Genomic DNA, 229,920 nt, shown 5'->3' with positions numbered 1-229,920 from the left:
GGTTGCGCACAGTCATGGATAGTCCTTCTCGCGGGGAAAACTCGGCCGCGTTCTAGCGCAACTTCGTATCGAGGGAAATCGGCGAAACGAAAGATTTGTGCGCGGGTCGTGAGCGGAACGTTCCCCACGGAACAGCTGCTCCAGCGAGGGAGTGCCATGTTGTTCCAAAGCCCGCGCACCTGCCCGGCCATCGACCCTTCGAGGAGAAGAACATGTACAATTTCGTCCACGCAGTTGCCGCACATATCCGCGCCACGACCAGGAACTTGACATTTTCCGGCAGGCAGCGCGGCAAGCGGTCACGCGCGTCGTCCTATAGCTGGCTTAGCTTTCCTCTTGACTGAATCGGTGCCTCCGGATCGAATGCGGGCAACACAACCGGGAACCCGCCATGTCCGAGACGCTGCTGATCGGAGCCTTTCTCGCCGCTCTCTCCTATGTCCTTATTCCCGGGCCGGCGTTCCTCGCGCTGCTCGGCATCGGCGCCGGTCAGGGCCGCAAGGCAGGTGCTCTGTTCATGGGCGGGCATCTCGCCGGTGACGTACTCTGGTCGACCCTGGCGCTGGTCGCGATCGTCGGTGCGCGTTCGGTCGGCACGACGATCTTCGATATTCTCGGCCTCTTCTGTGGTGCCTATCTTGGCTGGATCGGCTGGACGGCGCTGCGGGCACGCCCCGCTGGCGAGAATCGCGCGCTCGTGACCGTCGAGCGTCCTTTGAGGCGCGGACTGATCTTCGGGCTCACCAATCCCAAGGGCTATCCGGTGGCGCTCGCAACCTTCACGGCGTTGCTTGCCAGCTCGGCCAATGCCCTTGAATTCGACGCCCTGCCGGCGCTGCTCGGCGTCTCGCTCATCGGCTTCCTCGTTGCCGACCTGATCCTGATCGTCATCATCGGCACGTCCGTGGTGCGTCGCTTCTACCGACGCCACGAACTGGCGATCGTCCGGCTCTCCGGTCTCCTGTTCATCGGCTTTGCCGTTCAGGCGGTCTGGCATGCTGCTCCCGGACTTCTCGGTTTGCGCAAGTCTTGACGCTCTCCCTGTCGGCAACCACCTTCATTTTCGCCGCTTCCTGAGCCATCGGTCAGCGGCGTCCCTCCCCGGCCCCGCGTCGGACCGCATGCGAAAGGATTTCTGATGACCACCAGCACCCCGCTCAATCCCGCGCTCACCTCGTGGACAGGCCACGAGGGCCTCCCGCGGTTCGACCTGGTGAAGGACGAGGATTTTGCCCCGGCATTCGACGCGGCGTTTCGGGAGCATGAGGCGGAGATCGATGCGATTGCCGATAATCCCGCGGCGCCGACCTTCGACAACACCATCGTTGCGCTCGAGATCGCCGGCGACGCACTTTCGCGCGTGTCTTCGATCTTCTGGAACAAGGCCGGCGCCGACACCAACGAGACGATCCAGGCGCTGGAGCGGGAGATCGCGCCGAAGATGTCGCGGCACTATTCGAAAATCGGCATGAATGCGGCGCTGTTCAAGCGCATCGATACGCTGTGGGAAGGACGCCAGGCCCTTGGCCTCGATCTCGAAGCGACGCGGGTGCTCGAACGGCACTGGAAGGGTTTCGTCAAGTCCGGAGCCAAGCTCGCAAAGCCCGAGCAGGAGCGGCTGGCAGCGATCAACGAGAAGCTCGCCGGCCTCGGCGCGAAGTTCGGCCAGAATGTGCTTGCCGATGAGAAGAGCTGGGTTCTGTTCCTCGACAGCGAGGAACAGCTCGCCGGCTTGCCGGACTTCCTGCGCGACGCCATGGCGGCGGTCGCCGAAGACCGCGGCCAGAAGGGAAAATTCGCGGTCACCCTGTCGCGCTCGATCATCGAGCCGTTCCTCACCTTCTCCGACAACCGCGAACTTCGTGAACAGGCGTTCCGTGCCTGGATTGCCCGTGGCGAAAACGGCGGCGAGACCGACAATCGGACACTGATCGCCGAGATGCTGACGCTGCGTGCCGAAAAGGCAAAGCTGCTCGGCTATGAAAACTTCGCGTCGCTGAAGCTCGACGAAACCATGGCCAAGACGCCTGATGCCGTGAACGGCCTTTTGATGCAGGTCTGGGAAAAGGCAGTCGCCCGTGCTCGCGAGGAGGAGGCCGAGCTTGCGCGGCTTGTCGCTGGGGAAGGCCGCAATCACGACGTCATGCCCTGGGATTGGCGCCACTATGCCGAAAAGCTCCGGGCCGAGAAGTTCAGTTTCTCCGAAGGCGAACTCAAGCCCTACCTGCAGCTCGAAAAGATCATCGAGGCCTGCTTCGATGTTGCCAAGCGTCTGTTCGGCATCACCGCGACGGAAAAGAAGGGAATCGCCGCCTATCATCCCGACGTGCGTGTCTTCGAGATCAAGGATGCATCCGGAAAGCTGGTGGCGCTTTTCCTCGGCGACTATTTCGCCAGGCCGTCGAAGCGCTCCGGCGCCTGGATGAGCGCCTTCCAGTCGCAGCACAAGCTCAAGCTGAAGAACGGTACCGAGGGCGAACTGCCGATCATCTACAACGTCTGCAATTTTGCCAAGCCGGCCGAGGGCAAGCCGGCACTGCTGTCGCTCGATGATGCCCGTACGCTCTTCCACGAGTTCGGGCATGCATTGCATGGCATGCTATCCAACGTCACCTATCCTTCGGTATCCGGCACGGGTGTGTCGCGTGACTTCGTCGAATTGCCGTCGCAGCTCTACGAGCATTGGCTGACGGTGCCGGAGATACTCAAGCGCTATGCCGTGCACTACCAGACCGGCGAACCGATGCCTGAGGCGCTGCTCGACAAGGTGCTTGCGGCTCGGACCTTCAATTCCGGTTTTACCACCGTCGAGTTCACCTCCTCCGCCCTGGTCGACATGGCCTACCACACGGCCGAGGTGACGGCGGAGCCGATGGCGCTGGAGGCGAAGAAGCTCGATGAGATCGGCATGCCGAAATCCATCGTCATGCGTCACCGCAGCCCGCATTTCCTGCACGTCTTTTCGGGCGACGGTTACTCGGCCGGCTACTATTCCTATATGTGGTCGGAAGTGCTCGACGCCGATGCCTTCGCCGCCTTCGAAGAAACCGGGAACGCCTTCGATGCGGCCATGGCCGCGCGGCTCAAGGACAACATCTACTCGGTCGGCGGTTCGATCGATCCGGAGGATGCCTACAAGGCCTTCCGTGGCAAGCTGCCGAGCCCTGACGCGATGCTGGCGAAAAAGGGCCTTGCCGCCTGAGCCGCACCAATCCCCGGTCACGCCATCCGGCGTGACCGGTTACTCCAGAGCGCCCGCGCGGTCTCGCAAGCCGCCTCGAAATCGTCGTGATTGCGCAGGCTGAGGAGAGCGGCAGCCGCTGTCGTGATGATAATTGTTTCGGCGCGTTCGTCGCGGGCAGCACCGGTCCAGACCGCCTGCCAGTATTCGCGGCTGCTCAGACCCGTGCGAGGCTCGGTCGGCGGCGCCGTCTTTGCGGCGACGATGAGATCGGAGGCTTCGCCGCCGGCAAGGCGGAAAAGCGGCGTCTGGCGGTAGGGCGTGAACTCGGCGTGGTCCCTCGTGTTGCCGAGGATCGTCAGTTCCTTCGTGCCAAGCAGCATGGCGATGTCGCGGCTGAGCGTGCGGCTCGAGGGATTGGCGACGCCGAGCAGGCTTGTCCGCCCGCCCATCGGATTGATGAGATGGATGGCGGTATTCAACGGCATGCGCATCTCCATCAGTCGATAGAGCCCCAGCAAACGATAGATCTGCGGCGCATACGCCGACAGCGGCAGATAGGCGATGCCTCCCGATCCAAGCGCTGCCTTCGCCGCCGCGATCGACGTGCAGATCGGGATGCCGGCTGTGGAAGCGGCGATCTCAAGCTTGTGTCTGTCCTCGCTGGCCTCGCCGTAGTTCCCATGGAGCACGACGCGATGGCCGGCTTCGGCGACAAGCCGTGCTGAATGCAGGAACCAGGGCGCGGTCTTCAGTTTCGGCGAGAGGTAGCAGGGCCAGTCGAGATCGGCGATGCCGCTTGCCGGTTCGATCGCGCCGACATGCCGGCGCATGGCGCGCACGAAACCGGCCACTTCCACCGCGGTCGGTCCGCGATAATGCAGCACTGTCATCAGCGCGCCGATCTGCACGGGATCGGCCTCGCCGGCAAGCATGATCGCCAGCGCATCCTCGGCCTCGTCTTCGCTCAAAGGGCGGCTGCGGCCGGCGCCGGTGCCGACAGTGGCGATGCAACGGGCAAGCCGCCGCTCGGGTGCGGCATCGTCGCCGATTTCGGCAAGCTTTGCAGCGAATTGCTCCGGTGCCGGCTCGCCTTCGAGCAGGCGGCTCGGACGAACGGCGAGCGGCGGTGCATCGGTGAGCGCCTGCCCTCCCCAGCCTGCGTGGCCCATTTGCCGTGGCGTTGATGGGCCGCCGCCTGCGTGGACGCCAAGCAGCGCTTCGGTCTCTGCGGCAAGAGCGCGCACGCGCAGGCGCAGCGACTCGGCAAGCGGGGTCGGGCGCAAACCATGGCCGGTGCGCAGGAACAAGGGATCGGCATAGTCTTCACGCAATTGGCCGAGCAAGCGGCTCATCGCCGAGGGCTGAAGTCCGACGCTCGCGGCCGCGCGGCTGACGCTGTTTTCGCGCAACAGCGCGTCGAGCGCCACGAGCAGGCGCAGCTTGCTCAGGTCCGTCTGACGTTCGTTCGAGACCGGCTTGCCCGCTGCTTCGCCCGTTCGTTCTTCCGCCATCGTTCCGTCCCGCCTTTCTGTCTCATCCGGCATATTCACGGGCGCTGTTTTGCGCCGTTTCGTAATTGGAACGGTTCTAAAACAGCGCCGTTGACCGCCTCATCCGCCAATAACTAAGTGGAGTTCATTACTCAAGATATATGTGGGGCGAAGATGATGAAGCGGATGGGGCTTGCGAGGGAAACCGATGGTCGGCAGCTAGGTACCGGTCAACCGGGCCGCCGCGGCTCGGCCGGATGGTCACGTCATTTCGTCTGCGCCTGCCTTGCCGGCACGGCGCTGACGATGCCGGCGGAAGCCTTGGCACAGAAGGCCAAGGAAAAGGTGAAGGAGAAGGCGACCGAGCTCGAGCAGATCGTGGTCACGGCGACTGGCTTCGAGCAGAACGCCAAGGAGGCGCCGGCGAGCATTACGGTGATATCGGGCGAAGACCTGCAGAAGCGGTCGTTTCGCGATCTGACCGATGCGCTGCGCGACGCGCAAGGGGTGGCGGTGACCGGTGTTGCCAACGAGCGCGATATCTTCATCCGCGGCCTGCCCGGCTCCTACACACTGATTCTTGTCGACGGAAAGCGCCAGAGCACGCGTGACGCGCGCACCAATGGCAACTCCGGTTTCGAGCAGAGCTTCATTCCGCCGGCCGCCGCCATCGAGCGTATCGAGATCGTCCGTGGGCCGATGTCGTCGCTCTACGGTTCCGATGCCATGGGCGGGGTCATCAACATCATCACCCGCAAGGTTGCCGATACCTGGACCGGCTCGGTCACGACCGACGGCACGATGCAGCAGCACAGCCGCTTCGGTAATTCGGGCCAAATGTCGTTCTACACCAGCGGCCCGATCCTGAAAGATACGCTCGGCGTGCAGATCTGGGGCCGGGGCCTCAAGCGCGGCGAGGACAAGTTTCTTTCCGGCATAACAGGCTCGAAGGAGCACGATTTGACGGCGCGGCTTTCCTACACGCCGAACGAGGATCACGATTTCTTCCTTGAGGGCGGTACGGCGCGGCTGAAGCGCGACGCCAATGTCGGAAACACGATTGCACCGGGGCCGCGCGCCGTCAGCACCTACAATGAAAACGATCGCGATCATTGGTCGTTCTCGCACACCGGACGCTGGGGCCCGACGACCTCGGACTTCTCCATCCTGCAGGAATGGGCGGAGCGTCGGAACTACAATTACAGCCAGGCGGATGGCCGTTTCATCAAGCAGCCGCGCGCACCTCAAGTGCGCAACACCGTCATCGACGGCAAGTTCACCACACCGTTCGAACTCGGCGGCAGCCACACGCTGGTGACCGGCGGGCAATATTTCGAGGCGCGGCTGTCCGACCAGAACCCGGGCCGACGCACGGGGATAAACGAGACCTTCTCGGCGACGCAATGGGCGCTGTTTGCCGAGGACGAGTGGCGCATGGTCGATGACTTCGCGCTGACCACCGGCCTGCGTCTCGATCACCACGAGGAGTATGGCTATCACCTGAGCCCGCGCATCTACGGCGTCTGGAACGCAACCGACATGCTGACGGTGAAGGGCGGCGTTTCCACCGGTTTTCGCGCGCCCGATATCCGCAGTATCGCGCCCGGCTATGCCTATACGACAGGCGGCGGCGGCTGCACCTATGGACCGACCGGCACCTGCGGCGTCATCATCGCGGATCCGAACCTGAAGGCCGAATCGAGCACGAGTTATGAAATCGGCGCCGTCTGGGACAACGGCGACGTCATCCTCGGCGGCACCTATTTCTACACGGATTTCAGGGACAAGATCTCCAACATGCCGGTGATGGACGCCGCCGGCAATCCGGTGCGCTGGAGCGAGGATCCGAACTATCGTCTCTGGTACAACTACAATATCGACGACGCGATCATCCAGGGTGTGGAACTGACGGCGACGTGGAATGCGACCCCGGACCTGACGCTTCGCGCCAGCTACACTTACACTCAGTCTGAACAGCAGACCGGAGACTTCGCCGGCTTCCCCCTGGCGCGCACGCCGGAGCACATGGCGAACCTGAGGGCCGACTGGTACACACCGGTGGAAGGGCTCGAAGCCTGGGCCTCGGTCAACTACCACGGCGAGGAGATCGCCGCCGGCCCGCGCATCGGCACCAACGGCAAGCCGGTGACCATCAACGGCAAGCAGGGCCGCAAGTACGACGCCTATACGACCGTCGATATCGGCACGAAATACGATGTCGGCGAGGGGCTGACGCTGAATGCTGCCGTCTACAATCTCTTCGACAAGGAAGTCGAGCAGACCGACTTCAACGCGGTCGGGGAAGGTCGCCGCTTCTGGTTGAGCCTGACGGCGACATTCTGACCGACGGATCTGCCGCTAACCGCTTCGGATCAAAATATGGACGGCGCCTCTTGGGCGCCGTTCGCTTATCTCAGGTCCCCTGCTCCACACCGAAGGTCGATAACAGGCTTTTCATTCGCTCGGTCGCCAGTTCCGGCCGGTCGAGCACATTGGCGCGGTCGGCGAGGCGGAAGATGTCGGAGTAATGCAGCACGCCGCGGGCGGACTGCATGCCCGCGGGCATTGTGAAGTGGCGCTGGTGGCCGTTCAACCAGGCGAGGAAGACGACGCCGGCCTTGTAGTACTGCGTCGGTGCCTCGAAGATCTTGCGCGACAAGGGGACTGTCGGCTCGATGACGCCGCGGAAGGTGGAAAGATCAGCCTTGGCGAGCGCTGCCAGCGCCTTGGAGGCCGAGGGTGCCACCGCATCGAAGATGCCGAGCAGGGCGTGGCTGTATTTCGTGCCGTCGCCTTCGATCAGTTCCGCATAGTTGAAGTCGTCGCCGGTAAAGCAGAACACGCCTTCGGGCAGGCGATTGCGCAGCGCGACTTCCTTGGCATTGTCGAGCAGCGAGATTTTGATGCCTTCGACCTTGTCGCGGTTGGCTTCGATGATCGAGAGCACGGTGTCGAGCGCCTGCTCGAAATTCTCCGACCCCCAATACCCCCGAAGCTGCGGGTCGAACATGTCGCCGAGCCAGTGCAGCACGACTTTTTGCCTGACCTGGCCGAGGATGCGCCCATAGACAAGGCGATAGTCGTCGGCGGAACGGGCGACGCGGGCAAGGGCCCGGCTCGCCATCATGATCGCCCTGCCCCCCTCGCCTTCGACGAAGCCCACCTGCTCCTCGTAGGCGGCGATCACGTCGTTCAGCGACCGCGTATCGGCCGGCGCCAGATGGTCGGTGCCGGCGCCGCAGGCAAAATCGGCGCCCGGCACTTGCCGCGCATCCTTGAGCGATCGGCGGATCAGCTCCTGCGCACCCGGCCAGGCAAGGCCCATGCCGCGCTGTGCCGTATCCATCGCTTCGGCGATCTTGAAGCCGAGACTCCAGAGATGACGGCGAAACGCCATCGTCGCCTCCCAGTCGATCGCCGGGTTTCCCCAGGGATCGAGATCGCGAAGCGGATCGGAGACCACATGGGCGGCCGCATAGGCGATGCGGTTGAAGGTCGGCGGCGTCCTGGGCCGTTCGATCGGTGTTCCGGTCAGACGATACTGTTCAAGCGAGCCGTCTTGGCGCGGCAGCGTCAGGCTTGTCATGGGGGTCGGTCTCCTCCGCGGACGTTTGTCTTGGAATACTTTGGATCGTTCCAAATGGCAAGCGGCAATGTTTTTCGGGAGAGGCGACGCTTCTGCAGGAGGGCAGGATCTCTATATATAATTGTTGTATTTCAGCAAGTTGATCAGGATATCGCGCAGATCACGCTCCCGCTTGAATACCGGGCGCTTGCACTCAGCGCCGGCTGGAGATGAAAAAAGTGATCAGCGATCTCTTGACGAAATTGGAACGTTCCAATTATGAAAGAGAAAAATGACGAAGAGAATTCGGGAGGATGCTGTGGTCAAGGAACGGGTAACGGTCATCGACATTGCGCGCGCCGCCGGCGTCTCGAAGTCGACCGTGTCGCTCGTTCTCCAAAGCAGCTCGCTCGTCAACGAGGCGACGCGCGCCAAGGTGAACGCCGCCATCCGCGATCTCGGCTATGTCTATAACCGCGGTGCCGCCAACCTTCGCCAGTCGAAGTCCAAGATCATCGGCATCGTCGTCAATGATCTCACCAACAGCTTCTTTGCCGAGCTCGCAGTCGGCGTCGATGCGGTCGTGCAGTCGGCAGGCTTCGTGCAGTTTCTCGCCAATACCGGTGAGAAGATCGAGCGTCAGCGCGAAGTGGTGGCGTCGATGCGCGAGCACGGCGTTTCCGGTCTGATCGTCTCTCCGGCGCGCGGCACGGAAGCGGCCGATCTTGCGCCGCTGGTCGAAAGCGGAATTCCTGTCGTGCTGGTCGTCCGCGATATCGCCGGCGCCCAGGTTTCGTCGCTGACATCCGACAACCATGCCGGCGCCATGGCCGCCGTCCGGCATCTGATCGAGCGAGGGCACCAGCGCATCGCCTTCCTTGGCGGTTTTCCCGATACCGCCGTCTTCGAGGCGCGCATGCGCGGCTACCGTGGTGCCCTCGTCGAGGCCGGCATGCCGGTGTCGGAAGCGCTGATCATCGGTTCGGCACCGTCGCGCGCCGGCGGCGTGACGGCGGTGGAGCAGGCGATGATGCTCGCCGATCGGCCGACCGCAGCACTCTGCTTCAATGATGCGGTCGCCTTCGGCGTCTGCGATGGTCTCCGGGCCCGGCGGCTGGAGCCAGGCGCCGATTTTGCCGTCATCGGCTTCGACGACGTGATCGAGGCGAAGACGGCGGTGCCGGCGCTGACGACGGTGTCCGTCGATCCGCAAGGCATGGGCCAACGGGCCGCCGAACTGCTCTTGAAGCAGATCAAGGCCGGCAAGGCGGAGCCGGAAGCGATCGTCAGCTCGGTCCGTCTCGTCGTTCGCCAGAGTTGCGGCGCTCAGGTGGAAAGAAAAAGGGAGGCACTGGCATGACGCGATGGGGTCTGATCGGCGCAAGCACGATTGCGCGTGAATGGGTGATCGGCGCGATCCGCGCCGCCGGTGGGGACGTCGTCTCCGTCATGAGCACCAATGCCGAGCGCGGTGCTGCCTATGCCGAAGAGAACGGCATTCCGAAATCCGTGACGTCGGTCGCGGAACTGGTCGGCGATCCCGATGTCGAGGCGGTCTATATCTCGACCACCAACGAACTCCATCGCGAGCAGACGCTGGCGGCGATCGCGGCCGGCAAGCACGTGCTCTGCGAAAAGCCTCTGGCGATGAACCTCAATGATGGCTGCGAAATGGTGCTGAAGGCGTGTGAGGCCGGCGTCGTGCTCGCCACCAACCATCATCTGCGCAATGCCGCCAGCCACCGTGCCATGCGCGAGGCGATCGCCGAAGGCAAGATCGGCCGACCGATCGCCGCGCGCGTCTTCCATGCCGTCTATCTACCGCCGCATCTGCAGGGCTGGCGGCTGGAACGACCGGATGCCGGTGGCGGCGTCATCCTCGACATCACCGTGCATGATGCCGATACGCTGCGCTTCGTGCTCAACGACGATCCGATGGAAGCCGTCGCAATCAGCCACAGCGCCGGCATGGGCAAGGAAGGGCTGGAGGACGGCGTCATGGGGGTCATTCACTTCCGCTCCGGCGTAATCGCGCAGTTCCACGATGCCTTCACCACCAAATTCGCCGAGACCGGCCTTGAAGTGCATGGCACCGAAGGCTCGCTGATCGGCCGCAACGTCATGACCCAGAAGCCGACCGGCACGGTGACACTGCGCAATGCCGATGGTGAGACCGAGCTGACGCTCGACCATCGCAATCTCTACGAAACCGCTCTTTCCGCCTTCCACGCCGCCGTCCGAGGCGAGGGCCGTCCTTCGGCGACCGGCGAGGATGGCGTCTGGTCGCTGGCCACCGGGCTTGCCGTCGTCAAGGCGGCGGCCACCGGCCAGGCGGTAGCGATCGAAACGGGACTTTGAACTCATGTCGATGAACAAGCATATCTCGCCGGCCGAAGCGGCTGCCCTGATCCCGGATGGCGCGGTGGTTTCGGTCTCGTCATCCAGCGGGCTCGGCTGCCCGGATCTGATGCTGAAGGCGATCGGAGAACGCTTCGAGACGACCGGCCATCCGCGCGATCTCACGACGTTGCACCCGATCGCCGCAGGCGACATGAGCGGCATCAAGGGCGTCGACTACATCGCCAGGAAGGGCCTCTTGAAGAAAATCATCGGCGGCTCCTATCCCTCCGGCCCGTCGAGCGCGGAACCGCCGCTGATCTGGCAGATGATCGGTGCCAACGAAGTAGCTGCCTACAACGTCCCCTCCGGCATCCTCTTCGACATGCACCGCGAGGCGGCGGCCAAGCGGCCGGGCGTGATGACCAAGGTCGGTCTCGACACCTTCGTCGACCCGTCGCGCGAAGGCTGCGCGATGAACGCTTTGGCTGCGGCAGAGCCGGTCGTGAAGAAGGTTTCGTTCGAGGGCGAAGACTGGCTCTATTTCAAGGCAATCACGCCTGAGGTGGCGATCATCCGCGCGACGACGGCGGACGAGCGTGGCAACCTCACCTATGAACACGAGGGCGCCTATCTCGGCGGTCTCGATCAGGCGCTCGCCGCCCGCAACAATGGCGGCATCGTCATTGCCCAGGTCAAGCGCATCACCAAGGAAGGCTCGCTGAAGCCCCACGACGTGCGGGTGCCCGGTGTGCTGGTCGACTATGTCATCGTCGATCCCGACCAGAAGCAGACGACCCAGACGCTCTACGATCCCGCCATCTCGGGCGAGATCTTCCGGCCGCTGGACAGTTTCCGCGTGCCGGAATTCAACATCCAGAAGGTGATTGCCCGCCGCGTGGCGCAGGAGCTTCAGGCCGGCAGCGCCGTCAATCTCGGTTTCGGCATTTCGGCCAACGTCCCGCGCATCCTACTTGAAGAAGGCCTGCACGGCGCAGTTACATGGGTGATCGAGCAGGGCGCTGTCGGCGGCGTACCGCTCCTGGACTTTGCCTTCGGCTGCGCCTCCAATGCCGATGCCTTCATGCCGTCACCCTATCAGTTCACCTATTTCCAGGGCGCCGGCTTCGATGCCTCGCTGCTCTCGTTCCTCGAGATCGACCGCCACGGCTCGGTCAACGTCTCGAAACTCTCCTTCCGTCCGCATGTGACGGCCGGTGCCGGCGGCTTCGTCGACATTACCGCGCGGGCCAAGAAGATCGTCTTCTCCGGCATGTTCAATGCCGGTGCCAAGCTTTCGATCGCCGACGGCAAGCTGGTGATCGAGAAGGAAGGCAAGCTGAAGAAGCTGGTCAACGAGGTCGAGCACGTCACCTTCTCCGGCCGTCGCGGCATCGAGCAGGGCCAGGACATCACCTATGTGACCGAGCGCTGCGTGATGAAGCTGACGCCTCAGGGCGTGATGCTCACCGAGATCGCGCCGGGCGTCGATCTGCAGGCCCATATCCTCGATCAATCCGAGTTTCCGTTGCTCGTTTCCGACAGACTGAAGACCATGGATGCCGCGCTGTTCCAAGAAGCGTTGATCGGGCTCGAGCTGCCGAAGAAGCCGGCGCGCCGGCTTCAAGGAGGCGACCGTGGCTGAGGGGCGTATTCGCATCGACGTCGATGGACCGATCGCGACCATGACGGTTGCCCGTCCTGAGAAGCTCAACGCCTTCGACATCGACATGCTGAAGGCGCTGGCGTCCGCCTGCGATACGGTCGAGGCCGACCGCAATATCCGCGTCGTCATCCTGACCGGCGAAGGCAAGGCTTTCTCCGCCGGCGGCGACATCAAGGCCTGGGGCGGAATGGATGCGCCTGCCTTCGGGCATGACTGGGTGCGTTTCGGCCATCGGGTGTTCGAGCGGCTGGCGACGCTGCGCATGCCCGTCATTGCAGCGCTCAACGGTCATGCGCTCGGCGGCGGGCTGGAGCTAGCGGCCGCCGCAGATATCCGCCTGGCCGAGGCCCATACCAAGATCGGCCTGCCGGAGACGAGCCTCGGCATGGTGCCCGGTTGGTCTGGCACGCAGCGGCTGGTTTCCCGCTTCGGTGCGCAGATCGTCCGGCGCATGGTGCTCGGCGGCGAGATGTTCACCGCCGAGGCTGCTTTGCGTGAGGGCCTGGTCGATGCCGTTGTTGAGACCGGAACGGTGTTTGTCGCTGCCCGCGACTATGCGGCGCGCGTTGCCAAGCGCGGCCCTGCGGCGCTCGAGATTTCGAAACTGATGCTTGCTTCGGCGAATGGCGAGGACAACGGCGCGGCAGTCGAAGCGCTCGGTTCGATCCTCGTCGCCAAGACCGGCGACCTCAAGGAAGGCGTCGCCGCGTTCTCGCAGAAGCGTGAAGCCCAATTCAAGGGAGAATGGTAATGACCGTGCTCGTGAAACCCAAGCCGATCGAAGGCCACAAGGTCCGCGCCTTTCAGATGCTGATCGACGGCAAATGGGTCGACAGCGCCGAAGGGCGCACGATCGAGCGTGTGGCGCCGGGCCATGGCGTCGTCGTCAGCCGCTATCAGGCCGGCACCAAGGCCGACGCCGAAAAGGCGATTGCCGCCGCCCGCCGCGCCTTCGACGAGGGTTCCTGGCCGCGCATGACCGCGTCGCAGCGTTCGCTGGTGCTGCTCCGCGCCGCCGACATCATCGCCGAGCGCGCCGACGAACTGGCCTATCTCGATGCGATCGAATCCGGCAAGCCGATCAGCCAGGCCAAGGGCGAACTCGGCGGTGCCGCCGATATCTGGCGGTACGCCGCGGCACTGGCGCGTGACCTGCACGGCGAAAGCTACAACACGCTCGGCGACGGCACGCTCGGCGTCGTGCTGCGCGAGGCGATCGGCGTCGTCTCGATCATCACGCCCTGGAATTTCCCGTTCCTGATCGTCAGCCAGAAGCTGCCCTTCGCGCTCGCCGCCGGCTGCACCACGGTCGTCAAGCCGTCGGAACTGACATCGGCTTCCACCCTGCTGCTTGGTGAAATTCTTGAAGCGGCCGGCGTTCCCGCAGGGGTCGTCAACATCATAACCGGCACCGGGCCGGAAGTCGGCGCGCCGATGACCACGCATCCGGATGTCGACATGGTGTCCTTCACCGGCTCGACCGGCGTCGGCCGCCTGACCATGGCAAACGCGGCGCAGACCCTGAAGAAGGTTTCGCTGGAACTTGGCGGCAAGAACCCGCAGATCGTCTTCCCCGACGCCAATCTCGACGAATTCATCGATGCCGCTGTCTTCGGCGCCTATTTCAATGCCGGCGAATGCTGCAATGCCGGCTCGCGGCTGATCCTGCACCGCGACATCGCCGACGAGGTCACGCGCCGCATCGCCGAACTCTCGGCCAAGGTGAAGGTCGGCGATCCGCTCGATCCGGAAACCCAGGTCGGCGCGATCATCACGCCGCAGCACCTGGAAAAGATTGCCGGCTATGTTTCTGCCGCCTCCAGGGATGGCGCGGCGGTCGCCCATGGCGGCACGGCGCTCGATCTCGGCATGGGCCAGTTCATGGCGCCGACCATTCTTTCCTCGGTGCGACCGGACATGGCGGTGGCGCGTGAGGAAGTGTTCGGCCCGGTTCTTTCGGTTCTGACGTTCGAGACGACGGAAGAGGCGATCCGCATCGCCAATGCGATCGACTACGGACTTTCGGCCGGCGTCTGGAGCCGCGGCTTCGATACCTGCCTGACGATCGGCCGCCGTGTGCGCGCCGGCACGATCTGGATGAACACCTTCATGGACGGCGCGCCGGAGCTGCCCTTCGGCGGCTACCGCCAGTCCGGCCTCGGCCGCGAGCTCGGCCGGCATTCGGTCGAGGACTACACCGAGACCAAGACGCTCAACATGCATATGGGGCCGCGCACCGGCTGGTGGATGCCGCGCTAAGGCTGGATCGAAGGAGGAAAGGACATGCGGACGAAGGGGGGAACATTGGGGCAGGAGGCAGCACCGTACGGTGCCGCCTTGCCGCTGCGTTCCGCCTGCTCAGCCGGGCGTGCCGAAACTCGATGGAATCTGCGGACAGAGCAGCAGTTGCAGCTTGCTGACGTCGCTTTCGCCGCCGATCTTCTGCAGCAGCACCCGGCCCATGTCCTCGCCGGTCGCCGTCAGGTCCTCGTAGATGGTCTCGACCTGCGGCTGGATGGCACTCAGGAGATGCGAGGTCTGCTTGGCGATGATGTCGTATTCTCGGCCGAGCGTCAGCCCGCAATCGCTCATGCCGGTGATGGTCGCGAGCGCGCAGACCTCGCCGCCGCACATGAAACTGTCCGGCGGATCGGGCTCGGCGTAGCGCTGGCGGACCCTGTCGCGGATGGCGCCGGCCGGACTGTCGAGATCGATGCCGGAGAGGATTTCGTAGGCGCAGCCGGCTTCGCGCACCGCGGTCATGAAGCCGTGCTGGAGATGGCCGGCGAAGGTAAAGCCTGCGGGACCGCTGATCAGCGCCGGCTTGCGCCTGCCCTTGGCGATCAGGCGCTTCGTCGCCTGGTAGGAAAAGGTGAAGTTGTCGTAATCGACATAGGCGTGCGGGGTCGAAAGCTCCGTTCGCCCATGGGTGACGAAGGGAAAGCCGAGATCGGAAAGCAGCCGGACGCGCGGATCGAGCGGCTCCGTGCGCGAGAAGATCAGGCCGTCAGCCATGCCGTTGCGGGTGATGTAGTTGACCGCCTCGACATTGGTCGAGTTCAAGAAGTTCGGCATGACGATCAGGTGGTAGGCGGTGCCCTGCAGCGCCTTGGCGATGCCGCTCATGATCGACGTGCCGTAGCCGAGGATTTCCTCGTGCGGGTCGAGCAGCACGCCGATGACGTTTGTGCGGCCGGTTTTCAGGCGCTGGGCGGCGCGGTCGGGCGAGTAGCCGATCTCATCGGCGACCTCGCGCACCCGTTTGCGCGTCTCGATGGAGATTTGCGGCGCCTCGGAGAGCGCGCGCGAGACGGTGGTGACCGCAAGGCCGGTGATTTCCGCGATCGTGCGAAGGGTCGGCTTGCCGCGTTTGGCGGTGACACCGCTGTCTTCGGGGTGGGCGGGCTTGGAGGGATCGGCCAATGCTAGTTATCCTGAGAGCGGGCAAGAGCGGGTTTTGTAACGTGGCCGGAACGCTTAAGCAATCGAATCATGCAAACGTTTTAAATCTCGCATCGCGGCATAGTTTGCTGCGCTGCAATAGCTAATGTGTGCTATATAATTCAGTAAATTCAAACGGTTCCGAAGGTGCTAAAATACAAAATGGCGGAATGCTTGACTTGCTGAATTTATAACGTTTTAAATGGCCAGCCGCTGGCTGAAGCGGCGCGAATTCCGGGGTGGAGGAGGTTCCGCCTCGTTAACTTGCAAACGGGAGGAAAACGATGCGCAAGTTGATGACGACGACGGCCGTTGTGGCGCTGATGATGGCGGCCACCGCCGTGCGGGCAGCAGAGAATGTGGAAGTTCTGCACTGGTGGACATCCGGTGGCGAAGCCGCCGCACTCGACGTTCTGAAGAAGGATCTGGAAAGCAAGGGTATTTCCTGGACCGACATGCCGGTTGCCGGTGGTGGCGGTACGGAAGCCATGACCGTTCTGCGCGCGCGCGTGACCGCGGGCAACGCCCCGACCGCGGTACAGATGCTCGGCTTCGACATTCTCGACTGGGCCAAGGAAGGCGCGCTCGGCAACCTCGACGAGACCGCTGCCAAGGAAGGTTGGGACAAGGTGGTCCCGACCGCCCTGCAGCAGTTCTCGAAGTATGACGGTCACTGGATTGCAGCGCCGGTCAACGTGCATTCGACCAACTGGGTCTGGATCAACAAGGCCGCACTCGACAAGGCTGGCGGCAAGGAGCCGACCAACTGGGACGAGCTGATCGCGTTGCTCGACAACTTCAAGGCTCAGGGGATCACCCCGGTCGCCCATGGCGGCCAGCCCTGGCAGGATGCGACGATCTTCGACGCCGTCGTGCTTTCGCTCGGCACCGACTTCTACAAGCAGGCCTTCATCGACCTCGACCCGGCAGCGCTCGGCGGCGACAAGATGAAAGAGGCCTTCGATCGCATGACGAAGCTGCGTTCCTATGTCGACGACAACTTCTCGGGCCGTGACTGGAACCTCGCTTCCGCCATGGTCATCGAGAACAAGGCCGGCCTGCAGTTCATGGGCGACTGGGCGAAGGGCGAATTCCTGAAGGCCAAGAAGGTGCCGGGCACCGACTTCGTCTGCATGCGCTTCCCGGGCACGCAAGGTTCTGTCACCTTCAACTCCGACCAGTTCGCGATGTTCAAGGTTGCCGACGACAAGGTTCCGGCCCAGCTCGCCATGGCGTCGGCCATCGAAAGCCCGACCTTCCAGTCGGCGTTCAACGTCGTCAAGGGTTCGGTTCCGGCCCGCACCGACGTTCCGGACACAGCCTTCGACGATTGCGGCAAGAAGGGCATCAAGGACCTCGCCGAAGCCAACAGCAGCGGCAAGCTCTTCGGTTCGATGGCCCACGGCCATGCCAACCCGGCTGCCGTCAAGAACGCGATCTACGACGTCGTGACGCGTGAGTTCAACGGCGAACTGACGTCCGAACAGGCCGTCAAGGAACTGGTCACTGCGGTCGAGGCCGCGAAGTAACGGGCTCGTTCCGGGGCGCAGAGGCGCGCCCCGGACACCCATTCCGACATGCAAGCGTCGTCGTACCGCCGTGGCCAATAGGACGCGGGGAAGGGCGCTTCGATACCCAGAACCTCGCGCGGATGCCGATATCAGGGACTTCCCGACGGCCGCGCCAGAAGTGGTGAACGTTCATGGATAGCCGCAGTCGCCTGCAGGACCTGATACCGAAGCTGGTGCTTGCCCCGAGCTTCCTTATCGTCCTGATCTTTGTCTATGGTTTCATTGCCTATACCGGCTTTCTGTCGGTGACGGACAGCAAGATGCTGCCGTCCTACAATTTCGTCGGTTTCAGCAACTATGTGAAGCTGTGGGCGCTGCCGCATTGGTGGCGGGCGGTGAGCAACCTGGCGATCTTCGCAGCGCTCTACATCGCCATCTGCTCGGTGCTTGGCCTCGGGCTTGCGATCCTGCTCGACCAGAAGATCCGCGCCGAAGGCTTCCTGCGGCCGATCTATCTCTATCCGATGGCGCTTTCCTTCATCGTCACCGGCACGGCCTGGAAGTGGTTTCTCGATCCCGGTATCGGGCTTGAGAACACCATGCATCTCTGGGGCTGGGAGAGCTTCTCCTTCAACTGGATCAAGGACCGCAACTACGCGATCTACTGCGTCGTCATCGCGGCCGTCTGGCAATCGACCGGCTTCATCATGGCGATGTTCCTCGCGGGCCTTCGCGGGGTCGACAACGAGATCATCAAGGCAGCACAGATCGACGGCGCCAAGACGTCGACGATCTATCGCCGGATCATCATTCCTTTAATGCGGCCAGTGTTCCTCTCGGCCTTCGTCGTGCTCGCGCATCTCGCCATCAAGGCCTACGACCTGATCATCGCCTTGACGGGAGGCGGTCCGGGCCAGGCGACCGAACTGCCGGCGACCTTCATGTATTCCTACACGTTTACCCGCAACCAGATGGGCATCGGCGCGTCTTCGGCGATCATCATGCTGGTGATGATCTTCTCGATCATCGTTCCGTATCTCTATTCCGAAATCCGGGGAGCAAAACGCTGATGAGCGCTCCGAGCCCAGACAACATCATCTCGCACAACCGCCTCACCCGTGCGTTGATCTATACCGCGCTGATCCTCTTCGCGCTCTATTCGCTGCTGCCGCTCTACGTCATGCTTGTGAACTCGGTGAAGCCGCTCGACGAGATCCGCCAGGGCGGCATGCTCAACCTGCCGCAAACCTTTACGATCGAGCCCTGGCTGCAGGCCTGGTCGACGGCGCAGATCGGCGTGCAACCGACCGGCCTGAAACCCTTCTTCATCAACTCGATCCTGATGGTCGTGCCGGCCGTGGCGATCTCGACGATCATCGGCGCGCTCAATGGCTACGTGTTGACGAAGTGGCGCTTCCCGGGTGCCAACATCTTCTTCGGCATGCTGCTTCTGTCCTGCTTCATCCCGTTCCAGATCGTGCTGATCCCGATGGCGCGCATCCTTGGCATCCTCGGGCTTGCCGGTTCGATCTGGGGCCTGATCTTCGTCCATGTGATCTACGGCATCGGCTTCACGACGCTCTACTTCCGCAACTACTATGAAGCGTTCCCGACCGAGCTGGTGCGCGCGGCGCAGATCGACGGCGCGAGTTTCTTCCAGATCTTCTGGCGCATCCTGTTGCCGTCGTCCGGTCCGATCATCGTCGTATCGGTCATCTGGCAGTTCACCAACATCTGGAACGACTTCCTGTTCGGCGCGTCCTTCTCGGGCCCCTATTCGACGCCGATGACGGTCGCGCTCAACAACCTCGTTTCGTCCTCGACCGGGGTCAAGGAATACAACGTTCACTTCGCGGGCGCGATCCTCGCCGCCCTGCCAACGCTCATCGTCTACATCGTGTCCGGCCGCTACTTCGTTCGCGGCCTGATGTCGGGCGCCGTGAAAGGATAAGCTCATGTCTTTCTTGAAAATCAGCAACCTGCGCAAATCCTATGGCTCGCTCGAGATCCTCAAGGACATCAACCTGGAGATCGAAAAGGGCGGCTTCCTCGTGCTCGTCGGCCCGTCCGGTTGCGGCAAGTCGACGTTGCTCAACACCATCGCCGGGCTTGAGCCGATCACCTCGGGCGAGATCGCCATCAACGGCCGCTCGGTCGCGGACCTGCATCCGTCGAAGCGCGACATCGCCATGGTGTTCCAGTCCTACGCGCTCTATCCGAACATGACGGTCGCCGGAAACATCGCCTTCGGCATGGAGATCCGCGGCGTTCCGAAGGACGAGCGCGAGAAGGCGATCAAGCAGGTGGCGGACATGCTGCAGATCGGCCATCTGCTCGACCGCAAGCCGAGCCAGCTCTCGGGCGGCCAGCGCCAGCGCGTCGCCATGGGCCGCGCACTGGTGCGCAACCCGCAGGTCTTCCTGTTCGACGAGCCGCTCTCCAACCTTGATGCCAAGCTGCGCGTCGACATGCGCACCGAAATCAAGCGGCTGCACAACCGCATGAAGACGACGATCGTCTACGTCACCCACGACCAGATCGAGGCGATGACGCTCGCGACCAAGATCGCCGTTTTGAAGGACGGCGTGCTGCAGCAGTTCGGCACGCCGGCCGAGATCTACAACAACCCGGCCAACATGTTCGTCGCCGACTTCATGGGCTCGCCGGCGATGAACCTTCTGACCGCGCGCATCGAAAAGAGCGGCTCCGACATCGCCGTCTCACTGGCGCGTCCGAATTCCGAGCCGCTGAAGCTTGCGGTACCGCAGGCCAATGGCGCGCTCTCGGCCTATGCCGGCAAGGATGTCGTCTTCGGCATCCGTCCGGAAGCGCTGACCGACCCCGACGGCGCCGACCGCAATGCCAAGATGGTCGCCGAGGGCGAATGCCTGATCGAAGTGGTCGAACCTGCCGGTTCCGACACCTTTGCTGTAACCCGTCTCGGCGGCAAGGAGATCGTTGCCCGGCTCAGGGCCGACGCCCGCATTGCGGCCGGCCAGACCTCGCGGCTTGCGTTCAATCTCGACAAGGCGGTGTTCTTCGACCCGCAGAGCCAGCAGCGGATCGCGTAACGAACAATGCAGGAGCAGCCGGACATCGTCATCATCGGGTCGGGGATCGGCGGCTCCACCGTTGCTGCGGGGCTTGCCGGCTCAGGCGCCCGCATCACCATCCTCGAGCGTGGCGAGCGCCTGCCCGACACGCCGGAGGCGCGCAGCTACAGTTCCATCTTCGTCAAGGGCCATTTCCGGCCGAGGGAGATGTGGCGCGAGCCTGATGGTACCGAGTTCAATCCGGGAAACTTCTACTTCGTCGGTGGCAACTCCAAGCTCTTCGGTGCGGTGTTGCTGCGCTACCGGGCCGAGGATTTCACCGAGATGCAGCATCTCGGCGGCATTTCGCCGGCCTGGCCCTTCGCTTACGAGGAGTTGGAGCCGTGGTACGGCAAGGCCGAGCAACTGTTCGAGGTACGCGGTGAACTGGGCGACGACCCGACGGAGCCGTTCCACAGTTCGTCCTACCCTCTTGGCCCGGTGCCGGACGAGCCGGCCATCGCCCGTGCCCGCGCCGAACTGAAAGCACAGGGGCTGCATCCGGCAACCTTGCCACTCGGCGTCGATATCGACACTTGGCTTGCCGGCGGGCGCACGCCCTGGGATGGATTTCCGAACACCGGAACGGGAAAGAAGGATGCCGAGACGGCGTCGCTTGCCGCCGCGCTGAAGGACCCCAACGTCGAGCTGATCACCTCGGCCCATGTCGACACGCTGGAGGCCGGTCCAGGCGGTCGGATCGAAGCGATCCACTACACCCACAGGGGCGAGAAGAAGAAACTGTCGCCGAAGCTGGTGATCCTGTCGGCAGGCGCGATCAACTCGGCCGCGATCCTCTTGCGCTCCGGCGACGGAAAGGGGTTGGCCAACGCGTCCGACCAGGTCGGTCGCAACTTCATGAACCACAATTGCAGCGCCATGCTGGCGATCAGTCCGTTCAAGCGCAACGACAGCGTCTACCAGAAGACCCTGATGCTGAACGACTATTACCTGACCGGCGGCAGGAATGGCCTGCCGCTCGGCAATGTGCAATTGCTCGGCAAGATCAACGCCGACATCCTCAAGGCCAATGCCCCGGTCTGGGCGCCACGCTTCGCCTTCGATCTCATGGCCGGTCATGCGATCGACTGGTACATGATGACGGAGGACCTGCCGAACCCGGAAAGCCGCATCATGGTCGACGGCAAGGGCATCATCATGCAGTGGCGGCGCTCCAACATGGAGGCGCTTTCCGGGCTCGAAGCGAAGATGCGCGCGCATTTCAAGGCCGCCGGCTATCCGATCGTGCTATCCCAGGCCTTCGACAAGCGCACGCCGTCGCATCAGTGCGGCACGGTGCGCATGGGCACGGACCCGAAGGACGCGCCGCTCGACGTCTATTGCCGCGCCTTCGATCACCCGAACCTCTTCGTCGTCGACGCCGCCTGCCTGCCGACCTCTGCCGCCGTCAATCCGGCGCTGACCGTTGCCGCCCAGGCGCTCAGGGTCGCCGACCATATCGTCACCAGGGAGTTCCGATCATGACGTCATCGACGCGCCCCGTCGCCATCGTCACCGGCGGCCGCCGTGGCATCGGCCTTGGTGTTGCCCGCTCGCTCGCCCGCGAAGGCTTCGATATCGCGATCACCGGGCTCGGCGCGGCCGACGCGACAACCGCCCAGACGCTGTCCGAACTTTCCGGCGAGCACGGCCGGGCGATCTACATCGAGGCAAACCTTGCCGATGTCGGCGGGCATGCGGCGACCGTCGAGCGGGTCCGCGCCGAGCTCGGGCCGATCCGCTGCCTCGTCAACAATGCCGGTATCGCTTCGGCCGTCCGGGGCGATTTCCTCGATCTGCTGCCGGAAAATTTCGACACGATCGTCGCCACCAACCTGCGGGGCACGGTGTTTTTCACCCAGGCCGTGCTGGTGTCGATGCTGACTGACCCGGCCGACGTGACGCCACGCTCGATCATCAACATCACCTCGGTGTCGGCGACGATGACGTCGCCGGAGCGCCTCGACTATTGCATGACCAAGGCCGGGCTTGCCGCCTTCAGCCAGGGGCTGGCGCTGCGGCTTGCCAGTTCAGGCATCTCCGTGTTCGAGATCCGGCCGGGCATCATCCGCTCCGACATGACGGCCGGCGTTTCGGGAAAATATGACTCGCTGATCAGTGGCGGGCTGGTGCCGATGCGGCGCTGGGGCGAGCCCGAGGATATCGGCAACATCGCGGCCGGGCTTGCCGGCGGCAAATTCGGCTTTGCCACGGGTTCGGTCATCCAGGCGGATGGCGGGCTTTCGATCGGCCGACTCTAGACACAGACAGGACGCAGAAAGGCTCGTCAGCGAGCGGGTTTGACATTTTTACGTCGAAAATTTGGAACGTTCCAAATGACGGCGGCGGAGGAAAACAGGGAATGAGCTACGACTACATCATCACCGGCGCCGGCCCGGCCGGCTGCGTTCTTGCCAACCGGCTCTCCGAGGATCCGGCGGTGCGCGTGCTGCTGCTGGAGGCCGGCGGCGGCGACTGGAATCCGCTTTTTCATATGCCGGCAGGCTTTGCCAAGATGACCAAGGGCGTTGCCAGCTGGGGCTGGGAGACCGTGCCGCAGAAGCACATGAAGGGCAGGGTGCTGCGCTATACCCAGGCCAAGGTGATCGGCGGCGGCTCCTCGATCAACGCCCAGCTCTATACGCGCGGCAACGCCGCCGACTACGATCTCTGGGCCTCTGAGGACGGCTGCAGCGGCTGGGACTATCGCAGCGTGCTTCCCTACTTCAAGCGCGCCGAAGACAACCAGCGCTTTGCCGACGACTACCATGCCTATGGCGGTCCGCTCGGCGTCTCGATGCCGGTCTCGGCGCTGCCGATCTGCGATGCCTATATCCGCGCCGGCCAGGAACTCGGCATTCCCTACAACCACGATTTCAACGGCCGCCAGCAGGCGGGCGTCGGCTTCTACCAGCTCACCCAGCGCAACCGCCGCCGCTCCAGCGCGTCGCTTGCCTACCTCTCGCCGATCAAGGACCGCCGCAATCTTACAGTCCGCACCGGCGCGCGCGTCGCGCGGATCGTGCTCGAGGGCACGCGCGCTGTCGGCGTGGAAGTCGTCACGGCCAAGGGCAGCGAAATCATCCGGGCGGAGCGCGAAGTGCTCGTTTCCTCCGGCGCCATCGGATCGCCGAAGCTGCTCTTGCAATCCGGCATCGGCCCGGCGGACCACCTAAAGTCGGTCGGTGTTTCGGTGAAACACGACCTGCCGGGTGTCGGCGGCAACCTGCAGGATCACCTTGATCTCTTCGTCATCTCCGAATGCACCGGCGACCACACCTATGACGGTGTCGCAAAACTCCATCGTACGCTATGGGCTGGGCTGCAATACGTGCTGTTCCGCTCCGGCCCGGTCGCGTCCTCGCTGTTTGAGACCGGCGGCTTCTGGTATGCCGATCCGAACGCCCGTTCGCCCGATATCCAGTTCCATCTGGGTCTCGGCTCCGGCATCGAGGCGGGCGTCGAAAAGCTGAAGAATGCCGGCGTAACGCTCAACTCCGCCTATCTGCACCCGCGCTCGCGCGGCACGGTGCGGCTATCCTCATCCGATCCGGCGGCAGCGCCCCTGATCGACCCCAACTATTGGGAGGACCCGCATGATCGCAAGATGTCGATCGAGGGCTTGAAGATCGCCCGCGAAATCATGCAGCAGGCGGCACTCAAGCCCTTCGTGCTTGCGGAGCGTCTGCCGGGCAATTCGGTCGCCAGCGACGAGCAGTTCTTCGACTATGGCTGCGCCAATGCCAAGACCGATCATCACCCCGTCGGCACCTGCAAGATGGGCACGGACGCGATGGCCGTCGTCGGTCTCGACCTGAAAGTGCGCGGGCTCGAAGGCCTGCGCGTCTGCGACAGCTCGGTGATGCCGCGCGTTCCCTCTTGCAACACCAATGGGCCGACGATCATGATGGGCGAGAAGGGCGCCGACATCATCCGCGAGCGCCAGCCCCTGCCGCCGGCGATCTTCGCCCACGAACGCAACGACAGCCGCCCGCGCGCCCGCGCCGATATCCGTTGAGGTCCCCATGATCCGCCATTGCGTCTTCATCCGCTTCCGCGCCGAAATCTCCAGCGAGGAGAAGGCGGTGATCTTCGGGGAGATTGCCGCGCTGAAGGCCCGGCTACCGGGATTCCTTGCCGCCCATATCGGCGCCAATGTCAGCCCGGAAGTGGGCATGGACAAGGGCTTTGCCGAAGGCTTCATCGTCGATTTCACTGACGCGGTGGCGCGCGATGCCTATCTTGAGGACGAGGAGCATCGCAAGACCGGTGCCAAGATCGTCGGGGCCGCTGAGGGCGGTGTCGCCGGCATTCTCGTCTACGACATCGAAATTGCCGGTTGAGTGGCAGCGATGATCGAAGCGCGTCCCTTCCTGACAGAGCTCTTCGAGGCGGCCGTTCGCGCCGCCGATCCCTATGAGGCGATTAAGGCGCATCTGCCTGAGCCACCGAAAGGGCGGACGGTGGTCGTCGGCGCCGGCAAGGCGGCAAGCCAGATGGCGGCTGCCTTCGAGAAGCTCTGGCCGCACCCTTTCAGTGGCACGGTGGTGGCGCGGCATGGGCCGGTGGAGCGGTGCGACACGATCACCGTGCTGCAATCCGCCCATCCGGTGCCGGACGAAGCCGGGCTTGCCGCTTCGGACGCATTGCTGAAGGCAGTCGAGGGGCTGACCGCGGATGACCTCGCCATCGCCTTGATCTCCGGCGGCGGTTCGGCGTTGCTGCCGGCGCCGCCCGCGGGTCTGACGCTTGCCGACGAGATTGCCGTCAACAAGGCGTTGCTCGCCTCGGGCGCACCGATCTCGGCGATGAACGTCGTGCGAAAACACGTGTCACGGATCAAGGGCGGCCGGCTCGCCGCGGCGGCCTTCCCGGCGCGCGTCGTCAGCCTAGTCGTCTCCGACGTTCCCGGCGACAACCCGGCCTTCGTCGCGTCGGGGCCGACCGTTCCCGACAGCAGCACGACAGAGGAGACGCTTGAGATCATTGCCCGCTACCGCATGGAACTACCGGGAGGAGTGATAGCGCATCTGCGGTCGGAGACGGCCGCGGCGCCCGATCCGGATGACGCAAGGTTCGCCGCGCACGAATGTCACGTGATCGCGTCGGCTGCCGTCTCGCTCGAAGCGGCCGCGGCCAAGGCCGGGGAACTCGGCATCGAGGCGCACATCCTTTCCGACGCGATAGAGGGTGAAGCGCGTGATATCGGCCGCATGCATGCAGCACTTGCCTGCGAAGTGGCGCTGAGGAACCGTCCTTTCGACAAGCCGGTGGTCCTGCTTTCCGGCGGTGAGACGACGGTGACGATATCCGGCAAGGACTACGGCAAGGGTGGGCGCAACAGTGAGTTCCTGTTGTCACTGGCGCTCGATATCGACGGTGTCTCGGGGATTGATGCGCTCGCGGCTGACACGGACGGCATCGACGGTTCTGAAGACAATGCCGGCGCCTTTGCGGATGGACAGAGCATTGCCCGCATGCGCGCGGCGGGCATCGACCCGCGGCTCCATCTCGCCCGCCATGACGCCTGGTCGGCGTTTGCGGCAAGCGGCGATCTCTTCGCGCCTGGACCGACCGGAACCAATGTCAATGATTTCCGGGCGCTTCTCATTCGTTAAGCGGGGCTCGCTCGCTGAAACGTTAGCCGGATTCGACCTTGCACTCGAAATGCAAACGCCGCCGCCGAGATCTTCGGCGGCGGCGCTGTTTTGACTTGCCTGGACTTACTTGGCGCGCTTCAGCGCATCGCCGAGGATCGAGACGATCTCGCCGAAGTGCTTTTCTTCGGCGATCAGTGGCGGCGAGAAGGCGATGATGTCGCCGGTGACGCGGATCAGCAGGCCCTTTTCGAAGCAATCGATGAAGACGTCGTAGGCACGGGCGCCGATGGCGCCGTCGCGCGATTGCAACTCGATGCCGGCGATGAGCCCGATGGTGCGGATGTCGATGACGTTGGGCAGGCCCTTCAGCGAGTGCATGGCGTCGTGCCAGGCGTCCTGCAGCTCGACGGCGCGGGTCATCAGGCCCTCGTCACGGTAGATGTCGAGCGTGGCGATACCGGCGGCACAGGCGGCCGGGTGGCCGGAATAGGTGTAGCCGTGGAAGAGCTCGATCGCGTTTTCGGGCCCATGCATCAGCGCATCGTGCACCTTGCGGCTGGCAAAGACCGCGCCCATCGGGATCGCGCCGTTGGTGAGACCCTTGGCCGCCGTCACCATATCCGGGATTACACCGAAGAAGTCGGTGGCGAAGGCGGCGCCGAGGCGGCCGAAGCCGGTGATGACTTCGTCGAAGATCAGGAGAATGCCGTGCTTGTCGCAGATCGCGCGCAGGCGTTCGAGATAACCCTTCGGCGGGATCAGCACGCCGGTCGAGCCGGCGACGGGTTCGACGATGCAGGCGGCGATGGTTTCGGCGCCATGCAGCGCCACCAGCCGCTCAAGATCGTCGGCAAGCTCGGCGCCGTGTTCCGGCTGGCCCTTGACGAAGGCGTTCTTCGCGGGGTCATGCGTGTGGCGCAGGTGGTCCGAGCCAGGAAGTTGCGGGAAGACGCGGCGGTTGTTGAGAATGCCGCCGACCGAAATGCCGCCGAAGCCGACGCCGTGATAGCCACGCTCGCGGCCGATCAGGCGCGTGCGGGTGCCCTGGCCGATCGCACGCTGATAGGCGATCGCCATCTTCAGGGCAGTGTCGACCGATTCCGAGCCGGAGCCGGTGAAGAAGACGCGGTCGAGCTTCTGTCCTTCCAGGCCGGGCGCAATCTCGGCCAGGCGTTCGGCGAAGTCGAAGGCGATCGGATGGCCCATCTGGAAGGAGGGGGCGAAGTCCATGGTCGAAAGCTGGCGCTCGACGGCGGCGGCGATCTGGCGGCGGCCATGGCCAGCGTTGACGCACCAGAGCCCGGCAGTGCCGTCGAGGATCGTGCGGCCATCGGTGCTGGTGTAATGCATCCCTTCGGCGGACGCGAGCAGGCGCGGAGCCTGCTTGAACTGCCGGTTGGCGGTAAACGGCATCCAATAGCTGTCGAGAACGGGGGCGTTGGGTTTGGTGTGCTGGTTCATGGCATCCTCCTCAAGGTCGGCGATTGACGCCATGATTTGATTTGCCAAACAAGTCCTTTTCTGCTGTCAGTTAAGCCATTGAAATTTATTGTTCAGAGGCAACGTGTTTGCGCTATTTCGAACAACCTGAACAGGGAATCGTGCACCCGTGAGCGTCGATATCGGAAACCGGCTTCGCCATCTGAGACTCATGCACAATCTGTCGCAGCGCGAACTGGCCAAACGCGCCGGCGTGACCAATTCGACGATCTCGCTGATCGAATCGAATGCCTCCAATCCATCCGTCGGCGCGCTGAAGCGTATTCTCGACGGGATCCCGATCGGGCTTGCGGAGTTCTTCTCCTTCGAACCGGAACGACCGCGCAAGGCGTTCTACGCGGCGGAGGAGCTGGTCGAGATCGGCAAGGGACCGATTTCCTACCGCCAGATCGGCGAAAACCTCTTTGGCCGCAGCCTGCAGATCCTGAAGGAGGTCTATCAGCCGGGCGCCGATACCGGGAAGGTGCCACTGGTGCATGATGGCGAGGAGGGGGGCATCGTGCTTTCGGGCCGCATCGAGGTCACCGTCGATGACGAGCGGCGGATTCTGGGGCCTGGCGATGCCTATTATTTCGAAAGCCGGCGGCCGCACCGGTTTCGTTGCGTCGGGCCAGTGCCCTGTGAGGTTATCAGCGCCTGTACGCCTCCGACATTTTGAGGGGGGCGTTCGGGGCTGCCCCTCATCCCGCTGCCGCGACCTTCTCCCCGCAAGCGGGGCGAAGGGACATGCTGCTTGCGCTCGATCCGTCTTAGGACCGTGGGGATGCGGAGCTTCTCATTGCGAAGCGACGCCAACCAAAGAGTTCGTCGATGGAGATGAAAAGGGGAGGTGCGGCGATCTCGACCGTCCCCTCTCCCCGCAGGCGGGGAGAGGGCTAGGGTGAGGGGCAGATCTCCGAGGCCCGAGGGGCCAAACTACCCGACTACGAAAGCCGCGCGCAGGCGTCGGCGATGCGCTTGAGCGCTTCCTTCAGTTCCGCTTCCGAGGTCGCATAGGAGATGCGGAAGAAGGGCGACAGACCGAAGGCCGAGCCCGGAACGACGGCCACATGGGCATCATCGAGCAGGTAGGCGCAGAAGTCCGTATCCGTCTCGATCGTCTTGCCCGAGGACGTGACCTTGCCGAGCATGCCGGCGCAGCCGGAGAAGGTGTAGAAGGCACCTTCCGGAACGCGGCAGTCGAGACCGTCGATGGCGTTGAGGCCGTTGACGACGAGGTCGCGGCGGCGTTGGAAGCTGGCGGTCCGTTCCTTCAGGAACTCCTGCGGACCAGTCAGCGCGGCAACCGAAGCGGCCTGGCTGACGGAGGAGGGGCAGGAGGTCGCCTGGCTCTGGACGACGGCCATCGCCTTGATCAGGTCGCGCGGACCGCCGGCATAGCCGATGCGCCAGCCGGTCATGGCATAGGCCTTGGAGACGCCGTTCACGGTCAGCGTCCGGTCCTTGAGCCGGGGCTCGAGTTGGGCCGGGGTGACAAAGCGGAAGCCGTCATAGACGATGTGCTCGTACATGTCGTCGACCAGCAGCCACACATGCGGATGCTTCAGGAGCACGTCGAGCAGCGGGCGGTAGTCGCTCGCACTATAGGCCGCACCCGACGGGTTCGACGGCGAGTTCAAGAGCACCCAGCGCGTCTTCGGTGTGATCGCCGCTTCGAGCTTGTCGGCGGTCAGCCGGAAGCCGGAGGAGGCGTCGCAGGGGATCAGAACCGGCTTGCCTTCGCAGATCTGGACGATATCCGAATAGGAGGTCCAGTAGGGCGTCGGGATGACCACCTCGTCGCCAGGATTGATCGACGCCATCATGGCGTTGAACAGGATCTGCTTGGCGCCGGTCGCCACCGTGATCTCGTCCTGCTCGTAGGCGAGGCCGTTTTCACGCTGGAATTTTTCGCGGATTGCCTTCTTCAGCTCCGGCGTGCCATCGAGGGCGGTGTACTTGGTGTCGCCGCGCTTGATCGCTTCGCAGGCGGCGTCCTTGACATAATCGGGCGTGTCGAAGTCCGGCTCGCCGGCGCCGAGGATGATCACCGGCTTGCCTTCGCGCTTCATGGCTTGCGCGCGGGCGCCGATCTTCAGGATTTCGGACACTCCGATCGAGGAGATCCGCGAGGCGGGCTCAAAGCCCGCCTCCTTGACCGTTGGGTTGATGGTCATGGTCGATGCCTACCTGGTGCCAATTATTCGATGTCGAACGACACGCCCTGCGCCAGCGGCAGAGCCTTCGAATAGTTCACCGTGTTGGTGGCGCGGCGCATATAGGCCTTCCACGAGTCCGAGCCGGATTCGCGGCCGCCGCCGGTTTCCTTTTCGCCACCAAAGGCGCCGCCGATTTCAGCGCCCGAGGTGCCGATGTTGACGTTGGCGATGCCGCAATCCGAGCCGTCGACGGCGAGGAAGCGTTCGGATTCCTGCATGTCGCGGGTGAAGATCGAGGACGACAGGCCGGCTGCGACCGCATTGTGGTCGGCAACGACGGCGTCGAAGTCGCTGTACTTCATGACGTAGAGGATCGGCGCGAAGGTTTCTTCGAGAACCGGTCCGGCCTGCTTGGGCATTTCGACGAGAGCGGGCTTGGCGTAGTAGCCGTTGTCATAGCCGAGCTCGACGCGCTCGCCGCCAGTGACGCTGCCGCCATGCGACTTGGCTTCAGCGATTGCCTTCTGCATGCCGTCGAAGGCAGCCTTGTCGACAAGCGGGCCGACGAGGGCGGTGGTTTCGAGCGGGTTACCGACAGAGACCGAACCGTAGGCCTTCTTCAGGCGCGGAACGAGCTGGTCGTAGACGCTTTCATGCACGAACAGGCGGCGCATGGTGGTGCAACGCTGGCCGGCGGTGCCCATGGCGCCGAAGGCGATGGCGCGCAGAGCCATGTCGAGATCGGCCGACGGGCAGACGATGCCGGCATTGTTGCCGCCGAGTTCGAGGATGGCGCGGGCAAAGCGCTTGGCGAGGCGCGGGCCGACGTCGCGGCCCATGCGGGTCGAGCCGGTGGCCGAAACGAGCGGAACTTTCGGGTTGTCGACGAGAACTTCACCGACGGTGCGGTCGCCGATCAGCACCTGCGACAGGCCTGCCGGGGCATCGCCGAAGCGGGCGAGCGCACGCTCGAAGATCGCCTGCGAGGCAAGCGCGGTGAGCGGGGTCTTTTCAGACGGCTTCCAGACGACGGAGTTGCCGCAGACGATGGCGAGCGCCGCATTCCACGACCAGACGGCGACCGGGAAGTTGAAGGCCGAGATGACGCCGACGACGCCGAGCGGGTGCCAGGTTTCCATCATGCGGTGGCCGGGACGCTCGGTGGCGATCGTCAGACCGTAGAGCTGGCGGGAGAGACCGACGGCGAAATCGCAGATGTCGATCATTTCCTGGACTTCGCCGAGGCCTTCGGAGGTGATCTTGCCGGCTTCGATCGAAACCAGGCGGCCGAGGTCAGCCTTGAAGGCGCGCAGTTCTTCGCCGAGCAGGCGGATCAGTTCGCCGCGCTTCGGGGCCGGAACGAGGCGCCAGGCCTTGAAGGCTTCATGGGCCTGTTCGATCTTGGCGGCGGCTTCAGCGGCAGAAACCGTCTTGAGGTTGCCGATCTTTTCGCCGGTGACCGGGCTGAAGGACGGCATGTCGCCGCCGGTATAGAGTTCCTTGGCGACGCCCATCTTTTCGAGAAGCGCTGCGGCTTCCTTGGTCACGTCGACTTTCTTGGTTGCGATGTTCATGGTCTGACTCCCGTTTTATTGGTTTAGATCATTCGTTGGAGCGGCATGCGGGCGGAAAACCGCACACATCATTCCCGCTCTGGCCTATCCGAAACGCACGCTGCCGAGCTTTGCCGGCGAGGTCAGCGTCTTCAGGCCCGCGGCCATATCCTTGAGTTTGTCTGGCGTATAAAGGTCGTAATAGGCCTGATTGCGGCGGCCGATCGCATGTTCCGCGCTGAAGCTGCCGTGATACTCCTCGACGGCGACGGCGAAAACCCATTCGCGCAGCCGCGGCTCGAAAGTCTCGTCCTTGAGAAGGTCGCTGTCCTTCGGCACGACGAGGTTGAAGTGCACGCCGCCGTCGCCGATATGGCCGAAATCGCAGACGGTCACATCCGGGAACTTCGAGGGCATTTCGGCCTTCATATGGTCGCAGAAGGCCATGATGTCACCTCTGCGGAAGGAGACGTCGAAGGCGATCAGCTTGCCGAGGTGCTTGACGCCCTCGGACAGCGCGTGGCGCAACGCCCAGATTTCGTGCGGCGGGCCGACGAAAGCGTCGGCGAGCGGCGCCTCTTCCATCTCCCAGATCTCGGCGAGTGCTGATTCCAGCACGGCGTCGAGCGACTGTTCGCCTTCGCGCGGGGCCCAGGTGCGGCTGATCTCGGCGAGGATGACGTAGTCGGGGACTTGGCCAGCCTGGAACGGGTTCTTCAGTGACGGCACATGGGCGAAGGCCGCCGTGACGGCATTCTTCGACATGCCCTCGAAAGCCGAGAGATAGGCGCCGAGGCGCTCTTCCATGGCGCGAAGCAGCGGTAGCACGTGAGCGCCGCTGGCAGGAACCAGCAGTGCCGTTGCCGTCTGCTGCGGCAAGCGCTCGAGGTTCAACACGCATTCGGTGACGATGCCGAAGGCGCCCGAGGTGCCGACGAAGATCTGTTTCCAGTCGACGCCGGTGTTGTTCTTACGCAGGTCGCATTGCAGGTCGAGCACGGTGCCGTCCGCGTCCGCCAGCACGACCTTGAGGCCGAGCGTGTTGCGGCGCACGTCGCCGTATTTCAGGAAGCGCGATCCGCCGGTATTGGTGGCGATCATGCCGCCGATGCGCGGGTCGGCGCCGAGATCGATCGGGAAGAACAGGCCGTGCTCTTCCAGCTTCCGGTTGAGATCGGACAGCCGGAAGCCGGCGTCGAGCCGCACCGAGCGGTTGTCGAGGTCGAGCTCGAAGCGTTTCGCCAGCCGGTCGAGGCTGAGCACGGCTTCATCGCCCGACGGGTCCGGGGTAGAGCCGGAGACGAGGCCCGTATTGCCGGACTGCGGGATCAGCGCGATGCCGCTCGTGACGCAATAGGCCACAACGGCGGAAACCTCTTCGGTCGTCGCCGGCCGCAGCACGAGCGAGGTCCGGCCGCGATCGTAGCGCGCGCCGGTCTCGTAGGCTTCCAGGTCTTCCGGACGCGTGACGACACCCTTGTCTCCAAGGATGCCGGCGAGCGCGTCGATGTGCAGTTTGTCGATCATCAGGCCAGTATCATTCCGCAGCGATGGCGCCGGTCAAGGCTCGGATGCAGCTTTCGATCGAAGCCTGCTCGATGCCGGCATAGTGGTCGAACTCGTTGAGCACGGTGGCGCCGAGATCGGCCTCGAAGCGCTTCTGATTCGGGCTCGCGACGAAGTCTTGCTGCGCGCCGTCGCCGAGGTTCGACTGGAAGATACCCGCGGCACTGACCGGCAGGAAGTCTTCATAGACGATTGCGTCGAACTGGACGAGGCCGTCGGCGATGAGGGCTTCGATGTCGCGTGCCGCGGAGACGCCGGCCTTGCGGCCCTTATCCGTCAGCGAATAGCTGAAGTAGCCGAGCCCGGCTTCGCGGATGCCTGCCCAGCTGTCCGGGAAAGGCTCGAAAGCCTTGGCCAGCGCCGCCTCGTATTCGCGCGCGTTGGAGCCGTCAGCGGCTGGCCGGACGATCTTGCGCGAGGCGTCGAGCAGGTCGTCATAGAGCGCGCGGCCCTTGGGCGTCAGCGCGATGCCGCGCTGCTCGATCTCGCCGAAGCGGGCGGTGTGGGAACCTTCCTTCCAGGCGCCGTCGGCATCCTTGAACGAAACCGGCTCTTCCAGCGCCTTGAACGAGGTCTGGCGCAACAGGATCGGGCACTTGCGGGTCGGCGGGCCCTCGACGACGGCCTTCGGCGCGATGTCGTATTCCGGCATCAGCGCCTGTACCTTGTCGATATCGAGCGTGCGCGGCGTCAGGTGGTTGATGTGCGGGCCCTTGAAGGAGACGACGTCGGCGATCAGGCGATGGGCGTCATGCAGGCGCTTATACATGTCGGGGCTGACATTGGCCTTGTCGTGCCAACGGAATGTTTCGAGCACTTCCGAGACGAAGCGCTCTGCATCCGCCTTGTCGAGGCCGCCGTCGCGCTCTGCCTTTTCCGCGAGTTCGACCGCGCCGGCGGTGAAGATCTGGCGTGCGGCCAGAATAACTTCGGCTTCGGCACGCAGCGCTTCATCGGCGATGAGGTCGAGACGGAGCAGCGAGGTGAAGACGCGGAACGGATTACGCTTCAACGCGGCGTCGCCGACAGGGCGGAAGGCGGTCGAATGCACGGGAACGCCAGCGGTCGAGAGATCATAGTAGCCGACCGGGTACATGCCCATGACGGCGAAGACGCGGCGCATCATAGCGAGTTCGGCAGGGGTACCGAGCCGGATCGCGCCGTGGCGCTCCTCGGAGATGCGGTCGAGCGAATCCGTCGCGTCGAGGCGCTCCTTCAGCTTGGGGTCGGCGGCGAGCGTATCGTCGTTGACCTTGGCGACCAGCTCCATCAGCGTGCCGTAGGCCGGCACCTCTTCGCGGTACATGACCGACATGGCTGCGGAAAAGGCCGAGCGGATGTCGTCGGCGGATACGAAACTATTCTCTTTCACTGGGGCTCGCCTCGCGCTATGGGTGAAGGACAAGGTCATTCTCATTTCGGATCATATCCGATCGAACTGGCCATTGATCGCGTTGCTTCTGACTATGTTGATGCGAGGGCGGAATGAAGTTGAGCCGCAGACTGGTTCCCGACGTGACGACGCTGCAGGCGTTCGAATGCGCGGCGCGACATGGCAGTTTCACGCAGGCCGCAGCCGAGCTGAGCCTCACGCAGAGCGCCGTCAGCCGTCAGATCAAGGATCTCGAAAACCAGCTCGGCGTGCTCCTGTTCGAGCGTGTGCGCCAGCGGGTGATCCTGTCGGATGCCGGCCAGAAGTTCCTGCCGGAGGTTCGCCGCCTGCTCAACCAGACCGAGGAACTGATGGTGCGGGCGATGGCGTCGGCCCGGGCGGACTCGACGCTGTCGATCGCCTCGCTGCCGACCTTCGGCAGCCGCTGGCTGGTGCCGCGCCTGCCCGATTTCCTGAAGCGTCATCCGGATACGGTGATTAACATCGCCTCGCGTTCCGCGCCCTTCGATTTCGAGGAGCAGAATTTCGATCTCGCCATCCATTACGGCCAGCCGGTCTGGGCACGCGCCACCTGCAGCTATCTCTGCAGCGAGATCATCGTGCCGGCCGCAAGCCCCGCGATGCTGGCAACGCATCCGGTTGCATCCCCGGAAGATATCGTCACGGGGCCGATGCTGCATCTCGCCACAAGGCCAAAGCTCTGGGCCCAATGGTTCGAGGCCAACGACATGGACGGGCGCGGTGCCTATCGCGGCAACCGTTTCGACCAGTTCTCCATGGTGATCGAGGCGGCGACTGCCGGGCTCGGCTTTGCGCTGCTGCCCCGCTATCTGATCGAGCAGGAAATTGCCGCCGGAACGCTGCGGATCGTGCTCGACCGGCCAATGCAGACGGAAAACAGCTATTACCTCGCCGTGCCCGAGGGTAAGCTCGAAAACCCGATCAGCCTGGCGTTTCGCGAGTGGATCACCGAGCAGGTGGGCTGACCTGTCGGTGCTTTTGTCGAAAATTCGTGGGAACCTTCCTCGCCCCATCACGTTTCGCCTCGTCTGCCACCCGCGATGAAGCTTGAAAGAGGGCATTTGAAAGAGCTGTATCGAAGTGCCATAGGGGGCGCACACAGCGGCCGGTTCCGGCCTGTTTCGGCTGTGCGCAAATCGTCCGATCTTGTATGAGCAATCCTTGCAAGCTGTTGGCACCACGGCTAAAAAATGCCATTTTCATGCATCACCGCGGCCTTGAAAATCAATGCGCCGCCGGCTTTGCGATCTCCGATGCCCAGTCGAGGGCGGTGCCTGTTACCGCCAGGTCCCGGTTTTTCGGGAAATGACGGTGGATGGGAGGACACATGACCGTGTCTAGCAATGCGCCGGCTCAGCCTGAATTCTCAGGACCGCAGCCAACCCGGCACCCCGACGAGGGCCGGACCGATCAACCCCGGTTGGATTCAGAACCCGTACCCATGCAGCTCCAAACTACGCCGCCCACCTCTCCGCGCGAACCGGAAGCGAAGCAGATCGATTACAACGATTCGATCCGCGCCACCTTCTTCTCGATGGAGGACCTCCGGCAATGCGGCGAGGATCTCGCATCGAAGGGTGTTTCCTCGCTGCCAGGGTTCTTCCCGTTCGAGTTCCGGCCGCGGCATCGCGAAAACGAGAACGAAATCCTGCGCGTCTACCGGGCGACGGCCGCTGACGTCGAGGCCGGCGCAACGATCACGCCGGCCGCCGAATGGCTGCTCGACAACCATCACGTCGTCGAAGAGGCGATCCAGGAAGTGCGGCGCGATTTCCCGCGCCGGTTCTATCGCCAGCTCCCGACGCTTTCGGTTTCGGGCACGGTGATCCCGCGCACCATGGCGCTCGCCTGGCTCTATGCCGCCCATACCCACAGCACGGTGACGCGCGAAAGCATTACGGCGATGGTCGAGGGCTTCCAGAAGCACGACACCTTCAAGATCGGCGAACTCTGGGCGCTGCCGTCGATCCTGCGCTTCGTGCTGATCGAGAACCTCAGACGGATCGCCATCCGCGTCGAACGCTCGCGCGGCATGCGGCGCAAGGCAAACGACGTCGCCGACCAGATCATCCGTCTCAGCGATCCGGAAAAGTCGCGCACGCTGCTTGTGGAGTCGGAAGCGCTGGCGGCCGACAACACCTTCGTGGCGCAACTGCTCTACCGCATGCGCGACGGATCGCAGACCTCGGGTGCCGTCATCGGCTGGATCGAGGAACAGCTTGAAAAGCGCGGCAGCGACGTCGAAAGCGCGCTGGTCGCCGAGCAGAACCGCCTGTCGTCGGGCAATGCGACGATGAGCAACATCATCCGTAGCCTGCGCGAGATTGACGACACCGATTGGGCCGTCTGGTTCGAAAGCGTCAGCAAGATCGACGCTGCACTTCGCGAAGGCTCCGATTACGCCGCGCTCGATTTCGGTTCGCGCAATAAGTACCGCGACACGATCGAAAAGCTGGCGCGCCGTTCGGGCCACAGCGAATTCGAAGTGACCCAGATCGCCATCCAGATGGTGCGCGAGGCGGAAGTCGCGGCCGAGACGGAAGCGCCGCTGCAGCAGCCGAATGTCGGCTCGTTCCTCGTCGGCAAGCAACGCAAGCTTCTGGAAAAGAAGATCAGCTATCGACCGTCGGTGCTGCAGACCATCATCCGCCTCAGCCGCAGGCTCGATTGGTTTGCGATCGCCGGGCCGAACATTCTCCTGACCATCCTGGCGATGATCGCCGTCTACTCGTTCGTCAGCCCGATGGCGATCCCGAGTGGCGCGAAGCTGATCATGCTGCTTCTCTTCGCGCTGCCGGCCTCGGAAGGCGCGATGGGCCTGTTCAACACGCTGGTGACGCTGTTCGTCAAACCGTCCCGGCTGGTCGGATACGAATTCCTCGACGGGATACCCGAGGACGCCCGCACCCTTGTCGCGGTGCCGTGCCTGATCTCCAAGCGCGATCACGTCGACGAACTCGTGCGCAATCTCGAGGTTCACTATCTCGCCAACCCGCGCGGCGAAATCTACTTTGCACTGGTCAGCGACTGGGCCGACAGCAAGGACGAGGAATCGAGCGCCGACGCCGACGTGCTCGACTACGCCAAGCGCGAGATCGCGCAGCTTTCGGCGCGCTACGCCTATGACGGCAAGACGCGTTTCTATCTGCTGCACCGCCGCCGCCTCTATAACGAGCAGGAAGGCGTTTGGATGGGCTGGGAGCGCAAGCGTGGCAAGCTGCACGAGCTGAACATGCTGCTTCGCGGCGACCGCGACACCTCGTTCCTGCAGGGCGCCAATACGGTGCCGGATAACGTGCAATACGTGATGACGCTCGATTCCGACACGCGCCTGATGCGCGATGCGGTGACGAAGCTCGTCGGCAAGATGTACCATCCGATCAACCGTCCGGTCGTCGATCCGAAGACGCAGAACGTGATCGCCGGCTACAGCCTTTTGCAGCCGCGCGTGACGCCGTCGCTGACGACAGGCAGCGAAGCCTCCGCCTTCCAGCGCATCTTCTCCTCCAACCGTGGCATCGACCCTTACGTCTTCACGGTCTCCGACGTCTACCAGGACATTGCCGGCGAAGGCAGCTTCACCGGCAAGGGCCTCTACCATGTCGACGCCTTCGAGGCGGCGCTGAAGGGACGCATCCAGGAAAACGCCGTTCTCAGCCACGACCTGCTCGAAGGCTCCTATGTGCGCTGCGCGCTGGTGACCGACGTCGAGCTCGTCGAGGATTTCCCGACCCGCTACGAGGTCGAGATGTCGCGCCAGCATCGCTGGGCGCGCGGCGACTGGCAGCTTCTGCCTTACATTTTCAACTTCTCGAACGGGCTGTCGATGCTCGGGCGCTGGAAGATGTACGACAACCTGCGGCGATCGCTGATCCCGCTCGCCTGGCTCGTGGCCTCGGTCATGGGCTGGTACTACATGGAGCCGACCGAAGCGCTGATCTGGCAGATCGTGCTGATCTTCAGCCTGTTCGTGGCGCCGACCCTGTCGCTGATCAATGGCCTGCTGCCGCGCCGCAACGACATCGTTGCCCGAGCGCACCTGCATGCGGTCTTGACCGAGGTCCGCGCCGCCAACGCGCAGGTGGCGCTGCGTATCGTCTTCATCGCCCATAATGCGGCGATGATGGGCGACGCGATCGTGCGTTCGCTCTACCGCACCTTCGTCAGCGGCAAGCTGATGCTGGAATGGCGCACGGCCGCGCAGGTGCAGAGTGCTGGCCACGGCACCATCGGTGACTATTACCGCGCCATGTGGATCGCGCCGGCGCTGTCGGCGATCTCGCTTGCACTTGCGGCGATCTCCGACACCGGCCTGCCGTTCATCGGCATTCCCTTCGCGCTGCTCTGGGCGCTGTCGCCTGCCGTCGCCTGGTTCGTCAGCCAGTCGGCTGAAACCGAAGACCAGCTCGTCGTCTCCGACGAGGCGATCGACGAAATGCGGCTGATCGCGCGCCGCACCTGGCGCTACTTCGAGACCTTCGTCACCGCCGAGCAGCACTTCCTGCCGCCGGACAACTTCCAGGAAACGCCGCAGCCGGTTCTCGCCGAGCGGACGTCGCCGACCAATATCGGCGTCTACCTGCTCTCGGTCATGTCGGCGCGCGATTTCGGCTGGATCGGCTTCGAAGAGACGATCAACCGGCTGGAGCAGACGATCGCCACGATCGACCGGATGCCGAAGTATCGCGGCCACCTGTTCAACTGGTACCGGACGAATACGCTCGAAACGATGGAGCCGCGCTACATTTCGTCGGTCGACAGCGGCAATCTGGCCGGTCATCTGATCGCCGTCTCGTCAATGTGTCGCGACTGGGCGGAAGCGCCGTCGGCGCATGTTCAGGGCAGCCTCACCGGTATCGGCGACGTCGTTGCGATCCTTCAGGAGGTGTTGCGCGACCTGCCGGACGACCGCAAGACGGTGCGCCCGCTGCGCCGCCTGATCGAGGAGCGCATCGTCGGCTTCCAGAACGCGCTCGCGGCGGTCATCCGCGAGCACGAGTTCGCGTCCATCCGGGTGATCAACCTCGCGGTGCTCGCCCGCGACATGCACAAGCTCACGGTCAATCTCGACCATGAGGTGCGCACGCCGCAAAGCAGCGAAGTGACGAAGTGGGCCAACTCGCTCGTCACCACCTGCGAAGCCCATATCGCCGATGGCGTCTTCGATCTCGGTGCAATCGAATCGCTGCGCCAGCGCCTGCTGGTGATGAAGGACCGGGCACGCGACATCGCCTTCTCGATGGATTTCGGCTTCCTGTTCCGTCCGGAGCGGCGCCTGCTGTCGATCGGCTTCCGCGTCAACGCCAACGAGCTCGACGAGGCCTGCTACGACCTTCTGGCGTCGGAAGCCCGTCTCACCAGCCTGTTTGCCATCGCCAAGGGCGATCTTCCGACCGAGCATTGGTACAAGCTCGGCCGGCCGATCGTGCCGATCGGCGCGCGCGGCGCGCTGATCTCCTGGTCCGGCTCGATGTTCGAATACCTGATGCCGCCGCTGGTCATGCAGGAGCGGCAGGGCGGCATCCTCAACCAGACCAACAATCTGGTGGTCAAGGAGCAGATCAACCATGGCCGCCGTCTCGGCACGCCCTGGGGCATCTCGGAAGCCGCCTTCAACGCGCGCGACCACGAGCTTACCTACCAGTACACCAACTTCGGTGTACCGACGCTCGGCCTCAAGCGTGGCCTCGGCCAGAACGCGGTCATCGCGCCCTACGCCTCGATCCTTGCCTGCATGTACGATCCGAAATCGGCGCTCGCTAATCTTGGACGCCTTCGCGAGGTCGGCGCGCTCGGTGCCTACGGCTACCATGACGCCGTCGACTTCACGCCGACGCGCGTGCCTGAAGGGCAAAAGTGCGCCGTCGTTCGCAACTACTATGCGCACCACCATGGCATGTCGATCGCGGCTGTCGCCAACGTCGTCTTCAATGGCCGCCTGCGCGAGTGGTTCCACGCCGATCCGGTGATCGAGGCTGCCGAGCTGTTGCTGCAGGAAAAGGCGCCGCGCGACATCCCGATCATGAATGCCAAGCGCGAGCCGGAATCGGTTGGCAAGGGCCAGGACGACCTGTTGCGGCCGGAAGTCCGCATCATCGAGAACCCGCTTTCGCAGGATCGCGAGACCGTGTTCCTCTCCAACGGCCACTATTCGGTGATGCTGACGGCGAACGGCGCGGGTTATGCGCGCTGGAACGGCCAGTCGGTCACCCGCTGGAAGCCGGATCCGGTCGAAGACCGCACCGGTACCTTCATCTTCCTGCGCGACACGACCACCGGTGACTGGTGGTCGGCGACTTCGGAGCCGCGGCGTGCTGCCGGCGAAAAGGTGCTGACCCGCTTCGGCGACGACAAGGCGGAATTCGTCAAGACCGTCGGCGACCTCATCAGCGAGGTGGAATGCATCGTCGCCACCGAGCACGACGCCGAAGGGCGCCGGGTCATCCTGCTCAACACCGGCACCCAGGACCGCTTCATCGAAGTGACCTCCTATGCCGAGCCGGTGCTTTCGACCGATGAGGCCGACAGTGCCCATCCGGCCTTCTCGAAGATGTTCGTGCGCACGGAAATCAGCCGTCGCGGCGATGTCATTCGCGTCAGCCGCAACAAGCGCAGCTCCGGCGATCCGGACATGGAAGTGGCGCATCTCGTCACCGACAATGCCGGCAGCGATCGCCACACGGAAGCCGAGACCGACCGTCGCCGCTTCATCGGCCCGGGCCGGACGCTGGCGGAAGCCGCTGCCTTCGATACGGATGCCGTGCTTTCGGGCACCGACGGTTACACGCTCGATCCGATCATGTCGCTGCGCCGGGTCGTTCGCGTGCCCGCCGGCAAGAAGGTGAGCGTCGTCTTCTGGACGATCGCCGCTCCGAGCCGCGAGGAGGTCGATCGTGCGATCGACCGCTACCGCCATCCGGAAACCTTCAACCAGGAGCTCATCCACGCCTGGACCCGCAGCCAGGTGCAGATGCGCCATGTCGGCGTGACCTCGCAGGAGGCCGCAAGCTTCCAGATGCTCGGCCGTTACCTCGTCTATCCGGACATGCACCTGCGAGCCGATACGGCGACCGTGCAGGCCGGTCTCGATTCCCAGTCGAAGCTCTGGCCGCTGGCGATTTCGGGCGACTACCCGATCTTCTGCCTCAGGATCAACGACGACGGTGACCTCGGCATTGCCCGTGAAGCGCTGCGCGCCCAGGAATACCTCCGTGCCCGCGGCATCACCGCCGATCTCGTGATCATCAACGAGCGCGCCTCGTCCTATGCCCAGGACATGCAGCACGCGCTCGATTCCATGTGCGAGAACCTGCGGCTGCGCGGCCTTTCGGACGGCCCGCGCCAGCACATCTTCTCGGTCCGCCGCGACCTGATGGAAGCCGAGACGTGGTCGACGCTGCTGTCGGCCTCGCGTGCGGTCTTCCACGCCCGCAACGGCACGATCTCCGACCAGATCGCCCGTGCCAACTCGCTCTATTCGCCGGCGCCGGTAAAGGGCTCCGAAAAGAGCAGCGAGTTCGTCGGGCCGCTCTTGGCGGCACCGCAGGAGGCGGCGGACGCCGATCCGGCGGAGATCAAGGGCGACGGTCTTTCCTTCTGGAACGGCTTCGGCGGCTTTGCCGATGGCGGCCGGGAGTATGTCGTGCGCCTGCGCGGCGGCGAAGCGACGCCGCAGCCCTGGATCAACGTTATCTCCAACGACAGCTTCGGCTTCCACATTTCGGCGGAAGGTGCTGCCTATTCCTGGAGCCGCAACTCGCGCGACTACCAGCTGACACCCTGGACCAACGACACGGTCATCAACCGTCCGGGCGAGGCGATCTTCATCCGCGACATGGCGAGCGGCACGGTGTCGACGCCCTATGCGGCGCTCTCGCGCCGCCGTTCGGTCGTCTTCGAAACGGCGCACGGGCTCGGTTACTCGACCTTCCGCAGCAGCCAGGACGATCTCGACATCGAGGCAACCCAAACGGTCCATCGCAGCCTGCCGGCCAAGCTGGTCCGCGTTTCGATCCGCAACCGCGGGGCGACGGCGCGCCAGCTGAGGCTCTACGGGTACAACGAGTGGGTGCTTGGCAATAATCGCGCCCGCTCGGCTCCCTTCATTCTCTCGAAGTGGGACGAAGAGACGGCGGCTCTGGTCGCGACCAACCCGTACAGCATCGACTTTGGCGGGCGTTCCGCCTTCTTCACCGTGGATGGCGGCGAGGGGGCCGGCTACACTTCCAGCCGACGGGAGTTCCTGGGCGCGATCGGTGGCATCCTGATGCCGCAGGCCGTGCTTTCGGGGGCGGATCTCTCGGGCTCCGTCGATGTCGACGGCGACCCTTGCGCGGTCGTCGCGACCGATCTGACGATCGAGCCCGGCGCCGCGCGCCAGGTCACCTTCATTCTCGGCGATGCCGACAACGAGGAGCAGCTTCGCGCCGTCGTCGGCGAATTGCGCCAAACCGCGTTCGATACGGTGCTCGAGGCGCAGAAGTCGTTCTGGCGCGATTTCACCGATATCGTGAAAGTGGAAACGCCGGATCCGGCTTTTGACGCCATGATCAACAACTGGCTGCCCTATCAGAGCCTCGGTTGCCGCATCATGGCACGCTCGGCCTTCTACCAGGCGAGCGGCGCCTTTGGTTTCCGCGACCAGCTGCAGGACACGCTGGCGTTCCTGATCCATCGTCCGGAACTGGCACGCGCGCAGATCCTGAACGGCGCGGCGCGCCAGTTCGTCGAAGGCGACGTGCAGCATTGGTGGCTGCCCGGAACGGGCGCCGGCGTGCGCACGATGATCTCGGACGACGTCGTCTGGCTCGCTCATGCTGTGACCCGCTACAACACGGTGACCGGTACGACGGATCTTCTTGCCGAGCGCCTTGCCTTCATTACCGGGCCGGCGCTCGAAGAAGGCCAGCACGACGCCTTCTATAAGCCGGAGATCTCCGAGGAAATCGGCGATGTCTACGAGCATTGCGCCCGCGCGCTCGATCTCGCGATCAAGCGCACCGGCGACAACGGCCTGCCGCTGTTCCTCGGTGGTGACTGGAACGACGGGATGAACCGGGTCGGCCAGGCAGGCAAGGGCACGAGCACCTGGCTCGGCTGGTTCCTGGCCGGCACGCTGCGCGGCTTCCTGCCTTACGCTCGCGAGCGCAAGGATGAAGCGCGCGTTACCCGCTGGGAGGCGCACCTCGATGCGCTCAAGAAGGCGCTTGCGACCGCCGGATGGGATGGCGACTACTATCGTCGTGGCTACTACGACGACGGCACGCCGCTTGGCACGAGCGAGGCGCTGGAGTGCCGGATCGATTCTATCGCCCAGTCCTGGAGCGTGCTTTCGGGCGAGGGCGACGAGCAGCGCTCGCTGAAGGCGATGGATGCGGTCATGGCCGAACTCGTCGATCCGGACCAGCGCATCGTGCGGCTGTTCACGCCGCCGCTCGAACGCACGTCGCAGGATCCGGGCTACATCAAGGCCTATCCGCCGGGAGTGCGCGAGAACGGCGGGCAGTATACCCATGCGGCCACCTGGGTGGCGCTGGCCTTTGCCGAGCAGGGCAGGGCCGAAGAGGCCTGGCGCGTGTTCAACATGCTGAACCCGGTTTCCCATGCGGGAAGCCGCGAGGCGGCGGAGCACTACCGCGTCGAGCCCTATGTCGTTGCCGCCGATATCTATGGCGAAGGCGATCTGGCGGGGCGCGGCGGCTGGACCTGGTATACGGGATCTGCCGGCTGGCTCTACCGTGTCGGCGTCGAGGGCATCCTCGGCATTCGCAGGCAGGGCGACAGGCTGGTCATCCGCCCGGTGCTGCCGGCAGCCTGGAACGGCTACTCGGCCGAAGTGACGCTCAACGGCGCGCGGCACAAGATTTCGGTCGAGCGCGACAAGAAAAGTGGCGAGCCGATCGTCAGCGTCAACAATAGTGTCACAAAAAACGCGCATGAAGGCATTTTGCTGTAACGGCCGGCGTTGAAGACAGGATGAAACCGGCTTTGTTCCCGCAAGGGCAAGGCCGGTTTTTCTTTGCGGATGTGCCGGCGGCGCGACCTCGACGGCCGAGTGTTGCGCCCTAGATCTCGTGAGCGGGGTGCAGGGCGGGAAACCGCCTGCAGATGGCATCCCGCTCTCCTTCATGGTGCCGGGCATCGCGCGAAAGGCGGGACGTCGGTACCCGTTTCAACAGGGATGGGGCAGGGGCGCCAAATCCTGGAAAACGGACCGCATGCTGCAAAAGACTTTTCAGGGTGGCGTCGAGCCGATGTCCGCCCGATTGGTTCCGAGGGAGCGCGACACACGCCTTGATGTGTTCAGGGCGCTGTGTCTTCTGACCATCTTCGTCAATCACGTTCCCGGACAATATCTCGAATACCTGACGCACAAGAACTTCGGCTTTTCCGATTCCGCCGAAGCCTTCGTGTTGATCTCCGGCCTGTCGGTCGGGATCGCCTATGGCGGCAAGTTCGTCTCCCGCGGGCGGCTTGCCATGACGCTGAAGATCTGGCGCCGGGCGCTGGCGCTCTACGTCGCCCACATCATGACCAGCATCGTCACGCTGGCGATCTTTGCGGCTGGCGCGATCTATTTCGGCCGGCAGGACCTGATCGGCGAGATCAACATCCGCCCGATGGTGGAGCAGACGGAGCAGGGCATCGTCGCCATGGTGCTGCTCGGACATCAGCTCGGCTACAACAACATCCTGTCGATGTACGCGGCGCTGTTCCTGCTGCTACCGGGCATCCTCTGGCTGAATGACGTCAGCAAGAAACTGCTGCTGTTGCTCTCCGCCGCGCTTTGGCTCGCCGCGGGCATCTTCAAGTTTGTGCCGTCGAACTTCCTCGACGAAGGCTACTGGTTTCTCAATCCCTGGTCCTGGCAGTTCCTGTTCGTCATCGGCGTCGTCATGATGACCTATGTGCGCAACGGCGCAACCGTGCCGCGGTGGCCCTGGTTGATCGTGCTGTCCTGTGGTTACCTTGCCGTTTCCGCCGTCTGGGTGCTCTTTTCCTTCTGGAGCATCGACCTCTCCTTCGGTCTTCCGGCGGTGCTCACCGGCTTCGACAAGACCTTTTTGTCTCTGCCGCGACTGCTGCATGTGCTGGCGCTTGGCTACATCATCACCGTGACGCCTCGGATCAGCAACCTTGCCAAGCTCGACAGCGATCACCCGCTTGCTGTCGTCGGCCGTCATTCGCTGCCGATCTTCATCTTCGGCACGATCCTGGCGATGTCCGGCCAGGTGCTCTTGTTCGTCACCGGGAGAAACCCGATCTTCGGCAGCCTCTTCGTGCTCGCCGGCATCGGCCTGCATTTCGCCTATGCCTATTATCTCGAATGGCTGCACGGTATCGCGTCCGCCAAACCGCTAAGGGCGGCGTAGAAGCGCCGCCTTTTGTCGGATGTCTAGTTTCTGGCGCCAAGCGCCAGGCGGCAGGCGAGCCCCGTGAACACGCCGGCGAGAAGGTATTGCGGCAGCTTTGGGAAACGCCGGAAACCGGAGAGCCTTGCGCGCAGATGGCTGCCGGCGAGGATGACCGAGCCGTTCACGAGCAAGCCGATCCCGTTCAGGATGGTCGCGAGCAGAAGCATCTGCAGGAGCATCGACCCGCCATTCGGGTCCACGAACTGCGGAAAGAGCGCCAGCACGAAGAGTGCCATCTTCGGATTGAGCAGGTTCGTCATCAGCCCCTCGCCGAAAACCCGCCGGCTCGAAAGCCGCTTGAGTGTCGATGTCGGGGACGCGCTCGATGCATGCGAGCGGACGGTCTTGCAGGCGAGGTAAAGCAGACAGGCGCAGCCGGCCCAGCGCACGATCTCATAGGCGATCGGAACGGTGACGAAGAGCTGCGAGAGGCCGAGTGCGGCGGCCAGTGCGTGGCAATAGGTGCCGGCTGCGATGCCGGCATAGGTGAGGAAGCCGGCTGCGCGTCCCTGGCTTACGCTACGAGACGCGATGAGCAGCATGTCAGGGCCGGGCGTGGCGGTGAGCACGAGGCTTGCTGCGGCGAAAACTGTGATCGTGGATATATCCGGCATTGGTGATTCCCTTGGAATTGAAGCCGGAATTCCGGACTACCAGCAATCACCAGAATGGCAAGCCTTCTCGGTGCGCCCCTGCAGGGTGACCAAAAGAAAACCACCCGCGTTTGACGGCGGGTGGCTTGATCTTCTGCGGCTTGGCTTCAAGCGCGCAGCCTATGCTGCCGTGTGGCTCATGCGGACGTCTTCGTCCGTCAGGATGCCGCTGGCGCGCAAGAGGGCAGCGAAGCGGCCGTTGCTCTGGCTGAGCTCGTTGAAGCCGCCCATCTCCACGACCCGGCCCTGATCCATGAAGATCACCAGATCGGCCTCACGCACTGTCGACAGCCGGTGGGCGATGATGAAGGTGGTGCGGTTCTTGCGCAGCGCATCGATCGCATCCTTGACGCGAGCCTCGGTTTCGACGTCGAGCGCGCTGGTCGCCTCGTCGAGCACCAGGATCGGCGCGTTCTTGAGGATGGCGCGGGCGATCGCCACACGCTGGCGCTCGCCGCCCGACAGGCGGTTGCCGCGCTCGCCGACGACCGTATCGTAACCGGTCGTGCGGCCCTCGATGAAGTCGCAGGCTGCAGCCGCTTCGGCGGCAGCCATGACTTCTTCGATCGTCGCGTCATCACGGCCGAGCCGGATATTGTCCGAGATCGAACGGTTCATCAGGCCCGCATCCTGGAAGACGGTGGCGATCGAACGGCGCAGCGACTTGCGCGTCACCTTCGAGATATCGTTGCCGTCGATCAGGATCTGGCCGTCACGCGGATCGTGGACGCGCTGCAGCAGGTTGACGAGCGTCGTCTTGCCGGCGCCGGTCGGGCCGACGATGGCGATCGTCTGGCCGGCCTTGGCCGTGAACGAGACGTTGTGCACGCCCTGGTTCGTGTTGGCAAAATCGAAGGAGACATTGCGGAACTCGACTTCGCCGACAGCCGGCGGCAGTTCGGTCGCGCCTGCCGGCTCGTCGCGTTCGCGGACAGCGTCTTCGAGGTTGAAGAAGTCCTCGAGCTTGGCGCGGGCTTCGAAGATCTGCGTCACGAAGGCCTTCATCTGGTCGAGACGGCCGATCAGCAGGTTGGCAAAACCGATGAAGGCGATGACTTCGCCGACGCCGAGCTCGCCGCGCTGCACCAGAACGGTACCGATCACGAGGATCGCCATCATCGAGATGGTCGAGGCAACGCGGTTCAGGGCACTTGCGAGCGCCCACCAGTCGAGCACCGGGAACTGCGCCGAGATCAGCCGCTCGGTGAACTTCTTCAGCTCGCGGGTTTCAGCCTCGATGCGGTTGTAGCTGTGTACGACCGAGACGTTGCTGATCGCGTCGGAAACGTGGGAAAAGACGGTATGGTAGTGGTTCTCGACCGAAGCCTGGCCTTCCTTGGTGCGGCTCATCACCGCCTTGCTGATCATGACATAGGCCGCGCCGAGCACGACGAGAACCAGCGACAGGCGCACGTCCATGGCAAAGGCGGTCGGGATGAGCAGCATCAGCGCGACAGCTGTCGCCAGGTGCTGGCGCATGAATTCGAGCCAGAGGCCGAAGAGGGTTTCGCAGGCACGCAGCAGCGTGTGCAGCGCGTTGGACGTGCCGCGCTGGCTGTGCCATGCGAGCGGCATGGAAACGATACGGCCGAAGGCTTCCGTCAGAAGCGTGGCGCGGCGGCCGTGGGCCAACCGGTCCGCCTCGCGGGCGACGAGCACGAAGGCGACGGTGTTGAAGACGCCAAGGCCTGCCCACATGAGCAGCATCGGCGTGACTTCGCCCTTTGACGAGATGGCGTCGATGATGCGCCCGAACAGGATCGGCTCGGCGATCGTGATGGCGGCCAGAACGACGTTGGCGAGGACGATCGCCGAGACACGGAACTTGTGGACCGCAAGATAACTGAGCGCTCTTGCATACACCTGGAACAATGACACTGTCTCACCCCTTCCGGGTACCGGATTTGACGCGCCGCGGATCTTTTGCGGCAGATGCACCCGCGTCCTCGAGGTTTGCCGTGGCGGGCATGAGAGCATTCGCGCCTCAAAAACCTCGGGGCCGCGCTGAGACGGTCTTTGGCGGCAATGGGAAGCCGTAGCCGGACGCATGGACAGCCACTCGTTTTCCCGTTTCGCTCGTCTGCGAGCTTGGCGAGAATATTCATAGTCTGCTATCTGTCGTGCCAACTCCGATTTCTTGCATATTTCGCATAAGACCGGGCGTGGTATGACGGATTATCGCGGGTGCAACATGAATGGTCGCTGAACGGTGCCTTTATGTCCGGATTCGGAAATGCGACCATATGCATCGACCTGGAAGGTGATCCATGAACATTACGCTGCTCGTACAGTTTCTCGCGCTTCTGGAGGAGATGAAGACTCGCGAGGAAATCATCCCGGAGTTCGAGCGCCTGCTCGATCGCTGTGGCTTCGACTTCTACGGCGTCGTGCGCCAGCCCAAGCCGCATGACAATCCGCTGAGGCTGCTGCTTGCCGGTCGCTGGCCCGAGGGCTGGCCGCAGATCTACATCCGCAAGAAGTTCGTTGTGATCGATCCGACCATCCGCTACCTCGGCCACGCCCAGCGCGGTTTCCGCTGGCGCGACACGCTTTTTGCCTTTCGCTCCGATCCGCATCGCAAGCGCATGGAAAGCATGATGATCGAGGCGCGCAACCATGGCCTCTACGATGGCTATATCTTCCCGGTGCACGGCCGGCGCGGCCTGCTCGGCAACCTGACGGTCGGTGGTCGCGTCGTCGATCTGAGCCCGGTCGAGATCAGCCTGTTCGATTCGATTGCCAAGCGGCTGTTCTGGAAGCTGCTCGACCTGACCGACCCGGAAGTTTCGGCCGAACTCGGTTCGCGCGTCGAGGTGCAGATGACGCGGCGCGAAATGGAAGCGCTCAACTATCTGGCCGACGGCATGACCTCCAACGACATCGGCAAGGTGCTCGACATATCGAGCCACACGGTCGACTGGTACATGAACGGAATTCAGGAAAAGCTGAAGGCCAAGAACCGCCACCACGTTGTGGCGATCGCCTTCCGTCTCGGCCTGATTTCCTAAAGTCGAAAGGCATTCGGTTTCCTGTCGCATCTGAAATTGCGCTCTGCCCGGTGACTCGCTAATACTTTATTTCGCGGGTGCAGCATTTCCCGCAATATCAAGTCATTGAGGAGACCGACTTGCCTATCTCGAAGATCCTTGTTGCCAACCGTTCTGAAATTGCCATCCGCGTTTTTCGCGCTGCAAACGAACTCGGTCTGAAAACGGTCGCGATATGGGCGGAAGAGGACAAACTGGCGCTGCACCGCTTCAAGGCGGACGAAAGCTACCAGATCGGCCGCGGTCCGCATCTGGCCCGTGACCTCGGGCCGATCGAAAGCTACCTGTCGATCGAGGAAGTGATCCGCGTCGCCAAGCTCTCGGGCGCCGACGCCATTCATCCGGGCTACGGTCTGCTTTCGGAAAGCCCTGAATTTGTCGATGCCTGTGATGCCGCCGGCATCATCTTCATCGGTCCGCGGCCGGCAACGATGCGCCAGCTCGGCAACAAGGTGGCGGCGCGCAACCTCGCCATTTCCGTCGGCGTTCCGGTCGTGCCGGCCACCGATCCGCTGCCGGACGACGAAAAGGAAATCCATCGCCTGGCCGCCGAGATCGGCTATCCGGTCATGCTCAAGGCCTCCTGGGGCGGCGGCGGTCGCGGCATGCGCGCCATTCGCGACCCGAAGGACCTGATCCGCGAGGTCACCGAAGCCAAGCGCGAGGCCAAGGCCGCCTTCGGCAAGGACGAGGTCTATCTCGAAAAGTTGGTCGAGCGCGCCCGCCACGTCGAAAGCCAGATCCTTGGCGATACCCACGGCAATGTCGTGCATCTGTTCGAGCGCGACTGCTCCATCCAGCGCCGCAACCAGAAGGTCGTCGAGCGCGCGCCGGCGCCCTACCTCTCCGATGCGCAGCGGCAGGAACTGGCCAACTACTCGCTGAAGATCGCCAAGGCGACCAACTATATCGGCGCCGGCACTGTCGAGTATCTGATGGATGTCAACACCGGCAAGTTCTACTTCATCGAAGTGAACCCGCGCATCCAGGTCGAGCACACCGTCACCGAAGTGGTGACCGGCATCGACATCGTCAAGGCGCAGATCCACATTCTCGACGGCGAGGCGATCGGCACGCCGGCATCGGGCGTGCCTGACCAGGCGGACATCCGCCTCAACGGCCACGCGCTGCAGTGCCGCATCACCACGGAAGATCCGGAACAGAACTTCATCCCCGACTATGGCCGCATCACCGGCTATCGCTCGGCGGCCGGTTTCGGCATCCGGCTCGATGGCGGCACGGCCTATACCGGTGCCTACATCACCCGCTATTACGACCCGCTGCTGGTAAAGGTCACGGCTTCGGGCAGCACGCCGGCAGAAGCGATCAGCCGCATGGACCGGGCGCTGCGCGAATTCCGCATCCGCGGGGTGGCGACTAATCTCACCTTCCTCGAGGCGATCATCGGCCACGAGCAGTTCCGAAACAACACCTACACCACCCGCTTCATCGACACGACGCCGGAACTCTTCCAGCAGGTCAGGCGCCAGGACCGTGCAACGAAGCTCCTGACTTACCTCGCCGACGTCACCGTCAACGGTCATCCGGAGGCAAAGGGCCGCCCGAAGCCACCGGCGGATGCGGCAAAGCCGGTCGTGCCGTTCATTCAGGGCGACATCCCCGCCGGCACCAAGCAGAAGCTCGACGCGCTCGGCCCGAAGAAGTTCGCCGAGTGGGTGCGCGCAGAAAAACAGGTCTTCCTCACCGACACGACCATGCGCGACGGCCATCAGTCGCTGCTTGCCACCCGCATGCGCACGCATGACATCGCCCGTGTCGCCGGCACCTATGCCCGCGCATTGCCGCAGCTTTTCTCGCTGGAATGCTGGGGTGGTGCGACCTTCGACGTTTCCATGCGCTTCCTCACCGAGGACCCGTGGGATCGTCTCGCCCGCATTCGCGAGGACGCGCCGAACCTGCTGCTGCAGATGCTTTTGCGCGGCGCTAACGGCGTCGGCTACAAGAACTACCCCGACAACGTCGTGAAGTACTTCGTGCGCCAGGCGGCGAAGGGCGGTATTGACGTCTTCCGCGTCTTCGACTGCCTCAACTGGGTCGACAACATGCGCGTGTCGATGGAGGCCGTTGCTGAAGAGAACCGCATCTGCGAGGCGGCAATCTGCTACACCGGCGACATCCTGAACTCGGCCCGCCCGAAGTACGATCTCAAGTACTACACGGCATTGGCGGCCGAGCTCGAAAAGGCCGGCGCGCACATGATCGCCGTCAAGGACATGGCGGGCCTGTTGAAGCCGGCCGCCGCGCGCGTGCTCTTCAAGGCGCTGCGCGAAGCGACGGATCTGCCGATCCATTTCCACACGCACGACACTTCGGGCATTGCGGCTGCAACCGTGCTTGCCGCCGTCGATAGCGGCGTCGATGTGGTCGATGCGGCGATGGACGCACTCTCCGGCAACACCTCGCAGCCCTGCCTCGGCTCGATCGTCGAGGCGCTGCGCGGCTCGGAGCGTGATCCGGGCCTCGATCCCGAATGGATCCGCCGCATCTCCTTCTATTGGGAAGCAGTGCGTTACCAGTACGCTGCCTTCGAAAGCGACCTCAAGGGACCGGCGTCGGAAGTCTACCTGCACGAAATGCCGGGCGGTCAGTTTACCAACCTCAAGGAACAGGCCCGTTCGCTCGGGCTGGAAACCAAGTGGCACCGCGTTGCCCAGGCCTATGCCGATGCCAACCAGATGTTCGGCGATATCGTCAAGGTGACACCGTCCTCCAAGGTGGTCGGCGACATGGCGCTGATGATGGTTTCGCAAGACCTGACGGTTGCCGACGTCGAGAACCCGGCCAAGGATATCGCCTTCCCGGATTCGGTCGTCTCGATGCTGAAGGGCGATCTCGGTCAGCCTCCGGGCGGCTGGCCGGAAGCGCTGCAGAAGAAGGCGCTGAAGGGCGAGAAGGCCTACACCGCCGTTCCCGGCTCGCTGCTGCCGCCGGCCGATCTCGATGCGGAGCGCAAGGCGATCGAGGACAAGCTCGAGCGCAAGGTCGACGACTTCGAGTTTGCCTCCTATCTGATGTACCCGAAGGTCTTCACCGATTACGCGGTCGCGGCCGACACCTATGGTCCAGTCAGCGTGCTGCCGACACCGGCCTATTTCTATGGGCTTGGACCGGGCGAGGAACTGCAGCCGGAAATCGAGAGGGGCAAGTCGCTGGTCATCCTGCACCAGGCCAAGAGCGAGCCCGACGAGAAGGGCATGGTCAAGGTGTTCTTCGAACTCAATGGCCAGCCGCGCCTGATCAAGGTACCGGACCGCAACCGCAGTGCGACCAGCGCCGTGCGCCGCAAGGCCGAAGGCGGCAATGCCGCCCAGCTCGGCGCACCGATGCCGGGCGTCATCTCGACGGTCGCCGTTGCCGCCGGCCAGTCGGTCAAGGCCGGCGACGTGCTGCTTTCGATCGAGGCGATGAAGATGGAAACGGCGCTGCACGCCGAGAAGGACGGCACGGTCGCCGAAGTTCTGGTGCGGGCCGGTGACCAGATCGACGCCAAGGACCTGCTGATCGTCTTCGACGCGTAAGCTTTTGCCACACGGATAGACAGAAACGGCCGGATGCGAATCCGGTCGTTTTTGTTTTGCGACGGACGAGACGACGGCTGCTTAGCGCCTAGGCCAGCTTCTCCTCCCAATACTTCCCTTCAGATCTCGTAGTCGTGCGGGGCACTGAGCGAAGCGATGAACTTCTTGGTGCGCTCGCGCTCGGGTGCCGAAAAGATCGTCTTTGGCGCGCCGCTTTCGACGATCAGGCCGCCGTCGAGGAAGATCACCTTGTCGGCGACGCGCGAGGCAAGCCGGAGATCATGCGTCGCCATCACCATGGTTGTGCCCTCGCGGGCAAGCCGGCTGAGGACTTCGACGACTTCTTCGGCCAGTTCCGGATCGAGCGCCGAGGTGGGCTCGTCGCAGAGAAGCACGCGCGGTGAGGGGGCAAGCGCACGGGCGATCGCGACCCGCTGCTGCTGGCCGCCCGAAAGCGTCGCCGGCCAGGCGTCGGCCTTGTGCGCCATGCCGACCTTTTCGAGCAGTTCCATTGCCCGGGTCTTCGCCCTGTCCGCCGGCCATTTCAGCACGGTGACGAGGCCTTCCATGACATTGCCGAGTGCTGTCTGGTGCGGGAAGAGCTGGAAGTTCTGGAACACCATGCCGGTCTGCCGGCGCAGGCGCTGGATCGCCGCCCAGCCGATCTTGCGGCCGGGGGAAAATTCGAGCTTTTCGTCGCCGAGCTTGATCGCTCCGGAGGTCGGGATCTCCAGGAGATTGATGCAGCGCAAGAGCGTGCTCTTGCCGCCGCCGGACGGGCCGACCAGTGCGGTCACGGTGCCCTCGGCGAGTGCAACGGAAATATCCTTCAGCACGAGATTGTCGCCGAAGCGCTTTTCGATGTGGGAAAGCTCGATCACGTGCGCGCCTCCAGGAAGCCGCCATAGCGGGCGAAACGGCGCTCCAGCCGCACCTGCAGGGCGGAGAGCACGGAGCTCATGGCAAGATAGATCAGCGCCGCTTCGATATAGAGGATCAGCGGCTCGTAGGTGGTGGCGACGATGCGCTGCGCCGTCTGGAACATCTCGGGCACGGTGATGGCGGCGGCGAGTGACGTATCCTTCACCAGCGAGATGAAGGTGTTCGACAGCGGCGGTACGGCGACGCGGGTCGCCTGCGGCAGGATGGTGCGGCGCATGGCCTGGCTCCAGCTCATCCCGATCGAATAGGCGGCCTCCCATTGGCCGCGCGGGACCGAAGAAATCACGGCGCGAATGATCTCGGACGTATAGGCGCCGACGTTCAGCGAGAAGCCGATGAGGGCGGCCGTGAAGGCGTCGAGCAGGATGCCGGCGCTCGGCAGGCCGTAGAAGATCACGAAGAGCTGCACGAGCAGCGGCGTGCCGCGGATCACCCAGACGTAAAAGCGCGCGATCAAGGCAACCGGTGCCGCCCCGAACAGACGGGCAACGGCCGTGACGAGCCCGAGAATCAGGCCGAAGATGAAGGAAAGCAGCGTCAGCGGGATGGTAAAGGTGAGGCCGGCCCAGAGCAGGGACGGCAGGGATTCCAACATCAATGGGAGCCAGGTGGTCAAGGGCGAGCCTTTCAAAAAGCGCGATCCGCCCCGGGGACCGGAACGGATCGCTTTTCATAGCCGAGAACCGCCGGCGGAGAAACCGGCCGGCTGCGGGAGTTACTTCGAGACGTCGGCGCCGAAGTACTTCTGCGAGATCTTGTCGTAGGTGCCGTCGGCCTTGATGTCGACGAGCGCCTTGTTGATGGCTTCGAGCAGTTCCGGTTCGCCCTTGCGGATGATGATGCCGGAGAAGTCGGCGTCGGCCTGTTCGGCGGCGATCTTCACCGGCGCGTCGGGCTTCTTCTTCTTGAAGTCGAGGAAGGAGAGGCTGTCGTTGATGGTCGCATCGGCGCGGCCGGTAAGAACGAGCTGGATCGACTGGTCGAAGCCGTCGGTGCCGACGAGTTCGGCGCCGGACGCGGTCGCGAGCTTGCCGAAGTTGCTGGTCAGCGACTGGGCGGAATTCTTGCCCTTGAGATCGGCGAAGCCCTTGATCTCCTCATTGTCGGACTTGACGATCAGCACCGCCTTGGACGCGATATAGGGCTTGGAGAAGTCGTACTTCTTCTTGCGCTCCTCGGTGATGCCGACCTGGTTGATGACCGTGTCGTAGCGGTTGGCGTCGAGGCCGGCGATCAGGCCGTCCCACTTGCCTTCGAGGAACTCGGCCTTGACGCCGAGCTTCTCCGCAACCGCCTGGCCGATCTCGACGTCGAAGCCGACGAGCGCGCCGGAGGCATCGTGATAGGTGAAGGGCGCGTAGGTGCCCTCGGTGCCGATCTTCAGGACGCCTGCCGACTTGATCGCATTGAGGTTCTCACCGGCATGAGCGGAGGACAGCGCGGCAACCTGCATCAGGGCGGCGGCAAACAGCGTGGGGAGGAGTTTCATCGTGATTTTCCATCTTCTTTGTGGTCCGGCCCGTCGTCCGGATTGAGCGGACAATCGCATAAAAAATCGGCGATCTGAGCGTATAAAACACCAATTCCCGAGCGTTTTGATGAAGAATTTTCCTCGAAATCGCACCGGTTGGGCGCAAAAGCCACGGTTTGTCGGAATTCGCGTCCTGCTCCGATTTGGTCGCCGCGCCGACTTGAAAACGATTTCAAAAGTTGATATGCACATTTATAGCGATTCATGCACGTTTATGCACGGTTGATCAAAAATGTCAGGCGAACTCCTTCTTCGAGAGCGAAAGACGCTGATCCAGGGGCGGTTGAAGGCCAATGGCCGGGTGCTGGCTGCCGACCTTGCGGCTGAGCTGAGCGTTTCCGAGGATACGATCCGCCGCGATCTTAGGGAAATGGCGGCGGCGGGACTGTGCGAGCGCGTCTATGGCGGCGCACTTCCGGTCGCCCCGGCGGCCCACAGTACCTTGAGCGAGCGCGTGGCGATGGCGCCGGAACGCAAGGCGGCGCTGGCGCGCACGGCGGTCGGGCTGATCAAGCCTGATATGACCGTGTTCCTCGATGCCGGTTCGACCAATCTCGCCATTGCCCAGCTGATCGAGCCGGAGCTGCAGGTCACCGTCGTTACCAATACGCCGCTGATCGCGACGGCACTCATGGAGAAGCCGGGTGTCGATCTGATCCTGCTCGGCGGCCCGCTCAACCGCGCCGTCGGTGCGGCGATCAGCGCGCGGGCGCAGCGCGATGCCGAACTGCTCCGGCCCGATCTCTGTTTTCTCGGCACCTGCGGCGCCGACGCGACCGCGGGCCTGACGGCGATCTATTTCGAAGACGCGGAATTCAAGCGGCTGATTGCCTTGCGCAGCCAGCGCCTTGTTGTCGCCGTCACCAGCGACAAGCTTGGTACGGCGGCCGCGCACGGGGTCGTCGATATCAATGACAAGGCGACGCTGCTGCTCGAGGCGGATGCGCCGGCAGAGCACCGCGCGGCCTTCGAGGCAGCGGGGGCACAGATCCTGATGGCGGGAGAGGCCGAATGACGACGATTACGCATGTGGCGCTCTGGACCCGGGACCTCGAGGCGATCGCCCAGTTCTGGTCGGCGTTCTTCGGCGCCGAAGCCGGCGAGATCTATGAAAGCCGACGGCGTCCGGGTTTTCGTTCGCGGTTCCTGACACTCGGCGACGGGCCGGCATTCGAGATCATGGAAGGCCCCTGGGTTGGGGCGGGCGATCCCGCCGAAGAGCGAACCGGCCTTGCGCATGTGGCGCTGTCGCTCGGCAGCGAGCAGGCAGTCGAGGCGATGGCGGCCCGCGCCGAGGCCGAGGGCATTCTGGTCGCAAAACCGCGATGGACCGGTGACGGCTTCTACGAGGCTGTTGTTCGCGACCCCGATGGAAATCTGATCGAAATCACAATTTGAGCCGGGCGACCCGGCACAGAGGCAAGACCATGGACCAACGTTCTCCTTCCGCGACCGTCCGCCAGGGCTACATGACCCGCAACCGGCTGGCGGTTTCGCTGCTCTTCCTATTGAACGGCTTCGTCATCGGCAGCTGGGCGCCGAAGATCCCCGAATTCAAGGACCGGCTCGGCATCAGCGAAAGCGTGCTCGGCCTGTTGATCCTGATGTTCGGTATCGGCTCGCTGGTGCTCATGCCGATTGCTGGCGGCTATATCGCCCGTGTGGGCTCGCAGAAGGTGGTCAAGGTCACCGCCATCATCCTGTCGCCGTTGCTTCTGCTCCTGACGCTTGTCCCTGATGTCTGGACGGCGGCCGTCGCCATGTTCCTGCTTGGCGGTTTTGCCGGCGCGATGGACGTCGCGATGAACGCCAATGCGGTCGAGGTCGAAAAATCGATGCGCCGGGCGATCATGTCGTCCTGCCATGCCTATTGGAGCCTCGGCGGTCTGATCGGTGCCGGTATCGGCGGCTTCCTCATGGCCCGCTTCGGCGTGCTGCCGCATGTCCTCGTCGTCACGGCGGTCTGCCTGGTATTGATCGTCGCCGCTTGGCCGATGATCCTGGCCGACAAGCCGCATCCGGGCGCCGCCAAGGAAAAGCTGCGCCTGCCGATGACACCGCTTCCCTGGCTGATCGGCATCATGGCGCTGTTCTCGATGGTGCCCGAAGGCACGGTGCTCGACTGGGGTGCGCTTTATCTGCGCAACGAACTCGGCGCCTCCGTTGAGCTTTCCGGCTTCGGCTTTGCCGCCTTCTCCGCCACCATGGCGACCATGCGTTTTGCCGGCGATTTCGTGCGGGACCGCTTCGGCGCCAAACGGACGCTCCGCATCTGCACGGTCACGGCACTCGTCGGCATGATCATCGCGGGAACGGCGCCGAATGCTTATGTCGCCATCCTCGGCTTTGCGATCGCCGGCATCGGCATCTCCAACATGGTGCCGATCGCCTTCTCTGCGGCTGGCAACATGCCGGGCCTGCAGCCGGGCATCGCCCTCTCGGTCGCGACCTTCATGGGCTATTCCGGCATGCTGTTCGCCCCGTCGCTGATCGGTTTCGTTGCCGAGCATACCGGCTTTGCCATCATCTTCGCCTCGGTGCCGGTGCTCTTCATCGTCGTGCTGCTGCTGTCGCATCATGCCGTGCATGCGGACCACGCGAAGGGGCATTAGTGATCTATTGAGCCACGGACGGGCGTGTTCTGCGCAGGCCACAAGCGCCCCTCATCCGGCCTGCCGGCCACCTTCTCCCCGCAGGCGGGGAGAAGGAAACACGCGGCGCGCTTCGAACTCTCCTCCCAAGCTTGGCGCACGCTATAGATCGGGGCTACGAGGATGCGACATTCTCCTTCTCCCCGCTGGCGGGGAGAAGGTCGCGGCAGCGGGATGAGGGGCCCTCGCGCCTAAGGCCGCCATCAAATCGCCGTCAGGGCATGATGTCGCCGTTGACAATCAGGCTTTCCTCATCCACCTGATGGGCAAATAGCCAGGGTGAGATGAGGAAGTCCATGTGGGTTTTGCCCGCATTCTCGCCCTGCTTAGTGACCCACGAAGAGGCCTTCATGTCTTCCGCCTTCGATTACGATCCGCAGCCCCGCCGCGCCTCCGTTGCCGTCGATGTCGGCGGCGTCATCGTCGGGGGCGGCGCGCCGGTCGTGGTGCAGTCGATGACCAACACCGACACGGCCGATATCGATGGGACCGTGGCGCAGGTGGCCGCCCTTCACAAGGCCGGCTCGGAGCTGGTGCGCATCACCGTCGACCGCGACGAAAGTGCCGCTGCCGTGCCGAAGATCCGCGAGCGGCTCGAGCGCCTCGGTCTCGACGTGCCGCTCGTCGGCGACTTCCACTATATCGGCCACAAGCTCTTGACCGACCATCCGGCCTGCGCCGAGGCGTTGGCGAAGTACCGGATCAATCCGGGCAACGTCGGCTTCAAGGACAAGAAGGACAAGCAGTTCGCCGAGATCATCGAGATGGCGATCCGCTACGACAAGCCGGTGCGCATCGGCGTCAACTGGGGTTCGCTCGACCAGGAACTGCTGACGCGGCTGATGGACGAGAACAAGGCGAACGGCTTCCCGCTGACCGCGCAGGAAGTGACGCGCGAGACGATCGTGCAGTCGGCGCTACTCTCGGCCGATCTCGCCGAAGAGATCGGTCTGCCGCGCAACCGCATCATCCTTTCGGCCAAGGTTTCCGGCGTTCAGGACCTGATCGCCGTCTATGCCATGCTGTCGGCCCGCTCCGACCATGCGCTGCATCTCGGCCTCACCGAAGCCGGCATGGGCACCAAGGGCATCGTTGCATCCTCCGCCTCGCTCGGCATCCTGATGCAGCAGGGCATCGGTGATACGATCCGCATTTCGCTGACACCGGAGCCCGGCGGCGACCGCACCCGCGAGGTCCAGGTGGCGCAGGAACTGCTGCAGGTCATGGGCTTCCGCCAGTTCATTCCCGTCGTTGCCGCCTGTCCCGGCTGCGGGCGCACGACGTCGACCGTGTTCCAGGAACTCGCCCAGAAGATCCAGGACGACATCCGCCGCAACATGCCGGTCTGGCGCGAGAAGTATCCTGGCGTCGAGGGCCTGAAGGTCGCGGTCATGGGCTGCATCGTCAACGGCCCCGGCGAAAGCAAGCATGCCGATATCGGCATCTCGCTTCCGGGCACCGGCGAAATGCCGGCCGCCCCCGTCTTCATCGACGGCGAGAAGGCGATGACGCTGCGTGGACCCAACATCGCCGGTGACTTCGAGACGCTGGTTTCCGACTATATCGAGAAGCGCTACGGCCGCGGCCAGGCGGCGGCCGAGTAAGGTCGGGCGTCGTCGGATCTAAAGCCGCGACGTCAGCAGCTTGAAGCCGGCAAAGGCGAAGAAGCCGGCCATCAGGCTCTCGATCAGCCGCCTGGACTTCAGATAGGCGCGGTGCACCGGCGTCATCGAGAAGACGATCGCAAAGCCGCAGAAGGTCATCAGGCCTATCGCCATGCAGCCGCCGATGAAGGTCGCGGTAACGCCGACGGGCGCCCCCTCGGGCATGCCGAGCGAAACCAGCATGATCCAGGAAAAGATCGCCTTGGGGTTGGTCAGGTGGATGCCGAGCCCCTTGAGATAGAGCCGCTTCAGCGTCGTCTGCACCTTAGCCGTCGGCACGATCGCGCTTTCGTCGCTGCGCATGGCGGCGCGCAGCGCGTTGTAGGCGAGCCAGAAGAGATAGCAGGCGCCGGCGATCTTCAAGGCGATGATCGCGTGGCCATAGGCGCGGATCAGCGCCGAGAGGCCGGAGGCCGTCAGCATCGCCCAGGTGTAGCTTCCCGTCAGCACCCCGAGGGCAAGCGCCAGGCCCGCCTTTCGTCCCTGACTGACCGAGGTGGTGATGATCGCCAGGATCGCCGGTCCCGGCGATGCGGTCGCGATCAGATAGGCGGTCCAGGCAATGAGTAGCTGCGGCAGATAGGGCGTCAGGTCGAACATGCGAGAAAAGCTCCGGCTCGGTTGCCGGAGGCTAGATCAGTCCATCGCCTGTTTGAAACGGCGAAAATGTCACCGAGACAACTTAGAAGATCTCGTCGAGCGCCTCGATCAGGCGCGCGCATTCGGCATCGGTGCCGATGGTGATGCGCAGGAAATCGCCGATGCGCGGCTTGGCGAAATGGCGCACGAGCACGGCGCGCTCGCGCAGCGCCTTCATCAGCGTTTCGCCACTATGGCCAGGATGGCGGGCAAAGACGAAATTGGCCCCTGATGGCAGAACCTCGAAGCCGCGCGTGGCCAGATCGGCGGTGAGCCGTTGACGCGAGGCGATGATCCTGGCGCGGGTTTCCTCGAACCAGGCCTCGTCCTCGATTGCGGCGACGGCGCCGGCCTGGGCCGGCCGGCCGAGCGGATAGGAATTGAAGCTGTCCTTCACCCGTTCCAGCGCCTCGATCAGCGGGCGTTGGCCGATGGCGAAGCCGACGCGCAAGCCCGCAAGCGCACGCGACTTGGAGAAGGTCTGGACGACCAGCAGGTTCTCGTACTTCGAAACGAGTTCTGCCGCCGACTGCCCGCCGAAATCGACATAGGCCTCGTCGATGACGACGGGCTGGTCGGGATGGCTCGCGACCAGGCGTTCGATGGCGACGAGCGGCAAAGCGATGCCGGTCGGAGCGTTGGGATTTGGCAGGATGATCGCGCCGGAGGGGCGGTCGTAGTCGGCGAGATCGATCTCGAAGCGATCGTTGAGCGGGATCTCGACCGTATCGATCTCGAAGAGCCGCGCGTAGGTCGAATAGAAGCTGTAGGAAATATCCGGATAGAGCAGCGGCGCGTCGTGCTTGAGCAGGCCGGCGAAGATGTGTGCCAGCACCTCGTCGGAGCCGTTGCCGACGAAGACTTCTTCGGCGGTCACGCCATGGCGTGCGGCAATCGCCTGGCGAAGCTTCAGCGCCAGCGGGTCGGGATAGAGCCTAAGGTCGTCGCTTGCCGCCGCGCGGATCGCGTTCAACACCTTCTCGGAGGGGCCGTAGGGGCATTCGTTGGTGTTGAGCTTCACCAGGTTTGCGATGCGCGGCTGTTCGCCCGGTACATAGGGCTTCAGCTTGGAGACGATCGGCGACCAGTACTTGCTCATGAACCTAGCTCCTGCGGTTGGCGATGAAGCGGGCAGTTTCGACGAGTATGGCCGAGCGCTCGCCATAGGGCGTAAGCAGCGCTTCGGCTTCCGCGACCAATTGCTCCAGTCGCTCCTCCGCCCAGGCTTGGCCATGCAGCGCGACGAGCGTGCCCTTGCCGCGGGCGGCGTCCTTGCCGGTCGCCTTGCCCATGGTCTTGGCATCGGCGGTAAGGTCGAGCAGGTCGTCGGCGAGCTGGAAGGCAAGGCCGATCTTTTCGCCGAAGGCGCGAAGCCGTGCGCGCTCGTCCCCGGAAGCGCCGGCGACGATGGCGCCGGCCTCGCAGGCAAAGCGGATGAGCGCACCCGTTTTCATCGCCTGCAGCGTCACGATCCCGGCCTCGTCCGGCGGCGACTTTTCGGCCGCAAGATCGAGCGCCTGTCCGCCGGCCATGCCGCCGTGACCGGCGGCGCGTCCAAGCGCCAGGACCAGTTCTACCTTCTGCGCATCCGAAAGCGATGTCTCCGGTGCGGCGATGATGTCGAAGGCGAAAGTCAGCAGGCTGTCGCCGGCGAGGATCGCCGTTGCCTCGTCGAAGGCCTTGTGCACGGTCGGCTGGCCGCGGCGCATGTCGTCGTCGTCCATCGCCGGCAGGTCGTCGTGAACGAGCGAATAGCAATGCACGCATTCGAGCGCTGCGCCGACGCGCAAGGCAGCGTCGCCGTTGCCGCCGAGTAGATCGGCGCATTCGATCACCAGGAAGGGCCGCAGGCGCTTGCCGCCGTTCAGCACACCGTGCCGCATGGCGCCAAGCAGGTTTGCCGGCCGGGCGATCTCGCCCGCCTCCGTCGTCAAGCCGAGCAGGCGCTCCAGCAGAGCTCCGACGGCGCGGGTATTGCTGGCGAGGCGGCGGGTAAAGGGCGATGTGTCCTGGCTCATGCGCGCTCTTTGGCATGGGCGAAGAGGGCTTTCAACGGGGATTCGTGTCGCAGCCGCGTGCTTTCCCTGGGACAGCCTTCTCCGCGCCTTGCCTTTTGCCAGAAAGCCCGTTCAACTCTGCCGGCGCATGCACTAAGAGAAGCGGATGGACAGCGAGGTGAACAGTCAGGCCGCGAACGTCGTTCCGGAAGCGCGCGAGGAGGGCGAAGTGCCTTCCAGTCGCTGGTCTTCGCTTCGCCGGACATTGCGCACGCGACGCCGCCAGATCATCCTGGCCGTCCTGGGCTTTCTCGTCCTTCCCTACGCACTGATCGTTCTCTATCTCGTCGAATTCATCCACCCGGTCTCGACGCTGATGCTGCGCGACCTCGTGCTGTTGCGCGGCTACGACCGCCAATGGGTCGATTTCGAGAACATCTCGCCGGTGCTCGTCCAATCGGTGATGATGTCGGAGGATGGCCAGTTCTGCGCCCATGACGGTGTCGACTGGGGGCAGATGCGCGGCGTCGTCGAGGATGCGCTCGAGGGGGAATCGACCCGCGGCGCCAGCACCATTCCGATGCAGACGGTCAAGAACCTCTATCTCTGGAACGGCCGTTCTTTCCTGCGCAAGGGCATGGAACTGCCGCTGGCTGTCGCCGCCGATTTCGCCTGGAGCAAGCGGCGGATGATGGAGATCTACCTGAACGTCGCCGAATGGGGCGACGGGATCTATGGTATCGAGGCGGCCGCCCGCCATCATTTCGGAGTTTCCGCCGCCAAGCTGTCGCGCCGTCAGGCAGCCCTGCTTGCGGTGTCCCTGCCCAATCCGAAGGAGCGCAACGCCGGCAAACCCGGCCGCGGGCTCAAGCGCCTGGCGAACCTGATCGAACGCCGCGCCAGCCGTTCCGGCGGTTACATCACCTGCCTTTATAACTAGGATCAGACCTTTTCATTGGATGCGCTCGTCGGGCGATGTCATGTTCGCGTAGTAGAGTTCTGCCATCTGGGCCTCTCTCCATGCAAAAGGCCCGATCGCTCCATGACCTTGATTTCCCCTTCGCTCCTCGCCTTTGGCCGCAGCGCCAACGATGCTCCGCCGAGACATCTCGGAACGCGCTACAACACCGATGGCCGTTTCCTTTTAGAACCGGGCAACACGGTCGTTTCGCACGTTACCGCGGGATCATCGTCCGAGGCCGCCGTGCTTGCGGTCCGCGACCGGTTGATGGCGATGCCCGAGGCGGGGCAGTTTGCCTTTACCGATCCTTCCAGCCTGCACATGACCATCTTCCAGGGCATCATCGAACATCGCCGCAGGCTGCCCTTCTGGCCGGCTGATATGCCCCTCGACACGTCGATCGACGCGATGACCGAGCATTACTGCGCGCGGCTCAGGCACTTTGCGCCCCTGCAGCCGTTCCGGGCGCGGGTGACCGAGATCACTCCGACCGGTCTCGCGCTCGAAGGCGATACCGCGGCCGATCGTGCTTGCCTCAAGGCCTGGCGCGAAGCTTTCGCCGACGCCTTCGGCTACCGCCACCCTGACCACGACGACTACGCGTTCCACATCACCTATGCCTATGTCGTCGACTGGCTCGACGATGCGGCGCTGCCGCGCTGGCAGGAGATGTTGGACGAGCAGCTTGCCTTTCTTTCGGAGCAGGCGCCGGTAATCGAGCTCGATCCGCCGGCCTTCTGCTCGTTCGAGGACATGAACCACTTCGAGGAACTGATCGTTTTCTCGGACAGACCTTAAAACCAAGGAACGGAAATGACCGGACTTACCCTTTACGTCGGCAACAAGAACTATTCGTCCTGGTCGATGCGGCCGTGGATAGCGATGACGGCGGCCGGCATCGACTTCGAGGATGTGGTCATCCCGTTCGATTTCGCCGCCGGCAATCCCGATATCCGCGTGGTCTCGCCGACCGGAAAGGTGCCGCTGCTGCGCCATGGCGACATGCTCGTCTGGGAATCGCTGGCGATCATCGAATATGTTGCCGAGCTTTATCCCGACGCCGGGCTCTGGCCCGCCGATCGCCTGGCTCGTGCCAGGGCGCGCAGCTATTCGATGGAGATGCTTTCCGGGTTCCGTGCCCTGCGTGGGGCCTGTCCGATGAACGTCCGCCGGGAGAAGCGAGCCCTTGAGGCGGATGCCGCCGTTCGCGCCGACGTCGCCCGCATCGAGCAGATCTGGAAGGAGGCACTCGCCCAATCCGGTGGCCCGTTCCTGTTTGGCGCCTTCAGCGCGGCCGATGCGATGTACGCGCCTGTGGTCAACCGCTTTGACGCCTATGATCTCGTTGCGGATCCCGGGACGCTCGGCTACATGGAGCGCGTCAAGGCGCTTCCCGCCTTCCGGAAATGGGAAGAAGCCGCCCGCGCAGAACCCTGGATCGTTCTCGAGGACGAGATCTGAATCGGCGTGCCCCGAGCCTGAGTCGAAAATTTGCGACTGGGGACTGGTCAAACAGCAGTTGGCCATGTATAAGCGCGCCAAATTTCCGTGATTGACATCTGTTTAACACGGCCATTTCGGCTGCTGAACAGTGTTTGCCCGATAAGTGGAGAATGAAATGGCTGTACCTAAAAGAAAAACGAGCCCGTCCAAGCGTGGCATGCGCCGTTCTGCTGACGCTCTGAAGACCCCGACCTACGTCGAAGACAAGAACTCCGGCGAACTGCGTCGCCCGCACCACATCGACCTGAAGACCGGCATGTACCGCGGCCGCCAGGTTCTGACCCCGAAGGAAAACGCATAAGCGTTTCCATTCGCGGACGATTTACAAAGGGCTGGCTCTGCCGGCCCTTTTGTTTTGCATCTGACATGATCTTGCTTGGACGCCGTGCTATCGCTGGCGCCCGTGCATGACGACGCCGCATGAATATGGTCAAGGAGTTCTGATGCTTGCTGCCATCCCGCTGCTGATCCTGCCTTTTGCAATCTACAATCTCGCGATGATCGGAATGTTCGGAGGCCTCGCCGGCCTGAACGCCGAGATGGTGTCGCTCTCCATGCTGTCTGGCGCGACATGGACGATGCGCTTCAGCGACCTTCTGATCGTCGGCGCCCTGCTGCTGCTTTTTGTGGAACTCTTGAAGGCGACGCGGACGAGCAGTCGCACGCTGATGGATCATCTGCTGTCGATGATCCTGTTCATCGTCTTCCTGATCGAATTCCTGCTGCTCGCACCGGCGGCCACGCAGCTCTTCTTCATCCTGATGACCATCAGCTTCATCGACGTCATCGCCGGCTTTGCCGTGTCGATGCGCTCGGCCGGCCGGGACGTATCGATCGGCCTTTGAGGCCGGCGCTCTGCTGCTGAATTGGCGGCACTCCATAGCGGAGCGCCGCGGGCGGAAGCTTTGCACTTCGCCCGCTCTGATGCCTGCGGCCTGGTTCAGCCGAGATTGTCGAGCTTGGTCTGGAGCGCGCGCAGCTGCTCCTTGAGTTCGTCGATATCCTTGGCCTCGGCCTTCTTGGTTTCCTTCACCGGAGGGGCGGTGATGAAGGGCGAGAACATCTGCATCGCCTGATGGAACATCTCGGTGTTGCGGCGCACCTGCTCTTCGACAAGTTGCAGCGGAACCTGCAGGTTCTTGCCGAGCGGCGTGTCGCCGAAAGCCTTGTTGATCTGCTCGCGCATCTGCGACTGCTGCTCGGTGAAAGCCTGCATCGAGTGCTCGAGATAACTCGGCACCACCATCTGCATCTGGTCGCCGTAGAACGAGATCAACTGGCGCAGGAAGGAGATCGGCAGCAGCGTATTGCCGGTCTTGGACTCCTGCTCGAAGATGATCTGCGTCAGCACGGAATGGGTGATGTCCTCTCCGGACTTGGCATCCTGGACGATGAAGTCCTCGCCCTTCTTCACCATCACAGCCAGGTCGTCGAGCGTGACATAGGTGCTGGTCCCGGTGTTGTAGAGCCGCCGGTTCGCATATTTTTTGATAACGATCTGGCCTTCGTGCTTCGCCATCAGGGTCTCCTCTCCCCCATCATCCCGTCTTTATTGCGTTTTTCAGAGTATCCGCAAAAGAGCGCCGCTGACAATGTCTTTGTGCGTTGCGGCGACGCAAGTGCGAAATCTTGCGGTTGTGTCTCAGGTGACGCTTTTGTGGCACTGCATCAAGGCGTTTGACTTGCGTCGCGCGCTTTGCCAGTCTGCTGGCATTAGGCACGAAAAACTGAGGAAACGTCCCATGAGCAATCCCTCCATCGTGATCGCCAGCGCCGCCCGCACCGCGGTCGGATCCTTCAACGGCGCCTTCGGCAATACGCCGGCGCACGAGCTCGGCGCCGCCGTCATCAAGGGTGTGCTCGAGCGCGCAGGCGTCGAAGCCGGTGAGATCGACGAGGTGATCCTCGGCCAGGTGCTGCAGGCAGGCGAGGGCCAGAACCCGGCGCGCCAGGCCGCCATGAAGGCCGGCGTTCCTCAGGAAAAGACCGCCTGGGGCATGAACCAGCTTTGCGGTTCGGGTCTTCGCGCCGTGGCCCTCGGCATGCAGCAGATTGCAACCGGTGATGCGGAGATCATTGTTGCCGGCGGCATGGAATCGATGTCGATGGCGCCGCATTGCTCGCATCTTCGCGGCGGCGTGAAGATGGGCGATTTCAAGATGATCGACACGATGATCAAGGATGGCCTGACCGACGCCTTCTACGGCTACCATATGGGGATCACCGCCGAAAACGTCGCCCGCCAGTGGCAGCTCAGCCGCGAGGAGCAGGATGCGTTTGCGCTCGCCTCGCAGAACAAGGCCGAAGCCGCCCAGAAGGCCGGGCGTTTTGCCGACGAGATCATTCCCTTCATCGTCAAGGGCCGCAAGGGCGACGTCACCGTCGACCAGGACGAATACATCCGTCATGGCGCAACGCTCGACCAGATGACGAAGCTGCGTCCCGCCTTCGACAAGGAAGGCACGGTGACGGCCGGCAATGCCTCCGGCCTCAATGACGGCGCCGCCGCCACGCTGCTGATGACCGAGGCGCAGGCCTCCAAGCGCGGCATCCAGCCGCTCGCCCGCATCGTGTCCTGGGCAACCGCCGGCGTCGATCCGCAGGTCATGGGCACCGGCCCGATCCCGGCTTCGCGAAAGGCGCTGGCGAAAGCCGGCTGGGCGATCGGCGACGTCGAACTGGTCGAAGCCAACGAGGCCTTCGCCGCCCAGGCCTGCGCCGTCAACAAGGATCTCGGCTGGGATCCGTCGATCGTCAACGTCAATGGCGGCGCCATCGCCATCGGCCATCCGATCGGCGCGTCCGGCGCCCGCGTGCTCAACACGCTGCTCTTCGAAATGAAGCGCCGCGGCGTTTCCAAGGGGCTTGCAACGCTCTGCATCGGCGGCGGCATGGGCGTCGCCATGTGCGTCGAACGGCTCTGATCGGTTTGGCGGCATGAACAGCGCCAGGTGGGTTCCGTTTTCCCTCTTTCTGGCCGGTTCGCCGATCGTTTCCGCACATGCCAATCCCGCGCCTCTTAACGAGGCGCGGCTGGTTCAGTGCATGCTGGAACATACGACCCTAGATGAAGAGGTCGTTTTCAAGGATGTCATGGTTGCGGCCCTGAACGACGACAGCCGAGCGCTGGAGACGTCGTTGGAGCAGCTCAGCACAGTGATGATGGTTCTCGCGCTGGAGAAGTGCGAGGTGGGATTGCCTGCGCTCTCGACGCCGCAGTTCCAGGCGGCCGCGGGGCAATACGGACAGCAGATCGGCGAAAAGCTGATGAAGAAGGCCTTTGAAAAACTGAACTGATCAAGTGGGAGGCGTGCATGAGCAGGGTAGCATTGGTCACGGGTGGGTCGCGCGGCATTGGCGCTGCAATTTCCATCGCACTCAAGAATGCCGGCTACAAGGTGGCTGCCAACTATGCCGGCAATGACGAGAAGGCGCAGGCCTTCAAGCAGGAAACCGGCATCCCGGTCTACAAGTGGGACGTTTCCAGCTACCAGGCCTGTGCGGACGGTATTGCCAAGGTCGAAGCCGATCTCGGCCCGGTCGAGGTGCTGGTCAACAATGCCGGCATTACCCGCGATGCGATGTTTCACAAGATGACGCCGGAACAATGGGGCGAGGTGATCGGCACCAACCTCACCGGTCTCTTCAACATGACGCATCCGCTCTGGTCGGCCATGCGCGACCGCGGTTTTGGCCGCGTCATCAACATCTCGTCGATCAACGGTCAGAAGGGGCAGATGGGCCAGGCCAACTATTCGGCGGCCAAGGCCGGCGATCTCGGCTTCACCAAGGCGCTCGCCCAGGAAGGGGCCGCCAAGGGCATCACCGTCAACGCCATCTGCCCGGGCTATATCGGCACGGAGATGGTGCGGGCGGTGCCGGAGAAGGTGCTGAACGAACGTATCATCCCGCAGATCCCGGTCGGCCGCCTCGGCGAGCCGGAGGAAATCGCCCGCTGCGTGGTGTTCCTTGCCTCCGACGACGCCGGCTTCATCACCGGCTCGACGATTTCGGCCAATGGCGGGCAGTTTTTCGTCTGAGCTCCTGCCCTCACCAGCGCTTTTGAGCGGCGTCCTTCGGGGCGCCGTTTTTCATGCGGAGCATAGAGCAGGTGCGCGCGTTTCTCGCTGCCGAACTTGCCGGGTTGTGCTTGAAAGTCTGTTGTCGGGAAGGGGCGTAGACACTACATCTTGTGGAGAACAAATGCGGAATGATGCGCGGCCAACGAGTCGCTGTCAGATGTTCGCGCGTTGGTCGCGGCGGCAATATGCGATTCCCATTCTCTCCGCCGGTCGATTCACCCACGAAATTCGTCAAAATTTTCCAGGCATTCCAGAGTCTTGGATTCCGAATCCTTGGGGTTTTCCGCCGGCAAGACCGGGGCTGTCGATGCGGGTCCCGGATCGTTTTGTGCAGAATCATTGGCGGATTCAGCATGTGGTGCAACGTTGGGTGTTGAAATCTATATGTAGTCGTGAACATACAGTGAATCGTGAAGAGTCTTCGATTCGTCGCCGATTCGTTCCATGGCTGTTCCGAATCCGATTGCGCCAACCACAACAGGTGGTGCAGGGGATCGAGGGCGCGCCGTCGAGAAGTTTTAGTTGTCGGCGCCCCTTGCGTTTGGCTCGGTGCGTGGGCATGTGTTTGCCGCCAGCGTGAAAAGACGCTGCCGAAGTTTCTGAATGCCCGGGATCGATGACGTGTCCGTTCACCCCATGATCCTGAGCGGCCGCGGCGTAACTGCGGTGCTCGGGCCCACCAATACCGGCAAGACGCACTACGCGATCGAGCGCATGATTGCGCACGACAGCGGCGTCATCGGCCTGCCGCTGCGGCTGCTTGCGCGCGAGGTCTATACGCGCCTCGTCGAAAAGGTCGGTCATCACAACGTCGCGCTGATCACCGGCGAGGAGAAAATCACCCCGCATCGCGCCCGCTATTCGGTCTGCACCGTCGAGGCGATGCCGCGTGAAACGACGGCGTCCTTCGTCGCGATCGACGAGGTGCAGCTTGCGGGCGACCTCGAGCGTGGGCACATCTTCACCGACCGGATCCTGCACCTGCGCGGTCGCGGCGAGACGCTGCTCCTTGGCGCGGGAACGATGCGGCCGATCCTCGAGCAACTCCTGCCCGGCATCACCGTCGTCGAGCGGCCGCGCATGTCGCAACTGCTCTATGCCGGTTCGAAGAAGATCACCCGCCTGCCGCACCGCTCGGCGATCGTCGCCTTTTCGGCCGACGAGGTCTATGCGATCGCCGAACTGATCCGCCGCCAGCGCGGTGGGGCGGCCGTCGTCCTCGGCGCGCTTTCGCCGCGTACGCGCAATGCTCAGGTGGCGCTCTACCAGGAAGGCGACGTCGAGTACCTGGTCGCGACCGACGCGATCGGCATGGGCCTCAATCTCGATGTCGACCACGTCGCCTTCGCGCAGGACCGCAAGTTCGACGGCTACCAGTTCCGCAATCTGAACCCGGCCGAACTGGCGCAGATTGCCGGCCGTGCCGGCCGCCATCTGCGCGACGGCACCTTTGGCGTGACGGGGCGTGTCGACCCTTTCGACAACGAACTTGTCCACCGTATCGAGGCGCATCAGTTCGATCCTGTCAAAGTACTTCAGTGGCGTTCGAAGGCGTTCGACTATTCTTCGATCCCGGCGCTGAAGAAAAGTCTCGATGCGGCGCCGACGGTTCCGGGCCTCGCCCGGGCGCTACCTGCGGTAGACCAACAAGCGTTCGAGCATTTGACCCGCTATCCGGAAGTGATCGACATCACAACCAATGCCGAGCGCGTGGAAAAGCTGTGGGAAGCCTGTGCTTTGCCCGATTATCGGCGCATAACGCCGGCACAGCATGCCGATCTGATCTCGACGCTCTATGCGGATCTCGTTCGCCGCGGCACGGTAAACGAAGATTTCATGGCCGAACAGGTTCGGCGCGCCGATCATACGGATGGTGAGATCGACACACTTTCGGCGCGAATCGCGCAGATCAGGACATGGACTTATGTGTCGAACCGGCCGGGATGGCTGGCCGATCCGACACACTGGCAAGAAAAGACGCGGGAAATTGAAGATCGATTATCCGACGCACTACATGAACGGTTGACGAAACGCTTTGTTGATCGCAGGACATCTGTGCTCATGAAGCGCCTGAGAGAGAATGCTATGCTGGAAGCTGAAATCAGTGTGAATGGTGATGTCTTCGTCGAAGGCCACCACGTAGGACAACTAACCGGTTTCCGGTTTACGCTGGCGACCGGCGGCGACGGTCCGGATGCCAAGGCGGTGCAGGGTGCAGCGCAGAAGGCGCTGGCGCTCGAGTTCGAAGCGCGGGCGGCACGTCTGCATGCTTCCGGAAACAACGACCTGGCGCTTTCGTCGGATGGTCTCGTGCGTTGGCTCGGCGACCCCGTCGCCCGTCTCGCGGCAAGCGACCACGTCATGCGCCCGCGGGTCATCCTGCTGGCCGACGAACAGCTGCAGGCGAACGCCCGCGAGCATGTTCTGGCGCGCATCGAGCGTTTCGTGAACCATCACATCGGCACGGTCCTGAAGCCGCTCGACGATATCTCGCGCGCCGAGGACCTCGAAGGTCTCGCCAAGGGTCTGGCCTTCCAGCTCGTCGAGAACCTGGGCGTGCTCTTCCGCCGCGATGTCGCGGACGACGTCAAGTCGCTCGACCAGGACGGTCGCGCCTCGATCCGCAAATACGGCGTTCGCTTCGGCGCCTACCACATCTTCCTGCCGGCGCTCCTGAAGCCGGCTCCGGCCGAACTCATCACGCTTCTCTGGGCGCTGAAGAACGACGGTCTGGACAAGGCCGGCTACGGCGACCTCATCCCGATGCTCGCCGCCGGCCGCACGTCTGTCGTCACCGATCCGTCGTTCGAGCGGACCTTCTACAAGCTCGCCGGCTTCCGTTTCCTCGGAAAGCGGGCGGTGCGCATCGACATTCTCGAGCGCCTGGCTGATCTCATCCGGCCGCTGTTGCAGTGGAAGCCCGGCGCGCAGCCGCGCCCGGAAGGCGCCTATGACGGCCGCCGCTTCACCGCGACGACGTCGATGCTCTCGATCCTTGGTGCGACACCCGACGATATGGAAGAGATCCTGAAGGGTCTCGGCTATCGCGCCGACAGCGTGAAGGCCGAGGAGGCCCAGGCCTTCCTCGCCGGCCAGGACGGCGCCGCAGCCGTTGCTGCCGCCTCTTCCGAGCCGGTCGCCGTCGTCGATGATGCCGATGCCGGTGACGGCGCGGCGGAAGCCGAAAGCGCAGCCGCCGAGGCGCCCGCTGCAGAGGCCGAGAAGGCCGAAGGTGATGTCGTCGTTGCGGCGAGCGAGGCACAGCAGGTCGAACCGCCGGCAGCCGAGGACGGCGAACCGGTCGAAGCCAAGCCCGTTCTGCTCTGGCGTCCGGGCACCCGCCAGGACAACCAGCGCCAGGGCGGCGGCCGTCACCAGGGCGACCAGCGTCGCGGCGGCCAGCGCCAGGGGCACGGTCAGGGACAGGGTCGTGAAGAAGGTCGCGATGCCGGTCGCAAGGGCGGGCAGCAGGCGCGCGGCAAGCGCCATGACGGTGGCAAGCCGGAAGGCGGGCCGCGCCAGGAACGCGGTGATCGTCATGATCGTCACGACCGCGGCGGCAAGCCTGGCCAGGGCAAGTTCGAGGCGCGTCCGCCGCGTCGCGAAAAGCCGGTCGATCCGGATTCGCCCTTCGCCAAGCTCGCTGCGCTCAAGGAGCAGATGAAGAAGTAAGACAGGTCATGGAAAAACAGCCAGCGTCCAACCCGGCATCGCGCCAGCGTCTCGACAAGTGGCTGTTTTTCACGCGGCTGATCAAATCCCGGTCGCTTGCGCAAAAGGCGATCGAGGATGGTCGCGTCGCGGTCAACGACCAGCGCGTGACGCAGTCTTCGTTTCAGGTGAAGACAGGTGACGTTCTTGCACTTTCATTGGACCGGCGCGACCAGATCGTGCGGGTGCTTGGCCCGGGCGAGCGGCGCGGTCCCTACGAGGAAGCGCGGCTGCTTTACGACGATCTCACGCCGGAGCAGCCGAAGGAGAAATTGTCGGCCTACGATCTCGCCACGCGCGACCGCGGTGCGGGACGGCCGACGAAGAAGGAGCGACGGGAAACCGATCGGCTGAAATCCGATTTCGATCGGCGCGAGGACTGAAGCGCGCCGCAATCTCCCGGATCCGCTCATTGCGCTCAGACTTTTGTTTTTTCGCTAGGCCTACCGCAAAACCGCTCTCCACATTTGCGCGCCACGCTTTAGAAAACTCTGCCTTTGCTGCGCCTTTTCGCGCATTGAATATTCTTGCAAAGGGTCCATAAAGCCTTTACCTGACAGACCCACGTTGGGTGCATCGGGTTTGCTTCGGCAGCTATGCGCGCCGGACATTCCTAGCATGCGGCAGACGACGAGCATCACCATTGATTGCCGTCTGCCATCAAACGTGAGCATTGGCTGGAGTACCTCATGACGTATGTCGTGACCGACAATTGCATTCGCTGCAAGTATATGGACTGTGTCGAAGTCTGCCCCGTGGACTGCTTCTATGAGGGAGAGAATTTCCTCGTCATCCATCCTGACGAGTGCATCGACTGTGGCGTTTGCGAACCGGAATGTCCTGCCGAGGCGATCAAGCCGGATACCGAGCCGGGTCTTGATATGTGGCTGAAACTGAACGCTGATTTCGCCTCCAAGTGGCCGAACATCACGGTCAAGCGCGACCCGATGCCGGAAGCCAAGGAGATGGATGGCATCGAAGGCAAGTACGAGAAGTTCTTCTCGACGGAGCCCGGTCAGGGCGACTGAGGCGGAACGGCTCCGACCGTTCGCCAGGGCTGACGCAGCGAAAGCGACCTCGAGCGCCAAACTTGGGGAAAACACGCACTGCGCTCGCAGTTGCGAGAATGGTGGCTTGATGGCTGCCATGCAGCAAATTATTGATTTCGGCACTTTTTTGTGATAGGTTCCTTCTACTGATCCACAGAGGGTGTTTTTGCGCGCCCGAAAACCATCACGAAAGCAAACGATCTCCAAAACGCGGTTCTCCCTAGTACGCAACATGGCGTTGCTCTGTTGTGACCGCATTTCATGAGGCTGTTTGCATTCCTTGGAAGGACCAGGATGTACCCACCCGGCGGTATCCCCGTCTATCCCGGGCCTCACTGACCCGGCCCCGGCCAGAATGGCCGGCGCGAAACAGGGAGTTTTTGAAACGAATGACGACCCAGCAGAAAAAATCTTCGACACGCCAGGGCTTCAAGACCGGTGAATCGATCGTCTATCCGGCCCACGGCGTTGGCCAGATTGTGGCGATCGAAGAACAGGAAGTCGCCGGCATGAAGCTTGAGCTTTTTGTCATCGATTTCGAGAAAGACAAGATGCGCCTGAAAGTGCCGGTGGCCAAGGCCGTCAGCATCGGCATGCGTAAGCTGTCCGAAACCGATTTCGTCGATCGCGCGTTGAAGGTTGTGCAGGGCAAGGCCCGCGTGAAGCGCACCATGTGGTCGCGCCGCGCCCAGGAATACGATGCCAAGATCAATTCCGGCGACCTGATTTCCATCGCGGAAGTCGTGCGCGATCTCTACCGCGCCGAAAACCAGCCGGAACAGTCCTATTCCGAACGCCAGCTCTATGAAGCTGCCCTCGACCGCATGGCGCGCGAGATCGCTGCCGTCAACAAGATGTCGGAAACCGAAGCTGTCCGCCTCGTCGAGACCAATCTCAGCAAGGGTCCGAAGCGCGGCAAGGCAATCGACGAAGACGACGCTCAGGACGAAGCCGCATAAGCTGTCCGCTCATACTGAGACTATCAAAAAGCCCGGCCATCGCGCCGGGCTTTTTCTTTGATCGCATGGAACTTTTGCCGTCTGGGCGCATTTATATTGGCCGGCAGAAATGCGCCGCTTTCGCGCCGGGCGATCTTGGTTCTGTGCTCCGTCACCGTTCAGGTTCGTAACGTCGAAGTTAGGGCGCCGCGTCGTTTCTTCAAGTTTTGACGTCGCGGTGCTGAGACGCCCCTGCTGCCGGACACCTCAGCCGTTCGGCCTTTTGGACTTCACACGCAATGGCGCCCGGGCGCCAGTCACGGAGTGATCGATGAAGACTCTCACTGCAGACCGGCGGATGATCAAGATCGCCATGGAGGCGCCCTATCTCGAGCGCGACGAGGAACATAAGCTGGCGCAAGCTTGGCGAAACGACAACGATCAGGAAGCCCGCAACAAGATCGCCATGTCGCACATGCGCCTGGTGATCTCAATGGCCGCAAAGTTTCGCAATTTCGGACTGCCGATGGGCGATCTCGTGCAGGAAGGCCATATCGGCCTTCTGGAGGCGGCCGCCCGTTTCGAGCCGAGCCGCGAGGTTCGCTTCTCGACCTACGCCACCTGGTGGATCCGGGCGTCGATGCAGGACTATGTGCTGCGCAACTGGTCGATCGTTCGCGGCGGCACGAGTTCGGCGCAAAAGGCCCTGTTCTTCAACCTCCGGCGCCTTCGCGCCCGGCTCGCCCAGGGGGACAGGCAGCTTACATCGCAGGCTATGCATGAGGAGATCGCCGCCGCCCTCGGCGTCAGCATCGCCGACGTGCAAACGATGGATGCACGGCTCTCCGGAAGCGACACCTCACTGCAGGCGCCGGTCGGGGGCAACGATTCCGACGGCGGCGAAAGGCTGGATTTCCTCGCCAGCGACGCGCCGTTACCGGACGAGCAGGTGAGCGACATGATCGACGGCGAGCGGGCCCGCGTCTGGCTCCGCGATGCGCTGGGTGCGCTGACGGAGCGCGAGATGCGCATCATCCGCGCAAGGCGGCTTACCGAAGAGGGGGCGACACTCGAAGAGCTCGGCCTCGATCTCGGCATTTCCAAGGAGCGCGTGCGGCAGATCGAAACCCGGGCGCTGGAAAAGCTTCGGGCGGCCCTGGCGACGAGAGCGCCGGCACTGACCGCGGGCATTCATTGAACGCCTGCCGCCTCGCCGGGGTTTCTTCGTAGGCTTGCCATTTGCGCCATGTGGCAGCCGAACCCGTTCGTCGATGTGGTCATGACGACCGGGACTGCGGGTTCCTCAGGGGGCGCGCACAGGCGTCCAGCAACGCGGCTGCCCGGTGGAGGGGCGGCACATCCGCTTGCGCAATCGACAGCGCCTGAACGGCGCTTGCCGCCAGTCTATTCGGAAACGATCTTCACCCTGTCGCCCGGCTTCACCGTCGAACTGACCTGCATCGCATTGATCACCCGGAAAAGGTCGAGCTTGCGGTCCGTGCCCATCATGCGGGCCGACAATGTGGTGATCGTGTCGCCGGGCCTGACCGTGACCACCCGGATCCGCAGCGGCTTCAGCGATTGCGTTTCCGTAGGCGTCATGCGGCGGAACGAGCTGCGCAACTCGTTCGCGGTCGGCTCGAGCGCGTTCGACCCCTTGGGCACGGCGGTCAGGAAGCGGTAGATCCGCGTATCGATCCGGATGACCGTCACGTCGAAGTCCCAACGGTCGGCCGAGGCGCGGGCGGTTGCGGCTTCCAGGCCGTTGACGCTGATCTGCCTGATCGTGTCCGGCTTCAGGCCCGTAACCCAACCGCTGGCGATATAGTCCGTCAGGCTCCGGCCGCCCGTGTCGGCCACGCCGTCGAAGCGCACGGCAATGTCGCCGGCGCCGGTCGCCAGCACCGCTTCCGCCTTGTTGTCGATCTGGAACCCGGCGGGCACATCGAAGCGGATGCCGAGCTGGCCATGCAGGAAGGTCTGGCCGCGCACATAGCCTTCCTGCGGGCTGTCGCCATAGAGCAGGCCGTCGATGCCGGCGAGATAATAATCGCGGCCGCGGTCGCCGCTGGTGCCTTCCGGACCGAAGGCGCGGGCATGCCGGCGTGCGAGATCGACGCGCTGCGGCGCGTTCGGGTGGCTCGACAGGAAGTCGAGGCTCTGGTCGGATTCCGGATCGACGGCCGTGAAGCGGCTATAGGCGGCCATCGAATCGAGAAAGCGGGCCGCAGCATAAGGGTCGTAGCCGGCTTCGCCGAGCATGCGCACGCCGATCACGTCGGCCTGGAGTTCCTGGTTGCGGGAAAACGCCGCGAGCCTCAGCTTGCCGCGGGCGAGCGCCTGCTTGCCGGCGATATCGGAGGACAGGACTTCGGAGACCACCCGGCTGGCGATCACTTCCGCTTCTTCGCGCTGCTGGCGCTCGATGCCGTGGTTGGCGGTGACGTGGGCCATCTCGTGCGAGAGCACTGCCGCGACCTCGGAGGCGTCGTTGGCAAGCGCCAGCAGGCCGCGGGTGACATAGAGATAGCCGCCGGGCAGCGCGAAGGCGTTGATCGCCGGCGAGTTCAGGATGGTGATGCGGTAGGACTGCTGCGGGTTCTCCGAGACCGCCGTCAGCGCGCCGGTGATGCGCGCGACCAGCCGCTCGGTCTTGGCGTCCTTGTATTCGCCGCCGTAGCTGGCAACAATGCGCGGATGCTCGCGCGCGCCCATCTGCGCCCGCGGATCGTTCTTCTGGACTTCCTCGACGATCTGCGGATTGGACGAGGGCGAAACGGTCGGCTCGTAGGTCTGTTCGATCACGGATTGGCATGCGGAGAGAAGCGTCGTCGCAAGCAGTGCAACCACGGCGCGTCCACGCAGCCGTCCGCCCTTCGGCGGGAACCGGTCGTGTGTGACTGTATGCCTCTCCATGCCTCAGCCCGTTTCCCGTCCGCCGCCCCGCCCGTATCCTGCGGGAAAGTGGAGCGACAGCGTTGAAAGTCCTACTTTTTCAGCCCGGCAGCGTTGCTCTGCCGCGACCTCTCGATCCTGGTCTTGCTGTATCTGATTTCAGCGCCACCTGCCTAGTTTGTCCCGGTAGAAATAGTTGCCCCGTGGTATCACGGCAACGGATGCGCGAATATTCGCACCCTGCCGGATATTTCGCGCGTCGCATGGCGCCGCGGTCAAATTGTGGCAATCGGCCGAGGGCGCAGAGAATCCGGCCCGTAGCCTCAAGCATTACCGAGAAAGCGGTCGATCGCCGCATTGTCCCGCCGCTCCAGAAAGCGGTCGAGGGTGTCGTTTGCAATGATACGCCCCCGGTCGAGAAAAAGCACGCTATCGGCCAATGCCTTCACGTCTTCGGGATGGTGCGTGATCATCAGGATCGTCTTGCGTTCCTCCGCGTGCAGCTCACGCAGGAGCGTGCGCATGCCGGCGCGCATCCCGGGATCGAGCGCTGCGAAGGGTTCATCAAGCAGCAGCAGTGGCCGGTTCCGCACGAGCGCACGGGCGAGCGCGACCCGTTGGCGCTCGCCGCCCGAAAGCGTCGGCGGCAGCCGTTTGCCGAAGCCTACGAGCCCGACGCGGCGTAGCGCCTCTTCGATCCTCCGGCGGTCGAGCGCGGTCAGCCGAAGCGCCGGGTCGATGCCGAGGCCGATGTTGGTTTCGACGTCGAGATGCGCAAAGAGATTGTTGTCCTGGAAGATCATCGAGACCGGTCGTTCCGACGGCGCCCGGTCGGCGACGTTCTCGCCGAGGATGCGGATCTCGCCGCGATCGGGATCCTCGAACCCGGCGATGAGGTGCAGCAGCGTCGATTTGCCGGAGCCGGAGGCGCCGGCAACGGCGACGATGCCGCCGGCGGCGATGGCGCAATCGAAGTTGAGCGCGGCCGTTTCGAAACGGACCTCGACATCGCGCAATTCTATCGCAGGGGCGGGATGGGTCATGCTTTGCCTTCCCGCCGGCGGCCGTTTTCGGCCGTGCCGAGGATGGTGAAGATCAGGCAGAGAAGCCCGAGGAAAAGGGCGAGGCCGGCGGCGTCGGCGGTGCGGTAGCTGCCCATGCGGCTATAGAGCAGCCAGGGCAGCGTCACCATGTCTTGGCTGCCAAAGAGGGCGACGGCGCCGAGGTCGCCGAGCGACAGCGCCATGGCGAAGGAAAGTGCCATCAGCAGAGGCTTGCGGAGTGCCGGAAAGTCGATCCATCGCAGGCGATCAAATCCACGGATGCCAAGGCTTGCCGTCAGCCGTCCGGACCGGGCCGCGTGGGTCGCCATTGCAGGCGCGAGGATGCGATGGACGAAGGGCAGCGCCATCAGCGCGTTGATCGCAACGACGATGGCAGGCGCAAAGCGCGCGACGTCGCCAAAGGGGCGAAGGAGCAGGAACCAGCCGGCGCCAAGCACCACCGGCGGCACAAGCAGGATCAGCGAGGTGCTGGCGGCGATGGCGCCGGCAAAGCCGCGGGCGAGCGACGTCGTGTGACGCGGCGCGGTGGCGGTTGCCGCCGCCCGGATCATCACGGCTGCCATGGTGACGGAGGCGAGTGCCGAGGCGAGCGCGATTGCCGCACTTGTCAGCAGCGCCCGGTGCACTGCCGGATCGCGGGCGAGCTTCAACAGATCGGCTTCGAGACCGGAGATGAGAACCGCGACCAGCGGCGCGGCGAGAAACAGAAAAGCAATGGTGATCCAGGCGCCATCACTGACGCGCGAGATCCTTGACATGCCGTCGAAGCGACGCACTGTGTGACCACCGGTCATGCCCTCTTCCGGCTCGGTCGCCAGGTGACGGAGCAGGAGCAGCAGCAGGCCGGTCATGGTGATCTGCAGGGCCGACAATGCGATGGCGCGCGGCGGATCGAAATCGAAGCGCAGCGCCTGGTAGATCGCCACCTCGATGGTGCTGGCCGCGGGGCCGCCGCCAAGCGTCAGCACCAGGGTAAAGCTGGTGGCGCAGAGCATGAAGACCAGGCCGGCGGCACCCGGAAGGAGGCCGCGCAGGACAGGCCATTCGATGAAGCGGAAGAGCGCGCGCGATGGCATGCCGAGATTGGCGGCACTGCGCCAATACTCGGCGGGTATGCGCTCGAGCCCGGCCAAAAACAGGCGCGCCGCAAGCGGCATGTTGAAGAAGACATGCGCGAGCAGGATGCCGAACAGACCGTAGATGCTGACCGGCTGGGCAAGACCGAGCCACCGCAGGCCGGAATTGAGGAAGCCCTGGCGCCCCCAGATCTCGATCAAGCCAAGCGCGCCGACAAGCACGGGCAGGCCGAGCGGCAGCGCCATCAACCGCAACAGCCAGATACGACCGAAGAATTGCGGCCGCCGCGCCAGCGCCCGGGCGACGGGGATGGCGAAAAGCACCGACAGAAGCGTCGAGAGGGTCGCCTGCAGCAGCGTGAAGCGGGTGACGCGCCAGATATAGGCGTCGAACAGCGCATCGTCGCTCGCGCCGCCGGTCTGGCTCAGCAAGGCGACGATCGCAAGGCCGACGAAAAGGACGAAGGCGCCGAGGCAGGCTGCCCCGGCGACCACTGTCATGCGGTTTTCGCGCAGTGCGAACAATCCGGCCTCAGTTCTTGCTCATGGCGGCGAGCCATTCGTCGATCCAGGCCTTGCGGTTCTTCGCCACGTCCTCCGAGGGCAGGAGGAAGGTGTTTTCCGGCTTGACCAGCTTGTTGAAGGCGTCCGGCAGCGGCTCCGTGGTCGCTGCGACCGGCATCATCCAGTTCGTCGTCGGGATGATCGACTGGAAGTCCGGACCGGTCATGAAGGCGAGGAACTGCTTTGCCAGTTCCGGCTCCTTGGCGTTCCTGGTCATGCCGGCGACTTCGATCTGGATGTAGTGCCCTTCGGAAAAGGCGGCCGCCTGGTAACGCTCGGTGTTTTCGGCGACCATGTGGTAGGCGGGCGAGGTGGTGTAGGAAAGCACCATCGGCGCCTCGCCCTTGGTGAAGAGGCCATAGGCTTCCGACCAGCCGGGGGTGACGGTCAGAACGCGGTCTTTCAGTTTCGTCCAGGCGGCACCCGCCTCGTCGCCATAGACGGCCTTGACCCAGAGCAGGAGGCCGAGGCCCGGCGTCGACGTACGCGGATCCTCGATGACGATCTTCTGCGACGGATCGCCTTCTACCAGCTCCTTCAGGCTCTTCGGCGGCGTCTTCAGCGTCTCGGTGTCGTAGACGACGGCGAAGTGGCCGTAGTCGTAGGGCAGGAACGTGTCATCGGAAAAATTGCCGGGCACCGTAAGGCCGGTTGCCTCGATGCCGTGCGGTGCGAAGAAACCGGTGGCCTTGGCTTCAGCGACGAGGTTGGTGTCGAGGCCAAGCACGATATCGGCCTTGGAAGCCGTGCCTTCGAGCTTCAGGCGGGTCAGCAGCTCGACGCCGTCGGCGACGCCGACATAGTTGACCTTGCATTCGCAGGTCTTCTCGAAGGCTTCCGCCACCTTGGCGCCCGGACCCCATTCGGTGATGAAGCTTTCATAGGTGTAGACGGTCAGCGTCTTGTCGGCCGCGGAAGCAACGCCGACAAAAGCCAGGCTTGCGGCCGTAGCAAGAGCTAGCCGGCTAAACAATTTGAGTTGCGATGAATTGGACATGGCGAGCACCTCTCTCCCAAAGTTCGTTGTTGCATGGGAAAAGGGCGTATCGATCCGATCGCGTCTAATCCCTCCGCCGGTATGAGCCGGATCAGGTTCCGCGGGTTGGCGTTGTGACGCCTCTCAGCCTCCGGCCGCCATGCGGTCGGGAGGCACCCCGTTAGAGCGGCAAGAGATTTACCGCCGCGTTGGTTCCATGGCAAGCAATGTTTGCGTCTGTGACGCATCGCGCATCGGGCGTTCCCGCTCACCGGCAATTGCGTTATGACATCATGGCAAGCAACCGTGAGGAGGCCGCGATGCCCGATATGCTCGTTCGACTGTATGCCCTGCCGGCCAAGCCGCAGTCGCGGCTCGGTGCAGGCATCAGCATCCGCCGCGCCATGGCGCCGGAGCGCCGCCTGGTCGTCTCCTGGATCGAAGAGAGCTTCGGCGCCGGTTGGGCCGGCGAGGCGGAGGCTGCCTTCTCCTCGACCCCGACGCGAATGCACATCGCGGTGCAGGACGACAGGGTCGTTGGCTTTGCCTGCCACGACGTCACCGCGCTCGGCTTCTTCGGCCCGACCGGTGTTGATGAGCGCATGCGCGGGCAGGGTATCGGCGAGGCGTTGCTGCTTGCGAGCCTTAGGGCGATGCGCGAGGCCGGCTACGGCTATGCCGTCATCGGCGGCGTCGGGCCGGCGAAGTTTTACGAGCGGATGGTCGCCGCCATCGAGATTCCGGAATCGACCCCCGGCATTTATGCCGGCATGCTTTTTCCCGATCCGGTGCCGGAAGGCCACTGACGGTCTCCGCAAAATCTCGAGATCCGGTCGTCCGACGGTTTTCTTCGTTTTCCTTCGGCGGTCCTTTGCGCTATGGGCTTTGCCATGGCTCGATCGACCTTCACCATACTGCTTGGCGGCGCCCTTTCGTCGACCGACCGGCTGACACACCAGCTGGCCGGAAGTCGCTTTGTCGCGGCTGATGGCGGCATGCGCCATGCCCGTTTGCTCGGCATCGTGCCGGATGTGTGGGTCGGTGATTTCGACTCGACCGAGGAGGCCCTTCTTTCGGAATACGCCTCCGTCCCGCGCGAACCCTATCCGGCGGCAAAGGCGGCGACCGACGGCGAGATCGCGGTCGAGGCCGCCTTGTCGCGCGGCGCCGACCACCTCATCTTTGCAGGCGCGCTTGGCGGCACCCGCAGTGACCATGCGTTCCTGCACCTGCTGCAGGCCGTTGCCCTTGCCGAACGCGGCCTTTCCGTGTTGATGACCTCGGGCGAAGAAGAGGCCTATCCGCTGCTGGCCGGTACGCTTGATCTCGACCTGCCCAAGGGTTGTCTCTTCTCGGTGCTCGGGTTGACCGAGCTGACCGGTCTTTCGATCGTCAATGCGCGCTATCCGCTCGACGATTTCACCTTGCCGTTCGGCTCGTCCCGAACCGTGTCCAACGTTGCGGAGGGTCCCCTTCGCTTCTCTCTCAAGAGCGGCCGCGCCATCGTGCTCGCCCGCCCCTATGATCTTTCCGGAGCCTGAGCCTTGGCGCCTCCCATTCTGAAACTCGACGACATCTTCCTCACCTTCGGCGGCGCGCCCCTTCTGGCCGGGGCCAACCTGCAGGTGGAGCCGGGCGACCGCATCTGCCTGGTCGGCCGCAACGGCTCGGGCAAGTCGACGCTGATGAAGATCGCCGCGGGGCTTGCCGAGGCGCAGTCGGGCGAGGTCTTCCGTCATCCTTCGGCGACCATCCGCTATCTGCATCAGGCGCCGGATTTCGACGGTTACGACACGGTTCAGGCCTATGCCGAGGCGGGCCTTGGCCCGAGCGACGATCCCTATCGCGTTGCCTACCTGCTGCAGCATCTCGGCCTGACCGGCGAAGAGGACCCGAAGCGGCTTTCCGGCGGCGAGGCGCGCCGGGCCGCGCTTGCCCGCGTCATGGCGCCGGAGCCGGACATTCTCCTGCTTGACGAACCGACCAACCATCTCGACCTGCCGACGATCGAGTGGCTCGAAGACGAACTCACCCGCAGCCGTTCGGCGCTGGTGCTGATCTCGCACGACCGGCGCTTCCTGGAGAAGGTATCGACCGCGACCGTCTGGCTCGACCGCGGCCAGTCGCGCCGGCTCGACCGCGGTTTTGCCCATTTCGAGGCCTGGCGCGACGAGGTGCTGGAGGCGGAAGAACTGGAGCAGCACAAGCTCGGCAAGGCGATCGAGCGCGAGGAACACTGGCTGCGCTATGGTGTGACCGCGCGACGCAAGCGCAACATGCGCCGCCTCGGTGAGTTGCAGACCATGCGGGCGACCTATCGCGGCCACAAGGGGCCGCAGGGGACCGTGCAGGCGACGGCCGCCGACGCCAAGGAATCCGGCAAGCTGGTGATCGAGGCTGAGAAGATCACCAAGGCCTATGGCGAGCGCACCATCGTCGCGCCGTTCTCGATCCGCGTGCATCGTGGCGACCGCATCGGCCTCGTCGGCCCGAACGGCGCCGGCAAGACGACGCTGTTGAAAATGCTGACGGGGCAGATCGAGCCGGACGCCGGCACGGTGAAGCTCGGCACCAATCTCGAAATCGCGACGCTCGACCAGAAGCGCGAAGACCTCAATCTCGACGACACGCTGGCGCATTACCTGACCGACGGGCGCGGCGACAACCTGCTCGTCAATGGCGAGCAGCGCCACGTCACCGGCTACATGAAGGACTTCCTGTTCCAGCCGGAGCAGGCGCGCACCCCGATCCGTGAACTCTCGGGCGGCGAGCGCGCGCGGCTGATGCTGGCGCGCATCCTTTCGCGGGCGACGAACCTTCTGATCCTCGACGAGCCGACCAACGACCTCGACATCGAGACACTCGACCTCCTGCAGGAGATTGTCGCCGGCTTTGCCGGAACGGTTATCCTCGTCAGCCACGATCGCGACTTCCTCGACCGCACCGTCACTTCGACGATCGCGCCGGCGAACCCGGAGGCGCCGGATGGACGCTGGATCGAATATGCCGGCGGCTATACCGACATGATGGCGCAGCGCAAGGGCGCGATCGAAGAGAAGCGCAAGGCCGAGAAGGCGGAAAAAGCCAAGGCGGACGCAGCCGCACCCGCTGCCGAAGCGCCCAAGGCCGCCAAGGGCAAGCTTTCCTACAAGCAGAAATTCGCGCTCGAAAACCTGCCGAAGGAGATCGCCAAGGCGGAGGCCGAGGCGGCCAAGCGCGAAGAAAAGATGGCGGACCCAGATCTTTTCACAAAAGATCCAAATGCTTTTGCGAAACTCGCCAAGGAACTTGAGAAACTGCGTGCTGATCTCGCCCGCATGGAAGAGGAATGGCTGGAGCTCGAGATGCTGCGCGAGGAGCTCGAGGGCTGAGGCGCGACCACGACGGTTACGCGCGTGGATGCGCGGTAATACGTTGAATCCTTGCAGGTTTTACCGTTAAACTGGTAAAGGAAAGATGGCGTCTCGCGTTGAACGTTTGCAGAGGGTATGATAAGTAAAACTTATTATACCATTTGTGAACGATCGCGATGCCCTTCAAGCTTGAATCCGAAACCATTGGAATGCTTCTGACCGATGTCTCGCGCCTATTGCGCGGGGCCTTCGACCGCAAGGTCAATGCCATGGATCTGGGCATCACGCCCGGCGAGGCACGCACCCTGATCCAGGTGGCGCTCACCGAAGGCATCAAGCAGGCCGAAATCGCCACGCGCATGGGCATCGAGCCGATGACGCTGTCGGCCTATCTCGACCGGCTGGAAGCGACCGGGCTCGTCGCCCGCGTTCAGGATCCGGCCGATCGCCGCGCCAAGAACGTGGTGATCACCGAAAAGGCCGGTCCGCTGCTCAACGAACTGATGACCGGGCTGCGCGAAATGATGAATGCCTATACAGAAGGGCTCGACGCGGAAGCGCGCGCGCTTCTCTGCTCCAACCTGCGCATCCTGCGCGACAACCTGCGTCATCTCGATCCGTGCGTAGCCGGAAAAGAAACAACAGCCGAGAAGGCCGAAGTCCGGGTCGGAGCCGCGCAATGACGCGCCGCATGAGCGAGCGGCGCACGAGCATCATCGGCGCGTTCCTTGTGGCGCTCGGTCCCGTTTCCATGGCGCTCTATACGCCGGCGATGCCCGAACTGGTGCGTGCCTTCTCCTCCAGCGAAGCGGCGATCAAGATGACGCTGTCGCTTTATTTTGCCGGTTTCGCCTTTGCCCAGCTCGTCTCCGGTACGCTCTCCGACGTGATCGGTCGCCGCCGGGCGACTCTGATCTTCATGGCGATCTACCTCGTCGGCAGCCTGATGGCGGCCTTTGCGCCTTCGGTTGCAGTGCTGCTCGCCGGCCGGCTTGTTCAGGGCATTGGCGCTTCCGTCGGCATGACGGTGGCGCGGGCGATCGTGCGCGACCAGTTCACCGGGACCGAAGCCGCACGCATCATGAACATGATCGGCATGATGCTGGCGTTGGGGCCGGCCTTTTCGCCGACGCTCGGCGGCCTGGCGCTCGGGCTCTTCGGCTGGCAGTCGATCTTTTTCCTGATGGTCGGCTTTGCCGCCATGGCTTGCCTCACCGTGCACTTCTTCATGGCGGAGACCGCGACGCCCGATCCGACCAAAGGGCATCTGAAACCGATCCTTGCAGCCTATCGTTCGCTTCTCAGCGACAGCCGCTTTATCTCGTCCACCCTCGTCATTGCCGGTGCCGTCGGTGCGCTCTACGCCTGGGCGACGATGCTGCCCTTCGTGCTGATCAACGAAGTGGGACTGACGCCGACCGAATTCGGCGTCGGCATGCTGATGCAGTCCGGCCTGTTCTTTTCGGGTGCTGTGACCGTGCGGCTGCTGCTGCGCCGTTTTACGCCGCAGGCGCTCGTGCCGGTCGGTCTCGTCTTCATCGGCGCGGCCAGCCTGATGCTCGCCTATAGCATGCACCTGATTTTGCCGAGCTTTCTCTCGGTCATGCTGCCGATCGGCATCTATTCCTTCGGCATCGCCTTCGTCATGCCCTACATGATGACCGCGGCGATGGCGCCGTTTCCCGAGATCGCCGGCACGGCCTCGGCGATGATGGGTTTCGTCCAGATGGGCGCAGGCCTGGTCGGCGGCGCAATCGCCGCTGCGACCGGTGTTCCGGTGCTGGCGCTCGGCACGATCATTCCATGCTTCGGGCTCGTCTGTATCGTGAGCTACGTCTGGTATCGCCGCACCGTTCGCTCGGAACTGCTCGCCGTGCCGGTCAAGGATCCGCTATCGGAAGCGGCGGAGTAGAACGCCGCGCGGAAAAGGGATGGATACCCCTTCGGCCCTGCATACGAAAAAGCCTCCGCGAGCGGGTCGCGGAGGCTTTCTTTTTAAGCTGTCGTCGTCTTAGCGGTTGCGCGCGGCCAGCGTGCGCAGGCGCAGCGCGTTGAGCTTGATGAAGCCGGCGGCGTCCTTCTGATCATAGGCGCCCTGGTCGTCCTCGAAGGTGACCAGCTTGTCGGAATACAGCGACTTGTCGCTCTCGCGGCCGATGACCATGACATTGCCCTTGTAGAGCTTCAGCGTCACTTCGCCTTCGACATGCTCCTGGCTCTTGTCGATCGCGGCCTGCAGCATCTCGCGCTCCGGCGAGAACCAGAAGCCGTAATAGATCAGCTCGGCGTAGCGCGGCATCAGCTCGTCCTTGAGGTGGGCCGCGCCCCGGTCGAGCGTGATGCTCTCGATCGCACGGTGCGCGGAGAGCAGGATCGTACCGCCGGGGGTTTCGTAGACGCCGCGCGACTTCATGCCGACGAAGCGGTTCTCGACGAGATCGAGGCGACCGATGCCGTTGTCGCGGCCGTATTCGTTGAGCTTGGCAAGCAGGGTTGCCGGCGACAGGCGCACGCCGTTGATCGAAACGGCGTCACCGCGCTCGAAGCCGACCTTGATGACGGTCGCCTGGTCGGGAGCGGCTTCCGGCGAAATCGTGCGCATGTGCACGTACTCAGGGGCTTCGAGGGCCGGATCTTCGAGAACCTTGCCCTCGGAGGACGAGTGCAGCAGGTTGGCGTCGACGGAGAACGGCGCTTCGCCCTTCTTGTCCTTGGCAACCGGGATCTGGTGCTTTTCGGCAAATTCGAGCAGGTCGGTGCGGCTCTTGAATGACCAGTCGCGCCACGGGGCGATGATCTTGATGTCCGGGTTCAGCGCATAGGCCGAAAGCTCGAAGCGAACCTGGTCGTTGCCCTTGCCGGTGGCGCCATGGGCGATCGCGTCTGCGCCGGTCTTCTTGGCGATGTCGATCAGGTGCTTGGAGATCAGCGGGCGGGCGATCGAAGTGCCGAGCAGGTAGACGCCTTCATAGACGGCATTAGCGCGGAACATCGGGAAGACGAAATCCTTGACGAATTCCTCGCGGACGTCCTCGATGTAGATCTCCTTGATGCCGAGCATCTCGGCCTTCTTGCGGGCCGGCTCGAGCTCTTCGCCCTGGCCGAGGTCGGCGGTGAAGGTGACGACTTCCGCGCCGAGTTCGGTCTGCAGCCACTTCAGGATGATCGAGGTGTCGAGACCGCCCGAATAGGCGAGAACGACCTTTTTCACGTCTTTATGCGATGCCATGGTTTCCGTCCGTCTGGTCTTGGGGGAGGGCGGCGATGCCGCGTGCAAATCTGCGGCACTTTAGCCAGAACCTGCTGGGATACAAGCATTAGAACGCCAGATGTCGCGAATCCGTTGGCAAAAGCGCGGGCGCGGGATTAGGGGAGATGAACCTATGCCGAGGAAACGACGATGGACTTCATCCCCAGCCTGCCAACCCTCCTGACCTTTGCGCCCGCGACGCTGCTCCTGGCGGCTACGCCCGGCCCGGACATGACGCTGTCGATCAGCCGGGCGCTCGCGCAGGGCAAGAAGGCCGCACTCTTTGTCGTGCTGGGCACCAGCTTCGGCATTGTGGTCCATACGCTGCTCGTCGCCTTCGGTATCTCGGCGCTGATCACCGCCTCGCCCACGGCCTTCACGATCCTCAAGACCGGTGGTGCCGCCTATCTGCTCTGGCTCGCAGTGCAGGCAATCCGCTTCGGCTCGAGCATTTCCGTCCAGAAGGTCGAGGCGACGGAAGGCAAGGCCCTTGCGAACATCTCCGCGGGCTTCTGGGTGAACCTGTTGAACCCCAAGGTCATCATCTTCTTCATGACCTTCCTGCCGCAGTTCGTCAGCGCCGATGATCCTTCGGTTACCGGCAAGCTCCTGTTCCTTGGCCTGTTCTTCATTGCGATCGGCATGCCGGTCAACATGCTGGTGGTCTTCACCGCCGATTGGCTTGCCTCCTGGCTGCAGCGCAACAAGGGCGTAATGCGGGCGCTCGACTTCAGCTTCGCTGGGGTCTTCTCGGTGTTTGCGGTGAAGATTTTCATGACGACGTCGCGGTAGGCCGAAGGCTTCGCCCCTCATCTGCCTGCCGGCATCTTCTCCCCGCAGGCGGGGAGAAGAACAAGCGCCTCATCGTCGGCGCCCAATGGCCACCGTTGCAGTGGCCCTGAAGCGCAGTAGTGACCCGCCAATCGCTGGCTATGCGATCCGCAGATATGTTCTGATCACGGTGCGGCATGCGTTCTTCTCCCCGTGTCTACGGGGAGAAGATGCCGGCAGGCAGATGAGGGGCAACCTCGAAGGCCGAAGTAGGAGGCGCCGATCAGCCGATCAGCAGCGCATCGTCGTCGAGCGTCTGGCCGCGGATGCGGCGGAACATGGCGATCAGGTCCTCGACCTGCAGTTCCTTGCGGCTGTCGCCGGCGACGTCGAGAACGATCTCGCCGCCGTGCAGCATGATGGTGCGGTGGCCGTAGTCGAGCGCCTGGCGCATCGAGTGTGTCACCATCATCGTCGTGAGCTTGCGCTCGGAGACGATCTTCTGCGTCAGGTTCATCACGAACTCGGCCATGCCCGGGTCGAGTGCTGCCGTGTGCTCGTCGAGCAGCAGCACTTCGGAGCCGGCAAGCGTCGCCATGACCAGCGAGACCGCCTGGCGTTGGCCGCCCGAAAGCAGGTCCATGCGATCGCCCATGCGGTTTTCAAGCCCGAGATTGAGCTCGGCGATGCGCGCTCGGAAATGCTCGCGGCGCTTGGGACCGAGCGCGGCAACAAGGCCACGCGCCTCGCCGCGCTTGGCGGCAAGCGCCAGGTTCTCCTCGATCGACAGCGCACCGCAGCTCCCGGTCAGCGGATCCTGGAAGACGCGGGCGACGAGGCCGGCGCGTGCGGCAGTCCCTTTGCGGGTGACATCGGTCTTGCCGATCGTCACCTGTCCGGCGCTCGGCAGCACGTCGCCGGCGAGCACGCCGAGCAGCGTCGACTTGCCGGCGCCGTTGGAGCCGATGACGGTGACGAAGGAGCCCTGCTCGATCGTCAGGTCGACGCCGTTCAGCGCCTGCTTCTGCAGCGGCGTACCCTTGCCGAAGATGACCTGGATGTTGTTGACGCTGATCATGCCGCACCTCCGCGACGAAGACGGGGAAGGACGAGGGCGAAGGTAACGAGCGCCGCGGTGACGAAGTTGAGGTCGGAGGCCTGCAGCCCGAGCATGTCAGTCGACAGCGCCAGCTGAATCGCGATGCGGTAGAGGATCGAGCCGAGCACGCAGCCGATCAGCGCGATCAGAATACCGCGGGCGCCGAGCAGCGTCTCGCCGATGATGACGGCTGCAAGACCGACGACGATGGTGCCGACGCCCGAGGTGACGTCGGCAAAGCCGTTGGTCTGGGCAAAGAGCGCGCCACCGAAGGCGACCAGCGCGTTGGAGATCGCCATGCCCAGATAGATCTGGCGGTTGGTGTCGACGCCTTGCGCGCGGGCCATGCGGGCATTGGCGCCGGTGGCGCGCATCGCAAGGCCGGCATCGCTTTCAAGGAAACGCCAGACGACGATGACGGCGATGACGACGAGCACGCCGATGAACAGCGGCCGGACGTAGAAGTCGCGAAGGCCGAGGCCGTAGAAGGGTGACAGCATCGTGTCGGCGTTGATCAGCGCGACGTTCGGCTTGCCCATGACGCGCAGGTTGACCGAGAACAGCGCAATCATCGTCAGGATCGACGCAAGCAGGTTGAGGATCTTGAAGCGTACGTTGAGCATCGCCGTGACGATGCCGGCCGCAGCGCCTGCGACCATCGCCACGCAGGCGGCAAGCCACGGGTTGACGCCGGCGATGATCAGGACCGCGGTGACGGCCGCTCCGAGCGGAAACGACCCGTCGACGGTCAGATCGGGGAAATCGAGAACCCGGAATGCAAGAAAGACACCGACGGCGACGAAGGCATAGACCAGCCCCAGCTCCACGGCTCCCCAGAAAGCGATTAGACTCAACCCCAGACCCTCTTTTCTACCTGTCGCGCTTGGTTGTCCCTTATGTGCGCGACGCTCCCGCTTGGCACATTGCGCCATCCGTGACGGTGCAGGTGCGGCTCAGAACTTCGGAAGGCCCGGCATCGCAAGGATCCGGGGCCTCATAGCGAACCGCCCCCGTATGGAACGGAGGCGGGCAAAACGCAACAAACTTGAACCTGAAAAGGTCGAAAGCGTTATTCAACGACGCGCGTTGCGCGCTTAACGACACTTTCCGGAAGGGTGACGCCCATCTTCTCGGCGGCCTTCTTGTTGATCACCAGGTCGGAACCGGCGGCGACCTTCACGGCAATGTCGCCGGGGTTTTCGCCCTTGAGGATGCGAACGACCACGTCGCCGGTCTGCTTGCCGACGTCATAGTAGTTGAAGCCGAGGGCTGCGAGCGAGCCGCGGGCAACGGAATCCGTGTCGGCGGTGAAGAGCGGCAGCTTGGCTTCTTCGGCGACGGCGACGGCACCTTCGAGCGCGGAAATGATCGTGTTGTCGGTCGGAACGTAGATCGCATCGGCGCGGCCGACGAGAGCGCGGGCGGCACCCTGAACTTCAGCCGACTTGGTCGCTGCGGATTCGACCACGGTCAGGCCGGCTTTTTCGGCTTCGGTCTTCAGCACCGCGAGCAGAGAAACGGAGTTGGCTTCACCGGAGTTGTAGAGGTAGCCGATCGACTTGGCGTTCGGCAGGATTTCCTTGATCAGCGCCACGTGCTCGGCAACCGGCGACATGTCGGAGAGGCCGGTGACGTTGCCGCCGGGCTTGTCCATGTCCTTGACCAGCTGCGCGCCGACCGGATCGGAAACGGCGGTGAAGACGACCGGGATGTCGCGGGTCGAGGAAACGACGGCCTGGGCCGACGGCGTCGAGATCGGCACGATCACATCAGGCGCTTCGCCTGCGAACTGGCGGGCGATCTGGGCTGCCGTTGCCGGGTTGCCCTGGGCCGACTCGTAGAGGAACTTGAGGTTCTCGCCTTCCTTGTAACCGGCGGCTGCCAGCGCATCCTTCACACCGTCGCGGGCGGCATCGAGCGCCGGATGCTCGACGATCGCCGTCACGGCGACGGTCACCTCATCGGCACGGGCCGGGAGAGTGAATGCCACCGTGGCGGCAAGGGCGATGAGAAGTGAGCGCATGGGTTGTCCTCCTATTGATGTCCCGCTTTCTTAGGAAACCGGGAGAATGAAATCAATCGATAGGAACTGCATCACTCATCAAAGTTCTTCATTGATGGTGTCGAGCCAGGACCGAAGAACCGCGGCTGCGCGAGGGCTGAGCGCCTCAGTCCTCGCCGTGATTGGCGATCATCATCGCCTCGAAGGCGAGGCGATCGACCTTGCGCATGCGCTCGGATTCGGACTTCAGCTGGCCGCAGGCGGCGAGAATGTCGCGGCCGCGCGGGGTGCGGATCGGCGAGGCATAGCCGGCCTGGTTGATGAAGTCGGCAAACTTCTCGATGTGCTCCCAGTCCGAACACTGGTAGTTGGTGCCGGGCCAGGGGTTGAAGGGGATGAGGTTGATCTTCGCCGGCACGCCCTTCAGGAGCTTCACCAGTTGCTTGGCGTCTTCGAGGCTGTCGTTGACGTCCTTCAGCATCACATATTCGAAGGTGATGCGGCGGGCGTTGGAAAGTCCCGGATAGGCGCGGCAGGCATCCATCAGCTCCTTCAGCGGGTACTTCTTGTTGATCGGCACCAGCATGTCGCGCAGGTCGTCGCGCACCGCATGCAGCGAGATCGCCAGCATGACGCCGATTTCCTCGCCGGTGCGATAGATCTCAGGCACGATGCCGGAGGTCGACAGCGTGATGCGGCGCTTGGACAGTGACAGGCCCTCGCCGTCGGACGCGATCAAAAGGGCGGTCTTCACGTGCTCGAAGTTGTAGAGCGGCTCGCCCATGCCCATCATGACGATGTTGGTGATCTTGCGGCCTTCCGCCGGCACGATCGCGCCCTGCGGCGTGTCACGCTCCGGAAAGTCGCCGAGCCGGTCGCGGGCAAGCAGCAACTGTGCGAGGATTTCCTCGGCCGTCAGGTTGCGCACCAGCTTCTGCGTGCCGGTGTGACAGAAGGAGCAGGTGAGGGTGCAGCCGACCTGGCTCGAAATGCAGAGCGTGCCGCGGCCTTCTTCGGGAATGTAGACGGTTTCGATCTCGACCGGGCGGCCGGCGCCGCGTGCCGGAAAGCGCAGCAGCCACTTGCGGGTGCCGTCGCCCGAGATCTGCTCTTCGACGATTTCGGGCCGGGCAATGGTGAAATGCTCTTTCAGCATTTCGCGCATGTCCTTCGACACGTTCGTCATATGGTCGAAGTCGGAAACGCCGCGCACATAGAGCCAGTGCCAGAGCTGGCTGACGCGCATCTTGACCTGGCGCTCCGGCACGCCTTTTTCGACGAGCGCCTTTGCCATGTCCTCGCGCAGGAGGCCGATCAGCGACGGCTTCTCGGCCTGCGGTGCAACACGCACCTGCGGTGCCTTGGCGATCTCCACCCGGTTCAGAATTTCAGTGGCTGCCATGCTCATGATGTCCTGTCATACGGCGAGAGGCCGTCCGGAGAGCGGGTCCGGAAATCGTCCTGATGCGCGAATTGAAATCGGTCGAGCCATCGAAAGCGGCCAATCGGGGCGCGGAGGCTCTCAAGTTGGGCCGCGCTTTAGCATTGTTTTGGCCGGGAGTCACGAGGCAGGTCTCCTCGAACGCAAAAGGCCGGCTTTGCAGCCGGCCCCTACGCGTGACTTTTGGTCCCGTGATTACTTGCAGGCTTCGATCTGCTTTAGTGCAGCGGAGATGCCCGAGAGCGAGTAGGAGTAGGAGGTCGCCGTGCCCTTGCGCGACTTGGCGTTGACCGACATGGCCTTGCCGTTCTTCATCGCGGCGACGAGCGCGGGCTCCTCGGCTGCGTTTTCCACCCAGGCGGAGTTACCCTTGGTGAACATCACGAAGGTGCGGCCGTCGATGACGACGTTGACCTTGGAATTTTCCTGCAGCGCGTAGCCCATCATTGCCTGCGGCTCGTAGCTGATGTTCTGGCCCGGGCGCTGGGATACGAGGAAGAAGATGTCGCCGTGGTCGACGCCGGCCGGGCTCTTTTCCTTCGGAACCGAAAGGACGTAGCAGACCTTGCCGCCGCCGGCATTGTAGGAATAGGCGCCCCAGGCATTGAACTGCTGGATGCGCGTCGGAGACTGGGCGGCAGCCATGCTGGCGGTCGCCAGAACGAGTGCGATTGCGGTTGCGATCTTTCTTACAAACATGAGGTCCTGCCGCTTTTCTTGCTTTTCGATCACCCGAAACAGGTCAGACGGGCGACGCGTAGTCATGATTTGATTTGTTTTGACTTAATTCAGGTTACCAAACCGTCAACGGTGGCCGAAAACCGCGGCTTTAGCCCCGAAACGGGGCGGTTTGCCCCATCGCACAGTACCTTTCGACCGCCGATTCGGGTCTTGGCCGAACCGGGATCGATTGAGGATGCGCGTTGCCTCGGAATGCCCATTCCAGAAGGTTTCCTGCCCCAAGCCATTGCATGGCGTCAGTCGCGCCAAAGCACGCAACCAGCGTCACTTGCAGATCTATGTCACAAAGAATTGGGCAAGAGTTTGACTTTCGGGCGGGAATGGGGCGCCACAACCGGACGGTCGGTCTCCAGCGTCAGCCCTCTGGCGTGTCGGCCAGCGTTTCGTCGGCCTTGGTGTAGTGCGTTTCCTTGATCTGCCCGCTGATGGCGGCAAAGGCCGCGGTCAAAACGGCGACGTCGTCCGAGAAGCCGACGACCGCCAGCACATCGGGGAGGATGTCGATCGGCAGCACAAAATAGGCCAGCGCCGCGAGCAGGATGCCGCGGGTCCGCGTCGGCGTCTTCGGATCGATCGCGCAATAATAGGCCGCGACCACATCGCGGCTGAAGGGGATCTGGCGGGCAGCCCGGCGAAAGGTCGGCCAGAAGCGGCGCTTCACGCGCTTTTCCCGGCGCTCCTGCTCGGATTCTTCGCCAGGCAAGAGAATTTCACCAATCTTGATGTCGTCCATCGTCCCGCTTCCGCTGTTGCAGCGCTTTCAATATGGGGATTGGGGGGCCTATTTCAAATGGTCCGGCATGCGGCCGGCGGCCGCCTTGTCCATTCGCGCCGCCAGCTTGAAATCGAATTCCGTCAACCCGCCGGCGTCATGGGTCGTCAGCGTCACGTCGACGCGATTGTAGACGTTGAACCATTCCGGGTGATGGTTGAGTTTTTCGGCGACGATCGCGCATTCGGTCATGAAGCCGAAAGCTTCGACGAAGTTCTTGAAGCGGAACGCCTTCCAGATCGAGTTGCCGTCTTCGGCTCTCACCCAGCCTTCCATCTTGTGCAGGTTGTCGGCAATCGTCGCTTCGTCCAGTTTCTCCGCTGCCATCGTCTATCTCCCTCGCATCCGCCTGTTCTCAGACCGAGCTGTCGCGTATAAGCGTCCGCTATCTCCAGCCTTCGAAACTGAATAGCATGAAACCGGTCAGAGTTCTTTTCGTTTGTCTCGGCAACATCTGCCGGTCGCCGCTGGCCGAGGGCGTGTTGCGCGCATTGGCTGAGCAAAAGGGATTGGCATCTGCGCTGGATGTGGATTCGGCCGGCACCGGCGCCTGGCATGTCGGCGATCCGCCCGACCGGCGGTCGATAGAAGCGGCGCGACGGCACGGCATCGATATTTCGCGCTTGCGCGGCCGCCAGGTGGCGGCGGCAGATTTCAGGGATTTCGACCTTATTCTCGGCATGGACGAGAACAATGTCCGCACGCTGAAAAGGCTCGCATCTGAAGGCACGGCGGCGAAGGTGCACCTCTTTCTGGACTATGCGTCAGGCAACGTCCGGGATGTGCCGGATCCCTATTACGAAGGGCCGGAAGCCTTCGAGGCGCTTTACCAGATGCTCGAGGCCGGATGTTCGTCGTTGCTCGAAAGGCTCGGGGAACGCACTTCGTGAAGCGGGAAGACCTCTTCCGTCAGGTAAGGTCCGCCGCCGACTGAATCGCGCGACGAGAGCAGCACGAAGCGGGAGACCGAAAAGAGCGAGGTCATGAAGTTCCCGCGCCCCGAGAGGTAGTCGACCACGTCCTCGACGCGGCTCGAGCGCAGCCGGGCGAGCGTCACGTGCGGAGTGAACTTGCGCGGGTCCGGCCCCAGTCCGAGCCTTTGGCAGATGCGCTCGATTTCGGCCTGTAACGCATACATTTCCGGATGGTTGCTGACACCGGCCCAGACCGAATGCGGCTTCTTCGAGCCGAAGGCGCCGGTGCCGGTCAATTGCAGCTGGAACTCGGGGCGTTCGATGCGATCGAGCTTGTCGATGATCTCGTCGGCGGTGCGCCAATCAACGTCACCGATGAAGCGCAAGGTGATGTGGTAGTTCTCCACATCGATCCAGCGAGCTCCGGGAAGACCTCCGCGCAGCAATGAAAGACTCATTGCAGCATTGCGCGGAATTTCGAGGGCGGTGAATAGTCTCGGCATGGCGAGCTCCCCGAATCTCTTGCAGATGTCTTAGCGAATCACGCATCGCATCTGCACGCAACTGGTATTTGGCGCTTCAGAATATTAACGTTCTCTTAACTGTGGACGATGCCATCACTCCGTCTTGTTCAACGTTGCCAGGAACCGCTCGACGACGGGCAGCGCTCTTTCGGTCATGACGCCAACGCCGTCGCCATTGGGATGCATGCCGTCTTCGAGCTTGAGTTTCGCCTCGGTCACCACGCCGTCGAGAAAGAACGGATAGAGTTCCAGCCCGTATTTTTCGGCGAGCTCAGGATAGATCGGGTTGAAGCGGGCGGCGTAGTCGGCGCCCATGTTCGGTGGCGCCATCATGCCGGCGAGAAGCACCGCAATGCCACGGTCCTTCAGCCGGTTGATCATCGCCTCGATGTTCTTGCGGGTCTCTTCAGGCGGGATTCCACGCAGCGCGTCATTGGCGCCAAGCTCGAGGATCACGCCCTTGGTGCCATCCGGCACCGACCAGTCGATGCGGGCAAGACCGCCGGAACTCGTGTCGCCGGAAACGCCGGCGTTCGCGATCGTCACGTCGAAGCCCTTTTCCTTCAGCGCCTTTTCGAGTCGGGCCGGGAAGGCGTCCTCCGGCGGGAGCTGATAACCCGCCATCAGGCTGTCGCCGAACCCTACGAGGCTGATCGTCTCGGCACGTGCCGTCCATGATAACGCAAATGTCATCATCAGTGCCAAGAAAACCCGTTGAAATCCTTTTAATGCCATGGGCCTGTTCCTAAATCCCGAATGCCGTTTCTGTTCCCCACTTCGTTTCATATAGGGTTGTTTCGCTTGGCCAGCACCATCATCGAACTCAAAAACGCGGATCTGACGCTGGGCGAGGCGGCCGCCTCGGTGCATGTGCTGAAAGGCATGAGCCTGACGATCAATGCCGGTGAATCCGTCGGCATCGTCGGCCCATCCGGTTCGGGCAAGTCGACGCTGCTGATGGTGCTTGCCGGGCTCGAGCGGCTGGACCGCGGCGAGATCGTCATCGACGGCACGCCGCTGCACCGGCTCGACGAGGACCGGGTGGCGGATTTTCGCGGGCGCAACATCGGCATCGTCTTCCAGTCCTTCCATCTCATTCCCAACATGACGGCGCTCGAAAACGTCGCCGTGCCGCTCGAACTTGCGAATGTCGCCGGCGCCTTCGAGATCGCCCGCAAGGAACTCGTCGCCGTCGGTCTCGGCGAACGGCTCAGCCACTATCCCGGCCAGCTCTCCGGCGGCGAGCAGCAGCGCGTGGCGATCGCCCGGGCGCTGGCGCCGTCACCGAAGCTGTTGATCGCCGACGAGCCGACCGGCAATCTCGATGCCGAAACCGGGCGCCAGATTGCCGACCTGCTTTTCGCCGAACAGCGTGACCGCGGCATGACACTCGTTCTCGTGACCCATGATGCCGCACTTGCCGCCCGCTGCGCGCGGCAGGTGCGGGTGCGCTCGGGCGAGATTGTCGCCGGCGGCGAGGCGGATCCGATAGCGGTGGCGCCGGTTCAGCAGGCGGCCTCCGCATGACCGGCGTTTCACCGCTACGGCTGCGACCGCTGCTTGCCCTGCGGCTGGCGCTGCGCGAAATGCGCGGCGGGCTCAAGGGCTTCTACATCTTCCTTGCCTGCATCGCGCTCGGAACGGCGGCGATTGCCGGCGTCAACTCGCTGTCGCAATCGATCACCGCGACGATCGCCTCGCAGGGGCAGGAACTGCTCGCAGGCGATATCCGCTTCGAACTTAACAATCGCGTCGCGACGACCGAAGAGCGCGCCTATCTCGATGGCCTTGGAACCGTTGCGGTTTCTGCCGGTCTCAGGTCGATGGCGCGGTTGCCCGACGGTTCCAACCAGGCGCTGGTGGAACTGAAGTCGGTCGACGCCGCCTATCCGCTCTATGGCACGCTGGAAAGCGAACCCGACCGGCCGCTGCACGAACTCGTCGCACGTGACGGCGACGTGTTCGGCGCCGTCGTAGCGCCCCTGCTGCTCGATCGCCTGGACGTTAAGGTCGGAGACGAAATCCTTCTCGGCAACGCCCGGATACGCATCAACGGCACCATCACGCGCGAGCCGGATGCCCTTTCCGACGGATTCGGCTTTGCGCCGCGGTTGATGATTTCTGCCGAGGCGCTCGCCGCCAGCGGCCTGGTGCAGACCGGCAGTCTGGTCGAGCACAGCTACAAGGTCAAAGTTACCGATCCGACCCGGATCGCGGCCGTGCGCGCCGAGGCGGAGAAGCGCTTTCCTGCCGCCGGCTGGTCGATCCGTACCAGCGGCAATGCAGCACCGGCGCTGACGGCCAACATCACGCGCTTCTCGCAGTTCCTGACGCTTGTCGGCCTGACGGCGCTGATTGTCGGTGGCGTCGGCGTTGCCAATGCGGTGCGGGCCTATCTCGATGCCAAGCGCAGCGTGATCGCGACGTTCAAATGCCTGGGTGCGCCGGCTGCGCTGGTGGCGATGATCTATCTCGTGCAGATCCTGATGATCGCCCTGATCGGCATCGTCATCGGGCTCGTGCTGGGTGCACTGATCCCCTTTGTCGCGGCGCAGTTCCTGGCCGACCTGCTGCCGATTTCGACCGCCTTCCATCTCTATCCGGGCGCCTTCGGGCTCGCCGCCCTTTTCGGCGTGCTGGCGGCCTTGACCTTCGCCATCCTGCCGCTCGGCCGGGCGCGCGCCATTCCGGCAACAGCGCTCTTCCGCCAGCAGGGCTTCGACCCCTCGGGCTTTCCGGCCTGGCCCTATCTGCTCGGCGCCGTCGCGTGTCTTTCCGCGCTGGCCGGACTGGCGATCTTTACGGCCTACGACCGCTATATTTCGCTTGTCTTCCTCGGCGCGATCGCCTTCGCCTTCATCGTGCTCCGGGCGGTTGCACTCGCGATCGCCTGGCTCGCGCGCCGCAGCCCGCGGGTCAACTCGCCGTCTCTCAGGCTGGCGATCGGCAATATTCATCGGCCAGGTGCGCTGACGTCGTCGGTGGTGCTTTCGCTCGGCCTCGGGCTCGCGCTGCTGGTGACGCTGGCGCTGATCGACGGCAATCTGCGCCGCGAACTCACCGGCAACATGGCGGAGCGGGCGCCGAACTTCTTCTTCGTCGATATCCAGAGCAACGAGATCGAAGGCTTCCGCGGGGTCCTCAACCGGACGATCCCCAAGGGCAAGGTCATCGAGGTGCCGATGCTGCGCGGGCGCATCATCGCCTTCAACGGCGAGGACGTGAACAGCCGCAACGTGCCGCCTGCGGGCCAATGGGTGCTGCGCGGCGACCGCGGCATTACCTATGCCAAGAACAAGCCGGAGAACTCGACGCTATCGGAGGGCGCCTGGTGGCCGGCCGACTATAGTGGGGAGCCTCTGGTCTCGTTCTCGGCGGAGGAGGCCGGCGAACTCGGCCTGAAGATCGGCGATACGGTGACGGTCAACGTGCTTGGCCGCAACATCACCGCCAAGATCGCCAATTTCCGCAACGTCGAATGGGAATCGCTGTCGATCAACTTCGTCATGGTGTTTTCGCCGAACACCTTTGCCGGCGCACCGCACGCGTGGCTGGCGACCGTGATCGATCCCTCCGCGACGCCGGAAGAGGAAGCGGCCGTCCTGAAGGCCGTCACCAACGCCTATCCGACGATTACCAGCGTGCGGGTAAAGGATGCTCTCGACATTGTGAACGGCCTGCTCGGGCAGTTGGCAACGGCGATCCGCGCGGCTGCGGCCGTGGCGCTCGTCGCCTCCGTGCTGGTGCTTGCCGGTGCGCTTGCCGCGGGCAACCGGGCGCGCGTCCACGACGCCGTGGTGTTGAAGACGCTGGGCGCGACGCGGGCGACGCTGATCAAGGCGTTCAGCTACGAATATGCCATTCTCGGGCTTGCAACCGCAGTTTTTGCGCTGTTTGCGGGCGGTATCGCCGCCTGGTTCGTGGTCAATCGCATCATGACGCTGCCGTCGAGCTTCCTGCCCGACGTCGCGATCGTGACGGTTCTGGCGGCGCTGGTGATGACCGTCGGCATCGGCCTTGCCGGCACCTGGCGCATTCTCGGGCAGAAGGCGGCGCCGGTCCTGCGCGAACTTTGACCGGACCGAGTTAACCGTAAATCCCTATTGCACCGGTCTGAATCGGCCCGATGCGACCGAATCCAAAGGGGCCGGGTCTTGTATGCAACGGGTTTCGGCCTCATATTTGTCGATAGGCATGCTGGAGCTCCGCAGCGGCGCCTGGGCGTGGAAGCAAGTCTTCCAGGGCGAACCTCGCCGCCCGACACCGTAACTTCCACCGGAGCTTGAATGAGGAAACAATGGCTGACCTGAGAAACTACCAAACCCGAATGTCGCCTGCCGGCGCTCAGGCGGGTGCCATGATCGACGAAGGCCTTCGCGCATACATGCTGAAGGTCTACAACCTGATGGCGCTCGGTCTGGCGATCACTGGCGTCGCCGCCTATCTGGCGTTCCAGATGGCGTTTTCGGATGGCCAGCTGACCGCCTTCGGTGCTGCGATCTATACGAGCCCGCTGAAGTGGGTGGTGATGCTGGCGCCGCTGGCGCTCGTGTTCTTCATGAGCTTCCGCATCAATAGCATGAGCGTATCTGCCGCGCAGACGACGTTCTGGATCTATGCCGCGCTGATGGGCCTGTCGCTGTCGTCCATCTTCGTGATCTACACCGGCCAGAGCATCGTGCAGACGTTCTTCGTGACCGCGGCCTCGTTCGGCGCCCTGTCGCTCTACGGCTACACCACGAAGAAGAGCCTGTCCGGCATGGGCTCGTTCCTGATCATGGGTCTGTTCGGCGTCATCATCGCGTCGATCGTCAACATCTTCCTGGCTTCTTCGGCGCTCGCCTTCGCGATCAACGTGATCGGCGTGCTGATCTTCGCAGGCCTTACCGCCTACGACACGCAGAAGATCAAGGAAATGTACTACGAAGCCGATGACAGCACCGTTGCCGGCCGCAAGGCGATCATGGGCGCGCTGACGCTCTACCTCGACTTCATCAACCTGTTCATGTTCCTGCTCCAGTTCATGGGTAACCGGAACAACTAAGGCTGAACAGCAGACGGAAAAGGCGGCTTCGGCCGCCTTTTTTGTTTCCTGAAGCGGCTTGAAAGCGTCCGGGCTCCGTGGGAGTGAGAGGACGACGAAACCTTGGGATCAAGTCTTCCGCCATGTCCCTGACCCTGCGCGACGCCACGCTGGCCGATCTTCCTGTCATTACCGAGATCTATCGCGAATCCGTGTTGAACGGTGTCGCGACCTACGAGATCAATCCGCCGTCCGAAAAGGAGATGCGGGCCCGGTTCGAGACGATCATCGCCAACGGCTACCCCTATATGGTCGCTGTGGACAGGGATGGGACGATCATCGGTTATGCCTACGCATCCGGCTTCCGCACGCGCACGGCCTATCGCTTCCTGGTCGAGGATTCCATCTACCTGGCGCCGGAGGCGCGCGGCAAGGGTGCCGGCAAGGCGCTGCTGGTCGAACTCGTCCGTCGCTGCACGGAGCTCGGCTTCCGCCAGATGGTGGCAGTGATCGGTGGCGCCCATCCGGCCTCGATCGCCGTGCACCGTGCGCTCGGCTTCGAACACCAGGGCACGATGAAAGCGACCGGCTTCAAGCATGGCCGATGGCTCGACACGGCAATCATGCAGCTCGCGCTCGGCGAGGGCCAAACGAGCGACCCGCCGGAGGGTGTTTATCCGGACACACTGTACGGAGTCTGATTGCTGTCGGCTCTTTTGAATTGCACGGCCGGCAAAAAGCTTACGGCCGCCCAAGCGGTGAGCCGTTGTTGCGAAAAGGCGTTTGCACAGCCGTCGTCGAATGGGCGGGAAGCCGCATATTCTCTCGCCACCAGGCCACGGTTCGCGCGATGCCGTGGTTCAATGAGATGCGTGCCTTCCAGCCAAACAGTTCCTCTGCCAAAGCTGGGGACGGGCATAGATCGATGTCACCGGATGTGTCGGTCGAAAGAAACTCGACCAGCGCCGGGTCCGCGCCGCTTGCCGCAACGATCAGCTTCGCGACCTCCCGCATGGTCGGTGCATGGCCTGAGGCGATGTTGACGATTGATGCCCCTTGTGGGTGCACCATGGACAGACGGTACAGCGCCTCCACAGCATCATCCACGAACAACAGGTCCCGTCGCTCGTTCGGTCGGCGGACGATCGAGTGCTCCCCAACAAGGCAACACCGGATCAATGATGGGATGAGGAACTCGTCCGACTGGTTCGGCCCGAAGACAAGGGAAAGCCGGGCAGTCACGATAGGGAACGGCAATCGCGGCTGCAACGCCTCGACATAATGGACGCCTGCGACGAGGGCCGCGGCATAGGTTGTTTTCGGGACTTCCCGCTGTGTTTCCACATGCGGCATGGGAGTTCCACCATAGGCGGCCAAAGTTCCAGCGCGCACGAAAGCGATCGGGGGTACACGCGCCTCAGCGGCTACCGCTATCGTGGACAAGAGGCCGAGCAGATCCTCCTGGACGCTGCTAAAGGCATCGCCGAGCCCGGGTTCCGGCTTACGTCTCGTTGCAGCGGCAAGGTAAAAGACGTAGTGGGGCCTGGCCGTCTCAAAGCAGCGCTGAAGTGCCTTGCGGTCGTCCAGGTGCAAAATGTGCAGCTGAATGTCAGCACGTACCTGCTCCAGACGGTGCAAGTTAGTTTCGGGCCGAGTCAGCACGTGGACGGTGTGCCCCTCCTCCAGACAGCGAGTCACCAGATGCGAGCCGATAAATCCAGCACCGCCAATGATCAATACGTTCGCCATCGCCCTCTCTCGACATCTCATGGTGTCATATGGACAGCAAGGTCATGTCGAAGGGCGCTTTGACATCGTCGTCCCTCCGAAGCGAGGCGACACTGTACCGCAAGTCAGCGTTTCACAGAACGAAAAATCGTGGAAGCCGGTCTCGCCGGCGCGATGAACAAAAGACCTGCACCTGGAGTCGATGCACTACGGCACCAGCGCCTTCCGAAGGGTGTTTGGTGCCATGGAGGCTCTAAGACGCGCTGCGTTTAAACGGCCTCATGCAACGCGCTTTCACGCATGGTCGTCGCATAGCCGCTGCGTGCTTTTGTGCGAGATATTCTAGAGCGCCGTGCGTTCATATGAACGCACAGGACGCTAGCACTTTGATTCTAGAGCATCTTTCTGCCTTAAGTGCTTCCACTTGAGGGCGGGATGCTCTAGGTTTCCACTAGCCTCAGCACCTTGTCGAACACCTTCAGCACCTGTGCGAGCTCGTGGCCGCGCTTGAGAATGGTGCCGTGGACGTTGAGCACGCTGAAAGCGCCTTGTTTTGCCGCCAGCTTCGGATTTTTTTCGATCCGATAGAGCGGCATCTCGCCCGAGCGCTTGAACACCGAAAAGACCGCGCGGTCCTTCAGATGGTCGATGGCGTAATCCCGCCACTCGCCTTCGCCGACCATACGACCATAAACCCAGAGGATCTGGTCCAGTTCGCGGCGATGAAAGGTGACGGGGAGAGGGTCCTTGGCGTTCCTGTATTCGTGAAAATCGACAACCACATCCGAAGTGGTGTGGCGCTGATGTCGCGCCTCGCCTTCCGGCAAGTCCGGCTCATCGGTCATCGGCAATCCGGCCTTCTGTTGTGACAGAACGATAACAGTGTGCCTGACACGAGCCGAAAAGCAAGCCGGAAGCCATGGGACGGTGAGGTCATTTCTTACCTCTGCCCCATTTCAGTCAAACCGGCGCCCCAATTGATCGCAAAACTCGCGGGCGCTGACGGACAGAGTCGTTGCCACCGTATGTCCGGTCAGGTCGTCATGCTGCGGGAGTTCACCGAACGCAGCCATGGCCGGTTCGGTCCGGTAACTTCGAACCCTCAGCCCCAGCCCCTCGATGCTGCCGGGCCGAACCACCCCCTTGCGCTTCGCCGCCCTTACAATTTGCCCTGAGGGCCGGCGAGCACGGCCGCGGCACCGATGATGGCGCCCGGTGTTTCCTTGTCCTTCATCGATTGCAGCAGGATCGCGCAGCCACTGTTGCCCGGGCGCTCGGTCAGCACCGTTGCCGGCAGCGTGAACGTCGCGGGCCGGCCGTCCCACATGCCGATCGTCTGGATGTCGCGCACGGCATGCCAATAGGGGATTTCCTTGCCGGTGTTCTCGCCCTTCTCCATCTTGACGATCTTGGCGCGGTCGAAATAGACAACGACGACATTGGCCTTGCCGATGCCGCTGCCGATGGAGATCTGGATTTCTTCGCCGAGGATCGTGGCGTCGACGGGAACGGCAAGCCCCTTGCCCTCCGCCTTCATCGTTTCCAGCCGCGTCTTGATGGCCTGCAGGTTGCCGCCGTTCAGATGGTCGCGGCCGTTCAGGATCGCCTGCGGCGTGTAGACACCGTTGCGCCCGAGCATGCGCGCATAGGCATATTGCCGTTCGGTGTTTTCCTTCGATGCCAGCGTGTCGGCCCAGCCGAGATAGTTCCAGTAGTCGACGTGATAGGCGAGCGCCACCACATCACCCTCGTCGACCAGCGTCTTCAGCGCCGCATCCGCCGGCGGACAGGACGAACAGCCCTGGCTCGTGAACAGTTCGACAACGCCTTTGATCGCCTGTTTCTCCTGCGCCCCGGCAGGGGCACCGGCGGCTGCGAGCAGCCCGAAAGCCAGTGCAACAGGACGAATGAAAGAACGGTCTGCGGATGTCATGGCGTCACTTCGTTACCGGCCGTCGGCCTACTCCTTGTGGGGAGTTCACTACATACGACGGCGCTCCATCAACGGGAAGTCACGTTGGAGTGAGGTGGCAAGTGAGCGCGATCGAGCGCCGGATCGCCGGCAGGGACACCTCAAAAAAGAGCCGGGGCGCCCTTCGGCGTCCCGGCTCCAGAGCCTTGAATGTGCTTGCGCGATTAAGCGGCGAGGTCGCGCAGAACCGTCTGCAGGATGCCGCCGTTGTTGACGTAGGTCACTTCATCCAGCGTATCGATACGGCAGACGAGCGGCACATCCTTCACGCTGCCGTCGCCGTAGGTGACCTTGGCAACGCGCTTTTCGCGCGGCTGGACGTTGGCGAGGTTTTCGATCGTGACGATCTCATCGCCCTTGAGGCCCAACGATTCCCAGGTGGTGCCTTCCTCGAAGACGAAGGGAATGACGCCCATGCCGACGAGGTTCGAGCGGTGGATACGCTCGAAGGACTGGGCGATCACGGCCTTGACGCCGAGCAGGTTGGTGCCCTTGGCAGCCCAGTCGCGCGACGAACCGTTGCCGTATTCGACACCGGCGAAGATGACGAGCGGAACGCCCTCTTCCTTGTACTGCATGGCGGCGTCGTAGATCGACATCTCTTCCTTCGACGGATAGTGGATGGTGTAGCCACCTTCCTTGCCGTTCGGGCCGAGCATGTGGTTGCGGATGCGGATGTTGGCGAACGTGCCGCGCATCATCACTTCATGGTTGCCGCGGCGCGTGCCGTACTGGTTGAAGTCGGCAACGCCGACGCCGTGACCGATGAGGTAGGCGCCAGCCGGCGAAGCAGCCTTGATCGAACCGGCCGGCGAAATGTGGTCGGTGGTGATCTTGTCGCCGAAGAGACCGAGGACGCGTGCGCCCTTGATGTCGGAGATGCCCGAACCGGACTTGCCCATGCCGACGAAGTAGGGCGGGTTCTGCACATAGGTCGAACCGTCGTCCCAGGCGTAGGTCTGGCCCGGAGGAACCTGAACGGCCTGCCAGTTTTCGTCGCCCTTGAAGACGTCCGCGTACTTCGTCGCGTAGAGTTCACGGGTGACGTACTTGAAGATGAACTCCTGGATTTCCTTGGAGGTCGGCCAGATGTCCTTGAGGTAGACGGGCTTGCCGTCCTGGTCCTCGCCGATCGGCTCGTTGGTCAGGTCCTTCTGGACCGTGCCTGCGAGCGCATAGGCGACGACGAGCGGCGGCGAAGCGAGGTAGTTCGCCTGGACGTCCGGCGAGATGCGGCCTTCGAAGTTACGGTTGCCAGAGAGAACGCCGGCAGCAATCAGACCCTTGTCGTTGATCGTCTTCGAGATCGGCGCCGGCAACGGGCCGGAGTTGCCGATGCAGGTCGTGCAGCCGAAGCCGACGAGGTTGAAGCCGAGCGCGTCAAGGTCCTTCTGCAGGCCGGACTTGGCGAGGTATTCGCCGACGACCTGCGATCCCGGTGCGAGCGAGGTCTTGACCCACGGCTTGGACTTCAGGCCCTTGGCAACGGCGTTGCGGGCAAGCAGACCGGCCGCGATCAGCACCGACGGGTTGGAGGTGTTGGTGCAGGAGGTGATCGCAGCGATCGCGACGTCACCATGGCCGAGATCGAAATCGGTGCCTTCGACAGCGTAGCGGTTCGAGAGCTGGCCCGGCTTCTTGTAGTCGCCTTCGAGTGCGGTTGCGAAACCGGATGCGATGTTTTCGAGCGCGATGCGGCCTTCCGGACGCTTCGGACCAGCCATCGCCGGAACGACGTCGCCGAGGTCGAGTTCGAGCGTGTCGGTGAAGACGAGCTCGGAACCATCACCGTCGCGCCACATGCCTTGCGCCTTGGAGTAGGCTTCGACCAGCGCGATGCGCTGCTCTTCGCGGCCGGACATGGTGAGGTAGTTGATGGTTTCGCTGTCGACCGGGAAGAAGCCGCAGGTGGCGCCGTATTCCGGACCCATGTTGCCGATCGTCGCACGGTCGGCGAGCGTCATGTTGTCGAGGCCCGGGCCGAAGAATTCGACGAACTTCGAGACCACGCCCTTCTTGCGCAGCATCTGCACGACCATCAGCACGAGGTCGGTCGCGGTGACGCCTTCCTTCAGCTTGCCGGTCAGCTTGAAGCCGATGACCTCAGGCAGGAGCATGGAGACCGGCTGGCCGAGCATCGCGGCTTCTGCCTCGATACCACCGACGCCCCAGCCGAGAACGCCGAGACCGTTGATCATGGTGGTGTGGCTGTCGGTGCCGACGCAGGTATCCGGGTAGGCGGTGATTTCGCCGTCTTCTTCACGGGTCCAGACCGTCTGGCCCAGATACTCCAGATTGACCTGGTGACAGATGCCGGTGCCGGGCGGAACGACGCGGAAGTTCTTGAACGCCTGCTGGCCCCACTTCAGGAAGCGGTAGCGTTCGCCGTTGCGCTCGTATTCGAGCTCGACGTTGCGGGCAAAGGCGTTCGGCGTGCCGAATTCGTCGACGATGACGGAGTGGTCGATGACGAGGTCGACGGGAACGAGCGGGTTGATCTTTTCCGGGTCGCCGCCGAGCGAGACCATGGCGTCGCGCATCGCGGCGAGGTCGACGACGGCGGGAACGCCGGTGAAGTCCTGCATCAGCACGCGGGCCGGACGGTAGGCGATTTCGTTTTCAGCCGTGCCCTTGTCGTTGAGCCAGGCGGCAACGTTCTCGATGTCCTTCTTGGTGACGGAGCGGCCGTCTTCGTTGCGCAGCAGGTTCTCGAGCAGAACCTTCATCGAATAGGGCAGCTTGGAAACGCCGGCGAGACCGTTCGCTTCAGCCTTGGGCAGGCTGTAGTAGACGTAGTCCACACCGTTGACGGTGAGCGTGGAGCGACAATTGAAGCTGTCTAGGGATTTGGACACTGGATAATACCCCGTTCCGTCTGATCGCCAAAAACTGACGTACGAACGCCCGAGCGCCTGTGAAGCGCGAATTGGGATGCGGGTGCGGCCATTTCCGCTGTCCGTACGTGGAAATTCATTCCATGTTCGGCGCTAGGATGAAATTCACGCCGACCGCTGGCGTGTTGGCCGCCTTATAGATAATTTCTCCAAAACGTGCCAGAGCAACGAAGGTCGAAACGGGACTTTTTTTTGCCCTGCGACGAAGAGAGTGAAGGGAAGCTGAAAATTCATGCGCCTCATGGCTGAAGGGTTGAGCGCAAAGCGCGGTGAGGACCTGATTTTTAACGATATTTCCTTCGTTCTCGACGCCTCGGAAGCCCTTGTCGTGACGGGTCCGAACGGCTCCGGCAAGTCGACTTTGCTCCGGGTTCTGGCGGGGTTGTTGAGGCCCGAAAGCGGGCATCTGAAACTTGAGAATGGCCCCCCGGAAATAGCCCATCCATCCGAGCTCAGCCACTATCTCGGACATCGCAACGCGATGAAGCGCGAACTGACCGTCGCGGAAAATCTTTCCTTCTGGCACCGCTTCATGGGTGATTCGCCCGGTGGTCGCGGCGCGACGCTCACCGAGGCCGTCGAAGCGGTCGGCCTGCCGGATATCGCCCATCTGCCCTTCGGTTACCTTTCGGCCGGGCAGCAGCGGCGCATGGCGATGGCCAAGCTTCTCGTGGCCTATCGCCCGATCTGGATTCTCGACGAGCCGACCGCGGCACTCGATGCCGGTGCTGACCGGCTGTTTGCGGAGCTGGTGAAGACGCACCTTGGCAAGGGCGGCATCGTGATCGCGGCGACGCACCAGCCGCTCGGGCTCGATCGCACGAAGGAACTGCACATGAAGGGGTTCGAGCACCTGGCAGGAGATCACTGGCATGACGTGTAGAAGCCCGACCGTGATCCGCGTCAGGAGACGAACGGCATGATCGCGCTCTTCTTCCGCGATCTCAAACTGTCGATCCGCGCCGGCGGCGGCGCGATGATCGGCGTGCTCTTCTTCATGACGGTCGTTGCGGTCATTCCCTTCGGCGTCGGCCCGGATCTGAACCTGCTTTCGCGGATCGGCCCGGCGATCCTGTGGATCGGCGCGCTGCTCGCCTCGCTGCTCGGCCTCGACCGGCTGTTCCAGGCCGAGCGCGACGACGGCTCGCTCGACCTGATGCTGATGCAGGAAACGCCGCTGCTCTTCACCGTATTCGTCAAATGCGCGGCCCATTGGGCGGCAACGGGATTGCCGCTGGTGATCGCTTCGCCACTGCTCGGTCTCTTCATGAACATGAGCGAGATCGCGATCGGCGCCACCATGCTGACGCTTCTGATCGGCACGCCTGCGGTCACCTTCATCGGCGCCGTGGGGGCGGCCGTTGCCGTGTCGCTGCCGCGCGGCGGGCTGCTGGTTTCGATCCTGGTGCTGCCGCTAGCAATTCCGGTGCTGATCTTCGGCGTCAGCGCGGTCTATGCGGCTATCGAGGATCCGGCGCCGTTCCTGCCGCCGGTGATGATCCTCGCGGCGATCACCCTGTTCTTCGCCGTCATCGGCCCGGTCGCTGCAGCCGCAGCGCTTCGCCACGCGTCCGATTGACGCAATCGCCGCGGAAATGGCGAAACTGTTTGCGGTGTTCCCAAGGATTTCGCGCTAAGCCGTTCAGATCGATCGCCTTTGTGATCCGCGTCCCAACTCGATCGTGATCGGGCGATTGACGCGGATCAATTGCAGGCGGGCGCCTTAAGCGCTAAAGAGCCAACATGAGCGAAAACAGCCTGGCCATCCGCAAATTCAGCGATCTCGCCAACCCGACGCGGTTCCTGGCGCTGGCCGACCGTCTGCTGCCGTGGCTTACCGGCCTGACCGTGCTGTTCTTCGTCGTCGGCCTCTGGCTTTCCTTCACGACGGAAGGCGACTACCAGCAGGGCGAGACGGTGCGCATCATGTATGTGCATGTGCCCGCTGCCTGGCTGTCGATGATGTGTTATTCGGTGATGGCGCTGGCCGCCCTCGGCACGCTCGTCTGGCGGCATCCGCTCGCCGACGTCTCCTCGCGGGCGGCGGCCCCGATCGGCGCCTGTTTCACCTTCCTGGCACTCGTCACCGGCTCGCTCTGGGGCAAGCCGATGTGGGGTACCTGGTGGGTCTGGGACGCACGCCTGACCTCGGTCTTCGTTCTGTTTCTGATGTATCTGGGGCTGATGGCGCTCAACCGGGCGATCGACGATCCGGCGCGATCCTCCAAGGTTTCGGCCATTCTGGTTCTCGTCGGCTTCGTCAATATCCCGATCATCAAGTTCTCGGTCGAATGGTGGAACACGCTGCACCAGCCGGCGAGCGTCATGCGGCTCGACGGGCCGACGATCGATCCGGAGTTCCTGTGGCCGCTGATCGTGATGGCGATCGCCTTCACGCTGCTGTTCTTCACCCTGCACATCGCCGCCATGCGCAACGAAATCCTGCGTCGGCGCGTCACAGCACTCCGGCGTCTCGCGGCCCGTGCCGCCGGACGGGGAGCCCGCGCGCAATGATGAGCCACGCCGCCTACGTTTTCACGAGCTATGGAATAGCGACGCTGACGGTCCTCGGCCTCGTTGCCTGGGTCGTCCTGGACGGACATGCCCGTCGGCGCGAACTCGCTGAACTCGAAGCCTCGGGCATTCGCCGCCGTTCCGCCGAGCAAGCACCGGGAGAGACACGATGAGCAGCACCCCTGCGCCCGGCAGCGAAGAGCGCAAGTCAAGCCCTATGCGTTTTGTTCTGGCGGCGCTGCCGCTTATCATCTTCGCCGGGCTTGCCGCGATCTTCTGGAGCCAGCTCAATTCCGGCAAGGATGTAAGCGAGATCCCGTCCGCGCTGATCGGCACCAAGGCGCCGAAGCTCGACATGCCGGCGCTCGAAGGCGCTGTCCGCGATGGCCAGCCGATGCCGGCTTTGACCGATGGGTCGATCAAGGGCAAGCTGACGCTCGTCAACGTCTGGGCCTCCTGGTGCGTGCCCTGCCGTCAGGAACATCCCTTCGTCCTGGAACTGTCGAAGGATCCGCGGCTCACCGTCGTCGGCATCAACTACAAGGACCAGAACGAAAACGCGCTCAGGTTCCTCGGAGAGCTCGGCAATCCCTTCTCGGCGATCGGCGTCGATCCGCGCGGCAAGGCGGCGATCGACTGGGGCGTCTACGGCATCCCGGAATCCTATCTCGTGGGCGCTGACGGCACGATCCTCTACAAGCGCGTCGGACCGTTCGATGCGGACAGCGTCAAGAACGGGCTGTTGCCGGCGATCGAAAAGGCGGCACCGTCCCCCGCCTCCTGAGCCGTTCCGCCGACCTTACCAGGAGTTGGCGCCGATCTTCTTCTTGCCGTTGTAGACGTCCACGTGGTTCGGCGATGTCAGCCGCCACGTTTCGCAAACCTCTTTGCCGTCATCCAGGTCCTTCCATGTCCGGCAGAACCTGTCTCCCTTGATGCGCCAGGTGCCGTTGATCGTGATCACGGTTCCGCCGTCGGTCTTGGCGCTGCCGTCTCCCTTCCCATCCGCGGTAAGAGTGATTGTCCCGGAATATCCCATGCCCTTGCCGCCAAGCCCGAGGGTCTTGCCGCCGGCAAGAAGCGTGGTCAGATCCGCTTCGTTAAGCGTCTTATCGGCCGCTCCGGCGGATACTGGCACCATGACAAGAGCGAAAAGTACTGCGGGCATAGCTAAGGCGCTGCGCATAATGGCCCCCACTTGGTCACGCTCAAAGGTTTGAACGGTCCAAGTATACAAAGTCGATTACTAAATTAGAAGATTTTAATTTTTAGGCGGCGCGTCTAGATTGCGCCCTGCCAGTCCCTGACGGCGTCGAGCGGCCAGACCAGCATCAGCACGTTGAGTGTGAGATTGTCGCGGATCAGCCAGCCGGTGAAGAGTTCGAAGACGATGGCGATCGTTACCGTCAGCCAGACAGGCATGCGGGCGGCAAACAGGAAACCGGCGACCATGGCCAGCGTGTCCATGGTCGAGTTCAGGATGCTGTCGCCAAAATAGTCGAGCGAGATCGTCGCCGAGCGGTAGCGGTTGATCACCATGGGCGTGTTCTCGGCGATCTCCCAGGCGGATTCGATGATCATGGCCAGGAAGAGCTTTGCCGTCAGCGGCTTTTTGCGCAGAAGCAGGTGGCCAAGGCCGTAGAACAGGAAGCCGTGGATGATGTGGGACGGCGTATACCAGTCGGCGATGTGCTGCGAGTTGCCGCTGGATTTGACGACGGGTTCGAAGAGTTTGACGTAGCCGCAGTCGCAGATCCAGATGCGGCCCATCAGGTGCTGGGTGACGATCTGGATAACGAGGACCGCCAAACAGGCGATCAGCCAGAGGAGGGCGTGACGGTTTCGGCTGTCATTCTCCTCAAGCGTCGTGCTCACTCGGCGTTCTCCTGGTCCAGCGAGTGCTTCATGATCAGCGGCATCTGGGCGAGCGTGAAGAGAATGGTGATCGGCATCGTGCCCCAGACCTTGAAGGCGACCCAGAAGTCGGTCGAGAACGAGCGCCAGACCACTTCGTTGAGGACGGCAAGCACCAGGAAGAACAGGCCCCAGCGCAGTGTCAGCTTGCGCCAGCCGTCCTCGTCAAGCTTGAAGGCGGAGTGAAAGACGTAGCCGAGCAGCGACTTGCCGAAGAGAAGTCCGCCGAGCAGGATCGCGCCGAACAGCGTGTTGACGATCGTCGGCTTCATCTTGATGAAGGTGTCGTTCTGCAGCCAGAGCGTCAGCGCGCCGAAGACGAAGACGACGATGCCCGAGATCAGCGGCATCATCGGCAGGGTCCGGGTGAGCATCCAGGAGACGGCAAGCGCGATCGCGGTCGCGGCCATGAAGAGGCCGGTGGCGATGAAGATCGGGCCGCCGAGTTCGGCAAGCGCCGGGAAGTGGCCGGCCAGCCATTCGCCGCGTGAATTGGCGAAGAAGAAGACCATCAGCGGCCCAAGCTCCAGCACCATCTTGAGCAAGGGGCTGACTTCCTTCTGCGGCTTGGTAGCCTCGATCGACGACATCTGGGGGTCCTGTTTCTGCATGTACCTGCTGCTCATAACACCAGCTTTGCGGCAAAACCATATCAAGGCAACGGGCCTGCGCAAACGTGCGCGTGCCCGAACGTCCTGTCAGGCGGCGACGCCGGCGATCGCTTCGGCGAAATCCTTGGCCTCGAACGGTTCGAGATCATCGATGCCTTCGCCGACGCCGATGAAATAGACCGGCAGCTTGTGCTTGGCGGAAATCGCGACAAGGATGCCGCCGCGCGCCGTGCCGTCGAGCTTGGTCATGATCAGGCCACTGACGCCGGCGACGTTGCGGAAGATTTCCACCTGCTGCAGCGCGTTCTGGCCGGTGGTGGCATCGAGTGTCTGCAGCACGGTATGCGGCGCGTCAGGATCGAGCTTGCCGAGCACGCGCACGATCTTTTCAAGTTCGGCCATCAGTTCCGCCTTGTTCTGCAGGCGGCCGGCCGTGTCGATGATCAGCACGTCGGCCTTCTTCTCGCGCGCCTGCTGGAAGGCCTCATAGGCAAGGCCTGCCGCATCGGCGCCGAGCTTGGAGGAGACGATGTCGGACTTGGTGCGCTCGGCCCAGATCTTCAGCTGCTCGATCGCGGCGGCCCGGAAGGTGTCGCCGGCGGCAAGCATGACCTTCAGGCCCGCGCCGGAAAGCTTGGCTGCAAGCTTGCCGATCGTCGTCGTCTTGCCGGTGCCGTTGACGCCGACCACCAGGATCACATGCGGCTTGTGGCTGAGATCGAGCTCCAGCGGCTTGGCAACGGGCGAAAGCACCTTGGTGATCTCGCCGGCCATGATGCGCGACACGTCCTCGCCCGAGACATCCTTGCCGTAGCGTTCCGAAGCGAGCGTATCGGTGATGCGCATCGCGGTTTCGACGCCGAGGTCGGCCTGGATCAACAGGTCTTCGAGATCCTGCAGCGTCGCTTCGTCGAGCTTGCGCTTGGTAAACAGGCTGGCGATCTGGCCGGTCAGTTGCGACGAGGTACGGGCAAGGCCGCGGCGCAGCCGCTGGTACCAGCTGAGCTTTTCCTTGGGCGCGGCGACGGATTCTTCCTTGGGCTTGCGCTCGGTGGCGGAGAAGCCCTTGGGGAGGGCGGGAGCTGCGGTGGGCTCGGCCTCGGCTGTCTCGGCCGGCGCGACGTCAGTGGCGGCTTCCGCTGCATCGGCCTCTGCGGTCTCCATGCTTTCGCGGAGGGCTGCGGCTTCACCCCCCTCTGCCCTGCCGGGCATCTCCCCCACAGGGGGGGAGATCACGCTGGGCTCACCCCCAGCGTCAGGTACGAGCGTTTCGCCCGTCGTGATCTTGTTTGCTTCGGCTGTCGTGACGTCGCTTGCCTTGGGTTCGGCATCGTCAGCAGCTTCCTCGATTCTCTCGACGATTTCGGCCTCGTGGGAAGCGGCGATGATCTCACTTGAATCTACGGGCGCCTCGTCAGCAACAGGCGTCGCAGCCTCGGCGACAGATGGTGTTTCTTCAGCGGTTGCCTCGGTCTCCGTCTGCTCTCCCCCCTTGTGGGGGAGATGTCCCGAAGGGACAGAGGGGGGGATCGCGGCCTCAACCTCGACCGGCGCTATTTCAACCTCGACCGGTGCTACGTCAGCCTCGATCGGTGCGGCAACGGCTTCGTCACGCGCCAGTTCCGCGGCGTCGTCCGAAGCCGGCCCACCGGCCGTCTCGATCTCGGCTTCGAGCACCGGATCGTCGTCGGACAACGGCAAGGTCTCGATGTCGACAGGCGGTTCGAAGCTGGCTTCAGGGCTCTCTTCGACGATCGCTGTCTCGGCAACGGCGGCAGGCGGTTCGACCGCGTTGGCACTCGGCTCCGGTTGCGCCTCAACTTCGGGCGAAGAGACGATCGTCTCCTCGGGCGCCACATCCTGCGGCTTCGTTTCCTCCACCGCGCCCTTGCCGAAGGTGAAGATCCTCTTGATGAAACCCATTGCCATTCAGGAATTCCGCATAAATCAGGCCGCAGCCATCTGTTTTACCTGCATCGTCAGATGCTTGCCATTGTGGCCGGTGATCAAGACCGGGACAAGCGCGCGCGGTTTGAGGCCGGCGGCATCGACGAGCGTGAAGTTTTCGGTGTGGGCGAGCCCATTGTTCTCGACCAGGATCGTCTGCTCGCTGCCGACCAGGCGGTCGAGATGGCGGGCGTAGAGCCTCGCGCCGACGGCGCGCAGGCGGGCGGCACGATCCTTGACGAGCGCCCGGTCGAGCTGCGGCATGCGTGCTGCCGGCGTTCCAGGGCGGGGGCTGTAGGGGAAGACGTGCAGATGGGCAATGCCGCAATCCTCGGCGAGTCCTACGGCATTCTCGAACATCTCATCGGTTTCGGTCGGAAAACCGGCGATCATATCGGCACCGAGGCTGATATCGGGGCGCAAGCGCCGGACCTGATCGGCAAAGGCGCGGGCGTCGGCGCTCGAATGACGGCGCTTCATGCGTTTCAGGATCAAATCGTCGCCATGCTGCAGCGACAGGTGCAGGTGCGGCATGAAGCGCGTCTCGTCGGCGATCAGGTCGAAGAGATGCCTGTCGGCCTCGATGCCGTCGATCGAGGAAAGCCGCAGGCGGCGGATTTCCGGCACCTGCTTCAAAAGGGTCTTCGCCAGCAAACCGAGCGTCGGCGTTCCCGGCAAGTCGGCGCCGTAGCTGGTCGCGTCGACGCCGGTCAAGACGATCTCGCAATAGCCACTCTCAACCAGCCTGCGCGCCTGGTCGACGACGGCGCCCATCGGCACGGATCGGGAATTGCCGCGGCCATAGGGGATGATGCAGAAGGTGCAGCGGTGGTCGCAGCCGTTCTGCACCTGGATGAAGGCGCGCACGTGGCCATCGATGTGCTTGACCATCTGCGGCGCGGTGGCGCGCACGCTCATGATGTCGTTGACCCGCAGCTTTTCTTCAGCCGAGACGCCGAAATCCGGCAGTGAACGATAGGAGGCGCTCTTCAGCTTCTCCTCGTTGCCGAGCACGGCGTCGACCTCGGCCATTTCGGCAAAGGTCTCTTTTTCGGTCTGGGCGGCGCAGCCGGTGACGATGATGCGGGCATGCGGATTGTCGCGCCGGGCACGGCGGATCGCCTGGCGCGCCTGGCGCACGGCCTCGCCGGTGACGGCGCAGGTGTTGACGAGGATGGCGTTGTTCAGCCCCGCCTTTTCGGCTTCCGCCCTCATCACTTCGGATTCGTAGGTATTGAGACGGCAGCCGAAGGTTATGACCTCGACGCCGCTCAAAGCGCCCGGGCTCCGCCCGCTTCGGCCTCGTCGCGCTGCCAGGTGCCGGTCGCAGGATTCAGCGTGCCGGACCATTCCCATTCGGCCGGGCCGGTCATCACGACATGATCGTTGCTGTCCAGCCATTCGATCGTGAGCTTGGCAGGCGCCGGAGCGGAGGCGACGTCGATCGTCACCTTGCGGCCGGTGCGGCCGGTGCGGGCGGCGCTGACGGCAGCCGCGCAAGCCGCCGAACCGCAGGCAAGCGTCAGCCCGGCGCCGCGTTCCCAGGTGCGGGTGCGCAGCGACGAGGGCGAAAGCACCTGCGCCAGCGTGATGTTGGCGCGCTCGGGAAACATCGGGTGGTTTTCAAGCAGCGGGCCGAACCGGTCGAGATCGAAGGACATCGGATCCTTGTCGACCCAGAAGACCGCATGCGGATTGCCCATCGACATGGCCGAGGGCGAATGCAGGACGGGATTGTCGATCGGTCCGATCTGCAGCTCGACACGGCTGGTATCGGCAAATTCCTCGGCAAGCGGGATCCTGTCCCAGGCAAAGACCGGCTTACCCATGTCGACCGAGATCGTGCCGTCTTCATGCTCCCTGGCGTTGAGGATGCCGGCGATGGTCTGGAAGGTGAAGGCCTTCTTGCCGGTCTCAGTGGCCAGCGCCTGCACGACGCAGCGCGTGCCGTTGCCGCAGGCCTGGGCCATGGAGCCGTCGCAATTGACGATGTCGATCCAGGCGTCGGTGCCGGCAGCCTTGGGGTCGTGGATCGCCATGATCTGGTCGAAGGCGGTTGCCGGGTCGGCATTGAGCGCGATCGCGGCAGCCGGCGTCACCCGATCCTTCCGACCGCGCATGTCGACGACGAGGATCTTGTTTCCAAGCCCGTTCATCCTGGCAAATTGCACGTTGTCGGTCATGTGGCGATTGTCCAAACCGGCCCGCCTCAAGCGCGCCATTCTTCATTCGGGCTGTATATGGCGGAAAAGCCCGGAAAATACCAGTGCCGCGTTCATTCGGCTCCCTCGGTGCTGCCCGGCTCTGCGGCCGGAACGTCGAAGACTTCGCCCGGGCGCAGCGGCCGAAAACGGCTGCGGGCGATGCCGGCGGCGTCAAGCGCCCGTTCCAGCGCCTGCCGTGGCTCCTCGACCCCCTCGTCGGTCAGGCGGAACGTGCCCCAGTGGTGGCCGGCGACATGGGCGGCGGCGCAGTCGATCATGCCGCGCACGGCTTCCTCAGGGTTCTGATGCTGGTCCTGCATGAACCAGCGCGGCTCATAGGCGCCGAACGGCAGGTTGGCGAGCCGGAAGGCGCCGTGCTTTTCCCGCGCCGCGCGATAGTTGATGCCGTCATGGAAGCCGGTGTCGCCAACGTGGTAGATTTTGCCGGCCGGCGTCTCGATGACAAAAGCCGCCCAGAGCGCCATGCGCCGGTCGCGCGAGCCGCGGGCCGACCAGTGGTGGCAGGGTTCCGCGTGAAGAATGATGTCGTCGCCGCAGTCCAGCCGGTCGCTCCAGTCGACCGCCGTTATCTCCGCTTCGGGAACGGCGCGGCGGATGATCGTGTCGTTGCCGAGCGGGGTGACGATCCTTGGCCCATGCTCCTCGTGAAGGGCTGCCAGCGTCTCGACGTCGAGGTGGTCGTAGTGGTTGTGGGTGACGAGCACGATGTCGATCGGCGGCAGGTCGTCGAGTTCGATGCCGGGCGCGTTGCGGCGCTGCGGGCCGGCAAAGGCAAAGGGGCTGACGCGATGCGACCAGACGGGGTCGGTCAGAATGTTGAGCCCATGCACCTGGATGAGCAGCGTTGCATGGCCGACCATCGTCACGCGCAGGCGGTCGCCTTCGACACTCAGCTCTGGCTTCACGGGCGCGAACGGGCTTGGATTGTGCTGGGGCCAGCGCACCTTGCCGCCGCCGAATTGCCAGCGCAGGAGATCTGCCGTCCCCTTGGGCGGCTTGCCGCCGGGATTGAAGAAACGGGCACCGTCGAAATGGTCGGAGACGGGCCCCTGGTAATAGGGATTGCGTGTCTTCATCCCGCTGTTCGCCCTGGTTGAAAGGTCAAGGTTTAATAAATTCTTGAAGACAGCAACTGGATTGCTATCGTGTTTGCATGCTCGTTCGATTCGATCCGCAGGAACGCCTCTACAAGACCCTCAAGCTGGTCCGCTCCATCCATCTCAACATGCAGCGTTCTGCAGAACATATGCTCGATGGCGCCGGCATATCAGTGGCGGAGCGGGCGGTTCTTGAACTTTTTTGCGAAACGCCGCTGACCGTGCCGGAAGCGGCGCGGCGCCTGTCGATGAAACGGCAGTTCGTGCTCAGGGTCGTCAACGGGCTGATGGAGAAGAGCTTGCTGGAAAGGCAGCCGAATCCGGAACACCGTCGCGCCTACCTTTGCGCGCCGACCGCGGCTGGGCGTGATCTGTTCGAGGAAATCCATCGCCGCGAGGTCGAGTTGCTGCATGCCCTGCTCGGCGATATCAATCAGACCGAGGTGGTCGCTACGCTTCGGGTCATGACGCGGGTCTCGGCGGCCTTCGAGCAGTTGGCCGGCGAACTGGACGAGACCGACGCGGACGAGGCGCCCTGAGCCGAAAGCGCCTCATCGCCCTGCCGTCCTTGACTTTTGCCGCGCTTTCCTGTTTATCCGCCCCAATTCCTTCGCAAGCTCAAGTCTTCGAAGCCACCGACCGGGTCCCGTAGAGGTATAAAGAGAACCCGGAGGTCAACATCCGACAGCGCGTCGCGCCCTCGGGTGGTTTTTGGCTTTGCGCCTTGTTTTCCTGGCGAAGGAACCCACGTTTCCGGCGAGTTGATCGCCACCGGAAACCAGAAGGAAGTGAGAATGTTCGAGAGCCTCCAGGACCGCCTTGGTTCCATATTGAATGGACTGACCGGCCGCGGCGCATTGTCGGAAGCCGATGTTTCCGCTGCGCTCCGCGAGGTTCGCCGTGCGCTGCTCGAAGCCGACGTCGCGCTCGACGTCGTGCGCGCCTTCACCGAGAAGGTTCGTGAAAAGGCCGTTGGCGCCGAGATCCTGAAGTCGATCAAGCCCGGCCAGATGGTCGTCAAGATCGTCCATGACCAGCTCGTCGAGATGCTCGGCTCCGAGGGCGTGACGATCGATCTCAACGCGCCGGCACCTGTCGTCATCATGATGGTCGGTCTGCAGGGCTCCGGTAAGACGACCACCACCGGCAAGATCGCCAGCCGGATGAAGACCAGGGACAAGAAGAAGGTCCTGATGGCTTCGCTCGACACGCGTCGTCCGGCAGCCCAGGAGCAGCTTCGCCAGCTCGGAGTGCAGACCGGCGTCGACACGCTGCCTGTTATTGCCGGCCAGTCGCCGACCGATATCGCTTCGCGCGCCGTCCAGGCTGCCAAGCTTGGCGGCCACGACGTCGTCATTCTCGACACCGCCGGCCGCACCCATATCGACGAGCCGCTGATGATCGAGATGGCGGAGATCAAGCGGAAGTCCAATCCGCATGAAATCCTGCTCGTCGCCGATGCGCTGACCGGTCAGGACGCTGTCAATCTTGCCCGCAACTTCGACGAACGCGTCGGCATCACCGGCCTCGTGCTCACCCGCATGGACGGCGACGGCCGCGGCGGTGCGGCACTGTCGATGCGTGCCGTCACCGGCAAGCCGATCAAGCTCATCGGCGTCGGCGAAAAGATGGGCGAACTCGAAGAGTTCCATCCGCGCCGCGTCGCCGACCGTATCCTCGGCATGGGTGACATCGTCTCGCTCGTCGAGAAGGCGGCCGAAAACATCGACGCCGAGAAGGCGGCCGCAATGGCCGCCAAGATGGCCAAGGGCAAGTTCGATCTGAACGACCTCGCCGACCAGCTTGGCCAGATGCAGAAGATGGGCGGCATGGGTGGCATCATGGGTTTGATGCCCGGCATGGCCGGCATGAAGGATAAGATGGCCGCTGCCGGCCTCGACGACAGCCTCTTCAAGCGCCAGCTCGCCATCATCTCATCGATGACCAAGGCCGAGCGCGCCAACCCGGACCTCTTGAAGCATTCGCGCAAGAAGCGCATCGCCGCTGGTTCCGGCACCGATGCCGCCGACATCAACAAGCTTCTGAAGATGCACCGCCAGATGGCGGACATGATGAAGATGATGGGCGGCAAGGGCAAAGGCGGCATGATGAAGCAGATGATGGGCGGCCTTGCCAACAAGATGGGCCTTGGCGGCCTCGGTGGCGGCGGCATGCCCGATCTGTCGAAGCTCGACCCGAAGCAGCTCGAAGCCCTGCAGAAGCAGGCGGAAGCGGCCGGCCTCAAGCCCGGCGGCATGCCGGGCCTTGGCGGCGGCGGCCTTCCGGGTCTCGGCGGTGCCAAGCTTCCAGGTCTCGGAGGCGGTTTCCCCGGCCTTCCCGGCCTGCCGAAGAAGAAGTGAGGATCGTTTGAAAGATGATTGATCCCGAAATCAAACAGGAATTGGCGGGTTACCGGCAGTCGATCGACAACATCGATGCCGCGCTCGTCCACATGCTGGCCGAACGCTTCCGCTGCACTCAGGCAGTCGGCGTTCTCAAAGCCAAGCACGAACTGCCGCCGGCCGACCCGGCGCGCGAAGAATACCAGATCGAACGCCTGCGCCGCCTGGCCAAGGATGCCAATCTGGATCCGGATTTCGCCGAGAAGTTCCTGAACTTCATCATCAAGGAAGTCATCCGGCATCATGAAGCCATCGCCGCCGATCGCTCGCATTCCGCGGGCAACGCCGGCACAAACCATTCCGCTTGAACGAAGCGGTCAAAAAAGCCTGCAAGGAGTTACTCAAATGGCACTGAAAATTCGTCTCGCCCGTGGCGGTTCCAAGAAGCGTCCGTACTACCAGATCGTCGTTGCCGACGCCCGCAGCCCGCGTGACGGCCGCTTCCTCGAGAAGATCGGCTCCTGGAACCCGATGCTCGGCAAGGACGACGAAAAGCGCGTCGAACTCGACGCCGAGCGCGTCAACCACTGGATCGCCCAGGGCGCCCAGCCGACCGACCGCGTTCTGCGCTTCCTCGACCAGGCTGGCCTCGCAAAGCGTCCGGCTCGCAGCAACCCGACCAAGGCTGTCCCGGGCAAGAAGGCTCAGGAACGCGCTGCTGAAGCCAAGCAGAAGGCTGAAGACGCCGCTGCTGCCGCTGCTGAATAACAGCCTGCGAACGGTCCGGAGGGCGATCGGCGGTCTTCTGCCGACGCGTCTCCGGCTGGCCGTGACTTAAGGAAACGGGTGGCATTTCCATGCCGCCCGTTTTCCGTTATGTGCACCGGGATATCCCGAAAACGGATGCGGATGATGAGCAAACTCGAAAACCCGGTTCTGATGGCGACGATCGGCGCGGCGCAAGGTCTGCGCGGCGAAGTGAGGGTCAAGTCCTTCACCGACGATCCGACCGCGCTCGGCGATTATGGCAATCTGCACAGCCCCGACGGCCGCGTTTTCGAGGTGCTCGAAATCCGTGAGGCGAAGAATGTCGTCATCGTCCGCTTCCGCGGCGTCAACGACCGCAATGCCGCCGAGGCGCTCAACGGCCTGGATCTCTTTGTCGAGCGCGACAATCTTCCGGACGACGATCTGGATGAGGACGAGTTCTTCTATGCCGATCTCGAGGGCCTCGAAGCGATCGACGGCAATGGCACCAGCTATGGCAAGGTCAGCGGCGTCTTCGACTTTGGCGCTGGCGATCTCCTGGAGCTGAAGGGTCCGGGCCGGCGTCCGGTGCTGATCCCCTTTACCGAGTGGTCGGTGCTGGAGATCGACCTGGAAGCGGGCAGGCTTCTCGTCGATCCGGTGGCCGCCGGTCTTGCCGACGACAAGGACCAGGACCCGGGCAGCCCGTTTTCCGCAAAGCGCAAGTGAGCGATGCGGCGATGACGTTTCGCGCGACCGTTCTGACGCTCTACCCTGAAATGTTTCCGGGTCATCTCGGTGCCTCCCTTTCGGGCAAGGCGCTGGAGCGCGGCCAATGGGCGATCGAGGCGGTGCAGATCCGCGATTTTGCCGAGGACAAGCACCGCACCGTCGACGATACGCCCGCCGGCGGCGGCGCCGGCATGGTGTTGAAACCCGACGTGCTCGCCCGGGCGATCGACCATGTTTCCGCGGATGACGGTCGTCCGCGGCTGCTGATGAGCCCGCGCGGCCGTCCGCTGACGCAGGAGCGGGTGCGCGAACTTGCCGATGGCCCCGGTGTCGTCATCGTCTGCGGACGTTTCGAAGGCGTCGACCAGCGGGTGATCGATGCCCGCGGCCTCGAAGAGGTTTCGATCGGCGACTACATTCTTTCCGGCGGCGAGCCTGCGGCCCTGACTCTGCTCGATGCCGTGGTGCGGATCCTGCCGGGTGTCATGGGCAACGCGCTTTCCGGCGTGCATGAGAGTTTTGAAGGCGGGCTGCTCGAGCACCCGCACTATACCCGTCCGCAGGTCTTCGAAAGCCGCGAGATCCCGGCGGTGCTGACGTCAGGCAACCACGGCGCCATCGCCAAATGGCGCGAGGCGGAGGCGCGGCGGCTGACCGCGGAGCGCCGGCCCGATCTTCTTAATCAGCCGGTGAAGAAGTAGTAGGCGGCAAGCAGCAGACCGACGGCGACGACGAGCGCCCGGATGACCGCCTGCGGCACGCGTCGCGCTGCCCAGACGCCGGAGTAGCCGCCAAGCGCTGCTCCCGGCACCATGATCGCCGCATGCAGCCAGGAAACGACGCCGCCGGCGGCAAAGACGACGATGGCGATCGCGGCAATGACGATCGAGATGAAGTTCTTCAGCGCATTCAGCCGGTGGTAGCCACCGCCGGTCGCCAGCCCCAGCACGGCCAGCATCATGATGCCCATGCCGGCGCCGAAGAAGCCGCCATAGATCGATGTGACGAACTGGGCGCCGATGCCGGCCGGATTGATGGCGTGCTCGTCGACGCGCGCCTTGGGCTTCAGCAGCGGTCCGGCGGCGAAGATCGCGGTTGCCGCCAGCAGCAGCCAGGGGACGAGCGCGCGGAAGGAGGCGTTGGAGAGCGAGATGAGCAGCAGCGCACCGGCCAGACCGCCAAGCGCCGAGATCACGCCGAGCAGGATCGCATACCGCTTGTCGGCACGGATCTCCTTGGCATAGGCGAGCGCCGAGGTGACGTAGCCCGGAAACTGGATGATCGACGAGGTCGCATTGGCGACGATCGGCGAGAGGCCGCCAAGCGTCATCGCCCCGAAGGTCAGGAACGTCCCGCCGCCGGCGATGGCATTGACGACGCCGGACAGGAAACCGGCCGCAAACAGCATGAGTATTTCGAAGATATGCATGGTCTCCCCCGACCCCTCATGCTCGGGATAGCCGGTGGTTGTGCCGGCCGCAAGTCCGTTGCACCGGACAATCATCATGCCCGTGTTTGCGCTTTTTCTGATAAAATCGGCTTTCCTGGCGCCGAGGCCGAGAAATTATGGCTTCCGGGGATGACAAGGCAGACCGATTGGTGTATGTGCCGCCCCGGTTCGGGTTCCATGCCCGTCGACCAAAACAAAGAATGGCGAATCCGCTCCTGCCGGTATCGGCAACACCTGAAGGCTGGCCCGACAGGTTCATCGAGAGCGCTCTGGCTGTTTCAGAAGAACTTGAAAGGTTAGACCGATGAACATCATCCAGCAGCTGGAAGCCGAACAGGCCGCCAAGATCGCCGCCAAGCGCACGCTCCCGGAATTCTCCGCAGGCGACACGCTCCGCGTCAACGTCCGCGTTGTCGAAGGCAACCGTACCCGCGTCCAGGCCTATGAAGGCGTCTGCATCGCTCGTTCGGGCGGCGGCATCAACGAAAGCTTCACCGTTCGCAAGATCTCCTACGGCGAAGGCGTCGAGCGCGTATTCCCGGTTTACTCTCCGCTCGTCGAGAGCGTCGAAGTGGTTCGCCGCGGTAAGGTCCGTCGCGCCAAGCTCTACTACCTGCGCGATCGTCGCGGTAAGTCGGCTCGTATCGTCGAGAACACCGGCACGCGCGCCCGCAAGCTGAACGAAGCCGAGCGTCAGGCGATTGCCGAGGAAAAGGCACGCATCGAGGCCGAAAAGGTTGCAGCAGCTCAGGCGCTCGCCGCCGAGAAGGCAGCAGCCGAAGCCGCCGAAGCAAAGGCAGCTGCGGAAGCCGCAGCAGAATAACATCTCAATCCCTAGGGATTGTTGGAAAGGCGGCCTCGGCCGCCTTTCTTTTTTGGTACTATCCGCTTGTCTTTTCGACGGAATTTGTGACATTTTCCGCTGCCACACTTTTCGGGAGCTCCTCCAATGACAATCCGTCGCCACGTGCTTGCGGGCATCGCAGCCGCACTTGCAGCACCTTTTGCGTTCTCTGCACCGGCGCTGGCCGCCGACCTGCCTGACCTCGGCGGCAAGACGGTCGTCGTTGTCACGGAGAACGCCTACCCGCCGCTGCAGTTCGTAGATCCGAAGTCCGGCGAAGCCAAGGGCTGGGAATACGACGCGATGAACGAGATCGCCAAGCGGTTGAATTTCAAGGTCGAATACCAGAACACCAGCTGGGACGCGATGATCCAGGCGGTGCATGACGGCCAGTACCAGATCGGCATGACCGGCATCACCATCAAGGACGACCGCAAGGAAAAGGTCGACTTCTCGGATCCCTACATGCGCTCGCAGCAGTTTATGCTGGTCCGCAGCGACGAGGCCCGCTTCAACGACGGCAAGAGCTTCGGCGCCTTTGCCGACGGCCTCGTCGGCGCGCAGCCGGGCACGTCGCCGTTCTACACCGCCGTCTACGAAATGCTCGACGGCAACGAGCAGAACCCGCGCATCAAGCTGTTCGAGACTTTCGGCGCGACCGTCCAGGCATTGAAGGCCGGTGACGTCGACGTGGTGCTGACCGACAGCGTCGCCGCCAAGGGTTATGTCGATTCCTCCGAAGGCAAGCTCAAGGTCGTCGGCGGGCCGCTCGGCACCGAGGATTTCGGCTTCATCTTCCCGAAGGGCTCGGATCTCGTTGCTCCGGTCAACGCCGCGATCAAGGCGCTGAAGGAAGACGGTACCTTCGACGCCCTCGATAAGAAGTGGTTCCTCGAATACAAGATGGGCGGCTGATAGCAGGCTATGGCCGCTCCACAATCTTCAGACATGTCCGGCAAGGGCGACTATCCCTGGTGGTTGGTCGCCCTTCTTGTGATCGCTGTGGCGCTCGCCGCCGTGATCATCAGCAATGACATCTTCTCGGAAGTCTTCACCGTCGTCTTCAAGGGCCTTGGCGTCACCGTCTTCGTGACCCTTATGGGCTTCGTGCTGGCGACGACGCTCGGCCTCGGCATCGCGCTGATGGCGCTCTCCGAGCATTCGTCCCTTCGGCAGATCGCCCGCTTCTATACGGAAGTCATCCGCGGCGTGCCGATCCTGGTGCTGCTCTTCTACATCGCCTTCGTCGGCGCGCCGGGGCTCGTCGTCGCGGCCAATTTCATCCTGGCTCCGTTGATCAGCGCCGGCTGGATGGAACCGGTCGTCGTGCGCGACATCTCCTTGATGTGGCGGGCGATCCTGGCGCTGATGATCGGCTATTCCGCCTTCATCGCCGAAGTGTTCCGGGCCGGCATCCTCTCGGTCGACAAGGGGCAGGTTGAAGCCGCCAAGGCACTCGGGCTTTCACGCTACCAGCGCTTTCGTCTCGTGATCTTTCCGCAGGCGATCCGCGTGATCCTGCCGCCGCTCGGCAACGACTTTATCGCCATGGTCAAGGACAGTTCGCTCGTCTCGGTGCTCGGCGTTGCCGACATCACGCAGATGGGCAAGGTCTATGCCTCCGGCTCCTTTCGCTTCTTCGAGACCTATTCGATCGTTGCCTATGTCTATCTGGTGCTGACCATCGGTCTGTCGCTGGGATTGCGGGGGCTGGAGCGGCGGCTCAGGCGCGCGGAGCAACGCTGAGTCCGTTTCCAGCAATTGCCGACCTGTCAGAAAATTGATATGAACACGGCCATGGAATCCAAATTCGGATGTAGCGAGCAGAAAATCGTCGTGCTGCAGGACCATAAGCGCCTGCCGGCACGCTTCTTTGCGCGCGTCCACGGGGCACTTACAAGCCGCCTCGCCTGATCTCCCGATCAGTGCTTCCGGCCGCCTTGTCGCCGGCTTTTCCTACCTTTTTTGAAAACTCGATGGATATACCGCCATGAGCGCACCGCGTACCCTCTATGACAAGATCTGGGACGACCACCTGGTCAACGAACAGGAAGATGGCACCTGTCTTCTCTACATCGACCGTCACCTCGTTCACGAAGTGACGAGTCCGCAGGCCTTCGAGGGCCTGCGCATGGCCGGCCGCAAGGTGCGCGCGCCGGAGAAGACGCTCGCCGTCGTCGACCATAACGTTCCGACCTCGGCCGATCGTCACCTCGGCATCAAGAACGAGGAAAGCCGCATCCAGGTCGAGGCGCTCGCCAAGAACGCTGCCGACTTCGGCGTCGAATATTATTCCGAGAATGACAAGCGCCAGGGCATCGTGCACATCGTTGGCCCCGAGCAGGGCTTCACCCTGCCGGGCATGACCATCGTCTGCGGCGACAGCCACACCTCGACGCACGGCGCTTTCGGCTCGCTGGCCCACGGCATCGGCACGTCTGAGGTCGAGCACGTGCTCGCGACCCAGACGCTGATCCAGAAGAAGGCGAAGAACATGCTGGTGCGCGTCGACGGCCAGCTGCCGCCGGGCGTTACCGCCAAGGACATCATTCTCGCCATCATCGGCGAGATCGGCACGGCCGGCGGCACCGGCCACGTCATCGAGTTTGCCGGCGAAGCGATCCGCTCGCTGTCGATGGAAGGCCGCATGACCATCTGCAACATGACGATCGAAGGGGGCGCCCGCGCCGGCCTGATCGCGCCTGACGAAACGACGTTCGCCTATATCAAGGACAAGCCGCGCGCGCCTAAGGGCACGGCCTGGGACATGGCGCTCGACTACTGGAAGACGCTGCACACGGACGAGGGCGCGCATTACGATCGCGTCGTCGTGCTCGACGCCGCCAACCTGCCGCCGATCGTTTCCTGGGGCTCGTCGCCGGAAGACGTCATCTCGGTTCAGGGCATCGTTCCCAATCCGGATGAGATCCAGGAAGAGAACAAGCGGACCTCCAAGTGGCGCGCGCTCGACTATATGGGCCTGAAGCCGGGCACGAAGATCACCGACATCGCTGTCGACCGCGTCTTCATCGGCTCCTGCACCAATGGCCGCATCGAGGACCTTAGGGCCGTCGCCCAGGTGGTCGAAGGCCGCAAGGTCGCCTCGACCGTTTCGGCGATGATCGTTCCGGGCTCCGGCCTCGTGAAGGAACAGGCCGAGGCCGAAGGCCTCGACAAGATCTTCAAGGAAGCCGGCTTCGACTGGCGCGAGCCGGGCTGCTCCATGTGCCTGGCGATGAACGACGACCGGCTGAAGCCGGGCGAGCGCTGCGCCTCCACCTCGAACCGCAACTTCGAGGGCCGTCAGGGCTTCAAGGGCCGCACACACCTGGTTTCGCCGGCAATGGCGGCGGCCGCTGCGGTGGCGGGTCACTTCGTCGACATCCGCGAATGGAAATAAGCCGGATTTGAGCTTTTCCGGCGCCAATGGCCGCCCTTCGGGGCGGCCTTTTTTATTGCCTGCGTCTCAGGCGTTCCACCCCGGTTGGCGAAATGCGCTAAGCTGTCAGCCTGAGCACCGAAATGCATGAGGGAGGATGATTGATGAGCGACGATCTGCCCGTGCAAAGCTACCGTCTGATGCTGCTGCGCCATGCCAAGTCAGCCTGGCCTGACGGCGTCGCCGATATCGACCGTCCACTTGGCGAGCGTGGCCGCAAGGCGGCGCCGTTGATGGGGGACTATATGGCGCGGCACAAGCTCGTACCGGATCTCGCCCTCGTCTCGACGGCCAAGCGGGCGCAAGAGACGTGGAATTTGGCGGCGGCCGCGCTGCCGTCCGGCATCGCGGTCGAAAACACCCGCGCGATCTACGAGGTGGACGCCTCCCAGATTCTCAGCGCGCTTCGCGCAAACGATCCGGCTGTCAGGACGCTGCTGATCGTCGGCCACAATCCCGGCATGGAGGACCTGGCGCATGAACTCGTCGGCTCCGGAGATGCGGACTTGCGCATGCGCATGGCGGACAAGTTTCCGACGGCCGCCCTTGCCGTTCTTGAGTTCGAAGCGGCGGGTTGGCGCGCGCTTCATTCCGGCGGGGCCAGGCTCGTGCGTTTCGTGACGCCGCGTTCGCTCGATTGAGCTATTCGGAAGCCGGGGTCAAAGCACCTTCACGACGGTGCCGCGGCGCATATGCGGGATCAGCCGGCGCATGGCCGGCAGGCTGACGGCGACGCAGCCCTGCGTCGGCTCGTAGCCCGGGCGGATCAGGTGGAAAAAGATCGCCGAGCCGGCGTTTCGCCGCCGGGCGAGAAGGTTCCAGTCCATGACGAGGCAGATGTCGTAAAGGGCATCGTCGCGCACCATCTCCTCATGGCTGGGCTTGAACGGGGCTGCGACCGGGCGGTTGTAGAGGGCGTGGCCCGACGCGTCGCACCAGAGCATGCCCTTGTGCGTCGTGCGTGTCGGCAGCGGCGTTTTCGGCAGGAGGAGCCGGTCGCGCCTGACATAGCCGCCGACCAGCTTCATCGCCGCGCGCGGTGTTGCGCCGTCGCCCTCGCGTTTCAGGCTGGTGATCCCGCTGCGTCCGATGGCGGCCTGCTCCACGCGACCGTCAAAGGAGACAAGTGCCCGCTTTCGGTCGCGCGGTGCGGCCCGCACGGTAATGACGGTCTTGGCTGGTCTTCTTCCCGACGTTTTCTTGCGCATCATTCTCACGGATTTTTGCTTTGCCCGTGATTTGGGGGGCACCATAAGCACGGTTGCAGGTATAACGACTTAGCGATGCTGGCTCGCTTGCCAACACGGGCATTTGAGCTAGTTTGAAAACGGAAGCAAACAGGAATTGTCCCATGGCGACCCGTACCATTCTTCTTGTCGATGACGACAATGACCTGCGCGAGACCCTGGTCGAGCAGCTCTCGCTCTACGAGGAATTCGACCTCATACAGGAGGCGACCGCCGGCAAGGGTATCCAGACGGCGCGTGCCCAGCAGGTGGACCTGTTGATCATGGATGTCGGCCTGCCTGACATGGACGGCCGCGAAGCGGTGAAGCTCCTGCGCAAGGGCGGCTTCAAGGCGCCGATCATCATGCTCACCGGCCACGATACCGATTCCGACACGATCCTCGGGCTTGAGGCCGGCGCCAACGACTATGTGACCAAGCCGTTCCGCTTTGCCGTGCTGCTCGCGCGCATTCGCGCGCAGCTGCGCCAGCACGAGCAGAGCGAGGACGCGACCTTCAGCGTCGGCCCCTATACGTTCAAGCCCAGCCAGAAGCTGCTGACGCTTGAAAACGGCCAGAAGATCCGCCTGACCGAAAAGGAAGCGGCTATCATCCGTTACCTCTATCGTGCAGACCAGAAAGTGGTGACGCGCGACGTGCTGCTCGAAGAGGTTTGGGGCTATAATTCCGGCGTCACCACCCACACGCTCGAAACCCACGTCTATCGGCTGCGCCAGAAAATCGAGCGGGACCCTTCCAATGCCGAGATTTTGGTGACAGAGAACGGCGGCTACAAGATCGTTCCGTAGCCGGGGTGCGCAAGGTGGCCGACCATTTCCCGCGCGTTCTCCGTTTGCAGTTGTTTGCATCGGTCGCGACCGGTCCGCTAAGAGCGACACCGCCGTGACCGTGGGAGGTTAGCCGCTTGGCGCTCAACGACGATATCGTGCTTCTGTCCAACGTGCCGCTGTTTGCCGATATCAGCGAGGACAAGCTCAGGCTGATCGCTTTCGGCGCGGAACGGCGCCGCATCTTCAAGGGGCAGGAACTGTTTCGCGAGGGGGCGCCGGCCGATTGCGCCTATGCGATCGCCAGCGGCAGCCTCGCCTTGTCGAAGGCGGGTGCCGACGGTTCCGAGATGGCGGTCTCGACGGTCGGCCGCGGGGCGCTTCTGTCGGAGCTGGCGCTGATCTCGATGGTCGAGCGCAAGTTCACCGCGACGGCCGAGGAGGACAGCGAGGTCATTCGCATCAACCGGCCGCTCTTCCGCCGCATGCTGGAGGAGTATCCGGAAGTGGCGGAACTCGTCGAAGCGCGCATCCGCGAAAACCTGCAGGCGATGATCCGCCGGGCCGGCGCGCTCGCCGGCCGTTTCGCCTGAGGCGGCAGCCACCTCAGATCAAATATCGAAATGGGCGATGACCGGCACGTGGTCGGAGGGGCGTTCCCAGCCGCGCGCTTCGCGCAGGATGTCGACGTGCTTCAGCGCCGGTGCGAGGTCGGCGGAGGACCAGATATGGTCGAGGCGGCGGCCACGGTCGGCGGCTTCCCAGTCCTTCGCGCGGTAGCTCCACCAGGTATAGAGCTTGGTCGGGGAGGGCGTGTGCTGGCGCATCAGATCGACCCATCTGCCGCCGTTCATGACCGTGGTCAGCCCCTCAGTTTCGATCGGCGTATGGCTGACGATCTTTAAGAGCTGCTTGTGCGACCAGACGTCGTCTTCCAGCGGCGCGATGTTGAGGTCGCCGACGAGGATCGAGGAAATGCCGGCTTCGGCTTCCGCGTGCAGCAACTTCATTTCCTCGACGAAATCGAGTTTGTGGCCAAATTTCGGGTTGATGGTGCGGTCCGGCTCGTCGCCGCCGGCCGGAACGTAGAAGTTATGCAACCGGATCTTCTTGCCGCCGGCCGCAAAGACGACGGAGAGGTGGCGGGCATCGCCGACGCCGCAATAGTCGCGGCGATCGCTGAGCTCGTGCAGCGGCAGGCGCGAGATCGTCGCCACGCCATGATAGCCCTTCTGGCCGTGCATCTCGATGTGGTTGTAGCCGAGCGCCTTCAAGGGCTTGGAGGGAAACTGGTCGTTCGGGCACTTGGTTTCCTGCAGGCAGAGGATATCGGGCTGCCAGGTCTTCAGGAGATGTTCGACCAGCGGCATGCGCAGGCGAACGGAGTTGATGTTCCAAGTGGCGACGGAAAGGGCCATGCGTCATTCCCTGATCGGCTGGGGCCGGACGCTTGCGAAGGGAAGGCCGGCTCGGGATGGATGTTTGACCCGAGCTTTAAGCAGGTCCGGCGCGCCGGGACAAGGAATGCATGAGGAAGGTCGCAGCAAAACTGCGCGTCCTATGGACGCGCAGGGGTGCCTCTGGCGCTTGAGATTGCTCAGCCGCCGCGCTTGTTGCGGACTTCGTCGTAGGGAATCTGGAAGACCTTGTCGTCCAGCGCCATCCCGGTCTTGACGTTGAAGATCATCACCGAGGTGTCCTTCTTCTGCGCGTCGGTGATCGTCCACTGGCGCAGGTCGTAGGTCTTCGGATCGAACATCATGGTAATCGTCGAATCGCCGAAGATCGAGCGGTCGCCAAGCACGATGGTGATGAGGTCGGACTCTTCCTTGACGTTGCGCACCATCTTGCCGGTCAGGTCGATCCTCTCGCTGAGCAAGAGGTTGAGCGGCGTCTTCGACAGCGGATAGATGTCCCAGGTCTTGAGCTTCATGTTGCCGATGACGACGGACTTGCCGTCGGCAATGACGCGCATCGGCGAGGGGGCCTCGTAGTTGAAGCGGATGCGGCCGGGGCGTCGGATGTAGAACTTGCCGCCGGTCTGTTCGCCGCGTGGGCCGAACTGCACGAACTCGCCGGCCATGGTCTTCACCGAGGAGAAGTGATCGGCGATCTTCTGGGCAGCGCTCGGGGCCTGGGCGAAGGCCTGGCTGAGGTCGAGACCGGTGCCGCCGATGCCGGCGAGTGCCGCAAGCCCGCACACGAAGAGGCGGCGCGACATCACCGGGTGGTTGCGCTCGCCAGTCTTAGTCTCTGTCATCTCGGTCTCCTTCATTTACGAATCATCTGGAGCGCAAGTGCGGCGCCTTCAAGGCGCCATTTTCGAGCTTTTTCGCTCGCGCTCTCACATGACCGTTACCAGTTCGGCCCCTTGTGCGGGACCTCTGCCCGCGTCCGTCGGGCGTCTCTTCTGTCAAGGCATTCGCTTCACGCGACTCTGCCGGAATTTCCTTGTCGTCCGGCGACTTACTCCTCGGTCGGCACCAGGATCTCGCGTTTCCCGGCATGGTTCGCCGGGCCGATGATGCCCTCCTGCTCCATGCGCTCGATCAGCGATGCGGCACGATTGTAACCGATGCCGAGGCGGCGTTGAACGTAGGAGGTGGAAGCCTTGCCGTCGCGAAGGACGACCGCGACCGCCTGGTCGTAAGGATCGTCGGAGTCCGCGAGGTTGGAGGTGCCGGCCGGGCCGCCGCCCTCGCCATCGTCGTCGTCCGCTTCGGTAATGGCGTCGAGATACTGCGGCACGCCCTGGGTCTTGAGGTAGGCGACGACTTCCTCGACCTCGTTGTCGGAAACGAAGGGACCGTGGACGCGCTGGATGCGGCCGCCACCGGCCATATAGAGCATGTCGCCCATGCCGAGCAGCTGCTCGGCGCCCTGCTCGCCAAGGATGGTGCGGCTGTCGATCTTCGAGGTCACCTGGAACGAGATGCGGGTCGGGAAGTTGGCCTTGATCGTGCCGGTGATGACGTCGACCGACGGGCGCTGCGTCGCCATGATGACATGGATGCCGGCGGCGCGCGCCATCTGCGCCAGCCGCTGGACGGCGCCTTCGATGTCCTTGCCGGCGACCATCATCAGGTCGGCCATTTCGTCGATGATGACGACGATATAGGGCATCGGCGCCAGATCGAATTCTTCGGTTTCGTACATGGCTTCGCCGGTCTGGCGATCGAAGCCGGTCTGGACGGTGCGGGTGATCTGCTCGCCCTTGGCAAGCGCCTGCTCGACGCGGCTGTTGAAGCCGTCGATGTTGCGCACGCCGATCTTCGACATTTTCTTGTAGCGCTCTTCCATCTCGCGCACGGTCCATTTCAACGCGACGACGGCCTTTTTCGGATCGGTGACGACGGGTGAAAGCAGGTGCGGGATGCCGTCATAGACGGAAAGTTCGAGCATCTTCGGATCGATCATGATCAGGCGGCACTGGTCGGGGCTCAGGCGATAGAGCAGCGACAGGATCATGGTGTTGATCGCCACCGACTTGCCCGAGCCGGTGGTGCCGGCAACGAGCAGATGCGGCATCTTGGCGAGATCGGCGACCACGGGCTCGCCACCGATCGTCTTGCCGAGCGCCATGGCAAGGCGGGCCTTGGAGGTCTCGAAGTCGCGCGAGCCGATGAGTTCGCGCAGGTAGACGGTCTCGCGCCGCTGGTTGGGCAGTTCGATGCCGATGGCGTTGCGGCCGGGTACGACAGCGACGCGGGCAGCGATGGCGCTCATCGAGCGGGCGATGTCATCGGCAAGGCCGATGACGCGGGAGGACTTGATGCCGGGTGCCGGTTCCAGTTCGTAGAGGGTGACGACCGGGCCGGGGCGCACATGGATGATCTCGCCCTTGACGCCGAAGTCCTCGAGAACGCCTTCGAGCATGCGGGCGTTCTGTTCCAGCGCGTCGGGCGACAGCGACGCGTCGCGGCTGACGTTCTTCGGCTCGGCGAGAAAATGCATCGGCGGCAGGGTGAAGTCACCGTCGTTGTCGTCGACGAAGGAGCGCTGGGCTTCGCGTTCGACCCGCTGGCCCGACTTCGGGCGAGGGGCAGGCGTCGCGACGCGCGAGCCGGCATTCGGCAAGCCCTGCTTCGGGGGTGCTGCCTTCGGCGCCCAATCCGCTGCCGGGTCGTAATCGTCGTCAGGCAGGATGCCGGCGGGGCGACGCTCGTCGATATCGAAGGGCAGGTCGTCGTCCTCGTCGTCGGCCATGATCGGCGGCGGGGTGAGGATGCGGCGCTCGGAGCGGTCGAGCGAGGGTTCGATGCGGTCGCCGGCGGCCATCGGCTTCGGCCGAGCCGGCTCGTTCAGCGTGCCGAATTCGTCATTGTTGAAATCATAGGGCTCGTCATACTGGCGCTTGGGCGATGGACGGGTGCCGCTCATGCCGAAGATGCGGCGCATGCGTGCGTGCATGGTGTAGCGCATGTGGGCAAAGGAGCCCATCAGCAACGTGAAAGGCCCTTCGCTGTCGTCCTCGTCGAGCTCGTCGCGAACCGTGCGCGCCTTGCTCGGGGTCGGTTCGACGATCTCTTCCTCGTCTTCCTCGTCGCTGACGCCGATCAGGCCGGCGCTATAGACCAGGCACCAGGCGGCGGGCACGGCGAAGATGCAGGCAAGAATGGTCGCAAGCGTGCCGGTCGGGAAGGCGCCGGTAAAGAGCGCCGGGAAGCGCAGAATCATGTCGCCGAAGACGCCGCCGAGGCCGTTGGGCAGCGGCCAGGTGATGGGGGCGGGAACGCAGCTGAGCGCCGCGCCGGCAAGCACCGAGCCGACGAACCAGAGGCCGAGGCGCTTGAAGACCTTGTCGAAACGCTTGCCCCCGATCAGCACCAGGGCCCAGGCGACGGCGGGCAAGAGGGCGACGACGCTGGCAAGGCCGAAAAACTGCATGAAGATGTCGGCAAAGGCCGCACCGGTGTAACCGAGCACGTTGGTCGGTGCTTGCGACGTGGCATAGGAGAAGCTCGGATCGGCGACGTTCCAAGTCGACAGTGCCGCAATCGCCAGCGCCAATGCGCCGAACAGCGCAAAGCCCGCCAGCGACGCGATCTGTCGCCAAACGAAGGTGGTTAGCACGAACCGGTTGGAACGGCTGTCAAGCGCTGCCGGATTGCTTCTGCTCATGTTGCCTGCTGCCCGTCTCGATCTCTAAGGCGCATTGCGCGCCATGGAATCAACCTAAGCGGAGTACGGTTAATGCGACATTAACCATGCGTAGTTGGCGCTAAAATAGCAGTCGCAGCCGGAGAGATCGGCATGAAAAAAAGGCCCGGAGCTTTCGATCCGGGCCAAGGGCGATCCGCGTGGGGCGAATCGCGACGGGACTGTAAACGGTGCCGGATTGCCGGCACCGCGATTTCGTTAGCTGTGGTAGGCGGCTTCGCCGTGGGACGAGAGGTCGAGGCCTTCGCGCTCGGCTTCGACGGAGACGCGCAGGCCGACGACGGCGTCCACGACCTTGTAGAGAATCGTCGAGACGACGCCGCACCAGACGATCGTGATGGCGACGGCGGTGAGCTGCGTCATGAACTGGCCGCCCATGGTGACGCCGTCGGCATAACCGATGCCGCCGAGCGACGAGGAGGCGAAGATGCCGGTGGCAAGCGCACCGAAGAAGCCGCCGACGCCGTGAACGCCGAAGACATCAGCCGTGTCGTCATAGTGGAACTTGTTCTTCACGACCGAGACGAAGAAGTAGCAAAGCGGCGAGACAATCACGCCCATGACGATCGCGCCCATTGGGCCGGCAATGCCGGCAGCCGGCGTGATGGCGACGAGGCCGGCGATCATGCCCGAGGCGGCACCCAGCATCGAGGCCTTGCCGCGGGTGATGGTTTCGACCACCGACCAGGAGAGCACTGCGGCGGCAGTTGCGAGGAAGGTGTTGACGGTTGCAAGCACCGCTCCACCGGAGGCCTCGAGGTTCGAGCCGGCATTGAAGCCGAACCAGCCGAACCAGAGCATGGCAGCGCCGACCAGCGTCAGCGTCATCGAGTGCGGCGCCATCATGTCACGGCCGTAGCCGGTGCGCTTGCCGACCATGATCGCGCCGATCAGGCCTGCGACGCCGGCATTGATGTGAACGACGGTGCCGCCGGCGAAGTCGAGCGCGCCCATGCCAAAGAGCAGGCCATTGCCGTCCCAGACCATGTGGGCGATCGGGAAGTAGACGAAGGTGGCCCAGAGGATGGAGAAGAGCACGGCGGCCGAGAACTTGATGCGTTCGGCGAAGGCGCCGACGATCAGCGCCGGCGTCAAGGCCGCAAAGGTCATCTGGAACAGCATGAAGATGTATTCCGGAATGACGACGCCTTCGGAGAATGTCGCCGACGTGCTCTCACCGGTGACGCCGGCGAGGAACATCTTGGCGAAGCCGCCGAAATAGGGGCTGGTCGAGCCGCCGAAGGCGAAGGAATAGCCGTAGACGACCCAGACGATCATCATCGCTGCGCCGATGACGGTGCACTGCATCAGCACCGACAGCATGTTCTTGGCGCGCACCAGGCCGCCGTAGAAGAGGGCCAGGCCCGGGATCAGCATGAAGAAGACGAGAAGCGTCGAGATGAACATGAAGGCGGTATCGGCCTTGTCCGGGACCGGAGCGGCTGCGGCCGCGGCCGGCGCCGCTTCCTGTGCGAAGGCAACGGCCGGCGCAAGCAGGGCCGTGGTCAGAGCGCCGAGGCGTCCAAGAGAGGCGGAAAGCTTAAGTGATGACATCGAGGAGTGCTCCCTGAACGGCGTGATTTACAACGCTTCTGAATCGGTTTCGCCGGTGCGGATGCGAACGGCATGGTCAATGGCGTAGACGAAGATCTTGCCGTCGCCGATCTGGCCGGTCTTGGCGGCTGCGGCGATCGCTTCCACGGCCTTGTCGACGAGCTCGGAGGCAACGGCGATCTCGACCTTCAGTTTCGGCAGGAAGCTCACGGCATATTCGGTGCCGCGGTAGATTTCGGTATGTCCCTTCTGGCGGCCGTAGCCTTTGACTTCGGTCACGGTCAGGCCCTGGATGCCGACAGCAGTGAGGGCTTCGCGAACCTCATCGAGCTTGAACGGCTTGATAATGGCCATCACAATTTTCATCTGGTTTCATCCTTGTTCGCCTCCGGCGGAGGCCGTCTCTCCTTGCTGCGGAGCGCCCCAAGCGCCGTGCAACCGAACTATGACATTCAAGGGGCGTGCCAGATTCTGACGCTTGTCCTAAGTCTATGAAAAGAAAATAGAAAAAAGAACGCCGCAGCAATAATGCTGCGGCGCATCAAAGATTCGTCAATTTAGAAGATTAAAAAATAGGCAGATTGAAGAATCTGCTTGTTTTCTATTCAGTTGCCTTTTTCCGGATCAACCCTTCCTGGGCAACGGAGGCAATCAGCACGCCGGAGCGCGTAAAAAGGCTGCCTCTGGTCATCCCGCGGGCACCATGTGCACTCGGACTGTCCTGGGTGTAGAGCAGCCAGTCGTCCATCTTGCAGGGCCGGTGGAACCACATGGCGTGATCGAGGCTCGCGACCTGCAGGTTGCGGTCGAAGACCGAAGTGCCGTGCGCATAGAGCGAGGTGTCGAGCAGCGTCATGTCGGAGAGATAGGCAAGGATCGCCGCCTGGATGTGGCGCTCGTCCGGCACCGTGCCGACCGCCTTGACCCAGACGTCCTGGATCGGCTTGCCGTCATCGCGGGTGAAGTAGTGGTGAAACGAAGCCGGGCGAATCTCGATCGGCCGTGGCCGCTCCCAGTAACGACGGATCGCTTCGGGTGCATGCACGAGGAACTTTTCCTTCAGCTCCTGCTCGCCCGGGAGCGTCTCGGGCATGGCGAGATCAGGCATCTCGATCTGGTGGTCGAAGCCGTCCTCGTCGTACTGGAACGAGGCCGACATGGAGAAGATCGCCTTGCCGTGCTGGATGGCGACCACGCGACGGGTGGCGAAGCTTGTGCCGTCGCGGATGCGGTCGACCTCGTAGATGATCGGCACCGACGGGTCGCCCGGCCGCATGAAATAGGCATGCAGCGAATGGACGTAGCGGTCCGCATCGACGGTGCGCTGGGCGGCAACCAGCGCCTGGCCGATCACCTGGCCGCCGAAGACCCGCTGCCAGCCGACCTGCGGGCTGCGTCCGCGGAACAGATTTTCCTCGAGCTTTTCGAGATCGAGAATGGCGAGCAGCGCATCCATGGGCGTGGCAGTCTCGGTGGGGCGCGACATTTCGGCAGTCTCCGATGGTAGGAACGTCGATGGCATTGATCTATATAGACATAAAACGATGCTCAAGTGCGACGGAGAAAGCCGATGCTCGATGTCCTGATTGCCGGTGGCGGCTATGTCGGCCTTTCGCTTGCGGTTTCGCTGAAGAAAGCGGCGCCGCATCTCGATGTCATGGTGATCGACGGCGCGCCGGAAGGCGCCTGGCAGAAGGATCAGCGCGCCTCCGCAGTCGCCTCTGCCGCCGAGCGCATGCTCGACGTGCTCGGCGTCTGGGATCAGATCGCGCCGGAGGCCGAGCCGATCCGCCGTATGGTGATCACCGATTCGAAGGCAGCCGATCCGGTGCGCCCGGTGTTCCTGACCTTTGACGGCGATGGCGGCGAGGATCGCCCCTTTGCCCATATGGTGCCGAACACGGCGATGGTCGGCGCCCTTCGAGGTGCCTGCGGCGAACTCGGCGTCGTCACACGTCAGTCGACCATGGTCGAGTCCTTCAAGAGCGGCGACCACGCGGTCGCCGTCACGCTTGCTGGCGGCGAAGAGCTGGAAGCGCGCCTGCTCGTCGCCTGTGACGGCGTTCGTTCCAAGCTGCGCGATGCCGCCGGCATCAAGACGGTCGAATTCGACTATGGCCAGTCCGGCATCGTCACGACGGTCGAGCACGAGCGGCCGCACGAGGGCACGGCGGAGGAGCATTTCCTGCCGGCCGGGCCGTTTGCGACCTTGCCGCTCAAGAACAACCGTTCGTCGCTGGTCTGGACCGAGCGTACGGAGGACGCCGAACGCCTGGTCAAGGGCGACGATTTCCTGTTCGAGGAAGAACTGGAGCGGCGCTTCGGCCACAAGCTCGGGCACCTGAAGGTGGTCGGCGGCAGGCGGGCCTTCCCGCTCGGCCTGACGCTGGCGCGCGATTTCGTCAAGCCGCGCTTCGCGCTTGCCGGCGACGCCGCCCACGGCATCCACCCGATCTCGGGCCAAGGGCTCAATCTCGGCTTCAAGGACGTCGCAGCCTTGGCGGAAACCATCGTCGAGGCTGATCGCCTCGGTCTCGACATAGGTTCGCTCGCCGTGCTCGAGCGCTACCAGAGCTGGCGACGTTTCGACACCTTCCGCATGGGGGTGACGACGGATGTGCTCAACCGGCTGTTTTCCAACGACATCACGCCGGTCAGGATCGCCCGGGATTTCGGCCTCGGTATTGTCGATCGGCTGCCGTCGCTGAAGAGTTTCTTCATTCGCCAGGCGGCCGGCATCGCCGGAGACGCCGATCCGCGGCTGTTGTCGGGGCAGCCGATCTGAGGGTCCACCACGTCCCGCAAGAAATTCGCCCCTCACCCTAACCCTCTCCCCGCAGGCGGGGAGAGGGGACGTGGCCAACCTGCCGTTCATTAGGTGGGTTAGGCCGTCGGGAGCGGGTGGGGAAATGGCCGCCGTAGACTTGACCGGTGCCACGCGTTTCCTTCGCCCCGCTTGCGGGGAGAAGGTGGCCGGCAGGCCGGATGAGGGGCGGGGGTGGCTCGAAATCGCCGCCGAGGAAGAGCTCAATCCTCGATCTTGCGCGCTTCCGAAACCAGCATGATCGGCACGCCGTCGCGGATCGGATAGGCGAGGCGCGCCTTTTCCGAGACGAGTTCGCCCGCCTCGGCGTGGTAGCTGAGACGGCCCTTGGTCAGCGGGCAGACGAGCAGTTCGAGCAGTTTCGGATCGACCTTGCTGGCGTTGATGTCCATTATCCGTCGCTCACTGCAGAATGCTGTCCATATCGCCGAAGTCACGCGCAAGCACGATCTCGGTGATGGCGATCAGGGTTTCGGCGCGGGTCTTCAGATCAGGCGCTTCGAGCAGCGCCTGCTTTTCCGCCGGGCCATAGGGCGACATCATCGCCATGGAATTGACCAAGGTGCGGTTGCTCGCCCGTTCGACGCTTTCCCAGTCGGCTTTCAGCTTGTTGGCTTCGAGATAGGCCTTGAAGGCGGCAAGCAGCGCTGCCCGGTCGACGAGGGTCTCGTCGTCGCGGTTTTCGAGATCCGCTGCGAAGGGGCCGATGCGGAAGCGACGGTAGCCGCGGGTGCCGCCGACTTCCGAAAACAGCCGGTAGCGGCAGACGCCTGTGAGCGAGGTGATGTAGCGGCCGTCGCCGGTCTCGGCGAAGGAGGTGATGCGGCCGATGCAGCCGACCTCGCAGAGCGCCTGCATCGGGCCGGTGGCGGTGTCGTTGCGGCCTTCGCAGAAGGATGGCTGCACGATGCCGATCAGTCGGTTGCCCGAGAGCGCGTCGTCGAGCATGGCGAGGTAGCGCGGCTCGAAGATGTTGAGCGGAAGCTGAGCGCCGGGAAGCAGCAAGGCACCGGTCAGCGGAAACACCGGAATGATCTCCGGCAAGTCCTTCGGACCGAGATAACGTGCATTTCCGACGTGCATTTCAGATAGACCCTGCCGGTATTCGCTTTTGCCCCACCAAGGAGCGTGGTCAACCAGATCAAGAGATGGTGCGCTCCTTGAAAATCTCAAGGGACGCGCATGCCGATCTTCACGGGTGAATATCGATCGTGATCGGATCCACTTACGAAAAGGGGCGCAGACTGCGCCCCTTACCCAAAATATGCCTGATGGTTCAGGAGAACAGGATCGACGAGAGCTTGCGCCGGGCAGCGATCGTCGCCGGATCCTTCGGGCCCCAGACCTCGAAGAAGGAGAGCAGTTCGCGCCGCGCGCCGTCGTCATCGAACGCCCGGTCGCGTTTCATGATCGTCAGCAGGTGATCGGCCGCAGCCGTGCGATCGCCTTCGACGTTGCGGATCTTGGCAAGCAGCACGCGTGCCTCGTGATCGTCAGGATTTGCGGCCAGGCGGCGTTCGAACTCGTTGGGGTCGCCGAGCTTGCGGGCTTCCTCGATCTGGTCGAGCTTCTTGCCGATCGCGGCAACGCCGGCATCCTTGGCAAGGTCTTCCGGCAGGCTGGAAAGCGCCTCGCGGGCCTCCGCAAGCTGGCCGAGCGCGATCATGCAGTCGACCATGCCGGCGATTGCCACGACGTTTTCCGGATCGGCCTGCAGCACCGCGCCGTAGAGGCCGGCGGCGTTCTGAGCATCGCCGGCATCGACGAGCGCCTTGGCGTCGGCCAGCACAGCTTCGATCTCAGCCTTGCTGTCGTCGACGGCGGGGCCGGCGATCTTTTCGATGAACTGCTTGATCTGGCTTTCCGGAACCGCGCCCATGAAGCCATCGACCGGGCGCCCACCGACGAAGGCGATGACGGCGGGGATCGACTGGATGCCGAGCTGACCGGCGATCGAGGGATGGTCGTCGATGTTCATCTTGACCAGCTTGACGCGGCCGGCCGCCTCGGTGACCACCTTTTCGATGACCGGCGTCAGCTGCTTGCAGGGGCCGCACCAGGGTGCCCAGAAATCGACGAGGACCGGCTGCTGACGGGATGCATCGAGCACGTCCTTTGAGAAGTTGGCGGTGGTGGTTTCCTTGATCAGGTCACCACTTGGCGCGGCCGCCGGCGCCGGCTGGCCAAAGGAGGCCGAACCCGTCATCTGAGTGCCGAAAGACCCTGCATAGGGATTGTCGCTGCCCGTCATTCTTCTCTCCTCGCCGGCTCGTCGTCCAGCTTACTGCATTCGCGCCAAAGATCGTATGTCAGGCCGTGACTTTCAAGACAAGCGGTTCGTGTCCGGTCGCTTCCATGAAGCGCAGCAGATCCTTCGAGGCGATCGAAGTCGTCGCGTCATTGGAGAGCGGATGGCAATTGACGATGTCGAACTTCATCAGCTCCTCGTCCAGGATCATCTTGACGTTGCCGCCGGCGTCGTTGATCGCACCGAAGGCGGTCACGGCACCCGGAATGACGCCCAGATATTCCATCAGCTTCTCCGGTTTGCCGAAAGACACCTTGCTTGCCGCGCCGATCACCTGGTGCACCGTCTTCAGGTCCACCGTCGCGTGCTCCTCGACGGTCAAGAGGAAGTAGTTGTCCTTCTTGTCCTTCACGAACAGGTTTTTCGTATGGCCGCCGGGGATCTCGTCGCGAAGCGCCACCGATTCGGCGACGGTGAACACCGGCTCGTGGTTTTTGGTCTTATGCTCGATCCCAAGTCCGTCGAGAAAATTGAAGAGGTCTTCGGCGGTTTTCGGCTGTGATTCACGCATGATTCTCATCCCCAAGGCATTCGTTTCGTTTCTGCTTTAGGGGAGAAGCCAGTCTTCGCGCAATCTCACAGGCGGCGAGGCCGGCCGAAAACGCGGCATTTCCGGGCTTCGCGAGGGGTCTCTCAAAAAATATTCGATTTCTCGTCATTTCCCTGTTGCATTCCAAAATCGCTTAGGCCATATACCGCCCGTCGCCGCAAGACAGCGCCGACGCCACGGTCCACCGACTACCCCCGGGCCTTGGATGATGAGCGGGTGTAGCTCAGGGGTAGAGCACAACCTTGCCAAGGTTGGGGTCGGGCGTTCGAATCGCCTCACCCGCTCCAATTTCTCCCAACCACTTCATTTCACAATCGTTTTCGGAATGAACGGCACCTGCCGACAGGCATTCCGCGCGTGCATAGTCGCGCATTCGCACCGCTGGACCCGGACCATCGGCGTTACTTCGTCGTCTCTCGGGGCGTTGGCCGTGCCTCAGACCATTCCGCGCTCAGCTCTTCATGAACACATAGTCCGTTTCCTGCCGGCGCGTCTCGCCGGGGCGCAGCACCGCGTTCGGGAAGCCTGAATGGTTGATGGCATCCGGCCAGATCTGGGTTTCCAGGCAGAAGCCGGCGAAGGCGCCGTAGCGGCGGCCCTCGAGGCCCGGGACGGGAATGTTGAGCTTCGCGCCGGTATAGAGCTGCACGCCGGGCTCGGTCGTCAGCACTTCCATCGTGACGCCGGAATTGATGCTGCGGGCAAGCGCCACCGAATGTTTCGCCATGGGCTGATCCGAAAGGCAGAAATTGTGGTCGTAGCTGATGCGTTCGCCTTCGGTCTGGCGGCGAAGCGGCGTCATTTCCCTGAGATCGAAGGCGGTGCCCTCGACCGAGAGGATCTCGCCCGTCGGCACCTGCAAATCGCTCGTGGGCAGATAGTGGTCGGCGGCGATCATGATGTCGTGGCCGAGCGCGTCGGCGCTGCCGTCGAGATTGAAATAGCTGTGCTGACAGACATTGGCGAGCGTCGGCCGGTCGGTCTCGGTCTCATAGACGACGCTCAAGACGCCGCCGGGCTTCAGCGCGTAGGTGCAGGTAACCTTGCAATTGCCGGGATAACCGGCGCGGCCGTCGGGATCGGTGACGACAAGCGTGACGCTATCGGGCGTCTGGCGGATAATCGTCCAGTTGCGCTTACCGATGTTGTCGCTGCCGCCGTGCAGATGCGTGACGCCCTTCTCGTTCAGTTCAAGCTGATAGGTCTCGCCATCGAGCGTGAAGCGTCCGTTGCCGATGCGGTTGGCGCAGCGGCCGGGCGTCGCGCCGAGATAAGGCGAATGCGAAAGGTAGCTTTCGAGATCGCTGAAGCCGAGCACCAGCGGCGGCTCGTGGCCCTCCAGGCGCAGGTCCTGGATCACCGAGCCCCAGGTGAGCACATGGGCGGTGAGCCCGCCGCCGGAGAGCACCACACGATGGACCGGCTCGCCGGATGGCAGGTGGCCGAAGATTTCCGTGTTCTGATGCATGTTCACCGCTTGCTCCCTCTACAGCGCCGCGCGTCTCCCCAGACGCGCAAAGGTCGCTGCACACTTTAAGAATGCGCCACATTCCCTGGGATGGCTCGCATCCAGGAAACATGCCGTTATGCGACCGCAGCAACCTGCGTCATTTCCAGGGGCGCGGCAACCGGAAATCTCTGGAGCCTGTCGCGCAAAACTGCACAGTGGTATTGCGATCACGGCATGCGACAAATCAATAACTTAAAGCGCACGGAGCGAATGTTCGAGATCGCGATGCGCTTCAGGATTGTCCGGTCATATCAGCGCGATAGTTGTTTGGTCGCGTCCTGCAGGCCGGCGAGCGTCAAAGGAAACATGCGTCCTTCGAAGAGGCTCTTCACCATGCCGATCGACTGGGTATGGCCCCAATGCTGCTCCGGCACGGGATTGATCCAGATCGAGCGCGGAAAATGCGCGGTCAAGCGCGACAGCCAGAGCGCGCCGGCCTCGTCGTTCCAATGCTCGACCGAGCCACCGGGATGGCTGATCTCGTAAGGGCTCATCGAGGCGTCGCCGACGAAGATGGCGCGGTAGTCGCCACCATAGGTGCGCAGCAATTCGGTCGTGCGGGTGATGTCGGCGCGGCGGCGGCGATTGTCCTTCCACAGGCCCTCGTAGACGCAATTGTGGAAGTAGAAATGCTCCATGTGGCGGAATTCGCCGCGGGCGGCTGAAAACAGCTCCTCGACGATGCGGATGTGATCGTCCATCGAACCGCCGACATCAAAGAACATCAGAAGCTTCACGGCATTGCGCCGCTCGGGACGCGTCACCACGTCGAGATAGCCGTGTTCGGCGGTGGCGCGGATCGTGCCGTTGAGATCGAGTTCGTCGGCGGCGCCCTGGCGGACCCATCGCCGCAACCTTTTCAGTGCGACCTTGATGTTGCGGGTGCCGAGTTCGACCATGTCGTCATAATCCCTAAATTCGCGCCGGTCCCAGACCTTGACGGCGCGGCGATGGCGCGACTGGTCCTGCCCGATCCGGACGCCCTCGGGATTATAGCCATAGGCGCCGAAGGGGGAGGTGCCGGCGGTGCCGATCCATTTCGAGCCACCCTGGTGGCGGCCCTGCTGTTCGCGCAGCCGTTGGCGCAGGGTTTCCATCAGCTTGTCGAAGCCACCGAGCGCCTCGATCAGGCGCTTTTCTTCCTCGGTCAGGTGTTTTTCCGCGAGCTTGCGCAGCCAATCCTCGGGGATGACGGCCTCTTCGCCAGCCTCCATCGGATTGACCGCTTCGAGGCCGGAAAAGCAATGCTGGAACACCCGGTCGAAGCGGTCGATATGGCGCTCGTCCTTCACCAGCGCCGTGCGCGCCAGATAGTAGAAGGCTTCGACGTCGAAGGTCGCGATGCCCGCCTCCATCCCCTCGATCAAGGACAGGAATTCCCGGAGCGTCACCGGGACCTTCGCCGCCTTGAGTTCGAGGAAGAAGGGAATGAACATCTGACCTCAGCTTTTTCCGGTGCCGATCTCCTGGAGATCATAGGGCGTCGTCTGGTACATTTCGTTGATCCAGTTGCCGAAGAAGAGATGCGCATGGCTGCGCCAGCGGTTCTGCGGCGGCAGGGTCGAATCATTGTGCGGGAAATAGTCGTGCGGCATCTTGATCGGCACGCCCGCGTCCACATCCCGGAAATACTCGTCCGACAGCGAGGTCGAATCATACTCCACGTGGTTGAACATGTAGAGGCGGTTGCCCTTCTTCTCATGCACGAGGCAGACGCCCATCTCCTTCGATTCCATCAGGATTTCGAGGCCGGGCACCTTGTCGATGTCGGCGCGACGGACCTCGGTCCAGCGCGAGACGGGAACGGCGAAATCGTCTGAGAAGCCGTTGAGATAGACGGAGGAACGATTGAGGTTCTGGTGGCGGTAGACGCCGAAGGCCTTCTCTTTCAGCGGATATTTCGGCACGTCATGAAAATGGTAGATCGCCGCCATCGCGCCCCAGCAGACATTGAGAGTCGAATGCACGTTGGTCTCCGTCCAGTCGAGGATCTGCTTCAGCTCTTTCCAATAGGTGACGTCTTCATATTCCAGCGTCTCGACTGGGGCGCCTGTTATGATGAAGCCATCGAACTTGCGGGCGCTCACCTCTTCCCAGGTCTCGTAGAAGGAAAGCAGATGGTCTTCCGAGGTATTCTTTGCCCGGTGGGCGCCGATGCGCACCAGCGAAAGTTCGACCTGCAGCGGCGAGGCGCCGATCAGGCGCGCCATCTGGATCTCGGTCTTGATCTTGTTCGGCATGAGGTTCAGGAGCCCGATCTGGAGCGGGCGGATATCCTGACGGATCGCCACTGTCTCGGTCATCACCCGCACGCCCTCGTTAGCGAGGGTTTCGAAGGCGGGCAGCGTATCGGGAATCTTGATGGGCATGGGCTTCCACTCGATCAATACAAAAAAACCGGCGGCGATTGATCGCGACCGGTCCTCGGAAATCCAACTTTCCTCGGCCCTTTAGCGACTTGTTTAACGTGGCTGCAAGCCGGCCGGCCAAATCACCACGGGGAATTTGATAGCGCGAGTGGGACACGGGGGTCAAGAAAAACGATTCAGGGGGTGCGGGACGGCCCCTCATCCCGCTGCCGCGACCTTCTCCCCGCAGGCGGGGAGAAGGAAGGGTGTGGCAAGGGCTCGTTTCAACAATGACCATCCTCGCGATCTCTTGGTTGAACAGGTGGAGCATTCTGGGCGATGCCTTGGCTGTTGCGCACGTCCCCTCTCCCCGCCTGCGGGGAGAGGGTTAGTCCTCGGGGCGAACCCGAGGGGAGGGGCGAACACGCAGCAAGTTCAAAACATCCTGCATGCCATAGCCGAGACGGTTTCTTGCCTCATCGATACCGAGCCAGAAGAAACGAAAGCGGATCGGGTCACCTCCGCCAAAGGGCGTCATTTCCTGATGTATCCAGGTCTGCTGCTGCTCTCCGGTAAGCGCGACATGGAAATAGTGACGCCGATGACAGATCGTCTTGTCGTCCTTCATGTAGCGGTAGTCCTGCGTCATGAGATGGGCAAATGCCTGGGCCGGCGCCAGTCCGGTCTCCTCGACAAACTCGCGCAACGCCGATGTCTCCGGGCTTTCGCCTGGCTCCATCGTGCCGCCCGGCACTTGCAGCTCGATCTCGGGAAAATCCGGCTCGTCGAAGACCAGCAGACGGTCCTGCCAGGTGGCGTAGATCAGAACCTTGTGCGCGTCCGGCTTCATCCGTCGCGGCGCGCCATGAAGGCGAGGCGCTCGAAGAGGTGCACGTCCTGCTCGTTCTTCAGGAGCGCGCCGTGCAGCTTCGGCAGCATGGTCTTGGCATCGGCCCTGAGGTCTGCCGGATCGACTTCGTCGGCGACCAGCAGGCGGATCCAGTCGAGCGCCTCGGATGTGGAGGGCTTCTTCTTGAGCCCCGGCACCTGGCGGATATCGTAGAAGGCGGCGAGGGCGGCCGAAAGCAGCGTCTTGCGGATGCCGGGATAATGCACCTCGACGATGCGGGCGAGCGTCTCTGCGTCGGGGAAACGGATATAGTGGAAGAAGCAGCGGCGCAGGAACGCGTCCGGCAGCTCCTTCTCGTTGTTGGAGGTGATGATGACGATCGGGCGATGACGGGCGCCGATCATCTCGCCGGTCTCGTAGACATGGAATTCCATGCGGTCGAGTTCCTGCAGCAGGTCGTTCGGAAACTCGATGTCGGCCTTGTCGATCTCGTCGATCAGAAGCACGACGCGGCGGTCCGCCTCGAAGGCCTGCCAGAGCTTGCCCTTGCGGATATAGTTCCGGACCTCGTTGACGCGCTCATCGCCAAGCTGGCTGTCGCGCAGGCGCGAGACCGCGTCATATTCGTACAGACCCTGCTGCGCCTTGGTGGTCGACTTGACGCTCCATTCGATGAGCTCAAGGTTGAGGGCGGCGGCAATCTGGCGGGCAAGCTCGGTCTTGCCGGTGCCGGGTTCGCCCTTGACCAACAGCGGCCGCTCCAGCCGGATCGCGGCGTTGACGGCGATCATCAGATCCTTGTCGGCGATATAGTCGGCAGTGCCTTGAAATTGCATTGGGTGTCTTCCGGTTCAGCGTAAGTCAGGCGAAGTCATGCCCTATGGACTATCGCATAATGGCTTAAATCGGAATCGTTTTGAGGGAAGGCGCAGTCGAAGGTGTTAGCCGCGAAGCGCGGTGACTTCGATCTCGATCAGCATTTCCGGGCGGATCAGGTCGCAGACGATCATGGTTGCGGCCGGGCGGATCTCGCCAAAGACTTCGCCGAAGATCGGGAACACCCGGTCGGCGAAGCTGGCATCGGTGACGTAGTAGTGGTTGCGTACCACGTCTTTCATCGAGAAGCCCGCCTCCTTCAGCGCGCCCTCGATCGTCTTCAGGCAGTTGCGCGCCTGCTCCTCCACCGTCTCGGGCATGGTCATGGTGGCGTAGTCGTAGCCGGTCGTGCCGGAGACGAAGCACCAGTCACCCATCGCGACGGCACGCGAATAGCCTGCCGTCTTTTCGAAGGGCGAGCCCGAGGAGATGAGCTTGCGCGCCATACCTTACCCTTAGGCCCAGGGGCGCGCGGCGCCGACCGACTTCTCGAAGCTGTCGATCGCGGTTGCCTTTTCGAGCGTCAGGCCGATGTCGTCGAGGCCGTTCAGCAGGCAATGACGCTTGAACGCATCGACCTCGAACTTGACCGAGCCGCCGTCCGGACCGGTGATTTCCTGGGATTCCAGGTCGACCGAGAGGATGGCGTTGGAGCCGCGCGAGGCGTCGTCCATCAGCTTGTCGAGGTCAGCCTGGCTGACGACGATCGGCAGGATGCCGTTCTTGAAACAGTTGTTGTAGAAGATGTCGGCAAAGGACGTGGAGATCACGCAGCGGATGCCGAAGTCGAGCAGGGCCCACGGAGCATGCTCGCGCGAGGAGCCGCAGCCGAAGTTATCGCCGGCAACGAGAATGCTGGCGTTCTGGTAGGCCGGCTTGTTGAGCACGAAGTCCGGGTTGACCGAGCCGTCTTCATTGTAGCGGGCTTCGGCGAAGAGGCCCTTGCCAAGGCCGGTGCGCTTGATCGTCTTCAGGTAGTCCTTCGGAATGATCATGTCCGTGTCGATGTTGACGACGGGGAGGGGGGCGGCGACACCGGTGAGCTTGACGAATTTTTCCATAACTTCAGGCCTTCGATTTCAGAAGAATGTTGCGCTAGCGTTTAGATGAGTTTTGCGCCGAAATGAAGGAAAATCTGTTCAAATACGCTTCGCCGGGCGGGTGAAAATGCCCGCCCGGCGAGAGCTTCGTCCGGATTTCGATTGTCTGCAGGGACTTAGCTTGCCTTCACCGGGCTGTTCATGGCCCAGAGAACGCCGAAGGGATCGCGAAGCTGGCCGTAGCGGTCGCCCCAGAACATCACCTCGATCGGCATCACCACTTCGGCGCCGGCGGCAACCGCACGGTCCCACCAGGCATCGATGTCGTCGACGGTGAGCGTCAGGGTGAAGGCCTGTGGCTTTTCCAGCGGATGGCCGTATTCCGGATAGGCATCGGCGAGCATCAGCGAGCTGCCGTTGACATAGAGGTGGATGTGCATCGTCCGGCCCTGCTCGTCGAGCGGGTGCCGGTTGACTTCCTTGCCACCGAAGGCGCGCTGGTAGAATTCGGACGCCTTGGCGGCGCCGTCGACCTGCAGATAGGGCAGGAGGCCGTTCAGGACCGGTGCCGGCTGCTGCGTTTCGGTTTGCTGCGTCTGGGTATCCATCGGGTTTCTCCATCCTGTTTGAGGAGCCAGGGCCGTTGCTGGCCTGCCTCAAGGACGGGCCCGGTGCGCCCGATCCGACATGGGGATGGAAAAAATTTGCCGCCTGGCGTTGGATGCCCGTTTTATGGGTGCCGCCAGGCGCGAGCCGATCACAGGTCGGCCCGCTCGTATCTGCAAGGACTGCAAGATCAGAGGTCGATGATGGTACCGCGACCGTCGTTCCAGATGCGCATCTCGCGCTGGCCGTGGGCGGCGCCTGCAGCAGCCGGGCGCACGGTGGCGCGGGCTGGCTTGAGGTTCAGCCTGGTGGCAATGGCGCTGCCGATCACGACGACGGCGGCGATGCCGGCCAATGCCAGCGCCAGCGAGGCGGTCAAGACGAAGGCCGCAAACGTGATGGTCAGGGCTGCGGCCGTAAAGAGAACAGAGCGAATGCTTTGCATAATCGTCACCTTTCTGATGGCGATGTGGGGGCTGGCGCCCTGACTTGCAAGAGGTGGGCTTTCGAAAGGGGTGCGGCGGTTCGCCTCGTCTTGCGGAACGCGGCAAAGGCGGGCACAACTGAAGCATGAACAAATCGAGCGAACATCACCCTGTACGCCTGCGCCGCTCGGTGCTTTGCGTGCCGGCCGACAATGCCCGCGCGCTTGCCAAGGTCGCGGAACTCGCGACGGATGCCGCGATCTTCGATCTCGAGGATGCGGTAGCGCCCGAGCGCAAGGTGGAAGCGCGTGCGGCGCTGGTGCAGTATCTGACGGAAAGCCGGCCGGATTGCGAGATTGTCATTAGGATCAATGCGATCGGCTCCGACTATGGTCAGGGCGATCTTGCTGCAGCGCTTGCGGCCAATCCCGACGCCATCCTGTTGCCGAAGGTCGAAAGCCCGGCGGATATCCAGGCGGCGGCCGACTGGCTCGACGAGAACGATGCGCCGGAGACGCTGCGCCTCTGGGCAATGATCGAGACGCCACGCGGGGTGATCAACGCGCCGGCAATCGCCGAGGCCGGCCGTACCTTCAGTGGCAGGCTCGATTGTTTCGTCGTCGGCCTCAATGACCTGCGCAAGGAGACCGGCGTGCCGGATCGTCCCGGCCGACCCTATCTCGTCCCCTGGCTGATGCAGATCCTGCTTGCGGCGCGCGGCGGCGGGCTCGATGTCATCGACGCCGTGTTCAACGATTTCCGCGATGGTGCCGGTTTCGACGAGGAATGCCGGCAGGGCCGCGACATGGGCTATGATGGCAAGATGCTGATCCACCCGGCCCAGATCGGCCCGGCGAACGAGCGCTTCGGCGTCGAGCAGGTCGCCGTCGACGAGGCGCGCGCGATCATCGCCGCCTTCGCTCTTCCGGAAAACGCCGGCAAGGGCGTCATCAATCTCAATGGGCGGATGGTCGAGCGGCTGCACCTCGACCAGGCCGTAACACTCGCCGCCAAGGCGGACCTCATCGAACAACGAAAGACAAGATCTTGAAACTCTATCGCTTCCTGACCGGCTCCGACGACGCCTCCTTCTGCCACAAGGTGACGGCGGCCCTGAACCAGGGCTGGAGCCTGCACGGCTCGCCCACCTATGCCTTTAATGCCGATACGCAGCACATGCAGTGCGGCCAGGCGGTGGTCAAGGAGGTCGAGGGCAAGGACTACACGCCGGACATCAAGCTGTCGGAGCAGTAAGCGGGAGGGGCAAGTTTAGCCCCTCTCCTCGGGTTTAACCCGAGGACTAACCCTCTCCCCGCAGGCGGGGCGAGGGGACGTGCCCAATCGTTCAGTCTTCACCGGGCACCGATCGATCGCAGAGCGAAATCAGAGTGCCGTTGGGGGGCGAGCGGGTGCGACAATGTCCCTTCGCCCCGCTTGCGGGGAGAAGGTGCCGGCAGGCGGATGAGGGGCGACCCTCACCGCGCGGATGAGAGGCAAATGAAGTATCAGCCGCCGACGTGCTCGACGCTCGCCTCGATCCGTTCCATGTCGTCGTCGGAAAGGCCGAAATGGTGGCCGATCTCGTGGATCAGCACGTGGGTGATGATATCGCCCAGCGTCTCCTCGTTCTCGGCCCAATAGTCGATGATCGGGCGGCGATAGAGGGTGATGCGGTTCGGGAACTGGCCGGTTTCCATGGTGAAGCGTTCGCTGATGCCGCGGCCTTCGAAGAGGCCGAGCAGGTCGAAGGGCGTTTCCAACGCCATGTCCTCGAAAACGTCGTCGCTCGGGAAGTCGGCGACCTCGATGACGAGGTCGGTCGTCAGCTGGCGGAACTCCTGCGGCAGGTGGCCGTAGGCTTCCAGCGCGAGCTGTTCGAAAGTGGTAAGCGTCGGTGCGTGGCGTTCCCGCCAATCATCGGTCTGGTCAATGCGGGCCATAGGCACTCCTTGTTGCCCTCCATATAGCGATTTTGCCAGTGTTTTTCGAGTGTTGAATTCCTTGGCCACAGGGACAGGAATAAATTCTTATAATTGGTTGTTGACTCATTCGGGAAGCTCTGGAATCTAATAGAACATAACATGAACATTTGATGGGAGTTGACCGTCATGGCCGACAGAGCCGTGGAGCGGGAGACGGTGCTTTCGCTCCGAGAGACGATCGCCAGGATCGAAAACCGTCGGCTTCCGGGCGTCGTGCGCGCCGCCAAGGCGGCCGATCCCGGCGGCTTCCGTCAACGCGAGGAAGAGGAGCCTGGCCGCAAGGCGCTTTCGCTCGGCGTTCCGGATCTGGACGATCTTCTCGAAGGCGGGCTGCCGCTCGAAGGCATGACGGAAATCCGCAATGCCGAGACGCGCGATGCCGGTGCGGCCGCTGGCTTTGCCGCTGCACTCAGCGTGCTCTGCCAAAAGGCGCGTCTGGAAAAGGGTGAGCCGGCCGCTCCCGTTCTCTGGATCAGCCAGTCGATGGCTTCCAATGAGGCGGGCATGCCCTATGGGCTGGGTCTCAAGGCCTTTGGGCTCGATGTCCGCGGCCTCGTCTTCAGCCTGCCGCGCACGGTGAAGGATGCGCTGTGGATCGCCGAGGCCGCGCTTTCCGTGCCGAGCTTCTGCGCCGTCATCCTCGAAATTCGCGGCAACCCTGCGGCTCTCGCGCTCAGCGAAAGCCGGCGCCTGCATGTGCGCTCGCGCGCTGGCCACGTCCCCCTTCTGCTTTTGCGCCAGTCCGGACACGAGGAGGCGAGCAGCGCCTTCTTCCGCTTCCTCGTTGAGCCGGCGCCGGCGCGCGAGCGTCCGCTACCGGATGGATCGATGCTTCGCGGCAGCATCGGCCATCCCGTCTTTAACGTCATTGCCGAGAAGAGCAGGGCTCCTGCGCCGCTCGGTTTCCTGCTGGAGTGGAACCCCCATGACCGCCGCCTTTACCCCGTCGAGCCCCTACCAGCCGCTGCTGCGGCAGATCCAGAACCAGCGCATTCTGTCGCTCGCCTTTCCGCATCTTCCGGCCGATCGGGTCGCCCGCAAGCGCTGGGGGAACTCGTGGCTTTCCCGCGGGCGTCCTGAGCATCCGCCCGTCGTCTTCGCCGACAAGGTGAAGAGCGCGATGCGTCTTGTCGCGCTTGACGGTTACGCCGAGAAGCGCGGGTTTCACATCGGTCAGGGTGTCGCCGAGGCGCGGGCCATGTGTCCCGAGATCGACGTGCTGACGGCTGATCCCGCCGCCGACCGGGCTTTGCTTGCAGGGCTTGCGGACTGGTGCAGCCGCTATACGCCACTCGTCGCGCTCGACGGCGACAGCGGTCTCTTTCTCGACATCACCGGCTGCGCCCATCTTCTCGGCGGGGAAAAGGCGCTGCTCGACGATCTGCTCGCCCGCCTCTTTCATCTGGGGGTCGAGGCGCGGGCGGCGATCTCCTCGTCCGCCGGGCTCTCCTGGGCGGTGGCGCGTTTCGGTTCCGACGACATCCTCGCCGAGGACGAGGCGGCGCGGGCGCTGGCGCCGCTGCCGATGGCGGCGCTCAGGTTGCCGCGGGAGACGATCGAAACACTTGGCCGGGTCGGGCTCAAGCAGATCGGCGACCTCCTCGAGGCGCCGCGTGCGCCGCTTGCCCGCCGGTTCGGCGCGACCCTGCTTCTGCGTCTCGACCAGGCGCTCGGGCGCGAGGACGAACCGCTGTCGCCGCGGCTGCCCGTCGCCGCGCTTTCGGCAGAGCGCCGTCTCGGCGAGCCGGTCCAGGGTGAAGACGATGTTTTGGGCCTGACGGAAGAACTGGCGCTGCGGCTGAAGCCGGAACTGGAAAAGCGCGGCGAGGGCGGACGCCTGTTCGAACTTCTGCTTTTCCGTGTCGACGGTGCGGTCTTCCGCATTGCCGCCGGCACATCGGCGCCGCTCAACGATCCGCGGCGCGTCGCCGGTCTTTTCCGTGAGCGCCTGCAGGCGGTGCACGAAGATCTTGATGCCGGCTTCGGCTTTGAAATCCTCAGGCTCTCGGTGCCGAAGAGCGAAAAATACGAGGTGATGCAGGAGGATTTTTCCGGCACGCCGGATCGCGAGCGGCCGCTTGCGGCCTTTGCCGACCGGGTCATGGCGCGGTTCGGCGCGGAGAGCCTGATGGTGCCGGCGCTCTCGGAAAGCCATGTTCCCGAGCGGGCAGCGACCTTCCGGCCGCTTACAGATCTGGCGCTAATCGGCAAGGCTGAGGAGCGGGCGGAAAACATCCCGGCGCCCCTGCTTGCTGCCGCCGCCCGGCCGCAGCGGCTCTTTCCGAGCCCGGAACCGGTGGAGGCGGTCGCCGAGGTGCCCGAGGGGCCACCGAGAAGCTTTCGCTGGCGGCGCACGTTGCACCGTATCGCGCGGGCCGAAGGGCCGGAGCGGATCGCCGGCGAATGGTGGCTCGACGGCGAGCCGGCGCTGGAGCGCGATTATTTCCGGGTGGAGGACGATAGCGGCCGGCGGTTCTGGCTGTTTCGTGAGGGCCATTATGGCGCGAGCGCTCCGCCACGCTGGTTCATGCATGGAGTCTTCGCATGAGCGACGCTGTCTCCTATTTCGAGATCGGCGCCTGGTCGAATTTCTCCTTCCTCGAAGGCGCTTCCCATCCGGGCGAGATGGTGGTTGCGTCGAGCCGCCTCGGCATCGGCGGTCTCGGCATCGCCGATCGCAACACGGTCGCCGGTGTGGTGCGCGCCCATGCGCAGGCCAAGGTGGAGAAGTCAGCCTTCCAGCCCGGCGCGCGGCTCTCCTTCGCCGAAGACCTGCCCGATGTGCTTGCCTATCCCTTGAACCGCCGCGGCTGGGGCAATCTCTGCCGGATGCTGAGTGCCGGAAACCTGCGGGCCAAGAAGGGCACCTGCACGCTCTACGAGACCGATCTCATCGAATGGGGCGAGGATCTGCTTCTCGCCGTGCTGCCAGGCCCCGTCATCGGCGCGCCGGAGGCAACTCTGCTTGCTGACTTCCTCAAGCGGCTGAAACCGCATTTCGCCGATCGGCTCTATCTGGCGCTGGTGCCGCGTTATGATGGCTTCGACCAGCTTGCCTTTGCCGGGCTTGCGACCATCGCCCGCCATGCGGCGATCAGGCTCGTCGCCACCAACAGCCCCCTGTTCCATGCCGCCGATCGACGACCGCTCGCCGATGTCGTCACCGCCATCCGTGAGCATGTGACGATCGCGACCGCAGGCTATCGGCTGCATGCCAATGCCGAGCGGCATCTGAAGACGCCCGCCGAAATGGTGCGCATCTTCCGCGATTATCCGGAAGCGATCGCCAATACCGGGCATTTCTTCGGGCGTCTGAAGTTCTCGCTGTCGGATCTCGAATATCAGTATCCGGACGAAAGCGTTCCGGGCGAAACGCCAACGCAGACCCTACGACGACTGACCATGGAGGGTGCGCGCGAGCGTTATCCCGAGGGAATTTCCGAACAAGTTTCCAAGCAGATCGAATACGAACTCGGCCTGATCGCAGAGAAACGCTACGAACCTTACTTCCTGACGGTGCGCAACATCATGCAGTTCGCGCGCGGCGCCGACATCCTGTGCCAGGGCCGCGGGTCGGCGGCCAATTCCACCGTCTGCTATTGCCTGGGCATCACCGAGGTAAATCCACTTAAGACCACGCTGCTCTTCGATCGCTTCCTCTCGACCGAGCGCGACGAGCCGCCGGATATCGACGTCGATTTCGAGCATGAGAAGCGGGAAGACGTGATCCAGCACATCTACCGCACCTATGGCAAGGAGCATGCGGGGCTGACGGCCGCCGTCATCAGCTACCGGGCGCGCTCGGCCGGCCGCGAGACCGCCAAGGCTTTCGGGTTCTCAGAAGACGTGCAATCGGCGCTCGCCGGTTCGGTCTGGGGCTGGTCGGTCGCCGATCTCTCGGAGCGCGAGGCACAGGCTGCCGGGCTCGATACGAAGGACCCGACGACGGTGAAGGTGCTCGACTATGCCACCGAGCTGATGAGCTTCCCGCGCCATCTCTCGCAGCATGTCGGCGGCTTCGTGATGACCCGCGACCGGCTCGACGAGGTGGTGCCGATCATGAACACGGCGATGCCCGACCGCTACATGATCGAGTGGGACAAGGACGACCTCGACACGCTGAAGATCCTGAAGATCGACGTGCTGGCGCTCGGCATGCTCACCTGCATCGCCCGTGCCTTCAAGCTTCTCGACCAGCATTACAACGAGCAGAAAACGCTGCATCAGCTCTTCAAGGATGACCAGAAGGACGTCTACGACATGATCTGCCGTGCCGATACGATCGGCGTCTTCCAGATCGAGAGCCGGGCGCAGATGAGCATGCTGCCGCGGCTGAAACCGCGTATCTTCTATGATCTCGTCATCGAGGTGGCGATCGTCCGGCCCGGGCCGATCCAGGGCAACATGGTGCATCCTTATTTGAAGCGGCGGGAGCAGCGGGATAAAAAAATCCCCATCGAATATCCAAGTCCTGAACTGGAGGCCGTGCTGAAGCGAACGCTGGGCGTGCCCCTGTTCCAGGAGCAGGCGATGCAGATCGCGATTACTGCCGCAGGCTTCTCGCCTGGTGAGGCTGACCAGTTGCGGCGAGCCATGGCGACCTTCAAGCGGACCGGCACCATCCATACCTTCCACGAGAAGATGATCGAGGGCATGGTCAGGAACAAATATCCGCGCGATTTTGCCGAGCGCTGCTTCAAGCAGATCGAGGGCTTCGGCGAATATGGTTTTCCCGAAAGCCATGCGGCGTCCTTCGCGCTGCTCGTCTATGTCTCCTCCTGGCTCAAGACCTATTATCCCGACGTCTTCTGCGCCGCGTTGTTGAACTCGCAGCCGATGGGCTTTTACGCGCCGGGGCAACTGGTGCGTGATGCGCGCGAGCATGGGGTTCGGGTTCGGCCCGTCGACATCAACCATTCGGTCTGGGATGCGGACCTTGAAGAAGGAGGGCTCGACAAGAGGGCCATCGAGCCGCGCCATCGCGAGATGGAGGACGTGATCAGGACGACGAAGGCGATGCGGCTCGGCTTCAACTCGATCAAGGGGCTGAAGCAAGAGGAGATCGAGAAGAAGCTCGTTGCCAATCGCGGCGCCGGTTACGCAACGGTGCGCGATCTCTGGCTGCGCTCGGGCCTCTCCCGGTCAGCCCTCGAAAGGCTTGCCGATGCGGACGCCTTCCGTTCGATCGGGCTCGACAGGCGCAAGGCGCTCTGGGCGGTGAAGGCGCTGGATGAAAAGAGTGCTGCCGAACGGTTGCCGCTTTTCGAAGGCGCGGCGCGAGAGGAGTTGCGGCCGGAGCCCGCGATGGTCCTGCCGGAGATGCTGCCGGGAGAACAGGTGATCAACGACTACCGTTATCTCTCCTTCTCGCTGAAGGCGCATCCGGTTTCCTTCCTCAGAGACACTCTTTCCGCACAGGGGATCGTACAGAGCCGCATGCTTGCGACCGCCCCGGTCGGGCGACGGGTGACCGTCGCCGGGCTGGTGCTCGTCCGCCAGCGTCCGGGCTCGGCCAAGGGCGTCATCTTCATGACCATCGAGGACGAGACCGGCGTTGCCAATGCGATCGTCTGGCCGAAGGTGTTTGCCGCCTATCGCCCAGTGGTCATGGGCGCGCGGCTGGTCAAGATCCGCGGCCGGCTGCAGCGCGAAAGCAGTGTCATCCATGTGGTCGCCGAGCACATCGAGGACATCACGCCGATGCTCGGGCTGTTGCGCAAGGAAGCGCGGCGGTTCGGCGCAAGCGAGCGCGCCGACGAGGCACTGAGGCCGACCGGCGACGCGCGACAGAAGCGGGCGCAAGGCGACCTGCTCCTGCCGCCGGCCCGCCGTTCCGGCAGCAATCCCGGCAATCCGGACCGGGCGAATGCCGAGGTGGCCGACGTGATGCCGAAGGGGCGCAATTTCCATTGACCGTCCCCGGCTTCGGCGTGACGGCCTCTCAGTGGTGTGAGGGCGGTTTGGTGAAAGGAGCCGCCAAGTGCGCCGGAGAATTCCATGGAGCCCTGGCCCCGGTTCACGGGCGGGGCCTCCCGCGCCGCCTTCGTTGGTGTGTAAAAATGTCGCAGGATGCGTGCGACATCACCCATTCAGGGTTTGCAGAAGAAGTCGCCAAGCATTCTCTAAAATTATGAAAAGACGAAGTTTTTTGTCAAGTTTAGAGTCGTTCTAATCGGCCTGCAACCTATGCTCACGGAGTTTTTTGTTGACACTAAATATCCTGTTTTGCTTTATGCGCTAATACAGGGCGTTGCGTACGACAGGCGAGACGACATGCTGGTTTGCAGCTGCAATTTCATCACGGAAAAAGAGATCGAGGACACGATCATTGGTCTCCTCGACGAGGACTGTTGGCAGCTGATCGTGCCGGCGAAAGTCTACCACGCGATGGAAAAACGCGGCCGTTGCTGCGGCTGTTTCCCCAATGTCGTCGACATCATCATCCGCACCACCGAGCAATATCACGCGCACCGCGACTCGACGGACGCAGAGATATTTGATTTCATGACCCGCCTCAGACAATTCCACGACGACAACCGGAGGGCGGATCTTGAAAGGCGACAAAAAAGTCATCGAGCAGCTTAACGAAGCGCTCTATCTCGAACTCGGTGCCGTCAACCAGTACTGGCTGCACTACCGCCTCCTCGAAGACTGGGGTTACACGCTTCTCGCCAAGAAGGAGCGCGCCGAATCCATCGAGGAAATGCAGCACGCGGACAAGCTTGTTGCCCGCATCATCTTCCTTGAAGGTCACCCCAACCTGCAGACGGTTGCGCCGCTGCGCATCGGCCAGAACGTCAAGGAAGTGCTGAAGGCCGATCTCGCCGGCGAATACGACGCCCGCACGGCCTACAAGAAATCCCGCGATATCTGTCACGCCGCCGGAGACTATGTCTCCATGAAGCTCTTCGAAGAACTGCTCGCGGATGAGGAAGGCCACATCGACTTCCTCGAAACCCAGCTCGAGCTGCTCGACAAGATCGGCGAAGAGAAATACGGCCAGCTCAATGCCGCACCGGCCAACGAGGCCGAAGCCGACTGAGCTTGGCGAAAGCTTGCAAAGACAAAGGCCGGCAATATCGCCGGCCTTTGTCGTTTCTGGAGCGTGGCAGTCCGGTTCACGGTGCCAGATGCGTGAAAGCCGCGACCACTTCCTCGTAGACCTTGCGCTTGAACGGCACGATCAGCTCGGGCAGGTCGCGCATCGGCTTCCATTCCCAGGCATCGAACTCTGGCTCATGTCCGCCGGGCGGCGGGTTGATGGCGATCTCGTCTTCCTCGCCCTCGAAGCGGAAGGCATACCAGCGCTGCGTCTGGCCGCGATACTTGCCCTTGAGGCCGATGCCGATCAGATGTTCGGGCAGATCGTAGTTGATCCAGCCGGGGGCTTCCGCAAGCAGTGAGACCGTGCTCATGCCGGTTTCCTCGTAAAGCTCGCGATAGGCCGCCTTCAATGGGTCTTCGTTCTTGTCGATGCCGCCCTGCGGCATCTGCCATTGCTGCGGCGAGCCGTCATATTCGGAGTTGCCGACGGCGATGCGGTGGCCGGCCCAGACGAGGCCCGCGCGGTTCAGCACCATCACCCCGACACAGGGGCGATAGGGAAGGTCATCCGCCTTCAGTTTCTTGTCCTTGCTCATCGGCTGCCTCTTCTTTCCACTCGTCAATTCGTCCCGCCGGGACGGCTTTAAGCTAGTTCTGTTGCGGATCCTTGACGAGCGCGGAAACGCCGACGATTTCGATGCCGCGCCCCTGTGCCTCGCCGATCCAGGTGGCGATCGCGCCGACGCTCTCGTCGAAGGCGGAAGCGACGCCAATGGCGGCGCCGTTACGGCGCGCGATGCGTTCGAGTTCATCGAGCTTCTTCAGGATCGCGTTGCGGCTGAGCTCCGTGTCGAGCGTCAGGTCGGCAAAACCGTGCGGCACGTCGAAGGCGCCGGCAAGCTTGCCGGAAAGGGACTGTGCCGAGGTGCCGTCGTCGAGGAACAGGAGGCCGCGCTTGCCGAGATCGCGCATGACGGGCTCCAGCGCATCGGCATCGGACAGGAAGCGGCCACCAAGATAATTCATGACGCCGGTATAGTTGGTGATCTCCGCAAGGTTGCGGTGCAGCTCCGCCAGGTTCTTCTTTTCGCCGAGGCCGACGCGCAGCGCATTGGGACCGGGGTCGTTGGCCGGATAGTCGAACGGCTCCATCGGCAGCTGCAACAGGATCTCGTGGCCGCTGCGGCGAGCCTCCTGCATCCAGCGCTGCAGACTGTTTCCGGCCGTGGCAAAGCCGAGCGTCACCTCGCCCGGCAGGTCGCGGATCGCTTTCTGCGTTCCGGTCTGGCTGAGGCCGAGCCCGCCGACGACAAGCGCTATGCGCGTGCCGCGCGCACCGGACCAGGGGCGGGCGTACTGATCCATCGGCCGCAGCCCGTCGGGGCCGGTGATGGGTAGCCGCCCGGCGGCACTGTCTTCCAGCAGGTCGTCATTGGGCATCGCTGCCATACGCGGATCCTGGCCGCGGATCGGACCGACATTGATGAGCGCTGGACCCTTGCCATCGCGGCTGCGCGGCGAGAACGTCGTGACGGTGGAGCCGTCGTCGGTGAGCGTGCGCTCGACATCGGCGCCAGAGTAGGCCGTTCCCGGCGTCATAGTCCCGGAGCCGACGCCCGTCTGGCCGCTTGCCGCGTTGGGTGCCTTGTCGTCCGGGCGCTTCGCCTTGTCGGCCGTTGCGACCGGCGATGCCGGATCCCGCCGCAATCCGTCCGGCGAAAGAATGCTCCAGGCGGAAAGGCCAATCACCGCAGCGATGCAAAGGGCGGCAAAAGAAAACCCCAGCAACCGCCGGGAATTGCCTTTCGACGCTGGCTTGGCCCGCCGGTTCTGGCCGAGCGGAGCATTGAGATCAGTTCCCAAACGGAGCCTCGGTCGAGCTGTGGGATGTTGCCGCCAAGCAAATCCAGGATGAACCGAACCGGCATCACTCCTGGCTTGCATCATTTCCAATCGGGGTGGTGAGTGGACGCTTTCCGCGCCGCTTCCTATCCCCTCGCGAGCCCGGCCGCGCCCGGAGAATCAGGCAATGGCCAGCGCCTTCCAACCCTATAATTTAGTGGCGAAGGCTTGACCAGTGCATCTGCCAGAACAGCCATGGGGCCAAACGCGAAGCGCCGCAGGTTCGGCTGACCTGCGGCGCTTCGTTTCGTGTCTGCCAGGCTTACTTCTTGAGCTGTGCCTGTTCGGGGCTCGCCGGGAAGGTCGGATCGGTCTTCTTGCCGCGCAGCAGGTCGAGTGCATAGTTCAGCTGCAGGTCGTCCTTGGTCTCCGGCGGCACATAGGCGACCGAGCCCGAACCTTCGTCGGTCTCGCTCTGGCCCTGGATGTGCCCACGCAGATCGGACTCGCCCTGAGCCTCGACCTTGCCGAGCAGTTCCGGCGGCAGCGGCTGTTCGACCTTGATGTCCGGCGAAATACCCGTGCCCTGGATCGATTTGCCCGACGGCGTGTAGTAGAGCGCCGTCGTCAGGCGCAGCGCGCCGGCCTCGCCGAGCGGGATGATCGTCTGGACCGAACCCTTGCCGAAGGAGCGCGTGCCGAGCACGGTCGCGCGCTTCAGGTCCTGCAGGGCGCCTGCGACGATTTCCGAAGCGGAGGCCGAGCCGCCGTTGACGAGCACGATGACAGGCTTGCCATCGGTCAGGTCGCCCGGGGTGGCGTTGAAGCGGCGGGTCTCGTCCGGGTTGCGGCCGCGGGTCGAAACGACCTCGCCGCGCTCCAGGAAGGCGTCGGAGACGTTGATCGCCTGGTCGAGCAGACCGCCCGGGTTGAGGCGCAGGTCGAGCACGTAGCCCTTGAGCTTGTCGGCCGGCACTTCCGCCTTGATCTTCTCGATGCCCTTCTTCAGGTCGTCATAGGTCTTTTCAGTGAAGGATATGACGCGCAGGTAGCCGACGTCACCTTCGGTGCGGAACTTGACGGCGCGAACGGCGATGACGTCGCGAACGATCGTCAGCTCGATCGGCTTGTCCGCGCCCTTGCGCAGGATCGTCAGCTTGATCGGGGTGCCGACGGCGCCGCGCATCTTTTCGACCGCGTCTTCAAGCTTGAGGCCGCGAACGTCCGCGCCGTCGATCTTGGAAATGAAGTCGCCGGCAAGCACACCGGCGCGCGCAGCCGGCGTGTCGTCGATCGGGCTCGTCACCTTGACGAGATCGTCTTCCATCGTGACTTCGATGCCGAGGCCGCCGAACTCACCACGGGTCTGAGTGCGCATGTCCTCCGCGTCGGCCGAGTTCATGTAGCTCGAATGCGGGTCGAGCGAGGAGAGCATGCCGTTGATGGCGTTCTCGATCAGCTTGTCGTCCTGCGGCGGCGTTACGTATTGCGCCCGCACGCGTTCGAACACGTCGCCGAAGATTGCCAGTTCGCGATAGGTCGAGGTGTTGGCAGCGACGGCCGGAACGACAGCCGAATAAACCACGCCCATCGCGGTCGCGCCCATCAGCGCCCCGACCAGAACAAGTGAAGCCCTACGTATCATTTCGCGCCTTTCCAACCTCTGCTGCGGTCCACCATGGTCGGGAATCAACCGGTTTTCCGTCTTTTCGGAATTCAATGTAAAGCGTCGGCCGGTCCGTTTCCAGCGCCAAGGCCGCAGCGCTCGCCACTCTTTTTGCCCCCATCGTCGCCAGTGGCTCACCCGCCACGACGAACTGGCCAGTCTGCACGCTCACCTTCTCCATCCCCGAAAGCACGACGTGGTAGCCATCGCCCGGGTTGAGAATGATCATCTGCCCATAACTGCGGAAATTGCCTGCATAGACGATCCAGCCATCTGACGGCGCAGTCACCAGCGCGCCGGGATTGGTTTCCAACATGATCCCTTGCAGGGAATGCCCCGTGCCGTCTGCATCGCCGAATTTACGCAACAGCGATCCGGCGGCCGGATAGGCAAGCTTGTTCCTCAGCTCCGAAAACACATATGCGGGCGCAATGCGGTTTTTGTCGGGCGCCGCATTGCGGGCGAGTTCCCGCGCCGCCTCGCGCTCGGCCTCGCTCATGCGCCGTCGCTCCTCCTCCTGGGCGCGCGCAGCCTCGGCGGCGTCGCGCACGGAGGCGATCTGATCCTCCAGCGAGCCGATCAGACCCTGGAGGTTGGTCGCCTGTGAAGCAAGCTCTTGCGCCTTGCGCTGCTCTGCCGCAAGTTCGCCGGCGCTCGCCTGGCGCAGCTTCTCCTTCTCGGCAACCAGCATCGACATGCGGCGCTCTTCCTCGACATTGGCCGTCATCGCCGCGGTCAGGTCCTCGCGTTGGCGGTCGATGCCGGCACGGATATCGGCCAATGCCTTGAGGTCGGCGACGAGATTTTCGGTTTCCTTGCGCAGGCCGGGCACGACGGCGCCAAGCAGGATGGCGCTGCGCACGGAGCCAAGCGCATCCTCGGGCGTGACCAGGATCGCCGGCGGTGGATTGCGCCCCATTCGCTGCAGGGCGGCCAGCACCTCGGCAAGCACGCCCCGGCGTGACCGCAGCGACCGGCGGACCGTGTCTTCCTTGGTCCTGAGGTCGCCGAGCTTCTTCTCGCCGTCGACGATCTGCTGCTCGAGATCCTGGCGCTTTTTCGCGGATTCGACGATCGCGGCGCGCAGCGTCTCGTTGGTCTTGTCGATCTCGGCAATCGTCTCGGTCAGCGCATTGGCGCGCTCCTGCGACAGCGTGATCGTTCTGGAGAGCGCATCCAGTTCGCTGCGCGTGCTGTTGCGGCGCAGCGTCAGGTCGGCGGCCGGGTCGGGCGGGCCCTGCTCCTGACCGGTGGTGGTTTCGGTCGCGCCGGGAGCTGCAGTTTCCTGCGCAGCAGCGGGCAGGCCAAGCGCAAGTGCAAGCGCAAACGCCGCCGCTTTACGGGCAAGCCGCCCCGCGTCGTCCCTTCCCATGCCGAAAACGCTGGTCCTGCCTCGGGGCGTCATCCGTTGCGTGCGTCCATCCGAAAATATGAGGAAAAAACCTAATCTGATTTGGCGCGCACGACCAAGCATATTCTCGTTATCGCCGCGTGTACCGGGTGGGGCACTTCCGAAAAAAATCCTGTCGCGTCAGACGCGGTGATAGGGGTGGCCGGAGAGAATGGTCACTGCCCGGTAGAGCTGTTCGGCGATCAGGATGCGCACCAGCTGGTGCGGCCAGGTCATCTTTCCAAGGTTGAGCACCGCATCGGCGCGGGCGTGAAGGCTCGGATCTAGGCCGTCGGCGCCACCGATCGCGATCATCAGATCGCGTTTGCCGCTGTCGCGGAAGCTGCCGAGAAGCGAGGCAAAGCCTTCGGAGTCGAGCGCCTTGCCACGCTCGTCCAGGAGCACGAGCAGGCTGCCCTCGGCAAGCGCCTTTTCAAGCTGCACGGCTTCCTCGCGCTTGCGCGTCTCGGCATTCGAGGCGCGGCTTTCGTTGACTTCGGCGACGCGGGAAAGCTCGAGACCGATCGCCGGACCGGCCTTGGAGAAGCGATCGAGATAACGGGCCGCAAGATCCTTTTCCGGCCCCGCCTTCAGGCGGCCGACTGCGAAAAGTCCGATACGCATGACCTTGTCCGTCCTCGCTTGCGCTGCAACGCGCACTGCTTAAGTCCTGAAATCGGATCGATTCAAGGAGAATCTTATGCCGCGTCCATGGAGCCTTGCAGCGTCGGTGCGCGCCTTGTCCGTTTGACGGGCCTGAAGGTTACGATCAGTCGCAACAAATATCCGGCTGACAACGCCGCCCAAGGCGGCGCCAGCCCTTCACATTCATGCATGACCGCAACTCGGCTCGTCCGGCATTCGGCTGCGCGGCGACCCGGTCGGTCTCAATGCAAGGTGCCGTCCTCGATCTCGGGAGCCGCCCACATCTTCTCGATGTTGTAGAACTCCCGGATTTCCGGCCGGAAGATGTGAACGATCACATCACCGGTGTCGATCAGCACCCAGTCACCGCCTTCCAGACCTTCGACACGGGCATTGCCAAAGCCCCCGTCTTTCAGGTCGGTCGTCAGGTGATCGGCAATGGCCATCACATGCCGTGTCGATCGCCCGGAGACAACGACCATGAAGTCTCCCAGCGCCGATTTTCCGGCAATGTTGATGCTGACGATATCTTCTGCCTTCGAGTCCTCTAGGCTCTCGAGGACCAGTTGAAGCGCACGGACAGCGGCTTCGTCGCTCGATCCCGTGCTGCGCGGGAATGCGGAGACCGCATATCCCTTGGCGTGTGCTGTTGTCAGGGTCTTTCCTTTCCACATGAACAGAACAGGCACTTTCGATTCGAACAAAGATCGAACCGTCCATGAATGTAGGCATCAAACCGTAGCGGTTTCAAGACAGCAGAACTGATTCCCAGGAAATCATACTCCGCCGGCGGCCCGGAGCGCCGTCGAGCTCATCGATGAGCGCGGGCCATGGATGAAGGTCCAGGCGGGAGCCTGGTGGAAGGCGAGGCGCCGCGCGTCGTCCTCGTCGATGCGGGCATAGTCGAAGGTTTTCGCCATGCGCGAGGAGAGATAGGCGAGCGTCGAGCCCGGCCGATCGATCACCGCAATCGGGAAGGTGCGGGCGATCTTCTGCCAGCTCTGCCAGCGATGGAAGCTCTTCAGATTGTCGGAGCCCATGATCCAGACGAAACGGATGTCGCGGTTTCGTGCCTGGACGATTTCCAGCGTACGGGCGGTAAAGCTTTGGCCGAGGGCTTTTTCGAAGGCCGTCACCTTGATGCGCGGGTTCCGCGCAATCTCCTCGCTCATGGCGATGCGCTCGGCGAGCGGGGCCAGGTTGTTGTGATCCTTCAGCGGGTTGCCGGGCGTGACCATCCACCAGAGCTGGTCGAGCCCGAGCCGCTGGATCGCGGTATCGGCCACCAGCACATGGCCCTCATGCGGCGGATTGAAGGATCCGCCGAAGAGGCCCACCACCATGCCGGCCTCGACATGCGGCATGCGCAGGTAGCGGGCGTTCACCTTGCCCGCGATCACCTCAGGGCCTGACCTGTCCAGCACCGCGCACCCGATACTTGAAGGATGTCAGTTGCTCGACCCCGACCGGGCCGCGGGCATGCATCTTGCCCGTCGCGATACCGATCTCGCCGCCCATGCCGAACTCGCCGCCATCGGCGAACTGCGTGGAAGCATTGTGCAAGAGGATCGCGGAATCGATCTCCGAGAAGAAGCGCTCGACCACAGCCGGATCCTCGGCGATGACGGCTTCCGTGTGGGCCGACGACCAGGTGGCGATGTGCTCGATGGCGCCGGAAATGCCGTCGACCAGCTTCACCGAAATGATCGCGTCGAGATACTCCGTCGCCCAGTCCTCATCGGTGGCCGTCTTCAAGCCGTCAACCGCGCCCGTGAGTTCGTCCGACACGCGCACTTCGCAGCCGGCTGCCAGCAGGGCTTTCAGTAGCGGCTTGACGAGCCGGTCGGCGTCGTTGCGGTCGATCAGCAGCGTTTCGGCAGCGCCGCAGATGCCGGTGCGGCGCATCTTGGCGTTGACGACGATCTTTTCCGCCATGGCGAGATCGGCCGAGGCGTCGACGTAGATGTGGCAGAGGCCTTCGAGATGGGCAAAGACCGGAACGCGCGCCTCGTTCTGGACGCGGGCGACCAGGCTCTTGCCGCCGCGCGGAACGATGACGTCGATCGTGCCTGCGAGACCCGAAAGCATGGCGCCGACGGCGGCGCGATCGGCGACCGGCACCATCTGGATCGCATGTTCCGGCAGACCTGCGGCCTTCAGCCCCTCGACGAGGCAGGCATGGATCGCGCCCGAAGAATGGAAGCTATCGGAGCCGCCGCGCAGGATGACGGCATTGCCGGCTTTCAGGCACAAGGCACCGGCGTCCGCCGTCACGTTCGGCCGGCTTTCATAGATGACGCCGATAACGCCGAGCGGCGTGCGCACGCGCTCGATATGCAGGCCGTTCGGCCGATCCCATTCGGCAATGATATCGCCGACCGGATCCTTGAACTCGGCGATCGCGCGGATGCCGTTTGCCATGTCATGGATGCGGCCTTCGGTCAGTGTCAGGCGGTCGATGAAGGATGCGGCGACGCCGCTTTCGCGGGCGTTTTCAAGGTCGATCGCGTTGGCGGCGAGGATATCGTTCGTGCGGGCGACGATCGTGTCGGCCATGGCGATCAGGGCGGCGTGCTTGCGTTCGGCGCTGGCGACTGCAAGCGGTCGGCTGGCGGCCTTGGCCCGGCGGCCGATTTCCAGCATGACGCTCTCGACGTCGTCCTTGTTCTTCACCTCGTCAAGCATGGACCTCATCCTTCCGGCTGCCCTCTACCTCAGCACGTTTTCCGGTCATCACCATATCGTCGCGATGCACCATGGCGGCGCGGCCGGCATAGCCGAGGATCGCGGCGATCTCGGCCGACTTCTTGCCGGCGATCTGGCGGGCTTCGTCGGCATCGTAGCCGGCAAGTCCACGGGCGATCTCGCGGCCCGATGTGCCGAGAATGGCGATCGTGTCGCCGCGGCTGAAGCTGCCGGTGACGTCGCGCACACCTGCCGGCAGCAAACTCTTGCCGGAGCGCAGCGCCTCCTCGGCGCCGGCATCGACGCGGAGCGTTCCGGCCGGCAGCAACTGCCCGGCAATCCAGGTCTTGCGCGCCGTTACTGGGGAACCCGACGGCGCGAACCAGGACGAGCGAGCGCCGTCCTCGATCGCCGCCAGCGGATGGTCGGGCTTGCCCGACGCGATGATCATGGCGCAGCCGGCGGTCGTCGCGATCTTGCCGGCATCGATCTTCGTGCGCATGCCGCCGCGCGAAAGCTCGGATGCAGCACCACCGGCCATGGCTTCTATCTCAGGCGTGATCTCGGCGATCGTTTCGAGGAAACGTGCATTCGGGTCGAGGTGCGGCGGAGCGGTGTAGAGCCCGTCGATATCGGAGAGCAATACCAGCAGGTCGGCGCCGACCATGGTGGCGACGCGGGCGGCGAGGCGATCGTTGTCGCCATAGCGGATTTCGGTGGTCGCGACCGTGTCGTTCTCGTTGATGATCGGCACCGCGCCGAGCTTCAGCAACTGGTTGATGGTGGCGCGGGCATTGAGATAGCGGCGGCGCTCTTCCGTATCCCCCAAGGTCAAGAGCACCTGACCGGCGACGATGGCATCGGTGGACAGGCTCTCGGACCAGGCGCGCGCCAGCGCGATCTGGCCGACGGCGGCGGCCGCCTGGCTTTCTTCCAGCTTCAACGCGCCTGCGGGCAGATTGAGCACGGTACGGCCGAGCGCGATCGCGCCCGAGGAGACGACCAGCACTTCGACGCCCTTGGCCTTGAGGCCGGCGATGTCGGCGCACATGGCGTCGAGCCAGGCCTTCTTCAGCCCGGTGGCGCGGTCGACCAGCAATGCCGACCCGATCTTGATGACGACCCGGCGATACTTTTGAAGCGGCTTGCGGGTCTTGGTCATATTAGGCGTTCTCCTCGCCGAAGCCTTCGCCCGCCTTGGCGGCGACGATGACGCTGCGCAGCGCCCTGAGCGCTTCGGTCATGCCCTTGCCGACGGCAGCGGAGAGCAGCAGGGGCTGTTCGCCGCAGGCCTTTGCCAGCGCCTTGGCTTTCACTTTCAATTCGTCCTCGTCGAGCACGTCGATCTGCGACAGCGCCACGATCTGCGGCTTGTCTTCCAGCCCGCCGCCATAGGCATCAAGCTCGTACCTGACCGTTTTGTAAGCCTTGGCCACATCCTCTTCCTGCGCCGAAACCAGGTGCAGCAGCACGCGCGTGCGCTCGACATGGCCAAGGAAGCGGTCGCCGATGCCCACACCTTCATGCGCGCCTTCGATCAGGCCCGGGATGTCGGCGATGATGAATTCGTTGCCGTCGACGGTGGCGACGCCGAGATTGGGGTGCAGGGTCGTGAAGGGATAGTTGGCGATCTTCGGGCGCGCGCGGGTGCAGGCGGCGAGGAAGGTCGACTTGCCGGCATTCGGCAGACCGACGAGACCGGCATCGGCGATCAGCTTCAGCCGCAGCCAGAGTGTCTTCTCGTCGCCTTCGAGGCCGGGGTTGGCCCAGTTCGGCGCCTGGTTGGTCGAGGATCTGAAGTGCGCGTTGCCGAAGCCGCCATTGCCGCCGGCAGCTAGCCGGTAGCGCTGGCCTTCCGCGACCATGTCGACGATCAGCGTCTCGTTGTCTTCCTCGAAGATCTGGGTGCCGACCGGTACCTTCAGCGTCACGTCGCCGCCGCCGGCGCCGGTGCGGTTGCGGCCCATGCCGTGCTGGCCGGTCTTGGCCTTGAAATGCTGCTGGTAGCGAAAGTCGATCAGGGTGTTGAGGCCGTTGACCGCCTCCACCCAGACGTCGCCGCCGCGGCCGCCATCGCCGCCGTCCGGTCCGCCGAACTCGATGAACTTCTCGCGCCGGAACGAGACGGCGCCTGCGCCACCGTCGCCGGAGCGGATATAGACTTTCGTTTCGTCGAGAAATTTCATTGGGCTGCCATCTGTTGTGTGTACGTGCGCGGTCTTAGTTCACGGTGAGAGCGGGATGCGGGCGGAAAACCGCATACACTTTTCCTCATCCCGCTTTATTTTGCCGCCATCGATATAGGCGGTTTATTCGGAGGTCAAAGAATATCGTGCGGTTCGTCAGCTACAACATCCAATACGGCATCGGTCTCGACGGCCGCTTCGATCCCGAGCGCATCGCCGCCTCGATCGGGGATGCCGACATCATTGCGTTGCAGGAAGTGACGCGCGGCTTTCATCGCAACGGTCATGTCGATCTCGCCACCCGCTTCGAGAAATTGTTTCCGGGTCATTTCTCTGCTTTCCACGCGCCCTGCGACATCGACATCGGCTCGGCGATCGAGGACGGCCGGGCCGTCAGCCGCCGCTTCCAGTTCGGCAACATGATCCTGTCGCGCTGGCCGATCCTTGCGACGCGGCTGATCCCCTTGCCGCGCACCCGCACGATCAGCCCGATGAACCTGCAGCGCGGCGCGACCGAAGCGCTGATTGCAACGCCCGGCGGTCCGCTCCGTGTCTATTCCGTGCATCTCGACCACGTGCTTCCCGCCGAGCGCATCGCCCAGATCCGCTACCTGAAGGACCGGCTTCTCGGTTATCCGCTCGAAGGCGGCGCGATCACCGGGGCGGCCGACTTCGGCCTTGCCGAGCCGCCGCATCCCGAAGATTTCGTCGTCATGGGCGATTTCAACATGGAGCCGGAGACCCCGGAATATAACGCCATGGTGGGTTCGCGCGATGCCTTCTACGGCCGCTCGCTGCGGCTTGAGAACCCGGTCGACGCGCTTGCCCATCTCGGCCGGCTGACGCCTGAAAGCTATAGCTGGATTCATCCCGAAAACCCCGAAAGACGCATGCATCTCGACTATTGTTTCCTGAGTGCCGGCCTCGCGTCGCGCCTGACGGACGCCTGGACCGACTATGAGGCCAAGGGCTCCGATCACCTGCCCGTCGGCTTCACGCTCGCATGAAAAAACCCCGCGAAGCCGAGCTTCGCGGGGTTGTCTTTCAGTGCGGTCGGCGCAGATCGGCGGCGGTCAGCCGCGTTTCGATATGGGCGACCATGGCGTTGCGGGCGAGCGCATAGACCTGGGTGCAGCCAGTGATCTGGAAGCCGATCTTCTCCTGCACCTTCAACGACCCCGGATTGTCGGCAAAGACGCCGGAATGCAGGGTCGTTTCGGGCATGCGGCGGAAGAAGCGTTCGACCGCCGCATAAGCCGCTTCGGAGGCAAAGCCCTTGCCCCAGTAGAACCGGTTCAGCCAGTAGCCCAAATGCCATTGGCCGTGCCGGAGTTCGATGCCGACGCAACCGATATGCACGTCGTCGCCAGTGGTGACGGCAAAGGTCCAGTCGGGCGTCAGTCCCGATGTCTGTGCCATCAGCCAGTCGAGCGCGTCCTGCTGATCGTAGGGCGCCGGCACGCGGGCAAGCATGCGGGCGACCTGGAAATCACCAAGCGACTGGGCGATCGCCTCGGCGTCGGCGCGTCGGTGCGGGCGCAGGACGAGGCGCCGGGTCTCGATGACCGGGCAAGGCCCGGGGCCGGGGCGGGCGACGGTCCGCTGGCGTTCGGAAGCGAGCGCGTTCATCGCATGCCTCCCCAGCTTCTCAAGGAGACCCAGGTCTTTCGGTCGAGCCGGTACCATTCGACGGCGATCGAGCCGCCGAGCGCCAGGCTGCCGACCATGCCGCTTCCCTGGAACTGGAAGCCGCACTTCTGGATGACGCGGCGGGAAGCGAGGTTCATGACCCGGCAGCGCGCATCGATCTGGTCGATGTCGCGGGTGCGGAACGCCATGTCGGTCAGGACCTGGGCGGCCTCGGTGGCATAGCCCTGGTTCCAGTAGGGTTCGCCCAGCCAGTAGCCAAGCTCTGCCGTCTTGCCGTCGGGATGCGGCTCGATACCGCAGCAACCGAGAAATGCGCCATTGTCCGCCTTGGTAATCGCGTAGACGCACTTGCCAATCGTGCCGGCTTTCGCGCGTCGCACGAAGTCGGCGGCGTCAGCCGTCGTATACGGGTGCGGCATGCGCGAGACCATGGTCGCGACATTGGCATTGTTGGCAAGATGGGCAAGGGCGTCGATATCGTCTTCGTGGGGGGCGCGCAGAACGAGCCGGGGTGACAACAATATCGGGCAATCGGTCCTTGACCGTTGGGGCCTCAGCCTCTGCTCGGGAGACCGGGATTGGTCTTCCCTCAACAACTCGGTTTGCATGGTTTCCTCCAGAAACGAAAAAGGGGAGATTGGGTATTGCCCCATCTCCCCTTTGAAGTCTGGCTTGGAACCATCAGGTGCGTCAGCCGGGTCGATGAGACGCCGGCTGTTTTAGAGCGCTACCGGCTTATTCCGCTGCTTCGGCTTTCGGCATTACAGACACGTACACGCGGCCATTGGCCTTCGTACGGTAGTCAACGTTGCCAGCCGTAAGCGCAAAAATCGTGTGGTCCTTGCCGAGGCCGACATTGGCGCCCGGATGCCACTTCGTGCCGCGCTGGCGCACGATGATGTTGCCCGCAACGACGTTTTCGCCGCCGAACTTCTTCACGCCAAGGCGCTTGGACTGAGAATCGCGACCGTTACGCGACGAACCGCCAGCTTTTTTGTGTGCCATTGGTGTTCTCCTTTAAACCTTAGATCCCTGAACTCAGTTTGCAGCGGCTTCAGCGGCAGCTTCAGACTTCTTCGAAGCCTTCTTTGCCTTGCCACCGGCAGCAGCGATGTCCAGAATACGGACAGTCGTCTGGTGCTGGCGGTGACCGCGCGAGCGCTTGGAGTTCTGGCGGCGACGCTTCTTGAAGGCGATGACCTTCTTGGCGCGACCCTGGTCCACAACTTCAGCGCTGACAACGGCGCCTTCGACAAACGGAGCACCGATGGTTGCATCGGCGCCGACGCCGACCATCAGGATCTCGGTGAATTCGATCTTGTCGCCTGCAACGCCTTCCAGCTTTTCGATGGTGAGGACGTCGTTGGCGGCCACGCGGTACTGCTTACCGCCGGTCTTGATGACTGCGAACATTTTTTATCCTTTCATGTTCGATCCAGCTCTCTGCCCAAAGGACAAGGCTGTCTTTTTGTCAGTCGACAGTTGAGTGGATCTCCTTTTCGGATATCCACCGGTGAAAGGGCGCAAATCACACCCGATGCGGTGAAGCCAGGCCACACCACTTCATTGCGCGGATTACAAGGATTTGCACAGGCGTGTCAAGGTGAAAGCAACAGCGCCGTTACATATTCTTCAAACAGGCCCTTGCCAGCACCCGAATCTGCCGCTATGAACCCGACCGCGCTCAACAAGCGCCGACCAGCAAAGCGGAGAGGTGGCTGAGTGGTCGAAAGCACCGCACTCGAAATGCGGCGTACGGGCAACCGTACCGTGGGTTCGAATCCCACCCTCTCCGCCAATTGCCCGTATTACCGTTTGAATTCGCTAACGTTTTCGCTCATTCGTGCGGACAGCCCCCATTTTACCCCACATTCATGTGATGCTTTGATTACTCAGGCCTGTGTTGAATTGGGGAAATATGTTCAGCAGCCTCCTTGAGGGTTGTGTGACTAATCGGGTTCACCGTAGCGATGTTGGCGTGCTGTAGGGAATGGGGCCGGCGGGTGGCGCCTTCAGGCAGCTATCCAATACTCGTCTCAACTGTATCGCTGCGGCCATCCAAAAGATTAGGTGAAGCTTGCCGGGTATGGGGTGGAGGTTGGTTCCCTTACTTCGTCGCACGGCTGTAGCCTCCAGTTCCGCTCGCTTTCTCAAGAAAGCGCTTTGATATCGTCTAAGTCTTTCTGTTCGTGTTTTCCGCTTTCCACGGCTGCCTTCTTGGACGCAATGACCAGCCCCCTCGACATGAATGGCAGAGGCCTCCCGTCTACCTCAACAGTGACTTTTGTTGCAAAAATCTCCTCCAAGTCCATTCCGTGAAAGTCAGTCAGAAGGTCGAAGCCGCGACGCTTGTCCTGGATCTTGGCGCCCAGCTGCTTGAGTTCGGCAATCTGGTGGTCCTTGAAGCCGATCCAATCGAGCTGTACCTCTCGGAGTCGACGGAGGTTTTCATCAGTTTGGCGCACAAGGATGTCGATATCTCCGCGCTCACGCTGATGTCCGTGAGCGACAACGGCACCGCCACCTACAACAACAAAATCAACGTCGGCAACCAGCAGCGCCTGCAGCAACTCGTGTTCAAGTTTCGTAAACAGCGGCATTGTCACCTCGTCAAGACTGGCAATCAGGGTCCAATACACTTTTCGGCAGACAAATGCGTACCGGACTGCCGGCGAAGATGTTCCGTTTAAAGTCGTTTGACGGTGCTCAGAGGCTTGCGTACGGCCCGATGTCTGCTAGTTCTTTTTTAGGGCTACAACCATCAGTTTTTTAGGCTGTGAATAAGGGGTCTGCATCGTCAGGCGCACCCGATTATAGAGAGTCATTATGGAAGCAGCGGAACGCACGATTAGCCAGATTTTGACTGAGCAAATTTGCTACGAGATTCCCGCCTATCAGCGGCCCTATTCCTGGGAGAAGGGAAACGTTGAGCAACTCCTTGACGACGTATGGGAAGCATACGAGGCCAAAGATGAGGAGTATTTTATCGGCTCGCTGATCACCATAGAGCGCGTTAAGGGGCAGCTGTACGACGTTGTTGATGGTCAGCAGCGCCTCACAACCCTGAATCTGATTTTCTCGCGGTTACGTGATGCAGTGGACGAACCGGCGAAGTCGGAGCTCGGAAGGCGCGTTCTGCCGCGAAACGCTTTGACGGGAGAGGAGGAGACACCTCGTTTGACGCTTCGGCAGCGTGATCAGAGTTTTTTCCGAAAGTATGTCCTTGCCGGTCAGCCGGTGCCTGACGCCGTTCGTAAGGAAATAGTCAAGGAGCAGGACGCGCCTAAGCAACGGATAACCGAGAACCTCGAATCAATCGACGCCTTCATTGCTCGGCACGACCAGAAAACGCTGAAATTATTCGCCAACTTCCTTCTCAGTCGCGTTTACGTCGTCTTCGTGACAACGGCGTCCTGGCAGTCGGCCTACCGGCTGTTCAACGTACTGAATGCACGCGGGATGGCTCTTTCAAATGCCGACCTAATCAAAAATATGTTGTTCGCCCGGCTGGGAGGGGACGCCGCGCGGAGCAGTGAGCTGGACGAAGCCTGGCTTGAGCTCGAGGAGCAGATCGGGATCGAGCGTCTCGATCAGTTCCTTGCTCACCATCGCAGCTCCATCGTTGCAATCAAGGCTCGGAAGGCGCTTCATGAGGAGTTCGAGCCGCTCATCGAGACCGCGGCAACGCCGTTTTCCTTCCTTGAACAGCTGAACACGTCCGCCAGTAACTACCTGCGCATTCTACGCAATGATTTCGAGACAACTGCGGCTCGAAGAGCAGTGCGTTCGCTGCGTCGCGCCGCCTTCGAGGAGTGGATCCCACCGCTCCTTGCGTTCTTGAATGCGCCGGTCGAAGGCATGAAGGAAAGCGAATTCGTCGACCTGCTAGAACGCATCACATATCAGAACTGGATCCGTCGCCTGGCTTTCACCGCGCGCCTTACTGCATATTTTCAGCTGATCACTGCGGTTCGTGCCGGAAAAGGCGCCGATGATATCCGCGCCATTTTCCGTGCGAAAGCCAATGACGAAGAGTTCAAGGTGTTGCTCAATGGTGAAGTTTACGGCAAGCCCTTCGCACATGCCGTTTTGCTTCGCCTAGAAGAAGCCGACCAAGACGAGTCCGTCACCAAGGATTTCAGCGGCCAGATCACCATTGAGCATGTTCTGCCCCAGGCGCTCAAGGACGCGTACTGGCGTGAGCGCTTCAGCGACGACGAACACCGCCTTTGGCTGCACCGCCTAGGCAATCTCGCGCTGCTCGCCGGAATCAAGAACTACAAGGCGCAGTACTTCCCCTTTGACCGCAAGAAGAAAGTTTACGCCGAAAGGAACAACCGGGTTTCATTCGACACGACTAAACCGATCCTGGATGCCGAGCATTGGACGAAGGACATTCTTTCGTCCCGGCAGAACGAGCTGCTTGAACGCGCTCAGCGGATCTGGTCGCTTGCTGCATGGGAGGGTTCGTGACTCGCTATCGCAGCACTAGATTGCAGTGAAGTGGGCAGCCCTAACTCAGGGCTTGGATCCGTTCCGTAGCGGAGATGTTTTGTTCACCTTTGGATCGATACAATAGCTCGTCAAGCCGGCAAGCTGCCCTGAACACCGCACTGCGGAGATTGCGTTGCTGCGTCGTCTGACCGTTCGAAAGCCCATAGCACTTCGATAGAATCTGCCGAAACAAATCGAGATTCCCCTGACCCTCAGGAAGACCCTGCACCGCGAGAGCAAATTTGTGGGCGTCTGTGACGTCTGCAGGTTCATCGATTTCACCTTTGGCGAACGCCGCGACCAAATGCCTAGGCTTGCCTTGATTGACGTTAAAGGCTGTTCGCTTTCCGGTTAGGCGTGCAATAACACCATCACGGTGGCTGGGCTGGCTCGCCTCCTCTCTCTGCATAAGCTCAAGCGCGCCTTCAACAGTCAGACTAGCCAAATGAACATAGTACCAGATGGGCTGCCATTCCCGATTCGAGTGCGCCGAGTGAAGCAAGTATTGCCGCGGCTCCTTTACCACGACACTGGTGAGAAAATTTCGTATGGTCGCGTCAGGCGTTATGTTGTCTCTGACAACCTGGGCTCGCTCTGAAGTCGTCTCGACATCTCCGATCAGTCTCAGCGCCGGTGCACCATCCCTTTCCGAGAACTGTCCCTCTCGTATGAACTGAATTTTGGGCAACAGTTCCTCGCCGATCATGAAGCTGCCGACGCGGCCTTGCACCTTGCCGGTGTCCAGATCAAGCGTCGCCGCCGCTCCCATAGCTACCCGCGAGATGCGGTTAGAGAATTCGGAGATGGCGCGCTGTTCGCGATAAGTAATAATCTGCTGCAACTCGCCTGGTTTGATCGCCCGAGTTTCGCCGACGTATCGATAATAGATCGCGCCTTCCCTGAACTCGTTGTTGACGTTCTTGATTGCGATAACCGGTGGTAGATCATGTTTTTGGACATGCACGACACCCACCCGTCGCCCGTCAAACTCAAGACTGAACATCGTGAATACAGGAACGGGGTTCAACGAGCCTGCTAGGCTTCTATTCAAATCGGCTGGGTCGGTGAGCGCAAAGGTTTCGTCATTGAGGCCGACGACGTTCAAGCTGCCGTCTGGAAGCTCCTTGACACCGAAGAAAACAAAGCCGCCATTGTTGTTGGCGAGCCCTGCTATCGATCGCAGGGGATCTGCAAATCGATGCTCTGGCTTGAGGCAGAATGATTCCTTGCATTCGGTAGTTTCTGATTCATGCGTCTTCAAGAACCAGCCCGACCGGCCACGCATCTCGAATAGCGATCTAGCACGTTCCTCCGGGGTCGGCTCAGATGCTACGAAGGAATGAGTGACCATGGCCCCAATGGCCGCCGGCTTGAAAGTCGACAGAAATAGATTCAGGTCATTCTCCGAAGCCTGTGGAACTTCGGGGCCATAGCTCTTATCCCGGATCTGCGTGATACGGCCCGAGTTGACGGCGCGATCTTGCCGATTGAAGTAGAACTGTATGTCCTTGTTTTTCATTTCACGCGCCAACATCGCCTTGATCAAGCCTATCTCTCGATCAGTTATGCTGCGCTTTGCCATTTAAACCTCGAAGACCTTCTGAAACACGTCGCCGAACTGGTCAAAGCTTGTCGCCGCCGCCGAAACCTCGGCTGCTGTTTGAGCTTTTTCCGCGGCCATCTTGCCTGCGGCCCAAGCGCTATAGATCAGCCAATCGTCAGCGAGGAAAAACTCGCCTCCAAGCACTTCAGCCTTTTCTTCAACAAGCCTTTTCTTCATCGCATCTTCTCCTGCTATCGCCACTTCGGCGTTTGCATAGGGTGCGGCATCTGGCTGAGGATTTGGCTTAAAAACCTCCCAATTGAATGCGCCCTTCGGATAAGCACTCTGAATTTGGTCCCGTCGGGCATAAGGGCTTTTAGAGAAGCCAACCTTGATGATGTGCTTTTCTTCCAGCTCTTTCGCCGGCCGCCCCAGATAGGCCGCGATATCCCCCATCAGTTTGAGGATGTAGAGGTGTTTCGGACCATCGGTTTCGCCGACCCAGTAAGGGCTCGACGGCGGTCTTACTGCACGACTTGGGGCGAGTGCTGATTCCAGCGTCTGTATTGTCGGGTCAACTGGCGCCGATTGTCCGTAGACGGGTACTTCGTATACATCGAGTTCATAAAGAGCAGCCGCTTCTTCCTCGTGGATAGGTACGCCGTTCGCGCCGATCAGTTCCGCGTTCGTACTTCCATAGGCCTGCGGGAAAAGCTCGTCGACCGGCTTCCAGTCTTCAGGCACAATCCGCCAGGCGCGTGTGGCCTTTACCGCATAGAGCCATTTACCCTTCTGCGCCGGATCTAGCTCCTTTGCTGCCCAATGCTCACCAGAGATGAAACTCTTCGCATGCCCGGCTTCATGCGAGATCTCCAACACACCGACCACCTTGCCCCGCATGTTCTCAGGGCCCTTGTTCTTGGTCACGTAAATTGCGACCAGTCCGCCAGGCTGGGAGTTTCTCAAATATGCATTGCGCCGCCACTCGTCTGCGAAACCAATGCACCCCCAGCCCGCAGGATCGAAACCCCAGAACGACGTCAGCCAAACAGCACGATCATCTGGCAGCCTATCCTTTGTAGGAGCCAGCTCCGGAACCGCGTTCCAGTCAAAGGAGAAGACTTCCTGCTGTGCCGACTCGATATCAATGTCGCCGAGTGCGCTCCGAATATAGACCATCGCATCTTCTGCCGGATGACGATGCCCTTTCTTGACCACAATCGTCGTCAGTGGGGGGAGGCCCCGGTCCGCAAGATAGCGCAGGACGACTTCAAGATGCGGTCCCAAGCCACGTCCGGTTGGGTGTCCCCATCCTACCGCCTCACCGACCTGTTGATAGGTCACGCGCTGTTTTCGCGTAGCCTTCGTCGCAATCACATTGACAATCTCGAATTGGAAAGAATCCATGGTCAGGCGTTCCCGGGTCCCGTCACAAAGGCACCCGGCCAGCCGCCGTGCTTATCAATCTCGGTGTCGATCTTTGCCATCAGACGGCGGGTCTCTGTCAGGGCCACAACGATACGGCGATAGTGCAGAGTGTCCTCGCCGGTTAACACGCGACCGGGACTGGGGTTCTTGCCCCCCTTGCCTGCGCGGTCCTTCAACCACTTTTCGCAGACTTGATAGCCGCCAACGCGGAACTCCCATGTTTCCTTCGGCACGTCTTCGAACCATCGTGTAGCGCTGATCATCACTCGACCGTTGTTATAGTCGGGATAGCCCTTTTCCACCCGCGCCTCACCAGTGCCTGCGAAGCGGATGTCGGGCGAATCCAAGAGTGGTGCATCATCAGACCCTAGCAGGTGAAGGCTGATGAGCTGGCGACCGAAGCCCACTAGGGCCGAAAAGGTGGCTCGCGCCCTGGGTGTAGGGATGCGTGGGAAGTCGGATTTCAGGAATTCGGCATAACGGCTGCGATAGCCGGGGCTGTGTAAGACGGCATACATGTAGTCGAACAGGTCGCGGGGGCCGAAGGACTTTTGCAGATCGCCGCGGCCTTCCCAGGTGGCGTCGAGCAGGCCGCATTGTTCATCCTTCGTGCATTGCAAGTCTTGGCCCACGCTCTTCTGTTCACCGCGGGGGATGCCGTCTTCGTAACTCAGGCCGAGGTCCTTTCCTATAGTCTGAGCCCAGGCGCGGTCGATGTTGGGGCGGCGGTGTGGCTCTCCCGCCGAGGGCTTGAGCCAAAGCGGGAACAGATAGCCGCGCTCCTTTGTGCGATTGGACACATAACAGTCGTCTTGAATCGCGTCACATGCGAGCACGTGCTCCCAAGGGGTAGTAGCAAGTTGCCTGACAGTCGACAGAGCAATGTTTTTTGTGCCACTCATATGTCGCATCACACGGTCGCGCAGATGTACTGCTACTTGGTTGTTGTATACCGTCACTCGATGATCGAAGGGTCTATATGCCACCGATACAAGACTACGTTTCCAATCCACACGACTAAGAGTCCGTTTCGCGACGCTGTAGTTCCATTGGCTCTGCGTGCAGAGACGCAGCCGTCCTCTCGCAGTTTCTTCGTCAGGGGTTGCAATCAGCCATTCTACCTTCTCGATTTGCTCACTTTCGGTAAAGGAAATGGCGTACTCGTCGTGTGTTGTGACGATGCCGGGCGCTGGGTCGCCATTCTCACCCATTACTCGCGGCAGACCTTCGAACTCTTGCCATTCCAGCTTGAGGTCCGAGTCGATCGTCTCAAAGAAGCACTCGGGAAGAACGATAGGGCATTTTTGTTGCCCAGAAATCCGCGCGGAAGGGTTGACCAAAAAATCGAGTTTCTCTGTCTCTGAGCCGAACAAATCGTCGCGCCAGAGTTGGCTTGAGGATTCGAAACTTGGAAGCTTGATCGCTTCCGTGATCGCGACCCCCTGAGCGACGCCTTCGAAGACGCCCTCGTCGGCCGTGCCGTCGGGCGCTTTCACTTTTTTCTTGACGTTCCCGTGGAGATCTAAAACGCGGATTTGCCCAAAACTCTCCTTCAGTTTCGTACGCATCCCTTTGAAGGTCGGGTTATCCAAGAAGGAGTGGCTTGTGATATAGCCGAGTACTCCGTATCCGGTTCGATCGAGCTTGTATTGAGCCAGTCGAATGAACTTAACGTAATCATCCTGCAGCCATTTACCCTGTCCAGGCTTCAGAAGCTCCGGCCAGTCCTTCTTGTAGTCGTGCACAAGGCTAACCATCTCAAGTATGTTGTTGTTCTTCGAATGCCCTGCGTAGGGCGGGTTACCGAGGACTACGGTGAAGGGCGTTTTTGCTTTCGCTTCATTTGATGCCTGCGCTTCGTGCGCCAGAGCCTCGGACATGAAGATGAACTCCATATCCAAATCGCGCGCCGGTTCCAGAGCGTTGGTTAAGTAGATACGGGCGCGCTCTGCCGATCCGAAGGTGTAACCTGTCTCCGCCAGTTTCAACCCGATCTTCATATGCGCGATGGTATACGGCGCCATCATCAGCTCGAAGGCCGTTAGCCGCGGCAATAGATGCCTGGGCACATAAGCGTCCCAGGCGGACTTTATCTCAGCCGCCGACTTGCGCTGCTCCTTCCAATGCTCTTCCATCCGCTTGTGGATCAGGTCGATTACCTCTACCAGAAAGGTACCGGTGCCGGTGGCCGGATCAAGAATCTGGACGAAGGGAGTTTCAGGCTTCACATGCGCGGGGATTATGACGCGTTCGTTCCGCGCCGCGAGTTCCGCCCAAGTACTGGTATCGGCGAGACCTAGGGGGAGCCCGAACTCAGTCCGCAGGATTTCGTCGACCCCCCGGACAATGAAATTCACCACAGGCCGCGGGGTGTAGAAGACGCCGCGCTGCATGCGCTTCTCCGGGTCGTATTCCTTCAGGAATAGTTCGTAGAAGTGAATGACCGGATCTTCTTTTGGATTGCGATCGCCAAAGTCGCGAAGAACTGCTTCCATGTTGGCCGTGTTCAACATGTCAACGACATCGCGGACACCGAGCTCATCGAAGTCCAGGCTCTGCCGCTTGTCATGACCACCGATCGCGAGAAAGTTCGCAAAGAGTTCCTTTAGGAATGGGTTGGTCTTAGGCACCATATCGGCGAGATTGTCAGCGACGATCCCTGTGGGACGGGAAATGCGTGCTGCCAACATGCCGTAGGCGATCGTCTGCGCAAACATGTCGGCAAAGCCGTCTTCGTCCAGGTCATGAATGAGATTCTTGCGAAAGGCTTCGAGCATGGTCCGCATCGGGCCGCGGTCTGTTTCTGCTGCGAGCAGCTCGTTGGCGCGCGCTCTGATCTCCGTGGCCAATACGGCCAACCGTAGAGCGAGTTCCTTGGATGTTCGAATGGTCTCGTTGAGGCGAAGCTCGAACGCAGAAGCCCAGTCCTCGCGCCATTTCTTTTGGTCCCTAGGGTCATCCGGCCAGCGAAGCTTTTCGGTAAGGGTACGTCCGACATAGTCATTGTGAAGCTGGGTGTCCTTCGCGTTCCACCCCAACACCCGCATGACAGGTAGGTCCCGTGACTGTGCTCCATCAGAGAAGTGCACAAAGGCGAGCTCACGGTGGCCCGATCTCCCAAAATTGGCGGCAAAAATGAGATCGTTTTTGTCCCAGGCCTGCCGATCCGATGCCTGGGCACCAGCCCGCTTCTTGACGATCAAATTCTTTAGGATGCGACGGAGAACAGTAACGGAAAGAACTTTGTCCTCGAATGATATGAAGAAGATACCCCACGGCTGGCTGGTCGCCAGCGGCCGCAACTGATGAATCTCTCGGATCTTCGCGATCTCCTCAGGCTTAAGGCCAAGCTCATTGGCCTCATACTCGTAGACCACATCCTCAAAGCCATAGTCTTCCTCGATAGGCCATTCGAGGTGATCCCGAAGCAGATCGACCAGCTTCGGAAAGCTGTTGATCCTTGAAAGTTCAGCCGCTGATATGCCCGCCATTGTCGCCCCTTAGTTCAGTTCCATCCACGCCTTCAGAACAGGCCCGACGCCGAGAGGTGCCTGAACCTTGCGCAAGAAAGTCTTGGTTATGTGCTTCTCTACTGCTGATCGAATATCGGAGAGCTGCAAGCGTTCGATCTCGACCCGGCGCGGGGTCGACGGATCGGAGCGGATCGATTCTGCCATCAGAGGCGCGTCCTCGAAGACCTTGCCGCTGGAGACATCGTAAAGATACCACTGCACGTCACCGGCCTCGGCTGTCCAAACATCGTCGCCCGACCGCTCACTCGCCGCCTTGTCATGTGCCGGACGTGCATAACAAAAGAAGACTGCGCGCGTGCCGGGCTTGATGTTCTGCTTCCCGCTGAAGACCGCATTGGGGAAACTGTTTAGCATTTCCTCAAGGGCAGGATGCTCCTTGATCAGGTCCTGCCACTCCAGGTGAAGCTGCTCATCTGGGCTTTGCTGGCCCTCATACTGTTCGTTAAAGTTCCGAAGATCTTCGTAATCGTCATCTTCACGGAGTAGCTTTCTGCCCTCGATGCCAAGCGTTTTCGATATACGAAGCGTCTTGTGTGCTACCTTGCCATAAAGGCGTAGCAACTCGTCCAGATCTTCGGGAGGCAGGAAGTTCCAGTAGGCGACAGTTCCGCGCAGTCCCTGCTGGTCCGGATGGTCCTTCAGTATCCGGGCTTCTACTTCGGGGTTCATTCGACGATCTACACGACCAATGCGCTGCATCAACCTGACGGGATTCCAGTGGAGGTCATAATTGATCAGCCGGGTCGCGTCTTGAAGGTTAAGGCCTTCTGACAAGACATCAGTTGAGATTAGAACTCTGATCTCCCGGTCGCCTTGTTCCTTGCTGCTGCTGTCGTTGTAGTAGGGGGCAAAGCGTTGAATGACCTTCGTTCGGTCGCCCTTTGTGCCGCTGTCGATCTGTTCAACACCATCGATCCCGCCTTCCTTGAGGTGGGCTGCGAGATATCTCGCCGTGTCTCCAAACTCACTGAAGATGAGTACCTTGTGCTTCGAAAGCACGGGATCCTTAGTCAAAAGCTGGATCAGTTTCTTGAGTTTCAGATCTTGGCTCGGTTTGAATTTTTCAAGCTCGTAGAGGAAGTCCGCAAGCTGCTCCAGGTCGGCGAGGCTGTCGGTGATAATTTCCTCGACCTTAAACTCACGCCGGTCCAGCTTGTCCTTTTCGATGTCCTCGATAAGTTCAGCCGGGATCAGGTCCTCATCTACATCAGCATCGAAGAGGTCCCGGTCCGGCTTGTAACCGAGCAGCTTCGCGTGTTTGCGTTTCCATCGATCAAGTTGCGCTTTTTCGTGATCGGTTTCGCAATGAACCTCCAGCCAGGCAAGAAGCTTTTGCAAGAGTCTCCAGCAAGACTGCTTGAAAGCCTCCGCAGAGCTTTCGAAACGCTTCAGGAAGCTAGTCCTGATCAGAGCAACCACTTGCTTAAGGCGTCCGCGCTCCAAGGCCGTTGCAACGTCCTCGGTATCACCTTTGTAATAAGCATAAGGGTTGTAAATCCCGAGTACGAACAATGGCTCGCGTTTGTGGAACGCGTTTGCGACCATCTCCAGTAGTTTTCCGTAGGTTTGCCGCACAGAATACTCGGCCACCGTGGGCTTGCGCGGTTCCGGGAACATGACATCACCGTCCCCCTCACGCTTCATGCTCTCCTTTACGTAGCTACGACTACGTTGGACGACCAAGGCGTCAATTAGTGGATCCGCATAAAGGCGCGTAGAAACTTCGGCCCCGATCAACTCCACACGCTCGTCATCGCTCTTGCCGTAGATCTCACCTTCGATCTGTTTCTCAAGCTGCCGGATGTAGCCAGGCAGTGAGTGGATACCGAGAGTTCCTCCGCCGAAATAATCCGCGCGATGTCGAGAGAAGAGTTCGACCATATGTTGGAAGTCGGTCAAACGGTTGTTGATCGGTGTCGCGGTTAGCAGAAAAACCTGCTTTCCTTCAGCGATGTCATAAAGGCGCCAATAGCGCGATTTGCGCTCTTCGACATCCAAACCACGGATACCAGTATTCCGGAAATGATGCGCCTCGTCGACAATGATGACGTCTGCTTGTTTAGCGATCTGGTCGAGTTCTTCCCGCATCGCGGAACGCATCAGGTCGGTGTGGCTGTATATGCGCAGATTGGCGAAACCTTTGAAAAGATGGGGGAGCCGTTTTTTTAGTTCGCGCTCCCAAACCGCCTCTTTGGCTGCTTTCGGAACGAAGAGGGCAACATTTTTGCCCTCGTGCACTACGAAACGCTCGATCAGCATCAAGCCCACGAACGTCTTACCCAAACCGACGCCGTCGCAAAGAAAGGCACCCCCGTATTTCTCCGCCCGCTTGAGCAGACCCCCATATCCATCTCGTTGGTACTTGGCCAAGATCGGAAAAATACGAGAGTTCCGCTTCTCCCACTCACCGGCCGTTTCCTCATGGCCCAGGAAATACTGCTGAAGAGATCGCGCATAGACTTCGAAGGGCTGATAGTCGCGGGTATGCTTCTCAACTACGTTGAGCAGTTCGGGCGTCACATCTTCAGCTTCATCCCAGTGCTCTTCAAACCATTCCTGGAGCACGGCTACCGGAGTACCTGTTACCTGAACGTTGAGCTCAATGTTCTGAGTTAAACCTGGAAGCGTGAAATTCGAGGAGCCGACGAGGGCAGACGAGCCTACTACGTCAAGATGGGCGTGAGTAATGTAAGCTTTGGCATGAAACTTGTCCTTGCGGTAGACGCGACACTCAATCTGCTTGGCGCTGATTGCGTCTGCAACGGCATCTACCCCCTTGAGAAAATGGTTCTTGCTCTTTTCTCGGTCAAGGCTCTCGTCTAGCCTCGCACTAATCTCAGCGAGCCCCCTTTCGAAAGCCTTCTTGGTCCGGCGAGACACCTCGTCGCCCATGAGCACGCGTATCTTTTCAACCTTGGCCCATTCACCTTCAAGCGCGAGAAGCGATCCGATTTCAAAGTAGCCCGTGGCGATATCGAATCTTTTGGAGAGCGCACACCAATCTCTCAGGTAGCGAACCACCTTCCAATCATCGGTACTATTGTCAACGATAAAGAGTTCACTTCCGACCTTATGGCTTGAGCGTTTAGGCATTGACCCATTCCAACAACTTTAGCGATTAAGTGATACAGGTTCGTCCGGCCGAAGATAGCCAAAAATGGAGGAATGAACATCTTTGTGACCAGCGCACCGCTGCGCGCTGAAACTGGTCTCCAGCTCATAGCCGACAAAATGATCTTGTCGTAGGACCTCGCGGCTAGACAATATAAAGCAAGCAGCTTGTTGTGTTTTGATCCCAGGCGCGGACCGTCAATGTTACTGCCTTCACTCAGCCCGTAAGGTCAGGTAGCGACCGCCACAGCCTTCGCCAATACGCGATACACCTGCATTCGCGAACATCCCGCCTGTTTTGCGATAGCTGATGCCCCCAAGCCCTCTCCATGTAGCTTGCGAATGAGATTGTGGTCCAAACGTGGACTACCCCCCTTATACGTACGTGCGGCCTTCGCGCGAGCAATACCCTCGCGCTGACGTTCCTTGATGAACCTCCGCTCCATCTGTGCGACCATCCCTAGCACAGTCAACACCACGTGGCCGATTTCTCCGCGGGTAGAAACGTGAGGGTCAAGCACGGTCACGAACGCGCCTCGTTGTTGGCACTCATAAACGATGTTCAGGACATCGCGGGTGTCACGCCCGAGCCGGTCCAGCCGCGTAACAACCAGCTCGTCGCCTTGCCGAAGGAATTCGATCACCGTCGCAAGTTCAGTGCGACCTTCGCGCGTTCCCCCAGACAACTTCTCCGATCGAACGATTTCGCAGCCCTCCGATCGAAGCCGATCGAGCTGAACCTGCAAATCCTGGTCGGTGGTACTAACACGTGCGTAACCAATGCGGGCCATGTGTAACCTCAAGGTTTAGGCCAAAGGCTACATTGTCACAAATAGGCGGCGTCAACCCAGATGTTACGATTGCGATGTCACATCGCGATCTGTCACGTCGGGGTATACCCTATGGTTACTTCCGCGTAATCCAGTTCAACGATTCAAATCGACGGCTTGAATCGACCTGTTGCCGCCGACTAGGCGCGCACAAAAGAGGACATCTGGACGCAACGGCCGGCCAATCTAGGCCCAGCAGGGGGCCGAAGTGAACCCGTTACTCCTCGCGCCTAACGTCCTCTTAGAGGAGTGCTACGTCTTTCCAATCCGCCAAACTCGCGCTGGGCTGGCAACTAATCGTGAGGTGCAGGCGAAGGTCTAATGGTGTCATTGCGTTCTTGGACGGCGAATTCGTCCCACGAGTCAGGACGGTTGTACCTATCGCCAGACGCCAGATACCGGCCGGGTTGATGTTATTAGTATTGGTGCCTTCGGCCATCTCAACCGATTCATCGGTGGTTATACTGGTAAGCAGCACCGGCACACGGGCTATGGACCCTCCCAGTACTGAGAAGGGGTCAGGAATTTCAGGAGGAAAGAGAATTGCATTGTATCTCAGAGCCCTCCCAGCAGGCTTATCATCATCTGCCCGCACTACACTGATGCCCACGCTACGTAGCCGTAGCTTCTTTATCTGCGGCGGAAAGAAATTCGTAAGATCTATTTCTAGGTTTGTAGTTGAATTACTAGCGAAGGCCGACTTGTAGGCCGCATCGGTGACGGTCGTTACAAACTGCTTGGCATTAGACTCGCTAAGCCTGCGACCGATTACAGGAACGATATATCGGACGTCGATATCCCGGTCAGTAAACGTTTCCAAATTCCTTACCGATCGCCTGCACCAGTCAACAAGCTCGTCCAAATAGTCTTCATTTACAGAGCCGTCCGGACTATGAGGCGCCGGAAGCGAATCCTCAGTACCGAACAGATACTTGAGTCCTGCATTGACCGCCTTTGACTTGAGAAAAGCTTCCGTAACGTCGTCAATAAGAAACTCTCTTACACGCCGTGCTCGGTCTCCATAGTTAAGAGAGTGTCCGGTTGTTGCGGATTTTGCCTCTATAGAATCCTCGTGCGCGGCGAGGTTTTGCCACTTCTGACTGATCAGCTGAAGACGGCTTTCCTCCAAGCCGCGCCTAGCTTGAAGTGTTCCCTTCATGCCTGAGTAAGCTTCCGCGAAGCCCTTTCCTAGCGCACTGACGTCTGAACGAAAGGCAGTTTCGGCGGAAATGTACCCGTTGTTTTCAGCTTCAAACACGCCTTGGGTTTCCCCCTGACTTTCTATAGCTTCTAAGATAGGTCGCTGCAGTCGAAACAATTTAAGCTCCGCCGCGCGGGCGACCGCTCGCGCATCCAGATCCAAATATTCTCGCCTATATGCTAAGCATCTTTCCAAAACTCTGCTGCAATCTCTAAGAAGAAATTCCACCTGAACATAATCATGACGGGGAATTTCATTGGATATCTCGGAAATTTTACTTGATATATGAAATCCAATTGTATGCTCGAATTCTTCGAGCGTCTTCGGAAATTCCTTCATCAAGGAGGGCTTGAGAAACAGTGTTGCAAGTGCCATAGCCGCTATCCTCTAAGCGTGGTATGTCTCACCCGTGTCTCCGGGGGGCTCGTCCGGGCCTCGCGGTTCAGTGTCATAATCATGTTCGAAGCTAGGACCGTCCAAGATAGCCGGTGGAGTCAGCCCGCGGTCGTAATAGGATCGGCCGATTTCGTCCCTCAGCTCTTCCCTTGTTTTGCGTTCTTTCTCGAACGAGTCTCGAAGGAAATCGCGTGCATAGGGTAGGGGAATGTCAGAGTCATTAGCTAATATGGCTAAGACAAGCTGGTTTAGGGCGTCCGTATAGGCGCCTAGCCTTGCAGCAATTTCCTGACCATGTTTCGCATCAATAGGCACTAGGAAGAAAGCGGCTGTTAGAGCGACTGCGTCAACCATTCGCATCGCGTCCTGAGCAGCTTGCCTGTCCCTCTCATTCATAGAAAAGCCAACTACAAATTCCGGAATGACTTTAGAGAGGTCCAAGGCGCTGGAGGTTGAGCCTATTCCCGACATGTCGATGTAGAATCGATTGTGGATAGCATCCACTAGCTGTCCTTGGAGGACATCTGAAAAATACGACGGAGTGCCGGGAATGTCGGCATTCCGACCTGTTCTATCGCCAGGACGGCTGAGTCCAGAAGGGACGTCGTGTGTCGTGACTGACCGAACGACTGAAGGCAATGGGACCCCCTATGATAGTCCATGAAATTCACAGACCTTGTAAGGCACGCTGGAGAAATCGATGCCGTCAAACGGCTCGTGCTCCGCAATTGCGCGAAACGCCCTGCCGGCTACTCCTTCTGCATCCCAATAGAACAGCTTTCGCAACTTTCCGTGGAAGACAAAGGATGCAAAGTCTGGAGCAAATCCGATGCCTGCGACCTCAATAGTCTTGACCCGATCTAGACTAACAGCAACCCGTGCCGCGATCCGACTACAGTGCTTTGATAAGGAAACAACCGAGATGCAATGATTGTTGCAGCGAGCCAGCTCGGAATACAAAAAATTGAACTGCCCAACAGGACTTTCCTCAAATGGCAGGCTCATCCGCTGAATTGAAGAGTAGTTGCCATCAAGCTGATATGAAACAGTGTGTAGATCATGCAAAGCAATTATATGACGTGGATAGGAACAATCCTGCCATTCTCGAATTACGGGCGCCAATTGCTCAGCGACAATAATATTGTCAATGTCACCGCCGATCCGCAGGCGAGGTAGATCGAGAGAACAAAAGCAAGGTGGGTCTTGCTCTGCCAAAACCACTGGCCGTCGGTTAGGTCCAGCTACGATTTTGATGTATTCCTTAAGGTCATGAGGTTCAATCGAGGACGGGATGTAAGTCACGGAAAGTGACCCGCCAAGGCGAGCACTCAAAGCTTTCAATTCGCGGACTACGTGCTGATGAAAGATAGATGGCTCGGGCTCACATAGGAGCGAAATCGGATTCTCTTCTTGCATGCTTTGGGCAAGCGGGATCGGCAAGAACATCCCCGCAAGCGAAGTCTCGAGAAATGTGCGTCGGGTAATCACGCGCTGTATACCCCCCACTACCGTTATCTTAGTCCCAGCAACCGGAAGATGCCAGATGCATCTTCGGACTAGCCACGCACGGCGGCTTCGCAAAGGTTATTTGACCTAGGTTTGTGCTGTGATTCAGTAGCTGTCCACCGCTTGCGACGATTCGGCCAGCGGAGATTGTCGCCTCTGCTTTCGCCGTAACCTCGCTTCAATCTGAGCTTTTCAAACTTCCCAATCGGCCAAAGAACATGGTTGCCTAAACTCGCTCATCGCGATCGTCGGAGATGGCAGAAAGCGAGGAAGCATTGCTGCGAGATGGAGCCCGTTCGCCCCACTTAAACTCATCTTCGAGAGCACATACGTACGTCGTTGTTAGCCCAGCAATCGCCGCTCCTACTGAGCTTTCCGAGCTCCGCGTGAGCGTGAACGGAATTCGCGGTCTCGTTCCAGTAACCGATGGCGTTGTCGGCGTCTTCCAACATCAGGATGGCGAAGTAGCCGTTCGCGCTCATCTGAAAAGCGGGCCCACTTGTACCGTAGGGTTCCCATGTGCACGCTCCGTCAATAACCTTCTCGCCCTTGACCTCAAGCAGGCACAATCTGTCGCGTTTGCTGGCCGGTTGCGGGTCGGTTTGTAGGCCCGCAGCGTCGGAAGCGGGCTTTGGCTTGCTGACACACTCGGCAAGAGACAAGAGCGCCTGCTGCGCCCCCTGTAGTGGGACGAGGAGGCGTTTTTCACCCAGCTTGGCGATCCTCAATTCATTGCCGACAGCAACATCAGCGACAAGCGCCTCCGACACCTCTTCGAAGCTGTGCCAGCCAAAATAGGCGTCCTCAACTCCATCGAGAACATGAGGTGCCTTGTTGTCGACCGTCCACGTCGTGGTTGTTTGACCACTAACCATCAACGTCTCCACCGGGACGAGCCATGAAGCCGACCTTTGCGTCACCGGCCTCCGTTTCGGCGAAACAGATATTCGATTCCTCTTCCTCCACACTCTCGAAGCGCCATTCCGTCCACGCTTGCACCGGAGGAGAAGCTGATGCCGCCGAGTCTTCGTCGAAGGTGGCTGTCGACGGCGTCGTATCCGAGGCGTCTGATTGATCGAATGGCGATGTCTTACGTTCGAGCTTCCCACCACTGCGTGAATAATAGTCTGACGCTTTGCTTCGAAGGCTGGCGATGCATTTGTCGAGCGCAGACTTAACTTCATAGGTTTCCAGCTGGCTCATCGGCGGGATAAACCACTCGGGTTCGCTGCCAGCAAATTTGACGCGCATGCTAATCCCTGCACGACGTGAGTCGAGCATGTAGCCCAACGCGACATTGAGGGCGAAATTGTTCTTCTCGCCGATAACTTTCGGATCGATCGAGCCGGTCAGATAGTTGACGCTGCCCGCAGTCAGTTCAAACCCTAGAGTGCCTCCGACGGTCACGAGATCGACCGTAGTTTTCTTGCCGACCGGCAGTTCCCAATTCTCCGAATAGACCTGAAGCCAAGGCTCGATGTAATCGTGACTGAATGTCGCCGCACGTTCTTGTCCTTTATATGGGCGGCCACCCTCTCCGCCATAATCTATCTCACCACCACACAATATGCGAAGCAGCCCGATTTGGGGCGACTCATGGAAGATTCCTGCGTTCGTCTTTCTTAACGAACGCTCCATCAGCTCGGCTTCCGGCGTCCCGCATACGAATCGCCAACAGCCTCGATCTCTGTTTTTGGCTTCGGGCGCGTGTCCGCAAGCACCAATGGATCAATATCAGTCCGTTGCCCGCGGTTCGTGCGCCGCGTCAATAGATGACCTCGCTCCATCTGGCGGGCTTCGCGATGTCGCGGCGTTGCCGCCATCGATTGCTGCTCGCCGAACGATACACATCGACGCCCTTGCGCCCCCGGGCAAGGGCGTCGGCGGCCGGGCTGACGGCACGTTCCGTGTTTCCGCGGCGAAACGCAGCTGCGCTAGGTGACATTCAGCGCCGCGGAAATTTCCGACAAGGTGGCTTTCTCCGCGTCGCTGACGGCGACGCCGCCGAAGCCCAGGAACCCGCCTTCCTTGGCAGCTTCCGCCACCTTCTGGCTGATCTGGTAGAGCCATGCGCTGAAGGCCGCGACATCACCCGGCGCCTTGGTCTCGACGAGTGTCCGGGCCTGTTTCAGCGTTTCGATGCACCTCGCCTTCATGTCCTCCGGCTTGGCACCTTTCAGTTTCGTCTGCAGGCCGTCGCGGGCGGCGGTCCGGCCTTCCGAGGTTTCGAAGTCGGCGACCAGCGCCTTGACCAGCGGATTTGCTGCGGCATCGGTCTTTGCCTGCAGAAGGGCGCTGCTATTGGCGATACCTTCCTTCATCATGCCCCAGAGGCCGCTCGGTTCCGCCGCGGTGACGGCAATGCCGGCCATCATCACGCTCTCCAGGAGCAGCGTCCATTCGTCAGCGGTAAATGTCGATTTGTCAGCCATGGCCGTCTTCCTTCGTTCGATTTCGTGTCATGACAATTGCCACCGGCAGCCACCTCGTGGCGGATCCCGGTGTCGCGCAACATCAGGCAGTGAACGCCGCCAGTTTGGTCTTCAGCGTGTCGATGGTGGGCTTCAGGATCTCCGAAACGCCGGGAATGGCCAGAACCTTGTCGAACAGTCCGTTGAGCGTCGGCATCAGCGGGGTCACCAACGCCGCAAGCGCGGCCTTTTGCTCGGCCGACATCTGCCCGATGGCGCCGCTGACCTTGTCGAGCCCGCTCGAAACTTCCTCCAGCTTCGGCAGGGCTGCAGTGGCCGATGCTGCGTCCGTAACACCGGTCAGCGTCGTCTGCAGGCTGGCCACGCCGTCCTTGACCTGCTGGCCGACGTCGATCCCGCCGACGGTCAAGCTCTGCCCTGCCGTGCCAGCCTGTGGCGCGACTTCTCCGCTCGGCCTGCCGAACAGATAGAAGAGCACGGCTGCAAGCGCGAGCACGGCGATCACCCAGTAGAGCCAGCTGCGCGACCCGGAGGGTGTCGCCGCCTCTGTTGCGCGCTGACCGGCTCCACCGACGGAAGAAGCCGCGGTCGCGGCGCTGCGGGCGGTTTGGCTTGCCGAGGCCGCGGCAGACTGCGCCGAAGCGCCGAGCCCGCTGAGCAAGCCCGTTCCGCCAAGCAGTTCTCTTGCGCCGGAGGGAAGGGCGGCCGCGATGTTGTCCTTCTGGCTCGCGAGCAGTCCGGCGATGCCATTGGCGCTGAGATCGCCGCCGCTCTGTCGGGCAAGGCCACCCAACACAAGGGGGGCAAGCGTCGCCAGCAACGAACCGCTCGCCCGCTGGTCCATGCCGGAGACCACGCCGATGGCGTTCGCAAGCGCACTGCCGTCCGTCGCCCCGAAGATTGACGAAATGATCTGTGACCCGTTCTGGGCAAGCGTTGCCTGATCGCCTCCCTGAAGCATCCCGATGAGACTGTCGAGCGATCCGCCCTGTTGACTGGCGGTGTCGGCGATCTTCTGCGCGCCGCCCGGTTGCGCCGCGACACCCGCCAGTCCCGCCAGCACCGCGGGAATGGCAGCGCTGACGGCGCCCTGCACCTTGTTGCTGTCGAGCCCGAGCGCCGAAGCGATGCGTGCGATCATGTCAGGAGTAAGCATCTGCGCGATATACGAAACAAGATTGCTGGCCATTGGCTGTTCCTCCACGTTGATGTCGCCGGACTTCGACAGCGCTCATGGAGCGGTCGTCCGACGGAGCGGCAATTGGCTGCAAGCAATTCGCGTTTATCTGATTGTCGGCCGCGAGGCGGGTTCCCCTGGAACCTTTGGCCCGAAAACATTAGCACTTGTGGATGTAAATGGCCAGTTCTCGGCAACTTGAGGAAACGGCGGAACGCGGCGCATTGAACACGCGCCATCCGTGACCTGGCACCCGAGGCAGGAAGGAAGCGGGCGTACCGTCTGCCCGTGTGAGCCGGTTCGCCGGCCGCGACGACAGCGCAGGACGCTTGCCGTCACCCGCGGGCCGGGCCGACCCGGCGTCTGCGTTTATGGTCGAATCCCCGGCCCCGAGGCCAGGGATCCTGTTTGTCTCGTGTTACTTCGGCGGTTTCTCTGCTGGCGCCGGTGCTGCCGTCCGGCGGGTTCAATCCGCGGCGTTGTTGCGGAGCCAGGTTTCCAGCGCGGCAATCACCGAAAGCCGCAGGCTTGCGCCCTTGGACAGGGCGCGGGTCAGGGACAGGTCGTCGCCGGCAAAACCCATCTCGGCCATGATGTCGTTCGCCCGCATCCGGCGGCGGTTCATGATGGCGCGGATTTCGGCGATCGTTTCGGGAAGCAGGTAGCGGCCGCTGGCAATCGCATGCGCCTGGGGTGTTGCCAACGGTGGATCGATTCGAGCTTGTGGGGCGGCCCCATCCTCGGGGCCATTGCTGCTCAGCCACTTGAGGAAAGTCTCACGCTCGGTGGGGCTTGCCTTGGCCCAGGAATTCTTGAGCTTGTCGAGGCGGGTGCGTTCTTCCTTGAGCCCAGCCGCGACAAGCGCCTTGCGCAGCGACGCGACGCGGCCGGCCATGAGATCGGCATGGATATCGGGGAATTCGAGCTTGAGGCGCTGCAGGTCAGCGGTTTCGTCGCGCTTGGTTTTCTTCGACATGCTCGTTCCCGCGTCGTTCGTCCTGGCCGTTTCGACGAAAGCGTGCTCGTGGGCCGAGGTGATCTCGCCCATTCTCTGCCGCGTTCCGCGTTTTTGCGCGACATGCTCTAGCGTGGTCGCGGGCCTGGTGCGAGCGAAATAGGGCGCTATCCTCTATCCTTTGCAGGCCGATCTGTTTACGGAGCGATGGAGAACAACGCGACGCTGGTTGCAAAGTGCCCTCCTCGGCATCATGCATCCAGCTTTACGCAAGTCCCTTCGCCTATCGTCACCTCAATGGCCGGGATGTGACACGGCGAATGAAGGACAATGATATGTCGAACGATATCGAGCATTACCGCGACCCATCCGACAGGATGGTTGCCATCTATCTCGCGAACAACGACGGCGACGAACTGACCGACGTTCTGGTCGCCGCGCTTGAGGATGCTTTCCGCATCCTGAGCGATGAGATCTCCGGCGAAACGATGCATTGAGCGGAGCGCGTCTCCTCTCATTCGATGACCATCAGTTGCCGCTCAATTCTCCTGCAGCAGCGCCTCGGCCGACAGGGCTGACGCCAGTACGGTGGCATCGGTTCCGTTTCGCCCGACCAGCATCAATCCAGCCGGCCGCACGAGGCCCGGCATCGGCAGGGTAATGGCGTTCAGGTCGAACTGGTTGGCGACCTGGCAGTTGCGCAGCAGCAGACCCTCCACGCGGTCGTATTCCGCCGCGTCGGTATCGACGCTCGCAATCGGCACGGCGGCAATCGGCGTCGTCGGCAGTGCGATGAGATCGTAGGGCGAGAGCCGCTCGTCCATGGCGGCGGCGAGCGCGCGCCGGGTTTGCAGCAAGGCCGAGACAGCCGCGTCGGGCACCAAAAGGCGGCGGCGAAGCGAGAGCTTGACCCTGTCGTCGACGGGGGCCGCCTCATCGCTCAGCCAGTCGGCGTGGATCCGGCTTGCTTCCAGGCCGGCGATCGAGCCGATCCGCGTCGCTTCGCCGAGTTTGCCGATCAAGTCATCTATGGTGCAGTCGACGATCTTGGCACCCGCTTTGGCCAGTCGGTCGAGGCTTGCCGCAAAGGCGTCGGCGACCTCGGGGGAGAGGTCTTCAAACAGCTTGCCGCGGGGAATACCGATACGAAGGCCTGCGATCGGGCGGGCGACGGGCGGTCTTGGCTGCTCGCCGGCCATCACGGCGTCAGCTGCCGCACAATCGGCAACGGTCCGGGCGAGCGGCCCGAGCGAATCGAGAACAGGCGATAGCGGAAAGGCGCCATCGAGCGGGATGCGGCTCGCCGTCGGCTTGAAGCCGACGATGCCGTTCAGCGCCGCGGGGATGCGGATGGAGCCGCCGGTATCCGAACCGATGGCGATGTCGCAGGTGCCTTCTGCCGCCGAAACGCCGGCGCCCGAGGACGAGCCGCCGGGGATCAGGGTTTCGTCGGTGGCATTGCCGGGTACGGGATAGTGCGGGTTGAGGCCGACCGCTGTGAAGGCGAACTCGGTCATATGCGTCTTGCCGATAATCACGGCGCCTGCAGCACGCAACCGCTCAACGACGTGCGCGTCTTTTTGGGCTGGGGCCGCATCGCGGCGGATGATGGAGCCGGCAAGCGTCGGTTCTCCGGCGACATCCAAGAGGTCCTTGATCGAAACGATCTTGCCGTCGAGCGGCCCAAGGCCGTCCCCCGCCTGGCGGCGGCGGTCGGAAGCGTCCGCTTCGTTGCGAGCCCTTTCCGCATAGACGCGCATGAAGGCTCTTTCTTCGTGCCGGCGATCGTTGAGCCGGCTCAGGATCTGTTCCAGGCGATCGCGGGCGGGGCTGTTGGCGGAGTGAGACACGGATGATGACCTGTCGAATTGGGAGCCGCCATCGGCGGCAGGAGGCGGGGTCGTTGCCCGGATTCACCGAGGCCAACACGCATCGCCTTTGATAGCAGCATTGGCGGCGATTGCCATCGCTCCATCGTCGTCGGGCTGGCCCCGACCTTCATCGAACTGTCGCCAAACCGTTCAAATAGTTTCATGGCCCTGTTACGTCGCTGACACCCGGATGACCAAAGGTCCGGCACGCGCGGTCGCGCTGCCGATTCGGAGGTCTGTTTGGCCGATATCTTCAAGACGCTTTCAAGGCGTTCTTTCCTCTTTTCCGCCGGTGCCGCGGGCTTCGTGGCCTCATCCGGTCTTGCGACACCCTTTTATGCAAGGGGCTACGGTCGGCCGGAATTCATTCATGGCGTTCAGTCCGGCGATGTCGATACGTCCTCCGGCATGATCTGGACGCGGGTGGATCGTCCGTCGAGGGTGTCGGTCGAGTATTCGACCACCGAGAGTTTCTCCAATCCTCTTCGTCTTGCCGATCTGACGGCGACGCCGCAGACGGATTGTGCGGTCAAGTGTTCACTCGACGGTCTGCTGCCCGACCAGGATATCTTCTACCGCTTCACCGCCACGGATCTCTACGACGTCAACCGCGTCTCGGAGCCGGTCACCGGCCGGTTTCGCACCGCCCCCTTACGCAAGCGCTCGATCCGCTTCGTCTGGTCCGGCGACACGGCCGGACAGGGCTGGGGCATCGATGATGTCGGCATGAAGACCTATTCGACGATGCGGCAGCACGAGCCGGACTTCTTCATTCATTCCGGTGACACGATCTATGCCGACAACCCGATCCCCGACGAAATCAAGCTGCGCGATGGCGGCGTCTGGAAGAACCGGGTGGTGACGCATGAGAAGCGCGACGTGGCGCGCACGCTGGAGGAATATCGCGGGCAATGGAAATACAATCTGCTCGACGACCATGTCCGGCAGCTGAATGCCGTCTGCCCCACATTCTATCAATGGGACGACCACGAGGTTCTGAACAACTGGTCGGCCTCGACCGACCTGCGTGACGACGGGCGTTATCCGGAAAAGGATGTCGCCGTCTACGCCGAGCGCTCCGCGCGGGCGTTCAACGAGATGACGCCGATCCGCATGCCGGCAACGCAACCCGGCCGCATCTTCCGCAAGGTCGGCTACGGCCCGTTGCTCGACGTGTTCTTCGTCGATCTCAGATCCTATCGTGGCGCCAACCAAAGCGAGGATGGCGGCGGCGCGCTGTTCGGCTGGCGGCAGGTCGACTGGCTGAAGCGCGAGCTTGCCGCCTCGCGCGCGGTTTGGAAGGTGATCGCCTGCGACATGCCTGTTGGGCTCGTCGTCTGGGACGATTACACCAACCGGCGCGGGTCGGATGCGATCGCCAATGGCGACAACGGTCCGCCCACGGGGCGCGAACGCGAGTTTGCCGACCTCTTGCGCTTCATTCGCGACAACGGCATCGACAACCTCGTCTGGCTGACCGCGGACGTCCACTATACCGCCGCCCATCACTATGATCCCACGCGTGCCGCCTTCAAGGAGTTCACGCCGTTCTGGGAGTTCGTGTCGGGGCCGCTCCATTCCGGAACCTATGGGCCGAAGGAGCTCGACATGACCTTCGGGCCCGAGGTTCGCTTCATCAAGGCGTCCGGCGGCGGCATCGACCAGAACCTGCCGCCATCGGCCGGTCTGCAGTTTTTCGGCATCGTCGATATCAACGGTCAGACCCAGCAGATGACGGTGCGATTGATGGATCGGCAGGACCAGGAACTGTGGCGCGTGACGCTCGATCCGGCCGCGATTGCATGACGAATCTCGCCCCGGCCGGCAGGTTTCGAAACCCTGTTCGCGAGACCCCCGGCGAGTGCAAACCCATGGCCTACCGGCATTTGACCACGACGCTCATGCGCGCGCCCCCCTTTCGCAATCGCAAAAAAACCTGTATGAGCGCGACCATTGAAAAAGCGGCGTGGCCCATCGGGGCTTGCCCTGAACCTTCCGAGACGAAAAATGAGCATTCGTAACATCGCGATTATCGCGCACGTCGACCATGGGAAAACGACCCTTGTTGACGAGCTCCTGAAGCAGTCGGGCTCGTTCCGCGAAAACCAGCGCGTTGCCGAACGCGTCATGGACTCCAACGATATCGAAAAAGAACGCGGCATCACCATCCTCGCCAAGGCGACTTCGGTCGAGTGGAAGGGCGTGCGCATCAACATCGTCGACACCCCCGGCCACGCCGACTTCGGCGGTGAAGTCGAGCGCATCCTGTCGATGGTGGACGGTGCCATCGTTCTCGTCGACGCTTCCGAAGGCCCGATGCCGCAGACGAAGTTCGTCGTCGGCAAGGCGCTGAAGGTCGGCCTGAAGCCGATCGTCGCGATCAACAAGATCGACCGCCCGGACGGCCGCCACGAAGAAGTCATCAACGAAGTCTTCGACCTCTTCGCCAACCTCGACGCTTCCGACGAGCAGCTCGATTTCCCGATCCTCTACGGTTCGGGCCGCGACGGCTGGATGAACGTCAACCCGGAAGGTCCGAAGGACCAGGGCATGGCGCCGCTGCTCGACCTCGTCCTGAAGCATGTGCCGGAGCCGACGGTTGCCGACGGCCCGTTCCGCATGATCGGCACGATCCTCGAAGCCAACCCCTTCCTCGGCCGCATCATCACCGGCCGCGTCCATTCGGGTACGTTGAAGCCGAACCAGGCCGTCAAGGTTCTGGGCCAGGACGGCAAGCTGCTCGAAAATGGCCGCATCTCGAAGATCCTCGCTTTCCGCGGCATCGAGCGTCAGCCGATCGAAGAAGCGCATGCGGGCGACATCGTCGCGATCGCCGGTCTCACCAAGGGCACCGTCGCCGACACCTTCTGCGACCCGTCGGTTGCCGAAGCGCTGACCGCGCAGCCGATCGACCCGCCGACCGTCACCATGTCCTTCATCGTCAATGACTCGCCGCTTGCCGGCACCGAAGGCGACAAGGTTACGAGCCGCGTCATCCGCGACCGCCTGTTCAAGGAAGCGGAAGGCAACGTTGCGCTGAAGATCGAGGAATCCTCCGAAAAGGATTCGTTCTTCGTCTCCGGTCGCGGCGAACTGCAGCTTGCGGTTCTCATCGAAACCATGCGCCGTGAAGGCTTCGAACTTGCCGTCTCGCGTCCGCGCGTCGTCATGCACAAGGATGACAACGGTCAGCTCCTGGAGCCGATCGAAGAAGTGGTCATCGACGTCGACGAGGAGCATTCCGGCGTCGTCGTGCAGAAGATGTCGGAGCGCAAGGCCGAAATGGTCGAGCTGCGTCCGTCGGGCGGCAACCGCGTCCGTCTGGTGTTCTTCGCGCCGACCCGCGGCCTCATCGGCTACCAGTCGGAACTTCTGACCGACACCCGCGGCACGGCGATCATGAACCGCCTGTTCCACGCCTACCAGCCCTACAAGGGCGAGATCGGTGGTCGCGTCAACGGCGTTCTCCTGTCGAACGACGCCGGTGAATCGGTGGCTTACGCGATGTTCAACCTCGAAGACCGCGGCCCGATGATCATCGACGCCGGCGAGAAGGTCTATGCCGGCATGATCATCGGTATCCACACCCGCGACAACGATCTCGAAGTGAACGTTCTCAAGGGCAAGAAGCTCACCAACATGCGCGCAGCCGGCAAGGACGAAGCCGTTCGCCTGACGCCGCCGATCCGCATGACGCTGGAGCGCGCTCTGTCGTGGATCCAGGACGACGAGCTGGTCGAAGTAACGCCGAAGTCGATCCGTCTGCGCAAGCTGCACCTCGACCCGAACGACCGCAAGCGCTTCGAAAAGGCCCGCACCGCCGGCGCCGCCTGATCGATCCTCAAGCGATCCCAAGACTTTCTAAAAACCCCGGAGCGATCCGGGGTTTTTTGCTGTGTGTGCCACCGATGGGCGACTTGCGGATAAAGTTAAAAAGGCGTTAACCTTCCATTGGGTGCCGTTAAAGTTGCCTGTGGGTTAACGCGAGCCGGCAACCGGGCGGGATTCCTGTTCGCCTTGTGTGTGTTTAGAGTCGCGAGTCATGAAGACTGTTTCGATAGAGATTCGGCCGGGAGAGCCGCAGGAGGCGTCGGCAATTGCCGATGTGCACCGCGTTTCCTGGCTGCAGGCCTATGGCGGTCTCATTCCCCACCGTCCGCTCGTTCAGATGGTCAATCGCCGTGACGAGACCTGGTGGCGCAAGGCGACGCGCGGTCCTGCAACGCTGCTCGTCGTCGACGTCGCCGGCACCATTGCCGGTTATGCAACGCTCGGCCTCAGCCGCGCCAAGGCGCTGCCGCAGGAAGGCGAGATCTACGAGATCTATCTCCGGCCGGAGTATCAGGGCATCGGTCTCGGGCGCATTCTCTTCGGCGAAGCCAAGAGCTTGCTGCGCTCGCTCGGCTGCCGCGGCCTCGTCGTCTGGTGCCTCGAAGACAGCGAACATGCCTACCAGTTCTTCCAGGGCGCCGGCGGCACCGATATCGCCGAAGGCATGGAAGATTTCGGCGACAGGCACCTGAAGAAGGTCGGCTTCGCCTGGAACTGATGCCCTAACCTTGCGGGCAAAACTCTGAAATCGGAAACTTATTCCGGCAGTTGGTTGTTGGGTTCGGCCGCCTTGTCGCCGCGCGCGCCGTGATAGGCTGGCTGGTCGACGCCGCAGCGGAACGTCGGTGCCACCGCGTCGGCGACCTTGCGGGCCAGCGTATTCGGATCGGGATTGGCAAGCGCATCGACATAGCCGGCGACGCAGCCCTTGCCGTCATCCTTCTCGGCCACCTTGGAAATGACGAGCACCTGCCCCTGAAGTGCAGGAACCGAAGCGCCGGAGGCGTCCGTGTTCTCGATGAACCAGCGCAGGATCGTCGCTAGGGCCTTGCCATCCTTGGCAACCCGCCATTCCACCGTCGTGCCGGCATGGTTGAACGGGATGAAACTCTCAAAGGCATCGTCGGCATAGCGCTGGTTCAGGTGTCCGAAGGAGACGCTCTGGCGGATGTCGGCCTCCTTGAACCGAACAGGATAGTCCGCGTGACCGGGGCAGGTCATCAGCGCATACATGCCCTCCTCTTCCGCGATCGTCTTGCACTTGTCGCGCCCGATGTCGGTGTAGACGCTCTCATTGGCCGTGGCCGGTCCGGCCAGCAACAGGACCACAGCGAGGCATGCAACCCTTCCGTTCATCGTGAACTCCCTCGAACGCGTTTGGGGGACCTGAGGAGGTCGTCCGGCAAGCACAAAACGACCGGTTGAATCTGCGCTACGAACGAAAGTTATGTTGCATCGCGGCATGTTTCCCTTTATCCGACGGGCAAACTTCTCAAACCGACCCTGGAGTAGATCCATGCGTATCGACGCGATTTCCATCGGAAAGAATCCACCAGAAGATGTCAACGTGATCGTTGAAGTTCCCGTCGGCGGCCATCCGATCAAGTACGAGATGGACAAGGAAGCCGGCACGCTCGTCGTCGACCGTTTCCTCTACACGCCGATGCATTATCCGGGGAACTACGGCTTCGTGCCGCACACGCTTTCGGACGATGGCGATCCGATCGACGTTCTGATCTGCAACACCCGTCCGCTCGTTCCGGGCTGCGTCATCAATGTGCGCCCGATCGGCGTCATGATGATGGAAGACAATTCCGGCCAGGACGAGAAGATCATCGCCGTTCCGTCGGGCCACCTGACGCAGCGCTACGACAAGGTTCACGAATACACCGACCTGCCGGAAATCACGCTGAAGCAGATCGAGCACTTCTTCGAGCACTACAAGGATCTGGAGCCCGGCAAGTGGGTGAAGATTTTTGGCTGGAAGGATGCTTCCACCGCCCGCCAGCTGATCAAGGAAGCCGTCGAGCGCGCCAAGGGCGCCAAGTAAGCTTTACCTGCCGGCCAGTTCGGCAAGACGCCTCATCAAATCCTCCGGGTCGCCCTCGATCCGGAGGATTTTTTTGCGCTGTGTTTCGCCCGAGTTGAGGGAGAGCCTGGTCTTGGCGAGCCCGAGCGTCTTGGCAAGAAAGGCAATCAGCGCCTGGTTGGCCTTGCCTTTCTCCGGGACGGCGCGGACGCGCACTTTCAGATATTCTTCGCCATCGGCTGCCGTTTCCGGTCCGTCAATGGCATCGCGGCCGCCGTTTGGCGTCAGCCGCACCGTCAGGCGAACATGGTCGCCGTGGCCGGTGAAGGCCGTGCTACGCACCCTGCACCTGGCTGGCCATCGTCAGCCCAGCAAGGCCGGCGCGATCGTCGTGTTCAGGAAAAGCTGGATGAAATAGAGGATCACAAGCACGACCAGCGGCGAAAGGTCGACGCCGCCCATGTCGGGCAGGATCCGGCGGATCGGGCGGTAGAGCGGCTCGGTCAGCTGGTAAAGCGAGCGGCCGATCATGTTGATCGCCTGGTTGTTCACGTTGATGACATTGAACGCGTAGAGCCAGGAAAAGATGGCCGACGCGATGACCAGAAACCACGCGATGTTGATGATGAAGTTCAAGGTGCCGATAACAGCAAGCATGCCGGTCTCCAAATCGTTATTGACAGACATGTAGACATTGAGACCTAAACGAGCAAGTACGCCGGTTTATCGGGCGCGATCATGTTTAACGTGTGGCCGCTCGACAATCGGTGCCGACGAAAGCGCTTCGCGATCCTTCAGATGCGCTGCCTGCCTCTTGAATTTTGACGTTTCACTTGTCGTTATCGCAAAACCGCCGCGCAGTTTTGTGCGACCCGCTTCAGGAGCGACTTCCGCATGTCCGCCGTTCATGCCTCGCATCGTTTTGCCGCCTTTCGGCATGTCGGTTATCGTCGCTACTTCTTCTCGCGCTTCCTCGCCTATTTCGCGATCCAGATCATTTCTGTCGCCGTCGGCTGGCAGATCTATGATCTGACGCGCGATCCCTTCGATCTCGGCCTGATCGGTCTCTTCCAGTTCCTGCCGTCGCTGGTGCTGATCCTCGTTACCGGTGCTGCCGCCGACCGCTACAACCGGCGCATGATCATGGGCATCTGCATGGTCGTCAGCACGCTTTGCGCGGCGGCGCTGCTGATGCTGACGGTCACCGGACTGTTCTCGCCCTGGCCGGTCTATGCGATCCTCGTCGTCTTCGGCATCGAGCGCGCCTTTCTCGCGCCGGCGTCGCAATCACTGGCTCCGAACCTCGTGCCGCCTGAGGATCTGCCCAATGCGATCGCCTGGAACTCCACCTCCTGGCAGACGGCGATGATCGTCGGGCCGGTTGCAGGCGGACTCATCTATGCGCTTGGCGCCGTGTTTCCCTATGCCATCGGCCTCTGCTTCTTCCTTGCCTCCGCGCTGATGGTCTTCGCCATTCCGAAGCCGGCGACGCGCACGCAGGCCTCTGCCCAGAGCTGGGAGACGATCACCGCCGGCTTCCGCTACATCAAGGCCGAGAAGGTGGTTCTGGGCGCGATATCGCTCGATCTCTTTGCCGTGTTGCTCGGCGGCGCGGTGGCGCTGATGCCGGTCTTTGCCCGGGATATCCTCGATCTCGGTCCCTGGGGTCTCGGTTTCTTGCGCGCTGCGCCCGGCATCGGTGCCGTCAGCATGGCCGTCTGGCTGGCGGCGCATCCGATCCGCCATCGCGCCGGTTTCTACATGTTCTCAGGCGTGGCGCTCTTCGGCCTCGGCACGGTGGCCTTCGGCCTTTCGGCGACGCCCTGGATCTCGATCGTGGCCCTCGTCATCATGGGCGCTGCCGACATGATCTCGGTCTATGTGCGCGAGACGCTGATCACGCTCTGGACGCCGGACGAGTTGCGCGGCCGGGTCAATGCCGTCAACATGGTCTTCGTCGGTGCGTCGAACGAGCTTGGCGAGTTCCGCGCCGGCATGATGGCGTCGGGCTTCGGCGCGGTCTTTGCCGTCGTCTTCGGCGGCATGGGCACGCTGCTGGTCTCAGGGCTTTGGGCGCTCGGCTTCCCGCAACTGCGCAAGATCGACACGCTCGACGTGCCTGACCACCACAAGTGAGAAGCGCGCGGCTCCAGACGCGCTACACGCCTTCCGCCGTTGCTCCCGGCCGCTCGTTCCGCAGGAAGATCAATTCCAGGAAGTTTTCCATCCAGGTGCGCAGCGGTCCGTCGTGCTGCATGCGGCCGTCGAGATGGGCCTTGCCGATCTGTGCGCCCGGCAGCTCGAAGCGGTGGGCGCCGTGGACGACCCAGCGGTGCATCATGGCCCGGGTGAGTTCGCCGTGGAACTGGATGCCCCAGGCGTTGTCACCGTAGCGGAAGGCCTGGTTCGGATAGGTGTCTCCGGTTGCGAGCAGCTCGGCGCCGGAAGGCAGGTCGAAGCCCTCGCGGTGGAAATGATAGACCATGGCCGGCCAGTCCATCAGCGCCTTGCCTGCTTCGGTCGGAACCAGCGGGTACCAGCCGATTTCGGTCATGCCCTCGTGATGTGGTGCCACGGAGCCGCCGAGGTTGCGCGCCAGCATCTGCGCGCCGAGGCAGATGCCGAGATAGGGCTTGTTTTCCTTGAGAGGCACGGACAGCCAGTCGATCTCACGGCGGACGAACTCTTCCTCGTCGTTGGCGCTCATCGGACCGCCGAATACGATCGTGCCGCTATGCCGTTCCAGCGTCTCCGGAAGAATGTCGCCAAGGGCCGGGCGACGGATGTCGAGCGTGAACCCCTTCTGTTCGAGAATTTGGCCGACGCGGCCGGCGCTCGACCGCTCCTGATGCAGGATGATCAGGACGGGCTTTCGGGCGCTGTCGTCGGGCATCGGCATTTCAGCTTTCCTGTTGTGGCTCGGCTTCCTCGACCCTGTCGCTTCGGGCCGCCGCCTCCTGGCGCTGCAGCACCCGGTCGCGACCGGAAACTGCAAGCAGATCGGCGATGCGCCAGATCACGTGATCTTCCATCTCGCTGCGCTCGCCGTCGGCATAGACGATATCCCAGAGCATACCGACAAGTTCGATGCGTTGCTCCTCGGAGAGGTGGCGCTTGAGCTCGGCGGTGAACTGATAGAAGTCGATCGCTTCGCTTTCGGCAGTCTCGCCGGCCTCGATCAGTGCGGCAAGCGAGGCGTCGTCTAGTTTGTAGTGCTCTTTGATGACCGAGCGCATCTTGCGTCGCTCGGACGCCAGAATCCGGCCATCGGCCTCCATCACCTGGAAACAGAGGGCGATGACGGCCACGCGCGGATCGCCGTGCTCTATCCGCTTCGCCGGGCCGGTCAGGCCATCGAGAAACGTCCGTAAGCGTTCAAACATGTATTTTGCCACAGCCCCTTGAGAACTCAGAACAATCGAAAGCTCGTCTTTTCCGGCGCCTTCTCGCTGCCGGCCGGATCGCGCACGCCGGGGTCATCCGGCGGCCGGCCGAAGAAGGGATCGGGCATATGCTCGCCGTTCGCAACCTCTTCCTTCTCCGCCTTGTTGACCGGGGGCTTGTCGGCGAGCGGCTCAGGCGCCTTGCGCTCGGTGACCTTGATCGGCTGGGGTTGCGGAGGCGGCTCCTCGCGCTCGGCCTCCAGGATGACGGGCGCCTCGCTGCGGCGGCCCGCGGGTGTGGGCTCGTGCACATGCGTCTCCACCACGGCCGGCAGGCTGCGGATTGCCTCGTCGGCGTTCGATTGGTCGTGGTCGACGGTGGCCGAAAGCGTATGCGGCGGTGCTTTCCATTCGAATGCGTCGAGCCGGCCGCTGACCGGCGAGACCGGCAGCCAGGTCGGCGACGTCACGCCATCGGCGGTCCAGGCCGGATCGCGCGGGCTCTTCAGCGCCTGTGCCATCCAGTGACGGATGCGGCCCTCGTCGCCGGTATCGGCCTCTTCGATGTCGGCGAGCAGCAGGAAGATGCTCTCGGTCGGATCGAGTCTCGCAGCAGCCTCCGCTTTGGTGCGGGCGAGAAGCAGTTCACGCGCTTCGAGTGCGGCTTCGGCGACGGCAGCCATCGCCACGGCATTGTTGGGCCTCAAGGCTTCGAGTTTGCGTGCCCGTTTCAGCCGGTCGACGGCGGTGTCGCCGCCGCGGGCGCGCACGTAGAGCCGCGCCACATCAGGATGCGGTTCCTGCTTCCAGTTCTTCTCGAGGATCGAGGTGCCCTTGCGCAGGTTGTCTTCGCGAAACAACGCCTTGGCGGCCGTCAGCGCCGCCGGCACCAGATGCTCGTCGAGCTTCAGCGCGGAAAGCGCATCGTCCCGGGCGCCCTTCACGTCGCTCTCGAGCTTGGTCATTGCGCGCGCGGTCAACAACACGGCCTTCTTGCGGTCGGCTTCCTTGCGGTCGACCACGTGGGCGACGCGGCTCTGGTCGAGCAGACGCAGCGCATCGTCCCATTGTCCCGCCTGGCTCTGGCTGTCGAGCGTCGCAAGGGCTGCCCACGGAAGATGCGGCGCCTTTTCGGCGGCACGCTCGGCATATTGCCGGGCGGCTTCGTGGGCGCCGAGGCGCTTGGCTTCGAGATAGAGGCCGCGAAGTCCGAGTTCACGCGTCTCCGGATCGTCGGCCATCAGCTCGAACTTGCGGCGGGCGTCATCGTATTTTCCTTCGATCAGCGCGGTCTGGGCTTCGAGCAGGTGGATCAGCGGTTCCTGGTCGGCGCTGATCAGCCCACGGGTGCGGGCGGTCATCTTGCGGGCAAGATTGGCGTCGCCGGCGCCGGCGGCGATCAGGCCGGTCGAAAGCGCCTGGTAGCCGCGGTCGCGCTTGCGGGCGCGGAAGTAGCGGGTGACCGTGTGCGGCGAGAGCCAGATGGTGCGCAGCAGCCAGACGACGATCAGCACCGCGGCGATCAGCGAGATCAGCAGCGATGCGGCGCGCATCAGGCTCATCTCGATCAGCTGGCCCTGCCAGACGACAGAGAGTTCACCGGGGCGGTCGGCGAGCCAGGCGAAGCCGAGGCCGAGACCAAGCACGATCAGGATGAAAATCAGAATGCGGATCATATCTGGTTCCCTTAGCCCTCTGACTTCGCCATCGTCGCGGCGACAGCCTGGTCGATCGCGGCTTCGACACGCAAGCGCTGGTCGAGCCTGGCCTTGAAAGCCTCGCCCGCCGGTTTGGCGGCATCGGGCAGGCCATTCCATTCGAGAGCCGCGCCCTTGAGGTCGCCGTTGTTCAGCTTGTCCTCGATCCGGGCGATGACGGCTTCCGGCGTTTCACCTTCGACGCTGCCCACGGGACGCACGCGGATGCCGGACATGGCGCTCGACACCAGCCGGTCGAAAATGCCTTCGTTCGGATCGGGCTGGTTGAGGGCGTCGAGCATGGCGTCGGCGGTCTTGGGGAATTCGCGGCGCAGATCGGTACGGGTCGGCACCCCGATCTGGGCATCCTGGGTCAGAGCCGTGACGGCCTGCTCGTCCGGCGCGATGCTGCGCAGCGCGTCGAGTTCGGCGAGGAAAGGCCCGCCGCGATCGATCGCCGACTTCAGCGCCGTGACGGCAACGGCCTTGGCCATCTGGATGTCGTTGACCGGCTCGTTGAGCTTCTGCTCGGCGGTCTCGATGCGGCTGGCGAGTTCCGCTTTCTCGGCGGTTGCCGCCTGGCGCGCGTCGGCAAGCGCCGTCTTCAGACCGGCAAGCTCCTTGGTGAGGTTGTCGATTTCCGCCTTCAGGGTCTCGACCTCGGCACTCGGTGCGCCGTTGGCGACCGGCTGCGAGGGAGACTGTTCGAGTGCTGCGATACGGCCTTCGAGCGCAGTGTTGTCGACGACGGCTGCGGGCGTAGGCAGGGCCGCGATCTGGTCACGGAGCGCCTGCAGCTCGCCGGAGATGTTCTGCTCGACGCCGCGGTCCGGCCCGAGCCCGGGGATGAAACCGGCATATTGCAGGCCGCCGAAGCCGAGCAGCGTCACGAGGCCGCCGACGATGCCGGCTGCAAGCGCGCCGGAGCTGGATACGGGTTTTTGTGGCGGTGCCGGCTCCGGCTCGGGGGCCGTGTGCGGCGGCTCTTCGTCAAAGACGGCTGCGGCAGCGTCGGCGGCCGCATCGGCGCGCTGCTCCTCGATTTCTTCCTCCAGGCGGGACCCGGCGACGCTGTCATCGCTGCTGTCCGTTGCCGGATTATCCACCTCGGTGTTTTTCGTGGCGCTTTCGGTCGCAGTGTCTGCCACCTTATCGCCTGTTGCTTCCGGCTCGGCCGGTTCCGCAACGGTTTTTTCCGCTTCGAGGTCGATCGTCAGCGGTTCCTTCTCGGACTTCGAGCGGCGCGGCGGGTTTTCCGATACCATGGTGACCTCTTACCGTTGGTGCCTGTCGGCTCTTCCCTCAAACCTAGTCAGCCGGAACGGTGAGGGAAAGCCCCTCCGTTCCGTTTTTGGATGAATTCGACGTTAGAGAAGGCTGATAAGGCTGTCTTCATCGGGCCTTGCGGCCGTCTCCGCCACGACGTCGCCTGGCAACGCCTCCGCAACCACGGGGCTGAGGCACAGGTAGCGCGGCGAAAAGGAAGCGGCGTCGATGCCGGCTTCGGCCAGGAGGCGAACAAGCTGTCGCGCGGTCTCCCGCGAGTATAAAAGCACGGTTTCGGGACGGCCGCTCCGACGCAGATCTTCGATCGCGGCGCGCGCATGGGCGATCGGCTCCATGCGGTAGCATTCGACCGTTCGATGCGCGATGCCTTGATGTCTCAGGCCTTTTTCCAGCCCTTCGGAGCGCGGCGTTCCCGCCAGATAGAGGCGGGGAAGCGGCGGCAGCGTGTCGCGGGTCGCGCCGATCAGTTCGGCCAGGGATTCCCCGGTTCCGGCCGCTATGCGCAGATCGGTGAACCCAAGCGCGGCTGCCGCCTGTGCCGTCGCGGCGCCGACGCAGAAGCACGGGGTCGCCAGATGCTGTGACAGGCCTGCACCGGACGAGGCGAGCACTCTGACGGCCTCGGCACTGGTCAGAACGATGGCCGCATGCGGCTGATCAAGCGCGGCAATGGCGGCGGCAGTGAGATGGGTCGCCTGCATCAATGGCAGCAGGATCGGCCGGTGGCCGGCGGCCTCCAGCCGGCGTGCGGTCGCCTCGGCGGCGGGAAGCGGCCGGGTGACGAGCACGCGCATGGCTCAGGTCCAGCTTGCAAAGAAGCCGGGGCCGGCCTTGGCGCGGATCTCTTCGCCGGCCTTTTGCCCGAGCGCTTCGGCATCGCTGGCCCTGCCGTCGATCGTGACACGATGATGCGTCTGGCCGTCGGGCGTCAGGATCATGCCGGAGAAGCTGAGATGGGTGCCGTCCGAGGTGGCGAGACCGGCGATCGGCGTGCGGCACGAGCCGTCGAGCGTCGCCAGGAATCCGCGCTCGCAGGCGACAGCCTCGTGGGTGCGCGCATCGTCGATCGCAGCGAGCAGGTCGTTGATGCGGCGGTCTCCGATCCGGCTCTCGATGCAGATCGCCCCTTGCGCGGGGGCCGGCGGGAAATCCTGGGGGTCGAGAAGTTCGGTCGGAACGTCGGTCATGCCGAGCCGCTTCAGCCCGGCATAGGCAAGCAGCGTCGCATCGACCTGGCCTTCGGCGAGCTTTCGAAGCCGGGTCTCCACCTGGCCGCGATAGGTGATGACATTGATATCCGGACGCAGCCGGCGGATCAGCGCCTGGCGGCGCAGCGACGACGAGCCGACGGTCACGCCCTCAGGCAGTTCCATCAGTTTTTTTGCCGTCCGGCCGATGAAGGCATCGCGAATGTCCTCGCGCGGCAGGAAGGCGGAAAGACAGAGGCCGTCCGGCAGTTTCGTCGGCATGTCCTTGGACGAATGCACGGCGAAATCGAGTTCGCCCGACAGCAATTGCTGTTCGATCTCTTCGGTGAACAGGCCCTTGCCGCCGATCTCGGCGAGCGAGCGGTCGGTGATCCGGTCGCCCTTGGTCGAGAGGATGACGACCTCGAACATTTCCGGCGCCAGACCATGCGCCGCTGCGAGGCGATCGCGCGTTTCATGGGCTTGAGCGAGCGCCAGCGGGCTGCCGCGCGTGCCGATCCGGAAAGGTTTTGTTTGCATCAAAGGCTATCCATTGTTACCGGAGTTCCGTGTACCCACCTTTCGGTGCGACCGCAATCTTTGAGTAGTTCCTGATGTCTCCGCCCCTGCGCATCCTCGGCATAGAAACAAGCTGCGACGAAACCGCCGCTTCCGTCATTTTGCGCGATTCCGACGGCAAGGGCCATATCCTCGGCGACGTGGTCTTAAGCCAGCTGGAAGAGCACAGCGCCTATGGCGGCGTGGTTCCGGAGATCGCGGCGCGCGCTCATGTGGAGGCGCTCGACACGCTGATCGAGGAGGCGCTGTTGCGCGCCGGCGTCACGCTTTCCGACATCGATGCCATTGCTGCGACAAGTGGTCCCGGTCTGATCGGCGGCCTGATCGTCGGGCTGATGACCGGCAAGGCGATCGCGCGCGCAACCGGCAAGCCGCTCTATGCCGTCAACCATCTCGAAGGCCATGCGCTGACCGCGCGGCTGACCGACGGGCTCTCCTTTCCCTATCTGATGCTGCTCGTTTCGGGCGGCCACACGCAGTTGATCCTCGTCAAGGGCGTCGGCGAATACGAACGCTGGGGCACGACGATCGACGATGCGCTCGGCGAGGCCTTCGACAAGACGGCAAAGCTGCTCGGCCTTCCCTATCCGGGTGGCCCAGCGGTCGAGCGGGCAGCACTTGCCGGCGATCCGCAGCGTTTCGATTTTCCGCGCCCGCTTGTCGGCGACGCCAGGCTCGATTTCTCTTTCTCCGGCCTGAAGACGGCGGTGCGCCAGGCGGCGCAGTCGCTGGAACCGGTAACGGAGCAGGACATCGCCGATATCTGCGCCTCGTTCCAGCGCGCGATCTCGCGCACGCTCAAGGATCGCGTTGGCCGCGGCCTGAAGCGCTTCAAGGCCGAGCATGGCAGTGTCGCGCGCCCCGCGCTGGTGGTTGCCGGTGGTGTCGCCGCCAACCAGGTGCTGCGGTCGACGTTGCAGACGCTCTGCGCGCAATCCGGTTTCGACTTCATTGCGCCGCCCCTGTCGCTCTGCACCGACAACGCGGCGATGATCGCCTGGGCCGGCGCCGAACGGCTGGCCGCGGGCATGGCGGCCGACGGCCTGGATGTGGCGCCGCGCTCGCGCTGGCCGCTCGATGCCCAGGCGCAGGCGTTGCTCGGTTCCGGCAAACGCGGCGCCAAGGCGTGACAAGAGAGCATACGGGTAGAGAATGAACGACACCTCCAAGATCGGGCCGAAAATCGTCGTGGTTGGCGCTGGCGCCTTCGGCACCGCGCTCGCCGCGGTTGCCGCCTCGGCCGAAGGCAGTGACGTGACGCTGCTTGCCCGTCGTCCCGAGATTGCCGAAGCCTGCCGCGATACCGGGCGCAACGAGGATGCCCTGCCGGGCATCGACCTGCCGCCGGCGCTGAAACATACGGCCGATGTCTCGGTTCTTGCCGATGCCGAGGTCGTGCTCTTCGTCATGCCGTCGCAGGCGCATAGGGATGCGGCGCGGCAGTATGGTCCTCATATCAATGCCGCCGCCACGATCGTCACCTGTGCCAAGGGCATGGAGCAGGCGACCGGCCGTCTCCTGACCGACGTGCTGGCGGAGGAACTGCCCGGCCATGCGATCGGTGTGCTCTCCGGTCCGGGCTTCGCTGCCGACATCGCCAAGGGCCTGCCGACCGCGATGGTGGTCGCCGCGGCCGATGCTGAGACGGCGACGATGCTGGCCGAGGTGCTCTCGGGCCCGACCTTCCGCCTCTATCCGTCTGAAGATCGCATCGGCGTGCAGCTTGGCGGCGCGCTCAAGAACGTGTTGGCGATCGCCTGCGGCATCGTCGAGGGGGCGGGGCTTGGCGACAGCGCCCGTGCGGCTCTGATTTCGCGCGGTCTTGCCGAAATGTCGCGCTTCATTGCCGCGGAAGGCGGCGAGGCGGATACGGTGCGCGGTCTCTCCGGCCTTGGCGATCTGGTGTTGACGGCCACCAGCCACCAGTCGCGCAACCTGCGTTTCGGCATCGCGCTCGGCAAGGATGGTCGCGCCAGCGGACGCAAGGGCGAGTTGGTCGAAGGCGCGTTCGCGGCATCGGTCGCCGCCCGCGTCGCCCATGATCTTGGCGTCGAAATGCCGATCACCGAAGCGGTGGCGGCGATCATCGACGGCAAGCTCGATGTCCGCACCGCGCTCGAACAGTTGATGACCCGCCCGATCACCCAGGAATGAACGGGGCGGCGGTTTCCGCCCGCATCCCGCGCCAGACGAAAACTCAAGGAGGAAGCATGCTCTTCGCACTTCACTGCACCGACAAATCAGGCGCGCTGCAGCTTCGGCTCGATACCCGCCCCGATCACGTGGCCTATCTCAATGATCTGAATGCCAAGGGCATTCTGAAAATGGCCGGCCCGTTCCTCGGCGACGACGGCAAGCCGACCGGCAGCCTGGTGATCGTCAAGGCCGAGACGATCGACGAGGCGCGTGCGATCGCCGAAGCCGATCCCTATGCCAAGGCCGGGCTCTTTTCCAATGTCGAGATCAAGGCCTTCAACTGGGTCTTCAACAATCCGGAGGCTTGAGACCAAAATGGCTCATTGGCTCTACAAATCCGAACCGTTCAAGTGGTCCTGGCAGATGCAGAAGGACGCAGGCGCCAAGGGCACCGAATGGACCGGCGTGCGCAACTATCAGGCGCGCAACAACATGCGGGCGATGCAGATCGGCGACAAGGGTTTCTTCTACCACTCGAACGAGGGGCTTGAGATCGTCGGGATCGCCGAGGTCTGCGCGCTTTCGCACCCGGATTCGACCGCCGAAGGCGACGCGCGCTGGGACTGCGTCGACATCCGTGCGGTGGCCGACATGCCGCGCCCGGTGACGTTGAAGGAGATCAAGGACAATCCGAAGCTCGCCAAGATGTCGCTTGTCACCTCCATGCGCCTGTCGGTACAGCCGGTGACCGAGGACGAATGGCTCGAGGTCTGCCGCATGGGCGGGCTCGACAATCCGCCGCGCTAGTCTTGATTTGCCGCCTGGCCGAGACCTTTGGGCAGGCGCGGAGAGTTTTGTGAAGACCGATCCGGAAAGCTTCATCCTCGAAAATACCGACGTCATGTCGCCGCCGCACGTGCCGGAGATCCGGCTCCACCTGGCGACCGAGGCGCATGATCTCTGGCTGAAGACCGAGGAGGAATTGCAGGAGATCGGCCTGCCGCCGCCATTCTGGGCCTTTGCGTGGGCCGGCGGGCAGGGGCTTGCCCGCTACATCCTCGACCATCCGGAGACGGTGCGCGGCCGGCGCGTCCTCGACTTCGCCTCCGGTTCGGGTCTCGTGGCGATCGCGGCGATGAAGGCGGGAGCGGCTTCGGCGCTTGCCGCCGACATCGATCCCTGGGCGGAAACGGCGGTCCGCCTCAACGCCGCAATCAACGGCGTCACGCTTGCCTATACGGGCGAGGACGTGACGGGCCGCGATCTTGAGGTCGATGTCTATCTCGCCGGGGACGTCTTCTACGACAAGGCTTTTGCCGACCGGTTGAAGCCGTGGTTTTCGGAGCGCGCAGCGAGCGGTGCAACGGTGATCGTCGGCGATCCCGGCCGCTCCTATTGCCCGCGTGAGATGATGACGGCGCTTGCCACCTACGAGGTCCCCGTCACCCGGGCGCTGGAGGACAGCGAGGTCAAGCGCACCACCGTCTGGCGCTTCGGGACCGACCCACGCAATTGACAGCGCTGGTGCTGCCGACGGTCCCCGCGATCACCGGCGCCACGGACTGATTTGTGCTGCATTGCCGCGATTATCGCCGGATCACGCAAACGCCGTGTTCGTAAGTGCAGGCGCTGTTCATCGTTTGTGGCGTAACGTCGATGATCTTGGCGCGTTTTGCTTCCGGCGGCGGCGCAAAGTCTGCCTCATCCGCATAGCCGTAATCGCCTTCCTGGCTGAAGTAGATGCCGTTGCCAACATCGACATAGGCTGAAATGCCACCGACATAGGTGCCGATGCCTGGAATGATGTCCGGATACTCATCTCCGCCATAGTAGTTCGGGCGATAGTCACGGCCGCTCGATGTCCAGATCTCGCGCCCGGACCGATCGCGCATCCATCCGCCGCCATTGCCCCAACGCTCGGGATATGTCCGGTATTGCGGCAGGCGAACATGCCGGGTGCGGGTATCGGCCTGCGGCGGCACGTCATAGATGCCGGGGCGGCCATGATGCCTGCGGGCGTCGGATGTCCAGTGGTCCCGGCCGGTCCGGTCGCGGACCCATCCGCCCCGATGCTCCCACTGTCCGGCATAGGGGCCGGGGTAGGGGCGCGGCAGGCGATTGTGCCGGACACGCGTCTTGAGTTCCGGCGGCCCGCCGTTGGACGCCCAGTCACGGCGCGATCCGCGATTGCGGTTCCAGTCGTTGCGATGGCCCTGGCGATCGAACTCGTGGCGTGGATAGGGGCGATCGGAGTTCAGCCTGATATGGCGTGTCCGCGTCTGCATCTCCGGTGGCCCGCCCCGGTCCCGGGCTTCCATCGGAATGAAGCTGGTGGCGATGACCAGGCCGGCAAGCGCTAGCACTTTGGTCGCATGGATTGCCCTGAACAGAATCATTCTGTCCGCCCTCCGGATGACGCTTAACAAATCGTTAAGGTCACTCTGGGCCAATTTCGACGGAAAGTCACGGAATCGCTTGGTTTTCTGCGGCTATCGTTAACGGACCAACATGTCTCCGTCGGGCCGGAAAATGGCGCATTTCGTCTAATCGATTAAATTGATTTTGCACTGCAAACACACTTGTCGTTAAGCTTTATGGTGATTAAAGGTCCGAAGGACTGAATTGCGCACAATCAGGTGCGATACCGGACTAAAATCGTCTACTTTCTGGGCGTGAATCCGGGCATTTCCGTGAGGTTCCGATGACGGATGTCACAAGAAGCCGGCCGCTGTCGCCGCATCTTCAAATCTATAAGCCGATCCCGACGATGGTCATGTCCATTGTGCACCGCATCACCGGCGGCGCGCTCTACTTCGGGACCATTCTCGTTGCCTGGTGGCTGATCGCCGCCGCGTCGGGGGCTGCCTATTACGACTGGGTCAGCTGGCTGTTCGGCACGCTGATCGGCAAGCTGGTGCTGTTCGGCTATACCTGGGCGCTGGTGCACCACATGCTCGGCGGCTTGCGCCACTTCATGTGGGACCTTGGCTACGGCTACGAGAAGCACTTCGCCACCAGGATGGCCAAGGCGACGATCATCGGTTCGGTGGCGCTGACGCTGCTGATCTGGGTGGTCGGCTATCTCGTCCGCTAACTGAGAGGACTGACACCCATGGATATGCGCACTCCTCTCGGCAAGGTTCGCGGTCTTGGCTCGGCCAAGGAAGGCACGGACCATTTCTGGCGCCAGCGCCTGACGGCCGTCGCCAACGTTCCGCTGCTGATCTTCTTCGTCATTTTCCTCGTTCGCTACGCCGGCGCCCCCTATGCGGACGTGCTTGCAGCACTTGCGAACCCCTTCGTCGCGGTCGTCATGGCGCTCGTCGTGCTCTCGGGTCTCATCCACATGCGGCTTGGCATGCAGGTGATCATCGAAGACTACGTGCATGGCGAAGGCATGAAGATCCTCCTTCTCATGCTCAATACATTTTTCACGATCGCAGTTGGCGGGCTCTGTCTCTTCGCCATCCTGAAGATCGCTTTTGCAGGGTAATTTCGCCATGGCATCGAACAGTTCACCCGCTGCAAACGGCAAGGCCTATCAATATGTCGATCACGCCTTCGACGTCGTCGTCGTCGGCGCCGGCGGTGCCGGTCTGCGTGCCACCCTCGGCATGGCCGAGCAGGGGCTGAAGACCGCCTGCATCACCAAGGTCTTCCCGACGCGCTCGCACACGGTTGCCGCCCAGGGCGGCATCGCCGCCTCGCTGCAGAACATGACGCCGGACAGCTGGCAGTGGCACCTCTACGACACCGTCAAGGGTTCCGACTGGCTCGGCGACGTCGACGCCATGCAGTATCTCGCCATGGAAGCGCCGAAGGCGGTCTATGAGCTCGAGCACTATGGCGTGCCGTTCTCGCGCAACGCCGAAGGCAAGATCTACCAGCGGCCCTTCGGCGGCCACATGCAGAACTACGGCGAAGGGCCGCCGGTGCAGCGCACCTGTGCGGCCGCCGACCGGACCGGCCACGCCATCCTGCACACGCTCTATGGCCAGTCTCTCAAGAACAACGCCGAGTTCTTCATCGAGTATTTTGCGCTCGACCTGATCATGTCGGACGACGGCCGCTGCACCGGCGTCGTCGCCTGGAACCTCGACGACGGCACGATCCATCGCTTCTCCGCCAAGATGGTGGTGCTGGCGACGGGCGGCTACGGCCGCGCCTATTTCTCGGCGACCTCGGCGCACACCTGCACCGGCGACGGCGGCGGCATGATCGCACGCGCCGGCCTGCCGCTGCAGGACATGGAGTTCGTCCAGTTTCACCCGACCGGCATCTACGGCGCGGGTTGCCTGATCACCGAAGGCGCACGCGGCGAAGGCGGCTATCTCGTCAACTCCGAAGGCGAGCGCTTCATGGAGCGCTATGCGCCGTCCGCCAAGGACCTTGCCTCGCGCGACGTCGTCTCGCGCTGCATGACGATGGAAATCCGCGAAGGCCGCGGCGTCGGCAAGAACAAGGACCACATCTTCCTGCACCTCGACCATCTGGATCCGGCGGTTCTGCACGAGCGCCTGCCGGGTATCTCGGAATCGGCGAAGATCTTCGCCGGCGTCGACGTGACGCGCGAGCCGATCCCGGTTCTGCCGACGGTTCACTACAACATGGGCGGCGTGCCGACCAACTACTGGGGTGAAGTCCTGAACGCCGATGCCCAGAACCCGGAGCGCATCGCGCCCGGCCTGATGGCTGTCGGCGAAGCCGGCTGCGCCTCGGTGCACGGCGCCAACCGTCTCGGCTCCAATTCGCTGATCGACCTCGTGGTCTTCGGCCGCGCCGCCGCCATCCGCGCCGGCCAGGTGATCGACCGCAACGAGGCGGTGCCGGAACTCAACAAGGCCGCCTGCGACCGCATCATGGACCGCTTCGACCGCCTGCGGAACGCCAATGGCTCGACGCCGACGGCGGTGCTGCGCGAAAAGATGCAGCGTGCCATGCAGGAAGACGCCGCCGTGTTCCGCACCCAGGAATCGCTGGAATCGGGCTGCAAGCGCATTTCGGCGATCTGGAAAGAGATGCCCGACATCAAGGTCACCGACCGCTCGATGATCTGGAACTCCGACCTCGTCGAGACGCTGGAACTCGAAAACCTCATGGCCAACGCCATCACGACGATCTACGGCGCCGAAGCGCGCAAGGAGAGCCGTGGCTCGCACGCCCGCGAGGACTTCACCGAGGGCCCGCTCGGCGGCCGCGACGACGTCAACTGGCGCAAGCACACGCTCGCCTGGGTCAACGAGGCCGGCGACGTCAAGCTCGACTACCGCCCCGTCCATACCGACCTGATCGCCGACGGCATCGATCCCAAGAAGATCGAGCCGAAGGCCCGCGTCTACTGATCTTGAGGAACAAGCCACATGGTTGAACTCGCTCTCCCCAAGAACTCGCAGATGACGGAAGGCAAGGTCTGGCCGAAGCCTGCCGGCGCGACCAACGTTCGCGAATACCGCATCTATCGCTGGAACCCGGATGACGGCGCCAATCCGCGCATCGACACCTTCTACATCGATGTCGACGATTGCGGTCCGATGGTGCTCGACGGTCTGCTCTACATCAAGAACAAGATCGACCCGACGCTGACCTTGCGCCGCTCCTGCCGCGAAGGCATCTGCGGCTCCTGCGCCATGAACATCGACGGCACCAACACGCTTGCCTGCACCAAGGGCATGGACGAGGTGAAGGGCACGGTGAAGGTTTATCCGCTGCCGCACATGCCGGTCGTCAAGGACCTGGTTCCCGACCTCACCAACTTCTACGCCCAGCACCGCTCGATCGAGCCCTGGCTGAAGACGGTATCGCCGACGCCGGCCAAGGAATGGAAGCAGAGCCACGAGGACCGCCTCAAGCTCGACGGCCTCTACGAGTGCATCCTGTGCGCCTGCTGCTCGACCTCCTGTCCGAGCTATTGGTGGAACGGCGACCGTTACCTCGGCCCAGCCGTGCTCTTGCAGGCCTATCGCTGGCTGATCGACAGCCGCGACGAAGCGACCGGCGAGCGCCTCGACAACCTCGAGGATCCCTTCCGCCTCTATCGCTGCCACACGATCATGAACTGCGCCCAGGCCTGTCCGAAGGGCCTGAACCCGGCCAAGGCGATCGGCGAGATCAAGAAGATGCTGGTCGAGCGCCGCGTCTGATCGATCAGGTCGGAAGCAGAATTCAGGAGACGGCGGGCCATGGCTCGCCGTTTTCCGTTCGAGGCTTTTGTCGGGTGGCGGACAATTCGTGATTGTGGCGATACGAAGGGGACTGGTCGTCGGCAGCGCGGCGATGAACCGGGTCGAGGACGTGGCGCGCGATCCGGTCCTCCGGACGTTTCAATCCTGCAACAGGTCGCAAGGAATCGTCGTCCCTTGATTTGTCAGGTGGATTTGCTGTATTTCGGCCTATATTATCGCGTTGCATCATGGTTCGCGGACACGAACAGGAGTAGGGATATGCGGGTAATTCATGCGGCGGCGGGGCTGGCGGTTGTGCTTGCGCTGACCGGATGCCAACGGACGTCGATGGGCGGTTTCAGCTCCCAGGACGCCTCTCCCGCTCCCATCCAGGCCGCACCGGTCCCTTCGGTATCGTCGAACCAGCTTCCGGCGCCGAGCGGAAACACCTCACAATTCCCGGCTGCACCGGCGAGCGGCACGGCGGTCGCCGGCGATGCTGCCCAGCAGGCCGGCACGCAGGTCGCTGCAGCTGCGGGCGGCGGACTTGACGTCACCAAGGAAGCGATGGTCGGCAACTGGCGCGTCTCCAGCGCCGGCAGCTCCTGCGACATGTTCCTGACGCTCACCAATCTCGGCTCCGGCTCGCGCGGCGGCACCCGCGGTTGCGCCGGCGAGCTGACGACCATGGGCTCTTGGGAAGTGGCCGGCAAGCAGGTGGTCCTCAAGGACCGCAGCGGCAATGCCATTGCCCGCCTCTACAAGACGGCCGACGCCCGTTTCGACGGCTCGACCAATGGCGGCCAACCGGTCAGCCTCAGCCGCTGACGCTTCTCCAGCCCGGTCTCGTGCCGGGCTTTTGTTTTCCGTCCCATCTCGGGTGAGACGTGCTCAATCCTGACGACAGCATTTACCGCAAGCTCGAAGCGCTCGTTACGAGCGGCGAGCGCAAGCGTGACCCGGCGCAGTTTACGATCGCGCGGCGGTTCGATCATCTCTCGGCCGAGCTGCTTGCCAGCCGCCCGTCGCGCAAGACCAATGCGCTCGGCTGGCTGTTTGCCTCGCGCAAGAAGGACCATCCGCCGGTCAAGGGTCTCTACATTCATGGTGGCGTCGGGCGCGGCAAGACCATGCTGATGGACATGTTCTTCGACGCGGTGCCGATCCAGCGCAAGCGCCGGGCGCATTTCCACGAGTTCATGGCCGATGTGCATGAGCGCATCTACAAGCACCGCCAGAAGCTGAAGAATGGCGAGACGAAGCAGGCCGATCCGATTCCGCCGGTTGCCTCGGAACTCTTCGGCGAAGCGCGGCTGCTTTGCTTCGATGAATTCTCCGTGACCGACATTGCCGACGCGATGATCCTCGGCCGCCTGTTCGGCGAACTGTTCGCCAAGGGCTGCGTGCTCGTCGCAACCTCGAACGTGGCGCCGGACGATCTCTACCGCGATGGCCTCAACCGCGGCCTGTTCCTGCCCTTCGTCGCCCTGCTGAAGGCGAATGTCGAGGTCATCTCGCTGGATACGGACACCGACTACCGGCTGACGAAGACGGACGGCAGTCCCGTGTGGCTGTCGCCGCTTGGGCCTGAGGCGGATGCAGCGATGGCGCGGGCCTGGGCTCACGAGACCGGCAACGCACCGGCCGCTCCCGCAGAAGTACCGCGCAAGGGCCGCAAGATCCCGGTGCCGGCCGCCTCGGGAAAGAGCGCCCGTTTCGGCTTCGCCGACCTTTGCCAGCAGCCGCTCGGGGCTGCGGACTATCTGGCCATCCTCGAGCGTTACTCGACGATCTTCGTCGACCACGTGCCGCATCTCGGTCCCCATATGCGCAACGAAACCAAGCGGTTCATCCTGCTTATCGACACGCTCTACGACAACGGCGCCCGGCTGTTCGCCTCGGCGGCGGCAGAGCCGCAGGATCTCTTGACCCAGAAGAAGGGAACGGAGGGCTTCGAGTTCGACCGCACGGTTTCTCGGCTGATCGAGATGCAAAGCGAGGAATATGCCGCTGCGCATCCCGCAAATGTTGCTGTTTCGTGACGCAGGTGTGGCGAAAACTCTTACGTTTACGTAAGAGTTTTATGATCTAACCGATTGAAATTGTTCCACCCAAAAGTATCGATTGATATTTTAACGTTTGCCGTTTAATGGCTTCTGGCGAAGGTTTGGCGTTTGCCGCGTTCCAGGCCTCGATCAGATTTGGGATCACAAAGGAAGCACTTTCATGGCTCGCAACAAGATCGCACTTATCGGTTCAGGGATGATTGGTGGCACGCTGGCGCATCTCGCCGGCCTGAAGGAACTGGGCGACATCGTCCTCTTCGACATCGCCGACGGCATCCCGCAGGGCAAGGGCCTCGACATCGGTCAGTCCTCGCCGGTCGAAGGCTTCGACGTGAACCTGACCGGTGCCAGCGACTATGCCGCCATCGAAGGCGCCGACGTCTGCATCGTCACCGCCGGTGTTGCCCGCAAGCCGGGCATGAGCCGCGACGATCTTCTCGGCATCAACCTCAAGGTCATGGAACAGGTTGGCGCCGGCATCAAGAAGTACGCTCCGAACGCCTTCGTCATCTGCATCACCAACCCGCTCGACGCCATGGTGTGGGCGCTGCAGAAGTTCTCGGGCCTGCCGAAGAACAAGGTCGTCGGCATGGCCGGCGTTCTCGACAGCGCGCGCTTCCGCCTGTTCCTCTCCCAGGAGTTCAACGTTTCGGTCCAGGACGTCACCGCCTTCGTTCTCGGCGGTCACGGCGACACCATGGTGCCGCTCGCCCGCTATTCGACCGTTGCCGGCATCCCGCTGACCGACCTCGTCGAGATGGGCTGGGTCACGAAGGAGCGCCTCGAAGAAATCATCCAGCGCACCCGTGACGGCGGCGCCGAAATCGTCGGCCTGCTCAAGACCGGTTCGGCCTACTACGCGCCGGCCGCTTCGGCGATCGAGATGGCGGAAGCCTACCTCAAGGACAAGAAGCGCGTTCTGCCCTGCGCTGCGCACCTGACCGGCCAGTACGGCGTCAAGGACATGTATGTCGGCGTGCCGACCGTCATCGGTGCCGGTGGTGTCGAGCGCATCATCGAGATCGATCTCAACAAGGCCGAGAAGGAAGCATTCGACAAGTCGGTCGCTTCCGTCGCCGGTCTTTGCGAAGCCTGCATCGGCATTGCGCCGAGCCTGAAGCAGTAATCGCCTCCCGTCGGGCGGACGCTTGAGTTCCGCTCGGCCTCTTTGTTTTTGCCGCATTGGTGCGGGTAGGTGCCCCACCTGCCCGCACAATGCTCCAGACAGGAAAAACACCATGAACATTCATGAGTATCAGGCCAAGGCTCTCCTGAAGAGCTATGGCGCACCGGTCGCGGAAGGTGTCGCGATCTTCTCCGCCGACGAAGCCGAAGCCGCTGCAAAGCAGCTCCCGGGCCCGCTTTACGTGGTCAAGAGCCAGATCCATGCCGGCGGTCGCGGCAAGGGCAAGTTCAAGGAACTGTCCGCCGACGCCAAGGGCGGCGTTCGCCTTGCCTTCTCGATCGACGAAGCCAAGGCTCATGCCAAGGACATGCTCGGCAATACGCTCGTCACCGCCCAGACCGGCCCGGCCGGCAAGCAGGTGAACCGCCTCTACATCGAGGATGGCGCCGACATCGAGCGCGAACTCTATCTGTCGCTGCTCGTCGACCGCTCGGTCGGCCAGGTTGCCTTCGTCGTTTCGACGGAAGGCGGCATGGACATCGAGGCTGTTGCGCACGACACGCCGGAAAAGATCGTCAACGTCGCGATCAACCCGGAAGCTGGCGTCACCGCCGCTGATCTTGCCAAGCTCACCTCGGCCCTGAAGCTCGAAGGCGAAGCCAAGGCTGACGCCGAGAAGCTCTTCCCGATCCTCTACAAGGCCTTTGTCGAGAAGGACATGAGCCTGCTCGAGATCAACCCGCTGATCGTCATGAAGAACGGCCGCATGCGCGTTCTCGACGCCAAGGTTTCGTTCGACGGCAACGCGCTGTTCCGCCACGACGACATCAAGGCACTGCGCGACGAAACCGAAGAAGACGCCAAGGAAATCGAAGCCTCCAAGTGGGACCTCGCCTATGTCGCGCTCGACGGCAACATCGGCTGCATGGTCAACGGCGCCGGTCTTGCCATGGCGACGATGGACATCATCAAGCTCTACGGCAAGGAGCCGGCGAACTTCTGCGACGTCGGCGGCGGCGCCGGCAAGGAGAAGGTCGCGGCAGCCTTCAAGATCATCACGGCCGACCCGAAGGTCGAGGGCATCCTCGTCAACATCTTCGGCGGCATCATGAAGTGCGATGTCATCGCTGAAGGCGTCGTTGCGGCCGTGCAGGAAGTCGGCCTCAAGGTTCCGCTGGTCGTTCGTCTCGAAGGCACGAATGTCGAGCTTGGCAAGAAGATCCTGAACGAATCCGGCCTGGCGATCACCGCCGCCGACGATCTGGATGACGCTGCCAAGAAGATCGTCGCCGCGATCAACGGCTAACTGAAGGACCAGACCTCATGTCGATTCTCGTCAATAAGAACACCAAGGTCCTCGTTCAGGGCCTGACCGGCAAGACCGGCACCTTCCACACCGAACAGGCGCTCGCCTATTACGGCACGCAGATGGTCGGCGGCATCCACCCGAAGAAGGGTGGCGAAACCTGGACCGGCTCCAAGGGCGAAACCCTGCCGATCTTCGCATCGGTTGCCGAAGGCCGTGAAAAGACCGGTGCGGACGCATCCGTGATCTATGTTCCGCCGGCAGGTGCCGCGGACGCGATCATCGAGGCGATCGATGCGGAAATCCCGTTCATCACCTGCATCACCGAAGGCATCCCGGTTGCCGACATGGTGCGCGTCAAGGCTCGCCTCGACCGCTCCAAGTCGCGCCTGCTCGGCCCGAACTGCCCCGGCATCCTCACGCCGGAAGAATGCAAGATCGGCATCATGCCGGGCTCGATCTTCCGCAAGGGTTCGGTCGGCATCGTCTCGCGCTCCGGCACGCTGACATATGAAGCCGTGTTCCAGACCTCCAACGAAGGCCTCGGCCAGACGACGGCTGTCGGCATCGGCGGCGACCCGGTCAAGGGCACCGAGTTCATCGACGTGCTGGAGATGTTCCTGGCGGACGAAGCCACGACCTCGATCATCATGATCGGCGAAATCGGCGGCTCGGCCGAAGAGGACGCGGCGCAGTTCCTCATCGACGAGGCCAAGAAGGGCCGCAAGAAGCCGATGGCCGGCTTCATCGCGGGCCGTACCGCACCGAAGGGCCGCACCATGGGTCACGCCGGCGCCGTCGTTTCCGGCGGCAAGGGCGATGCGGAATCCAAGATCGCCGCGATGGAGCAGGCAGGCATCCGCGTGTCGCCGTCGCCGGCCCGTCTCGGCAAGACGCTGGTCGAAGTCCTCAAGGGCTGACCTAAAGACTTCTGACCGGGCCGGAGTGATCCGGCCCGGTCAATCTGCAGTCCGCGTGTTTCCTTGGCTGATGGAAGATCAGGATACGCGGCAATCAAGTGCCACGGTGACCCCGGCGCGTCCTCGAGGATGCGCGGCGCCGTAGGAAAGGGCGCTAGCGCGCCGAACGAACATGAACGACCGGGATACCCGGCAACCCAACTCAGTCAGGAGGCGGACAAGAACAGTCCGCGTGAGACCATGACAAGGCAAGAGGCCAACGAGCAATTCCAGCTCACTTCGTTTCTGGACGGCGCCAATGCCGCCTATATCGAGCAGCTCCATGCACGCTACGAGGCGGACCCCGCGTCCGTGTCGGCCGAATGGCAGGCCTTCTTCAAGGCGCTCGCCGACCGGCCCGAAGACGTCGTGAAGGCAGCCAAGGGCGCCTCCTGGAAAAAGAACAACTGGCCGATCCCGGCCAATGGCGAACTCGTCTCCGCGCTTGATGGCGACTGGGGCACGGTCGAGAAGGTCATCGAGAAGAAGGTCAAGGCAAAGGCCGAGGAAACGGCTGCTGCCACCGGCGCTGCTGTCAGCGACGCAGACATCCTTCAGGCGACGCGCGATTCCGTGCGCGCCATCATGATGATCCGCGCCTACCGCGCCCGTGGCCACCTGCACGCCAAGCTCGACCCGCTCGGCCTTGCCGCCCCGGTCGAGGACTACAACGAACTTTCGCCCTCGAACTACGGTTTCGACGACAAGGATCTCGACCGCAAGATCTTCATCGACAACGTGCTCGGCCTCGAATACGCGTCGATCCGCGAGATGGTCGAAATCCTCGAGCGCACCTATTGTTCGACGATCGGCGTCGAATTCATGCACATGTCCAACCCGGAAGAGAAAGCCTGGATCCAGGAACGCATCGAAGGGCCGGACAAGGGTGTCGAGTTCACGCCCGAGGGCAAGAAGGCGATCCTGCAGAAGCTGATCGAGTCGGAAGGCTTCGAGCAGTTCATCGACGTCAAGTACAAGGGCACCAAGCGCTTCGGCCTCGACGGCGGTGAATCGCTGATCCCGGCGCTCGAGCAGATCATCAAGCGCGGCGGCCAGGAAGGTCTGAAGGAAATCGTTCTCGGCATGGCCCACCGCGGCCGCCTGAACGTGCTGTCCCAGGTCATGGCCAAGCCGCACCGCGCCATCTTCCACGAGTTCAAGGGCGGCTCCTACGCGCCTGACGAGGTCGAAGGCTCGGGCGACGTGAAGTACCATCTCGGCGCTTCCTCCGACCGCGAGTTCGACGGCAACAAGGTGCACCTGTCGTTGACGGCAAACCCCTCGCACCTCGAAATCGTCAACCCGGTGGTCATGGGCAAGGCGCGCGCCAAGCAGGACCAGATGGCGACCGTCTTCGAAGGCGACATCATTCCCTTGCGCGAACGCTCCAAGGTCATGCCGCTGCTGCTGCACGGCGACGCTGCGTTCGCCGGCCAGGGCGTGATTGCTGAAATCCTCGGCCTTTCCGGCCTGCGCGGCCACCGCGTCGCCGGCACGGTCCACGTCATCATCAACAACCAGATCGGCTTCACCACCAATCCGGCCTTCTCGCGCTCGTCGCCCTATCCGTCCGACGTCGCCAAGATGATCGAAGCGCCGATCTTCCACGTCAACGGCGACGATCCGGAAGGCGTCGTCTACGCGGCCAAGATCGCCACCGAATTCCGGATGAAGTTCCACAAGCCTGTCGTCATCGACATGTTCTGCTACCGCCGCTTCGGTCACAACGAAGGCGACGAGCCGGCGTTCACCCAGCCGAAGATGTACAAGGTCATCCGCGCCCACAAGACGGTCGTCCAGCTCTATTCGGACCGCCTGATCGCCGAGGGACTGATCTCCGAAGGCGAAGTCGAGAAGATGAAGGCCGACTGGCGCGCCCACCTCGAGCAGGAGTTCGAGGCCGGCCAGTCCTACAAGCCGAACAAGGCCGACTGGCTCGACGGCGCCTGGTCGGGCCTGCGCTCGGCCGACAACCAGGACGAACAGCGCCGCGGCAAGACCTCGGTGCCGATGAAGCAGCTGAAGGAAGTCGGCCGCAAGATCTCCGAGATCCCGGCAGGCTTCAATGCCCACCGCACGATCCAGCGTTTCATGGAAAACCGCGCCCAGATGATCCAGACCGGCGAGGGCGTCGACTGGGCCATGGCAGAAGCGCTCGCCTTCGGCACGCTGGTCACGGAAGGCACCAAGATCCGCCTGTCGGGCCAGGACTGCGAACGCGGCACCTTCTCGCAGCGCCACTCGGTGCTCTACGATCAGCAGAGCGAAGAGCGCTACATCCCGCTTGCGAACCTGTCGCCGACCCAGGCGCGCTACGAGGTCATCAACTCGATGCTCTCGGAAGAGGCGGTGCTCGGCTTCGAATACGGCTATTCGCTTGCCCGTCCGAACGCGCTGACCCTCTGGGAAGCCCAGTTCGGCGACTTCGCCAACGGTGCGCAGGTCGTCTTCGACCAGTTCATCTCGTCGGGCGAACGCAAGTGGCTGCGCATGTCGGGTCTCGTCTGCCTGCTGCCGCACGGCTATGAGGGCCAGGGTCCGGAGCACTCGTCGGCCCGCCTCGAGCGCTTCCTGCAGCTCTGCGCCGAAGACAACATGCAGGTCGCCAACGTCACGACGCCGGCGAACTACTTCCACATCCTGCGCCGCCAGGTGAAGCGCGACTTCCGCAAGCCGCTCGTGCTGATGACGCCGAAGTCGCTGCTGCGCCACAAGCGTGCGGTCTCCAGCCTGTCGGAAATGGCCGGCGAGAGCTCGTTCCACCGCCTGCTGTGGGACGATGCCGAGGTGATCAAGGACGGCCCGATCAAGCTGCAGAAGGACTCGAAGATCCGTCGCGTCGTGCTCTGCTCGGGCAAGGTCTACTACGACCTGCTCGAAGAGCGCGAAAAGCGCGGCATCGACGACATCTACCTGCTGCGCGTCGAACAGCTCTATCCGTTCCCGGCCAAGGCGCTCATCAACGAGCTCAGCCGCTTCCGCAACGCGGAGATGGTCTGGTGCCAGGAAGAGCCGAAGAACATGGGCGCCTGGTCGTTCATCGACCCGTACCTCGAATGGGTTCTCGCCCATATCGACGCCAAGTATCAGCGCGTGCGCTACACCGGTCGTCCGGCTGCCGCATCGCCGGCGACGGGCCTGATGTCGAAGCACCTGGCGCAGCTTGCCGCCTTCCTCGAGGACGCGCTGGGGGGCTGACGCTCCCCACGCTCTGAGCCACCAGAAACAGATATCTGATCAACGGAACAAAAATCATGGCAACAGAAATCCGCGTTCCCACCCTTGGCGAATCCGTCAGCGAAGCGACCGTCGGCACCTGGTTCAAGAAGGTCGGCGACGCCATCAAGGCCGATGAACCCCTGCTCGAACTCGAAACCGACAAGGTGACGATCGAAGTCCCGGCTCCGGCCGCAGGCACGCTCTCCGAAATCGTCGCCCAGGCCGGCGAGACCGTCGGCCTCGGCGCACTGCTTGGCCAGATCGCTGCCGGTGCCGCCGGCGCTGCCGCGGCCGCTCCGGCTGCCGCCCCCGAAAAGAAGGCCGAGCCGGCCGCTGCCGCTCCGACTGCCCCGGCTGCTGCTGCAGCTCCGGCCGCCTCGTCGATGCCGCCGGCACCGTCGGCTGGCAAGCTGCTTGCCGAAAGCAACCTTTCCGCCGACCAGATCGACGGTTCCGGCAAGCGTGGCCAGGTGCTGAAGGGTGATGTGCTTGCAGCCGTTGCCAAGGGCATCTCGACGCCGGCCGCTTCCGAGCCGGCCAAGGTCCAGGCCCGTGCGCCGTCGACGGCCGAAGACGTCGTTCGCGAAGAGCGCGTCAAGATGACCCGTCTGCGCCAGACGATTGCCCGTCGCCTCAAGGACGCGCAGAACACCGCCGCCATGCTCACCACCTACAACGAGGTGGACATGAGCGCTGTCATGTCGCTGCGCAACAAGTACAAGGACATCTTCGAGAAGAAGCACGGTGTGAAGCTCGGCTTCATGGGCTTCTTCACCAAGGCCGTGACCCACGCGCTGAAGGAAATCCCTGCTGTCAACGCCGAGATCGACGGCACGGACATCATCTACAAGAACTACTGCCACATCGGCGTTGCCGTCGGCACCGACAAGGGTCTTGTGGTTCCGATCGTTCGCGATGCCGACCAGATGTCGATCGCCGAGATCGAGAAGGACATCGGCCGTCTCGGCAAGGCAGCCCGTGACGGCGCGCTGTCGATGGCCGACATGCAGGGCGGCACCTTCACCATCTCCAACGGCGGCGTCTATGGCTCGCTGATGTCCTCGCCGATCCTCAACGCACCGCAGTCGGGCATCCTCGGCATGCACAAGATCCAGGACCGCCCGGTCGCCATCGGCGGCCAGGTCGTTATCCGTCCGATGATGTACCTTGCGCTTTCCTACGATCACCGCATCGTCGATGGCAAGGAAGCCGTGACCTTCCTCGTCCGCGTCAAGGAAAGCCTGGAAGATCCGGAGCGCCTGGTTCTCGATCTCTAATATTCGCAAACGGCGGGGGCGCCTTTCGTGCCTCCGCCGGTCGCCGTCAGCGACCCCGCACGGCGAAGACTGTCTTTGCGGGTTGGCCGAAGAGACTGGCCCAACCGGGCCGATGATGCCGATCTGAACCGCTCCTGCGATTGCGAGGGATGATGGAAGCCGCTGCAGCGTCGACTGAAATCTGGGTGCTTGGCTGGAGCGTGGTGTTCCTGATCGCGCATATCCTGGTGCAGGCGCTGTCGCTCGACCTGTCCGGCGATTTTACGATCAAGTACCTGCTCGGCCCGCGCGACGAGCAGCGGGCGCCCAAGAGCGTGGTGTCCGGTCGTCTGCTGCACTCGCTTCACAACATGCTGGAGACCTTTCCTGCCTTCGTCGCGCTTGCGCTCGCGCTCGCGGTGACCGGCAAGACCGGCGGTCTCGGCGCCATCGGGGCGGTGACCTGGCTTCTGGCACGGGTGGTTTACACCACTCTCTACGTGGCCGGCGTTCCCGTGCTGCGTACCCTCGTCTGGTTCGTGTCGATCATCGCGCTGCTGCTGATGGTCGTCCGGCTCATGGCATAGCATCCCGGCGACAAGGCAAGAGGAGACTGGCATGGCATTCGGACCCGACGTTCCGCCGATCCAGGCGCATGTCTGCGTCAAGGACGGTCTTTCCGCCATCGCCTTCTACGAGAAGGCTCTTGGCGCGGTGAACACGTTCCACGCGATGGCCGAAGACGGCAAACGGGTGATGCACGCCAATCTGGCGATCTACGGCGGCGAGGTGATGCTGCACGACGAGTTCCCCGAATTCGGCGGAAGCGTGCTGTCGCCGAACACGATCGGCGGCACCGGCGTTGCGATCAGCATCAATCTGGCGAAGCCTGCCGATGTCGACGCGGCCTATGACAGGGCGATGGCCGCCGGGGCATCGACAGTTCTGGAGCCGCAGGATACCTTCTGGCACGCACGCTACGCGCGCATCAAGGATCCCTTCGGCCACGTCTGGGCCTTCAACGCACCGGTCGCAAACCCATGAGCCAGTATTTCCTCGAACTCGCATCGCTGATGGCGATCTTCGCCTTCGCCATCGTCTCTCCCGGCGCCGACCTCGCCATGGTCATGCGCCAGTCGATCGTGCATGGCCGTCGCCCGGCGATCATCACGTCCTTCGGCATCGGCACGTCGCTGATGTTCCATGTGACCTACACGATCCTCGGCCTCGGGCTGATCATTTCGCAGTCGATCTACCTGTTCAACATCGTCAAATGGTGCGGTGTCGCTTACCTGATCTATATCGGCGTCAAGGCGCTTCGGGCCGGCCAGACCGAGATCAAGGTCGACCACACGGAAAACGACGGGCCGGTCAAGAGCCAGTCGGCGGCCAAGGCCTTCGGCCTCGGTTTCGCCGCCAATGCGCTGAACCCCAAGCCGGTGTTCTTCTTCCTGTCGATCTTCTCGACCGTCGTCAGCGCACACACGCCGATCCTCGTCAAGTTCGGCTATGGCCTCGTCATGGCTTCCTGCCTGATCCTCTGGTTCGTCGGCGTCAGCCTGTTCATGACGACGCCGCGCATGCGCGCCGCCTTCACCCGCGCCAGCAAGTGGATCGACCGCGCCAGCGGTGTGGTCTTCATCGCGCTCGGTCTCAAGCTCGCGACGGAGAAGGCCGCCTGATCATGCTCTCCAGTCGTCTCCTTTCAGTCCTGTTCGGCCTCGCCTTTGCTGCGCCGGCGATCGCCGCCGACTGCAAGCAGTCGCACGCGATCTATGGCGACCGCGACGGGGGCTATGAACTGCGCTTCGAACCGGTCGGCTCGGCGAGCGCGGCAACGAGCAACCACTTCAAGGTGGCGGTTCTGAAACCCGGCCTGCTGCTCGATGGCGTCGTGATGCCGGCGGGCGAGCCGGAACGGGCGACCGGACTGATCATGCACAATTGCCCCGAAGGGGATGCGACCGGCGAGGAACTGCGCGCCTGCACGGTGTGGCAGGGCGTCGTCTATGCGCTCGACAAGGCCGGCGCAATCAGCGAGATCCCGGCCGAAACCGAACTGGCAGCCGAGCAATTGCTGCTGCCCGATTTCGGGCCGTCGCTTCGGGCCTCGACCGCCTGGGGCAAAGGCAAGGCGGAGGCCGACAGCTGGGACGCCTTTACGCTCAAGGGATGTGCCGCATGAGCGAGAGCCCCGTCCTTCTTGTAACCGGCGGCAGCCGCGGCATCGGCGCAGCAATCTGCCTTGGCGCGGCAAAGGCCGGCTGGCGGGTCGCGGTCAACTTTGCCACGAACCGTGACGCGGCCGACGCGGTTATCGATGCAATCAAGTCGGTTGGCGGTGAAGCGATCGCGGTTCAGGGCGACGTCGGTTCCGAGGCGGATATCCAGGCGATTTTTGCGGCTGTCGATACGGCTTTCGGCCGGCTGGATGGTCTCGTCAACAATGCGGGCATCGTCGGTCAGACGGCCCGCGTCGACGAGATGTCCGTCGATCGGCTGGAGCGCATGTTCCGCATCAACATCACCGGCTCCATCCGTTGTGCCGCAGAAGCCGTTCGCCGCATGTCGACGCGCTACGGCGGCAAGGGCGGCGTCATCGTCAACATCTCCTCGATGGCTGCCGTGCTCGGTTCGTCGGCGCAATACGTCGACTACGCCGCCTCGAAGGGTGCGATCGATACCTTCACCACGGGCCTTTCGCGCGAGGTGGCTGCTGAAGGCATTCGCGTCAACGCGATCCGGCCCGGCATCATCGATACCGAGA

Annotated in this window: 212 protein-coding genes, 2 tRNA genes and 2 riboswitches (2 of these 216 cut by a window edge); of the genes, 109 read left to right on the top strand and 105 right to left on the bottom strand. The window is 62.8% G+C overall.

Going from position 1 to position 229,920, the window contains the following annotated elements:
- Positions 1-16: the 5' portion of a 3-isopropylmalate dehydrogenase gene (gene leuB / locus XB14_RS31795; protein ID WP_077968469.1), read on the bottom strand. Its footprint begins 1,097 nt before the window's first position; only the first 16 of its 1,113 coding nucleotides appear in the window; its start codon is at positions 14-16; the stop codon falls past the left edge of the window.
- A gap of 375 nt (positions 17-391) precedes the next feature.
- On the opposite strand from leuB, the gene XB14_RS31790 reads away from it, so the two are divergent.
- Together XB14_RS31790 and XB14_RS31785 are read left to right on the top strand one after the other, a co-directional pair.
- Positions 392-1,033, top strand: a complete 642-nt coding sequence (locus XB14_RS31790; RefSeq protein WP_077968468.1) for a LysE family translocator — start codon at positions 392-394, stop codon at positions 1,031-1,033.
- Positions 1,034-1,138: 105 nt separating this feature from the next.
- Entirely contained in the window at positions 1,139-3,202 is a 2,064-nt protein-coding gene (locus tag XB14_RS31785) for a M3 family metallopeptidase (RefSeq protein ID WP_077968467.1), read from the top strand.
- Between the two features lie 17 nt (positions 3,203-3,219).
- On the opposite strand, the gene XB14_RS31780 is transcribed toward XB14_RS31785, so the two are convergent.
- Positions 3,220-4,695 carry a glycosyl transferase family protein gene (locus XB14_RS31780; RefSeq protein ID WP_077968466.1) on the bottom strand — a complete coding sequence of 492 codons (1,476 nt, stop codon included), beginning with the start codon at positions 4,693-4,695 and terminating at the stop codon, positions 3,220-3,222.
- Between the two features lie 285 nt (positions 4,696-4,980).
- On the opposite strand from XB14_RS31780, the gene XB14_RS31775 reads away from it, so the two are divergent.
- Complete coding sequence (locus tag XB14_RS31775; RefSeq protein ID WP_143348646.1) at positions 4,981-7,017, top strand: TonB-dependent receptor domain-containing protein; 2,037 nt, start codon at positions 4,981-4,983, stop codon at positions 7,015-7,017.
- A gap of 70 nt (positions 7,018-7,087) precedes the next feature.
- Here the strand turns inward: XB14_RS31775 and XB14_RS31770 are convergent, their stop codons facing one another.
- Positions 7,088-8,260 carry a dihydrodipicolinate synthase family protein gene (locus XB14_RS31770; RefSeq protein ID WP_077968465.1) on the bottom strand — a complete coding sequence of 391 codons (1,173 nt, stop codon included), beginning with the start codon at positions 8,258-8,260 and terminating at the stop codon, positions 7,088-7,090.
- Between the two features lie 298 nt (positions 8,261-8,558).
- On the opposite strand from XB14_RS31770, the gene XB14_RS31765 reads away from it, so the two are divergent.
- From XB14_RS31765 to XB14_RS31745, 5 genes are read left to right on the top strand one after another with little or no spacing between them, the layout of a single operon-like run.
- Entirely contained in the window at positions 8,559-9,599 is a 1,041-nt protein-coding gene (locus tag XB14_RS31765) for a LacI family DNA-binding transcriptional regulator (protein ID WP_077968464.1), read from the top strand.
- A complete protein-coding gene (locus tag XB14_RS31760) occupies positions 9,596-10,597 on the top strand; it encodes a Gfo/Idh/MocA family protein (RefSeq protein ID WP_077968463.1) in 1,002 nt (333 codons plus the stop codon). The genes XB14_RS31765 and XB14_RS31760 overlap by 4 nt, the downstream gene beginning before the upstream one ends.
- Before the next feature lie 4 nt (positions 10,598-10,601).
- Positions 10,602-12,221 carry an acyl CoA:acetate/3-ketoacid CoA transferase gene (locus tag XB14_RS31755; RefSeq protein WP_143348636.1) on the top strand — a complete coding sequence of 540 codons (1,620 nt, stop codon included), beginning with the start codon at positions 10,602-10,604 and terminating at the stop codon, positions 12,219-12,221.
- Positions 12,214-12,993 (top strand): enoyl-CoA hydratase/isomerase family protein, encoded by a 780-nt coding sequence (locus XB14_RS31750; protein ID WP_077968462.1) that lies wholly within the window; start codon positions 12,214-12,216, stop codon positions 12,991-12,993. Before XB14_RS31755 ends, XB14_RS31750 begins: the two co-directional genes overlap by 8 nt.
- Positions 12,993-14,501 (top strand): aldehyde dehydrogenase family protein, encoded by a 1,509-nt coding sequence (locus XB14_RS31745; RefSeq protein ID WP_077968452.1) that lies wholly within the window; start codon positions 12,993-12,995, stop codon positions 14,499-14,501. Before XB14_RS31750 ends, XB14_RS31745 begins: the two co-directional genes overlap by 1 nt.
- A gap of 99 nt (positions 14,502-14,600) precedes the next feature.
- On the opposite strand, the gene XB14_RS31740 is transcribed toward XB14_RS31745, so the two are convergent.
- Positions 14,601-15,665, bottom strand: coding sequence for a LacI family transcriptional regulator (locus tag XB14_RS31740; RefSeq protein WP_077968451.1), 1,065 nt, complete (start codon positions 15,663-15,665; stop codon positions 14,601-14,603).
- A gap of 302 nt (positions 15,666-15,967) precedes the next feature.
- Here XB14_RS31740 and XB14_RS31735 point away from each other — a divergent pair, with 302 nt between their 5' ends.
- The 9 genes from XB14_RS31735 to XB14_RS31700 all read left to right on the top strand — a co-directional run bounded on the left by XB14_RS31735 (position 15,968) and on the right by XB14_RS31700 (position 25,904).
- Positions 15,968-17,212 carry an ABC transporter substrate-binding protein gene (locus XB14_RS31735; protein WP_077968450.1) on the top strand — a complete coding sequence of 415 codons (1,245 nt, stop codon included), beginning with the start codon at positions 15,968-15,970 and terminating at the stop codon, positions 17,210-17,212.
- Positions 17,213-17,385: 173 nt separating this feature from the next.
- Positions 17,386-18,264: a carbohydrate ABC transporter permease gene (locus XB14_RS31730; RefSeq protein WP_077968449.1), complete on the top strand. Its 879-nt coding sequence runs from the start codon at positions 17,386-17,388 to the stop codon at positions 18,262-18,264.
- Positions 18,264-19,145 (top strand): carbohydrate ABC transporter permease, encoded by an 882-nt coding sequence (locus tag XB14_RS31725; RefSeq protein WP_077968447.1) that lies wholly within the window; start codon positions 18,264-18,266, stop codon positions 19,143-19,145. Before XB14_RS31730 ends, XB14_RS31725 begins: the two co-directional genes overlap by 1 nt.
- A 4-nt stretch (positions 19,146-19,149) precedes the next feature.
- On the top strand, positions 19,150-20,265 hold the full coding sequence (locus tag XB14_RS31720; protein WP_077968444.1) for an ABC transporter ATP-binding protein: 1,116 nt from the start codon (positions 19,150-19,152) through the stop codon (positions 20,263-20,265).
- A 6-nt stretch (positions 20,266-20,271) separates the two neighbouring features.
- Entirely contained in the window at positions 20,272-21,771 is a 1,500-nt protein-coding gene (locus tag XB14_RS31715; protein ID WP_077968442.1) for an FAD-dependent oxidoreductase, read from the top strand.
- On the top strand, positions 21,768-22,547 hold the full coding sequence (locus tag XB14_RS31710; protein ID WP_077968438.1) for a 3-ketoacyl-ACP reductase: 780 nt from the start codon (positions 21,768-21,770) through the stop codon (positions 22,545-22,547). The genes XB14_RS31715 and XB14_RS31710 overlap by 4 nt, the downstream gene beginning before the upstream one ends.
- Positions 22,548-22,648: 101 nt before the next feature.
- Positions 22,649-24,304 carry a GMC family oxidoreductase gene (locus XB14_RS31705; protein WP_077968436.1) on the top strand — a complete coding sequence of 552 codons (1,656 nt, stop codon included), beginning with the start codon at positions 22,649-22,651 and terminating at the stop codon, positions 24,302-24,304.
- 7 nt (positions 24,305-24,311) lie between these two features.
- The gene (locus XB14_RS33440) at positions 24,312-24,629 is read left to right on the top strand and encodes a Dabb family protein (RefSeq protein WP_179119718.1); all 318 of its coding nucleotides are present in this window, start codon (positions 24,312-24,314) and stop codon (positions 24,627-24,629) included.
- Positions 24,630-24,638: 9 nt separating this feature from the next.
- Positions 24,639-25,904, top strand: a complete 1,266-nt coding sequence (locus XB14_RS31700; RefSeq protein ID WP_179119717.1) for a glycerate kinase type-2 family protein — start codon at positions 24,639-24,641, stop codon at positions 25,902-25,904.
- 105 nt (positions 25,905-26,009) lie between these two features.
- On the opposite strand, the gene XB14_RS31695 is transcribed toward XB14_RS31700, so the two are convergent.
- A complete protein-coding gene (locus XB14_RS31695) occupies positions 26,010-27,347 on the bottom strand; it encodes an aspartate aminotransferase family protein (RefSeq protein WP_077968701.1) in 1,338 nt (445 codons plus the stop codon).
- A 148-nt stretch (positions 27,348-27,495) separates the two neighbouring features.
- Between XB14_RS31695 and XB14_RS31690 the strand changes: the two genes are divergently transcribed.
- Positions 27,496-28,044 carry a cupin domain-containing protein gene (locus XB14_RS31690; RefSeq protein WP_077968434.1) on the top strand — a complete coding sequence of 183 codons (549 nt, stop codon included), beginning with the start codon at positions 27,496-27,498 and terminating at the stop codon, positions 28,042-28,044.
- Positions 28,045-28,309: 265 nt separating this feature from the next.
- On the opposite strand, the gene XB14_RS31685 is transcribed toward XB14_RS31690, so the two are convergent.
- The 4 genes from XB14_RS31685 to XB14_RS31670 form a co-directional block, all read right to left on the bottom strand.
- Positions 28,310-29,542: a pyridoxal phosphate-dependent aminotransferase gene (locus XB14_RS31685; RefSeq protein WP_077968432.1), complete on the bottom strand. Its 1,233-nt coding sequence runs from the start codon at positions 29,540-29,542 to the stop codon at positions 28,310-28,312.
- A 23-nt stretch (positions 29,543-29,565) separates the two neighbouring features.
- Positions 29,566-31,098: an aldehyde dehydrogenase family protein gene (locus XB14_RS31680; protein WP_077968430.1), complete on the bottom strand. Its 1,533-nt coding sequence runs from the start codon at positions 31,096-31,098 to the stop codon at positions 29,566-29,568.
- Positions 31,099-31,182: 84 nt separating this feature from the next.
- Entirely contained in the window at positions 31,183-32,604 is a 1,422-nt protein-coding gene (locus tag XB14_RS31675; RefSeq protein WP_077968428.1) for an FAD-binding oxidoreductase, read from the bottom strand.
- Positions 32,605-32,614: 10 nt separating this feature from the next.
- On the bottom strand, positions 32,615-34,015 hold the full coding sequence (locus XB14_RS31670) for a VOC family protein (protein WP_077968426.1): 1,401 nt from the start codon (positions 34,013-34,015) through the stop codon (positions 32,615-32,617).
- 113 nt (positions 34,016-34,128) lie between these two features.
- Between XB14_RS31670 and XB14_RS31665 the strand changes: the two genes are divergently transcribed.
- The 3 genes from XB14_RS31665 to XB14_RS31655 all read left to right on the top strand — a co-directional run bounded on the left by XB14_RS31665 (position 34,129) and on the right by XB14_RS31655 (position 45,429).
- On the top strand, positions 34,129-35,022 hold the full coding sequence (locus XB14_RS31665; RefSeq protein WP_077968424.1) for a LysR family transcriptional regulator: 894 nt from the start codon (positions 34,129-34,131) through the stop codon (positions 35,020-35,022).
- 362 nt (positions 35,023-35,384) lie between these two features.
- Complete coding sequence (gene ndvB / locus XB14_RS31660) at positions 35,385-44,012, top strand: cyclic beta-(1,2)-glucan synthase (RefSeq protein WP_077968422.1); 8,628 nt, start codon at positions 35,385-35,387, stop codon at positions 44,010-44,012.
- Positions 44,013-44,274: 262 nt separating this feature from the next.
- Positions 44,275-45,429: an OpgC family protein gene (locus XB14_RS31655; protein WP_077968420.1), complete on the top strand. Its 1,155-nt coding sequence runs from the start codon at positions 44,275-44,277 to the stop codon at positions 45,427-45,429.
- 23 nt (positions 45,430-45,452) lie between these two features.
- Here XB14_RS31655 and XB14_RS31650 read toward each other — a convergent pair whose 3' ends face one another.
- Together XB14_RS31650 and XB14_RS31645 are read right to left on the bottom strand one after the other, a co-directional pair.
- Entirely contained in the window at positions 45,453-46,085 is a 633-nt protein-coding gene (locus XB14_RS31650) for a LysE family translocator (protein WP_077968412.1), read from the bottom strand.
- 159 nt (positions 46,086-46,244) lie between these two features.
- Positions 46,245-48,002: a glucan ABC transporter ATP-binding protein/ permease gene (locus tag XB14_RS31645; protein ID WP_077968410.1), complete on the bottom strand. Its 1,758-nt coding sequence runs from the start codon at positions 48,000-48,002 to the stop codon at positions 46,245-46,247.
- A 389-nt stretch (positions 48,003-48,391) separates the two neighbouring features.
- Here XB14_RS31645 and XB14_RS31640 point away from each other — a divergent pair, with 389 nt between their 5' ends.
- Positions 48,392-49,132: a helix-turn-helix transcriptional regulator gene (locus XB14_RS31640; protein ID WP_077968407.1), complete on the top strand. Its 741-nt coding sequence runs from the start codon at positions 48,392-48,394 to the stop codon at positions 49,130-49,132.
- A gap of 119 nt (positions 49,133-49,251) precedes the next feature.
- Positions 49,252-52,710 (top strand): pyruvate carboxylase, encoded by a 3,459-nt coding sequence (gene pyc / locus XB14_RS31635; RefSeq protein WP_077968405.1) that lies wholly within the window; start codon positions 49,252-49,254, stop codon positions 52,708-52,710.
- 119 nt (positions 52,711-52,829) lie between these two features.
- On the opposite strand, the gene XB14_RS31630 is transcribed toward pyc, so the two are convergent.
- The 4 genes from XB14_RS31630 to XB14_RS33010 form a co-directional block, all read right to left on the bottom strand.
- Positions 52,830-53,591, bottom strand: coding sequence for an amino acid ABC transporter ATP-binding protein (locus XB14_RS31630; RefSeq protein ID WP_077968394.1), 762 nt, complete (start codon positions 53,589-53,591; stop codon positions 52,830-52,832).
- A complete protein-coding gene (locus XB14_RS31625) occupies positions 53,588-54,268 on the bottom strand; it encodes an amino acid ABC transporter permease (protein WP_143348635.1) in 681 nt (226 codons plus the stop codon). Before XB14_RS31625 ends, XB14_RS31630 begins: the two co-directional genes overlap by 4 nt.
- Positions 54,269-54,367: 99 nt before the next feature.
- On the bottom strand, positions 54,368-55,141 hold the full coding sequence (locus XB14_RS31620; RefSeq protein WP_077968390.1) for an amino acid ABC transporter substrate-binding protein: 774 nt from the start codon (positions 55,139-55,141) through the stop codon (positions 54,368-54,370).
- Positions 55,138-55,389, bottom strand: a complete 252-nt coding sequence (locus tag XB14_RS33010) for a hypothetical protein (protein ID WP_143348634.1) — start codon at positions 55,387-55,389, stop codon at positions 55,138-55,140. Before XB14_RS33010 ends, XB14_RS31620 begins: the two co-directional genes overlap by 4 nt.
- Before the next feature lie 26 nt (positions 55,390-55,415).
- Here XB14_RS33010 and XB14_RS31615 point away from each other — a divergent pair, with 26 nt between their 5' ends.
- Genes XB14_RS31615 through XB14_RS31605 form a run of 3 tightly spaced genes read left to right on the top strand, consistent with a single transcriptional unit; the run spans position 55,416 to position 57,795 of the window.
- The gene (locus XB14_RS31615) at positions 55,416-56,198 is read left to right on the top strand and encodes a DeoR/GlpR family DNA-binding transcription regulator (RefSeq protein WP_077968388.1); all 783 of its coding nucleotides are present in this window, start codon (positions 55,416-55,418) and stop codon (positions 56,196-56,198) included.
- Complete coding sequence (locus tag XB14_RS31610; protein WP_077968386.1) at positions 56,195-56,581, top strand: VOC family protein; 387 nt, start codon at positions 56,195-56,197, stop codon at positions 56,579-56,581. Before XB14_RS31615 ends, XB14_RS31610 begins: the two co-directional genes overlap by 4 nt.
- Positions 56,582-56,610: 29 nt before the next feature.
- A complete protein-coding gene (locus XB14_RS31605; RefSeq protein WP_077968384.1) occupies positions 56,611-57,795 on the top strand; it encodes an MFS transporter in 1,185 nt (394 codons plus the stop codon).
- Positions 57,796-58,048: 253 nt separating this feature from the next.
- Here the strand turns inward: XB14_RS31605 and XB14_RS33435 are convergent, their stop codons facing one another.
- Positions 58,049-58,186: a hypothetical protein gene (locus XB14_RS33435; protein ID WP_179119716.1), complete on the bottom strand. Its 138-nt coding sequence runs from the start codon at positions 58,184-58,186 to the stop codon at positions 58,049-58,051.
- On the opposite strand from XB14_RS33435, the gene ispG reads away from it, so the two are divergent.
- Positions 58,185-59,438 carry a flavodoxin-dependent (E)-4-hydroxy-3-methylbut-2-enyl-diphosphate synthase gene (ispG, locus tag XB14_RS31600; RefSeq protein WP_077968378.1) on the top strand — a complete coding sequence of 418 codons (1,254 nt, stop codon included), beginning with the start codon at positions 58,185-58,187 and terminating at the stop codon, positions 59,436-59,438. The genes XB14_RS33435 and ispG overlap by 2 nt on opposite strands.
- Before the next feature lie 18 nt (positions 59,439-59,456).
- On the opposite strand, the gene XB14_RS31595 is transcribed toward ispG, so the two are convergent.
- The 3 genes from XB14_RS31595 to XB14_RS31585 all read right to left on the bottom strand — a co-directional run bounded on the left by XB14_RS31595 (position 59,457) and on the right by XB14_RS31585 (position 62,155).
- A complete protein-coding gene (locus XB14_RS31595) occupies positions 59,457-60,098 on the bottom strand; it encodes a LysE family translocator (protein WP_077968376.1) in 642 nt (213 codons plus the stop codon).
- Between the two features lie 82 nt (positions 60,099-60,180).
- Positions 60,181-61,236: a histidinol-phosphate transaminase gene (gene hisC / locus XB14_RS31590; RefSeq protein WP_077968374.1), complete on the bottom strand. Its 1,056-nt coding sequence runs from the start codon at positions 61,234-61,236 to the stop codon at positions 60,181-60,183.
- 4 nt (positions 61,237-61,240) lie between these two features.
- Complete coding sequence (locus XB14_RS31585) at positions 61,241-62,155, bottom strand: polyprenyl synthetase family protein (RefSeq protein WP_077968372.1); 915 nt, start codon at positions 62,153-62,155, stop codon at positions 61,241-61,243.
- A 145-nt stretch (positions 62,156-62,300) separates the two neighbouring features.
- Between XB14_RS31585 and mtgA the strand changes: the two genes are divergently transcribed.
- The 5 genes from mtgA to XB14_RS31560 all read left to right on the top strand — a co-directional run bounded on the left by mtgA (position 62,301) and on the right by XB14_RS31560 (position 65,443).
- Complete coding sequence (mtgA, locus tag XB14_RS31580; RefSeq protein WP_077968370.1) at positions 62,301-63,074, top strand: monofunctional biosynthetic peptidoglycan transglycosylase; 774 nt, start codon at positions 62,301-62,303, stop codon at positions 63,072-63,074.
- Positions 63,075-63,176: 102 nt separating this feature from the next.
- Entirely contained in the window at positions 63,177-63,893 is a 717-nt protein-coding gene (locus XB14_RS31575; RefSeq protein WP_077968368.1) for a DUF1868 domain-containing protein, read from the top strand.
- Positions 63,894-63,908: 15 nt separating this feature from the next.
- Positions 63,909-64,556: a glutathione S-transferase family protein gene (locus tag XB14_RS31570; protein ID WP_077968365.1), complete on the top strand. Its 648-nt coding sequence runs from the start codon at positions 63,909-63,911 to the stop codon at positions 64,554-64,556.
- 157 nt (positions 64,557-64,713) lie between these two features.
- Entirely contained in the window at positions 64,714-64,899 is a 186-nt protein-coding gene (rpmF, locus tag XB14_RS31565; protein WP_057254881.1) for a 50S ribosomal protein L32, read from the top strand.
- A 142-nt stretch (positions 64,900-65,041) separates the two neighbouring features.
- Complete coding sequence (locus tag XB14_RS31560) at positions 65,042-65,443, top strand: hypothetical protein (RefSeq protein WP_077968699.1); 402 nt, start codon at positions 65,042-65,044, stop codon at positions 65,441-65,443.
- A 95-nt stretch (positions 65,444-65,538) separates the two neighbouring features.
- Here the strand turns inward: XB14_RS31560 and phaR are convergent, their stop codons facing one another.
- Positions 65,539-66,117, bottom strand: a complete 579-nt coding sequence (phaR, locus tag XB14_RS31555) for a polyhydroxyalkanoate synthesis repressor PhaR (protein WP_034802922.1) — start codon at positions 66,115-66,117, stop codon at positions 65,539-65,541.
- 223 nt (positions 66,118-66,340) lie between these two features.
- On the opposite strand from phaR, the gene XB14_RS31550 reads away from it, so the two are divergent.
- From XB14_RS31550 to XB14_RS31515, 8 genes are all read left to right on the top strand, one after another.
- Positions 66,341-67,522 (top strand): acetyl-CoA C-acetyltransferase, encoded by a 1,182-nt coding sequence (locus tag XB14_RS31550; RefSeq protein WP_077968363.1) that lies wholly within the window; start codon positions 66,341-66,343, stop codon positions 67,520-67,522.
- Positions 67,464-67,895 carry a hypothetical protein gene (locus XB14_RS31545; protein WP_143348633.1) on the top strand — a complete coding sequence of 144 codons (432 nt, stop codon included), beginning with the start codon at positions 67,464-67,466 and terminating at the stop codon, positions 67,893-67,895. Before XB14_RS31550 ends, XB14_RS31545 begins: the two co-directional genes overlap by 59 nt.
- A 17-nt stretch (positions 67,896-67,912) precedes the next feature.
- A complete protein-coding gene (locus tag XB14_RS31540) occupies positions 67,913-68,638 on the top strand; it encodes a beta-ketoacyl-ACP reductase (RefSeq protein WP_077968353.1) in 726 nt (241 codons plus the stop codon).
- 645 nt (positions 68,639-69,283) lie between these two features.
- On the top strand, positions 69,284-72,352 hold the full coding sequence (locus XB14_RS31535; RefSeq protein WP_234804209.1) for a helicase-related protein: 3,069 nt from the start codon (positions 69,284-69,286) through the stop codon (positions 72,350-72,352).
- An 8-nt stretch (positions 72,353-72,360) separates the two neighbouring features.
- Positions 72,361-72,774 (top strand): RNA-binding S4 domain-containing protein, encoded by a 414-nt coding sequence (locus XB14_RS31530; protein ID WP_077968351.1) that lies wholly within the window; start codon positions 72,361-72,363, stop codon positions 72,772-72,774.
- 306 nt (positions 72,775-73,080) lie between these two features.
- Positions 73,081-73,419, top strand: coding sequence for a ferredoxin FdxA (gene fdxA / locus XB14_RS31525; protein ID WP_077968349.1), 339 nt, complete (start codon positions 73,081-73,083; stop codon positions 73,417-73,419).
- 410 nt (positions 73,420-73,829) lie between these two features.
- Positions 73,830-74,399 carry a CarD family transcriptional regulator gene (locus XB14_RS31520; protein WP_077968346.1) on the top strand — a complete coding sequence of 190 codons (570 nt, stop codon included), beginning with the start codon at positions 73,830-73,832 and terminating at the stop codon, positions 74,397-74,399.
- 310 nt (positions 74,400-74,709) lie between these two features.
- Positions 74,710-75,576 (top strand): RNA polymerase factor sigma-32, encoded by an 867-nt coding sequence (locus XB14_RS31515; RefSeq protein WP_077968344.1) that lies wholly within the window; start codon positions 74,710-74,712, stop codon positions 75,574-75,576.
- Positions 75,577-75,782: 206 nt separating this feature from the next.
- Here XB14_RS31515 and XB14_RS31510 read toward each other — a convergent pair whose 3' ends face one another.
- The 4 genes from XB14_RS31510 to thiB all read right to left on the bottom strand — a co-directional run bounded on the left by XB14_RS31510 (position 75,783) and on the right by thiB (position 80,974).
- The gene (locus tag XB14_RS31510) at positions 75,783-77,294 is read right to left on the bottom strand and encodes a M48 family metalloprotease (RefSeq protein WP_077968343.1); all 1,512 of its coding nucleotides are present in this window, start codon (positions 77,292-77,294) and stop codon (positions 75,783-75,785) included.
- A gap of 302 nt (positions 77,295-77,596) precedes the next feature.
- A complete protein-coding gene (gene thiQ / locus XB14_RS31505) occupies positions 77,597-78,316 on the bottom strand; it encodes a thiamine ABC transporter ATP-binding protein (protein ID WP_077968342.1) in 720 nt (239 codons plus the stop codon).
- Complete coding sequence (gene thiP, locus XB14_RS31500) at positions 78,313-79,914, bottom strand: thiamine/thiamine pyrophosphate ABC transporter permease ThiP (protein WP_077968695.1); 1,602 nt, start codon at positions 79,912-79,914, stop codon at positions 78,313-78,315. Before thiP ends, thiQ begins: the two co-directional genes overlap by 4 nt.
- 31 nt (positions 79,915-79,945) lie before the next feature.
- Positions 79,946-80,974, bottom strand: coding sequence for a thiamine ABC transporter substrate binding subunit (thiB, locus tag XB14_RS31495; protein ID WP_077968341.1), 1,029 nt, complete (start codon positions 80,972-80,974; stop codon positions 79,946-79,948).
- A 51-nt stretch (positions 80,975-81,025) separates the two neighbouring features.
- Positions 81,026-81,144: riboswitch (TPP riboswitch) on the bottom strand.
- A 129-nt stretch (positions 81,145-81,273) separates the two neighbouring features.
- Here thiB and XB14_RS31490 point away from each other — a divergent pair.
- The 5 genes from XB14_RS31490 (at position 81,274) to XB14_RS31470 (ending at position 86,218) form a co-directional block, all read left to right on the top strand.
- Entirely contained in the window at positions 81,274-81,759 is a 486-nt protein-coding gene (locus tag XB14_RS31490) for a GNAT family N-acetyltransferase (RefSeq protein WP_077968694.1), read from the top strand.
- 84 nt (positions 81,760-81,843) lie between these two features.
- Positions 81,844-82,494, top strand: a complete 651-nt coding sequence (locus XB14_RS31485; protein ID WP_077968693.1) for a thiamine diphosphokinase — start codon at positions 81,844-81,846, stop codon at positions 82,492-82,494.
- Between the two features lie 3 nt (positions 82,495-82,497).
- Positions 82,498-84,324, top strand: a complete 1,827-nt coding sequence (locus tag XB14_RS31480) for an ABC-F family ATP-binding cassette domain-containing protein (RefSeq protein WP_077968340.1) — start codon at positions 82,498-82,500, stop codon at positions 84,322-84,324.
- A 158-nt stretch (positions 84,325-84,482) separates the two neighbouring features.
- On the top strand, positions 84,483-84,989 hold the full coding sequence (locus XB14_RS31475) for a MarR family winged helix-turn-helix transcriptional regulator (RefSeq protein ID WP_077968339.1): 507 nt from the start codon (positions 84,483-84,485) through the stop codon (positions 84,987-84,989).
- Entirely contained in the window at positions 84,986-86,218 is a 1,233-nt protein-coding gene (locus XB14_RS31470) for a multidrug effflux MFS transporter (protein WP_077968338.1), read from the top strand. Before XB14_RS31475 ends, XB14_RS31470 begins: the two co-directional genes overlap by 4 nt.
- A gap of 99 nt (positions 86,219-86,317) precedes the next feature.
- Here XB14_RS31470 and XB14_RS31465 read toward each other — a convergent pair whose 3' ends face one another.
- A complete protein-coding gene (locus tag XB14_RS31465) occupies positions 86,318-87,535 on the bottom strand; it encodes an argininosuccinate synthase (RefSeq protein ID WP_077968337.1) in 1,218 nt (405 codons plus the stop codon).
- A 171-nt stretch (positions 87,536-87,706) separates the two neighbouring features.
- Between XB14_RS31465 and XB14_RS31460 the strand changes: the two genes are divergently transcribed.
- Positions 87,707-88,348 carry a LysE family translocator gene (locus XB14_RS31460; RefSeq protein ID WP_077968336.1) on the top strand — a complete coding sequence of 214 codons (642 nt, stop codon included), beginning with the start codon at positions 87,707-87,709 and terminating at the stop codon, positions 88,346-88,348.
- 262 nt (positions 88,349-88,610) lie between these two features.
- Here the strand turns inward: XB14_RS31460 and XB14_RS31455 are convergent, their stop codons facing one another.
- From XB14_RS31455 to XB14_RS31425, 7 genes are all read right to left on the bottom strand, one after another.
- Positions 88,611-89,405 carry an ABC transporter ATP-binding protein gene (locus XB14_RS31455; RefSeq protein WP_077968335.1) on the bottom strand — a complete coding sequence of 265 codons (795 nt, stop codon included), beginning with the start codon at positions 89,403-89,405 and terminating at the stop codon, positions 88,611-88,613.
- Positions 89,402-90,280 (bottom strand): ABC transporter permease, encoded by an 879-nt coding sequence (locus XB14_RS31450; protein ID WP_057254900.1) that lies wholly within the window; start codon positions 90,278-90,280, stop codon positions 89,402-89,404. Before XB14_RS31450 ends, XB14_RS31455 begins: the two co-directional genes overlap by 4 nt.
- A gap of 215 nt (positions 90,281-90,495) precedes the next feature.
- Positions 90,496-91,449 (bottom strand): ABC transporter substrate-binding protein, encoded by a 954-nt coding sequence (locus XB14_RS31445; RefSeq protein ID WP_077968330.1) that lies wholly within the window; start codon positions 91,447-91,449, stop codon positions 90,496-90,498.
- Between the two features lie 145 nt (positions 91,450-91,594).
- Entirely contained in the window at positions 91,595-92,830 is a 1,236-nt protein-coding gene (gene rlmN / locus XB14_RS31440) for a 23S rRNA (adenine(2503)-C(2))-methyltransferase RlmN (RefSeq protein WP_077968692.1), read from the bottom strand.
- A gap of 234 nt (positions 92,831-93,064) precedes the next feature.
- Entirely contained in the window at positions 93,065-93,568 is a 504-nt protein-coding gene (locus XB14_RS31435; protein ID WP_034803141.1) for an invasion associated locus B family protein, read from the bottom strand.
- Positions 93,569-93,965: 397 nt separating this feature from the next.
- Complete coding sequence (locus tag XB14_RS31430) at positions 93,966-94,343, bottom strand: YkvA family protein (protein ID WP_077968328.1); 378 nt, start codon at positions 94,341-94,343, stop codon at positions 93,966-93,968.
- A 48-nt stretch (positions 94,344-94,391) separates the two neighbouring features.
- Entirely contained in the window at positions 94,392-94,709 is a 318-nt protein-coding gene (locus XB14_RS31425) for a 4a-hydroxytetrahydrobiopterin dehydratase (RefSeq protein WP_077968326.1), read from the bottom strand.
- Positions 94,710-94,795: 86 nt separating this feature from the next.
- Between XB14_RS31425 and XB14_RS31420 the strand changes: the two genes are divergently transcribed.
- Complete coding sequence (locus tag XB14_RS31420; protein WP_077968324.1) at positions 94,796-95,272, top strand: low molecular weight protein-tyrosine-phosphatase; 477 nt, start codon at positions 94,796-94,798, stop codon at positions 95,270-95,272.
- Here XB14_RS31420 and thpR read toward each other — a convergent pair.
- Together thpR and XB14_RS31410 are read right to left on the bottom strand one after the other, a co-directional pair.
- Entirely contained in the window at positions 95,209-95,799 is a 591-nt protein-coding gene (gene thpR, locus XB14_RS31415; protein WP_077968322.1) for an RNA 2',3'-cyclic phosphodiesterase, read from the bottom strand. The genes XB14_RS31420 and thpR overlap by 64 nt on opposite strands.
- A 114-nt stretch (positions 95,800-95,913) precedes the next feature.
- Complete coding sequence (locus XB14_RS31410; RefSeq protein WP_077968320.1) at positions 95,914-96,555, bottom strand: arylesterase; 642 nt, start codon at positions 96,553-96,555, stop codon at positions 95,914-95,916.
- A 66-nt stretch (positions 96,556-96,621) separates the two neighbouring features.
- Here XB14_RS31410 and XB14_RS31405 point away from each other — a divergent pair, with 66 nt between their 5' ends.
- The 4 genes from XB14_RS31405 to XB14_RS31390 all read left to right on the top strand — a co-directional run bounded on the left by XB14_RS31405 (position 96,622) and on the right by XB14_RS31390 (position 101,544).
- Positions 96,622-97,347 (top strand): ABC transporter ATP-binding protein, encoded by a 726-nt coding sequence (locus XB14_RS31405; RefSeq protein WP_143348631.1) that lies wholly within the window; start codon positions 96,622-96,624, stop codon positions 97,345-97,347.
- Positions 97,344-99,896 (top strand): ABC transporter permease, encoded by a 2,553-nt coding sequence (locus tag XB14_RS31400; RefSeq protein WP_077968317.1) that lies wholly within the window; start codon positions 97,344-97,346, stop codon positions 99,894-99,896. The genes XB14_RS31405 and XB14_RS31400 overlap by 4 nt, the downstream gene beginning before the upstream one ends.
- A gap of 221 nt (positions 99,897-100,117) precedes the next feature.
- A complete protein-coding gene (locus XB14_RS31395) occupies positions 100,118-100,864 on the top strand; it encodes a Bax inhibitor-1/YccA family protein (protein WP_077968315.1) in 747 nt (248 codons plus the stop codon).
- Between the two features lie 122 nt (positions 100,865-100,986).
- The gene (locus XB14_RS31390) at positions 100,987-101,544 is read left to right on the top strand and encodes a GNAT family N-acetyltransferase (protein ID WP_077968313.1); all 558 of its coding nucleotides are present in this window, start codon (positions 100,987-100,989) and stop codon (positions 101,542-101,544) included.
- Between the two features lie 40 nt (positions 101,545-101,584).
- Here XB14_RS31390 and XB14_RS31385 read toward each other — a convergent pair whose 3' ends face one another.
- The 4 genes from XB14_RS31385 to acnA all read right to left on the bottom strand — a co-directional run bounded on the left by XB14_RS31385 (position 101,585) and on the right by acnA (position 107,398).
- A complete protein-coding gene (locus XB14_RS31385) occupies positions 101,585-102,592 on the bottom strand; it encodes an NAD-dependent epimerase/dehydratase family protein (protein ID WP_179119715.1) in 1,008 nt (335 codons plus the stop codon).
- A gap of 419 nt (positions 102,593-103,011) precedes the next feature.
- Entirely contained in the window at positions 103,012-103,416 is a 405-nt protein-coding gene (locus tag XB14_RS31380; protein ID WP_077968309.1) for a DUF2794 domain-containing protein, read from the bottom strand.
- A gap of 314 nt (positions 103,417-103,730) precedes the next feature.
- Positions 103,731-104,504: a DUF1223 domain-containing protein gene (locus XB14_RS31375; protein ID WP_077968307.1), complete on the bottom strand. Its 774-nt coding sequence runs from the start codon at positions 104,502-104,504 to the stop codon at positions 103,731-103,733.
- A 203-nt stretch (positions 104,505-104,707) separates the two neighbouring features.
- The gene (gene acnA / locus XB14_RS31370) at positions 104,708-107,398 is read right to left on the bottom strand and encodes an aconitate hydratase AcnA (RefSeq protein WP_077968305.1); all 2,691 of its coding nucleotides are present in this window, start codon (positions 107,396-107,398) and stop codon (positions 104,708-104,710) included.
- 271 nt (positions 107,399-107,669) lie between these two features.
- On the opposite strand from acnA, the gene ccmA reads away from it, so the two are divergent.
- The 5 genes from ccmA to XB14_RS31345 all read left to right on the top strand — a co-directional run bounded on the left by ccmA (position 107,670) and on the right by XB14_RS31345 (position 110,735).
- Positions 107,670-108,320: a heme ABC exporter ATP-binding protein CcmA gene (gene ccmA / locus XB14_RS31365; RefSeq protein WP_077968304.1), complete on the top strand. Its 651-nt coding sequence runs from the start codon at positions 107,670-107,672 to the stop codon at positions 108,318-108,320.
- A 36-nt stretch (positions 108,321-108,356) separates the two neighbouring features.
- Positions 108,357-109,016 (top strand): heme exporter protein CcmB, encoded by a 660-nt coding sequence (gene ccmB, locus XB14_RS31360; RefSeq protein ID WP_077968302.1) that lies wholly within the window; start codon positions 108,357-108,359, stop codon positions 109,014-109,016.
- Positions 109,017-109,180: 164 nt separating this feature from the next.
- Positions 109,181-109,951 (top strand): heme ABC transporter permease, encoded by a 771-nt coding sequence (locus XB14_RS31355; protein WP_077968301.1) that lies wholly within the window; start codon positions 109,181-109,183, stop codon positions 109,949-109,951.
- Positions 109,948-110,124: a heme exporter protein CcmD gene (gene ccmD / locus XB14_RS31350; RefSeq protein WP_077968300.1), complete on the top strand. Its 177-nt coding sequence runs from the start codon at positions 109,948-109,950 to the stop codon at positions 110,122-110,124. Before XB14_RS31355 ends, ccmD begins: the two co-directional genes overlap by 4 nt.
- A complete protein-coding gene (locus XB14_RS31345; protein WP_077968299.1) occupies positions 110,121-110,735 on the top strand; it encodes a DsbE family thiol:disulfide interchange protein in 615 nt (204 codons plus the stop codon). The genes ccmD and XB14_RS31345 overlap by 4 nt, the downstream gene beginning before the upstream one ends.
- Positions 110,736-110,750: 15 nt before the next feature.
- Here XB14_RS31345 and XB14_RS31340 read toward each other — a convergent pair whose 3' ends face one another.
- From XB14_RS31340 to XB14_RS31310, 7 genes are all read right to left on the bottom strand, one after another.
- The gene (locus tag XB14_RS31340) at positions 110,751-111,188 is read right to left on the bottom strand and encodes a hypothetical protein (RefSeq protein WP_143348629.1); all 438 of its coding nucleotides are present in this window, start codon (positions 111,186-111,188) and stop codon (positions 110,751-110,753) included.
- A 44-nt stretch (positions 111,189-111,232) separates the two neighbouring features.
- Positions 111,233-111,826 (bottom strand): DUF2585 domain-containing protein, encoded by a 594-nt coding sequence (locus XB14_RS31335; protein WP_077968296.1) that lies wholly within the window; start codon positions 111,824-111,826, stop codon positions 111,233-111,235.
- Positions 111,823-112,455, bottom strand: a complete 633-nt coding sequence (locus XB14_RS31330; RefSeq protein WP_143348643.1) for a septation protein A — start codon at positions 112,453-112,455, stop codon at positions 111,823-111,825. The genes XB14_RS31335 and XB14_RS31330 overlap by 4 nt, the downstream gene beginning before the upstream one ends.
- A gap of 108 nt (positions 112,456-112,563) precedes the next feature.
- Positions 112,564-114,405 (bottom strand): signal recognition particle-docking protein FtsY, encoded by a 1,842-nt coding sequence (gene ftsY / locus XB14_RS31325; protein ID WP_077968290.1) that lies wholly within the window; start codon positions 114,403-114,405, stop codon positions 112,564-112,566.
- Positions 114,406-114,423: 18 nt separating this feature from the next.
- On the bottom strand, positions 114,424-115,698 hold the full coding sequence (gene mtaB / locus XB14_RS31320) for a tRNA (N(6)-L-threonylcarbamoyladenosine(37)-C(2))-methylthiotransferase MtaB (RefSeq protein WP_077968289.1): 1,275 nt from the start codon (positions 115,696-115,698) through the stop codon (positions 114,424-114,426).
- On the bottom strand, positions 115,695-116,606 hold the full coding sequence (dapF, locus tag XB14_RS31315) for a diaminopimelate epimerase (RefSeq protein WP_077968288.1): 912 nt from the start codon (positions 116,604-116,606) through the stop codon (positions 115,695-115,697). Before dapF ends, mtaB begins: the two co-directional genes overlap by 4 nt.
- A 92-nt stretch (positions 116,607-116,698) precedes the next feature.
- Positions 116,699-117,724, bottom strand: coding sequence for an MBL fold metallo-hydrolase (locus XB14_RS31310; protein WP_077968287.1), 1,026 nt, complete (start codon positions 117,722-117,724; stop codon positions 116,699-116,701).
- Positions 117,725-117,801: 77 nt separating this feature from the next.
- Between XB14_RS31310 and XB14_RS31305 the strand changes: the two genes are divergently transcribed.
- The 6 genes from XB14_RS31305 (at position 117,802) to trmD (ending at position 122,267) form a co-directional block, all read left to right on the top strand.
- On the top strand, positions 117,802-118,284 hold the full coding sequence (locus XB14_RS31305; RefSeq protein WP_077968270.1) for a MarR family winged helix-turn-helix transcriptional regulator: 483 nt from the start codon (positions 117,802-117,804) through the stop codon (positions 118,282-118,284).
- A gap of 255 nt (positions 118,285-118,539) precedes the next feature.
- Complete coding sequence (gene ffh, locus XB14_RS31295) at positions 118,540-120,105, top strand: signal recognition particle protein (protein WP_077968268.1); 1,566 nt, start codon at positions 118,540-118,542, stop codon at positions 120,103-120,105.
- Positions 120,106-120,119: 14 nt separating this feature from the next.
- On the top strand, positions 120,120-120,455 hold the full coding sequence (locus XB14_RS31290) for a chorismate mutase (protein WP_077968266.1): 336 nt from the start codon (positions 120,120-120,122) through the stop codon (positions 120,453-120,455).
- A 37-nt stretch (positions 120,456-120,492) separates the two neighbouring features.
- Entirely contained in the window at positions 120,493-120,855 is a 363-nt protein-coding gene (gene rpsP / locus XB14_RS31285; RefSeq protein ID WP_077968265.1) for a 30S ribosomal protein S16, read from the top strand.
- 144 nt (positions 120,856-120,999) lie between these two features.
- Positions 121,000-121,563, top strand: coding sequence for a ribosome maturation factor RimM (rimM, locus tag XB14_RS31280; protein WP_077968691.1), 564 nt, complete (start codon positions 121,000-121,002; stop codon positions 121,561-121,563).
- A gap of 11 nt (positions 121,564-121,574) precedes the next feature.
- Positions 121,575-122,267 (top strand): tRNA (guanosine(37)-N1)-methyltransferase TrmD, encoded by a 693-nt coding sequence (gene trmD, locus XB14_RS31275; protein WP_077968689.1) that lies wholly within the window; start codon positions 121,575-121,577, stop codon positions 122,265-122,267.
- Here trmD and XB14_RS31270 read toward each other — a convergent pair.
- Positions 122,249-122,995, bottom strand: a complete 747-nt coding sequence (locus XB14_RS31270; protein WP_077968690.1) for a sulfite exporter TauE/SafE family protein — start codon at positions 122,993-122,995, stop codon at positions 122,249-122,251. The genes trmD and XB14_RS31270 overlap by 19 nt on opposite strands.
- Positions 122,996-123,320: 325 nt before the next feature.
- Between XB14_RS31270 and rplS the strand changes: the two genes are divergently transcribed.
- The 6 genes from rplS to XB14_RS31245 all read left to right on the top strand — a co-directional run bounded on the left by rplS (position 123,321) and on the right by XB14_RS31245 (position 127,940).
- The gene (rplS, locus tag XB14_RS31265) at positions 123,321-123,839 is read left to right on the top strand and encodes a 50S ribosomal protein L19 (RefSeq protein ID WP_043625625.1); all 519 of its coding nucleotides are present in this window, start codon (positions 123,321-123,323) and stop codon (positions 123,837-123,839) included.
- Positions 123,840-123,965: 126 nt separating this feature from the next.
- Entirely contained in the window at positions 123,966-124,775 is an 810-nt protein-coding gene (locus tag XB14_RS31260; protein ID WP_034802798.1) for a transporter substrate-binding domain-containing protein, read from the top strand.
- A gap of 9 nt (positions 124,776-124,784) precedes the next feature.
- Positions 124,785-125,606, top strand: a complete 822-nt coding sequence (locus XB14_RS31255; protein ID WP_077968263.1) for an amino acid ABC transporter permease — start codon at positions 124,785-124,787, stop codon at positions 125,604-125,606.
- Positions 125,607-125,645: 39 nt separating this feature from the next.
- Positions 125,646-125,774, top strand: a complete 129-nt coding sequence (locus XB14_RS33820) for a hypothetical protein (RefSeq protein WP_268802326.1) — start codon at positions 125,646-125,648, stop codon at positions 125,772-125,774.
- Positions 125,775-125,850: 76 nt separating this feature from the next.
- A complete protein-coding gene (gene leuC / locus XB14_RS31250) occupies positions 125,851-127,260 on the top strand; it encodes a 3-isopropylmalate dehydratase large subunit (protein WP_077968262.1) in 1,410 nt (469 codons plus the stop codon).
- A 143-nt stretch (positions 127,261-127,403) separates the two neighbouring features.
- Positions 127,404-127,940 carry a SixA phosphatase family protein gene (locus tag XB14_RS31245; protein ID WP_077968260.1) on the top strand — a complete coding sequence of 179 codons (537 nt, stop codon included), beginning with the start codon at positions 127,404-127,406 and terminating at the stop codon, positions 127,938-127,940.
- An 18-nt stretch (positions 127,941-127,958) separates the two neighbouring features.
- On the opposite strand, the gene XB14_RS31240 is transcribed toward XB14_RS31245, so the two are convergent.
- A complete protein-coding gene (locus XB14_RS31240) occupies positions 127,959-128,507 on the bottom strand; it encodes a L,D-transpeptidase family protein (RefSeq protein WP_077968258.1) in 549 nt (182 codons plus the stop codon).
- 143 nt (positions 128,508-128,650) lie between these two features.
- On the opposite strand from XB14_RS31240, the gene XB14_RS31235 reads away from it, so the two are divergent.
- Positions 128,651-129,334 (top strand): response regulator transcription factor, encoded by a 684-nt coding sequence (locus XB14_RS31235; RefSeq protein ID WP_034802783.1) that lies wholly within the window; start codon positions 128,651-128,653, stop codon positions 129,332-129,334.
- Between the two features lie 116 nt (positions 129,335-129,450).
- On the top strand, positions 129,451-129,906 hold the full coding sequence (locus tag XB14_RS31230) for a cyclic nucleotide-binding domain-containing protein (RefSeq protein ID WP_077968256.1): 456 nt from the start codon (positions 129,451-129,453) through the stop codon (positions 129,904-129,906).
- Between the two features lie 18 nt (positions 129,907-129,924).
- Here XB14_RS31230 and XB14_RS31225 read toward each other — a convergent pair whose 3' ends face one another.
- From XB14_RS31225 to tesB, 6 genes are all read right to left on the bottom strand, one after another.
- Entirely contained in the window at positions 129,925-130,731 is an 807-nt protein-coding gene (locus XB14_RS31225) for an exodeoxyribonuclease III (RefSeq protein WP_077968254.1), read from the bottom strand.
- 179 nt (positions 130,732-130,910) lie between these two features.
- Positions 130,911-131,573, bottom strand: coding sequence for an outer membrane lipoprotein carrier protein LolA (locus tag XB14_RS31220; RefSeq protein WP_077968688.1), 663 nt, complete (start codon positions 131,571-131,573; stop codon positions 130,911-130,913).
- Positions 131,574-131,779: 206 nt separating this feature from the next.
- Positions 131,780-134,434: an FtsK/SpoIIIE family DNA translocase gene (locus XB14_RS31215; RefSeq protein ID WP_077968252.1), complete on the bottom strand. Its 2,655-nt coding sequence runs from the start codon at positions 134,432-134,434 to the stop codon at positions 131,780-131,782.
- Between the two features lie 237 nt (positions 134,435-134,671).
- Positions 134,672-136,027, bottom strand: coding sequence for an ammonium transporter (locus XB14_RS31210; protein WP_077968250.1), 1,356 nt, complete (start codon positions 136,025-136,027; stop codon positions 134,672-134,674).
- 27 nt (positions 136,028-136,054) lie between these two features.
- On the bottom strand, positions 136,055-136,393 hold the full coding sequence (locus tag XB14_RS31205) for a P-II family nitrogen regulator (RefSeq protein WP_077968248.1): 339 nt from the start codon (positions 136,391-136,393) through the stop codon (positions 136,055-136,057).
- A gap of 235 nt (positions 136,394-136,628) precedes the next feature.
- Positions 136,629-137,513: an acyl-CoA thioesterase II gene (gene tesB / locus XB14_RS31200; RefSeq protein ID WP_077968246.1), complete on the bottom strand. Its 885-nt coding sequence runs from the start codon at positions 137,511-137,513 to the stop codon at positions 136,629-136,631.
- An 84-nt stretch (positions 137,514-137,597) separates the two neighbouring features.
- On the opposite strand from tesB, the gene XB14_RS31195 reads away from it, so the two are divergent.
- Entirely contained in the window at positions 137,598-138,812 is a 1,215-nt protein-coding gene (locus XB14_RS31195; protein WP_077968244.1) for a ubiquinone biosynthesis hydroxylase, read from the top strand.
- 242 nt (positions 138,813-139,054) lie between these two features.
- Here the strand turns inward: XB14_RS31195 and XB14_RS31190 are convergent, their stop codons facing one another.
- From XB14_RS31190 to XB14_RS31175, 4 genes are all read right to left on the bottom strand, one after another.
- Positions 139,055-139,243 (bottom strand): Trm112 family protein, encoded by a 189-nt coding sequence (locus XB14_RS31190; protein WP_077968241.1) that lies wholly within the window; start codon positions 139,241-139,243, stop codon positions 139,055-139,057.
- Positions 139,244-139,253: 10 nt separating this feature from the next.
- Positions 139,254-139,934: an LON peptidase substrate-binding domain-containing protein gene (locus XB14_RS31185; RefSeq protein ID WP_034802753.1), complete on the bottom strand. Its 681-nt coding sequence runs from the start codon at positions 139,932-139,934 to the stop codon at positions 139,254-139,256.
- Between the two features lie 193 nt (positions 139,935-140,127).
- Complete coding sequence (trxA, locus tag XB14_RS31180; protein WP_077968238.1) at positions 140,128-141,102, bottom strand: thioredoxin; 975 nt, start codon at positions 141,100-141,102, stop codon at positions 140,128-140,130.
- Positions 141,103-141,160: 58 nt separating this feature from the next.
- Entirely contained in the window at positions 141,161-141,670 is a 510-nt protein-coding gene (locus XB14_RS31175) for a prolyl-tRNA synthetase associated domain-containing protein (RefSeq protein ID WP_077968236.1), read from the bottom strand.
- A gap of 251 nt (positions 141,671-141,921) precedes the next feature.
- Here XB14_RS31175 and XB14_RS31170 point away from each other — a divergent pair.
- A tRNA-Gly gene (locus XB14_RS31170) sits at positions 141,922-141,996 on the top strand.
- A 164-nt stretch (positions 141,997-142,160) separates the two neighbouring features.
- On the opposite strand, the gene XB14_RS31165 is transcribed toward XB14_RS31170, so the two are convergent.
- The 9 genes from XB14_RS31165 to XB14_RS31125 form a co-directional block, all read right to left on the bottom strand.
- Positions 142,161-143,177 carry an aldose epimerase family protein gene (locus XB14_RS31165; protein WP_077968687.1) on the bottom strand — a complete coding sequence of 339 codons (1,017 nt, stop codon included), beginning with the start codon at positions 143,175-143,177 and terminating at the stop codon, positions 142,161-142,163.
- Between the two features lie 293 nt (positions 143,178-143,470).
- Complete coding sequence (locus tag XB14_RS31160) at positions 143,471-144,655, bottom strand: vWA domain-containing protein (protein ID WP_077968234.1); 1,185 nt, start codon at positions 144,653-144,655, stop codon at positions 143,471-143,473.
- A 6-nt stretch (positions 144,656-144,661) separates the two neighbouring features.
- Positions 144,662-145,588 (bottom strand): homoserine O-acetyltransferase MetA, encoded by a 927-nt coding sequence (metA, locus tag XB14_RS31155; protein WP_077968232.1) that lies wholly within the window; start codon positions 145,586-145,588, stop codon positions 144,662-144,664.
- Positions 145,589-145,649: 61 nt separating this feature from the next.
- Positions 145,650-145,727: riboswitch (SAM riboswitch) on the bottom strand.
- Positions 145,728-145,955: 228 nt separating this feature from the next.
- Positions 145,956-146,417, bottom strand: coding sequence for an NUDIX hydrolase (locus tag XB14_RS31150; protein WP_077968230.1), 462 nt, complete (start codon positions 146,415-146,417; stop codon positions 145,956-145,958).
- Positions 146,414-147,253: an AAA family ATPase gene (locus tag XB14_RS31145; RefSeq protein WP_077968228.1), complete on the bottom strand. Its 840-nt coding sequence runs from the start codon at positions 147,251-147,253 to the stop codon at positions 146,414-146,416. The genes XB14_RS31150 and XB14_RS31145 overlap by 4 nt, the downstream gene beginning before the upstream one ends.
- A gap of 105 nt (positions 147,254-147,358) precedes the next feature.
- Complete coding sequence (locus tag XB14_RS31140) at positions 147,359-147,739, bottom strand: RidA family protein (RefSeq protein WP_034802728.1); 381 nt, start codon at positions 147,737-147,739, stop codon at positions 147,359-147,361.
- A gap of 9 nt (positions 147,740-147,748) precedes the next feature.
- Positions 147,749-148,354, bottom strand: coding sequence for a 3-isopropylmalate dehydratase small subunit (gene leuD, locus XB14_RS31135; RefSeq protein ID WP_077968225.1), 606 nt, complete (start codon positions 148,352-148,354; stop codon positions 147,749-147,751).
- A gap of 155 nt (positions 148,355-148,509) precedes the next feature.
- Complete coding sequence (locus XB14_RS31130; RefSeq protein ID WP_077968223.1) at positions 148,510-148,941, bottom strand: VOC family protein; 432 nt, start codon at positions 148,939-148,941, stop codon at positions 148,510-148,512.
- 188 nt (positions 148,942-149,129) lie between these two features.
- Complete coding sequence (locus tag XB14_RS31125; RefSeq protein WP_077968221.1) at positions 149,130-149,384, bottom strand: hypothetical protein; 255 nt, start codon at positions 149,382-149,384, stop codon at positions 149,130-149,132.
- Positions 149,385-149,509: 125 nt separating this feature from the next.
- Between XB14_RS31125 and XB14_RS31120 the strand changes: the two genes are divergently transcribed.
- A complete protein-coding gene (locus XB14_RS31120; protein WP_077968219.1) occupies positions 149,510-150,415 on the top strand; it encodes an HpcH/HpaI aldolase/citrate lyase family protein in 906 nt (301 codons plus the stop codon).
- A complete protein-coding gene (locus tag XB14_RS31115) occupies positions 150,412-150,618 on the top strand; it encodes a DUF1737 domain-containing protein (protein WP_077968218.1) in 207 nt (68 codons plus the stop codon). Before XB14_RS31120 ends, XB14_RS31115 begins: the two co-directional genes overlap by 4 nt.
- A 251-nt stretch (positions 150,619-150,869) precedes the next feature.
- On the opposite strand, the gene XB14_RS31110 is transcribed toward XB14_RS31115, so the two are convergent.
- Complete coding sequence (locus XB14_RS31110; RefSeq protein WP_077968216.1) at positions 150,870-151,304, bottom strand: metallopeptidase family protein; 435 nt, start codon at positions 151,302-151,304, stop codon at positions 150,870-150,872.
- Positions 151,305-151,472: 168 nt separating this feature from the next.
- Between XB14_RS31110 and XB14_RS33430 the strand changes: the two genes are divergently transcribed.
- From XB14_RS33430 to bfr, 5 genes are all read left to right on the top strand, one after another.
- On the top strand, positions 151,473-152,426 hold the full coding sequence (locus tag XB14_RS33430) for an ImuA family protein (protein WP_077968214.1): 954 nt from the start codon (positions 151,473-151,475) through the stop codon (positions 152,424-152,426).
- Positions 152,311-153,894: a DNA polymerase Y family protein gene (locus XB14_RS31100; protein ID WP_234804212.1), complete on the top strand. Its 1,584-nt coding sequence runs from the start codon at positions 152,311-152,313 to the stop codon at positions 153,892-153,894. The genes XB14_RS33430 and XB14_RS31100 overlap by 116 nt, the downstream gene beginning before the upstream one ends.
- Positions 153,891-157,259, top strand: coding sequence for an error-prone DNA polymerase (locus XB14_RS31095; RefSeq protein WP_077968213.1), 3,369 nt, complete (start codon positions 153,891-153,893; stop codon positions 157,257-157,259). The genes XB14_RS31100 and XB14_RS31095 overlap by 4 nt, the downstream gene beginning before the upstream one ends.
- 360 nt (positions 157,260-157,619) lie before the next feature.
- Positions 157,620-157,931 carry a (2Fe-2S)-binding protein gene (locus tag XB14_RS31090; protein WP_034803108.1) on the top strand — a complete coding sequence of 104 codons (312 nt, stop codon included), beginning with the start codon at positions 157,620-157,622 and terminating at the stop codon, positions 157,929-157,931.
- Positions 157,897-158,388, top strand: a complete 492-nt coding sequence (gene bfr / locus XB14_RS31085) for a bacterioferritin (protein ID WP_034802698.1) — start codon at positions 157,897-157,899, stop codon at positions 158,386-158,388. Before XB14_RS31090 ends, bfr begins: the two co-directional genes overlap by 35 nt.
- A 76-nt stretch (positions 158,389-158,464) precedes the next feature.
- Here bfr and XB14_RS31080 read toward each other — a convergent pair whose 3' ends face one another.
- The 10 genes from XB14_RS31080 to obgE form a co-directional block, all read right to left on the bottom strand.
- A complete protein-coding gene (locus XB14_RS31080; RefSeq protein WP_077968210.1) occupies positions 158,465-158,986 on the bottom strand; it encodes an RNA pyrophosphohydrolase in 522 nt (173 codons plus the stop codon).
- 52 nt (positions 158,987-159,038) lie between these two features.
- Positions 159,039-160,253: a divergent polysaccharide deacetylase family protein gene (locus XB14_RS31075; protein WP_077968208.1), complete on the bottom strand. Its 1,215-nt coding sequence runs from the start codon at positions 160,251-160,253 to the stop codon at positions 159,039-159,041.
- Between the two features lie 301 nt (positions 160,254-160,554).
- Complete coding sequence (locus tag XB14_RS31070) at positions 160,555-161,877, bottom strand: S41 family peptidase (RefSeq protein WP_077968202.1); 1,323 nt, start codon at positions 161,875-161,877, stop codon at positions 160,555-160,557.
- The gene (locus XB14_RS31065; protein WP_143348627.1) at positions 161,867-163,270 is read right to left on the bottom strand and encodes a murein hydrolase activator EnvC family protein; all 1,404 of its coding nucleotides are present in this window, start codon (positions 163,268-163,270) and stop codon (positions 161,867-161,869) included. The genes XB14_RS31070 and XB14_RS31065 overlap by 11 nt, the downstream gene beginning before the upstream one ends.
- Before the next feature lie 159 nt (positions 163,271-163,429).
- Positions 163,430-163,912, bottom strand: coding sequence for a 23S rRNA (pseudouridine(1915)-N(3))-methyltransferase RlmH (gene rlmH / locus XB14_RS31060; protein WP_077968198.1), 483 nt, complete (start codon positions 163,910-163,912; stop codon positions 163,430-163,432).
- A 263-nt stretch (positions 163,913-164,175) separates the two neighbouring features.
- Complete coding sequence (gene rsfS, locus XB14_RS31055; RefSeq protein WP_077968685.1) at positions 164,176-164,607, bottom strand: ribosome silencing factor; 432 nt, start codon at positions 164,605-164,607, stop codon at positions 164,176-164,178.
- 102 nt (positions 164,608-164,709) lie between these two features.
- Positions 164,710-165,297, bottom strand: a complete 588-nt coding sequence (locus tag XB14_RS31050) for a nicotinate-nucleotide adenylyltransferase (RefSeq protein ID WP_077968684.1) — start codon at positions 165,295-165,297, stop codon at positions 164,710-164,712.
- 37 nt (positions 165,298-165,334) lie between these two features.
- Positions 165,335-166,618: a glutamate-5-semialdehyde dehydrogenase gene (locus XB14_RS31045; RefSeq protein ID WP_077968191.1), complete on the bottom strand. Its 1,284-nt coding sequence runs from the start codon at positions 166,616-166,618 to the stop codon at positions 165,335-165,337.
- Complete coding sequence (gene proB, locus XB14_RS31040) at positions 166,611-167,780, bottom strand: glutamate 5-kinase (protein WP_077968189.1); 1,170 nt, start codon at positions 167,778-167,780, stop codon at positions 166,611-166,613. The genes XB14_RS31045 and proB overlap by 8 nt, the downstream gene beginning before the upstream one ends.
- 1 nt (position 167,781) lies before the next feature.
- Positions 167,782-168,804: a GTPase ObgE gene (gene obgE, locus XB14_RS31035; RefSeq protein ID WP_077968187.1), complete on the bottom strand. Its 1,023-nt coding sequence runs from the start codon at positions 168,802-168,804 to the stop codon at positions 167,782-167,784.
- Positions 168,805-168,950: 146 nt separating this feature from the next.
- Between obgE and XB14_RS31030 the strand changes: the two genes are divergently transcribed.
- Positions 168,951-169,811 (top strand): endonuclease/exonuclease/phosphatase family protein, encoded by an 861-nt coding sequence (locus tag XB14_RS31030; protein ID WP_077968185.1) that lies wholly within the window; start codon positions 168,951-168,953, stop codon positions 169,809-169,811.
- Between the two features lie 37 nt (positions 169,812-169,848).
- Here the strand turns inward: XB14_RS31030 and XB14_RS31025 are convergent, their stop codons facing one another.
- The 4 genes from XB14_RS31025 to rplU form a co-directional block, all read right to left on the bottom strand.
- Positions 169,849-170,433: a GNAT family N-acetyltransferase gene (locus tag XB14_RS31025; RefSeq protein ID WP_077968183.1), complete on the bottom strand. Its 585-nt coding sequence runs from the start codon at positions 170,431-170,433 to the stop codon at positions 169,849-169,851.
- Complete coding sequence (locus XB14_RS31020; protein WP_034802649.1) at positions 170,430-171,062, bottom strand: GNAT family N-acetyltransferase; 633 nt, start codon at positions 171,060-171,062, stop codon at positions 170,430-170,432. Before XB14_RS31020 ends, XB14_RS31025 begins: the two co-directional genes overlap by 4 nt.
- Before the next feature lie 127 nt (positions 171,063-171,189).
- Positions 171,190-171,459, bottom strand: coding sequence for a 50S ribosomal protein L27 (rpmA, locus tag XB14_RS31015; protein ID WP_077968181.1), 270 nt, complete (start codon positions 171,457-171,459; stop codon positions 171,190-171,192).
- A gap of 33 nt (positions 171,460-171,492) precedes the next feature.
- Complete coding sequence (gene rplU, locus XB14_RS31010) at positions 171,493-171,867, bottom strand: 50S ribosomal protein L21 (protein ID WP_077968179.1); 375 nt, start codon at positions 171,865-171,867, stop codon at positions 171,493-171,495.
- Between the two features lie 295 nt (positions 171,868-172,162).
- Here rplU and XB14_RS31005 point away from each other — a divergent pair.
- Positions 172,163-172,252: transfer RNA gene (locus tag XB14_RS31005), tRNA-Ser, on the top strand.
- A gap of 352 nt (positions 172,253-172,604) precedes the next feature.
- Here XB14_RS31005 and XB14_RS31000 read toward each other — a convergent pair.
- A complete protein-coding gene (locus XB14_RS31000; protein WP_143348626.1) occupies positions 172,605-173,054 on the bottom strand; it encodes a hypothetical protein in 450 nt (149 codons plus the stop codon).
- A 226-nt stretch (positions 173,055-173,280) separates the two neighbouring features.
- Here XB14_RS31000 and XB14_RS30995 point away from each other — a divergent pair, with 226 nt between their 5' ends.
- Positions 173,281-174,927: a DUF262 domain-containing protein gene (locus XB14_RS30995; RefSeq protein ID WP_077968175.1), complete on the top strand. Its 1,647-nt coding sequence runs from the start codon at positions 173,281-173,283 to the stop codon at positions 174,925-174,927.
- Between the two features lie 40 nt (positions 174,928-174,967).
- Here XB14_RS30995 and XB14_RS30990 read toward each other — a convergent pair whose 3' ends face one another.
- From XB14_RS30990 to XB14_RS30930, 12 genes are all read right to left on the bottom strand, one after another.
- A complete protein-coding gene (locus tag XB14_RS30990; protein WP_077968174.1) occupies positions 174,968-176,530 on the bottom strand; it encodes a helix-turn-helix domain-containing protein in 1,563 nt (520 codons plus the stop codon).
- On the bottom strand, positions 176,531-177,898 hold the full coding sequence (locus XB14_RS30985) for a hypothetical protein (protein WP_077968173.1): 1,368 nt from the start codon (positions 177,896-177,898) through the stop codon (positions 176,531-176,533).
- 2 nt (positions 177,899-177,900) lie between these two features.
- Positions 177,901-181,410: a type ISP restriction/modification enzyme gene (locus XB14_RS30980; RefSeq protein WP_077968171.1), complete on the bottom strand. Its 3,510-nt coding sequence runs from the start codon at positions 181,408-181,410 to the stop codon at positions 177,901-177,903.
- Positions 181,411-181,419: 9 nt separating this feature from the next.
- Entirely contained in the window at positions 181,420-184,473 is a 3,054-nt protein-coding gene (locus XB14_RS30975; RefSeq protein WP_179119714.1) for a helicase-related protein, read from the bottom strand.
- A gap of 320 nt (positions 184,474-184,793) precedes the next feature.
- Positions 184,794-185,354: a recombinase family protein gene (locus XB14_RS30970; protein WP_077968166.1), complete on the bottom strand. Its 561-nt coding sequence runs from the start codon at positions 185,352-185,354 to the stop codon at positions 184,794-184,796.
- A 280-nt stretch (positions 185,355-185,634) separates the two neighbouring features.
- Complete coding sequence (locus XB14_RS30965) at positions 185,635-186,969, bottom strand: hypothetical protein (protein ID WP_143348625.1); 1,335 nt, start codon at positions 186,967-186,969, stop codon at positions 185,635-185,637.
- Between the two features lie 669 nt (positions 186,970-187,638).
- Positions 187,639-188,430, bottom strand: a complete 792-nt coding sequence (locus XB14_RS32985; RefSeq protein WP_143348624.1) for a hypothetical protein — start codon at positions 188,428-188,430, stop codon at positions 187,639-187,641.
- Between the two features lie 377 nt (positions 188,431-188,807).
- Positions 188,808-189,371, bottom strand: coding sequence for a hypothetical protein (locus tag XB14_RS30955; protein WP_077968161.1), 564 nt, complete (start codon positions 189,369-189,371; stop codon positions 188,808-188,810).
- The gene (locus XB14_RS30950) at positions 189,364-190,134 is read right to left on the bottom strand and encodes a hypothetical protein (protein ID WP_077968160.1); all 771 of its coding nucleotides are present in this window, start codon (positions 190,132-190,134) and stop codon (positions 189,364-189,366) included. The genes XB14_RS30955 and XB14_RS30950 overlap by 8 nt, the downstream gene beginning before the upstream one ends.
- Positions 190,135-190,430: 296 nt before the next feature.
- On the bottom strand, positions 190,431-190,928 hold the full coding sequence (locus tag XB14_RS30940; protein WP_077968158.1) for a hypothetical protein: 498 nt from the start codon (positions 190,926-190,928) through the stop codon (positions 190,431-190,433).
- 82 nt (positions 190,929-191,010) lie between these two features.
- Positions 191,011-192,117 (bottom strand): DUF937 domain-containing protein, encoded by a 1,107-nt coding sequence (locus XB14_RS30935; protein ID WP_077968155.1) that lies wholly within the window; start codon positions 192,115-192,117, stop codon positions 191,011-191,013.
- A gap of 454 nt (positions 192,118-192,571) precedes the next feature.
- Positions 192,572-193,081, bottom strand: a complete 510-nt coding sequence (locus XB14_RS30930; RefSeq protein ID WP_077968682.1) for a hypothetical protein — start codon at positions 193,079-193,081, stop codon at positions 192,572-192,574.
- 314 nt (positions 193,082-193,395) lie between these two features.
- Here XB14_RS30930 and XB14_RS33425 point away from each other — a divergent pair, with 314 nt between their 5' ends.
- Complete coding sequence (locus tag XB14_RS33425) at positions 193,396-193,557, top strand: hypothetical protein (RefSeq protein ID WP_179119713.1); 162 nt, start codon at positions 193,396-193,398, stop codon at positions 193,555-193,557.
- Positions 193,558-193,599: 42 nt separating this feature from the next.
- On the opposite strand, the gene XB14_RS30925 is transcribed toward XB14_RS33425, so the two are convergent.
- The gene (locus XB14_RS30925) at positions 193,600-194,910 is read right to left on the bottom strand and encodes an amidase (RefSeq protein WP_077968153.1); all 1,311 of its coding nucleotides are present in this window, start codon (positions 194,908-194,910) and stop codon (positions 193,600-193,602) included.
- Positions 194,911-195,171: 261 nt separating this feature from the next.
- Here XB14_RS30925 and XB14_RS30920 point away from each other — a divergent pair, with 261 nt between their 5' ends.
- The 3 genes from XB14_RS30920 to XB14_RS30910 all read left to right on the top strand — a co-directional run bounded on the left by XB14_RS30920 (position 195,172) and on the right by XB14_RS30910 (position 199,480).
- Complete coding sequence (locus XB14_RS30920; RefSeq protein ID WP_077968151.1) at positions 195,172-196,737, top strand: alkaline phosphatase D family protein; 1,566 nt, start codon at positions 195,172-195,174, stop codon at positions 196,735-196,737.
- Between the two features lie 201 nt (positions 196,738-196,938).
- Positions 196,939-198,765 carry a translational GTPase TypA gene (typA, locus tag XB14_RS30915; RefSeq protein ID WP_077968149.1) on the top strand — a complete coding sequence of 609 codons (1,827 nt, stop codon included), beginning with the start codon at positions 196,939-196,941 and terminating at the stop codon, positions 198,763-198,765.
- Positions 198,766-198,973: 208 nt separating this feature from the next.
- A complete protein-coding gene (locus tag XB14_RS30910) occupies positions 198,974-199,480 on the top strand; it encodes a GNAT family N-acetyltransferase (protein WP_077968147.1) in 507 nt (168 codons plus the stop codon).
- A gap of 38 nt (positions 199,481-199,518) precedes the next feature.
- Here the strand turns inward: XB14_RS30910 and XB14_RS30905 are convergent, their stop codons facing one another.
- Entirely contained in the window at positions 199,519-200,118 is a 600-nt protein-coding gene (locus XB14_RS30905) for a hypothetical protein (RefSeq protein WP_077968145.1), read from the bottom strand.
- A 160-nt stretch (positions 200,119-200,278) separates the two neighbouring features.
- Here XB14_RS30905 and ppa point away from each other — a divergent pair, with 160 nt between their 5' ends.
- The gene (gene ppa, locus XB14_RS30900; protein ID WP_077968138.1) at positions 200,279-200,812 is read left to right on the top strand and encodes an inorganic diphosphatase; all 534 of its coding nucleotides are present in this window, start codon (positions 200,279-200,281) and stop codon (positions 200,810-200,812) included.
- Positions 200,813-200,815: 3 nt separating this feature from the next.
- On the opposite strand, the gene XB14_RS30895 is transcribed toward ppa, so the two are convergent.
- Both XB14_RS30895 and XB14_RS30890 read right to left on the bottom strand, forming a co-directional pair.
- On the bottom strand, positions 200,816-201,133 hold the full coding sequence (locus XB14_RS30895) for a DUF167 domain-containing protein (RefSeq protein ID WP_077968136.1): 318 nt from the start codon (positions 201,131-201,133) through the stop codon (positions 200,816-200,818).
- Positions 201,134-201,154: 21 nt separating this feature from the next.
- The gene (locus tag XB14_RS30890) at positions 201,155-201,448 is read right to left on the bottom strand and encodes a YggT family protein (protein ID WP_089044330.1); all 294 of its coding nucleotides are present in this window, start codon (positions 201,446-201,448) and stop codon (positions 201,155-201,157) included.
- A gap of 237 nt (positions 201,449-201,685) precedes the next feature.
- On the opposite strand from XB14_RS30890, the gene XB14_RS30885 reads away from it, so the two are divergent.
- Positions 201,686-202,927 (top strand): MFS transporter, encoded by a 1,242-nt coding sequence (locus tag XB14_RS30885; RefSeq protein WP_077968135.1) that lies wholly within the window; start codon positions 201,686-201,688, stop codon positions 202,925-202,927.
- Between the two features lie 22 nt (positions 202,928-202,949).
- Here XB14_RS30885 and XB14_RS30880 read toward each other — a convergent pair whose 3' ends face one another.
- The 6 genes from XB14_RS30880 to hemC all read right to left on the bottom strand — a co-directional run bounded on the left by XB14_RS30880 (position 202,950) and on the right by hemC (position 208,885).
- Positions 202,950-203,690 carry a glutamine amidotransferase gene (locus XB14_RS30880; protein ID WP_419178651.1) on the bottom strand — a complete coding sequence of 247 codons (741 nt, stop codon included), beginning with the start codon at positions 203,688-203,690 and terminating at the stop codon, positions 202,950-202,952.
- Position 203,691: 1 nt separating this feature from the next.
- Positions 203,692-204,174, bottom strand: a complete 483-nt coding sequence (locus tag XB14_RS30875; RefSeq protein WP_077968134.1) for a TerB family tellurite resistance protein — start codon at positions 204,172-204,174, stop codon at positions 203,692-203,694.
- A gap of 26 nt (positions 204,175-204,200) precedes the next feature.
- Positions 204,201-205,850 (bottom strand): heme biosynthesis protein HemY, encoded by a 1,650-nt coding sequence (locus XB14_RS30870; protein ID WP_077968133.1) that lies wholly within the window; start codon positions 205,848-205,850, stop codon positions 204,201-204,203.
- Between the two features lie 11 nt (positions 205,851-205,861).
- A complete protein-coding gene (locus tag XB14_RS30865) occupies positions 205,862-207,136 on the bottom strand; it encodes a COG4223 family protein (RefSeq protein WP_077968132.1) in 1,275 nt (424 codons plus the stop codon).
- A gap of 102 nt (positions 207,137-207,238) precedes the next feature.
- On the bottom strand, positions 207,239-207,952 hold the full coding sequence (locus tag XB14_RS30860) for a uroporphyrinogen-III synthase (RefSeq protein ID WP_077968125.1): 714 nt from the start codon (positions 207,950-207,952) through the stop codon (positions 207,239-207,241).
- Positions 207,953-207,955: 3 nt separating this feature from the next.
- Complete coding sequence (gene hemC, locus XB14_RS30855; RefSeq protein WP_077968124.1) at positions 207,956-208,885, bottom strand: hydroxymethylbilane synthase; 930 nt, start codon at positions 208,883-208,885, stop codon at positions 207,956-207,958.
- Positions 208,886-208,959: 74 nt separating this feature from the next.
- Between hemC and tsaD the strand changes: the two genes are divergently transcribed.
- Genes tsaD through XB14_RS30830 form a run of 5 tightly spaced genes read left to right on the top strand, consistent with a single transcriptional unit; the run spans position 208,960 to position 212,576 of the window.
- Complete coding sequence (tsaD, locus tag XB14_RS30850; RefSeq protein WP_077968123.1) at positions 208,960-210,054, top strand: tRNA (adenosine(37)-N6)-threonylcarbamoyltransferase complex transferase subunit TsaD; 1,095 nt, start codon at positions 208,960-208,962, stop codon at positions 210,052-210,054.
- Positions 210,055-210,076: 22 nt separating this feature from the next.
- On the top strand, positions 210,077-211,078 hold the full coding sequence (locus tag XB14_RS30845; RefSeq protein WP_077968122.1) for an NAD(P)H-dependent glycerol-3-phosphate dehydrogenase: 1,002 nt from the start codon (positions 210,077-210,079) through the stop codon (positions 211,076-211,078).
- Positions 211,079-211,134: 56 nt separating this feature from the next.
- Positions 211,135-211,428, top strand: coding sequence for a YciI-like protein (locus XB14_RS30840; protein WP_077968117.1), 294 nt, complete (start codon positions 211,135-211,137; stop codon positions 211,426-211,428).
- A 7-nt stretch (positions 211,429-211,435) separates the two neighbouring features.
- Complete coding sequence (locus XB14_RS30835; RefSeq protein ID WP_034802584.1) at positions 211,436-211,867, top strand: EVE domain-containing protein; 432 nt, start codon at positions 211,436-211,438, stop codon at positions 211,865-211,867.
- Between the two features lie 49 nt (positions 211,868-211,916).
- Positions 211,917-212,576 carry a class I SAM-dependent methyltransferase gene (locus XB14_RS30830; RefSeq protein WP_077968116.1) on the top strand — a complete coding sequence of 220 codons (660 nt, stop codon included), beginning with the start codon at positions 211,917-211,919 and terminating at the stop codon, positions 212,574-212,576.
- Positions 212,577-212,646: 70 nt separating this feature from the next.
- Here XB14_RS30830 and XB14_RS30825 read toward each other — a convergent pair whose 3' ends face one another.
- Positions 212,647-213,456, bottom strand: a complete 810-nt coding sequence (locus XB14_RS30825) for a hypothetical protein (RefSeq protein WP_077968113.1) — start codon at positions 213,454-213,456, stop codon at positions 212,647-212,649.
- Between the two features lie 305 nt (positions 213,457-213,761).
- On the opposite strand from XB14_RS30825, the gene sdhC reads away from it, so the two are divergent.
- The 16 genes from sdhC to XB14_RS30745 form a co-directional block, all read left to right on the top strand.
- The gene (gene sdhC / locus XB14_RS30820; protein ID WP_077968108.1) at positions 213,762-214,154 is read left to right on the top strand and encodes a succinate dehydrogenase, cytochrome b556 subunit; all 393 of its coding nucleotides are present in this window, start codon (positions 213,762-213,764) and stop codon (positions 214,152-214,154) included.
- 18 nt (positions 214,155-214,172) lie between these two features.
- Positions 214,173-214,553 (top strand): succinate dehydrogenase, hydrophobic membrane anchor protein, encoded by a 381-nt coding sequence (gene sdhD / locus XB14_RS30815; protein ID WP_077968107.1) that lies wholly within the window; start codon positions 214,173-214,175, stop codon positions 214,551-214,553.
- 7 nt (positions 214,554-214,560) lie between these two features.
- Positions 214,561-216,402 carry a succinate dehydrogenase flavoprotein subunit gene (gene sdhA / locus XB14_RS30810; RefSeq protein ID WP_077968106.1) on the top strand — a complete coding sequence of 614 codons (1,842 nt, stop codon included), beginning with the start codon at positions 214,561-214,563 and terminating at the stop codon, positions 216,400-216,402.
- 18 nt (positions 216,403-216,420) lie between these two features.
- The gene (locus XB14_RS30805) at positions 216,421-217,200 is read left to right on the top strand and encodes a succinate dehydrogenase iron-sulfur subunit (protein ID WP_077968105.1); all 780 of its coding nucleotides are present in this window, start codon (positions 216,421-216,423) and stop codon (positions 217,198-217,200) included.
- A gap of 300 nt (positions 217,201-217,500) precedes the next feature.
- Positions 217,501-218,049, top strand: a complete 549-nt coding sequence (locus XB14_RS30800) for a protease inhibitor Inh/omp19 family protein (RefSeq protein WP_077968104.1) — start codon at positions 217,501-217,503, stop codon at positions 218,047-218,049.
- 59 nt (positions 218,050-218,108) lie between these two features.
- Complete coding sequence (gene zapE, locus XB14_RS30795) at positions 218,109-219,263, top strand: cell division protein ZapE (protein ID WP_077968103.1); 1,155 nt, start codon at positions 218,109-218,111, stop codon at positions 219,261-219,263.
- A 184-nt stretch (positions 219,264-219,447) separates the two neighbouring features.
- Complete coding sequence (gene mdh / locus XB14_RS30790) at positions 219,448-220,413, top strand: malate dehydrogenase (protein ID WP_077968102.1); 966 nt, start codon at positions 219,448-219,450, stop codon at positions 220,411-220,413.
- Positions 220,414-220,525: 112 nt separating this feature from the next.
- Positions 220,526-221,719 (top strand): ADP-forming succinate--CoA ligase subunit beta, encoded by a 1,194-nt coding sequence (sucC, locus tag XB14_RS30785; RefSeq protein ID WP_077968100.1) that lies wholly within the window; start codon positions 220,526-220,528, stop codon positions 221,717-221,719.
- Positions 221,720-221,736: 17 nt separating this feature from the next.
- A complete protein-coding gene (sucD, locus tag XB14_RS30780) occupies positions 221,737-222,639 on the top strand; it encodes a succinate--CoA ligase subunit alpha (protein ID WP_058321727.1) in 903 nt (300 codons plus the stop codon).
- 240 nt (positions 222,640-222,879) lie between these two features.
- Positions 222,880-225,876 (top strand): 2-oxoglutarate dehydrogenase E1 component, encoded by a 2,997-nt coding sequence (locus XB14_RS30775; RefSeq protein WP_077968098.1) that lies wholly within the window; start codon positions 222,880-222,882, stop codon positions 225,874-225,876.
- Between the two features lie 56 nt (positions 225,877-225,932).
- A complete protein-coding gene (gene odhB, locus XB14_RS30770) occupies positions 225,933-227,174 on the top strand; it encodes a 2-oxoglutarate dehydrogenase complex dihydrolipoyllysine-residue succinyltransferase (protein ID WP_077968095.1) in 1,242 nt (413 codons plus the stop codon).
- A 152-nt stretch (positions 227,175-227,326) separates the two neighbouring features.
- On the top strand, positions 227,327-227,740 hold the full coding sequence (locus XB14_RS30765) for an MAPEG family protein (protein ID WP_077968093.1): 414 nt from the start codon (positions 227,327-227,329) through the stop codon (positions 227,738-227,740).
- A 31-nt stretch (positions 227,741-227,771) separates the two neighbouring features.
- Positions 227,772-228,197 carry a VOC family protein gene (locus XB14_RS30760; protein WP_077968091.1) on the top strand — a complete coding sequence of 142 codons (426 nt, stop codon included), beginning with the start codon at positions 227,772-227,774 and terminating at the stop codon, positions 228,195-228,197.
- Positions 228,194-228,835 carry a LysE family translocator gene (locus XB14_RS30755; protein WP_077968083.1) on the top strand — a complete coding sequence of 214 codons (642 nt, stop codon included), beginning with the start codon at positions 228,194-228,196 and terminating at the stop codon, positions 228,833-228,835. The genes XB14_RS30760 and XB14_RS30755 overlap by 4 nt, the downstream gene beginning before the upstream one ends.
- Positions 228,836-228,837: 2 nt before the next feature.
- A complete protein-coding gene (locus tag XB14_RS30750; protein ID WP_077968081.1) occupies positions 228,838-229,338 on the top strand; it encodes a hypothetical protein in 501 nt (166 codons plus the stop codon).
- Positions 229,335-229,920, top strand: the 5' portion of a protein-coding gene (locus tag XB14_RS30745; protein WP_077968079.1) for an SDR family oxidoreductase. The gene runs 167 nt beyond the window's last position; the window shows 586 of its 753 coding nt (coding positions 1-586); the start codon lies at positions 229,335-229,337; the stop codon falls past the right edge of the window. The genes XB14_RS30750 and XB14_RS30745 overlap by 4 nt, the downstream gene beginning before the upstream one ends.

The sequence above is a fragment of the Ensifer adhaerens genome, assembly GCF_002007205.1.
GTDB lineage: Bacteria > Pseudomonadota > Alphaproteobacteria > Rhizobiales > Rhizobiaceae > Ensifer > Ensifer adhaerens_D.
The sequence above is the reverse complement of the archived record's forward strand: the minus strand, read 5'-3'. Positions and strand labels throughout refer to the sequence as shown.

Coding starts and splice junctions, on each gene's coding strand:
- XB14_RS31790 (WP_077968468.1), top strand. CDS start 392: ATGTCCGAGACGCTGCTGATCGGAGCCTTTCTCGCCGCTCTCTCCTAT.
- XB14_RS31785 (WP_077968467.1), top strand. CDS start 1,139: ATGACCACCAGCACCCCGCTCAATCCCGCGCTCACCTCGTGGACAGGC.
- XB14_RS31780 (WP_077968466.1), bottom strand. CDS start 4,695: ATGGCGGAAGAACGAACGGGCGAAGCAGCGGGCAAGCCGGTCTCGAAC.
- XB14_RS31775 (WP_143348646.1), top strand. CDS start 4,981: ATGCCGGCGGAAGCCTTGGCACAGAAGGCCAAGGAAAAGGTGAAGGAG.
- XB14_RS31770 (WP_077968465.1), bottom strand. CDS start 8,260: ATGACAAGCCTGACGCTGCCGCGCCAAGACGGCTCGCTTGAACAGTAT.
- XB14_RS31760 (WP_077968463.1), top strand. CDS start 9,596: ATGACGCGATGGGGTCTGATCGGCGCAAGCACGATTGCGCGTGAATGG.
- XB14_RS31755 (WP_143348636.1), top strand. CDS start 10,602: ATGTCGATGAACAAGCATATCTCGCCGGCCGAAGCGGCTGCCCTGATC.
- XB14_RS31745 (WP_077968452.1), top strand. CDS start 12,993: ATGACCGTGCTCGTGAAACCCAAGCCGATCGAAGGCCACAAGGTCCGC.
- XB14_RS31735 (WP_077968450.1), top strand. CDS start 15,968: ATGCGCAAGTTGATGACGACGACGGCCGTTGTGGCGCTGATGATGGCG.
- XB14_RS31730 (WP_077968449.1), top strand. CDS start 17,386: ATGGATAGCCGCAGTCGCCTGCAGGACCTGATACCGAAGCTGGTGCTT.
- XB14_RS31725 (WP_077968447.1), top strand. CDS start 18,264: ATGAGCGCTCCGAGCCCAGACAACATCATCTCGCACAACCGCCTCACC.
- XB14_RS31720 (WP_077968444.1), top strand. CDS start 19,150: ATGTCTTTCTTGAAAATCAGCAACCTGCGCAAATCCTATGGCTCGCTC.
- XB14_RS31715 (WP_077968442.1), top strand. CDS start 20,272: ATGCAGGAGCAGCCGGACATCGTCATCATCGGGTCGGGGATCGGCGGC.
- XB14_RS31710 (WP_077968438.1), top strand. CDS start 21,768: ATGACGTCATCGACGCGCCCCGTCGCCATCGTCACCGGCGGCCGCCGT.
- XB14_RS31705 (WP_077968436.1), top strand. CDS start 22,649: ATGAGCTACGACTACATCATCACCGGCGCCGGCCCGGCCGGCTGCGTT.
- XB14_RS33440 (WP_179119718.1), top strand. CDS start 24,312: ATGATCCGCCATTGCGTCTTCATCCGCTTCCGCGCCGAAATCTCCAGC.
- XB14_RS31700 (WP_179119717.1), top strand. CDS start 24,639: ATGATCGAAGCGCGTCCCTTCCTGACAGAGCTCTTCGAGGCGGCCGTT.
- XB14_RS31695 (WP_077968701.1), bottom strand. CDS start 27,347: ATGAACCAGCACACCAAACCCAACGCCCCCGTTCTCGACAGCTATTGG.
- XB14_RS31685 (WP_077968432.1), bottom strand. CDS start 29,542: ATGACCATCAACCCAACGGTCAAGGAGGCGGGCTTTGAGCCCGCCTCG.
- XB14_RS31680 (WP_077968430.1), bottom strand. CDS start 31,098: ATGAACATCGCAACCAAGAAAGTCGACGTGACCAAGGAAGCCGCAGCG.
- XB14_RS31675 (WP_077968428.1), bottom strand. CDS start 32,604: ATGATCGACAAACTGCACATCGACGCGCTCGCCGGCATCCTTGGAGAC.
- XB14_RS31665 (WP_077968424.1), top strand. CDS start 34,129: ATGAAGTTGAGCCGCAGACTGGTTCCCGACGTGACGACGCTGCAGGCG.
- ndvB (WP_077968422.1), top strand. CDS start 35,385: ATGACCGTGTCTAGCAATGCGCCGGCTCAGCCTGAATTCTCAGGACCG.
- XB14_RS31655 (WP_077968420.1), top strand. CDS start 44,275: ATGCTGCAAAAGACTTTTCAGGGTGGCGTCGAGCCGATGTCCGCCCGA.
- XB14_RS31650 (WP_077968412.1), bottom strand. CDS start 46,085: ATGCCGGATATATCCACGATCACAGTTTTCGCCGCAGCAAGCCTCGTG.
- XB14_RS31640 (WP_077968407.1), top strand. CDS start 48,392: ATGAACATTACGCTGCTCGTACAGTTTCTCGCGCTTCTGGAGGAGATG.
- XB14_RS31620 (WP_077968390.1), bottom strand. CDS start 55,141: ATGAAACTCCTCCCCACGCTGTTTGCCGCCGCCCTGATGCAGGTTGCC.
- XB14_RS33010 (WP_143348634.1), bottom strand. CDS start 55,389: ATGAATCGCTATAAATGTGCATATCAACTTTTGAAATCGTTTTCAAGT.
- XB14_RS31615 (WP_077968388.1), top strand. CDS start 55,416: ATGTCAGGCGAACTCCTTCTTCGAGAGCGAAAGACGCTGATCCAGGGG.
- XB14_RS31610 (WP_077968386.1), top strand. CDS start 56,195: ATGACGACGATTACGCATGTGGCGCTCTGGACCCGGGACCTCGAGGCG.
- XB14_RS31605 (WP_077968384.1), top strand. CDS start 56,611: ATGGACCAACGTTCTCCTTCCGCGACCGTCCGCCAGGGCTACATGACC.
- ispG (WP_077968378.1), top strand. CDS start 58,185: ATGTCTTCCGCCTTCGATTACGATCCGCAGCCCCGCCGCGCCTCCGTT.
- XB14_RS33435 (WP_179119716.1), bottom strand. CDS start 58,186: ATGAAGGCCTCTTCGTGGGTCACTAAGCAGGGCGAGAATGCGGGCAAA.
- XB14_RS31595 (WP_077968376.1), bottom strand. CDS start 60,098: ATGTTCGACCTGACGCCCTATCTGCCGCAGCTACTCATTGCCTGGACC.
- hisC (WP_077968374.1), bottom strand. CDS start 61,236: ATGAGCAAGTACTGGTCGCCGATCGTCTCCAAGCTGAAGCCCTATGTA.
- XB14_RS31585 (WP_077968372.1), bottom strand. CDS start 62,155: ATGAGCCAGGACACATCGCCCTTTACCCGCCGCCTCGCCAGCAATACC.
- mtgA (WP_077968370.1), top strand. CDS start 62,301: ATGGACAGCGAGGTGAACAGTCAGGCCGCGAACGTCGTTCCGGAAGCG.
- XB14_RS31575 (WP_077968368.1), top strand. CDS start 63,177: ATGACCTTGATTTCCCCTTCGCTCCTCGCCTTTGGCCGCAGCGCCAAC.
- XB14_RS31570 (WP_077968365.1), top strand. CDS start 63,909: ATGACCGGACTTACCCTTTACGTCGGCAACAAGAACTATTCGTCCTGG.
- rpmF (WP_057254881.1), top strand. CDS start 64,714: ATGGCTGTACCTAAAAGAAAAACGAGCCCGTCCAAGCGTGGCATGCGC.
- XB14_RS31560 (WP_077968699.1), top strand. CDS start 65,042: ATGCTTGCTGCCATCCCGCTGCTGATCCTGCCTTTTGCAATCTACAAT.
- phaR (WP_034802922.1), bottom strand. CDS start 66,117: ATGGCGAAGCACGAAGGCCAGATCGTTATCAAAAAATATGCGAACCGG.
- XB14_RS31550 (WP_077968363.1), top strand. CDS start 66,341: ATGAGCAATCCCTCCATCGTGATCGCCAGCGCCGCCCGCACCGCGGTC.
- XB14_RS31540 (WP_077968353.1), top strand. CDS start 67,913: ATGAGCAGGGTAGCATTGGTCACGGGTGGGTCGCGCGGCATTGGCGCT.
- XB14_RS31535 (WP_234804209.1), top strand. CDS start 69,284: ATGCCCGGGATCGATGACGTGTCCGTTCACCCCATGATCCTGAGCGGC.
- XB14_RS31530 (WP_077968351.1), top strand. CDS start 72,361: ATGGAAAAACAGCCAGCGTCCAACCCGGCATCGCGCCAGCGTCTCGAC.
- fdxA (WP_077968349.1), top strand. CDS start 73,081: ATGACGTATGTCGTGACCGACAATTGCATTCGCTGCAAGTATATGGAC.
- XB14_RS31520 (WP_077968346.1), top strand. CDS start 73,830: ATGACGACCCAGCAGAAAAAATCTTCGACACGCCAGGGCTTCAAGACC.
- XB14_RS31515 (WP_077968344.1), top strand. CDS start 74,710: ATGAAGACTCTCACTGCAGACCGGCGGATGATCAAGATCGCCATGGAG.
- XB14_RS31510 (WP_077968343.1), bottom strand. CDS start 77,294: ATGGAGAGGCATACAGTCACACACGACCGGTTCCCGCCGAAGGGCGGA.
- thiQ (WP_077968342.1), bottom strand. CDS start 78,316: ATGACCCATCCCGCCCCTGCGATAGAATTGCGCGATGTCGAGGTCCGT.
- thiP (WP_077968695.1), bottom strand. CDS start 79,914: ATGACAGTGGTCGCCGGGGCAGCCTGCCTCGGCGCCTTCGTCCTTTTC.
- thiB (WP_077968341.1), bottom strand. CDS start 80,974: ATGTCCAATTCATCGCAACTCAAATTGTTTAGCCGGCTAGCTCTTGCT.
- XB14_RS31490 (WP_077968694.1), top strand. CDS start 81,274: ATGCCCGATATGCTCGTTCGACTGTATGCCCTGCCGGCCAAGCCGCAG.
- XB14_RS31485 (WP_077968693.1), top strand. CDS start 81,844: ATGGCTCGATCGACCTTCACCATACTGCTTGGCGGCGCCCTTTCGTCG.
- XB14_RS31475 (WP_077968339.1), top strand. CDS start 84,483: ATGCCCTTCAAGCTTGAATCCGAAACCATTGGAATGCTTCTGACCGAT.
- XB14_RS31470 (WP_077968338.1), top strand. CDS start 84,986: ATGACGCGCCGCATGAGCGAGCGGCGCACGAGCATCATCGGCGCGTTC.
- XB14_RS31465 (WP_077968337.1), bottom strand. CDS start 87,535: ATGGCATCGCATAAAGACGTGAAAAAGGTCGTTCTCGCCTATTCGGGC.
- XB14_RS31460 (WP_077968336.1), top strand. CDS start 87,707: ATGGACTTCATCCCCAGCCTGCCAACCCTCCTGACCTTTGCGCCCGCG.
- XB14_RS31455 (WP_077968335.1), bottom strand. CDS start 89,405: ATGATCAGCGTCAACAACATCCAGGTCATCTTCGGCAAGGGTACGCCG.
- XB14_RS31445 (WP_077968330.1), bottom strand. CDS start 91,449: ATGCGCTCACTTCTCATCGCCCTTGCCGCCACGGTGGCATTCACTCTC.
- rlmN (WP_077968692.1), bottom strand. CDS start 92,830: ATGGCAGCCACTGAAATTCTGAACCGGGTGGAGATCGCCAAGGCACCG.
- XB14_RS31435 (WP_034803141.1), bottom strand. CDS start 93,568: ATGTTTGTAAGAAAGATCGCAACCGCAATCGCACTCGTTCTGGCGACC.
- XB14_RS31430 (WP_077968328.1), bottom strand. CDS start 94,343: ATGGACGACATCAAGATTGGTGAAATTCTCTTGCCTGGCGAAGAATCC.
- XB14_RS31425 (WP_077968326.1), bottom strand. CDS start 94,709: ATGGCAGCGGAGAAACTGGACGAAGCGACGATTGCCGACAACCTGCAC.
- XB14_RS31420 (WP_077968324.1), top strand. CDS start 94,796: ATGAAACCGGTCAGAGTTCTTTTCGTTTGTCTCGGCAACATCTGCCGG.
- thpR (WP_077968322.1), bottom strand. CDS start 95,799: ATGCCGAGACTATTCACCGCCCTCGAAATTCCGCGCAATGCTGCAATG.
- XB14_RS31410 (WP_077968320.1), bottom strand. CDS start 96,555: ATGGCATTAAAAGGATTTCAACGGGTTTTCTTGGCACTGATGATGACA.
- XB14_RS31400 (WP_077968317.1), top strand. CDS start 97,344: ATGACCGGCGTTTCACCGCTACGGCTGCGACCGCTGCTTGCCCTGCGG.
- XB14_RS31395 (WP_077968315.1), top strand. CDS start 100,118: ATGGCTGACCTGAGAAACTACCAAACCCGAATGTCGCCTGCCGGCGCT.
- XB14_RS31390 (WP_077968313.1), top strand. CDS start 100,987: ATGTCCCTGACCCTGCGCGACGCCACGCTGGCCGATCTTCCTGTCATT.
- XB14_RS31385 (WP_179119715.1), bottom strand. CDS start 102,592: ATGGCGAACGTATTGATCATTGGCGGTGCTGGATTTATCGGCTCGCAT.
- XB14_RS31380 (WP_077968309.1), bottom strand. CDS start 103,416: ATGACCGATGAGCCGGACTTGCCGGAAGGCGAGGCGCGACATCAGCGC.
- XB14_RS31375 (WP_077968307.1), bottom strand. CDS start 104,504: ATGACATCCGCAGACCGTTCTTTCATTCGTCCTGTTGCACTGGCTTTC.
- ccmA (WP_077968304.1), top strand. CDS start 107,670: ATGCGCCTCATGGCTGAAGGGTTGAGCGCAAAGCGCGGTGAGGACCTG.
- ccmB (WP_077968302.1), top strand. CDS start 108,357: ATGATCGCGCTCTTCTTCCGCGATCTCAAACTGTCGATCCGCGCCGGC.
- XB14_RS31355 (WP_077968301.1), top strand. CDS start 109,181: ATGAGCGAAAACAGCCTGGCCATCCGCAAATTCAGCGATCTCGCCAAC.
- ccmD (WP_077968300.1), top strand. CDS start 109,948: ATGATGAGCCACGCCGCCTACGTTTTCACGAGCTATGGAATAGCGACG.
- XB14_RS31345 (WP_077968299.1), top strand. CDS start 110,121: ATGAGCAGCACCCCTGCGCCCGGCAGCGAAGAGCGCAAGTCAAGCCCT.
- XB14_RS31330 (WP_143348643.1), bottom strand. CDS start 112,455: ATGTCGTCGATCGAGGCTACCAAGCCGCAGAAGGAAGTCAGCCCCTTG.
- ftsY (WP_077968290.1), bottom strand. CDS start 114,405: ATGGCAATGGGTTTCATCAAGAGGATCTTCACCTTCGGCAAGGGCGCG.
- dapF (WP_077968288.1), bottom strand. CDS start 116,606: ATGACCGACAACGTGCAATTTGCCAGGATGAACGGGCTTGGAAACAAG.
- XB14_RS31310 (WP_077968287.1), bottom strand. CDS start 117,724: ATGAAGACACGCAATCCCTATTACCAGGGGCCCGTCTCCGACCATTTC.
- XB14_RS31305 (WP_077968270.1), top strand. CDS start 117,802: ATGCTCGTTCGATTCGATCCGCAGGAACGCCTCTACAAGACCCTCAAG.
- ffh (WP_077968268.1), top strand. CDS start 118,540: ATGTTCGAGAGCCTCCAGGACCGCCTTGGTTCCATATTGAATGGACTG.
- XB14_RS31290 (WP_077968266.1), top strand. CDS start 120,120: ATGATTGATCCCGAAATCAAACAGGAATTGGCGGGTTACCGGCAGTCG.
- rpsP (WP_077968265.1), top strand. CDS start 120,493: ATGGCACTGAAAATTCGTCTCGCCCGTGGCGGTTCCAAGAAGCGTCCG.
- rimM (WP_077968691.1), top strand. CDS start 121,000: ATGAGCAAACTCGAAAACCCGGTTCTGATGGCGACGATCGGCGCGGCG.
- trmD (WP_077968689.1), top strand. CDS start 121,575: ATGACGTTTCGCGCGACCGTTCTGACGCTCTACCCTGAAATGTTTCCG.
- XB14_RS31270 (WP_077968690.1), bottom strand. CDS start 122,995: ATGCATATCTTCGAAATACTCATGCTGTTTGCGGCCGGTTTCCTGTCC.
- rplS (WP_043625625.1), top strand. CDS start 123,321: ATGAACATCATCCAGCAGCTGGAAGCCGAACAGGCCGCCAAGATCGCC.
- XB14_RS31260 (WP_034802798.1), top strand. CDS start 123,966: ATGACAATCCGTCGCCACGTGCTTGCGGGCATCGCAGCCGCACTTGCA.
- XB14_RS31255 (WP_077968263.1), top strand. CDS start 124,785: ATGGCCGCTCCACAATCTTCAGACATGTCCGGCAAGGGCGACTATCCC.
- XB14_RS33820 (WP_268802326.1), top strand. CDS start 125,646: ATGAACACGGCCATGGAATCCAAATTCGGATGTAGCGAGCAGAAAATC.
- leuC (WP_077968262.1), top strand. CDS start 125,851: ATGAGCGCACCGCGTACCCTCTATGACAAGATCTGGGACGACCACCTG.
- XB14_RS31245 (WP_077968260.1), top strand. CDS start 127,404: ATGAGCGACGATCTGCCCGTGCAAAGCTACCGTCTGATGCTGCTGCGC.
- XB14_RS31240 (WP_077968258.1), bottom strand. CDS start 128,507: ATGCGCAAGAAAACGTCGGGAAGAAGACCAGCCAAGACCGTCATTACC.
- XB14_RS31235 (WP_034802783.1), top strand. CDS start 128,651: ATGGCGACCCGTACCATTCTTCTTGTCGATGACGACAATGACCTGCGC.
- XB14_RS31225 (WP_077968254.1), bottom strand. CDS start 130,731: ATGGCCCTTTCCGTCGCCACTTGGAACATCAACTCCGTTCGCCTGCGC.
- XB14_RS31220 (WP_077968688.1), bottom strand. CDS start 131,573: ATGACAGAGACTAAGACTGGCGAGCGCAACCACCCGGTGATGTCGCGC.
- XB14_RS31215 (WP_077968252.1), bottom strand. CDS start 134,434: ATGAGCAGAAGCAATCCGGCAGCGCTTGACAGCCGTTCCAACCGGTTC.
- XB14_RS31210 (WP_077968250.1), bottom strand. CDS start 136,027: ATGTCATCACTTAAGCTTTCCGCCTCTCTTGGACGCCTCGGCGCTCTG.
- XB14_RS31205 (WP_077968248.1), bottom strand. CDS start 136,393: ATGAAAATTGTGATGGCCATTATCAAGCCGTTCAAGCTCGATGAGGTT.
- tesB (WP_077968246.1), bottom strand. CDS start 137,513: ATGTCGCGCCCCACCGAGACTGCCACGCCCATGGATGCGCTGCTCGCC.
- XB14_RS31195 (WP_077968244.1), top strand. CDS start 137,598: ATGCTCGATGTCCTGATTGCCGGTGGCGGCTATGTCGGCCTTTCGCTT.
- XB14_RS31190 (WP_077968241.1), bottom strand. CDS start 139,243: ATGGACATCAACGCCAGCAAGGTCGATCCGAAACTGCTCGAACTGCTC.
- XB14_RS31185 (WP_034802753.1), bottom strand. CDS start 139,934: ATGCACGTCGGAAATGCACGTTATCTCGGTCCGAAGGACTTGCCGGAG.
- trxA (WP_077968238.1), bottom strand. CDS start 141,102: ATGACGGGCAGCGACAATCCCTATGCAGGGTCTTTCGGCACTCAGATG.
- XB14_RS31175 (WP_077968236.1), bottom strand. CDS start 141,670: ATGCGTGAATCACAGCCGAAAACCGCCGAAGACCTCTTCAATTTTCTC.
- XB14_RS31165 (WP_077968687.1), bottom strand. CDS start 143,177: ATGCATCAGAACACGGAAATCTTCGGCCACCTGCCATCCGGCGAGCCG.
- XB14_RS31160 (WP_077968234.1), bottom strand. CDS start 144,655: ATGTTCATTCCCTTCTTCCTCGAACTCAAGGCGGCGAAGGTCCCGGTG.
- metA (WP_077968232.1), bottom strand. CDS start 145,588: ATGCCCATCAAGATTCCCGATACGCTGCCCGCCTTCGAAACCCTCGCT.
- XB14_RS31150 (WP_077968230.1), bottom strand. CDS start 146,417: ATGAAGCCGGACGCGCACAAGGTTCTGATCTACGCCACCTGGCAGGAC.
- XB14_RS31145 (WP_077968228.1), bottom strand. CDS start 147,253: ATGCAATTTCAAGGCACTGCCGACTATATCGCCGACAAGGATCTGATG.
- XB14_RS31140 (WP_034802728.1), bottom strand. CDS start 147,739: ATGGCGCGCAAGCTCATCTCCTCGGGCTCGCCCTTCGAAAAGACGGCA.
- leuD (WP_077968225.1), bottom strand. CDS start 148,354: ATGGAAAAATTCGTCAAGCTCACCGGTGTCGCCGCCCCCCTCCCCGTC.
- XB14_RS31130 (WP_077968223.1), bottom strand. CDS start 148,941: ATGGATACCCAGACGCAGCAAACCGAAACGCAGCAGCCGGCACCGGTC.
- XB14_RS31125 (WP_077968221.1), bottom strand. CDS start 149,384: ATGCAAAGCATTCGCTCTGTTCTCTTTACGGCCGCAGCCCTGACCATC.
- XB14_RS31120 (WP_077968219.1), top strand. CDS start 149,510: ATGAACAAATCGAGCGAACATCACCCTGTACGCCTGCGCCGCTCGGTG.
- XB14_RS31110 (WP_077968216.1), bottom strand. CDS start 151,304: ATGGCCCGCATTGACCAGACCGATGATTGGCGGGAACGCCACGCACCG.
- XB14_RS33430 (WP_077968214.1), top strand. CDS start 151,473: ATGGCCGACAGAGCCGTGGAGCGGGAGACGGTGCTTTCGCTCCGAGAG.
- XB14_RS31095 (WP_077968213.1), top strand. CDS start 153,891: ATGAGCGACGCTGTCTCCTATTTCGAGATCGGCGCCTGGTCGAATTTC.
- XB14_RS31090 (WP_034803108.1), top strand. CDS start 157,620: ATGCTGGTTTGCAGCTGCAATTTCATCACGGAAAAAGAGATCGAGGAC.
- XB14_RS31080 (WP_077968210.1), bottom strand. CDS start 158,986: ATGAGCAAGGACAAGAAACTGAAGGCGGATGACCTTCCCTATCGCCCC.
- XB14_RS31070 (WP_077968202.1), bottom strand. CDS start 161,877: ATGATACGTAGGGCTTCACTTGTTCTGGTCGGGGCGCTGATGGGCGCG.
- XB14_RS31065 (WP_143348627.1), bottom strand. CDS start 163,270: ATGGGAAGGGACGACGCGGGGCGGCTTGCCCGTAAAGCGGCGGCGTTT.
- rlmH (WP_077968198.1), bottom strand. CDS start 163,912: ATGCGTATCGGACTTTTCGCAGTCGGCCGCCTGAAGGCGGGGCCGGAA.
- rsfS (WP_077968685.1), bottom strand. CDS start 164,607: ATGTGGAAAGGAAAGACCCTGACAACAGCACACGCCAAGGGATATGCG.
- XB14_RS31050 (WP_077968684.1), bottom strand. CDS start 165,297: ATGCCGCATGTCGAGGCCGGCATGGTGGTGGGCCTCTTCGGCGGATCC.
- XB14_RS31045 (WP_077968191.1), bottom strand. CDS start 166,618: ATGCTTGACGAGGTGAAGAACAAGGACGACGTCGAGAGCGTCATGCTG.
- proB (WP_077968189.1), bottom strand. CDS start 167,780: ATGACCAAGACCCGCAAGCCGCTTCAAAAGTATCGCCGGGTCGTCATC.
- obgE (WP_077968187.1), bottom strand. CDS start 168,804: ATGAAATTTCTCGACGAAACGAAAGTCTATATCCGCTCCGGCGACGGT.
- XB14_RS31025 (WP_077968183.1), bottom strand. CDS start 170,433: ATGAACGCGCTCGCTTCCGAACGCCAGCGGACCGTCGCCCGCCCCGGC.
- XB14_RS31020 (WP_034802649.1), bottom strand. CDS start 171,062: ATGCAAACCGAGTTGTTGAGGGAAGACCAATCCCGGTCTCCCGAGCAG.
- rpmA (WP_077968181.1), bottom strand. CDS start 171,459: ATGGCACACAAAAAAGCTGGCGGTTCGTCGCGTAACGGTCGCGATTCT.
- rplU (WP_077968179.1), bottom strand. CDS start 171,867: ATGTTCGCAGTCATCAAGACCGGCGGTAAGCAGTACCGCGTGGCCGCC.
- XB14_RS31000 (WP_143348626.1), bottom strand. CDS start 173,054: ATGCCGCTGTTTACGAAACTTGAACACGAGTTGCTGCAGGCGCTGCTG.
- XB14_RS30995 (WP_077968175.1), top strand. CDS start 173,281: ATGGAAGCAGCGGAACGCACGATTAGCCAGATTTTGACTGAGCAAATT.
- XB14_RS30990 (WP_077968174.1), bottom strand. CDS start 176,530: ATGGCAAAGCGCAGCATAACTGATCGAGAGATAGGCTTGATCAAGGCG.
- XB14_RS30985 (WP_077968173.1), bottom strand. CDS start 177,898: ATGGATTCTTTCCAATTCGAGATTGTCAATGTGATTGCGACGAAGGCT.
- XB14_RS30980 (WP_077968171.1), bottom strand. CDS start 181,410: ATGGCGGGCATATCAGCGGCTGAACTTTCAAGGATCAACAGCTTTCCG.
- XB14_RS30970 (WP_077968166.1), bottom strand. CDS start 185,354: ATGGCCCGCATTGGTTACGCACGTGTTAGTACCACCGACCAGGATTTG.
- XB14_RS30965 (WP_143348625.1), bottom strand. CDS start 186,969: ATGGCACTTGCAACACTGTTTCTCAAGCCCTCCTTGATGAAGGAATTT.
- XB14_RS30955 (WP_077968161.1), bottom strand. CDS start 189,371: ATGGTTAGTGGTCAAACAACCACGACGTGGACGGTCGACAACAAGGCA.
- XB14_RS30950 (WP_077968160.1), bottom strand. CDS start 190,134: ATGGAGCGTTCGTTAAGAAAGACGAACGCAGGAATCTTCCATGAGTCG.
- XB14_RS30940 (WP_077968158.1), bottom strand. CDS start 190,928: ATGGCTGACAAATCGACATTTACCGCTGACGAATGGACGCTGCTCCTG.
- XB14_RS30935 (WP_077968155.1), bottom strand. CDS start 192,117: ATGGCCAGCAATCTTGTTTCGTATATCGCGCAGATGCTTACTCCTGAC.
- XB14_RS30930 (WP_077968682.1), bottom strand. CDS start 193,081: ATGTCGAAGAAAACCAAGCGCGACGAAACCGCTGACCTGCAGCGCCTC.
- XB14_RS33425 (WP_179119713.1), top strand. CDS start 193,396: ATGTCGAACGATATCGAGCATTACCGCGACCCATCCGACAGGATGGTT.
- typA (WP_077968149.1), top strand. CDS start 196,939: ATGAGCATTCGTAACATCGCGATTATCGCGCACGTCGACCATGGGAAA.
- XB14_RS30910 (WP_077968147.1), top strand. CDS start 198,974: ATGAAGACTGTTTCGATAGAGATTCGGCCGGGAGAGCCGCAGGAGGCG.
- XB14_RS30905 (WP_077968145.1), bottom strand. CDS start 200,118: ATGAACGGAAGGGTTGCATGCCTCGCTGTGGTCCTGTTGCTGGCCGGA.
- ppa (WP_077968138.1), top strand. CDS start 200,279: ATGCGTATCGACGCGATTTCCATCGGAAAGAATCCACCAGAAGATGTC.
- XB14_RS30890 (WP_089044330.1), bottom strand. CDS start 201,448: ATGCTTGCTGTTATCGGCACCTTGAACTTCATCATCAACATCGCGTGG.
- XB14_RS30885 (WP_077968135.1), top strand. CDS start 201,686: ATGTCCGCCGTTCATGCCTCGCATCGTTTTGCCGCCTTTCGGCATGTC.
- XB14_RS30880 (WP_419178651.1), bottom strand. CDS start 203,690: ATGCCGATGCCCGACGACAGCGCCCGAAAGCCCGTCCTGATCATCCTG.
- XB14_RS30875 (WP_077968134.1), bottom strand. CDS start 204,174: ATGTTTGAACGCTTACGGACGTTTCTCGATGGCCTGACCGGCCCGGCG.
- XB14_RS30870 (WP_077968133.1), bottom strand. CDS start 205,850: ATGATCCGCATTCTGATTTTCATCCTGATCGTGCTTGGTCTCGGCCTC.
- XB14_RS30865 (WP_077968132.1), bottom strand. CDS start 207,136: ATGGTATCGGAAAACCCGCCGCGCCGCTCGAAGTCCGAGAAGGAACCG.
- XB14_RS30860 (WP_077968125.1), bottom strand. CDS start 207,952: ATGCGCGTGCTCGTCACCCGGCCGCTTCCCGCCGCCGAGGCGACCGCA.
- hemC (WP_077968124.1), bottom strand. CDS start 208,885: ATGCAAACAAAACCTTTCCGGATCGGCACGCGCGGCAGCCCGCTGGCG.
- tsaD (WP_077968123.1), top strand. CDS start 208,960: ATGTCTCCGCCCCTGCGCATCCTCGGCATAGAAACAAGCTGCGACGAA.
- XB14_RS30845 (WP_077968122.1), top strand. CDS start 210,077: ATGAACGACACCTCCAAGATCGGGCCGAAAATCGTCGTGGTTGGCGCT.
- XB14_RS30840 (WP_077968117.1), top strand. CDS start 211,135: ATGCTCTTCGCACTTCACTGCACCGACAAATCAGGCGCGCTGCAGCTT.
- XB14_RS30835 (WP_034802584.1), top strand. CDS start 211,436: ATGGCTCATTGGCTCTACAAATCCGAACCGTTCAAGTGGTCCTGGCAG.
- XB14_RS30825 (WP_077968113.1), bottom strand. CDS start 213,456: ATGATTCTGTTCAGGGCAATCCATGCGACCAAAGTGCTAGCGCTTGCC.
- sdhC (WP_077968108.1), top strand. CDS start 213,762: ATGACGGATGTCACAAGAAGCCGGCCGCTGTCGCCGCATCTTCAAATC.
- sdhD (WP_077968107.1), top strand. CDS start 214,173: ATGGATATGCGCACTCCTCTCGGCAAGGTTCGCGGTCTTGGCTCGGCC.
- sdhA (WP_077968106.1), top strand. CDS start 214,561: ATGGCATCGAACAGTTCACCCGCTGCAAACGGCAAGGCCTATCAATAT.
- XB14_RS30805 (WP_077968105.1), top strand. CDS start 216,421: ATGGTTGAACTCGCTCTCCCCAAGAACTCGCAGATGACGGAAGGCAAG.
- XB14_RS30800 (WP_077968104.1), top strand. CDS start 217,501: ATGCGGGTAATTCATGCGGCGGCGGGGCTGGCGGTTGTGCTTGCGCTG.
- mdh (WP_077968102.1), top strand. CDS start 219,448: ATGGCTCGCAACAAGATCGCACTTATCGGTTCAGGGATGATTGGTGGC.
- sucC (WP_077968100.1), top strand. CDS start 220,526: ATGAACATTCATGAGTATCAGGCCAAGGCTCTCCTGAAGAGCTATGGC.
- sucD (WP_058321727.1), top strand. CDS start 221,737: ATGTCGATTCTCGTCAATAAGAACACCAAGGTCCTCGTTCAGGGCCTG.
- XB14_RS30775 (WP_077968098.1), top strand. CDS start 222,880: ATGACAAGGCAAGAGGCCAACGAGCAATTCCAGCTCACTTCGTTTCTG.
- odhB (WP_077968095.1), top strand. CDS start 225,933: ATGGCAACAGAAATCCGCGTTCCCACCCTTGGCGAATCCGTCAGCGAA.
- XB14_RS30765 (WP_077968093.1), top strand. CDS start 227,327: ATGGAAGCCGCTGCAGCGTCGACTGAAATCTGGGTGCTTGGCTGGAGC.
- XB14_RS30760 (WP_077968091.1), top strand. CDS start 227,772: ATGGCATTCGGACCCGACGTTCCGCCGATCCAGGCGCATGTCTGCGTC.
- XB14_RS30755 (WP_077968083.1), top strand. CDS start 228,194: ATGAGCCAGTATTTCCTCGAACTCGCATCGCTGATGGCGATCTTCGCC.
- XB14_RS30750 (WP_077968081.1), top strand. CDS start 228,838: ATGCTCTCCAGTCGTCTCCTTTCAGTCCTGTTCGGCCTCGCCTTTGCT.